Source organism: Pantoea sp. JV6, from assembly GCF_025910055.1.
GTDB classification, from domain to species: domain Bacteria; phylum Pseudomonadota; class Gammaproteobacteria; order Enterobacterales; family Enterobacteriaceae; genus Pantoea; species Pantoea agglomerans.
Window position 1 is genome coordinate 57,312 of record NZ_JAPCIM010000020.1, and the last position, 181,201, is coordinate 238,512.

Consider the following 181,201-nt stretch of genomic DNA (forward strand, 5'->3'; position numbering starts at 1 on the left):
CGTGCAGGATCGACTGATCCGCAAAGGCGCGGTCGATGCGGTACGTCGCCACATCGAAGCGAACCATGGCCGTTTCCCGGCCGAGGTCAATGCGCAGGTGGAAGAGGTGGCACGCAGTGGCGGCACGCCGCTGGTGGTGTCAGAGGGCGCGAACGTGCTGGGCGTGGTGGCGCTGAAAGATATCGTCAAAGGTGGCATCAAAGAGCGCTTTGCCGAACTGCGCAAAATGGGTATCAAAACGGTGATGATCACCGGCGATAACCCGCTGACGGCCGCAGCGATTGCCGCGGAAGCGGGCGTGGATGACTTCCTGTCAGAGGCCACGCCGGAAGCCAAGCTGGCGCTGATCCGCCAGTATCAGGCGGAAGGGCGTTTAGTGGCGATGACCGGCGACGGCACCAACGATGCGCCAGCACTGGCGCAGGCGGATGTGGCGGTGGCGATGAACTCCGGTACCCAGGCGGCGAAAGAGGCGGGCAACATGGTCGATCTCGACTCGAACCCGACCAAGCTGCTGGAAGTGGTGCATATCGGTAAACAGATGCTGATGACGCGCGGTTCGCTGACCACCTTCAGTATCGCCAACGACGTGGCGAAATACTTCGCCATCATTCCGGCGGCGTTTGCGGCGACCTATCCGCAGCTCAACATGCTTAACGTGATGCACCTGCACTCGCCAGCCAGTGCGATTCTGTCGGCGGTGATCTTTAACGCTCTGGTGATTGTCTTCCTGATCCCGCTGGCCCTGAAAGGCGTCAGCTACCGCCCACTGAGCGCTGCTGCGCTGCTGCGCCGCAACCTGCTGATTTACGGTCTGGGTGGCCTGCTGGTGCCGTTTGTCGGCATCAAAGCGATCGATCTGCTGTTAGTGTTTTCAGGCATGGCCTGAGGAGAGAAAAATGAGTCAGTTACGTCCGGCAATTTTACTGTTGTTGCTGCTTACGCTTGTTACCGGCGTGGTTTATCCTTTGCTCACCACCGGTCTGGCGCAGTGGCTGTTTCCGTCCCAGTCCAGCGGCTCGCTGCTGGAGGAGGATGGCGTGGCGCGCGGATCGGCGCTGATTGGCCAGAACTTTACCCAGCCCAGCTATTTCTGGGGCCGCCCTTCAGCCAGTGGGGATAAACCTTATAATCCGCTGGCCTCAGGGGGCAGCAATCTGGCCGCCAGCAACCCGGCGCTGGACAAAGCGGTAGCCGATCGCGTCGCTGCGCTGCGGGCCGCGAATCCGCAGGCACCTGCCGCCGTCCCGGTTGAACTGGTCACCGCGTCAGCCAGCGGGCTGGACCCGGATATTTCGCCACAGGCCGCCCTTTGGCAGGCACCGCGTATCGCCGCCAGCCGCCAGTTGCCGTTGCCGCAGGTCGAGGCGCTGATTGATAAGATGACGCATCGTCCGCTGATGCCATTCCTCGGCACCCCGACCCTCAACGTGTTGCAGCTGAATATGGCGCTCAACGAACTGTAATGGTGTTAAGAGCCTATCCCATTAGGCTATTTTATTTGTCAGTCTGAACCTGGGCAGTGCTCACAATCCTCACGTACTACGTGTACGCTCCGGTTGTTCCGCGCTGTCCGTGTCCAGACTGTCTGCAACAATTACGCCTACTGGCATAGGCTCTAAGGAAGCGATGAACCACGAACCCCAGCGTCCCGATCCCGACGCGCTGCTGCAGGCTAACCGCGAAAGTCATCGCGGGCAGCTGAAAATTTACTTTGGTGCCTGTGCGGGCGTGGGTAAAACCTACGCCATGCTGCAGGAGGCACAGCGGCTGCGCGCGCAGGGTCTGGATGTCTTAATCGGCGTGGTAGAGACCCATGACCGGCCAGAAACCGCACAGCTGCTGACAGGGTTAACCCTGCTGCCGCGTCGCGCAACCGGCCGCTCGCGTCATGCAGAGTTTGATCTTGATGCCGCGCTGGCTCGCCATCCGGCGGTGATCCTGATGGATGAGCTGGCGCACACCAACGTGCAGGGCTCGCGCCATCCCAAGCGCTGGCAGGATATTGAGGAGCTGCTGGAAGCGGGCATCGATGTACTGACCACCGTCAACGTACAGCATCTTGAGAGCCTCAATGATGTGGTAGGCGGCGTCACCGGCATTCAGGTGCGCGAAACCGTGCCCGATCCCTTTTTCGACAGCGCCGACGAAGTGGTGCTGGTCGATCTGCCGCCCGACGATCTGCGGCAGCGGCTGAAAGAGGGCAAAGTCTACATTGGCGACCGCGCGGAACGCGCCATCGAAAACTTTTTCCGCAAAGGTAACCTGTTCGCCCTGCGTGAGCTGGCCCTGCGTCGCACCGCCGATCGGGTGGATGATCAGATGCGCGCCTGGCGCGATCAGCAGGGACGGGAGCGCGTCTGGCACACCCGCGACGCCATTCTGCTCTGCATTGGCGACGACAGCGGCAGTGAAAAGCTGGTGCGCACCGCCGCCCGACTGGCGGCGCGGCTTGGCAGTGAATGGCACGCGGTCTATGTCGAAACGCCCCGGCTGCACCGGCTGCCGGAAGCGCGGCGACGGGCGATTCTGCGCACGTTACAACTGGCGCAGGAGCTGGGCGCGGAAACCGCGACCCTCTCTGAGCCGGATGAAGCCGAAGCGGTACTGGGTTACGCCCGCGCGCACAATCTGGGCAAAATTGTCACCGGTCGTCGCCCGCTGCGGCGCTGGCGGCGTGACAGCTTTGCCGAACGGCTCGGCCAGCTGGGGCCGGATCTCGATCTGCTGGTGGTGGCGCTGGATGAGCCGCTGAAGGATGCGCCGCATCCGCTGCCGGATGGCCGCGTCACCAGCGAAAAATGGCGTATTCAGCTGCGCGGCGTAATGATGGCGCTGGTGCTCTGTATCCTTGTAACCGCCGCCGGACAGTCGGTACTGATCGGTTTCGATCCCGCCAACTGCGTAATGATCTATCTGCTGGCGGTGGTGATCGTGGCGCTGCGCTATGGTCGCTGGCCGTCGGTGATCGCCACGGTGATGAATATCGTCGCCTTTGACCTCTTCTTTGTTGCCCCCACCGGCACGGTGGCGGTCTCCGATCTGCAATATCTGGTGACCTTTGGCGTGATGCTGGCGGTGGGCGTAATCGTCGGCAATCTCACGGCAGGCGTGCGTTATCAGGCGCGGGTGGCGCGCTACCGCGAGCAGCGGGCGCGCCAGCTCTATGAGATGGCGAAATCGCTGGGCAGTGCGTTAACGCCGCAGGATATCGCCGCCACCAGCCAGCGGGTGCTGGATGCCACGTTACAGGCGCGCTGCCTGCTGCTGCTGCCGGATGAGCAGGGCGAACTGCAACCGGTGGGCGATGCGTTACCGGCCAGCGAGCCGGATCGCGCGATTGCTAAATGGAGTTACAGCAAAGGCCAGCCTGCGGGTGCGGGCACTGATACCTTACCGGCGGTGCCTTATCAGATCCTGCCGCTGAAAAGTGGCGCGCACTGCCGGGGTTTGCTGGTGGTGGAGCCGCAGAACCTGCGTCAGCTGATGATCCCCGAGCAGCAGCGGCTGGTGGAAACCTTTACGGTGCTGATTGCTAACGCACTGGAACGGATGGCGCTGTCGCATAGCGAGGCGGCGTCCCGGCTCTCGGCGGAGCGTGAACAGCTGCGCAATGCGCTGCTGTCAGCGCTGTCCCACGACCTGCGCACCCCACTGACCGTGCTGTTTGGTCAGGCGGAAATGCTGATGCTCGACCTGGCCAGCGACAACTCAAAATATGTGCCGCAGGCCAGTCAGATCCGCGAGCAGACGCTGAGCACCATCCGGCTGGTGAGCAACATGCTGGATATGGCCCGCATTCAGTCGGGCGGCCTCAACCTGCGTGAGGAGTGGCTGGCGCTGGAAGAGGTGGTCGGCGGGGCGCTGAGCAGCATGGCACCGTCGCTGAAAGGGCATGAGGTCCGGCTCGATCTGCCGGACGACATCGTGCTGATCAAAGGCGACAGCACGCTGCTGGAGCGGGTCTTCACCAACCTGATTGAGAACAGCCTGAAGTATGCCGGTAACAGCGCACCACGCGGCATTCGTGCCTGGCGTGCGGCATCACGGCTGGAGATCTCGGTCTGGGATAGCGGACCGGGCATTGCCGAAGACGATTTAAGCCGGATATTCGATAAATTCTGGCGGGGCGACAAAGAGTCGGCGGTGCCGGGCGTCGGGCTGGGTCTGGCAATCTGTAAAACCATTATCGAGAGCCACGGTGGTCAGATCTGGGCAGAGAACAGGGCCGAAGGGGGCGCGGCATTTCGTCTCTCGCTGCCGCTGCCGCCGGTCCCTGAAATTTCTGACGAAGGGCTGAAATAACTTCACAGTTGATCGGTTATACTCCCGGACCTGTTTGATTATTCGTGGGATTGTATGGAACGTTTTACCGAAAACCTGATGTATGCATCGCGCTGGTTGCTGGCCCCGGTTTACATTGGACTTTCGCTGGGATTGCTGGCGCTGACCATTAAATTTTTCCAGGAAATTTTCCACCTGCTGCCCAACATTTTCAGCATTGCGGAAAACGATCTTATCCTGCTGCTGCTGTCGCTGGTGGATATGACGCTGGTTGGCGGCCTGCTGGTGATGGTGATGCTGTCGGGTTATGAGAATTTCATCTCTAAGCTCGATATCGACGAAGATAAAGAGAAGCTGAGCTGGCTGGGCAAGATGGACTCCGGCTCGCTGAAAAACAAAGTCGCCGCCTCCATTGTCGCCATCTCCTCGATCCACCTGCTGCGGGTGTTTATGGAAGCGCGCAACGTCGAAAACGACAAGCTGATGTGGTACGTGATTATCCACCTGACCTTTGTGCTCTCCGCCTTTGTGATGGGCTGGCTGGATCAAATGTCGCGCAGCGATAAAAAACCGAAGTAACCTCTCTGGCGGCCCGCTGAGGCGGGCGCCTGCTTTACCCTTTCCGCTCTGTTCCCCCTGAACGACCCGCTGGCTGTGAGGCCGGGCGCGTGCCCGCCAGCTGCGGCATCACCTCTTTGATCATGGCAAAAAAGTGTTGCAGCCTGGCCGGGTAGTAACTCGCCCAGGGATAAGTCAGCCACACCGGCAGCGGCGGTGCCTGCCACGCAGGCATCAGCTGAACCAGGCCGCCATCCGCCAGATCTTCCTGCACCGCCCAGGACGAGACGATCGCGGCTCCCATCCCCGCCAGTGCCGCTTTGCGCACTGCATATAAACTGTCGCTGCTCAGCCGGGGCATAATCGGCAGGTTCACCGGCTGGCCGTCGTCAATCTTCTGCAACACCACTTCGTTACGGTAAAAACTGGTCAGTGCCAGCCACGGCAGGTCGCGCAACTGTTCAACCCGCTCTATCGGCGGCTGCTGCGCCAGCAGGTGCGGGGCGGCCACCACAATACGTGGCACTTCTGCCAGCAGTATCGCCACCACCGAAGGATCGGTTGGCGCACCGACCTGAATGGCGCAGTCCACATTCTCCGCCATAAAGTCGGGCGTGCGATCATTCAGCATCCACTCAATATTGAGCCGGGGGTAGCGGTGCAGATAGTCCACCAGCGGGGCGATCAGCTGATCCTGGCCAAAGGCGTGCGGGGCGCGAACCCGCAGCGTACCGACCGGGTCATCGCTGGCCCCGGTCAGCTCATCTTCCAGCGCATGCCAGGTCGCCAGCAGCTGCCGGGCCTGGGCGTAGCAGCGCTCGCCATCATCGGTAAGCTTCAGCGCATGGGTGGTGCGCAGGATAAGCTTGAGGCCCAGCCGCTGCTCCAGGCTCTGCAGTCGGCGGCTGACGGTGGGTTGTGTCGTGCCGAGCTGCGCGGCGGCGGCGGATAAGCTGCCGCTCTCGACAATACGGATAAAAGTCTGCATCAGATCGATGCGATCGCTGCTGTTAGGATTGTTCATACGCACCACGTATAACGGTTTTGCCTGATGTCAGTCTACCGCGTATAACCGCAATGCGCTCTAATGGCAGGACGAAATGATGAGGATTACAGCATGTCAGCCATACAGACCCAGACTCAAAATGAACCGCTCTCTGCGCCGCTGGTGTTTACCCTGGCCGCCGGTGCCGGACTCAGCGTCGCGTCGATCTACTACAGCCAGCCGATGCTGGATATCATCAGCAAGCAGTTTAACGCCGGCATCGGCGCGGTCGGCATGGTGCCGATGCTGACCCAGGCGGGCTATGCGCTGGGCATCCTGCTGCTGGCCCCGCTGGGCGATCGCCATGACCGGCGCACCATTATCTTTATCAAAGGCTTAATGCTGGTGGCGGCGCTGCTGCTGTGTGGTTTTTCCGGTGGACTCAGCGCGTTGCTGATTGCCAGTTTTATCACCGGCCTGACCGCCACCGTGGCGCAGGATATTGTACCCGCTTCGGCGGCGCTGGCGCCGGAACGCAGTCGGGGTAAAACAGTCGGCACGGTGATGACCGGGCTGCTGGTGGGGATCCTGCTGTCGCGGGTGGTCAGCGGGGTGGTGGCAGAGTATTTCGGCTGGCGCACCATGTATATGATTGCCGCGCTGGCGGTGCTGCTGATTACGCTGACGCTGTGGCGGGTACTGCCGCGTTTCGCGCCAGGCACCTCGGTGAGCTATCCGCGCCTGTTGCTGTCGCTGGTGCACCTGTGGCGTCACCATCAGACGCTGCGTCGTGCCGCACTGGCTCAGGGGCTGTTGTCAGTGGGTTTTAGCGCCTTCTGGTCGACGCTGGCGTTAATGCTCAGCGACCGCTTTCATCTGGACAGTGCCGTGGCCGGGGCATTTGGTTTAGCCGGTGCGGCGGGTGCCATGGCGGCACCGCTGGCGGGCAGTTTTGCTGACCGCATCGGTCCGGCAAGGGTCACGCAGGCTGGCGCCGCGCTGGTGACAATCTCCTTTGCGCTGATGTTTCTGCTGCCGCTGCTGCCAATGCCAGCCCAGCTGGCGCTGATTGTCCTCTGCACCATCGGCTTCGATTTAGGGGTGCAGGCCACGCTGGTGGCGCATCAGACGCTGGTCTATGGCCTGGCGCCTGAAGCGCGCAGTCGCCTGAATGCGCTGCTGTTTACCGTGGTGTTTATCGGTATGGCCACCGGTGCGGCGCTGGGAAGTCTGGCACTGGCACACTGGGGCTGGAATGGCGTGGTTGCGCTCTCGACCTTAGCCGGTGCCGCCGCGCTGGCGGTTCGCTTCGCCAGTCGACACCTGAAAAACTGACACCTCGCCCGTCAAAAAATGTGCCAGGCTTATTCATAAACCCGAAATAATCTGGAGTGTTATGAACTTTTTAGCCTGGACAGCAGCGACGGGCGGCCTCTTGCTGCTGATGTCGCTGGCTTCCGGTTGGATTCACCGGGGGCCAGTCACCTCATTTGGTCTGTTCCTTATCGCGGGCATGCTGTGCGGCCCGTGGGGATTTGATGTTATCCACATCGATATTGTTACCCATTCCGAAGCCGTGGCGCACATCACTGAAATCACCATGGCTGCCTCGCTGTTCATCACCGGCCTCAAGCTGCGTCAGCCGCTGCAAAATAACTGCTGGCACACCGGGCTGAAACTGGCTTTTCCCGCCATGCTGCTGACCGTGGCCGCGATGACCCTGCTGTCGCACTTCCTGGTGGGATTAGACTGGCCGATTGCACTGGCGTTTGGTGCCATTGTCGCGCCAACCGATCCGGTGCTGGCGAGCTTAATCTCGGTCAACGATGCGCAGGATGATGACTCGCTGCGCGTGGCGATCTCCAGCGAAGCGGGTATGAATGATGGTTCCGCGCTGCCGTTGCTGATGCTGGCGCTGCTGCTGTTTAATGGCGAAAGCCTGAGCGTGGCGATGCTGGGGCACTGGGGTGCGGTCGAGGTGCTCTGGGCAATTGGCGGCGGTCTGATCATCGGTTTTGTGCTGGGGCAGTTGATTGGCCTGCTGGCGACCCGACTACGCAATGCCAATGGCGATGTGGCGCCCAATGATTTCCTGGCGCTGGCGCTGATTGCGCTGAGTTATTCACTGGTGGAGTGGCTGGGTGCCTCCGGCTTCCTGGCTGCCTTCGCCGCCGGGCTGGGATTACGCCGTGCTGAGATGGGCGTATTCCGTCGCCATCAGCCGGACGATCTCTCTGACGACGAGCGCGTGCTGCCCTCTGAAGCACTGGTGAACCCTAACAAACGCCTGGCGCATCAGGGCGACAACAATATGGTGAAGTCGATAGGGTTTGTGGTAGGCGACGCCCTCTCTTTTGGCGATACTATTGAACGTTTACTGGCGGCTGGCATGATGGTGGTGCTGGGCGTCACACTGGCGCAGCACTGGAACATCTACGGCGTGCTGATCGGCCTGGTGCTGTTTGTGGTGGTGCGGCCACTGGCCGTCTGGCTGGTGACGCTGCGCGCCGGACTGCCGCTGGGGCAGCGTCTGCTGATTGGCTGGCTGGGCATCCGCGGGATTGGCAGTCTGAACTACATTGCCTATGCCTGGACGCACGGTATGGACGGCCCGCAGATGGAAATTATGACCAATATGGCGTTAACGCTGGTGGTCTGCAGCGTGGTGGTCCACGGCACCACCGTGTCGCCGCTGCTGAACTGGCGTCAGAAACGCCTAGAAGCCCTTCAGCGTAAGGTTTAACCCGAACTAACAGGAGTTAAGAATGAAAGTAACTCAGATAGTGCTGCTGAGCATCCTCGCCACCGGCAGCGCGCTGGCGGCGGACGAGGCTGACACTGAGCAGAATGTTTATGCCAGTCAGCTGTGCCACATTGTCAGCGGCGAGAAAAAGGTCGCCAGCGCGGATCAATATGTCGAACAGATGAAATCGACCGTGGCGCGCAGTCAGTCGCCGTCGGCGATGAATCAGCCTGAATTTGATGAAGAGTCCGCGCGTGAAGTGGCCAGTGCCTGGCTGCAGCTGGGAGATGATGAGCGTGCCAAACTGCGCGTTAACGAACAGCAGTGTGAGCAGGCCGTGATGGCGCAGTTCCAGCAGGAAGATTAACCGCATCGGATTAAATAAAAACGCGCCTGCCGGCTAATACTGATCAGTTAAGATTAAATTTATAAAGGCTGTCACGGTCAAACGTGGCAGCTTTTTTTCCGGGCGAGCGAGCCGCAGTGCGGGCCAGCGCACCTCTGCTGCTGCCGGGCCGTCCTCGCGCCGCTCACGCGGTACCTTCGGCTTTGACGCCGTGCCGACGAACCGTTCGGGGATCGGCCCTCCCTGGCCGGCCCCGAACTGTCCACGCTTCCCGGCGTGGACTTCTGGCCCGCCGTCACGCCTCAGCGTTGCGGATAGCCCTTTCAGCAGCAGAGGCGCTCAGGCCTCTACTCTCGTGCCCTTTTTAACAATACACACTGAAGTTTCAGAGCAGGCCGGTGGCGGGCAGGGGCAGGCAATCCGCAGCGCTGAACAGAATGAGTCTGCCAGGAGAGCCCGCAGGACGCGGGCGAAAGGCGGGGCGGCACAGGATGTGCCATCCCCGGCGGTCCGTCAGGCAGAGGAATGAAGTGAAGGAACCGCGCAGCGGCGCGAGGACCGCCAGCCCCTGCCCGGCACCAGACGGCGTTATCACCTGTCACTTAACTGATCAGCATTACGCCTGGCGGGCGCGTTTTTTTATGGCTTTTCAGGGGCCATTGCGTACATAATCGCCAGCCATGGCACCCGACTTGCATCTGTTGATTCTACCGCAGCCTGCCGCAACGGTTTGCTCACTCTTCTGGTATCACATAACAGGCATTATGATTACGCGTCGACGCTTTATTCTCGGCACGGGAGCGCTCGGGCTCTCCATGACCACTGGCAAAATATTTGCCCGCGATGACATTATTCCCCTCTGGCCGGACGATCCGCCCGGCGGCGGCGGCCCATCGGGCCAGTTGCATATTAACAGCACCGGTTCCTGGTCAAATATCGTCAGCCCGGCGATTCAGCGCTTTAAACCTGAAAATCCCAATGGCGAAGCGGTATTAATTGCAGCGGGTGGCGGTTATCGCTGGATCGGCATGGGACGCGAAGCCTGGCCGGTCGCGCGCTGGCTCAATGCCAATGGCTATACCGCCTATGTGCTCAGCTACCGGCTGCCGCATGAGAAGTGGCAGGCGGGGCGGCTGGCACCGCTGCAGGATGCGCAGCGTGCCATCCGGCTGGTGCGATCCTTTGAGCGCAAGGTGCATGTGCTGGGCTTCTCGGCAGGTGGGCATCTGCTGGGGCTGGCGGCGGCGCGTCCGGACTTTGAATCCTATCCGGCCATCGATCCGCTGGATGAAGTGGTGCCCAAAGTCGACAGCGTGGGTCTGATCTATCCGGTCATCACCCTGGAAGCGCCTTATCAGCACACCAATACCCATCTGATGATGGTCGGCAAAAATGCCACGCCGCAGGATGAGGCGAACTGGTCAGTGCAGAACTACGTAACCCGGCAATATCCGCCGACGTTTCTGGCGCAGGCCGAGGACGATCACACCTCAAATCCGTTCAACACCGAGCTGATGCGCGACACCTGCCGCCGTAATCGTGTGCCGGTTGAGCTGATTCAGATCAGCAAAGGCGGGCATGGCTTTGGCCTTGGCAAGGCGGGCACGCCAGCGGCGCTATGGGATCAGGCTTATGTTCGCTGGCTGGATCGCGTGAGCTGAGTTGCACTGGCGCGGTGCACGACTGCACCGGGGGATCCGTTCTCCCCCTGCCTGGCGCAAGGTCACCAGATCGAAGGTGACCCTTTGTCCCGGACCCGGTTAATGCTGCGCCCTCTGCCATCTTAAATCTCCCAATCCAGAGCCAGACCCAACCCCTTAATATTGATATCAGCGGACTATGCTGACAGGTCAGGGCGCATTAATAACTCATTCTTATTTATCACGTTAACGAGGGGGAACGGAGCTAAGGGGCACTCACGCTTATTTCTGACTCTGTATACAATAAGATGACAATCTCCTGCCGTTAGTAGGGTACAAAATAGCTAAATAAGGACGCTTTAATAATTATCTTAATAAACAAACGGATCTGATTAATTCCCGGGCAAAGAACATTCCTATCTCATATCTTTTGCTTCTGTTTTTCCGCCATTACTTTGCTTTTTCCACCGATATATTGCCAGTTGATACAGATCAAAAATTGGCCAGAAATATCAGGTCTTATGGATTATAAAAAAACTAATGAAAGCGTTGAAGCGGGCGTGTTCGGATGACGCAATCGTCTTTCAATCCAAAGCGATTCTTCTTTTAAGCTTTATTTTGGCTGATTCTGCTACAGATGGCCGTGATAAAACCCGTAAGTTTTGAACTAAAATAAAAATCCCACTTTATTGTCTTCGTTAACGGTTAGATGATTTCATAACGGCTACGCATAAGATGAGGCAAATCAGACAGCAATCCATCCTGGTCAGTTTATCGGTGGTTTCTGATTTAACTAAGAAATATTTAAGTTTTCTTGCCGGCGATGATAAGCAACAACATCTTATTGCACTCTGTCGGATGAGTATTAAGGTCAGTCTGCTTCTCCGCCAGAACAGACTTATTTATTATTACTTTTTATTAACGATGTGGCGAGGTGGATAGCCAGGATTTTAACACACAACAAAGGGTTATATGCATGACGATCATCGAGGCATCGCTATTACAGACCAGGAACAATGGAAAGGCGTGGCCAGGGCTGATTAAAAAGTGATGTACAAATAATGAAGGGATGTTTTTTAAATACCTGAATAAAAGTTATTATCTTGTTTTCATCATTGTTCTGGAGAACATCATGCTACCGGGTAATGAAGTAAATTTTATTGGCTATCTTATTGAAGAGAACGTGGTTTATTTACACAAGACAAAGCGACTAATTTGTCTGAATGGGTATGGTGAAGATATCATCCTGAGAAAAACCATGTCGCACGTATTAGAGTATCTTTTTGAAAATGCCACTATTGATGTTGTCACGGATTCGGAACTTATGGAGAACGTCTGGGATAAACATGGACTGAGTTCTTCTACGCAGCGGGTCTGGCAGGTTATGTCTAATTTAAAGTCGAAGCTCTTTTTTCTGGGTTTAAGTGATGATGTGATCCTGAGAGTTTCGAAGAAAGGCTATCTCCTCAAAAGCGACAGCGTGGAGAGGTTATTTAGCAGTCGTATCACTTCAGGCATTCATTAAGCACAGCGATAAATTCACTAACGATAATCCTGTGGAAATGGACGCCGGGCCTGTGAATATAATCGGTAGTCATTAAATAATTTCATATATAAATGGATTTAATTACTGTCGGTTCGGTTTTTTCGCTGTTAATCAGCCTGGCTCTTGCTGGGTGTTGATAATATGAAGAGAAACGCAGGTTTTACATTTCGCGTCAGCGGGCGCATTAATTTTCGTTGAGCGCAGTTGCAGGAAAAAACTGGCCCTGATGACCAGTTTTTCCCAATAGTATTTTGTTCGGGGAATTAACGCATCGTCACGAACTCTTCGGAGGCGGTCGGATGGATCGCCACGGTGTTATCGAAGTCCTTTTTAGTGGCACCCATTTTCAGCGCCACAGCGAAGCCCTGCAGCATCTCATCCATGCCGAATCCGATACCGTGAATGCCGACAATCTTCTCATCTGCACCCACACAGACCAGCTTCATGCGACACGGCTGACGATGCTGGGTTACCGCAGTGTACATGGCGGTAAATGACGATTTATAAACCTTCACCTGGTCGTCGCCATACTGTTCCCGTGCCTGCGGCTCGGTCAGTCCCACGGTACCAATCGGCGGATGACTGAACACCACCGTCGGAATATTGCTGTAATCCAGATGCTCGTCCGGTTTGTTGTTAAACAGACGCTCAGAGAGACGACGGCCCGCCGCGACCGCAACCGGCGTCAGCTCAACCGCACCGGTGTTGTCGCCCACGGCGTAGATGCCTGACACATTGGTGTTCTGGAATTTATCGACTTTGATATAGCCTTTGTCGTCCAGCGCGACGCCAGCGGCGTCAATATTCAGGGTATCGTTGGCGGGCTCGCGGCCAATCGCCCAGACCAGGCAATCCACGGTATATTCGCTGCCGTTTTCCAGCTGCAGCGTCAGACTGCCATCGCCGTTTTTAATCACAGCTTTTGGAATAGATTCGGTGTGCAGCGCCGGGCCTTCGCTGTTCATCACTTCGACCAGCGTTTCGGTGAGCAGCGGATCGAAGCTGCGCAGCGGCGCGTGTTTACGGACGAACAGATGCGTTTCCGATCCCAGCGCGTTAACCACGCCAGCCAGCTCAACCGCAATGTAGCCTGCGCCGATGACCGCAGTGCGTTTTGGCAGCGCGTCCAGCTCAAAGAAACCATCGGAATCAATGCCGTACTCTGCACCCGGAATAGAAGGGTGGACCGGACGACCGCCGGTAGCGATCAGAATATGGTTAGCCGTAATAATCTCGCCGTTGACTTCAACGCTGTGCGCATCGACAAAGCGGGCAAAGCCTTTGATCACTTCGACTTTGTTTTTACCCAGCACGTTGTCATAGGAGTTGTGGATGCGATCGATGTAGGCGCTGCGGTTTTTCACCAGTGTGGCCCAGTCGAAGCGATTCACGGTGGTGTCGAAGCCATAATCCGGTCCGTAGAGATGGATCGCTTCGGCGATTTGCGCGGCATGCCACATGATTTTCTTCGGCACGCAGCCCACGTTCACGCAGGTGCCGCCCAGCTCTTTCGCTTCAATCAGGGCACATTTCTGGCCATACATAGCCGCACGGTTAATTGAGGCGATGCCGCCACTGCCGCCGCCAATGGCGAGATAGTCGAAATGTCGGGTCATTGAAGTATCCATCCGGTTGCATAAAAAATTGGGGTTGAGTGTAACGCTGCGGGTCGAAATGACGCAAAGTTTGCGCCTATGATTGTAATAGGGTTCTGTTTTTTCACTCGCTTACAGGGAAGCATACCATGCACCTTACTTTTCTCGGCACCGGCGGCGGTGCTCCCAGCCTGCAACGTAACGTCACGTCTATTGCTTTTACCCGCGCGCTGAGTGGTGAAACCTGGCTGTTCGACTGCGGGGAAGGCACACAATTACAGTTTATGCGCTCCAGCCTCAAACCGGGCAAGCTGGATAAGATTTTTATCACCCATCTGCATGGCGATCATATTTTCGGGCTGCCGGGATTACTCACCAGCCGGTCAATGGCCGGGCTGACCACACCGATGACGGTCTATGGCCCCAGGGGATTAAAAACCTTTGTTGAGACGGCGCTGTCGATCAGCGGCTCTTACACCGACTACCCGCTGACCATCGTTGAGATTGAGGCGGGCTGGACGCTGGACGACGGTGAGTTTCGTATCAGCGCCTGGCCGCTGAGCCATCCGGTGGAGTGTTTTGGCTATCGCATTGAACAGCATGACAAACCCGGTCTGCTGGATGCTGCGCGGCTGAAAGCGGAAGGGGTGCCACGCGGCCCGTGGTTTCAGCAGCTGAAGCAGGGTGAACGCGTGACGCTGGAAGATGGGCGGGTAATCAACGGTGCTGACTATCTTGGCCCCGCGACACCCGGCAAAACGCTGGCCATCTTTGGCGATACGGCACCTACTGAGGTCGCGCTGCAACTGGCGGCCAATGTTGACCTGATGGTGCATGAAACCACGCTGGAGGCCGCGATGGTAGAAAAAGCCAATGGGCGCGGGCACTCCACCACACTGCAGGCCGCCGAAGTGGCAAAACGCGCCGGGGCAAAACGGCTGATCGCCACCCATTTCAGTTCACGCTATCTGGCAAAAGACATGAACCGCCTGCTGGCGGAGTGCCAGACGATTTTTCCCTGCACCGAGCTGGCCTGGGATCTGGCGGTTTTTAACCTCTAATGATGCAGTGCGGGATAAGTGAAAAACAGCAGATGGGTCAGGTTAAGGCCAAAGTGCAGGGCGGTCGCCAGCCATAAGCGGCCGCTCCAGTGCCACGCCAGCCCATATAACAGCCCGGCCAGGGTGGCGAAGATCACCAGCAACAGGCCGCCGCTCAGATGCACCAGACCAAACAGCAGCGCGCTCAGTAACAGCGCAGGGATGCCGCCCACTACCTGCTTTAATCGCTGCTGCAGATAGCCACGAAACAGGGCCTCTTCCGCCAGCGAAACAAAGAACAGGTTGGCGAGCATAAATGGCCCCAGCCAGTCCGGTGTATGTCGCTCAAACGCTAATCCGCCCAATAATACCGCGCAGTACAGCAGCAGCGGAATGGCCGCGATCAGCGCCAGTGCAGCGGGTAGCCGATAGCGTGGTGGCGTGGCAGGCGCGCGAAACAGCGTCGGCAGGCAGGCCAGTAGTACAAAAGGAATAAGCGCTTTATCGAAGTTAAACCCGAAGCTGAAAGGCACGCTGCGCGGTCCGGCCTGCACATCCTCTGCCTTAAGGGGATTATTAAAGCCTGGAAAAAGATGGAGGAGCAACCCGATGGCGATCAGTACCAGCAGCGCTTCGGTCACTATTTGTCGTCGATGATGGTCACGGTCATAAATACGGAGTGCCACCACAGCGGCGGTGCCGGTAAACAGCAGCAGCACCGGCCATGCTAACACGTCCTGATAAAAACCCAGCAGTGTGGCGAGCGCCAGTAATAATAATGCCAGCCGTCGGGCCGGTTGCAGCGCGGCCAGCGCGCCAGCCAGTATGATCCACATGGTAAAGACCTGGTACAACGCCGCCGCACCGGTAGTGAGCGGCGTAGAAGACAAAGAGAGTTATTCGGGTACGATCTGGTTAACCGCGTAGTGGCCGGTACCCGTCGGAACCAGTTTCTGGTGCAGCCAAGGCAGCAGGGTATTCATCTGCTGGGCCAGTTTCCACGGCGGGTTAATCACGATCATGCCGGAGGCGGTCATGCCGCGCTGATCGCTGTCGGGACGGGCCGCCAGTTCGATCTGCAGAATATTGCGAATGCCGGTCGCTTCCAGGTCGCGCAGCATATGTTTGATCTGCTGGCGTAAAACCACCGGATACCACAACGCAAAGACGCCGGTGCCAAAACGTTTATGGCCTTCCTGAATCCCTTTCACCACCGCCTGGTAGTCGCTTTTCATCTCATACGGCGGATCGATCAGCACCAGACCGCGACGTGACGGCGGTGGCAGTTTCGATTTTAACTGCTGATAACCGTCGGCACGATCGACGCGGGCGCGGTCATCTTTGCTGAATTCGTTACGCAGCAGCGGATAGTCGCTGGAGTGCAACTCAGTGAGTTGCAGTTTGTCATCTTCACGCAGCAGATGGCGGGCAATCAGCGGCGAGCCGGGATAATAACGCAACGTCCCGTTACGGTTTAATGCACGAATCGCATCAAAATAGGGTTGCAGCAATTCCGGCGCATCGGGCTGCTGCCAGATACGTGAGATGCCTTCCAGATATTCACCGGTACGCTCGGCGTGCTCGCCGCTGAGCTGATAGCGACCTGCGCCCGCATGGGTATCCAGGTAGAAAAACGGTTTCTCTTTCTCTTTCAGCGCCGTGATGATCAGGCTCAGAACGGTGTGCTTCAGCACGTCGGCGTGGTTGCCAGCATGGAAGCTATGGCGATAACTCAGCATTGTTTATCCTGTTGAATGTATAAGGTTTTAATTGATGGAAAATCAATTTATACCAATTATTACCTCACGTATTACCCACAGAACGACGCACAGCAACCGACGCAGGAAAAGCATGAGAATCCGCGATTATATCAGGGATGACCTGTTGATGGGCCAGAAGCGTGATAACAAATCGGGATTACCGCAAGCCGCTCAGGGCGGGGCGTGTGGTTCCCGGCACGCAGTCACGGAAAGCGACCGCAAATCTTCCCCGACGCGCCAGCCAGCATCATGTGCATGAGATAAAAGCGTGCATCTTCCGTGCTGCTATTCGCGCGTTTCTTCCCCACCTCATCCTGGCTGCCATTGATTTTCGCTACACTAAGCCGCATGTTACTTAGATTGCGTTGCGCGACCCGCTGCGCCCCATACATCTATAAAGGACTGCGCTATGACCAATCCGCTACTGACATCTTTTACGCTACCCCCTTTTTCTGCCATTAAGCCTGAACATGTGGTGCCTGCCGTGACGGAAGTGCTGAGCCACTGTCGCGCAGAAGTCGAAAAAGTCGTGGCGCAGGGTGCGCCGTATACCTGGGATAATCTGGTTCAGCCGCTGGCGGAAACTGACGATCGCCTGAGCCGTATCTTCTCACCGGTCAGCCACCTTAATGCGGTGAAAAACAGCCCGGAGCTGCGTGAAGCCTATGAGCAGACGCTGCCGCTGCTCTCTGAATACAGCACCTGGGTTGGTCAGCATGAAGGGCTCTATCAGGCGTATCGCAACCTGAAAGAGGGCGAGCAATACGCTGCACTGGATCTGGCGCAGAAGAAAGCGGTCGATAATGCCCTGCGTGATTTCGAACTCTCCGGTATCGGCCTGCCAAAAGATAAACAGCAGCGCTACGGCGAAATCGCCGCGCGCCTCTCTGAGCTGGGCTCGGCTTACAGCAACAACGTGCTTGATGCCACCATGGGCTGGAGCAAGCTGATTACCGATGAAAGCGAGCTGGCCGGTATGCCGGAAAGCGCGCTGGCGGCGGCTAAAGCACAGGCTGAAGCCAAAGAGCAGGAAGGCTGGCTGCTGACGCTGGATATCCCAAGCTATCTGCCGGTCATGACCTACTGCGACAACGCCGCGCTGCGTGAAGAGATGTATCGCGCCTATGCGACGCGCGCCTCCGATCAGGGTCCGAACGCCGGTAAGTGGGATAACGGCCCAATCATGGCGGAAGAGCTGGCGCTGCGTCACGAGCTGGCACAGCTGCTGGGCTTCGACTCCTACGCCGATAAATCGCTGGCGACCAAAATGGCGCAAAGCCCGTCCCAGGTAATCGACTTCCTTAATGACCTGGCGGAACGCGCCCGTCCGCAGGGGGAAAAAGAGCTGGAGCAGCTGCGCGCCTTTGCCCGTAAAGAGCACGGCGTGACCGAGCTTAATCCGTGGGATCTCACCTATTACGGTGAAAAGCAGAAGCAGCATCTCTACACCATCAGCGATGAGCAACTGCGCCCTTACTTCCCGGAAGAGCGTGCGGTCGCCGGTCTGTTTGAAGTGGTGAAACGCATTTACGGCATCACGGCGAAGCAGCGTAACGACGTTGAGGTTTATCATCCTGACGTGAAGTTCTTCGATCTGTTCGATGAAACCGGCGAACTGCGCGGCAGCTTCTATCTCGATCTCTACGCCCGCGAACATAAACGTGGCGGTGCCTGGATGGATGACTGCGTCGGCCAGATGCGTAAAGCCGATGGCAGCCTGCAGAAGCCGGTTGCCTACCTGACCTGTAACTTTAACCGTCCGGTGAAAGGCAAACCTGCGCTGTTCACCCATGACGAAGTGATCACCCTGTTCCATGAGTTTGGTCACGGCCTGCATCACATGCTGACCCGTATCGAAGCGCCTGGCGTCTCCGGTATCAGCGGTGTGCCATGGGATGCAGTGGAACTGCCAAGCCAGTTCATGGAGAACTGGTGCTGGGAACCGGATGCGCTGGCCTTTATCTCGGGCCACTTTGAAACCGGCGAACCGCTGCCGAAAGAGCTGCTGGATAAAATGCTGGCGGCGAAGAACTATCAGGCTGCGCTGTTTATCCTGCGTCAGCTGGAGTTCGGCCTGTTCGATTTCCGCCTGCACACCGAGTTTAATCCGGAGAAAGGTGCACAGATTCTGGAAACCCTGCGCGAAGTGAAAAGCCGCGTGGCCGTGGTTCCGGGTCCGGAATGGGGCCGTTTTCCGCACGCTTTCAGCCACATCTTTGCGGGTGGCTATGCGGCGGGTTACTACAGCTATCTGTGGGCAGACGTGCTGGCGGCGGATGCTTACTCCCGCTTCGAGGAAGAGGGCATCTTCAACCGTGAAACCGGCCAGTCATTCCTGGATAACATCCTGACGCGTGGCGGTTCTGAAGAGCCGATGGAGCTGTTCAAACGCTTCCGTGGCCGTGAACCGAAGCTCGATGCGATGCTGGAACATTACGGCATTCAGGGATAAGTCGGTTCGTGAAAATCTGTTTGATCGATGAATCAGGCGCCGGAGACGGCGCCTTATCACGTTTAGCGCAGCGCTGGCAGCTGGAGCATGATGAAGACGCACTGCTGGCGCTGGTGCAGACTCCGACGCACCTTGAACTGCGCAAGCGTGATGAGCCAAAGCTGGGCGGTATTTTTGTTGATTTCGTCAGCGGCGCAATGGCACATCGCCGTCGCTTCGGCGGTGGACGCGGCGAAGCCGTCGCCAAAGCGGTCGGCATCAAAGGCGGTTATCTGCCGGATGTGGTCGATGCCACCGCCGGGCTGGGACGAGATGCGTTTGTACTGGCGGCGCTGGGCTGCCGGGTGCGAATGCTGGAGCGTCATCCGGTTGTCGCTGCGCTGCTGGAAGATGGATTGCAGCGCGGGTATCAGGATGCGGAAATTGGCCCCTGGCTGCGCGATCGGCTGACGCTGATTCATGCGGCCAGCGCGCAGGCGCTGGGGGATATCACGCCGCCGCCGGATGTGGTCTATCTCGATCCGATGTATCCCCATCGCCAGAAAAGTGCGCTGGTGAAAAAGGAGATGCGGGTGTTTCAGTCGCTGGTGGGGCCGGATGAAGATGCTGACGCATTACTGGAACCCGCTCGCCGGCTGGCGAAGAAACGCATCGTGGTTAAACGGCCAGACTATGCACCGCCGCTGGCGGGTATTGTGACGCAGGCGGCCGTGGTAACCAAAAGCCATCGCTTTGATATTTACCCACCGCTTTAAAGCATAAAAAAGCCGGCTCTGCGCCGGCTTTAATCATTTATACGGCGAAATTACGCCTCGTCTTCATCGCGCAGCGGCACAATCAGCATGTCGATATGCACGGTGTTGATCAGCTGACGGGCTGAGGACATCAGCTTGCTCCAGAAATCCTGATGATGACCACATACTACAAGGTCAACGTCATATTTTCTGATCGCGTCAACCAGTACCTGGCCGAGGTCGCCACTGCCGCTCAGCGTCTCACTGATCGGGTAGCCCGCCGCATCTGACAACCCTTTCAGCGCCGCATGCGTCTCTTCAGAGATACGCTTCTGCATATCCCCTAAGTTGACATCAATCAGGCCGGTGTAGAGGTCGGAGTAATTGACATCAACGTGAATCAGGGAAATTCTGGCATCGTACGGACGAGCCAGCGAGACGGCCTTATCCACCAGCAACTGGCTTTCGGGAGAAAGGTCTACTGCAATCAGGATATGTTTATAAGCCATGATAAAACTCCTTTCACGAGGTTAAGGATGGCATCCGGTGTTCCTGCCGCGTCACAGCTTAGCGAAATCCCTTGCGCGAGCGGGCGATGAGCGCCACCAAAGTGTCTACCTGCATTGCAGGTGATGATGTTGTTATGTCCTCAGTATAGCCTTCTCCCACTGTAAATGCTGCCGTTGCCGCCTGGCTTATGAATAAGATCAAGGCTATGCCAGATTTACTCGCGCTGAACGAAAATCATCGTTGGAAAAAATGTAAAGATTTCTCCTACACTGAAAAAAGGCGGTCCGATTCGCAACCGCTCAGGGGGTCGAAAAACTTTCGCAGTCCGGTGATTCAGTGGCTGGTTATTTCTGCAGGTGGACTCAGTGTCTGACGCTGGGCCTGTTGCTGCGATTCCAGCCGGGAGGGGGAGAATATGATCAGCACTATTGCGCTTTTTTGGGCGCTTTGCGTGGTGTGTATCGTGAATATGGCGCGCTATTTTTCATCCCTGCGCGCTCTGCTGGCGGTCTTACGCGGTTGTGATCCGCTGCTGTATCAGTATGTCGATGGGGCGGGTTTTTTCACCTCTCATGGCCAGCCGAGCAAGCAGGTGCGGCTGGTCACTTATATCTGGGCAAAGCGCTATCTTGATCATCACGACGATGAGTTTATCCGGCGCTGCGAGCGGGTGCGTGGGCAGTTTATGCTGACCAGTGCGCTGTGCGGACTGGTGGTCATCAGTCTGGTGGCGCTGGCGATCTGGCATTAAAAAAGGGCGACTTGCGTCGCCCTTTTTTTAGCTGGCATCACACCAGTTTTAAGGCAATCCAGTAGAGCGAACCTGACAGCAGAATACAGACCGGCAGGGTGAAGATCCACGCCATGGCGATGTTCTTGATGGTCCGGCTCTGCAGCCCGCCACCGTCGACCAGCATGGTACCGGCAACCGATGAGGAGAGGATATGCGTGGTGGAGACGGGCATGCCGGTATAGCTGGCGACGCCAATCGACAGCGCTGCTGTCACCTGTGCTGACATTCCCTGCGCATAGGTCATGCCTTTTTTACCAATCTTCTCACCAATGGTGGTGGCAACACGACGCCAGCCAATCATGGTGCCGATGCCCAGCGCCAGCGCGACGGCCACAATAATCCAGATAGGCGCATACTCGATGGTGCCAAGCAGGTCGCTTTTCAGCTTATTGAGGAAGCGTTTGTCATCTGGCGAGGTTTCCTGCAGACGAGCCGCTTTATCGGCGGTATCGGAGATACACAGCAGCAGACGACGCATCTGACCGCGCTGATCAACCGTCAGCTGATCGTAGCTCTGCAGGTTATTCAGCAACACCTGCGCACCCTGTACCGCCTGTAATGCGCGCGCGCTGTCACAGTGGAACTCCTGCGGGCTGGTTGCTGGCACTTCTTCCGGCGTTGGCAGCTTAGGCGGTGCCATCTGGATGATATGGGTCAGCGAGGCGTTATGCTGCTGATAATACTGCTCCAGGTGATTGACCGCATCGCGGGTTCGCGTGATGTCGTAACCGGAGGCATTCATATTCACCACGAAACCGGCAGGTGCCACGCCAATCAGAACCAGCATGATCAGGCCGATCCCTTTCTGACCGTCATTCGCACCGTGGGAGTAACTCACGCCAATTGCCGAAACAATCAGGGCGATACGGGTCCAGAACGGCGGCTTTTTCTTGCCGTCGATCTTCTCACGGTCAGCAGGCGTCATATGAATACGCGCACGCTTTTTGGTATTGCTCCAGTAGCGACGCAGTATAAAGATTAAGCCGCCCGCCATCACCAGGCCGACAATCGGCGACAGGATCAGAGAAAGGAAGATGTTCAGCACTTTCGGGATGTTGAGCGCATCAACCACCGAGGTTCCGCTCATCAGGGCGTTGGTCAGACCGATACCGATAATGGCGCCGATCAGCGTATGGGAGCTGGATGCCGGCAGACCGAGATACCAGGTGCCGAGGTTCCAGATAATCGCCGCCAGCAGCATAGAAAACACCATGGCGAGACCGTGAGCCGATCCAACATTTAACAACAGATCGGTGGGAAGCATATGAACAATAGCGTAAGCGACACTCAATCCACCGAGCAGCACGCCAAGGAAGTTAAATACACCCGCCATGACCACAGCAAGCTGGGCACGCATGGCACGCGTATAGATGACCGTCGCAACTGCGTTGGCCGTGTCGTGGAAACCGTTGATCGCTTCGTAAAACAATACAAACAGCAGGGCAAGAACCAATAACAGGCTAGTACTGAGGTCTAGACCAGCAAACAGATGTAGCATAAACGTTACGCCATTTTTGGAGGACATGAACGCGGCGCATTATCCGCGACAACGTGCTGTATGGGAAAGGAAAATATAGCGCTAATTTAACCTTTCGATGTAAGGCGTAAGGGTAACTCAGAGAAAAAGGGTTAGATATTAGACAGATACAATATGACACATTTGCGGCATTTTTTTGACGCTGGCGTCTCAGTGAGCAGATCACTACAATCTGCGCCTTTCCAGTTAAGTGAGCGAGTCGTAGTGGAACAGTTTGACGTTATCATCATTGGTGCCGGTGCCGCAGGGCTGTTCTGCGCCGCCCAGGCCGGGCAGCGGGGACGCCGCGTGTTACTGCTGGATAACGGCAAAAAGCCGGGACGTAAAATTCTGATGTCTGGCGGTGGCCGCTGCAACTTCACCAATCTCTACACCGAACCGGCGGCGTATCTGTCGCACAATCCTCATTTCTGTAAATCGGCGCTGGCGCGTTATACCCAGTGGGATTTTATCGATCTGGTTAATCGCCACGGCATCGCCTGGCATGAGAAAACCCTGGGCCAGCTCTTCTGCGACGACTCCGCCCAGCAGATTGTCGATCTGCTGCTGGCCGAATGTGACAAGGGCAATGTCACCCTGCGGCTGCGCAGTGAAGTGCTCAGCGTGGCGCGCGATGAAAGCGGCTATACCCTGCAACTTAACGGCAGCACGGTTCAGGCGGAGAAGCTGGTCATCGCCAGCGGCGGTCTGTCGATGCCAGGCCTGGGCGCCACGCCGTTTGGCTATAAAATAGCGGAGCAGTTCGGGCTGAGCGTCTTTCCGACGCGGGCGGCGCTGGTGCCCTTTACCCTGCACAAGCCGCTGCTGGAGCAGTTGCAGACGCTGTCAGGCGTCGCGCTGGAGACCACTATCGATGCCCAGGATGGCACCCGCTTCAAAGAGGCGATGCTGTTTACCCACCGCGGCCTCTCCGGCCCGGCGGTGTTACAAATCTCCAGCTACTGGCTACCCGGAGAATTCGTCACCATCGATCTGTCGCCTGCCACGCCGCTTGAGGCGTTTCTGACGGCGCAGCGTGAAGCACACCCGAATCTCAGCCTGAAGAACAGCCTGGCGAAAATCCTGCCGAAGCGTCTGGTGGAAGTATTACAGGCGCTGAAGGTGGTGCCGGATATCACCCTGAAGCAGCTCAACAGCAAACAGCAAACCGAGCTGGCGCAGACGCTGCACGCCTGGCGCATTCAGCCAAACGGTACCGAGGGATATCGAACTGCTGAAGTGACACTGGGCGGCGTGGATACCACACAGCTCTCCTCGAAAACGATGGAGGCGCGTGCGGTGCCGGGACTTTACTTTATTGGTGAAGTGGCTGATGTCACCGGCTGGCTGGGCGGCTATAACTTCCAGTGGGCGTGGAGTTCCGCCTGGGCCTGCGCCCAGGCGTTGTAAGGCGCTTACCAGCGCTGATGCACGTGAGGCGCGATCTTCTCCTGATAGATCTGCTTCAGCGCCGCCATCGTATCTGCAGAGAGCGCATCGACATCGCTGGCGCGGGCATTGGCTTCAGCCTGTTCGCGGTTTTTCGCGCCAGGGATCACTACGCTGACATCTTCGTTCATCAGGATCCAGCGCAGGGCAAACATCGCCATGGTGGTGTCGCCAGTGACAAAGCGGCGAATCTCTTCAACCGCCTCCAGCGCCACCTCATAAGGCACGCCGGAAAAGGTCTCGCCCTTATCGAACGCTTCGCCATTACGGTTAAAGGCGCGGTGATCGTCAGCGGCAAATACGCTGTCGGCACGCATTTTGCCGGTCAGCAGGCCCGACGCCAGCGGCACACGGGCGATGATCGCCACATCACGGCGTTTCGCTTCACGCAGCAGCAGTTCAGCCGGACGCTGGCGGAAAATGTTATAGATCAGCTGAATTGACGAGACGTTTGGAAACTCCAGCGCCTTCAGACCTTCTTCAACTTTCTCAACGGAGACACCGTAGTGACGGATTTTTCCGGCAGCGACCATCTCATCCATCACCGCAAAGACGTCCGGGTTGTAGTAGACCTCGGTCGGCGGGCAATGCAGCTGCACTAAATCCAGCGTGTCGGTTTGCAGGTTCTCGCGTGAACGGTCAATAAAGGCGTTGAGGTTTTCAGCATTGTAACCTTCAGCCACATGTGGCGAGAGGCGACGCCCCAGCTTGGTTGCCACAAACGGACGTTCACCGCCGCGCTGATTCAGCACCTCTGCGATGATTTTTTCGGAACGGCCATCGCCATAGACATCGGCGGTATCAATAAAAGTAATGCCCGCATCCAGCGCAGCATTCAGCGCGGCTTTGGCATCCTCCATGCTCACTTCCCCCCAGGTTCCGCCAATGGCCCATGCGCCAAAGCCAATTTCGGAGACGCGCTGACCAGTACGGCCCAGTGTTCGTAGTTTCATGCAAACATTCCTCGATGCGTTTCAGACAGGGTGACAGAAAGCGGCTAACCAATGAGCTTAGCGCTTCCTGGCAGAGAGGCGACCAGACGTCGTTGCAGACCTGCACGGTAAAAATGCGATACTGCTACGCCATGCTGCTGGTTACGTTGAAGATTTCAGCGGAAAACGGCACGGGCAATGCCACTACCGCTTCGCTAATTAATTGATTTTAAGAAATTTCACCCGAAATTAAACAGGCGAGAGTGTGGATTCGGTCACATACTTCAATTTTCAGGCCAATAAGTGGATCGCCATGTTTAAATTTGTTAAGTCGGTCTTTGCCAGTCCCGAGAAGTTTTTGCAGATCATGACCCGTCAGGATATCAACGATTCTATCGCTGAAGGTGAGCGCATCATTATTGATGAAAACGGTAATATCTCGGTTAACACGCTGAGCGAGGAAGTCCATGAAGATTTTTCCCGCCACGTGAATACGTTAAAGGGAGTGTGAGGTGGGTACCGCAATATTTATGGTGTTGATGGTCAGTGGTTACTGGTACACCAGCCGTGATTTGAACAGCCGCTTTAAAATCCGTCGTTCGTCGGGCTGGGATGTCTATTTCCTGGTCGCGCTTTACGGTTGTATTTTCGTCCTGCAGGGTGTGTTCGCGACCGGCATCGTCTGGTTACTGCTGCTCTGTATCTCCGGCATCGCCAACGCCGTCCAGATGATCCCCGGCGTTCATCTGAAGTGGCAGGTGGAGTTTATGAACTGGAGCTTCCTGGGTATCCAGGCTCCGGTGGTGATCATGCTCGCCTTTGCCATTCTGCTCTGCCTTTATCGCTCAAACTGGGCAGGCAGCGCACGACTGAACGTTTCCGGTCGTAAAGACCTCTATCAGCGACTGTCACGCTCCAATGGCGTGGAGCAATTATTGTTTCAATGCATGGAAGAGGGCGAACTGGCGTGGATTACGCTGAAGTCGCGCCGCATCTACATCGGCATGGTTCATGCCTCGACCTTTGAATATGAAAGCACCAAAAACATCGTGCTGATCCCGATGCTGAGCGGATATCGCGACAGCAAGACGCTGAAGCTGGCGGTGGAACATAACTACAGCAAGTGGTACGCCGAGCATGGCATCACGCTCGACTCGAAACCCAAAGATGCGATGTCGTTCCGTAAAGTGATCATGGTTGACCAGATTGAGAGTCTGTCGCTGTTCGATCCGGCCAGCGCCACGGCGCTTTCGATGGGACATCCGCAGGAAGTGGAGAAGAGCCAGGGTAATGAAGATGGCGACAGCCCGGACGATGAAAGCCGGGATACCGCGGGTTAATTGAGCCCGATCTGTTTCCCTTAATGACAGAGCTTCATCAGGGGACACAGATTCCACCTCACACCATATTTTCCGCCGTAAACAGCCGAAAGGCCACTTTGCCCGCCTGATAGACATCTGGTTGATAGCCGGTTTCGAGATGACTCAGCATCAGATCAATCGCTAAACGGGCATGCTGCTGAGCATGCTGATCCAGGGTAAAGGCCACTTCATCGTTCAGCAGTAGCTGGCGGGTGACATCATAAAGCTCATGGGTTATGTAGGTGCATTTACCCAGCAGCTGGTGGGCGCGCAGGGTGTCGCTGACATCACTATTCCCCATCCCGGTGTTATAGACCCCTGCAATCGCCTGCGACGGACGCAGATGGCGAGCCAGTTCACTGCGAATGGTTTCCCGCTGATCCTGACCCGACAGCACTTCACGCAGATGACGCTGCGGCGCGCGCTGCTCCATGGCCTCACGGAATCCCGCGATGCGCTGACGATGGGCGCGGTAATCAAAACGGCCACTGACCATCAGAATGTCGCCGGGCTGATTCACTGTCTTACTCATCAGCAGTCCGGCTGTGCGTCCCGCCTGATACTGGTCGATACCAACATGACACAAGCGGTCGGCATCGGGCAGATCGGTGACGATGGTGATCACCGGCACATTGCGGCTGCGGCACAGCGCCAGTGCCCGATAGATGGGCGGCGAGTCATGCGCAAAAACAATAATGCCGTCGCGGGTGCTGCTGCGGGCGATAATGCTTTGCGCCAGCTGCTCAGGCTGCGCTTCGGCCACCAGGGTTTTGTGCAGTTTCAGGCGGCGATAGCCAAGCTGACTGGCGACCTCGCTGAAATGGGTGGTGAGCTGTTGAAAAAAGGATGAGCCGTTATTGCTGAGGAACACCTCAATCTGCCACGGATGCTGGTACTCCTCTGGCAGCAGACGCTTCAGCCCCACTTCGCGTGCGGCTTTCAGGACTTTACGGCTGGTCTCCAGGGAGACGCCGCCGCGCTCATTCAGCACCCTATCGACCGTCGCAATCCCGACGCCTGCCATTTTTGCCACCACCTCTAAGGTGAGCTTTTTCATTCAGACTCCATGCGAAAATGGCAAATTGACTGCTGCCTGTCAGACTGTTTATCTCTTCTAACCGGTTAAAAGTAAAAGATAAAGCGATTTAATGATGGAAAGCCATCAACAGCGCTACGCCGTGGGGTTTTACCTGCAGTGCGGTCGTCTGGCTAAAAAGCACAACTGGCCGCTGCCTGGGCAGATTTACCGTTAAGCTTGTGACGAGACAATCAACGAGGAATGAATATGGCTCAGCAAAAAGAGGTTCTGATTATTGGTGCTTCACGTGGTATCGGTCTCGCGGTGGCGCAGGCCTTTGCCGATGAGGGCTGGCAGGTCACGGCCACGCATCGCAGTGGCATCCCGGAGCAGGGTAACCGGCCAGACATTCACTGGCATTCGCTGGATATGACCCACTCATCAGCGGTTCAACAGTTTGCCAGCCAGCTCAGTGGCAAGTCGTTCGATGCGATTCTGATTAACGCCGGGATTTCCGGGCCTGCGCACCAGAAGGTGTCGCAGAGTGACGATCAGGCGCTGGCGCAGCTGTTCCTGACCAATGCGATAGCCCCGGTTCGCAGCGCAGAGATCCTGTTGCCGCTGCTGAAACAGGAAGGCGTGCTGGCGCTGACCTCATCTCAGCTCGGCAGCCTGAATGAAAATCCGGAGGCGCAGATGCCGATTTACTCGGCAAGCAAAGCCGCACTGAATATGCTGAGCCGCACGCTGACTCCGGCAGTGGAAGCGCAGAGCGGGACGCTGCTGACGCTGCATCCCGGCTGGGTGAAAACGGATATGGGCGGCGAGAGTGCGCCCCTGACGGCAGAAGAGAGTGCCGCCGGTATCGTCCAGCAGCTGATCCAGTGGCGCGGTCGTGGTGGTCATCACTACGTCGATTACGCCGGCCAGCAACTGCAGTGGTAGGCTGAAGCGGGGCGGTTACGCCCCGATGTCACGCAGCGCTTTACCCTTCATCAGATTGCGTTCAATGTGCTCCAGCGTCACATGTTTGGTCTCCGGCACCAGCATCAGCGTCAGCACGATAAACACCAGGTTGAGTGCGCCGTAGAACCAGAAGGTGTTGGCATTACCCAGTTGATCCAGCATGGTCAGGAAGGTGGCGCCAACAATCATATTGCCGACCCAGTTAGTGGTGGTGGAGGCGGTAATGCCGAAATCACGCCCTTTCAGTGGCTGAATCTCTGAACAGAGCAGCCAGATCACCGGTCCGGCCGCCATCGCAAAGCCGACGATAAATATCAGCAGCATCGCGACAGCAAAGTATTTGCGGAAATCTGTTTCAACGCCGATGTGCAACAGCGTTCCCAGCACGCCCATGCCAACCGCCATCACCAGAAAACTGGTGGTGAGCATCGGCTTGCGACCCCAGCGATCGACAAAGAAGATCGCAATCAGCGTGGCCAGCATATTAACCAGCCCGACAATCACCGTGCCCCACATCTGCTCGCTGGTGCTGGAGAAGCCGGCGATGTTGAAGATTTTAGGTGCGTAATACATCACCACATTCATGCCGGTAAACTGCTGCATAACCTGTAGCAGCATACCCAGCCACACCGCGCGGCGGAAATTGCCATTAGAACGGAACAGCGACCAGCCGCGCTGCTTCACCTGCAGGCTTTCCCGGATCTCTTCCAGTTCCTCCCGGGCCTGTTCGCTGCTGTTACGCAGCCGATCCAGCACCCGCTGCGCCTCGTTAAAGCGTCCGTGCGCCGCCAGCCAGCGCGGACTGTTGGGCAGAAACAGCACGCCGATAAACAGGATCACCGCCGGAATGGCGATCACGCCGAGCATCCCGCGCCAGTTACCGCTGTAGCTGAACGCGGTGTCGGAGAGATAGGCCACGACAATGCCGGTGGTCAGCATCAGCTGGTACATCGAAATCATTGAGCCACGAATACGTTCAGGCGCAATCTCCGCCAGATAGAGTGGCGCAGTGTAAGAGGCGATTCCCACCGCCAGACCCAGCATCACGCGGGCACAGACCAGCGACTCCACATCCGGTGAGAAGGCTGACCACAGCGAGCCAATGACAAACAGCGTCGCGCCCGCCAGCATACTTTTCTTGCGTCCCAGCTTTGATGACATCCAGCCCGCCGCCAGTGCGCCCAGCGCCGCGCCAAACATCATCGAACTCACTACCCACTCCTGTTGATGGTTAGTGATTTGCAAATCCTTCGCCAGAAACGGCAAGGCACCTGCAATGACGCCGATATCCAGACCAAACAGCAGGCCGGACAGCGCAGCCATAAAACAGACGAACCAGGTAAAGCGGTTCTGTTGATTTCCCGATTTTTTTGCCGCGACCATGCGAGTCTCCTTGCGGGGGTTCAGTGTCAATATTGTTAATGTTATGTAAACATAGTCGATGCCAGTGTGGGGGCGATCACACTTCCGGCTATCACCGGTGCCACACAGCATTGCCGCGATAAGAAAGCATCAGAGATCAGCGGGTTGGTTCAGGAGAGGGAAACCGCGGCCGGGGCACGATTGCGCAAAACAGGGCGCGTCAGGTCAGGTTTTGCAACTGCCCGCCTGCGGCATTACACTGCCGCTTTACTGCTATTGATTGAAGGTGCTTATGTCTGAACCTTTCCAGCGTCAGCCGCTGCCTCTGCCGGGCGGCCATAAAAAAGTCCTGCTGCACTCCTGTTGCGCACCCTGCTCGGGTGAGGTGATGGAAGCGATGCTGGCATCCGGCATTGAATACACGATCTATTTCTACAACCCGAATATTCATCCGCTCAAAGAGTATGAGCTGCGTAAAGAGGAGAATATTCGCTTTGCCGAAAAATTTGGTGTGCCGTTTATTGATGCGGACTATGACCGGGATAACTGGTTTGAGCGGGCGCGCGGCCTGGAGTGGTCACCGGAACGGGGTGAACGCTGCACCATGTGCTTTGATATGCGCTTTGAACGTACGGCACTCTATGCCCATGAGAACGGTTTCCCGGTGATGACCAGTTGCCTGGGTATTTCGCGCTGGAAAGATATGAAGCAGATTAACAGCTGCGGAGTCCGCGCAGCGGCGGCGTATCCGGATCTGATGTACTGGGATTTTAACTGGCGTAAAGGCGGCGGGTCATCGCGCATGATTGAAATCAGCAAGCGCGAGAGTTTCTATCAGCAGGAATATTGTGGCTGTGTCTATTCACTGCGCGACACCAATCGTCATCGCGTCACCCAGGGACGTGAGCGTATTCAGATTGGTGTGCAATATTATCAGCCGGATGAATCCTGATTAACCTATTTCGCGGAAAGCGTCTGATGGCGCATATCCGCGCGCTGAGCGCGTAACAGGCCGGACTGTTACGCCACAGCTCTGCTTTAAGCTTTCCGCCCGACCGTAACTGCACAACGCACAGGGATCATCAACGTCGTCCAGCTGCTGCTTTGCCTCGTCCTTCATCAGACGTTTACGGCAGACGCTCGGCGTGCAACCCATAATCTGCTTAAAAGATCGGGTAAAAGATTGCTGGCTTTCAAAATGGTATTTCAGCGCCAGGCTGATGATGGGCGTGCGGCTGTTTTTTAAATCATGAACACTGGCGTTAAGCTTTTTCTTACGAATATATCGCGCCAGGGTTTCATTATGATAACGGGCAAAAAGTTTCTGTAAATACCACTTAGAGTAACCCGCCTTTTCTGCAATATCATCAACGCTTAAACGCTGGTCCAGATTATTATTAATCCACTCAGTGATAGAGACGATCACGCTTTCGTTATATTTATTTTCGTTCATAGAACCCCCTGTTTGATTTAAGAAGATTCTAAAATATTTATCTTAATGTGCTTATTCTTTGCGTAAAGATTTTTCAGGATTTTAATCGTTATCTCTGAAGATATTCATTTGAGGGGGTGTTATTAATAAAAAAGATGAATTGTGATTAATCTGTTGGTAATTGTAGGTGAATGAATAAGTGATTCCGCGGGACAATAATCAAAACGAGCCGTGAGTCCGCAGCCAGACTCACGGTTTACCTCCGGAATCTCTGTAATCACGGCTATAGCACGGCACATCAATAGATTTTTGGCTGCGACATGCCAGGCTTACGGCTCACCTTTAACCTGGAGAACCCCCCGGATGAGCCCGATATACGCGCTGAAAAAACCGCTTGCCGCCTTGCTCACCTCGCTGGCGTTATTTGCTCATGCACCTGCCAGTGCCGCTGGTGTGTATGGCGAACAGCTGGAAGGATTTCAATACCCCTATCCGCTGCAGCATTTTGATTTTAAATCCCAGCAGCAATCGCTGAGTATGGGCTATATGGATGTGAAACCGGCGCAACGGGCCAACGGCGAAACCGTGGTGCTGATGCACGGTAAAAACTTCTGTGGCGCGACCTGGGAAGAGACCATTCGGGCACTCAGTCAGCAGGGATATCGCGTTATCGCGCCCGACCAGATTGGCTTCTGCAGCTCCACTAAGCCAGCCAGTTACCAGTACAGTTTTCAGCAGCTGGCAGATAACACCCATCAGTTGCTCACCCGGCTGGGTGTGAAGAAGGCGGTGATTATGGGTCACTCCACTGGCGGGATGCTGGCAACACGTTATGCGCTGATGTACCCGGAACAGACACAGAAGCTGGTGCTGGTTAACCCGATCGGGCTGGAGGACTGGAAAGCCAAAGGCGCACCGTGGCGATCCGTAGATCAGTGGTATCAGCGCGAACTCAAACTCAGCGCAGAGGGCATTAAGAAGTATGAGCAGCAGACCTACTATGTCGGTCGCTGGAAACCCGAATATGACAAGTGGGTTGATATGCTGGCCGGACTCAACAGTGGGCCGGGCCACCAGAAGGTGGCGTGGAACTCCGCCTTAATCTACGACATGATCTTCACGCAGCCCGTATTTTATGAATTCGGCGATCTGAAAGTGCCCACCACGCTGATGATCGGCACCTCAGACACGACTGCCATCGGCAGTGATATCGCCCCGGCAGAGGTGAAAGCCCGGCTGGGTGATTACGCGGTACTGGGGAAAGAGGTCGCAAAACGCATTCCGGGGGCGCGCTTAATCGAATTCCCCGGTATGGGACACGCGCCGCAAATGGAAGAGCCGGCAAAATTTAACCAGACGCTGCTCGACGATCTGGCGCGTCCCTGAACCGTCAGGCGCTGCGGCGCCTGACCTTAGATCGCCACGCGTTTCTGCTTTTTACTGAGGTACATCTGCTCATCGCTGTCGTGCAGCAACTGCTCCAGCGATTGCGGATGCGCCGCGTCAAACTCCACGACGCCGGACGAGAATTGCAGGCGGTAACGGCGGTTCAGACTGACTGATTGCTGTTGCAGATAACGGTCAAACTGCAGGAGCAGCGCTTCGCTCTGCTGCTGCTGCAGACCATTAAACAGCACCACAAACTCATCGCCACCCAGACGGGCAAACAGATCCGAATGCTTAAACACCACTTTCATCGCATCGGCAAAGTCCATCAGCGCCCGGTCGCCTTCGCGGTGGCCCAGCGTGTCATTAATCTGCTTAAATTTGTCGAGATCGAGAAAGGTCAGGCAGGCAGGCCGGTTTTTCAGCCGGCACTCGTTCAGCACCATCTGTCCCAGCGTCATAAAGCCGCGACGATTGGTGATCTGCGTCAGTTCATCACAGGTGGCAGTCTGAAAGGCGACCAGTTCCGCTTCGGCCATGGCGGCCAGGTCGCGCATCGTGGCCTGATCCTCTTCATTAAACTGACGCGGTTCACGACCAATGATACAGAGGGTACCCATTTTAGCGCCGCCCGGTGCCCGCAGCGGACAGCCGGCATAAAAGCGGATGTGCGGTTCGCCGGTAACCAGCGGATTATCATAAAAACGTTCATCTTCTGCGGCATCTTCAACGATCATAATCTCATCCTGCAGGATGGCATGGCCGCAAAACGAGATGTCGCGGGGCGATCCTGCGGGTTCATAGCCCTGAGCGGATTTAAACCACTGATGGTCAGCTTCCAGCAGGCTGACTAACGCGATAGGAACGTCATACAGGCGGCGCGCCAGACGGGTTAAACGATCAAATCGTTCTTCCGCTGGTGTGTTCATTATGTTCAGCGCACGCAACTGCGATAAACGTTGTGCCTCGTCGGCAGCGATTTCAGGTGCTTTCATCACAGAGCCCTTTATTTTTTTAGCTCAAGCCAGGTTCTGGTGTTTGCCTTACGGCGAAGAAGAAGAGCGTGACATAGCCATCACGCTCTTTATAAGGAGGGGATCAGAGCACTTTTTGTTCGGCGAGATCAAGGGCGAAATAGCTGAAAATCAGGTCTGCACCGGCGCGTTTAATCGCACCCAGGCTTTCCAGCACCACATTGCGTTCATCAATGGCACCGGCCTGAGCGGCAAATTTGATCATCGCGTATTCACCACTCACCTGATAAGCCGCCAGCGGCAATTCTGTACGTTCACGGATATCGCGCAGAATATCCAGATAAGCACCTGCCGGTTTCACCATCAGTGAATCCGCGCCCTGCGCCGCGTCGAGCAGCGATTCACGGATCGCTTCACGGCGGTTCATCGGGTTCATCTGGTAGGTTTTACGGTCGCCTTTCAGCGCCGTTCCGGCCGCTTCACGGAACGGGCCGTAAAACGAGGAGGCGAATTTGGTGGAGTAGGACATGATGGCGGTCTGAGTGAAGCCCGCCGCGTCCAGTGCCCGGCGAATCGCCTCAACCTGACCATCCATCGCCGCTGACGGGGCGATGAAATCCGCACCGGCTGCGGCGGCAACGACGGCCTGCTTACCCAGGTTTTCCAGGGTTGCATCGTTATCGACGCCGTGATCACACAACACGCCACAGTGGCCGTGGCTGGTGTATTCACAGAAGCAGGTGTCAGACATCACGATCATTTCTGGCACGGTATCTTTGCAGATGCGGGACATACGTGCCACCAGACCGTTCTCGTTCCAGGCATCGCTGCCGGTGGCATCGGTATGGTGCGAAATACCGAAGGTCATCACCGAGCGGATACCCGCTTTGGCGATGCGCTCAATTTCATAGGCGAGACGTTTTTCCGGAATACGCATCACGCCAGGCATCGCCTGAATCGCTTTGTAATCGTCGACTTCTTCTTCAACAAAGATGGGCAGAGCCAGATCGTTCAGGCTCAGTGAGGACTCCTGGAACATTTCACGCATTGAGGCGCTGGCGCGCAATCTTCTTGGGCGCTGGATAAGGGAATAATCAGACATTTTCATTCTTACGCAGGTGAAAAAAGTGACAACAGTTTACTCCCTTTGCCCGCGAGGGATGAAGGTTTGTGTGCGGTAAGAGAGGGGGAAAAGAACTCTCCCGCCGGGCGGCGGGAGAGCAGAACGATTACTCGTTGATATCCGGATGCTGTTGCACCAGGTTTTTACGTTTCGCTTCCAGACGGGAGATCTCTTCGTCGATATCTTCGATTTTGTGCTCGATGTTATCGTGATGTTCCTGCAGGATTTCGCGCGCTTCTTCCATATCAGAAGCCGCCGGTGTCGCGCCTTTCAGGGGCTTGTTGGCAGTTTCTTTCATGTACAGACCGGTAATCAGACCAATCACTGCCACCACCATCAGATAGTAGGCTGGCATGTAGAGGTTATTGGTCGTTTCTACCAGCCAGGCAGCCAGCGTTGGCGTCAGACCGGCAACCAGTACCGAGATGTTAAACGCACTCGCCAGCGCACTGTAGCGGATGTGCGTCGGGAACATCGCAGGCAGTGAAGAGGCCATCACGCCAGTAAAGGCGTTGAGGATCACTGCCAGCAGCAGCAGACCACCAAAAATCAGTCCCAGTACGCCACTGTTGATCATCATAAAGGCAGGAATCGCGAAGATCATCAGGGCGATACTGCCGATGATGACAAACGGACGACGGCCGAAACGGTCACTCATCATGCCGATCATTGGCTGGACAAACAGCATACCGATCATGATGGCGATGATAATCATCACACCGTGGTCTTCGCTGTAGTGCAGGTTATGTGACAGGTAGCTCGGCATGTACGTCAGCAACATGTAGTAGGTGACGTTAGTGGCGATAACCAGACCGACACAGGAGAGCAGGCTGCGCCAGTGTTTGGTCGCAATCTCTTTAAACGATACCTGTGGACCATCCTGCAGGCCTTCGCGGTCGCCCTGTTCCAGTTTGTCCACGTGCTGCTGGAATGCCGGGGTCTCTTCCAGCGCATGACGCAGGTAAAGACCGATAATTCCCAGCGGCAGCGCGACGAAGAACGGCAGACGCCAGCCCCACTCAAGGAAACTCTCTTCTCCGATAATGGAGGAAATCAGCACCACCAGGCCCGCACCGAGCACGAAGCCCGCAATCGAACCAAAGTCGAGCCAGCTTCCCATAAAGCCGCGTTTACGGTCAGGCGAATATTCGGCCACAAAGATTGAGGCACCGGTATATTCACCGCCCACCGAGAAGCCCTGAGCCATCTTCGCTAACAGCAGCAGAATAGGTGCCCAGATGCCGATGGAGGCGTAGGACGGTATCAGGCCGATACAGAAAGTACTGACCGACATGATGATGATGGTGATGGAGAGGATTTTCTGACGACCATATTTGTCGCCCAGCATACCGAAGAACAGTCCACCCAGCGGGCGAATCAGGAAAGGAACAGAGAAAGTGGCGAGCGCCGCTATCATCTGAACGCCCGGTGAAACGTCCGGGAAAAAGACCTTACCCAGCGCATAGGCCACAAAGCCGTAAACACCGAAGTCGAACCACTCCATCGCGTTGCCCAGAGAGGCCGCGGTGATGGCTTTACGTAAACGGGTATCATCGATGATAGTCACATCATCGATCCCAATTGGTTTTACACGCTTCCTACGCAATTTCATAGAATTACCCTGTATTGGAACACGAAAGTCCTCAACGGCGCGAGCCGGGTGTGAGTCGTTCAGACCGCTGCGTTGAGAAATTTAAGCATAGCCGTAAATAAGCACTGTTTATGCGCCGGCAGACACAATAATTACTGTTGTGATTATTGCGAACAGCGACAGAGTATACCGTTTTTGTGTGATATCTGTCATGTTTGGGCTACATCCGGCCTGTTTTTACAACAAATAGAGCTGTTTGCAACCGCAAAAAAATTATCACTGAGCGTGATGACCGCCGTTTTTTTCAGCAAAACAGGGTCAAAGAGAGGAAGTTACGGGCCATGCCGGCACCGGAAGCGGCTATCCGCTTTGCATCACAGGGCGGAGAGCAGAAAGATGAGTGAATGTGGCTCGACTGGCGGTTCAGCTGCCATCTGATCTGGTTCAGACGTCGGGTTCCTGCCGGGTCTGAAGAGCCAGCTCCCGTTCAATCGGCTGTTCGCCCCGATCGGTCAGCCAGGCAACCAGCGCCGTGTTGTCCATCGGGCGGGCATAGTAATAACCCTGGATAAAGACCACGCCGCGCCGTTGCAGATAGCTGAACTGTAACGCGGTCTCAACGCCTTCTCCCAGCACCTCCAGCTCAAGCTCATGGCTGAGCTGGATAATGGCGTCCAGCACCGGCGTTCTGCCCTCCAGGGATTCAATCGCGTTGATAAAGCCGCGATCGATTTTCAGATAATCTATCGTGAAGGTCTGTAAATAGCTCAGCGAACAGTGACCGGTCCCAAAATCATCAATCGCGACCTTCATGCCGCAACCACGTAACTGCTCCAGCTTGCGTGCCACCTCAGCGCCATCTTTGATCAGGCTGCGTTCGGTCAGCTCCAGGGTAATCAGGAACTGCTTATCTTTGATCCGTTCGGCAAACTGCAGCATATCGTCGACAAAGTCAGGATGCTGCAGATGATCCGCCGCCACGTTAATGGCCAGGTGGAAATGGGGCTCAACCTGCCACGCCTGCACATCCTCTGCAATTAAATCGAGCAGATGGCGGGTCAGCGGCACAATCATGCCTTCCGCTTCTGCTGCGCCGATAAAAATATCTGGCCGCACGCCTTTACCGTCGGGCGTTGTCCAGCGCAGCAGGGCTTCAGCACCGCTGCAGCGTTGCAGCCGGTTGTCGTAGACCGGCTGATAGTGCGCCCTGAACTGGCCGCTGGTGATGGCCCGGCGAATCTCATCGCGCCATGAAATACGCCGTTTCAGCCAGTTCGCCATCAGCATCATCAGCAGAATAGAGAAGATAGCGGCCATCGGCATGATGATAAACATCACCTGACGCCAGGCCGAGATCAGTTCAGAGGGTGAGGCAATGAGGGTGACAGAGAGCGGATAGCGATGGGAGATAGCCTGATAAATCATGGGTTCAAACCAGCTGGACGCGGCGATGTGCGGATCGCCAAACGAGATCGGCGCGCCGCCGCTGAACGTCATGCTGAAATGATAGAGATGGCTGCTGCTGATCGCGCGCATAAAATCGATCAGATACTGGCCATCAATCACTGCCCAGAATCCCTCGCCATCGGGCAAATCGCGCATAAAAATCACGGCCGGACGATTCGGTACGCCCGTTGTTCCGGCAATGGACAGACTCCACCAGGCTTTTCCGGTAACCGGCGCGTCGCGCATGATCATCTCTTTCAGCAGGCCTGGGCGTGAACCATACACCGACGAGCAGGCGATGTGATCCTGCTCCATTTTACCGATCGCACGAAAATAGGGGTTGAGCGAGCCAATGCGCTGCAACTGGTTTTCAATCTGGCTGCAGGGCTGATGATGAAACTGGCGCAGCACGGTAATCATATCCCAGGCGCTGTCGCTCATTCTCTCAGCCTGAGATAACAGCGTATTCGCCGCGGTGACCTGCTGCTGATGCACGGTGTGGCGCGCATCCAGGGCGGTAAAAAAAATGCCAATAATCAGAGGCAGCACGCCGGAAATAATAATCACCAGCCTGGCGTAGTCGCGTTTTCGTTTCAGTAGCGGCACCGCTGAATCCTCTGAGTATTATTGGTGTTATGCGGAGGTGCTGATCAGTGGCGCAGCATAGCATCTCTCCGGGCGGTGCAGATTAGCGTTTTTGCGATCAGGAGAACTGACTAAGGTCAATTATCGACCAGACATTGCATTTTTTGACAGGTTGTTTGGTTTTCGTTGCGATGCAGCAAAACAATCAGGTGAAAACGGGAGGCAGGCAGGGCAGAAGGCCGATCCGCCGCAGCGGCCAGGAGAGACCCTGGCCCGTCACAGGGCGGGCGCAGGGCAGGACGTTTTACTTAATCGGCAAAATAGATCTGTTTCAGCGCTACTTCAACGCCGCGCAGTTCGGCAAGGCCTTTCAGGCGGCCAATGGCGGAATAACCGGGATTGGTGCGCTTATGCAGGTCGTCCAGCATCTGATGGCCGTGATCGGGACGCATGGGAATCGCCCGCAGGTTGCCCGCCCGACGGCGGCGCTGCTCTTCCGCCAGAATAACCTTGATCACGCCGACCATATCGACGTCGCCCGCCAGATGCGCCGCTTCATGGAAGCTGGCCGGGTTTGCCTCGCGTTTTGTGGCGCGCAGATGGATAAAGTTAATGCGGTCGGCATAGGTTTCCGCCATCTCTACCAACGCATTGTCGGCACGCACGCCATAGGAGCCGGTACAGAAACAGAAACCGTTGTGCAGGCTGTCCACGGTTTCTTTCAGCCACTGCATATCTTCCTGCGTAGAAATAATGCGCGGCAGACCCAGAATAGGACGTGGTGGGTCATCCGGATGCACCGCCAGTTTAACGCCCGTTTCCTCCGCAACCGGCACGATGGCGCGCAGGAAGGTGGCCATATGCTCGCGCAGTTTCGCTTTGTCGATGCCGTCATACTGCGTCAGCTGCGCCTGAAACTGCTCCAGGGTGTAACCCTCTTCGGCGCCTGGCAGACCGGCGATAATATTGCGCACCAGGGTGCTTTTCTCTTCTGCGCTCATGGCGGCAAAGCGCTGAGCGGCGGCCTGCTGCTCGGCAGCGCTGTAATCCTGCTCGGCCCCCGGACGCTGCAACAGATAAAGCTCGAAGGCCGCAAAAGCGTCGGCGTCGAAGCGCAGCGCTTTTGCGCCATCCGGCAGCGTCCAGGCGAGGTCGGTTCGGGTCCAGTCCAGCACTGGCATGAAGTTGTAGCAGACGGTATCAATGCCGCAGGCGGCCAGATTGCGTATCGACTGCTGATAATTGGCGATATAGCGAAGGTAGTCACCACGCTGGGTTTTAATCGCCTCATGGACCGGGATGCTCTCCACCACCGACCAGACCAGACCTTTTTCCGCCAGCAGTGCCTGACGCGCTTTAATCTCCTCAACCGGCCACACCTCGCCGTTAGGGATATGGTGCAGCGCCGTCACAATGCCGGTCGCGCCCGCCTGACGCGCATCATCCAGTGAGACCGGGTCGTTGGGGCCGTACCATCGCCATGTATGTTCCATTTTTACTCCTCAACTGTGATGTGGCCCAGTGGTCAGGCCGCTGGGCCAAGAGTATGATAGTGGACAAAACAGGGCCGTGATCCGGATCGCAGCATGACAAACTGCATCGGTGAAGAGATCGCTTTTACGTGCAATCAGAGGAGAGGGTGATGACGCTGCCAGTAATAAAAACCGAGCGCCTGTACCGTCAGATCGCCAACGTCATCATGGCCGGTATCACGCGCGGTGACTTTGTGGCAGGTGGGTTGCTGCCACCGGAGCGTGAGCTGGCAAAACAGCTGGGTGTCAGTCGTTCATCAGTGCGTGAAGCATTGATTGCGCTGGAGATGACCGGCTGGGTCGATATCCGCACTGGCAACGGCGTTTACGTCGCCCAGCCGCTGCCGCAAGCCGCGGTTCCGCAGGAGAGCGAAACCTGCAGTCTGCAGGATCTGTTGCAGGCGCGTGAAGCCTTTGAAGGGATGCTGGCAGGATTTGCCGCACGTAACGGCACCACCGTTCAGCGTGCAGCACTGCTGGCGCTGACCGCTGAACTGCAGCAGTACAATGAAAACGACGCGGCCTTTCTGGAGCAGGACAAGCGCTTCCATCTGCTGATCAGTGAGATGAGCGGCAATGATGTATTACGCGACCTGCTGGAGCAGTTATGGAACCGGCGCCACAGCCCGCATGTGCAGCGACTGGAGCGCCATTATGCCGATAACAGCTTCGCGCAGGAGATGAACGCTGACCATCAGCAGATCGCCAATGCGATTGTGGCGGGCGATGAAGCAGCAGCCCGTCAGGCGATGGAGAGCCATCTCCAGCACGTGCAGCAGCGGCTACTTGGTTAATGCCCGTGCCCGCTTAGGTCGTCCGGTGCCCAGCATAATCGCCAGACGGCTGCCGCCTGGCGTGGTTTCCATCAGAATTTTAGTAATGCTGGTGAGCGGCACCGAGAGCAGCATGCCGACCGGACCGAGCAGCCAGCCCCAGAATACCAGCGACAGAAACACCACCAGTGTCGATAAGCCAAGACCGCGCCCCATCAGGCGCGGTTCCAGCATATTGCCAAACACCATATGAATCGCGGTAAACAGCGCCGCCACCATCGCGGCATCAAACAGGCTGTTCAGTAACAACGCCTGCAGGAAGGGCGGGATACCGGCGATAATCGGGCCGATATTGGGAATAAAGTTGAGGATAAACGCTACGACACCCCATAACAGCGCAAACTTCACATCCAGCAGATAGAGACTCAGCCAGACCGCGATGCCGGTTATCAGACTCACCAGGGTTTTCAGCGCCAGATAGTGCGTGACGCCTTTCAGCGCTTTATGCAGTCCGGCGATGCGAATTTTCGGATTCACCAGCGCGTTGCGCATTTTATAGGGCAGGTGATGGACCTCAAACAGCATAAAGACCACGGTCAGCACCAGCAGCACGGTATTGGTCATCGCGCCGGAAAAGCCGCTCAGCGCCACGGTAGCCAGGTTCATCATGGTATTAGGATCGAAACGCTGTACCAGCGCATCGGTTGAAATATTAAGATGAAAGCCCGCCGCCAGATGTTGCAGCACCGTCATTTTCTGCTCCATGGTGGCGCGCAGTTGCGGATAGAGATCGGAAAACTCGCTCATTGAGCTGGCAATAATGGCACCCAGCAGCACGAGAGCGCAGAAGATCACCGTGATCACCAGCCCAATCGCCAGTCCACGGCGGAAGCCACGACGCATCAGCATCGTCACCAGTGGATTAAGCACAATGGCAAAGAACGCCGCCAGCAGCAGCGGAACCAGAATATCGGACGCTGCCCGAACCCCGGCGAGGATAATGACCAGCATCGCCAGTTTTATCAGAATATTTTGCCCGATCTTTTCCCGTTGCAGCTCGCTCATTCTCTCTCTCATAACGTAATTTGGCTGTTGAAAGTGTAGCTGAAACAAAATTAACAATCTGATTTATCAGAGAAACGGTAAAGCGCGGTGGCAGGTGGGTGAGGTAATCAGCGCCACAGCACTCAGCTATCGCGGCAGAGCAGCAACTCCCCATTGTGCCGGTTTTTATCCGGCTTTCTGCTGCACGTCCGGGCAGGGGCAGCCGCCCGATAGCCGTGTCATTAAGATGCGCCAGTGGCGAAAGCGGGTATAGTTAAAGGATAAACCTTATCATTCAGCCAAATACGAGCGCGAGGACTCATGCCTGAACAGCCTGCCGCGGAACCGAACACCCCATCCGGAAACCTGCACATCTCTCTGCTGATCCTCTCTATCGTGGCCTACAACTTTGCCAGCTATCTCACTATCGGTCTGCCGCTGGCGGTATTGCCAGGATGGGTGCATGACCAGCTGGGCTTCAGCGCATTCTGGGCGGGCCTGGTAATCAGCCTGCAATATGTGGCGACGCTGCTGAGCCGCCCACACGCCGGACGCTATGCCGATCTCTGGGGGCCAAAGAAAGTGGTGGTGACCGGCCTGGTGGGCTGTCTGATCAGCGGGTTATGTATTTTGCTGGCGGCGCTCATCGAATCACCGCTGTTAAGCCTGACGCTGCTCTGCGTGGGCCGCTTGATTCTGGGCGTGGGCCAGAGTTTTACCGGCACCGGCACCTCGTTGTGGGGTGTGGCGCGGGTGGGTTCGCTGCACATTGGCCGGGTTATCTCCTGGAACGGCATTGTCACTTATGGCGCGATGGCGATTGGCGCGCCGCTCGGCGTGGTGATATTCCGGGCGGGTGGCCTGCTTTGGCTGTCGCTGGTCATTGTTGCTATCTGCGTGGTGGGCATCGTCTGCGCGGTGCCGCGTCCGGCCGTAAAAGCCAGCCGGGCCAGACCTCTGCCGTTTCGTGCGGTGCTGGGGAAAATCGCCGGTTTTGGTGCGATTCTGGCGATGGGTTCGGCGGGTTTCGGTGTCATCGCCACCTTTATTACCCTGTTCTATCAGGATAAAGGCTGGGAAGGGGCCGCCTTTGCGCTCTCCCTGTTCAGCGGCGCTTTCGTCGGCGCGCGCCTGCTGTTCCCGAATGCGATTAACCGCCACGGCGGTCTGCGGGTCGCCAGCATCTGCCTGGCGGTTGAAGCCGCCGGACTGTTTCTGGTGGCCGCAGCGGGTGATCCCTGGATGGCAAAAGCAGGCGCATTTCTGACCGGTGCCGGGTTCTCGCTGGTATTCCCGGCGCTGGGCGTGGTTGCGGTAAAAGTGGTGCCGCAGCAGAATCAGGGCAGCGCGCTGGCGACCTACACCGCCTTTATGGATCTGTCGCTGGGGATAACCGGGCCACTTGCCGGATTCATCATGACTTATGCGGGTGTCTCACGCGTCTACCTGCTCACGGCGCTGCTGGTCTGCGTCGCTTTTTTCTGCACGCTGCGCATGCAGCGGCGTCAGGCGGTGTTTCCGGCAGCAGACGATTCTTCAGGATAAAAAAAATGGCCCAGCAGCGGGCCAGAACGTCTTTTCAGACACAGATAAACCGATTAATGGTGCGCGCAAAGCGCAGAACAGGATTCAGGCTTGCAGCAGTTCAATACTGTTGCGGATCTGGCGTTCAACCTCCGCAGGGGTCCAGTTGCTGAGCTGACTGGAGAAAGGCTCAAAGGCATAAACGCCCTTATAGCCAAGCATCTCCAGCCGCTTCACCTGCACCACGCTCTTCATTACATCGTTATCACTCAGCATGATGCGTTCTTCATCGGTCAGTTCGGCGGTCGGACGGCGATCTTCCACGCCCGAAAGGTGCACCAGACCGATCTGGTTAACATGAATGCCCGCTGGAAACTCCTGCTCAGCCTGCTCATAGAGATGATGGTGAAAGGTATCCAGCAATAACTTAAAGGGCACGTCCGCCGCGGCGATCAATTGCTGCGTTTGTACCGCCGAACGCAGCGAGCTGACCGGAAAACCCAGCGGCTCCACCAGACCCTGAATGCCATAGTGGGCAAAGCGCGGGGCCAGCTGCTGCATCGCCGCCTGGGTTTGCTGAGGCGACACGGCTATCCCCTCATTCAGCGGACACATGACCAGCGCCTTTGCACCAATCTGTTGTGCTGTCTGTAACAGTGCTTCGGCCCGGGCCAGTAGCGCGTCATCAATGCGGTTAAACGGATAGAGCGCATTAATGGTGATGATATCAATATGATACCTGTCGGTCAGAGCGCGCAGCTGATCGGTGCTGAGATCGTCAGTGACGCTGCCGCCCGGCATGTCATTTCGCAGTTCAACCTTGCTCAGCCCCAGACGCTGAACCAGCTGAAAAAATGCCTCCAGCGAGAGCCGGGGCGCAATTTTGCGGTTGATACAGAAACGGGTTGGATCGATGGCCATGCACTGACTCCGGGACAGGAGGATGATGCGACCAAAGAGAACATTTATTTCATTAATAGTGAATAATGAAACACAAATTATTAGATCAGCCTCGCATTAATTTCATATTCCGTTTCAGCCCGATGCATAAAGGCTGGATCGACTTCGCAGTAAAACGCCCAAACCACTCCCCGGCTATTACCCTGCTACGCTAAGGCTGGCCGCTATTAGTGGCCTCCCGTCATCGTGATGCCGCGAGAGACTAAGTGGCGGGAAAAATGCGATCTGTGCCGCTAAAATCAAATTTTCCAAAAAGAACCATTTGAAAAATTTGTTCCACTGTAATAGCTTCATAGCACGCTTTCAGGTTTGCCTGGTCAGGCAGTGTGGCAGGTCGCATAGTCCGTCTGCAGGGAACTTAACCATCTAAAGAGGCAACATCATGACAATCATAGGTAACTTTATTGGCGGTAAAACCACTTTCAGCGCCAGCAACGAAACCATTCCTGTTTACGATCCGGCAACCGGCAAAGTGGTACGTGAACTGACGCAAAGTACCGCTGATGAAGTGGCCCAGGCGATTGGTGTCGCGCATGACGCTTTTGCCGCCTGGTCGAAAACCTCGCCGCTGCGTCGCGCCCGCGTTCTGTTCAACTTTAAAGCCCTGATGGAGCAGCACCGTGATGAGCTGGCGGCGCTGATTGTCTCTGAGCACGGCAAAGTCTGGTCTGATGCGCTGGGTGAACTGACGCGTGGCATCGAAGTGATTGAGTTTGCCTGCGGGATCCCCCATCTGCTCAAAGGCGAATATTCCCCGAACGTCGGCAGCGGCGTTGACAGCTACTCGCTGATGCAACCGGTCGGCGTCGTGGCGGGCATTACGCCGTTTAACTTCCCGGCGATGGTGCCGCTGTGGATGTTCCCGATAGCCCTGGCCTGCGGTAACACCTTTGTGCTGAAGCCACCGGCGCTGGATCCTTCTGCGGCAGTGCGTATGGCTGAACTGCTGACCGAAGCGGGCCTGCCCGATGGCGTATTTAACGTCGTACACAGTTCCAATGAAGATGCTGAGCAGCTCTATAAAGATCCGCGTATTGCCGCGGTGAGCTTCGTCGGTTCTTCTGGCGTGGCTGAGCATATCTATAAAACCGCCAGCGCCCACGGCAAGCGGGTACAGGCGTTTGGCGCGGCGAAAAACCACGCTATCGTTATGCCGGATGCCGATCTGGATGCCACCGTCAACGCCATTATGGGTGGTGCGTTTGGCTCTGCTGGTGAACGCTGCATGGCGCTGCCAGTTGTGGTCGCCGTGGGCGATGATACCGCCGACAAGCTGATCGCCCGTCTGACTCCGCTGGTGAACGCGCTGCGTATCGGCCCTGGCATTAATCAGGGCGCTGATGAAAATGAGATGGGACCGGTCGTTTCAGCGGCGCACCAGAAGAAAGTGCTGGGCTACATCGACAAAGGCGAGCAGGAAGGCGCGAAGCTGGTGGTCGATGGTCGTAACGTGCAGGTTGCAGGTCACGCCGAAGGTTACTACGTCGGCGGCACGCTGTTTGATCATGTCACCTCTGAGATGGTGATCTGGCGTGAAGAGATTTTCGGGCCGGTGCTGAGCATCATGCGCGCGCCGGACTACGACAGTGCGCTGCAACTGGTTAACAGCCATGAATTCGGCAACGGCAGCGCGATTTTCACCAGCAACGGTCACACCGCACGTGAGTTTGTGCAGAACGTTGAAGCGGGTATGGTCGGTGTCAACGTGCCGGTTCCGGTGCCGATGGCATTCCACAGCTTCGGCGGCTGGAAGCGTTCAGTGTTTGGCGCGCTCAATGTTCATGGGCCGGATGGCGTGCGTTTCTATACCCGCATGAAAACGGCCACCGTACGCTGGCCATCCGGTCAGCAGACCGTGTCTGAATTCAGTATGCCAACCTTAGGCTGATTCATTTCAACGCTGATCCCGGTGCGCGACCGGCAGGATAATCTGCCGGTCGCTTTGTTCGCTGGCACCGCGCCCGCGAGCCCACCGCAGCGTCAATCGTGACAGAGAGGAGTATCAGGATGTCTTTACTGTCGAAAGCACAAGCCCCTGACGCGCAGGGTCGTATTCAGCATGTGACGCCTGAGCGTGCCGGCTGGCGTTATGTGGGATTTGATGCCTATTTGCTGAAGAAAGGGGAAACCCTGCGCCTCAGTAGTGGTGATAAAGAGCTGTGTCTGGTGCTGGTGGCCGGGCTGGCCTCGGTAAAAACCCGCCATGCTGATTTTCCCGGTATCGGTCAGCGCATGTCGCCTTTTGAGCGCGTTCCGCCTTATTCCGTTTATGTGCCGCATGATGATGAAGTAGAGGTTTACGCTGACAGCGATCTTGAGCTGGCGGTCTGTAATGCGCCCGGTCAGGGGAATCTGCCTGCGCGCCTGATTGCACCAGCCGATGTTGGTGTTGAGCATCGCGGAAAAGGGCGCAACCAGCGCCTGGTTCACAATATCCTGCCTGACAATGAGCCGGCTGATAGCCTGCTGGTGGTGGAAGTCTATACCAACGAGGGCGATACCAGCTCTTATCCCAGCCACAAGCACGACCAGGAGGAGAGTGAAAACGAAACCTACCTGGAAGAGACCTACTATCACCGTTTCGATCCGGAACCTGGCTTTGCCATGCAGCGCGTCTACACCGACGACCGTTCCCTGGATGTCTGTATGGCACCCTATAATCGCGACGTGGTGATGGTACCGCGCGGCTATCATCCGGTAGCGACGCTGGCGGGATACAATAACTACTATCTGAACGTGATGGCGGGGCCGGTGCGGCTGTGGAAATTTACCTGGGAGAAAGATCACGCCTGGGTGAACAGCGACAGCTATCCGCGGAAAGCGTAAGTCTTCGCTGAAAAATAAACAGCAATCACGGTTTATAACCCGCGTTCATATCAGTAAAAAGGGCAGCCTGTCGCGCTGCCCTTTTTTGTGTGTGGAACTCAGCTGGTCTTTGCGTTGTTCAGTGCCAGCGAAACCGCCAGCGTCTGTGCCAGGCAGAGTGAAGCGACCTGCGAACGGAAGCCATCGACCTGCGCTTCACGTACCACAAAGCAGACATCGCTGAAGGCGGCCAGCGGACTGACCTGACTGTCGGTAATGGCAATCTGATGCGCACCGCGCTTGGCACCCATTTCAACCACCTCGACCGCTTCACGTGCATAAGGCGAGTAGCTGATCGCAATCACCACATCTTTCGGGTTTACCAGGCTGAGCTGCTCGGTAAACATCCCGCCCAGGCCATCAATCAGGAAAGCGCGGCGCTCCAGATGACGCAGCGCGTAGACCAGGTAGGAGGCGACGCTGAAAGAGCGGCGCAGGCCGATAACATAGATATTCTCAGCCTCATTCAGCAGTTTCACCGCTTTGTTCAGCTGCTCAGGATTAACCTGCATCGCCAGCTGCTGCAGCGCCTGGCTGTTAACCATGGTAAAGACGTTGAGGATTTCCGCCGGACTTTCAGGCGCACTGGCGCTGTCGTCCGTTGAGGTCTGGCGAAACAGGCGAGCGCGCTCGGTATAGTTGACCGTCTCTTCCATCAGGTGCTGACGAAAAACCTGTTTCATTTCGTTGAAGCCGCTGAAGCCAAAAGCATTCGCAAAGCGGATCAGCGTCGACGGTGGCACATCGGCCTGTTGAGCAATCGAGGCGACGGTATCGAAAGCAATACTGTTACTGTTATCAAGGATGTAGCGCGCAACCTGTTTAAGACGCTTGCTCAGCGTTTCGTAGCGGCGACGAATATCGTCCTGCAAGAGAGAAAGTTGGGTGGGATTATTGTTCATCACTTCTGCCCGTATAATTAGAATAATGGCTGCATAATGAGCGCTATAGTATCAGATGGATGGAAAATTTCATTTCTTTGCGTCAACGACGCGGTTTATTTCATGGCTTTATGAAATGGTTCACAGATTAGCCTCAGCACTCGAGACGCGCCTCTGCACAGGTCATAACAGGATGAAAACCGGCGTGGAAAGTAAGTGAGGGGAAGAGGGATGCGAGTAAAAACGCCATCCCAGGTGTGATGGCGTGAGATTGTTGAAAAGTGTGCCCTTCCAGCTGTAAGACTGTGCAGGCTCAGGTAACACGGTCAGATCGGAAAGTCGCTAAAGCCATCCCTGGCCGCTCGGCCCGCGCCGTCCCTGGCGCGGGACGCTTTCCTCCTCTGACCGTGTTACCTGCGCATTGAGCTTATTCGTTGCGGCAACGTTCACCCTGCTTTGAATGAGTCAGCAGTCTGAGGCTATCCCTGGTTGAGATAGCCTCTGGCAGAGCAGCAGCAAATCAGGCGCGGGCAGCGCGCCAGTACTCAATCAGTCGCAGATAGTTGCCTTTAACCGTCTCAATCAGCGCCTGATCGTCCAGCTCCCCCTGTAACCACTGGCGGGAAGGCTGACCAAAGATAGTGCGGCCTACCGCAAAACCTTTCACCCAGGGCGCTTTGGCCGCCGCGGTGAAGCCCGCTTTAAGCTTCTCTTCGGGCGCATCCAGACCGAGTAACAGAATGCCGCGACAGTGGGGATCCTGCTGCTCAATCAGACTGCTGATCGCCTGCCAGCTTTCCGCCGACAGCGGTGGCAGTTTCCACCAGTCAGGCTGGATGCCCAGACTGTAGAAATGGCTCAACATATCAAAGTAATACGCTTCGTTCTTATCCGGGTTGTTGTCAGGCAGAATCACTTCCAGCAGCAGCTCATGACCGCTTTTGTTACAGCCGTTCCAGACGTCGAGCACCAGCTCATCCTGCTCTTTACGCAGTTCAGCACTGTCATGCGGATGATAGAAGACCAGACATTTCACCACGTGTTCGGCAGGCCAGTCGATCAGCTGTGAGCCGATGTTGCCATGTTCCAGGCGCAGCGGACGCGAGCTCGGCAGCTCAATCGGGCGGCCAATCCACCAGTTCTTACCGGTGATGGCGTTCAGCGCCTTCTGACCGTAGGTCGTATCCGCCAGAATCCCGCTTTTATTCTCTAATCCTGCCTCTCTGGCAGCCTGCTGAGCGGCTTCCAGCAGCAGCAGTTTCAGTTCCGGAATGCGGCTCTCGTCCACGCCCGCTTCCTGCGCCATATCCGCCAGCTGTTTGCGGTGGTCAAAGGCGAAGACATTCAGCTCCGGCCACTGCTGCTTGCGGGTAGTCACGCGGTGCAGATGGTTCAGACGGCTGTCGAGATCGGGACGCTTCACCTCTTTGTCGCGACTCAGGAAATCATCCAGCTCCGCTTTGGTTGGCATGGCGGGTGCGCAACCGTGGCGTGATACCACCAGCGCTCCGCAGGCGTTGGCGTAACGGCACGCCTGAGTCCAGCCCTCATCATTCAGCCAGCCGCGCAGCAGGCCAGACATAAAGGCATCGCCCGCGCCCAGCACGTTGAGAACCTCGACGCGTACGCCCGTGTGCAGCTCAGTCTGTTCCCAGCTATCCGGGATCTCGCCTTCAAACACCACGCAACCCAGCGGTCCACGTTTGCAGACCAGCGTCGCCTGACTCGCCTGACGCACGTTTTTCAGCGCGGTCAGTGTATCGGTGCTGCCACCGGCAATATGAAACTCCTCTTCGGTGCCGACGATCAAATCGAAATAGTGCACCACTTCCTGTAACTGCTGCGTGACCTGTGACGACTCAATGAAACGCGTTTCACCGTCGCCCAGAGAGGTCAGTCCCCACAACACCGGACGATAATCGATATCCAGCGCCGTACGCAGGCCGTTGCGGCGGGCGATATCCAGCGCTTTCAGCACCGCTTCGCGGGTCTGAGGATGGGATAAGTGGGTGCCGGTAACCGCCACGGCGCGCGCAGAGGTAATAAAGGCTTCGTCGATATCGTCCGGAACCAGACCCATATCGGCGCAGTTATCGCGGTAGAAAATCAGCGGAAAAGTCTCTTCATCTTTGATGCCGAGGATCACCAGTCCTGTCAGACGCTGCGGATCGGTGATTAGCGCATCGGTGTTACAGCCTACGCGCTGCAACTCTTCACGCAGAAAACGACCATTATGCTCATCTCCCACCCGCGCCAGCATCGCCGATTTCAGCCCCTGAATCGCGGTGCCATAGGCGACATTGCCCGACGAGCCGCCCAGATATTTAGCAAACGAGGTGACATCTTCCAGTCGCGCCCCGATTTGCTGGCCATAAAAATCAACGGCGATGCGCCCGATACAAATCACATCAAGCGGTTTCTGTTGTGTACTCATACCTGTGGTTTCCTTCTGTGATTAGCAGCGCTGGCGGGCGTAAAGACCGACACCAGTTACGCTCTGCTTCCGGGTCTGTAGGTGTCTGACTGGCTATGAAGGGAGTATGAGGAATAAAAATTCCATATTCAATACGAAATGAAATATCCATCGCAATTTTGTGAACCAGGTAAAACTCCTGATTGCCGCCCGCCTGCGCGAACTCTGCCAGCGTGATGTGCGGTATGTCAGGGTTGTGAAGGGGATCGCAGGAATCCGCACGCCAGTCAGGCAAGCTGCTGCATTGAAATGAATTTTTTCATCAGGCACCACTCTCTGTTAAACGTTCCAGATTTCCCCACTGCAATCGCCCGCCAGACCTGTTGCCGTCATTAAATTTGATCTCACTCGCAAAATGAAATGTTTCTTCTGTAATCGTGTTTTATGAAAAATATATTTGTTTATAATCGCCTCACGTTTCAGTTATTCAGGTCGCCTTTTCCGCCGATGACAACGCCTGGCGTGCTGTCGCGGAAGTCGGGGTCCACCAGCATGTAAGGAAGAATATGGGCACTATCAGACTGACCACGGCACAGGCGCTGGTTAAATTTCTTGATAATCAATTCATTGATGTCGATGGCGTTGAGACGAAGTTCGTAAAAGGCATCTTCGCCATTTTCGGACATGGCAACGTGCTGGGGCTGGGCCAGGCGCTGGAACAGGATAGCGGCGATCTGGTGGTCTACCAGGGCCGTAATGAGCAGGGTATGGCTCATGCTGCCACCGGCTTTGCGCGCCAGTCGCTGCGCCGCCAGATTATCGCCTGCAGTTCGTCTGTGGGGCCTGGTGCGGCCAATATGATCACCGCCGCGGCGACCGCGACCGCCAACCGCATTCCTCTGCTGCTGCTGCCAGGCGACGTCTTCGCCACCCGTCAGCCCGATCCGGTGCTGCAACAGATTGAGCAGAGCTACGATCTCAGCATCAGCACCAACGATGCCTTCCGCGCCGTCAGCAAATACTGGGATCGCGTCAGCCGCCCGGAACAGCTGATGTCCGCCTGTATCAACGCCATGCGTGTACTGACCGATCCGGCAGAAACCGGCGCGGTCACGCTGTCGCTGCCGCAGGATGTGCAGGGCGAAGCCTGGGATTACCCGGACTACTTCTTCCAGAAACGGGTGCACCGTCTGGATCGCCGCCTGCCGGTGGCGGCGCAGCTGGCAGATGCCCTGACGCTGATTAACCGTAAGCGCAAGCCGATGATTATCTGCGGCGGCGGAGTGAAATACTCCGAAGCGGGCGAGGCGCTGCGCCAGTTTGCCGAGCGCTATCAGATTCCCTTTGCGGAGACGCAGGCGGGCAAAGGCACGCTGGTCTCTGACCATCCGCTGAATGTCGGCGGCGTGGGCGAAACCGGCTGTCTGGCGGCTAACCTGCTGGCGAAAGAGGCCGATTTAGTGATCGGCATCGGCACCCGCTACACCGACTTCACCACCGCGTCGAAATGGATTTTCCAGCATCCCGATGTCAGCTTCCTGAACATCAACGTCAGTAACTTTGACAGCTACAAGCTCGATGGCGTGCAGCTGCTGGCCGATGCCCGCGAAGGGCTGACCGCGCTCACCGCCGGTCTGGCCTCGCAGCACTACAGCAACGACTGGGGCAACCAGATTGAGCAGGCACAGAGCCAACTGCTGAAAGAGACGCAGCGTGTCTACCAGGTGGAATATCACGATGGCGACTTTGTGCCGGAGATTGCGGATCATCTCGACCGTAAAGCGGTGTTCGCTGAGTTTAACCGCCTGACCCAGTCGCTGCTGACGCAAAGCAGCGTGCTCGGCACCTTAAATGAGCAACTGCCAAAAGACGCAGTGGTAGTGGCAGCGGCGGGCAGTCTGCCGGGCGACCTGCAGCGCGTCTGGCGCACCAAAGATTACAACGCCTATCACGTTGAATATGGCTACTCCTGCATGGGTTATGAAGTGAATGCCGCGCTGGGTGTGAAGCTGGCGCAGCCGCAGCGCGAGGTCTATGCGCTGGTCGGTGATGGCTCCTTTATGATGCTGCATTCAGAGCTGGTCACCTCGATTCAGGAAGGGGCGAAGATCAACGTAGTGCTGCTGGATAACATGACCAACGGCTGCATCAATAACCTGCAGATGGAACACGGCATGGACAGCTTTACCACTGAGTTCCGGTTCCGTAATGCGGAAGGCGGCAAGCTGGACGGCGGTTTTATCCCGGTCGATTTCGCCGCTATCGCCGCCGGTTATGGCTGCAAAACCTATCGTGTGACCACGCTGGAGCAGCTCAAGGCGGCGCTGGCAGATGCCCGCACGCAGACGGTTTCCACCCTTATCGACATCAAAGTGCTGCCAAAAACCATGATCCACAAATATTTCAGCTGGTGGCACGTCGGCGTGGCGCAGGCCTCGAAGACCGAACGTTCTCAGGCGGTGGCGGACAAGCTCAACAGCCATCTGGATCAGGCGCGAAAATATTAATTTCAGGGCCGTGCCACGGCCCGTTTTGCTCTTCTCCGTACGAACCCTACACAGGTGTAATTATGACTTTGAAACTTGGCGTCATCGGTACAGGTGCAATTGGTCAGGAACATATTCGTCGCTGCAGCCATGTGCTGCAGGGTGCACAGGTGGTTGCCGTCTCTGACATTAATGTCGAAGGCGCGCGTGCCGCACTGCAACGCCTGAATATTGAGGCGGAGGTATTCGAAAATGGACACGACGTGATTCAGTCTCCGAATGTTGATGCGGTGCTGGTCACCTCATGGGATCCGACCCATGAAGAGTTCACCTTAGCGGCGATTGCCGCCGGTAAACCGGTGTTCTGTGAGAAGCCGCTGGCGATGAGCGCTGAGGGCTGCCGCCGGGTCGTGGATGCAGAGATTCAGGCGGGTAAACGCCTGGTGCAGGTCGGCTTTATGCGTCCTTACGATGCGGGCTACCGTGCACTGAAAAAAGTGATCACTGATGGCGATATCGGTGAGCCGCTGATGCTGCACTGCGCGCACCGCAACCCGACCGTGCCGGAGAACTACACCACGCCGATGGCGATCACCAACACCCTGATCCACGAGCTGGATGTGCTGCGCTGGCTGACAAACGATGACTATAAAACGGTGCAGGTAGTCTTCCCGCGCGTTACCTCGAAGTCACACAGTCAGCTGAAAGATCCGCAGATCGTGCTGTTTGAAACCCAGAAAGGGGTTCGCATTGACGTCGAGATCTTCGTTAACTGCGCTTACGGCTATGACATCCAGTGTGAAGTGGTGGGTGAAGAGGGGATTGCCCGCCTGCCAGAGCCCTCTTCGGTGCAGCTGCGCAAAGAGGCCCGCCTGTCGAACACCATTCTGGTGGACTGGAAAGATCGCTTTATCGAGGCGTATGACGTTGAGCTTCAGGCGTTTATCAACGACATCAAAGCGGGCCAGTTGACCGGTCCTTCTGCCTGGGATGGCTTTGCCGCCTCAGTCGCCGCCGATGCCTGCATTAAAGCGCAGAACAGTGGTGCGATTGAGCCGGTAGAGATGCCGCCGCGTCCTGCTTTCTATAACTGATTTAGCTGTCTATGCGGCATGGCCGCTCTCCGCCTGGGAATAAGATAATGAACAAAGAGAATGTAAAACTGGCGATCGCCCCGATCGGCTGGACCAACGATGACATGCCGGATCTCGGCAGTGAGAATACCTTCCAGCAAACCGTCAGTGAGATGGCGCTGGCTGGCTTTACCGGCAGCGAAGTAGGCAGCAAATATCCCCGCGATCCGGCGATTCTGAAACCGATGCTCGACATTCGCGGCATCGAGATCTGCAACGCCTGGTTCAGCACCTTTTTCGCCAACGGCGACAAACAGAAAACTATCGAACAGTTCATCGAGCATATGAACTTCCTGCATGCGATGGGCGCGCGGGTGATTGGCTGTTCCGAGCAGAGCAAAAGTATTCAGGGCACCGGGCTTGCGGTGTTTGAAGAGAAGGCCATTTTCAGCGATGAAGAGTGGCAGTTAACCGCGGAAGGCTACAACGAACTGGCCCGCATCGCGGCGGAGAAGGGGATGCGCGTGACGCTGCATCACCACATGGGCACCGGCATTCAGACCACTGAAGAGATTGACCGGTTTATGGAGATGACCGACGAGCAGGTCGGTTTGCTCTATGACACCGGCCACGTCTACTACTCCGAAGGCTCCCAGCAGAAGATGCTGGCGGTACTGGAGAAATATCTGCCGCGCATCTTCCACGTTCATCTTAAGGATGTGCGTGATGAGGTGGTCGCCGAGGTGCGTGAGAACCATCTCTCGTTCCTGGAAGGAGTGAAAAAGGGCACCTTTACCGTACCGGGCGATGGCGTGATCGACTTCAGACCGGTGTTCAAAATCCTGGATGATTACGGCTATAAAGGCTGGATGGTGGTTGAGGCGGAGCAGGATCCGGCACTGGCCAATCCGTTTGAATATGCGGTGAAAGCGCGGAAATATATTCGCGAGAATGCAGGTTTATAAAAAGCCCTTCTGACCGAAGGCTGGCTTCCCCGTGCAGGGAAGCCAGCCTTTTGTTTTACTTCAGCGTAATGCTTTTCACGATGTTGTCAGCATCGCTCTGCGCCTGCTGCTGATTATCACCTGGCAGCGTAATCTGCAGCGTCACCAGTTTGCCATCCACTTTCGCCAGAACCACTGAAGACCATGAGGTCTGGTTGTTGGCAGAAATCACCGTATCCAGCTGCTGCGCGGGCTGATCTTTCAGCGTCACAGATTTGTTCGACACCACCTGCAACTGCGGATCGCGGTTACGCTGCTGCTGTTCCATACGCTGCGACAGCACATCCAGACCATCATTGGTCGGGTCACCGGCAATCACAATAATGGCGCGGGCACCGGTTTCATCCGCATAAACGTGCATGTTAGTGGTCTGCGAACCCAGTTTACCGCTTTTATCGGACATGCCTGGTGGCAGCGAGAAGCTCAGTTTGCCATCCATCAGCGTGACGGTTTGCGCCGACTGACTGGCGCTGACGCCGTTGTCATTCGCCGCTTCATCTTTCTTCTGGTCACAGGCTGCTAAGCCGAGTACCAGTAAACCCATTCCTACATATTTCACCAGGTTGCGCATCAGAATCCCTTTTTAAGTTTCCAGTCAGGCATTAATACAACAGGAATCAGGTTGCAAACGCAACCTGATGATTGTCAGAAGATCTTAGCGGATAGTAGTGGAAACCGTATGGGCACTTAGCCGAAATTGACCTGGCGGGCGGTCTGGCGTTCAGCCAGACGCTTCAGCGCCGCGTTGAGCAGCACGCCGTAGGCGGGCAGGAAGAAGACCATGCAGATCAGCACTTTGAAGCTGTAATCCACCAGGGCAATCTCAACCCAGTGCTGCGCCATAAACGCATCGGGGCTTTTATAGAAGGCGATAAAGAAGAAGGCCAGCGTATCGCTGATATTCCCGAGGAACATGGCGCAGCCCGGCGCAATCCACCACTGTGGCAGGCGACGCAGACGGTTGAACACGTGAACGTCGAGGATCTGACCCAGCGCGTAAGCCATAAAGCTGGCGCAGGCGATACGGGCAACAAACAGATTCATCACTTCCAGTGCCTGCCAGCCCTGCCATTCACCCTGATAGAACAGCGCCGAGACACTGTAAGAGATAAACAGTGCCGGGATCATCACGGCCAGAATAATGCGTCGGGCCAGCGGTGCGCCAAAAATACGCACGGTGAGATCGGTCGCCAGGAAGATAAACGGGAAGCTGAATGCACCCCAGGTGGTGTGGAAGCCAAACACTGAAATAGGCAACTGAACCAGATAGTTACTCGAAGTGATCACCAGCAGGTGAAACAGCGATAACCAGAAAAGCGCATGCATGCGCTGACGCGAAGAAAATGCGAGCATATTCAACCTTTTTAATGTTGGGGTGAGGGAACCCATTGCGGGACGCCGTTCGGGCAGCGCCTGGCAGTTTTATGAGCAAAAAGCGGCGGCATCTTACCGCGTTGTGCTTTTTATGCAATGGTTAATTTTAGCGCAATCGTTATCGCCTTGCTTCACCGCCAGCACGCGCTAGAATGAGCGCCCTTTACCTGAACCGAGTTGATTATGAGCGATGCTTTTTCCTCTGCCGATCATCAGCTGGATGCCCGTGGCCTGCGTTGCCCGGAGCCGGTGATGATGGTGCGCAAAACCGTACGCAGCCTGCAGGATGGCGAGACGTTGCTGATCATCGCCGATGATCCGGCCACCACGCGCGATATTCCCGGCTTCTGCCGCTTTATGGAACATGGCTTGCTGGCGCAGCAAACCGACACGCTGCCCTATCAGTTTCTGATCCGCAAAGGCATGGCGGGTTGACGACAGCCGTACAGGCCGCCGTTAACCTCACTCTTCAGATCAGAAGCCGCCTGCTCAGGCGCGGCGACGCAGTAACCGCAGCGCGTTGGCGGTGACCAGCGCGGTCGCACCCGAATCTGCCAGCACCGCCAGCCAGAGTCCGGTCAGACCCAGCAGGGTTGTGACCAGGAAAATCGCCTTCAGCCCCAGCGCAATACCGATATTCTGACGGATGATGCGCCGAGTCCGGCGTGCCAGCGCAATCATCGGAGCCAGATTGCTGAGCTGATTACGCGTCAGGGCAGCATCGGCCGCTTCCAGCGCCACATCGGTGCCGCTGCCCATCGCAATGCCCAGCGTTGCCGCTTTCATTGCTGGCGCGTCGTTAATGCCATCCCCGACCATCGCCAGCGGCTGTTGCTGACTCAGTTCGCGGATCGCCGCGACTTTATCGGCGGGCAGCAGACTGGCGCGATAATCAATATCGAGCTGGCGGGCAATGGTCGCCGCAGCGCGCGGATTGTCGCCGGTCAGCATCAGGCTCTCAATACCCAGCTTTTTCAGCGCCTTTAACGCCTCGACGGCGTCGTCGCGCAACTGATCGCGCAGAGCCAGCGCACCCAGCGCTTCGCCATCGCGCATCAGCACCACCAGGGTTTCACCTTCAGCTTCCTGTTGCGCTATCTGCGCATTTTGCTGCGGCGTCAGACCGGGTGCATGGCCGGGCGTCAGCAGCTGAATCTGCTGGCCAGCGACTTTCGCGCTGATGCCGCGTCCCGCCTGCACCTGCTGATCCTGCGCGTCAGGAATCACCAGATCACGCGCCTGCGCGGCCGCCACGATAGCGCTGGCCAGCGGATGGGTGGCACCCTGTTCCGCAGCGGCGCTCAGCGCCAGCATCTCTGACTCGCTGGCCGTGCCAAAGCGCAGGATCTGCGTCAGCTGTGGCTTGCCCAGCGTCAGAGTACCGGTTTTATCAAACGCCATTCTGCGCACCGAACTCAGCCGCTCCAGCGCCGCACCGCCTTTGATCAGTGCGCCCTGTCGCGCCGCTGCAGCCAGCCCGGAGGTAATGGCGGCAGGCGTGGAGATCACCAGTGCACAGGGGCAGCCAATCAACAGCAGTGTCAGCCCTTTGTAGATCCACGTCTGCCAGTCGCCTGCGCCGAGCAGTGGCGGCACCACCATCACCAGCAGCGACAGCAGCATGACCAGCGGCGTGTAAATACGGCTGAACTGGTCGATAAAGCGTTCGACCGGCGCACGATGCGTTTCCGCTTCTTCAATCAGCTGCAGGATACGGTCGATCGCGCTTTCACCCGGCTTCGACACCACTTCCAGCATCACCAGGCGATCAACGCTGGTAGCACCGGCGAGGATTTTTTCGCCGCTGGCCCGCGTTACCGGCAGTGATTCACCGGTTAGCGCGCTCTCATCGAAACTGGCAAGCGGGCTGATTAAGCTGCCATCGACCGGCAAGCGGCTGCCCGCCGCGACTTCAATCACATCGCCGGGTTGCAGCGCTGCGAGCGGTACCTCAGTACGTTTGCCCTGTTCAAGACGGATCGCCGATTCAGGCCGCAACGCCATCAGGCTGGTAACGCCGCTGCGCGCCCTGGAAGCGGCATAGCTTTCCAGCTGTTCGCCCAGCTGAAACAACACCAGCACCATCGCGGCTTCAGCGTGTGCGCCAATAATCAGTGCGCCAGCTGACGCCAGCGTCATTAATGTCTCAATAGTAAAAGGCGATCCGCTGCGCAGACGCTGCCAGGCACCGCGCGCCACCGGGACCAGGCCGACCAGCGTGGTCAGCACAAACAGCCAATCGCCCCAGGCGGGCGCGAACTGGCTGAGAATGCTACTGGCAAGCACCAGCAGCGCCAGCAAAATCAGCATCCGGTTATGCTGCCAGCCCGGCGTAGCGGGGGGTGTGGCCGACGTGGCTGATGGGGTTGCGAGCTGGAACCCGGCTTTTTTCACCGCCTGTTCAACGGCGTTTTGTACATCGAGTTCAGCGTTGACCACCAGTTTCTCGCTGCTGAACAAGACACGGGCGTCGGTCACGCCACTTACCTGACGGACAGCGGTTTCAATGGTGCGGGCACACGACGGGCAATCCATCCCGCTGACCTGCCAGCTAAAGGGATAACTGTCGGCGCCTCGCCGGTCGCTTTCCTCAGCGGTGTCGGCGTCGTTGCCAGGGCTGCAGTGACTGTCACAGCAACAGCCTGCCGTCTCGGCAGGTACAGGCGTCGCAGCATGAATAGAAAGGGAGAGGGGGCGGGCCTGGCGAACCTGGCACAGCGGTTTTGCTGCGGCGTGACTGGCACGGGGTTTGCCGCAGCCACAGGCGTGATGTTGATGCATATGACCTCCAGAGTGTAAGGATAGTGGGATGAGCAACGCAGCCCATCCCTTATCCTACACTCTGGAGTGAACTCCAGAGTCAAGGCTATTTTTCAGACGACCCATAACGAGCGCACGATCATAAAGTGACCGGCGAAGTAGCAGGCGGCGACTATCGCGCTGTCGGCGGTAAAGCGGCGACGATAGTGTGAGATAAACCAGACGGCGTTTGCCAGCAGCAGCAGACCGGCACCAACCATGATCGAGAAGCTGTAATCGGTCGGGCGGAAGAAGTACTGCTCGGTCGCTATCCAGGTCATCACCAGCGTCATGCCGATAAAGGTGCAGATAGGCCAGCGCAGATCTTCCAGTCGACTCCAGATGATGCCAATCAGGGCGGCACCGATGATGAGCAGCGTCAGCGGAATTGGCCAGAAGAAGGTCATGGTCATGCTGGCGGCGAAGCAGAGGGTATAAAGCAGGTGCGACAGGAAGAAAGCCCCGATGGCATAGAGCATCTGCTGACGCGGCAGCAGCGTTAACGCATCACCGACCAGCGTCGCGACCAGACCGGCCAGAATCAGGTAGTCCGTAGTCTGCAGCACCGGTGCCTGCCAGGCCAGCCCGACAAGCAGCAGCAGCGTGACCGGCTTAAATAACCAGCGTTGCCATTGCGGGCCGCGATAGGTGGCGTCGACATAGAGCCAGCCGGAGAAAAGTACAGCGAGGAAAGACCAGAGCATTGTTTCTCCCTTTTTTGTTCAAAATGGTGAAAGATCCCAAAATATCCCTTTCAGTTTAGGTTAAGCCTCTGAGATGTGACAATCAGGCAACTCTGGTTGTATGCTTTACCGCCTGATTAATCATCCTGCAGGCACCAGATCGCTATGAGCAAACCGCCGCTAATCTTTATCATCGTTCTGGCGATTATCGCCGTGCTGGCGACCCGTCAGTTCATTAAGCAACGCCGGGAAGTGGCGGTGAATGACGCTTCACCCGAGCGTTCTCTGCAGGTTGAGGTCAAAACCAAACGTGAATTTCCTGCACCCAATCGCCGTTCACGGCAGCGGGAAGTGATCGCCGGGGAAGAGATGCGCTACGAGGTGCTGTTTCACCCGCTGAACGGTGCCAGCGACATCAAAGTGCAGCTTAAAGAGGCGGAATATCATCAGCTGGACAAGGGCGCCAGAGGCGAGCTGAAGATGCAGGGCACGCGCTTTATCAGCTTCACACCCCGGCAGTAACCGGCGGGCAGTGCGCCCGCCCGGGATTATTTCTTGCGTGGGAAGTTTTTCTTCTGCCAGGCGACCAGTTCGAACACCCCGAACAGAAACACTTTGGCCTGGGTGACGCGGTCAATCGGCGGCGCATCTTTGGTCTGCGTGGTGCGCAGTAACACCAGCTGCAGGCCATGCATCAGGATCATGAAAATCAGCGCGACGTTAATAAAATAAGTCAGCGGTTTCGGGTAGGGATGAACCAGGTTAGCCAGTAAAAATCCCCACACGCATAGCATCAACAGACGCCCCAAATTAAGTAACATCCTGCGTCTCCTGTTGACGTTGATACAAACGATAAGCCACTTGTCCGGCTATTTTCTCGCGATAAAGATCCCACTCTGGCGGCACCGGCGGTGCGCCATTTTCCACTTCACTTTCGACGTAAATCAGCGCCTGATCGGACAGCCAGTGATTCTGCTCCAGCAGCTGTAACGTCTGTTCCAGCAATCCCTGACGAAACGGCGGATCGATAAACACCACATCAAAGGGTTCACCTGGCTGTGCCAGCCAGTTTAACGCATTGGTCTGAATCACGGTGCCATTACTGGCGCGCAACGTCTGCAGATTTTTTGTCAGCTGCTGCGCCACCGGCCGTTCCAGCTCCAGCAGCGTCGCCGAGCCCGCGTAACGCGACAGGGCTTCCAGTCCTAATGCGCCGCTACCGGCAAAGCAGTCGAGGCAGCGCGCCTCTGGCAGCACCGGGGCCAGCCAGTTAAACAGCGTCTCACGTACCCGATCGGTGGTCGGGCGCAGTCCGGCGCTGTCCGGCACCGGCAGTTTGCGTCCGCGCCACTGGCCGCCAATGATGCGAATCTGCCCGGCACCGCCTGTACTGCGGGGGTTTTTATTCATCTTGCTCACAACTCGTCATAATTTGTTGCGTAGTTTAACGGGCGAATCGGTGAGAAGAAACGTTAAAAAAGGGTGCTGTGGTGAGCTGGCTGGAAAGTGTTAGACTACTGAGTTGCTGAAGTCATGCATTATTCTGCGGTTTACGCCGGTCTGGCGCTGACCAACTTTCATTGATTTACCCCTGGAAACCACGCGCGACCGGGACAAAGCCATCGAGGAGTGTCGTCACACAATGGCAAAAGAGAAAAAACGTGGCTTTTTTTCCTGGCTGGGATTTGGCAAAGAGGAAGAGAAACAACCTGTAGCGGAGGAGCAGACACAAGAGGTCGCAGAACCCGCACAGCAGCAGGCAGAACAGGACGCCCCGGCATTAAGCCAGGCTGAAGCGCAAGCGGAAGAGACTGTCGTTATCACCGAAACGGTGGCCGGGCAGCAGCGTGAGGCGGAAGTCACCGCGGCAGCGCCGCACGAGTCAGCACCCATGGTGCTGGATGAAGCTGCGCCGATTGAGGCCGATCCTGAAGCGCTACTGGAAATCGCCGCACCTGAACATGACGCGACGCCGGTTATTGACGCCGACGACGTGGTAAAGCCAGCCGTTGATGCGGAACCCGCGGATGCGCCGTTAAGCGAAGAAGAGCTGACCGCGCTGGCACTGGGCGATGCAGCGATCGTTGAAACCCCGGACAGCGAAGCGGACGCGCCGTTAAGCGAAGAAGAGCTGACCGCGCTGGCGCTGGATGACGCCGGGATCGTTGAAACCCCGCACAGCGAAGCCGAAGCGCCGTTAAGCGATGAAGCGCTGACGCCGGACGAAGCTGCGATCGTTGAAACCCCGGACAGCGAAACGGAAGCACCGCTCACCGAGGAAGAGCTGACCGCACTGGCACTGGGCGAAGCCGAAGTCACCGACGCGGAACCGGCAGAGACATTATCCGATACCGTCAGCGATCTCCCGCTGGCCGCCGCGCCACTCATCGTGCAGGAGCAGGAGCGTCCCAGCAAAGAGGGCTTCTTTGCCCGCCTGAAGCGCAGCCTGGTGAAAACCCGTCAGAACCTCGGTTCCGGTTTTATCAGCCTGTTCCGTGGCAAAAAGATTGATGATGAGCTGTTTGACGAGCTGGAAGAGCAACTGCTGATTGCGGATGTGGGTGTTGATACCACTCGCCGCATCATCACGCATCTGACCCAGCAGGCAAACCGCAAGCAACTGCGTGACGCGGAAGCGCTCTTCGGCCTGCTGAAAGCGGAGATGGCCTCGATTCTGGCGAAAGTGGACGCGCCACTGGACGTCTCAGGCAAAACGCCGTTTGTGATCCTGATGGTTGGCGTCAATGGTGTAGGTAAAACCACCACCATCGGTAAACTGGCGCGCCAGTATCAGGCTGAAGGCAAATCCGTGATGTTAGCGGCTGGTGATACCTTCCGCGCCGCGGCTGTTGAGCAGCTGCAGGTGTGGGGCCAACGCAATAACATTCCGGTGATTGCTCAGCACACCGGTGCAGATTCCGCTTCGGTGATCTTCGATGCTATTCAGGCGGCTAAATCGCGTGGCGTTGACGTGCTGATTGCCGATACCGCGGGTCGTCTGCAGAACAAATCGCATCTGATGGAAGAGCTGAAAAAAATCACCCGCGTGATGAAGAAACTGGATGATTCAGCGCCACACGAAGTGATGCTGACGCTGGATGCCAGCACCGGACAGAATGCGGTCAGCCAGGCCCGACTGTTTAATGAAGCCGTTGGCGTGACCGGGATTGCGCTCACCAAGCTGGATGGCACCGCCAAAGGCGGCGTGATCTTCTCGGTGGCCGATCAGTTCGGTATTCCGATTCGCTACATTGGTGTCGGTGAAGGCATTGAAGATTTACGGCCGTTTAAGGCGGAAGATTTTATTGAGGCACTGTTTGCCCGAGAGGACTAATTAGGATGATTCGCTTTGAAGAGGTCAGTAAGGCATATCTCGGCGGACGTCAGGCGCTGCAGGGGGTAGATTTCCGTCTGCGTCCCGGCGAAATGGCGTTTCTGACCGGCCACTCCGGTGCCGGTAAAAGTACCTTGCTGAAGCTGATTTGTGGCATTGAGCGCCCGAGTGCCGGAAAAATCTGGTTCAGTGGCCATGACATTTCCCGCCTGCGTAACAGCGAGGTGCCTTTTCTGCGTCGTCAGATCGGCATGATTTTCCAGGATCACCACCTGCTGATGGATCGTTCGGTTTATGAAAATGTGGCGATCCCGCTGATTATCTCCGGTGCCAGCGGCGAAGACATTCGTCGTCGCGTTTCGGCGGCACTGGATAAAGTGGGTCTGCTCGACAAAGCGAAAAGTTATCCGATTCAGCTTTCTGGCGGTGAACAGCAGCGTGTGGGCATCGCCCGTGCGGTGGTGAACAAGCCAGCCGTGCTGCTGGCCGATGAACCGACCGGTAACCTTGACGACGCGCTGTCAGAAGATATTCTGCGCCTGTTCGAAGAGTTTAACCGCGTCGGCGTCACCGTCCTGATGGCGACGCATGACAGCGGTCTTATCGCCCGACGCAACTACCGGATGATGACGCTGAATCAGGGACGTCTGCACGGAGGCCACGATGGTCAATAAACGCATTAAACGTCCGGCTGCGCCGAAAGCGAAGCAGCAGTCGAAGAGCAAAGCGCTGAAAGGCGGCTGGCAGGAGCAGTGGCGCTATGCGCTGCGCGGTACGCTTTCTGATATGTGGCGTCAGCCGCTGGCAACCCTGCTGACGGTGATGGTCATCGCCATTTCACTGACGCTGCCCAGCGTCTGCTACATGGTGTGGAAAAACGTCAGCCAGGCGGCAACGCAGTGGTATCCGGCGCCGCAGTTAACCGTTTATCTCTCCAAAACGCTGGATGACACGGCGGCAGAAAACGTGGTGGCGCAGCTCAAGCAGGTCGAAGGCGTGGATAACGTCAACTACCTGACGCGGGAAGAGGCGCTGAACGAGTTCCGCAACTGGTCAGGCTTTGGCGGCGCAATGGATATGCTGGAGCAGAATCCGCTGCCTGCGGTGGCCATCATCACACCTAAGCTCAATTTCCAGAACTCAGACACCATGCAAAGCCTGCGCGATCGGGTGACCAAAGTGCAGGGCGTGGATGAAGTGCGGATGGATGATAGCTGGTTTGCGCGGCTGGCGGCGCTGACCGGGCTGGTGGGGCAGATCGCTTCAATGATTGGCGTGCTGATGATCGTGGCAGTGTTCCTGGTGATCGGTAACAGCGTCCGGCTCAGCATCTTTGCCCGACGCGACACCATTAACGTGCAGAAGCTGATTGGTGCCACTGACGGCTTTATCCTGCGTCCGTTCCTCTATGGCGGGGCGCTGCTGGGCTTCAGCGGGGCAGTGCTGTCGCTGCTGCTGTCGGAAGTGCTGGTGCTGCGTCTGCAGTCCGTTGTTGCCAGTGTAGCGACGGTATTTGGTACCACCTTCTCGCTGGAAGGCTTCTCGTGGGATGAGGCGCTGCTGCTGTTACTGATTGCGGCGATCATCGGCTGGGTGGCTGCGTGGCTGGCAACGGTACAACATTTACGTCGATTTACGCCGCAGTAAACGCCTGCAACATTTTTTTGTTATAATGGTCCTCTGCTACCGATGGTGGGTGCAGAGGATATTTCCCCTCTTCCCTTCCTGTCATCTGTGTGTAAAATATTCACCGCTATAATTGAACTTGTGGATAACTTTACCACTCTAAGTAGCACAGATTGCTTTCGGATTTCGCGCGACGTTGACGTAATGTATCGTCTGCGCAGGGAAATGTGCGGCAATTCCACTGAATTTGTGAGGGTTTGAATGACCAAAGAAATGCAAACTTTAGCTATTGCTCCTCTTGGCAACCTGGAGTCTTACGTCCGGGCTGCGAATACCTGGCCGATGCTCTCGGCAGAAGAGGAAAAAGCGTTGGCTGAACGGCTGCATTACCAGGGCGATCTGGATGCGGCAAAGACGCTGATCCTGTCTCACCTACGCTTTGTAGTTCATATCGCTCGTAATTACTCCGGCTACGGTCTGCCACAGGCTGACCTGGTCCAGGAAGGCAATATCGGCCTGATGAAAGCGGTACGTCGCTTCAACCCTGAAGTGGGCGTGCGTCTGGTTTCGTTTGCCGTGCACTGGATTAAAGCGGAGATTCACGAATACGTGCTGCGTAACTGGCGTATCGTGAAAGTCGCGACCACCAAAGCACAGCGTAAGCTGTTCTTTAACCTGCGTAAAACCAAGCAGCGTCTGGGCTGGTTCAATCAGGACGAAGTCGAGATGGTTGCGCGTGAGCTGGGCGTAAGCAGCAAAGATGTGCGTGAAATGGAATCGCGTATGGCCGCGCAGGATATGACCTTTGATATGTCTGCCGACGACGAGAGCAGCGAAGGCCGATCTATGGCACCCGTGCTTTATCTTCAGGATAAAACCTCTGACTTTGCTGACGGCATTGAAGAGGATAACTGGGATGCGCACGCGGCTGACAAGCTGAGCTATGCGATGGAAGGTCTGGATGAGCGTAGTCAGCACATCATTCGCGCCCGCTGGCTGGACGAAGACAATAAAACCACGCTGCAGGAGCTGGCCGATCAGTACGGCGTGTCAGCCGAACGTGTCCGGCAGCTGGAGAAGAACGCCATGAAGAAACTGCGTATGGCGATCGAAGCGTAACGCACTTCGACATCTTAAGGGGCGACTTTATGTCGCCCTTTTTGTTTTTCTGCGCCTGACTATTCTACCGCCATTATCCAGCCGTCACTCTGCGCCCTGAAGCCACACGCCTGCATAAAGGCTGCCCGCACCTGCTGATCGTCACTGCCATCATCGGCAATCCACCAGTCCGCTATCGACCCATTCTGCCTGATCGTCTCTTCCAGTAAATATTGTCCCACCCCGCGTCGGCGCGTGACATCGCGCACCGACAGCCGGTGAACTTTGCCGTGGATCCCGGCGATTTCCAGCTGCAAACCCGCCAGTAGCCGGTCGTTAAAACGGGCAGCATAGAGACGATGGCGCTCATCCAGCTGCTGCTCCAGTTGTTCAATCTCCAGATCCGGCCAGACTTTGCCAAGATCAATGCGGTCCTGCGCGGTCAGCGTGGTTAAACGCTGGATAGTGAGCTTCATAACAAAAACCTCTGTAACAGGGGAAAGTGCAGCGAAAATGTACAACCAGAGTGCTACCACATTTTCATCAATAAAACAGGTCAAAAGATGGTCGGGATGCCAGGATGATAGTTGTAAACAGGGATAGCGTGCGATCAATCCAGCATAACGCGCTGGCAAAGCGGTGAAAAACCGGCCGTTGCCTCCAGTGTATTATGCTGTTTCACTCAGTCAATTCTGAATATGTCAGTTGATTTACAGAAGAAACTTCCTGTTTAATAACCTGAAAAATAAAGCCTTATTAATAAAAAATGTCAGAAAAGTACGCTAACTCATTCATGCTTAATCAGTTTTCGACTTTATCTGACAGCACAAACACTCACAACATACACGACAAAACAAATGGGGTAGTCAGGATGAAAATGAAAGGTCGCGCATTACTGGCGGGATGTGTAGCACTGGCGATGAGCCATGCGGCGCTGGCTGAAGATATCAAAGTGGCGATTGTCGGCGCAATGTCTGGCCCGGTGGCGCAGTACGGCGACATGCAGTTCGCCGGTGCGACTCAGGCAATTGAAGATATCAACGCCAAAGGCGGTGTTAACGGCAACAAACTGGTTGCGGTGAAATATGACGACGCCTGTGACCCGAAACAGGCGGTTGCGGTAGCGAACAAGGTGATTAACGACGGCATCCGCTACGTGATCGGTCATCTCTGCTCTTCATCCACCCAGCCCGCTTCTGACATCTATGAAGATGAAGGCGTGCTGATGATTACCCCGGCGGCGACCGCCCCTGACCTGACTTCCCGCGGCTATAAACTGATTATGCGCACCACCGGTCTCGACTCCGATCAGGGGCCGACCGCCGCGAAATATGTGATGAGCGAGCTTAAACCGCAGCGCATCGCCGTAGTGCATGACAAACAGCAGTATGGCGAAGGCCTGGCGCGCTCCGTACAGGAGAGCCTGAAAAAGCAGGGCGCTAATATCGTGATGTTTGAAGGTATCACCGCTGGCGATAAAGATTTCTCTACGCTGGTCGCGCGCTTCAAGAAAGAGAACGTCGATTTCGTCTATTTCGGCGGTTACTACCCGGAAATGGGCCAGATCGTGCGTCAGGCACGTGCTGCGGGCCTGAAAACCCAGTTTATGGGACCGGAAGGCGTGGGTAACGCCTCGCTGTCGAACATCGCCGGTGCCGCTTCTGAAGGCATGCTGGTGACCCTGCCAAAACGCTACGACCAGGTTGAAACCAACAAACCGATCGTGGAAGCGCTGAAAGCGAAGAAACTGGATCCGACCGGACCGTTCGTCTGGACCACCTATGCCGCACTGCAGTCGCTGGCAACCGGCATGGAGCGCAGCAAGAGCGCTGAGCCGGACGCTATCGTGAAAAACCTCAAGGAAGGTGCCGCGGTGCCAACCGTGATGGGCAACCTGAACTGGGATGAGAAGGGTGACCTTAAGGGCTTTGAATTCGGCGTCTTTAAATGGCATGCCGATGGCACCTCGACCGCAGTGAAGTAAACCAGGCTGTTTTGTGGTGAGCGGGAGGCCGGTTAACCGGTTTCCCCTGACCAGCGACACGAACGCCTGGTGCTGGTCTGCCAGGCGTTTTTTGTACCCCGATCGCCCATGATCGGTTAAGTAAGGGTCAAGGTATGTCCGAGCAGTTTCTCTATTTTATTCAGCAGATGTTTAACGGTGTGACCCTGGGCAGCACCTACGCGCTGATCGCCATCGGTTACACCATGGTTTACGGCATTATCGGCATGATCAACTTCGCCCACGGCGAGGTCTACATGATCGGTAGCTATGTCTCCTTTATCGTGATTGCCGCCCTGATGATGATGGGCATCGACACCACCTGGCTGATGATTGCGGCCGGCTTTGTGATGGCGGTAATTATCTCCAGCGCCTACGGCTGGAGCATTGAGCGCGTCGCCTACCGGCCTGTGCGATCGTCCAAGCGCCTGATTGCGCTGATCTCCGCCATCGGGATGTCGATATTCCTGCAAAACTACGTCAGCCTGACGCAGGGTTCACGCGACCTGGCGCTGCCGAGTCTGATTACCGGACAGTGGACGGTAGGCGAGAGCAACGGTTTTGCCGCTACCATCTCCACCATGCAGATAGTGATCTGGGTGGTGACGTTCCTGGCGATGCTGGCGCTGACCACCTTTATCCGCTATTCGCGGATGGGCCGCGCCTGCCGCGCCTGCGCAGAAGACCTGAAAATGGCCAGCCTGCTGGGGATAAACACTGACCGCGTGATCTCGCTGACATTTGTGATCGGTGCAGCAATGGCCGCAGTGGCGGGCGTGTTACTGGGACAGTTCTACGGTTCAATCAACCCCTTCATCGGCTTTATGGCAGGCATGAAAGCGTTCACCGCCGCCGTGCTGGGCGGGATTGGCAGTATTCCGGGCGCGATGATTGGTGGTCTGGTGCTGGGCATCGCCGAGGCGCTGACCTCGGCCTATCTCAGCACGGAATATAAAGATGTGGTCTCGTTTGCCCTGCTGATTGTGGTACTGCTGGTGATGCCGACCGGGATTCTGGGTCGCCCGGAGGTCGAAAAAGTATGAAGACTTCCTTTATCAATGCCCTGATCTCCTCGGTGATGCTGCTGGTGCTCGCCACCTTCTTTATGGGGCTGCGCCTGAATCTGGACGGCACTAATCTGGTGGTGCAGAACGCCGGTAGCGTGCGCTGGAACTGGATCGCCACAGGCTGTGCGGTGGTGTTTCTGTTTCAACTGCTGCGTCCGGTATGGCAAAGCGGCCTGAAGAAAATCTCGGGTCCGGCGCTGGTGTTACCGGGTCTGGATGGCTCGACGCCGAAGCAGAAGCTGGTGATGGCGGTGCTGATTATCGCCGCCGTTGCCTGGCCATTCCTGGTGTCACGCGGCACCGTCGATATCGCCACCATGACGCTGATCTACGTGATGCTCGGTCTGGGCTTAAACGTGGTGGTCGGCCTCTCTGGCCTGCTGGTGCTGGGTTATGGCGGCTTTTACGCCATCGGTGCCTACACCTTTGCGCTGCTGAATCACTATTACGGTCTCGGCTTCTGGCAGTGCCTGCCGCTCTCCGGCATAGTTGCCGCGCTGTTTGGTCTGTTGCTGGGCTTCCCGGTGCTGCGACTGCGCGGCGACTATCTGGCGATAGTGACGCTGGGCTTCGGTGAGATCGTGCGTATTCTGCTGCTGAACAATACCGCCCTGACCGGCGGGCCGAACGGCATCAGCCAGATCCCGAAACCGACGCTGTTTGGTCTGGAGTTTGGCCGTACGCCGCGGGAAGGCGGCTGGGATACCTTCCATAACTTCTTTGGCCTGAAGTACGATCCCAGCGACCGCATTATCTTCCTCTACCTGGTGGCGCTGCTGCTGGTGGTGCTGACGCTGTTTGTGATCAACCGGCTGCTGCGGATGCCGCTGGGCCGAGCCTGGGAAGCCCTGCGTGAGGATGAGATTGCCTGTCGTTCACTGGGCCTCAGCCCGACCCGCATCAAGCTGACCGCCTTTACCATCAGTGCCGCGTTTGCCGGTTTTGCCGGCAGCCTGTTCGCGGCACGTCAGGGCTTTGTCAGCCCGGAATCCTTTACCTTTGTCGAATCCGCCTTTGTGCTGGCGATTGTGGTGCTGGGCGGGATGGGTTCGCAGTTTGCGGTGATTCTGGCCGCCATTCTGCTGGTGGTGTCACGCGAGCTGATGCGCGATCTCAATGAGTACAGCATGCTGGTGCTGGGTGGCCTGATGGTGCTGATGATGATCTGGCGTCCGCAGGGCCTGTTGCCGATGAAGCGTCCGCATCTGAAGCTCAGAACCGGTAAACAAGGAGAGCAGGCATGATTCAGCCTTTATTAGCCGTTGAAGGCCTGATGATGCGCTTCGGCGGTCTGTTAGCCGTGAACAATGTGGCGCTGGAGCTGCGTCCGCAGGAGATCGTTTCGCTGATTGGTCCCAACGGTGCCGGTAAAACCACCGTGTTCAACTGCCTGACCGGCTTTTACAAGCCAACCGGCGGGACGATCACATTGCGTGAGCAGCATCTGGAAGGGTTGCCGGGCCAGAAGATTGCGCGGATGGGCATCGTGCGGACGTTCCAGCATGTGCGTCTGTTCCGTGAGATGACGGTCATTGAGAATCTGCTGGTGGCGCAACATCAGCATCTGAAAAGTGGTGTATTTTCCGGTCTGCTGAAAACCCCGGCGTTTCGCCGCAGTGAGAGCGAGGCGCTGGATCGTGCGGCGATCTGGCTGGAGCGGGTGGGGCTGCTGGATCTGGCTAACCGTCAGGCGGGCAATCTGGCCTATGGTCAGCAGCGTCGGCTGGAGATTGCGCGCTGTATGGTGACGCGCCCGGAAATCCTGATGCTGGATGAACCGGCGGCGGGCCTTAATCCCAAAGAGACGCACGAGCTGGACGCGCTGATTGCGGAGCTGCGTGGTGAACACAAGGTGTCGGTGCTGCTGATTGAACATGATATGAAGCTGGTGATGGGGATTTCTGACCGTATTTATGTGGTCAATCAGGGAACGCCGCTGGCTAACGGAACGCCGGAAGAGATTCGTAATAACCCGGATGTCATTCGTGCCTATTTAGGAGAGGCCTGAGATGGCAAATGCGATGTTAACCATTGAGAACGTCAGCGCCCACTACGGCAAAATTCAGGCGCTGCACAACGTCAGCCTCTATATCAATCAGGGCGAAATCGTCACCCTGATTGGCGCTAACGGTGCCGGAAAAACCACGCTGCTGGGTACGCTGTGCGGCGAACCGCGCGCGACGCAGGGCACCATTACCTTTGATGGCAAAACCATCACCGACTGGCAAACCTCGCGCATTATGCGTGAAGCGATCGCCATCGTGCCGGAAGGCCGGCGGGTCTTTTCGCGCATGACGGTAGAAGAGAACCTGGCGATGGGGGGCTTTTTTGCCAGCCGTCCGGACTATCTGACGCGGATCAAGCGCGTTTATGAACTCTTCCCGCGTCTGGAGGAGCGTAAAATCCAGCGCGCCGGGACGATGTCGGGCGGCGAACAGCAGATGCTGGCGATTGGCCGTGCGCTGATGAGCCAGCCGCGCCTGCTGTTGCTGGATGAGCCGTCGCTGGGACTGGCACCGATCATTATTCAGCAGATCTTCGACACCATTGAGCAGCTGCGCAGCGAGGGGATGACGATTTTTCTGGTGGAGCAGAATGCGAATCAGGCGCTGAAGCTGGCGGATAGGGGTTATGTGCTGGAGAACGGGCATGTGGTGCTCGAAGACACAGGTGCAGCACTCCTTTCCAACGAAGCCGTCCGCAGTGCTTACTTAGGTGCCTGATGGGGCACGGCCTGGCTTGCTTGCCATTTCGACACCGGGCAGTGCTCGTAATCCTCACGTATATATATACGCTCCGGTTACTGCGCGCTTTGGTACACAGGCCTGGCTTACTGGTCAGGTTGCGGTTGGGCAGTGCTCGCCATCCTCACGTACTACGTGTACGCTCCGGTGGCTGCGCGCTGTCCGCCCGCAACCTGCCTGCGCCGCCGACGGCCTTCAAAATGGGTGTGTGATGCGGCGCAGACGGCCTTGAGTGTCGGTGTAGAGGGGCCGCCATCGCCTTTTGCATTTGGTGAGGTAGAATCCGCTGCGGGCTTTTTTACTGCCCAGCCGCTCTGCAAATTATGTAACCAAAACCTGGCAGCGGTGCCGCGTTACCGCTGCGCTGCCAGACTCCTCTTTTGCGCATACCGGTCTGTCACCCGGCTGTCATCTTTCTGTTATTAATCCTTCATTTCCCCGTGTCATGTTACTTCGCGAAACAGAAATCCGTGATTTCACGCGTATTTACCTGCACAGGAAAATTCTATGTCCGTCGTTACCTTTCGTCGTAGCCTGATGAGCGTGCTGCTCGGTCTGACGCTCAGCAGCCATGCCATGGCCGCCACTGAGATCCCTTTCTGGCACTCTATGGAAGGCGAGCTAGGCAAAGAAGTGGATTCGCTGGCACAGCGTTTTAACCAGACGCATCCCGATTACAAAATTGTTCCGACCTACAAAGGTAACTACGAGCAGAGCCTGGCGGCAGGGATTGCGGCAGTGCGCAGCGGCAAAGCCCCTGCTGTGCTGCAGGTTTATGAAGTCGGTACGGCGACCATGATGGCCTCGCAGGCGATTGTGCCGGTGCATCAGGTCTTCAAAGACGCCGGTATCCCCTTTGATGAAAAGCAGTTCGTGCCAACGGTGGCGGGCTACTACAGCGACAGTAAAGGTCAGCTGATCTCTCAGCCGTTCAACAGCTCGACGCCAGTGCTCTACTACAACAAAGATGCCTTTAAAAAAGCGGGTCTGAACCCGGATCAGCCACCGAAAACCTGGCAGGAGCTCGCGACGGATGCCGCCGCACTGCGCAAATCGGGCATGAGCTGTGGCTACGCCAGCGGCTGGCAGGGCTGGATCCAGATTGAAAACTTCAGCGCCTGGCACGCTCTGCCGGTAGCGACCAAAAACAACGGGTTTGACGGACTCGACGCCGTGCTGGAGTTCAACAAGCCGGTACAGGTTCGTCATATCGAGCTGCTGGAAGCGATGAACAAGAAAGGGGACTTCACCTATTTTGGCCGCAAAGATGAGTCCACCGCCAAGTTCTACAACGGCGACTGCGGTATCACCACCGCCTCATCGGGTTCGCTGGCTGATATCCGTCATTACGCCAAATTCAACTTCGGTGTTGGCATGATGCCGTATGACGAGACCGTGCCGAATGCGCCGCAGAACGCCCTGATCGGCGGTGCCAGCCTGTGGGTGATGAAAGGCAAAGATGCGACAACCTACAAAGGCGTGGCTGAGTTTATGCAGTTCCTCGCTAAACCGGAAATCGCCGCGGAATGGCACCAGAAAACCGGCTATCTGCCGATTACCACCGCCGCCTACGAGCTGACTAAACAGCAGGGCTTCTACGATAAGAATCCGGGTGCGGATATCGCCACCCGTCAGATGATGAACAAGCCGCCACTGCCGTTCACCAAAGGCATGCGTCTGGGCAATATGCCGCAGATTCGTACCGTGATCGACGAAGAGCTGGAAAGCGTCTGGACCGGCAAGCAGTCGCCGCAGAACGCGATGGATAACGCAGTGAAACGCGGTAATGAGTTGCTGCGCCGCTTCCAGCAGCAGGTGAAGTAATCTCTCCTTGCGGGCCAGCTCAGGCTGGCCCCTCTCTCTGACGCCAGGTATGCCATGTCTTCATCTCGTCCGGTCTTTCGCACCAGCCTGTTGCCCTATCTTCTGGTGCTGCCGCAACTGCTGATTACCGCCATCTTCTTTCTCTGGCCTGCCGGTGAAGCGCTGTGGTACTCGCTGCAAAGCCTCGATCCCTTTGGCATCTCCAGCAGCTTTGTCGGGCTGGAAAATTTCAGACGCCTGTTTGCCGATCCTTACTATCTGGATTCGTTCTGGACCACCATAAAATTCAGCGGCATGGTCACGGTGTTCGGCATGGTCTTTTCGCTGCTGCTGGCGGCGCTGGTGGATTATGTGGTGCGGCTGCGCCGTCTCTATCAGACGCTGTTGCTGCTGCCCTACGCCGTTGCGCCTGTCGTGGCCGCGGTACTGTGGATGTTCCTTTTTAATCCGGGCCTGGGCCTGTTCAGCTATCTGCTGAACCACATCGGCTACAACTGGAACTATGCGCAAAACAGCGGTCAGGCGATGTTCCTGATTGTGCTGGCATCAATCTGGCAGCAGATGAGCTACAACTTCCTGTTCTTCTTCGCTGCGCTGCAATCGATCCCCAAATCGCTGGTGGAAGCCGCCGCCATTGACGGTGCCGGACCGGTGCGTCGCTTCTTCAACCTCTCGCTGCCACTAATTACGCCGGTCAGCTTCTTCCTGCTGGTGGTGAATCTGATCTACGCCTTCTTCGATACCTTCCCGGTAATCGATGCCGCCACCGGCGGCGGGCCGGTGCAGGCGACCACCACGCTGATCTACAAAATCTATCGCGAAGGCTTTACCGGTCTGGATCTCTCCTCGTCCGCTGCGCAGTCGGTGGTGCTGATGCTGCTGGTCATCGGGCTGACGGTGCTTCAGTTCCGCTTTGTTGAACGTAAGGTGCAATACCAATGATTGAGAATCGACGCGGGCTGGATCTCTTCAGCCACATCGTGCTGGTGCTGGGCGTGCTCACCATCCTGTTTCCGCTCTATGTCGCCTTTGTGGCGGCGACGCTGGATAACGAAGCGGTCTATCAGGTGCCGATGACGCTGGTGCCTGGCACGCACCTGTGGGAGAACATCTCGCGCATCTGGACGCATGGCGTCAACGGCAACGGGCCGGCGTTTGGCCTGATGCTGCTCAACAGCATGATCATGGCGCTGGGCATCACCTTCGGCAAAATCACGGTGTCGATGCTGTCGGCGTTTGCGCTGGTCTGGTTTCGCTTTCCGCTGCGCACGCTCTTTTTCTGGCTGATCTTCATCACCCTGATGCTGCCGGTTGAGGTGCGTATCTTCCCGACAGTGCAGGTGATTGCCGATCTCAACCTGCTCGACAGCTACAGCGGATTAACTCTGCCGCTGATGGCTTCGGCCACCGCCACTTTCCTGTTCCGCCAGTTCTTTATGTCGCTGCCGGATGAGCTGGTGGAGGCGGCACGCATCGACGGGGCCAGCGCGATGCGCTTCTTTATCGACATTGTTCTGCCGCTGTCGAAAACCAATCTGGCGGCGCTGTTTGTGATCACCTTTATCTACGGCTGGAACCAGTACCTGTGGCCGCTGCTGATCATCAATGACGCCAGCCTCGGCACGGCGGTGGCGGGGATTAAAAGCATGATCTCCTCCAGCGGATCGCCGACCCAGTGGAATGAAGTGATGGCGGCAATGTTATTAACCCTGATCCCACCATTGGTGGTGGTGTTAGTCATGCAGCGTGCCTTTGTGCGCGGTCTGGTTGAGAGTGAGAAATAAGATGGCAGGCGTAACCCTTCAGGCAGTAACCAAATCCTACGATGGCAAAAATCAGATCATTCAGCCGCTGAATGTCACCATCAATGACGGCGAATTTATGGTGATGGTCGGGCCATCCGGCTGCGGTAAATCGACCCTGCTGCGCATGGTGGCCGGACTGGAGCGCGTCAGCTCCGGCGATATCTATATCGACGACCGGCGCGTTACTCAGGAAGAGCCAAAAGATCGCGGGATTGCAATGGTGTTCCAGAACTACGCGCTCTATCCCCATATGTCGGTGGAGGAGAACATGGCCTATGGCCTGAAAATCCGTGGCATGGGCAAAGAGCAGGTCCGCCAGCGGGTGCTCGACGCGGCGCGCAGTCTGGAACTGGATCATCTGCTGATGCGTCGGCCTCGCGAACTCTCCGGCGGACAGCGGCAGCGCGTGGCGATGGGCCGCGCGATCGTGCGTGAACCGGCAGTTTTTCTGTTTGATGAGCCGCTCTCCAACCTTGATGCCCGTCTGCGGGTGCAGATGCGGCTGGAACTGCAGCAGCTGCATCGCCGCTTACAGACCACCAGCCTCTATGTCACCCACGATCAGGTGGAGGCGATGACGCTGGCGCAGCGGGTGATGGTGATGAACAAAGGGGTGGTCGAGCAGCTCGGCACGCCGGTCGAAGTGTATGAGCGTCCCGCCAGCCAGTTCGTTGCCTCGTTTATTGGCGCGCCCGCCATGAATTTACTGAAAGGACAGTTCAGCAGCGATGGATCACGCTTTGACCTCGACGCCTCGCACGCTCTGCCGCTCAGCGACAGTAAAGCGAAATGGGCTAACCGGCCGGTGGTGCTGGGTATCCGGCCAGAGCACATCCGGCTCAGTAGCCGCGAGCAGGGCGGCGTGCCGCTGCGGGTCGATACGCTGGAGATGCTGGGGGCTGATAATCTGGCACATGGCCGCATCGGTGACACGCCACTGGTGGTACGCTTAGCCCACAGTGAACGCCCGCAGCCAGGCAGTACGCTGTGGCTGCATCTGCCGTCAGATGCGTTACACTTCTTCGATTCAACCCATGGAAAGCGTCTGGAATGAGCACACAACACTGGCCCTATCCCCACATCGTCGCCCATCGCGGCGGCGGTAAACTGGCACCGGAAAATACGCTGGCGGCGATCGACACTGGCGCGAAATATGGTCATCAGATGATTGAATTTGATGCCAAATTATCGGCCGATGCGCAGATCTTCCTGCTGCATGACGACACGCTCGATCGCACCAGCAACGGCTGGGGCGTGGCGGGTCAGCTGCCGTGGGAGAAGCTGTCGCAGCTTGATGCGGGCAGCTGGTTTGGCAACGCGTTTACCGGTGAAAAGCTGGCGCGGCTGGATCAGGTGGCGGCACGCTGCCGTCAGCATCAGATGATGGCGAACATCGAAATCAAACCGACCACCGGCAGCGATGCTGAAACCGGACGCGCCGTGGCACAGGCTGCCGCGATACTGTGGCAGGATCAGGTCGCACCGTTGCTCTCTTCGTTCTCTTTTGAGGCGCTGGAAGCCGCGATGAAGGCAGAGCCGCAGTTGCCGCGTGGCCTGCTGTCGCACAGCTGGGACCCGCAGTGGCAGGAGAAAACAGCTGCGCTGGCGTGCGTCTCAATTCACCTTAATCATAAGGTGCTGACCGCTGAGCGGGTCACCGAACTGAAAGCCGCAGGCCTGAAGATTCTGGTTTATACCGTGAACAGCCCGGATCGGGCGCGGGAATTGCTGAAATGGGGCGTCGATGCCATCTGTACTGATGCCATCGACATCATCGGCCCCGATTTTCATTAGTTCTGGTTTAGATTCTGATTCTGATTCTGCTGGCCCGGCTGCGTGGTAATCACCCGCTGCTGGGCGCTGTTCCGCTGCTCCTGCATTTTACGCTGCGTGTCCTGCGTCTGACGCTGCTGATCCTGGCGCAGCTTCAGCTGTTGCTGTTGCTGCTGGGTCTGCATCTGCGACTGCATCCGCTGCTGGCTGGGGTTATAGCCAGGTTTATTCGGATCGTTAGTGCTGTTCAGCGTGTTCGCCTGACTGGCGAAAGGCAGCAGAGCGGCCAGAATAATCATCCACTTTTTCATCACTCCTCCTTCCTTAAAGCGACAGGGTTTTGGGTGCACACCGGCGTACACCGATATCAGGGTCGTAGCCATAAGTTTACCCGATATCACAGACCTTACTTTCCGATCTATTCCTGATTTGACTTAACCCCGGTTATTTTGCTGTATTTGTAGGCACTTGCAGAAATGATAAAAAAATGTAAATAACAATATGGGATGGTGGCAGGATGAAAATGCAGCAAACAGTGCGTCAGCTTAGCTGGTCGCTGGTGATGAGTTTCACCGTAGTGGCAGGCGCTAACGCCGCGCCAACGCAGGCTCCTCCGGTCTCCTACGGAGTGGACAGTGACACTTTTCACCCGGTAAAAGCGCAGCACGGCATGGTAGCGTCAGTGGATGCGATGGCGACGCAGGTTGGCGTCGAGATCCTGCGTCAGGGCGGTAATGCGGTGGATGCCGCGGTGGCGGTAGGCTTTGCGCTGGCCGTGACCCATCCGCAGGCGGGCAATCTCGGCGGCGGTGGTTTTATGCTGCTGCGCACTGCCTCTGGCCGCGCCACGGCTATCGATTTCCGTGAAATGGCACCGGGACACGCGTCGCGTGACATGTTCCTGGATAAGCAGGGCAACGCTGACAGCAAGCTGTCGCTGACATCACATCTCGCCTCCGGCACGCCGGGCACCGTAGCCGGACTGGCGCTGGCTGCGCAGAAATATGGCACTCTGCCGCTGAGCACGCTGCTGGCCCCGGCGATCAAACTGGCGCGTGACGGTATTCCGGTCAACGACGCGCTGGCGGATGACCTGAAGACCTACGGCAAAGAAGTGCTGATCACCCATCCCAACAGCAAAGCGATTTTCTACAAACCGGACGGTACGCCGTGGCAGAAGGGCGATCGGCTGGTGCAGAAGAACCTCGCTCACAGCCTGCAACTGATTGCCCGTCAGGGGCCGGATGCTTTTTATAAAGGTGAAATCGCGGATGAGATCGCCGGAGAGATGGCGCAACATGGCGGCCTGATCAACAAAGCTGACCTGGCGGCCTATCGTGCGGTCGAGCGTAAGCCAATTAGCGGGACATACCGTGGCTATGAAGTCTTCTCAATGCCGCCGCCGTCATCCGGTGGCATCCACATCGTGCAGATTCTGAATATCCTGGAGAACTTCGATCTGGCGAAGATGGGCTTTGGCAGTGCTGATGCCATGCAGGTGATGGCAGAAGCGGAGAAATATGCCTACGCGGACCGTTCGGAATATCTCGGCGATCCCGATTTCGTGAAGGTGCCGTGGCAGGCGCTGACCAGTAAAGCCTATGCCAAAACCCTGGCGCAGCAGATCGATGTGGCGAAGGCGCGGCCTTCCAGCGAGATCAAACCGGGCAAGCTCGAACCTTATGAAAGCAATCAGACTACCCATTTCTCGGTGGTGGATAAGCAGGGGAATGCGGTCGCGGTGACTTATACGCTTAACACCTATTTCGGCAGCGGAATTGTGGCGGGCAACAGCGGCATCCTGATGAATAACGAGATGGATGACTTCTCAGCCAAGCCAGGCACGCCCAATGTCTACGGGCTGGTCGGCGGGGAAGCGAATGCGGTGCAACCGGCGAAACGTCCGTTGTCATCGATGTCGCCGACCATCGTCGCCAAAGGGGGAAAAACCTGGCTGGTGACGGGTAGTCCTGGCGGCAGCCGCATTATCACCACGGTGCTGCAGATGGTGGTTAACAGCATCGATTTCGGGATGAACGTGGCGGAAGCCACTAATGCGCCGCGCTTCCATCATCAGTGGCTGCCGGATCAGCTGCGGGTGGAGAAGGGCTTCAGCCCCGATACGCTGCGTCTGCTGGAAACCAAAGGTCAGCATGTGAAGGTACTTCCGTCGATGGGCAGTACGCAGAGCATCATGATTGGGCCGGATGGCATGCTCTATGGCGCTTCCGATCCGCGCAGCATTGATGATTTGAGTGCGGGTTATTGATATCTGATAGCCAGGACGGGGTTGAGTGGCTGTGAGATCGAGCCTGCTCAGGAAACACGGTCAGATCGGAAAGACGCAAAAGCGTCATCCCTGACTGCTCGGCCCGCGCTATTACGCACCTCATCCCTGAGGTGCGCCCGTAGCCGGGCCAACGCTTTGCGTTGTTCAAAAACGCTCCCGGCGTTTTTGTCCCTGGCGCGGGACGCTTTCCTCTTCTGCCTGTGTTCCCTGCGCGTTAGGCTAATAAGTTGCTGCCAGGTTCGTTAACTTTTGGGTTTGTCATCGGTCTGGAGGGCATTGAAAAGTGCCCTTTTTCACACACGTCAGGCTTTAACCCGCGCCATATAATGCGCGTCGATCAGTTCACCGTGCCGCATTGCGAAGCCTTTAGCCGTTCCCTCAATCTCAAAACCGAAACGCTGATAAAGGGCGATAGCCGGGCCATTATCGACGAATACTGTCAGTTCCATTCGGCTCACCTGTAGCCAGTTGTCGCACAACGCGACCATTTCACGCATGAGTGCGGTTCCGACGCCACGCTGACGATAGCGTTCATCCACGCCCATACCCAGTGAGGCGACATGACGGCGTCTGGCGCGCTCTTCCACATGCAGCGCACACTGACCGACGACGACATCATCGATACAGGCCGCCAGCAGATGCGCATGGGGCTGAGGCGTCGCGAGACGGGTATGCCACATCTGGAGTGATGAGTGGGGCAAATGGAGTGTGCTGGCCTGGGTATCTGGCTGACCGTAGATCCTGTGCAGTGCAGCAGCATCTTCAGGCGTGACGTGGCGGACAACTATTTCACTCATGGTTTCTCCTTTAGCCCATTAAAACCCTTTAAACATCAAGGTATTCACCGCGTTAATCAGGGTAAAAAATGTGAAAATGACTTTACAGACGCGAATGATAATGATTATTATTGTCATGCGTTCTCGGGAGGTCGCCCGACAGCCTGAGAAAGCACGACATTGCTCACATTGCTTCCAGTATTATTTAGCCAGCTTATCTGCTGGCTTTTTTTTTGCCTGCCCTTCTTCAGTGCTTTTCAGCCACTGCTCAATGTTCATTCAACTATTTTGAACAGAGGCGTGAAGTTTTTCAGCTATCAATCGAACCGCCTCAGAGACAGACTATAAAAAACATTGAGGAGATTTGAACATGATCTATGTACGCAAAGCTGAAGAACGCGGTCACGCAAACCATGGCTGGCTGGATAGCTGGCACACTTTCTCTTTCGCCAGCTATCACGATGCGAACTTTATGGGTTTCTCCGCGCTGCGGGTCATCAACGAAGATGTGATTGATGGCGGTCAGGGATTTGGTACCCATCCTCACAAAGATATGGAAATCCTGACCTACGTGCTCTCCGGTACGGTTGAGCATCAGGACAGCATGGGCAACAAAGAGCAGATCCCGGCAGGGGAGTTTCAGATTATGAGCGCCGGCACCGGCGTACGTCACTCTGAGTACAACGCCAGCGAAAGCGAGCCGCTGCACCTTTATCAGATCTGGATCATTCCTGAGCGTACCGGTATCGAACCACGCTACGATCAGCGCCGCTTCCCGGATGTGCAGGGACGTCAGCTGGTGTTAAGCCCGGATGCCCGTGAAGGGTCGCTGAAAGTCTTTCAGGACATGACCTTATCGCGCTGGGTAATGGCTGCTGGCGAACAGGACAATGTCTCGATTGATGCGGGACGTCGTATCTGGATTCAGGTGGTGAAAGGTGATGTTACCGTTAACGGCAACGCGATCACCACCAGCGACGCCCTGGCTATCTGGGACGAAAGCGCGCTGACCATTGAAGCCAGCTCGGCTGCAGAAGTCCTGCTGTTTGATCTGCCACCGGTCTAAGCAGATAACGGGCGCGCATCGTCGCGCCCGGTTGGCAATTTTGTGACAGAAAAGTGATAGACTCATCGTACTTTAGCTTTAAGGGCGATCCCAGGCGCTACGATGAAGAAGAAAAGACCGGTATTACAGGACGTTGCCGATCGCGTCGGCATTACTAAAATGACCGTCAGCCGTTACCTGCGTAATCCAGAGCAGGTCTCCGTTGCCCTGCGGGATAAGATTGCGGTGGCACTGGATGAGCTGGGTTATATCCCCAATCGCGCCCCCGATATGCTTTCTAACGCCACCAGCCGCGCCATTGGCGTACTGCTGCCGTCACTCACAAACCAGGTTTTTGCTGACGTATTGCGCGGCATCGAAGCCGTCACCGACGAAGCCAACTATCAGACGCTGGTCGCCCACTTTGGTTACAACCCGCAAAAAGAGGAGCTGCAACTGCGCTCGCTGCTGGGCTGGAACATTGATGGGGTTATCCTCACCGAACGCACTCATACACCAGGCACGCTGCGCATGCTGGAAGTGGCCGGTATCCCGGTGATTGAGGTGATGGACAGCGTCACGCCCTGCCTGGATATGGCGGTAGGCTTTGATAACGTTGAAGCGGCCCGGCAGATGACGCAGGCAATCCTCAGCAAAGGTCATCGTCATACCGTCTACCTCGGCGCACGCCTGGATGAACGTACGCTGCAGAAGCAGCGCGGTTACGAAATCGCGATGCGCGAAGCGGGGCTGACGCCACGCAGTGTGATGATGGAAGATGCCTCTTCATTCAGCGCCGGTTGTGATCTGCTGCGTGAGGCGCAACGTCTCTATCCTGAAACAGATAGCCTGTTCTGTACCAATGATGATCTGGCGGTCGGCGCGATGTTTGAATGCCAGCGTCAGGGATTGCAGGTGCCCTCTCAGATGGCGATTGCCGGTTTCCACGGCCATGACATCAGTCAGGTTGTCACGCCACAACTGGCGACAGTGCTGACGCCACGCGACCGCATGGGGCGTGAAGCTGCGGCGCTGCTGCTGGCGCGCATTGCCGGAGAAACCAGCGTCTGCCAGCCGCTGGATGTCGGTTTTGAGATCAGTGAAGGTGGCAGCATCTGATTGTGGCGTTTTTATGAGTCAGCTCACACTTTCATGCATTTCCTGGTAAAAAGGTTGCCAGGCTGTTAAGCGGCCAGGAGAATGAGAAACGACATTGTTATCGGTAACATTGGCAAATTCTCACCTGCCGGAGCAGAAAAATGACAACGCAATCCCCGTCGCATCACGTTTTTATCCTGATGGGCGTTTCAGGCAGCGGAAAGTCTGCCGTCGCCAATCAGGTCTCTCACCAGCTGAATACAGCCTTTCTTGACGGTGATTTTCTCCACCCCCGCGCCAACATCCTGAAGATGGCCGATGGTCATCCGCTGGATGACAACGATCGCCAGCCGTGGTTACAGGCACTGAACGACGCCGCGTTTGCCATGCAGCGCACCCAGGCGATTTCCGTGATTGTCTGTTCAGCCCTGAAGAAAAGTTATCGCGACATCCTGCGTCAGGGAAATGACAATCTGCGTTTCGTCTACCTGAAGGGCGATTTCGACACCATCGAAGCCCGCCTGAAAGCGCGTAAAGGCCACTTCTTCAAGCCGCAGATGCTGGTGACGCAGTTTGCGACGCTGGAAGAGCCAGGCAGCGATGAGCCGGATGTACTGGTGGTGGATATCGCGCATTCACTGGACGATGTGGTGGCGGCTACGGTTGCGACTATCCAGGACGCTATCAGCCAGGGTTAGAGATGAATACCGCAACACTCGTTTTGACCGCAGCAGGCTCCGTCCTGCTGCTGCTTTTCCTGGTGATGAAGGCCCGTATGCACGCCTTCGTCGCATTGATGTTAGTGTCCATCGGTGCCGGGCTGTTCTCCGGCATGCCACTGAATCAAATCGCTGAAACCATGCAGAAGGGGATGGGCGGCACGCTCGGCTTCCTCGCGATTGTGGTCGCGCTGGGCGCGATGTTCGGCAAAATCCTGCATGAAACCGGCGCAGTTGATCAGATCGCCATCCGGATGCTGAAAACCTTTGGTCAGAGCCGTGCCCATTACGCGATGGGCATTGCCGGTCTGATCTGCGCGCTGCCGCTCTTTTTTGAGGTGGCAGTCGTGCTGTTGATCAGCATCGCTTTTGCGGTGGCACGGCGTACCGGCGGCAATCTGGTGAAGCTGGTGATCCCGCTGTTTGCCGGTGTGGCCGCAGCGGCGGCGTTTCTGCTGCCCGGACCGGCCCCGATGCTGCTGGCCTCGCAGATGCACGCAGACTTTGGCTGGATGATCCTGCTGGGTCTCTGTGCGGCGATCCCGGGCATGCTGATTGCCGGGCCACTGTTTGGCAACTTCATTGGCAACCACGTCTCGTTCAGCGCGCCGCCGGAAGATCATCAACCGGATGTCGATGAGAGCAAGCTGCCGTCGTTTGGCTTCAGCCTCTCACTGATTCTGTTTCCTCTGGTGCTGGTTGGCCTGAAAACCATCGGCGCACGCTTCACGACCGAAGGCACCACCCTGTATGAGTGGCTGGAATTTATCGGCCATCCTTTCACCGCAATCCTGCTGGCGCTGCTGGTGGCGATTTATGGCCTGGCTTACCGTCAGGGTATGGATAAAGAGCGGGTAATGCAGGTGTGCGGCAGCGCGCTGCAACCGGCCGGTATTATCCTGCTGGTGATTGGCGCGGGCGGCGTGTTTAAGCAGGTGCTGGTGGACTCCGGCGTGGGTCCGGTGCTGGGCAATGCGCTGACCGGCGCAGGACTGCCAATTGCGCTGGCCTGCTTTATCCTGTCGGGTGCGGTGCGGGTGATTCAGGGATCGGCGACGGTCGCCTGTCTGACCACGGTGGGCTTAATCATGCCAGTGATTGAACCGCTGCACTACAGCGGCGCTCAGCTGGCGGCGCTATCGATCTGCATCGGCGGTGGCTCAATCATTATCAGCCATGTGAACGATGCTGGGTTCTGGCTGTTTGGTCGCTTCACCGGGGCCAGCGAAGCGGAAACGCTTAAGACCTGGACACTGATGGAAACCATTCTCGGCACTACCGGGGCTGTCGTAGGTATGATTGCTTTCGAACTGCTTTCCTGACCAACCCGGCGGGCTATCGGCCCGTCAGGTTTTTTTCCCGCGAGCGGGGGAAGAGTAAAAAAGGGAACAGCAGATAAGGCGCCATCACCAAAAGAACAATGACGCCGCGTGAATAGCCAGAGTCATTTATTCTCCTCACCCCGCAGGAAAAAACAGGCAAAATAAACAGTAGTAGCGCGACTAAGCCTATTTCATGCTGTGGCCCGGTAAACCATTGCAGATAACTGCAGAACCAGGCCAGCTGAAACAGCAGGAAAATAAAATAGCTCGTCCTTCCTTCACGCCCCTCATAGTTAAACGTGCGCAGCAGACAGCTTTTGATAATCTGCAGCAGCCTGTTCATGCCCATTTTCTTCTTATCAGAGCAAAAACAACCAGCGTAATGGCGGCGGCAAGTAAGTAAACCCAGGCAAAATCAGTGACGTCAAGATGGATCAGCTGCACGTCATTCAACGCCGCTTTCCGGCCCGAGACGGATAATACGGTCAGGCCAGCTAAACAGAGTATATTTGCCAGAAAGAATAGTGCCTGAAAGGCTGTTTCTTTAGCCGCGGACAGAAAGGCAATTTTTCTGAACCCCCACCAGGCTACCAGATAAACCAGCAGCCAGAGCAACGCGCAGAGTAGCGGGGCAACCAGATAACTGCGCATATCTGTGATCACCCCTGAATGGCCGCTGTTGGCATACTGCAGCACTTCCTGAAGGGAGACGTAACCTGTTATCAGATAGAGCGCGCCGAAAAAAAAGGGTAATAACAACCTCATTGCATTTCCCTCCGGGTTTTCAGACGCTGCATCAGCTGCGGCAGCTCTTTTCCGGGGTCCACCATCACCAGCTGTTTACTTTTTGCATCGTATTTCGCGGCGGCGGTCGGGTCACCTTTACCGCCTTCCGCCATCACAAAGCGGGCATCTGAACGGCCATAAAGGCCGACATGCGGAAAGGGATCGCTGCCAAAGGCAAGTACGTTGCGGCCAGGCAGGGTATATTCTCTGGTCAAAAAATCCGGGATTTTTTTTGAGTCGATGCCTGAAAAAGGCGTAGTGACAAAGCGGGAACCTGCATAGTCGAGGGAAAAGCAGGTACTGTTATCGGCTGCATTTTTCTGTACCAAATCCGCGCCAAACAGGATTTTTAAACGCTGCCAAACCGTCGCGCTGTCGGGTTCGATCTTCTTGCCTTCCAGATAAAGATCTTGTTTATGATAAAGTTGGTAAACCATTTTGTGAATCTGCACCATGGAGGCGCCAACACCATGCCAGTTCGGCGCATCCCTGCTGTAAAGCCGCTCAACGATAATAAACACGCCTGTCCCGGCATAATTTTCGATACTGCCCGCCATCGATATCTCCTTTTTAACAGCATTATATAAATATTATTGTTCATTTCAATGCCGTAACTTTGTGATAAACAGGCTGAATTAATGCGGCTACCTGCCGGCTTGTCAGGGCAAAAGGGCAAAGGTGCGGTTATAACTTCAGATAAGCCCGAATGCCGTCCAGGAACATCTGAGTTGCCAGCATAATCAGTATTAATCCCATCAGCCGCTCCAGCGCATTCACGCCTTTATCGCCCAGCAGCCGCAGGAACAGACCTGACATCAGCAGAATACCCACCGTCACGCCCCAGGCGATCAGCAGCGCGCCGACCAGGTGCGACATCTGATGCGGATATTGATGCGACAGCAGCATCAGCGTCGCCAGCAGCGATGGCCCGGCTACCAGTGGGATCGCCAGTGGCACCAGGAAGGGCTCTTCACCCGCCGGTAAACCAGAACTGCTGCTTTCCGCCGACGGGAAAATCATCTTAATGGCGATAAGAAACAGGATGATCCCGCCGGAAATCGACACCGTTTCAGTACGCAGATTCAAAAATGCCAGGATGCGTTCACCGGTAAACAGGAACAGCAGCATGATGATCAGAGCAATCAACATTTCACGGATCAGCACCACTCGCCGCCGTTTCGGCTCCAGATGCTTTAAAACCGACATAAAAATCGGCAGATTGCCCAGCGGATCCATAATTAACAACAATAATATTGTCGCTGAAATCATTTCAGTCATCGGTTTTACGCCATGTTGTTCACGAAAAAGCGGAGTTATTAGTTACGCTGCTGAAAAAGTTAGCGTAATCGAATTAATTCACTTGCTACCCGGCCTGCATTTTGTAGAGTGAAGGGACACAGGTAAATCTTATTATTACGCAGAGCGGCGTGAAAATAGCACGCCGCTCTCTCCTCTGAAATGAAAAGCAGGTGTAACTGCCTTAGACGGACACGACATGAAGAATGTAGGTTTTGTTGGTTGGCGCGGTATGGTCGGCTCCGTGCTGATGTCCCGCATGAGTGAAGAGCGTGATTTTGATGCAATCAATCCGGTCTTCTTCTCGACGTCGCAGCATGGTCAGGCGGCACCCGCATTTGCGGGCAAACAGCAGGGCACACTGCAGGATGCGTTTGATATTGAGGCGCTGCGGGCGCTGGATATCATTATTACCTGCCAGGGTGGCGACTACACCAGTGACGTCTATCCAAAGCTGCGCGCCAGCGGCTGGCAGGGATACTGGATTGATGCGGCCTCCACGTTGCGCATGAAAGATGATGCCATCATCATCCTCGATCCGGTCAACCATGCGGTGATTCGCCAGGGTATCGACAGTGGGATCAAAACCTTTGTCGGCGGTAACTGTACCGTCAGCCTGATGCTGATGTCGCTGGGCGGCCTGTTTGCTCAGGACCTGGTGGAGTGGGCTTCGGTTGCCACCTATCAGGCGGCCTCTGGCGGCGGCGCGCGCCACATGCGTGAACTGCTGACCCAGATGGGCATGCTGCACGATCACGTTGCGCCTGCGCTGCAGAACCCGGCCTCCGCCATCCTCGACATCGAGCGTAGCGTGACCGACTTCACCCGTTCCGGTACCCTGCCGACCGATAACTTCGGCGTGCCGCTGGCGGGCAGCCTGATTCCGTGGATCGACAAACAGCTGGAAAACGGTCAGAGCCGCGAAGAGTGGAAAGGCCAGGCTGAGACCAACAAGATCCTCGCCACCCGTAACGTCATCCCCGTTGATGGATTGTGCGTGCGCGTCGGGGCACTGCGCTGCCACAGCCAGGCCTTTACGCTGAAGCTGAAACGCGACCTGCCGCTGGCTGAAATTGAGCAGCTGCTGGCCTCTCACAATGAGTGGGTCAAAGTGGTGCCGAATGACCGCGAACTGACGATGCGTGAACTGACGCCCGCCGCTGTCACCGGTACGCTGACCACGCCGGTTGGCCGGTTGCGTAAACTGAATATGGGGCCGGAATATCTCTCTGCCTTCACAGTGGGCGACCAGCTGTTATGGGGCGCAGCCGAACCGCTACGTCGCATGCTGCGGTTGTTAACCAGCTAAACAGAAAACATCGCCAAAGGCCGGATTTATGATCAATGCCGATCAGATTAGGCAAAGATGATCGATTAACTGTCTGATAGCTATATGAAAGCCCGTAATCATTGTTGATGGTTACGGGCTTTTTGTTGTTAGTCCAGTCTATGGATAATTTTGACTTCAGCCAAAAAATTCTTTGCGTTTTATGGTGTGTTTTTTGAGCTTGATGGATGGCTTTGGGCAGAGACTTGCATCACAGCAATATGCACATTCTGTCGCTGCTCAATGGAGTACATAGTGTCTTAGAAATTGTGTTCGTCAGACTGAATCTGCAAACACTTTTCATTAAGGTCCTAACCGCCCAAAAATCATCATTTATCAGGCATGCGCAATGCAGGCTTTTTTAGACGCTAATGCATTTTAAATGACGGGATGGGAATGATGGTACGGTGGTCAATAAGGATGTAATACGGTGGTAAAAAAGAAAAAGCCCCGAGGGGCTTTTTCTATTCAGTATCACTTTTCTTTGAAGTGATGATTGTTTTTGCTTGGCGGAAATGGATCATCTTTTTTCACATGGCGATCATATGCAGTTCCTGCGTATGAATTGTCAGTATCGTGATACTGGCCATAAGTTCCAGTCTTAGGGCATGGTTGCCCTGACCAATGTTTTGCCATTGTTAATTTCCTTATTCACATAGACATCTTAATTGATGTCTTTTTTTTAATACGACTAACTTGTCTGGTTTTCAATCATGTTTTGCTAACTTTTACCGCTTCATTTTCGAAATGTGACAATGTTCAAAATTGAATGACTTATTCATTCTTTAGTATGTTAACCCTCTGTGCTTGCAGAGTTAATGACGTAAAAAAATAGTTGCGCCATTACATTCGGAAATGTTTAGAATGAAAGTAATGTATGCGAATCTCGTTCTGGAAGAAAATACCTGTACGATGATGCTGGTACGCCATTTTAGAGTTGTAGTAGTCAGTATAAATTCAGGCTATTATATTTTTATTCGTTTATTTACACATTCATGCCCTTCAGTGAAGCATTTCTATCCGATGTTCTATGCTCGTATATTCCAGTCATCGGTATACTGGACATTTCCATCAACATAACGCCATGTGATTTTGTCATACATCATGGATATTGATTCCATATGGTTGATTTGCGCATTACCGGACATTTTAGCGTTTGGCATGCCAGGATTCACGCCAGTGATCTTTACCCCCTCAATAGTCATGACAAAGTAACACTCTTCCTGCCCGGCATGATTGATTTTATACCAGCGGATTTCCGCACTTTGCAGCGTCTGGCCCGTAGCAACCGCCTTATAAAGATATGGACTGGAGCTATCAAACTCCTTTTCAATCATCATAGGTGAGTGTGAACGCTTGCCGGTTATCTTGCCGTTAGCACTATCTACAGGAATGTTCAGTCCATGACTGAAACCAACAATCTCAATGCTGCCATCACGATCCCATACATCAACAGAACCTTTAATATGAGCACCGCCATCATCTTTGAGCCACATGTAAGCAGGAATTGGCATCCTATTATCACCTTACTTTTCTGATCAACTTCATTGTTATGAAAAAAATTGCCGCAGTGATAACTATATTAGTGAGGAAACTCATATAGAAATACGTATCATCTATTGCCTCTGCGCCAATTTCACCGGAGCCATATAAAATATGGCCTAGCTTTAAAGCGAAATCATAATTAATCCAGTTATAAGGCTCACCCATAGCCCGACCAACGATAAGTAAAAGAAGAAGGAAGAAGGCTAATTTTCCTAATCTACGGGCAAGTGTCGCCATAAGTGATTACCTCAATGGTGCCATAGGCTTTTAAGTCTGTGCCAGGAACCGAGATTTTAGATGTTCTTAATAGAGCATTTCTCAGCATGTTGAAGTCTGATTGCCAGGCCAGCGTAATACAGCCCTCTGAAACCTGACCGGGATGAAGCCTGAAGCCTCCTCGCGTTACTCCTCGAAAAAAGGTGCTATCGTCGATCATCCCATCAACGCGGAAAAGGGCAAACCATTCTGAATGATCAACATGATATTTGAATGCACTTTTTATTTCGTCAATTGCCCATGCTCTGACGCTATTGACCCAACTACCAGAAGGTCTGTCGACTATGTAGTAGTGTCCGGCAGGTAATGGCCCTTTGTTTATTATCATCCCGCAGCCACCCTTATTACGGTAAATATCATTACCAGAAAACGCTAAAAAAGTGCCTAAGCCCGGAAAAATCAGAGGAGAGTAATCAGCATTGTTTATGACAAACTTTCCTTGTAAAGACATAGCAGTCCTTTACTTCTAAAATTTTTGAATTTACATGCTAATTCAAAGTAAAAAACAGATGTACGGCTATTTTGGGCAAAATTTAGGATCGTGAAGCAGATTCAATTCTCAACTTTTTTATGACTCAATCCATTTCATGTCAGAAACATACTGCTAACCATCGCTTTACAACACATTATCAGGTAGCTTTTCTCAATCGTCCTCTGCACCCAGCGATCCTGAACTCTGAGATTTGGCGGTGGCAGAGGCTCTGTTTCATTCCGGTGAAAAATGCAGCTTCATCAGTCGGGGCGCTCCAGGCAACATAAATGACCATAATCATCAGTTTATCCGGCCTTTTTTGTTTTTGTCGTACACGAAACAATCTGCCGTTTCGCTTACTCAGTGATCAACTTCCCTTTTTTGCCGGTCGGTAAAGATTATTTTGCTTTAGTCCATGGCAAGTGCCGTGACCAAGCTATGATTTAACCATGATGTGCCACAGGTAACGCTTGTGCTTTCCGGATTAAATGGTTGTGGTACACGGCAAAAACACTTTTCCCACGGAATGGCCTGACTTCTTTGTCGTTGTACGTATGGCTCAATGAAGAGCAGCGCAGGTGAACCGCGACAGGCTGTGTCGCGTTCATTTCGGCTGCCAATTATCACAGGAAGAAAGTCATGTCAGAGCTTCCCGATCGCGATGCGATCAATGCCCTGTTTGCGGGTAATTATGCCGACCCTTTTTCGTTACTAGGGATGCACCGAACTCAGCAAGGCCTTGAAGTCAGGGCATTGCTCCCCGAAGCGCTTGAAGTGTGGGTCATTGAAACCTCCACCGGGCGCAAACTGGCTCAGCTGGTGTGTGAAGATGCACGTGGCTTCTTCAGTGGCGTTATTCCACGCCGCAAAAACCCGTTCCGCTATCAGCTGGCGGTGAACTGGCACGGCCAGCAAAACCTGGTAGACGATGCCTATCGCTTTGGTCCGCTGCTGCAGGAGATGGATCTGTGGCTGCTGGCAGAAGGGACGCACCTGCGCCCTTATGAGACGCTGGGCGCGCACGGTGACGTCATTGATGGCGTCTTCGGCACCCGCTTCTGCGTCTGGGCACCCAACGCCCGTCGCGTGTCAGTGGTTGGCGATTTCAACTTCTGGGATGGCCGCCGTCATCCGATGCGTCTGCGTCAGGAGCTGGGCATCTGGGAGCTGTTTGTACCGGGCGCGGTCAACGGCCAGCTCTACAAGTATGAAATCATCGACGCCAATGGCGAACTGCGCATCAAAGCGGACCCGTACGCCTTTGAGGCGCAGATGCGTCCGCAAACTGCGTCGATGATCTGTGGTCTGCCAGAGCCGGTTGAGATGAAAGCAGAGCGCAAGGCGGCCAACGCCTTTGACGCGCCGATCTCCATCTATGAAGTGCATCTGGGCTCCTGGCGTCGTCACACCGACAACAACTTCTGGCTGAGCTACAAAGAGCTGGCTGAACAGCTGGTGCCCTACGTCAAAGAGATGGGTTTTACCCATATCGAACTGCTGCCGATCAACGAACATCCGTTTGATGGCAGCTGGGGCTATCAGCCGCTGGGCATGTATGCGCCAACCCGCCGTTTTGGTACCCGTGACGAGTTCCGCGCCTTCATTGACGCCGCCCATGAAGCGGGCCTCAACGTGCTGCTCGACTGGGTGCCGGGCCACTTCCCCAGCGACGATTTCGGTCTGGCAAGATACGACGGCACCGAGCTCTATGAGCACAGTGACCCACGTGAAGGCTTTCACCAGGACTGGAATACCCTGATCTACAACTTTGGTCGCCGGGAAGTGAGCAACTACCTGTCGGGCAATGCGCTCTACTGGACGGAGCGCTTTGGCATTGATGGCCTGCGTGTGGATGCGGTGGCGTCGATGATCTACCGCGACTACAGCCGCAGCGAAGGGGAATGGGTGCCGAATCAGTACGGCGGCCGTGAAAACCTGGAAGCGATTGAGTTTCTGCGTCACACCAACCGTACGCTCGGCACTGTGGCATCCGGTTCGGTGACCATGGCCGAAGAGTCGACAGACTACCCTGGCGTGACGCGTCCCACCGAAGACGGCGGGCTGGGCTTCTGGTTCAAATGGAATCTGGGCTGGATGCACGACACCCTCGACTACATGAAGGTCGATCCCATCTACCGTAAGCACCATCACGATCTGATGAGCTTCGGCATGATGTACAACTACACCGAAAACTTTGTGCTGCCGCTGTCGCATGACGAAGTGGTGCACGGTAAGCGCTCGATTCTCGATCGTATGCCGGGCGATGCATGGCAGAAGTTCGCCAACCTGCGTGCTTACTACGGCTGGATGTGGGGCTTCCCCGGCAAGAAACTGCTGTTTATGGGCAACGAATTTGCCCAGGGTCGCGAGTGGAACCACGATGTCAGCCTCGACTGGCATCTGCTGGAAGGGGACGACAACTGGCACCACGGCGTTCACCGTCTGGTGCGCGATCTCAACCACACCTATCAGTACTACACGCCGCTGCATCAGCTCGACTTCGATCCGGCAGGCTTTGAGTGGCTGGTGGTAAACGATGCGGAACACTCCGTCTTCGCCTTTGTCCGTCGTGACCGTGAAGGCAACGAAGTGATCGTGGTCAGTAACTTTACGCCGGTGCCGCGTCCGGGCTATCGCTTTGGCGTTAACCAGCCTGGCTACTGGCGTGAAGTGCTGAATACCGATCAGCATGAGTATCACGGCAGCGACGTACGCAACCATCGTGTGCATACCGATGAGCAGGAGAGCCACGGGCGACCGCAGTCGCTGAGTCTCAATCTGCCGCCGCTGGCAACGGTATGGCTGGTGCGGGAGGCTGAATGACCATCACTGCCGGAGATCCCGAACCGCTGGGTGCCAGTTACGATGGCAAAGGCGTTAACTTCACCCTGTTCTCACAGCATGCCGGGCGCGTAGAGCTCTGCCTGTTTGATGAGCAGGGCGCAGAACAGCGTCTTGACCTGCCTGGCCGCAGCGGGGATATCTGGCATGGTTATGTTCCGGCGTTGAAGCCAGGACAGCGCTACGGCTACCGGGTGCATGGTCCCTGGGCCCCGCAGCAGGGACACCGTTTTAATCCGGCGAAGCTGTTGGTTGATCCCTGCGCCCGCGCGGTTGAGGGCGATGTACCGGATGACCCGCTGTTTCATGGCGGCGAGGCGCAGCCCGATCCGCATGACAACGCGGCGATTGCGCCGAAGTCACGGGTAGTCGCGGAGGATTTTGACTGGCAGGACGACGTCGCACCGGGTATTCCCTGGGGTAACACGGTGATTTACGAAGCCCACGTGCGCGGCCTGACGCAGCAGCATCCGGAAATTCCGGAAACGCTGCGCGGGACTTACGCGGCGCTCGGTCATCCTGTTATGGTGAATTACCTGCGCAGTCTGGGGATTACTACCCTTGAGCTGCTGCCGGTGGCGCACTTCGCCAGCGAGCCGCGACTGCTGCAGCTCGGTCTCAGCAACTACTGGGGCTATAACCCCTTTGCGCTCTGGGCGGTGGATCCCCGTTACGCCTCCGGTCAGCCGGACGTGACGCCGTTGCAGGAGTTTCAGCAGGCGGTCAAAAACCTGCACGCCGCAGGTATCGAAGTGCTGCTGGATGTGGTGTTCAACCACACCGCTGAACTGGATGAGATTGGCCCGACAATCTCCATGCGCGGCATCGACAACGCCAGCTACTACTGGCTCGATGAGCAGGGCGATTATCAGAACTGGACCGGCTGCGGCAACACGCTGAATATCCATCATCCGCAGGTGATGACGTGGGCTTTAGAGGCGCTGCGCTACTGGGTGCGGGTCTGCCACGTCGACGGCTTCCGCTTTGACCTCGCGCCGGTGCTGGGCCGCACACCGGATTACCAGCGTGATGCGCCATTTTTTGCGGCGATACGCGCCTGTCCGCTGCTCTCTCAGGTCAAGCTGATTGCTGAACCCTGGGATATCGGCCCTGACGGCTATCAGGTTGGTCGTTTTCCGCCGCCGTTTGCCGAATGGAACGATCAGTTTCGCGACACCGCGCGACGTTACTGGCTGCACGGCGACATAAGCAACGGCGAGTTCGTCCGCCGCTTTGCCGCCTCCAGCGATCTCTACCAGCATGATGACCGGTCGCCACACGCCACGGTTAACCTGATCACCGCCCACGACGGCTTTACGCTGTGGGATGTGGTGAGCTTCGAACGTAAACACAACGAAGCGAACGGGGAAGATAACCGTGATGGTCACGGCGATAACTACAGCCACAACCACGGCAAAGAGGGGCTGAACGTCAGCTTCGACGTGATTGAACGTCGCCGTCGCAGCGTGCGGGCACTGCTGACGACGCTGCTGCTGTCACAGGGCACGCCGATGCTGCTGGCAGGCGATGAGCGCGGCCACACCCAGCGCGGCAATAACAACGCTTACTGTCAGGACAACGCTCTGAGCTGGCTTGACTGGCAGGCGGATGAGAAGGGATTAGTCGGATTCACCGCTGCACTGATCGAGCTGCGCCAGCGCATTCCGGCGCTGACCGCAGATCGCTGGTGGCAGGACGGTGACGGCAATGTGCAGTGGCTCAATGCCGGTGGCCAGCCACTGCAACACGATGAATGGGCACAGGGGATGCACAGATTGCAGATCCTGCTGTCCGGCCGCTGGTTAATAACAATAAACGCCACGGATACGGTGAATGACATCGTGTTACCAGACGGAGAATGGCGCGCCCTTCCTCCTTTCGCCGGGGACGACAACCCCATCCTGCTAACTGTCTGGCATGGTCCCGCACACGGTGTGTGCGTGTTCCAAAAGCAATCATAAGGAGTCAGACATGGTTAAGTTAGATAGAACAGATCACCTGATGCTGGCCCGCCAGCTCCCTACACAGACGGTTGCTCTGATCCTCGCCGGCGGACGCGGCACGCGCCTGGTCGATTTAACGGCCAAACGTGCCAAACCGGCGGTGCATTTCGGCGGCAAGTTCCGCATTATCGACTTTGCCCTCTCCAACTGCGTCAACTCCGGTATCCGACGGATTGGCGTGATTACTCAGTATCAGTCTCATACCCTGACTCAGCACATCCAGCGTGGCTGGTCGATCTTCAATGAAGAGATGAATGAGTTTGTCGATTTGCTGCCAGCGCAGCAGCGATTTTCGACCGAACAGTGGTATCGCGGGACGGCCGATGCCGTGACGCAAAACCTTGATGTAATTCGCCGCTATCAGGCGCAGTACATCGTGATCCTTGCCGGGGACCACATTTATAAGATGGATTATTCACGCATGCTGCTGGATCACGTGGTCAACGAGGCGAAATGTACCATCGCCTGTTTACCGGTGCCGGTGCATGAAGCCACTGCGTTTGGCGTGATGGCGGTGGACGAAGAGAACATGGTGATCGACTTCGTGGAGAAACCCGCGAAACCGCCCACCATGCCGGGTGATGACACTCAGGCGCTCGCCAGCATGGGGATCTACGTTTTCAACGCAGACTATCTCTATGAACTGCTGGAAGAGGATCTGCAGACGCCAGGCTCTAACCACGACTTCGGCAAAGATATCCTGCCGAAAATCGTGGCAAGCGGCGAAGGCTATGCGCACTCCTTTGCGCTCTCCTGCGTACAGAACGATGACAATGCGCCGCCTTACTGGCGCGACGTCGGGACGCTGGAAGCCTACTGGCGCGCCAATCTCGACCTGGCATCGGTGATGCCTGAACTCGATATGTATGACGTCACCTGGCCGATTCGTACCCACATGGAGCCGCTGCCGCCGGCCAAATTTGTTCAGGATCGTTCCGGCAGTCACGGGATGACTATGAACTCGCTGGTCTCGGGGGGCTGCATCATCTCCGGTTCAGTGGTTGTCAATTCGGTGCTGTTCCCGCGGGTACGCGTTAACTCTTTTTGCAATATAGATTCAACTGTACTGCTGCCTGATGTGGTAGTGGGCCGATCGTGTCGTCTGCGTCGCTGCGTCATTGATCGTGCCTGCGAGTTACCGGAAGGCATGGTCATTGGCGAAAACCCGGATGAAGACAGTCGCCGGTTTCACCGTTCGGATGAAGGCATCGTACTGGTAACCCGCGCCATGCTGGCCAGGCTGGCCAAAGCGGGGCTGTAAGCGATAAGCGAAACTTACGCAATCGGCACGCGGAGCGTGTCGGATAACTTAATGAGGTCGAGGATGCAGGTTTTACATGTCTGTTCGGAACTTTTCCCGCTGCTAAAAACGGGCGGACTGGCTGATGTAGTCGGGGCATTACCTCAGGCACAAATTGCGGGCGGCACGGATACGCGGGTACTACTGCCCGCTTTTCCCGCATTGCGCAAAGGCATACCTGATCTCCAGGTCGTGACAGAGCGAGAAACATTTGCCGGTCATGTACGTCTGCTATTTGGTGAATTTAACGGTGTGGGCATCTACTTGATTGATGCTCCCGGCCTCTACGATCGTCCGGGTAGTCCCTACCATGACGAATCGCAGTTTGCGTATGTCGACAACTATCTGCGCTTTGCGCTGCTGGGTTGGGTCGGCTGTGAACTGGCGTGCGGCATGGACGCGATGTGGCGTCCCGATATTGTGCATGCCCATGACTGGCACGCAGGCCTGACCTGCGCCTATCTGGAAGCGCGTGGTCGTCCGGCTAAATCGGTCTTCACCGTGCACAACCTGGCGTATCAGGGGCTGTTCATGGCGCACCACATGGAAGAGATTGGCCTGCCATGGTCGTTCTTTAACATGCACGGGCTGGAGTTCTTCGGTCAGATCTCCTTCCTGAAAGCGGGACTTTTTTACGCCGACCATATCACGGCGGTCAGCCCGACTTACGCCCATGAAATTACTTCTGCCGAATATGCTTACGGCATGGAAACCCTGCTGGCACAGCGGATGCGTGAAGGCCGTCTCAGCGGCATTCTCAACGGCGTTGATCCCTCTATCTGGGATCCGGCGCACGATCTGCTGCTCAGCGCGCGTTATAACCGCGACACGCTGGAAGCAAAAGCGGAGAACAAACGTCAGCTGCAGGTGGCGATGGGACTGAAGGTGGATGATAAAGCGCCGGTGTTCTGCGTGATCAGCCGTCTGACCAAACAGAAAGGGCTGGACCTGGTGCTGGAGGCGCTGCCCGGCTTGCTGGCGCAGGGCGGTCAACTGGTGCTGCTGGGCCAGGGCGATGCTGAACTGCAGCAGGGCTTCCTGGCGGCGGCGGCAGAGCATCCGGGCAGCGTCGGCGTGCAGATCGGCTATCACGAAGCGTTCTCACACCGCATTGTCGGCGGCGCGGACGTGATTGTGGTGCCGAGTCGCTTTGAGCCCTGCGGTCTGACACAACTTTATGGCCTCAAGTATGGTACGTTGCCGTTAGTGCGCCGCACCGGCGGGCTGGCCGATACCGTGAATGACAGCTCACTGGAGAATCTGGCCGACGGCATCGCCAGTGGATTCAGTTTTGAAGATGCCAACGCCTGGTCACTGCTTCGTGCTATCCGGCGCGCGTTTGTGTTGTGGTCCCGTCCTTCGCTCTGGCGCTATGTTCAGCGCCAGGCAATGGCGATGGACTTTAGCTGGCAGGTGGCAGCACAAGCCTACCGTGATCTCTACCAACGTTTGATGTAACGGATTGGGAAAACTGGATATGAATGCACCTTTCACTTACGCCTCACCAACGTTGACGGTTGATGCCTTAAAGCATTCGATTGCCTATAAATTGATGTTTACCATCGGCAAAGATCCCTCTATCGCCAATAAGCATGAGTGGCTTAACGCCTCGCTGCTGGCGGTGCGCGACCGGATGGTGGAGCGCTGGCTGCGTTCCAGCCGTGCTCAGCTTTCTCAGGATGTCCGGCAGGTCTATTACCTGTCGATGGAGTTCCTGATGGGCCGCACGCTGGGCAATGCGCTGCTGGCGATGGGGATTTATGACGATCTCAACCAGGCGCTGGATGAGATGGGTCTGGATCTGGCCGAGCTGATGGAAGAGGAGAACGATCCGGGGCTGGGCAACGGTGGTCTGGGTCGCCTGGCAGCCTGTTTCCTCGACTCGCTGGCGACGCTGGGCATGCCGGGCCGTGGCTATGGCATCCGGTATGACTACGGCATGTTCAAACAGAACATTGTGGAAGGTGAGCAGAAAGAGTCGCCGGATTACTGGCTTGAATATGGTAATCCGTGGGAATTCCAGCGTTTCAATACCCGTTACAAAGTGCGCTTTGGTGGCCGGGTTCAGCACGAAGGCGCGAAAGTGCGCTGGCTGGAGACCGAAGAGATCCTGGCGATGGCCTATGACCAGATCATTCCGGGCTTTGACACCGACGCTACCAACACCTTACGGCTGTGGGGCGCGCAGGCCAGCAACGAAATCAACCTCGGCAAGTTCAACCAGGGCGACTACTTTGCGGCGGTGGAAGATAAAAACCACTCCGAGAACGTGTCGCGCGTGCTCTATCCGGATGACTCGACCTACTCAGGCCGTGAACTGCGCCTGCGTCAGGAATATTTCCTGGTCTCCGCGACGGTGCAGGACATTCTGAATCGTCACTGGCGGATGCATCAGACCTGGGACAACCTGGCGGATAAAATCGCTATTCACCTGAATGATACCCATCCGGTGCTGGCGATCCCCGAACTGATGCGTCTGCTGATCGACGATCATAAATTCAGCTGGGACAACGCTTTTGACGTCTGCTGTCAGGTCTTCTCCTACACCAACCATACGCTGATGACCGAAGCGCTGGAAACCTGGCCGGTCGATATGATCGGCAAGATCCTGCCGCGTCACCTCAGCATTATTTTTGAAATTAACGACTTCTTCCTTAAGACCATTCAGGATCACTATCCCGATGACCTGGATCTGCTGTCGCGCATTTCGATCATCGACGAAAACGATGGCCGCCGGATACGCATGGGCTGGCTGGCGGTGGTGGTCAGCCACAAAGTAAACGGCGTTTCGGAGCTGCACTCCAACCTGATGGTACAGTCGCTGTTTGCCGATTTCTCCCGCCTGTTCCCTGGTCGCTTCTGTAACAAAACCAATGGCGTCACTCCGCGTCGCTGGCTGGCGCTGGCGAACCCGGCGCTGTCAGAGGTGCTGGATGAGGAGATTGGCCGCAACTGGCGCACCGATCTCAGCCAGCTGGGCGAGCTGAAGGCGCAGATCGACTATCCGGCGTTTATTGAAAAAGTGGCGGTCGCCAAGTATCAGAACAAGCGTCGGCTGGCCGACTGGGTGGCGAAGAATCTGGACGTGGTGCTCGACCCGAACGCGCTGTTTGATGTGCAGATCAAGCGCATTCACGAGTACAAACGCCAGTTGCTCAACGTGCTGCATGTGATCACCCGATACAACCGTATCAAGGCCGATCCGCAGGCGGATTGGGTGCCACGCGTCAATATCTTTGCCGGTAAAGCGGCGTCGGCCTATTACGTTGCCAAGCACATCATTCATCTGATCAACGATGTCGCCAATGTGATCAACAACGATCCGCAGGTGAAGAACAAACTGAAGGTGGTCTTCATCCCGAACTACAGCGTGAGCCTGGCGCAGATCATTATTCCGGCGGCCGATCTCTCTGAGCAGATCTCTACCGCAGGGACAGAGGCGTCCGGCACCAGTAATATGAAGTTTGCGCTGAATGGCGCGCTGACCATCGGAACGCTGGATGGGGCCAACGTTGAAATGCTGGATCACGTCGGTGAAGAGAACATCTTCATTTTCGGTAATACCACGCCGCAGGTCGAAGCCCTGCGTAAAGGGGGCTATAACCCGCGTGACTATTATGAAAAGGATGAAGAGCTGCATCAGGTGCTGACTCAGATTGCTTCCGGTCTGTTCAGTCCGCAGGATCCGGGCCGCTACCGCAATCTGTTCGATTCACTGGTCAACTTCGGCGATCACTACCAGTTGCTGGCGGATTATCGCAGCTATGTGGATACCCAGGATAAAGTGGATGCGCTCTACCGTAAACCGGATGAGTGGCAACGCCGCGCGGCTAAAAACATCGCCGGAATGGGCTACTTCTCGTCGGACCGTACGATTCAGGAGTACGCTGATGAGATCTGGAATATCTCGCCAGTAAGGTTGTAAGGCGCGTGCAGTCAGGTTTCTGACTTTCTTTGCGGCCGAGGGATCGGCCGCACTCTCCTGTGCTCTCTTTGCTCACCGTCTATCCCGCTCCTCTTTCAGCAGGTTCAGCCTCTTATCGCCTCTGCGTCCGTAAGTGCCTCTTGTGCGAGCCAGATCATTACACCCTGGCTGAGAATCGCTACTATGCGGGAAAGCAAAATGACCCTACAGGCAACAGCAGCAATGAGTGACAACATCAACCAGGAAATTACCTTCCGTAAACTCAGCGTCTTCATGATGTTTATGAGCAAGGGCAATATCGCCCGTACGGCGGAAGCGCTGGCGCTGAGCAGCGTCAGCGTGCATCGCGCACTGCATACGCTGGAAGAGGGCATCGACTGCCCGCTGTTTATCCACAAGGGCCGCAACCTGGTGCCGCTACCTGCCGCCTGGACGCTGCTGGACTACTGTCGCGATGTGACCACCCTGATGGGCAAAGGCATTGAAGAGGCGCGCAAAGTCGCAGGCATCGGCGGAGGGCGTCTGCGACTTGGCACGCTCTACTCCCTGACGCTGGAGACCATTCCCCGGCTGATCATGGGCATGAAGCTGCGTCGGCCCACGCTGGAGCTCGATCTGACCATGGGTTCCAATCAAATGCTGCTGAATATGCTGGAAGATGACGCGCTGGATGCGATTCTGATCGCCACCGATGACGGCGAACTCAGCGACGCGCATTTTGATGTGATTCCGCTGTTTGAGGACAGGATCTTTCTGGCCACACCGGCCGGTGAGACGCGGGACGGAGCTGGTCCGGTGGATCTGCGTGATTATGCCGACCGTGATTTTGTCTCGCTGGCTGAGGGGTTTGCCACCTATGCCGGTTCGCAGGAGGCATTTCAGATAGCCGGATTTGAACCGCGCATGGTCACCCAGGTGAATGACATCTTCTCGATGATAAGCCTGGTGCAGGCGGGCGTCGGCCTGGCACTGATCCCGGGACGGATGAAGAAGGTGTATGAAAACAACATTCAGCTGCTGACGCTCGCTGAGCCTTACCAGATGCGTCAGCAGATCTCGATTGTCTACTCACATCGCCGCGAACGGGATAATGACCTGCTGGCACTGGCGGCAGAAGGGCGGATGTACGCCCGCAGCCTTACTGACTTAGCCGTTTAACCAGATGGAGTGCAACCTCAACGCTGTTGCGCTCCAGACAAATCGCGTCGCCCTGCCAGCCCGCCTGAAGCGTCAGGCCGGTCAGCACATTGCCAGGCGGCATCTCAATCGCCAGTCGGGCATCGCGCTGATTGGCTGAAACCATCGCATCATTCCACTGCACCGTACGCGCCATATTAAAGGCAAGATCGTCGGCAATCTTCTCCGGCTCCCAAATCACGCGTCCGGTTGAACCGCTGAGGTAAGCGCAATGGGGACGGGAAAGGCTGACGGACCCGAACGCGCGCGCCAGTTCTGCGGCGGGCTTATCCAGCAGCGCGCAGTGCGACGGCACGCTCACCGCGAGTTTAATCGCTTTGCTGGCACCGGCATCCAGCGCTTTCTGCGCGACTACCGCCATATCCTCGTCGCGGCCAGCAATCACAATCTGCGTTTCCGCATTCAGGTTGGCGATATAGGTGTTGCTGCCGGGCAGCAGTTTCTCCAGACGACTCAGCGTCAGGCCGGTGATGGCGGTCAGGCCATATCCCTCCGGATAAGCCTGCTCCATCAGATCGCCGCGCAGCGCCACCAGCCGCAGAGCATCACTGAAATCCAGCGCGCCGGAAATCACCGCAGCAGGAAACGCGCCAATCGACAGACCGCTGACGATATCGGGTTTCACCCCACGGCGAATCAGCTCGCGCGCCCAGGCGACACCGCAAATCAGCAGACTGAGCTGCACGGCGCGCGTGTGGCGCAGTGCATCGGCACTGTCGAGCTGGTCAGTCTCGTCGCCCAGAACTGCACGCACGCTGTTTAACAGGGCGTCGCCGTCGGGAAGGTGCTGTAACATCCCGGCACGCTGAGTGCCCTGGCCGGGAAAGGTAAAGAGTATTTTCATTGTAGCTCCCTGCTCCAGGGTGAAGCGGTCAGTATCGGCCCGGTAACGGTTTTAACCAGCGCGCGGCCTTCACGCAGCCATTCGCTGAGGGCAAACGCGCCGGACGGCGTTTCTATCTGCGTATCGACCCGACAGGCCAGCGTGTCGGTTTGCGCCTGCCAGCGTTGCAGCGCATCGCGCGCCAGCGGCTCTGGCGCGCGAATAACTAAATCAAGATCGCTGGCGGCATGCAGCGTGGGTTGCTGAGTTGCCAGTGCGTAACCGGTACTGCCGGTAATGCCCCAGCGCCACGGCCAGTCGTGCTCACTGAGGGCAATCGCCGCGCCGACCGGCGCATAAGCGGTGAACGGCGAGGCAAGCAACTGCGCACGCGCCGCCAGCATCTCCGGCGTGACAACGCGAACGATATCCGCTGCATTGACCCATCCGGCGGCGCGCTGTTCGCGGCGCTCGCCGCGCACACCCACCGGTATCAGCCCGGTTTTGCTCCGGTCGCGCCGCACCACGACCGGAAGGCCGGGATGCCAGAACTGACTGACCCAGCTCTCACTGATGGCGGCTAAGGCGTTGCCGTCTCGCAGCCAGAGCAGATCGTGGGGGCGCGGTACAGAGCTCATATTACATTCCTGATGTCAGCGTAATGAACAGCGGTAATGACAAAATACAGAGAATAGAGCTGAGCAGCAGCACAGCCTCTGCATCCGGCGACTGCACGCCAAAGCGGTTGCCAAACACCACCCCGAAGAAACCGGCGGAGAGCGCAATCATCAGAATGGCGGTAATTGCCACCGGACCGCTGAGACCCAATGCCAGCACCAGACCCCAGGCGATAAAGGGCTGAATCAGCAGTTTAGTTACCGTGCCGACGCCCACCACCGCGTTGAGTTTCAGTTTGCGTGCCGACAGGATGACACCGGTCAGGAAGAGTGCAGCGGCGGTGGCAGCCAGACCCAGCGGTTTGATGGCGGCCAGCACCAGATCAGGCATTTTAACGCCCAGCGCTGATAACACCACGCCAATCAACGGTCCCAGTACGATCGGTTTTTTCACTGAACGCCACATCAGAATCGGCAGCATGGTCAGGGTTGAACCGTGTTCGGTGCCGTCGGCAAACGCTTTTTCACGTTCCAGAATCAGCAGGCAAAGCGGTGTAAGCAGCACTGAACCACAGGCGATGGAGACCGCTACCGAGAGCGAGGTGGCGCCATTTTCACCCAGTACGCTGGCCAGAATGGGCAGGCCCAGCGCGGCGTAATTTGGCAGCGCCACAGTCAGTGTCAGCACAGCCGCATCCTGCGGTGACTTTTTGAAAACTTTTGTAGCCGCGAAATAGACAGCCCCATAGGTAATCCACATTGCGCCGGTAATAACCACAATCAGCGGCCATTGCGCCACGATGCCCGGCCAGGGCGTTTGTACCGTGGCACTGAACAGCGCGGCGGGCAGCGCAAAATCCATGACGAAAATATTCAGCAGAGAGACGTCTTTGTTGTTGACCATTCCGGCCTTACCGGCCCAGAAACCCAGAAGCATGATGACAAAAATCGGAGCAAGGGCATGAACAATTATATAAATCATAAATCACCTGTATTTAAGAAAGAATTTTCTGTTAACAGCGATGTTTATAATTCTGAACACGGCCACTGCCCCGGGGCGCACTTAGCAATGCGCCCCGTCAGACCGGTTTCGGCAGGTTTATTTTTTTATTTAATTACCAGGTTGCGCGCATCCGCTCGCGAACCAGGGAGGAGCTGTGGCGATTGGATGCGCCCAGCCGGTTTTTCAGGCTCGGATCCTGACGCGCATCGCTAATGGCTTTCTGCAACGCGATCTCGACCATCGCCACATCGGCGTCAGAAGGCGCATCGGGATTGGCCACGTTCAGCAGATCGGAGAGCAGACCCAGCGTGGCGAAGTTATTCACGTCATAGGCCATCGGCGGAATGGTCGCCGCCAGTTTCTCCAGCGCCTCCACCGAACGCAGCGTGATACGTGCGGCGGACTCTTTACCCATGGCGTGCACCAGCACACCCTGATCGTTGAGCGCAATCAGGCGGTTGGCCTGATAACCGTGCGCCAGGAAGGCGCCAGACATCGCTTTGCCAACAATCAGCCCAATCACCGGATGACCCGCAAGGCGTGCTTTGGCATAAGCGCCTGCAGCCCCGGCCAGCGCCTGATGAATACCGAACGCCTCTTCGCGACGGCCATAGGCCTGACTCGGTACGTCGATCACCGCCACAATCGGGCGTTTTACGTCGCTGTTCTTGTCCTCTTCCAGCGTTTCATTCACCACTTTCGCCAGCGTCCAGCCTTCCAGCAGACCGACTTCGCCCCTCGCGGCACGCGGATAGTGGTTTTGTGCATCGGGCACCACGGCGATAAAGCGCACGCTTTCACCATTAAGTTCACCGTCCGCCACCTGGACAGAGGCACACAGGCCGCTGAGGCGCTGCGCATCAGGTGCAAGTTTTTCCAGCCAGATTGCACCGCGGCTGTTTGTCTGGGTCATTATTTATCCTCCCGGGCGAAAAGCTGTTTAATCTGCGCCGTGTCCGCCTGCTGACGGGTGTCGAACTGCGTCAGACGTGGCAGGAAATCGGCATATTTATCGCTGCGGTGCTGCGCCGGAACGCCTTTAGCGATGAAGTCATTCATCGCACTCTTAACCGCATTGACGCCATCACCAACCAGCGCATCGACCAGGCCGCTGGCGTAGCGGATTTCACCGCCAGTCATGCTCCAGATAAACGGGCGATCGCGCGAGTCATACTCTTCAATGCCCGCTTCCTGCTCAATCACCTGCGGACCGTTCAGCCCCAGGCGCGCTTCACGCGTCACAATCAGGTAGCTGCACAGCGCAGCGGCGATGGACATCCCGCCAAAGCAGCCGACGGTACCGGCAATAATGCCGATAACCGGGGTATAGCGGCGCAGATCGACAATCGCGGCATGAATATCGGCAATCGCCGCCAGCCCCAGATTGGCTTCCTGTAAACGCACGCCGCCGGTTTCCAGGCAGAGCACCGCCTGAGTGGGTATTCCATTGCGGTTGTCTTCGGCTGCCAGTTCCAGCGCCGCCGCCATTTTGGCACCGGAGACTTCGCCCATGCTGCCACCCTGGAAGGTGCCTTCAATGGCGATAACGACCGCAGGCTGACCGTTCAGCGTGCCGCGTGCCACCACCATGCCGTCATCTGACTGCGGCACCACACCCTGCGGGGCCAGCCACGGCGACATGATGCCTTCGAAAGGATCCAGCAGTTCGCGATAGCTGCCGTCGTCCAGCAGTGCACGGGCGCGCTCACGGGCGCGTAATTCAATAAAACTGGCATCGTTACGCATGGCTCACCTCCTCAAAAACCTGTTCAATACGGATACGCGCTACGCCGGGTGTCGCGCCGAAATCGTGAATAATCAGCTTTCCGGCGGGCAGACCGTTGGTTAAATTCAGGCGGTCAAACAGCGCCTTCCAGCGGGCGTCGCTGTTATCCAGTGAGGTGGTGATATCAATGCTAAGCGTTTGTCCTTCAGTTGCGGTGTACAGCACTTCCATATCACCGGAACCAACGACCCCTGCCAGAGCTTTACCGCTGAGTGAGCGGTTAGCAGGTAAAGATAATGTGATGTGTTCCATAATGGCCTCTAGAAATAAGAATGTTCAGGGGAACAGACCCGATCAATGAACAGCGTCGCGGCCAGCAAATCGGCGGCCCCGCCAGGCGAAGCGTTGAGTGACAGCATGCGCTGGTCGAGCTGCGCCAGCGCCTTCTGGCCGCCTGCTGTGCGACAGCCGCCAGACAGCAGCACGGCGCGTGCTCCCTGCTGCATCGCTTTCAGTCCGGTCATACCGGCCCGTGACAGCACGCAGGTATCGCTGAGCGAGGTCATGATCGCCATCAGCGCATCAAGGCGGGCTTCACTTTCACTGGCACCCGTTGCACGACTTGTCAGCAGCTGCGGCAGCGCCAGCTTCATTACGTGAGGAAACGCCTGTTGCGCCTCTTCGCGTGCGCCGGGCACCTGATAGCGATGCGTCGCTTTTAACCCTTTGCTGAACAGTTTTGGCGCGGCGCGGTCGGGCAGGCTGGCCAGCGCGGCTGCGGTGCGGGTCAGCTGGTCGGCACTGGCCGCGCCACCGTGCATGGCTGCAGCACTGACCAGCAGTCCCAGCGCCCAGATCGCACCCCGATGGGTGTTGACGCCGCCGGTTGCCGCCATCATCTGCTGTTCACCGTCACGGCCCAGCCGACCCACCGTTTCACGCAGGGCAATATCAGCAGGACGCAGCCAGCTGTGACGGGCCAGCGCCAGAAAGGTCGGCACAAGGCTGTGAGCGGAACGCTCCATCAGCGCCAGCGTCAGATCCTGATGCGCGCCGTTCCCCCGACTGTCTACCAGACCCGGCTTGGGGCTTAGCCGCGCTTCATCGGTCAGACAATCGCGCGCAATCGTCGCCAGCTGGCTGGCCTGCGCCTCGGTTTGAGTCTGCGACAGAAGTTTCATTACCAGCTCCGGAATTTTGCCGGTGGGTTATAAAGACCACCCGACCATTCCACCAGGTCAGAGACGCTGCTGGCGGCGAGCAGTGAGCGGGTCGCATCTGAACGACGAATGCCCATATCTTCCGGATAGACCACTTTGCCGCTTTTACGCAGGGCCGCCACGCGCGCCGCATCGACGCCAAGGCCGATATCGGTGATGCCGGCTACCGCAGCGACCATCGCACGGCGCTCTTCAAGGCTTTCCGCGCGATAGAGATAGGCAATACCCTCTTCGGTCAGCACGTGGGTGACGTCATCGCCATAGATCATCACGGGTGCCAGCGGCATACCGGTCGATTTCGCCACTTCAACGGCATCAAGCGTTTCAACAAAGGTCGGTTTGGCACCGGCCTGGAAGGTTTCCACCATCTGAACCACCAGTTTTTTACCGCGCTGCATCGGGTCCGGTTCGGTGATCATATTGAGCCATGCAGGCGTGGCATGACGTCGGCCGTGCGGATCGTGGCCCATGTTAGGCGCACCGCCGAAACCGGAAAGGCGACCGCGGGTCACGGTTGAGGAGTTTGCCAGGCCATCGACCTGCAGGGTGGCACCGATAAACATATCCACCGCATACTGACCTGCCAGCTGACAGAAGGCGCGGTTAGAGCGCATAGAGCCGTCGCTGCCGGTGAAGAAGATATCGGGACGGGCGCGAATGTACTCTTCCATGCCCAGTTCGCCACCGAAGCAGTGCACGCTTTCAACCCAGCCGCTCTCAATCGCCGGGATCAGCGTCGGATGCGGGTTAAGGGTCCAGTGCTTACAGATTTTGCCTTTCAGGCCGAGTTGTTCGCCGTAGGTAGGCAGCAGCAGTTCGATCGCGGCGGTGTTAAAACCGATACCGTGGTTAAGTGACTGCACCTGATGTTCGGCGTAAATGCCTTTAATCGCCATCATCGCCATCAGGATATGTTCCTGTTTAATCAGGCGCGGATCGCGGGTAAACAGCGGTTCGATAAAGAAAGGTTTATCGGCTACGACGATGTAATCGATCCAGGAGCCGGGAATATCGACGCGGGGCAGGTCGGTCTCGTCATCGACCAGCTCATTTACCTGGGCAATCACGATACCGTCACGGAACGCGGCGGCTTCCACCAGGGCAGGCGTATCTTCAGTACTCGGGCCGGTGTAAAGGTTGCCTTTGCGGTCAGCTTTATAACCGGCAATCAGCGCGACGTTTGGACTCAGATCGACATAAAGGCGGGAATAGAGTTCGATATAGGTGTGGATTGCGCCTATTTCCAGCTGACCATCTTCTAACAACTGAGAAATACGCAGACTTTGCGGACCGGAAAAAGAGAAGTCGAGTTTACGCGCAATGCCTTTTTCGAAAATATCCAGATGCTCACTGCGACCCACGCTCGGCATAATCATATGCAGGTCGTGTACTATCGCCGGATTAACCTCAGCCAGGGTACGTGATAAAAAATCGGCCTGCTTCTGGTTATTCCCTTCCAGTACCACCCGGTCGCCCGGTGCAATCAGTTTTTCAAATGCTTCTACAGCTCTTTCAGTAGGAATGACTTTGCCATCAACAGGGAAGGATGCCAGACGACGCGCTTTTTCACTGCGGCGTGTGTTCCATTCCCGGGCAGGCGTTTGGCCTGTGTTCATTTCAACCTCCTGATTAAAATAACGGTTGTTTCGTTTTTTACTGAGGAAAGTTTGTGCTTTCTGATGACGTCGTTCAATTAAGCAAAAAGCCTGAACGTTATATTTACAGTAACAATAGGATGTGAACGTTTTGATATGCGAAGCAGAAAGAGTTGAGTTTAGGCGCTGACCAAAAATGTGATCGCATAAACGGATTTCTGTATAAAAAATGGTTTGAGCCTGGCATTTTTAATAAAAAGTTCGTCGTACAAAAATAAACTCTGCTACACGCTGAAAAGCGCAACCTGTCGGATCAGCACCCGGATTCACCGACCCGCTATCGCAGACATAAAAAAAGCAGGCCGAAGCCTGCTTTCTGATTCTTTAGTTAGTTACTGTCCGTTTATGATGCCAGCGACAGGGCGGGTTTAGCTTTCGCTGCCAGCCACTCGGTGACTCGCGCCTGCTGCTCTTTGGTCAGCCACATGCCCTGTTTGGTACGACGCCAGATAGCATCATCCAGCTCACGAACCCACTCATGCTGCACCAGGTAGCGTAATTCTGCTTCGTAAAACTCGTGACCGAAGTTCTCGCCCAGATCGTCCAGGCTTTTCGCGCCAGCCAGCAGGGTTTCAGTGCTGCTGCCGTAGGTGCGCGAGAAGTGGCGCGCCATATTTTCACTGATAAATGGATAGCGACGACGCAGGCTGGCCGCATAATCTTCACGGGTGCCGGAGATATTTCCGCCTGGCAACACGCAGTTCTTCGTCCATGCCGGGCCCGCGTTCGGGTAGTACTTCGCCAGTTTCTCCAGCGCATGTTCTGCCAGCTTACGGTAGGTGGTCAGCTTGCCGCCAAATACCGACAGCAGCGGAGCCTGACCATTATCGTCGCGCACATCCAGGGTGTAATCACGGGTGATCGCCTGTGGCGAATCGGATTCGTCATCACACAGCGGACGGACACCGGAATAGGACCAGACGATATCGTCAGCGGTCAGCTGCTTTTTAAAGTGTCCGTTGAACACTTTCAGCAGATAGTCGGTCTCGCTGTCATCAATATTGACGTTTTTCGGATCGCCTTTGTACTCGACGTCGGTGGTACCGATTATAGAGAACTCATCCATCCACGGGATGACAAATACGATGCGGTTATCTTCGTTCTGCAGAATGTAAGCCTGCTTTTCGGTATGGACGCGTGGCACCACAATGTGGCTGCCCTTGATCAGGCGAATACCGTAAGGTGATTTCAGCTTCAGACTGTCGTCGAACAGCTGTTTGACCCACGGGCCGGCAGCATTGACCAGGCCTTTCGCCTGCCAGGTAAAGGTTTTACCGCTGTCGACATCTTCCGCTTCGACCTTCCACAGGCCGCCTTCACGCCAGGCACGGGTCACGCGGGTGCGGGTACGGACTTCGCCGCCACGCTTCACGACTTCCTGTGCGTTCAGTACCACCATGCGGGCATCATCGACCCAGCAGTCAGAATATTCGAATCCGCGCGTAATTTCCGGCTTCAGGGCCGAATCCGCGCCAAATCGCAAACTTTTACTGCCTGGCAGACTGGTACGCTTGCCAAGATGGTCATACATAAACAGGCCGGTACGGATCATCCACGCCGGACGCAGATGCGGACGGTGCGGCAGACGGAAGCGCATCGGGAACGCCAGATGCGGAGCCATTTTCAGCAGCACTTCACGCTCGGCCAGTGCTTCACTGACCAGACGGAATTCGTAATGTTCAAGGTAGCGCAAGCCGCCGTGAATCAGTTTTGAACTGGCAGAGGAGGTCGCGCAAGCCAAATCCCGCGCCTCCAGCATTAACACCGACAGTCCGCGTCCTGCAGCGTCTGCTGCAATGCCGGCACCGTTGATGCCGCCGCCGATCACGATCAGGTCTTTGGTTTCCACGTCATCTCCTCCGATGTTCGGAATAGTTCACTAATGTTCGTTTTCGAGCATAATCATAATCGCAAACCAACATTGACGCCAGCTTTTAACCAGGTAAAAACATTTTTGCGTGATATAGCTAACATTCTGCCCACCAAAAAAACCGATAGCCGTAACGATTGTCAGGTTATTGGCGTGGATTCTCGGGTTACACTACGCGCTATTGTGACGCTGTTATGAGAGATCCCATGGAAACGTTCGAATGTATTGATGTGCAGCAGGCGCAGGCGCGTCTGGCGCAGGGTGCGCTGCTGGTAGATATCCGCGATCCGCAAAGTTATGCCCTGGGTCATGCGGCGGGTGCGTTGCATCTGACCAACACCAACCTCAGCGATTTTGTCAGCGGTGCCGATCACAGCCTGCCGGTGCTGGTGATGTGCTATCACGGCAACAGCAGCAAAAGCGCGGCACAATATCTGCTGGGACAGGGCTTCAGCGCGGCGTACAGCATTGATGGCGGCTTTGATGCCTGGCGTGCTGCCTTTCCTCAGCAGGTTGCCCTCGGCAGCGAATAGATTGCCGCTCGTCACATGGAGAGTTACTGATGCGCATTACCCAATTTAATCAGCCCCGCATGGCGCAGGCCTTTGTTGACTACATGGCGACGCGGGGCATCACGCTGCGTATTGAGCATGAAAATCACTACGTCATCATGCTGGATGATGAGAGCAAGATTTCACTGGTCGAAAACGAACTCCAGCAGTTTTTGCACGACCCTAACCATCCGCGTTATCAGGCCGCCAGCTGGCACAGCGGAAAAACTGACAGTGGCCTGCGCTATGAGCGCAGCAATATCTGGGCGAATATCCGTGAGCGTGCCGGTCCGCTGACCATGACGCTGATGGTGCTCTGTATCGCGATATTTATTCTGATGCAGGTCATGGGCGATCGCACCGTGATGGCCTGGCTCTCCTGGCCGGATGCCGATCAGCATCTTCAGGTCTGGCGCTGGTTCAGCCATGCGCTGCTGCACTTTTCACTGCTGCACATTCTGTTTAATCTGATGTGGTGGTGGTATCTGGGCGGCGCGGTTGAGAAGCGACTTGGCAGCGGCAAACTCTTTGTCATCCTGCTGATTTCGGCTCTGCTCAGCGGCTGGCTGCAGGCGAAGTTCAGCGGCATCTGGTTTGGTGGCCTGTCGGGCGTGGTCTATGCCCTGATGGGTTACTGCTGGCTGCGCGGGGAGCGCGATCCCGACAGCGGCGTCTATCTTGAACGGGGATTGATCGGTTTTGCGCTGGTCTGGCTGGTGATTGGCTGGTTTGGCGTCTTTGGTCTGGCTATTGCCAACGCGGCGCACGTCGCCGGTCTGGTGGTCGGACTGGCGATGGCGCTGGTGGATACGCGTAAAGTCACGCGTCGTTAGACAGGATTATGCGGGTTAACAGGAGAGGAACGTGAAGCAGACGCAACGTCATGACGCGATTATCGATTTAGTCCGTCGTCAGGGATATGTCAGTACTGAGGAGCTGGTGGATCATTTTGAGGTCAGCCCGCAAACCATTCGTCGCGATCTCAACGATCTGGCCGATCAGAACAAAATTCAGCGTCACCACGGCGGCGCGGCGCTTCCCTCCAGCTCTGAGAATACCGCCTGGCACGACCGTAAAATGATGTGGTCAGCGGAAAAAGCGCGGATTGCCCAGCGCGTGGCCAGCCAGATCCCGGATGGTGCCACGCTGTTTATCGATATCGGCACCACGCCGGAAGCGGTGGCGCATGCGCTGCTCAACCACAGCGATTTGCGCGTGGTCACCAATAACCTTAACGTCGCCATGCTGCTGATGGATAAACCCGATTTCCGGGTCATTATCGCGGGCGGTGAAGTGCGGACCCGTGATGGCGCGGTAATGGGTGAAGCGACGCTCGACTTTATTTCTCAGTTCCGGCTCGACTACGGCATTCTGGGGATCAGCGGCATCGATATGGATGGTTCGCTGCTGGAGTTTGACTATCACGAAGTCCGCACCAAGCGCGCCATCATTGAAAATTCACGCTGCGTGATGCTGGTGGTGGATCACTCGAAGTTTGGCCGGAACGCCATGGTCAACCTCGGCAACATGAGTCTGCTTGACTACCTCTACACGGACAAAACGCCGCCTGCCAGCGTAATGAAGGTGATTGAGCAGCATGAGGTTCACCTCGAACTCTGCTGATTCCTGCCACGCCAGCCCCCCGGCTGGCGTTTTTCTTTGATTGCTGTCGCTTTTTTCCTCACTCCCGTCTTTACTTAACGGTTGCTGGCACCCGGTTGCCAGTCCGTGCGCTTTCTATTTTTGCTTCACCTCATTGCGTAACAGAAGGGAGTGATATGCCGCAGCAAAAATTTAATAAAGCCCGTTTTAATGCCGCCTTTACCCGCCAGTGGCAACAATTAAGTCTCCGTTCCGCCCAGCAGATGACCCCGCACCAGGCGTGGCAGGCGGTCAGCGCGGCGCTGGCGGAGCTACTGGACGCACAACCGGCACCGCGTCCGGCTGTGCAGCAGCGTCACGTTAATTACCTCTCGATGGAGTTTCTGATTGGCCGTCTGACCGGCAACAACCTGCTCAATCTCGGCTGGTATAACGACGTCAAAGCGGCGCTGGCTGAGCACGAGTTCGATTTAACGGAACTGCTGGAGCAGGAGGTCGATCCGGCGCTGGGTAACGGCGGGCTGGGACGACTGGCCGCCTGCTACATGGATTCGATGGCAACGGTGGGGCAGTCCGCCACCGGCCACGGACTGAATTACCAGTACGGCCTGTTTCGCCAGTCTTTCGATGATGGCCAGCAAATTGAAGCGCCCGATGACTGGCAACGTGAGCGCTATCCCTGGTTCCGCCACAACGCGGCGCTGGATGTGGAAGTCGCGATGGGTGGCCGGGTAGAAAAGCAGGAAAACGGCGGTGTACGCTGGCTGCCCGATTTTACGCTGCGCGGTGAGGCCTGGGATTTGCCGGTGACCGGCTACCGCAACGGTGTGACGCTGCCGCTGCGCCTGTGGCAGGCAGTGAGTGCGCATCCGTTTGATCTCACGGCGTTTAACGACGGTAATTTTCTGCAGGCGGAGCAGCCGGGCATCGAGGCGGCAAAACTGACCAAAGTGCTCTATCCCAATGACAACCATCAGGCCGGCAAGCGGCTGCGCCTGATGCAGCAATATTTCCAGTGCGCCTGTGCGGTGGCGGATATCCTGCGTCGTCACCATCTGGCGGGACGCAGCATTCACAGCCTGCCTGACTTTGAAGTGATTCAGCTCAACGATACGCATCCCACCATCGCCATCCCGGAGATGCTGCGCGTGCTGCTGGATGAGCATCAGCTGAGCTGGGATGAGGCGTGGCAGATCACCAGCCGGTTGTTTGCCTACACCAACCACACGCTGATGCCGGAGGCGCTGGAGCGCTGGGATGAGAAGCTGATGCGCAGCCTGCTGCCGCGCCATATGCTGATCATCAAAGAGATCAACCAGCGGCTGAAAAAGCAGGTGAAGCAGCGCTGGCCGGATGACAAAGCGATGTGGCACAAGCTGGCGGTGGTCGCTGACGGTCAGGTGCGGATGGCGAATCTCTGCGTCGTCAGCGGGTTTGCGGTCAACGGCGTGGCGGCGCTGCACTCAAGCCTGGTGGTCAGCGATCTTTTCCCGGAATATCACCAGCTCTGGCCGCAGAAATTCCACAACGTCACCAACGGCATCACGCCACGCCGCTGGCTGAAGCAGTGTAATCCGGCGCTGGCCGGGCTGATTGATGAGACGCTGAAAACCGAGTGGGCCAATAACCTTGAGGCGTTAAGCGGTCTGGAGGCCTATGCCGACGATCAGGCGTTTCGTCAGCGCTATCGCAGCATCAAACAGCAGAATAAAGCGCAGCTCACAGAGTATATCGCCCGCCACACGGGGATTATCGTGAACCCGGCCGCGCTGTTCGATGTGCAGATCAAACGGCTGCATGAGTACAAGCGCCAGCACCTCAGCCTGCTGCATATCCTCTACTGCTATCAGAAGCTCTGTCATAACCCGGAGGATGTCACCTTTACGCCACGGGTGTTCCTGTTCGGGGCCAAAGCCGCGCCGGGTTATTACCTCGCCAAAAATATCATTTACGCCATTAACAAGGTGGCGGAGGTGGTGAACAACGATCCACGGGTCGGTGACCGACTCAAAGTGGTGTTTATCCCGGACTACCGCATCACCGTGGCCGAACTGATGATCCCGGCGGCCGATCTCTCAGAGCAGATCTCCACCGCCGGGTATGAAGCCTCCGGCACCGGCAACATGAAGCTGGCATTGAACGGTGCGCTGACGATTGGCACGCTGGATGGCGCCAATGTCGAGATTGCCGAACAGGTGGGTGAGGAGAATATCTTTATCTTTGGTCACACCGTGGATGAGGTCAAAGCGCTCAAGGCGAAAGGCTATAACCCGAAAAAGGTGCGTAAGCAGAACAAGCCGCTGGACGATCTACTGAAATCGCTGGAGAAGGGCAAATTCAGCAACGGGGATAAACATGCGTTTGACCTGATGCTGGAGAGCCTGACGAAACATGGCGATCCCTGGCTGGTGCTGGCCGATTTCCAGGCCTACATCGAGGCGCAGCAACGGGTTGAAGCCCTGTGGCGCGACCCGGAAGGCTGGACCCGCGCCGCCATCCTCAATACGGCACGAACCGGCATGTTCAGTTCGGACCGGTCAATTCGTGACTATCAGCAACGTATCTGGCAGGCACCGCGCTAAGGAGCAGCAATGAAGCAACATTCACTCGGTCAGGCCGCCCGTGCCGCGGGAATTTCACTGGACTACATCAACGTCAATGGCGAGAAAGAGGCGATCAGCGATGAGACCCTGCAGGCGCTGCTGGCGGTGATGGACGATCCGCAGGACGCAAAAAAATCGCCGCTGCCGCCGGTCGCGGTGTTCAGCGGCAGTGGCAAGCGACAGCTGACGCCACAGGGCAGCGGCGTTTACCGCTGGCAGTTGCAGACTGAAAACGGCAAACAGCACAGCGGCGAGTTAACCGCCGGTGAGCCTTTTACGCTGCCTGGTCCGCTGGCACAGGGGTACCACCAGCTCACACTCAGTAAGGGCAAAAAAAGCTGGCAGACGCGGATTATCGTCGCGCCGCGCCGCTGCTATCTGCCTCCGGCGCTGGAGGCGGGGGAAAAACGCTGGGGTGCGCTGGTGCAGCTCTACACCGTGCGCTCTGAACAGAACTGGGGCATTGGCGACTTCGGCGATCTCGACCAGCTGCTGGTGCAGCTGGCTGAACGCGGTGGCGATTTCGTCGGGCTGAATCCGCTGCATGCGCTCTATCCCGCCAGCGCCGGTTTCGCCAGTCCGTACAGCCCGTCGTCGCGCCGCTGGCTGAACGTAATCTATATCGACGTCAGTCAGGTGGCCGATTTTCAGCAAAGCGCGGCGGCACAGAAGTGGTGGAAAAGCGCCAGAACCCAGAGGGCGCTGACCAAAGCGCGTGAGGCGGAGCTGGTTGACTACGAGGCCGTAATGGCGCTTAAGCTCGCTGCGCTGCGGCACGCCTGGGCACACTTTCAGACGCGAGACAGCCAGAGCGAAGAGCATCAATCCTGGGCGGCCTTTGTGCATGAAGGCGGCGACAGCCTGCGTTATCAGGCCGCCTACGACGGCATACAGCTGGAGCGGCGGGCAGATAAGGCGCAGCAGGGCGGCTGGCCTGCGTGGCCGGAAGGGTGGCGCAACAGCCAGTTGCCGGAGGTGCAGCAGTGGTGTGCACAGCATGAAGAGGAGATCGCTTTCTGGCAGTGGCTGCAATGGCTGGCGCAGCAGCAGTTCTCTGGCTGCTGGACGCACAGTCAGGCGCTGGGCATGAGCGTCGGACTCTATCGTGACCTGGCAGTGGGCGTGGCGGAAGGCAGCGCGGAAACCTGGCACGACCCGGAGCTTTACCGCCTCAAGGCCTCGGTGGGTGCGCCGCCTGACCGTCTCGGTCCGCTGGGACAAAACTGGGGCTTACCGCCGATGGATCCGCATGTAATGAAGGCGCGCGGCTACCAGCCATTTATCGACATGCTGCGCGCCAATATGCGCGACTGCGGCGCGTTGCGCATCGACCATGTGATGTCACTGCTGCGTCTGTGGTGGGTGCCTGCCGGGGAGACGGCGGATAAAGGCGCCTATGTGGCCTATCCGGTCAACGATCTGTTGGGCATCCTGGCGCTGGAGAGCCACCGGCTGCGCTGCATGGTGATTGGCGAAGACCTGGGCACAGTGCCCCAGGAGATTGTCAGCCTGCTGCGTAAAAGTGGCGTCTTTTCATGGAAGGTGCTCTGGTTTGAGCAGGAGAAGGATGAGCGCTATCGCGCGCCGCAGGACTATCCGCGCCAGTCGATCGCCAGCGCCAGTACGCACGATCTGCCTACGCTGACCGGCTTCTGGGAGCAGGGCGACCTGGCGCTGGGTGAGAAGATTGGCCTCTATCCGGGCGATGCGGTGAAAGCGTTACATCAGCAGCGCGCCGCGCAGAAGCAGGCGCTGCTGGATGCGCTGCATCAGGCGGGTGCCTTACCGGCACGCAGCCAGAAGAAGGCAGAGAAGCTCACCATGACGCCTGCGCTGAATCGGGCAATACATCGCTTCCTGGCGGATACCGACAGTGCGCTGCTTGGCCTGCAGCCTGAGGACTGGCTTGGCATGACCACGCCGGTCAACGTCCCGGGCACGGTGGAGCAGTACCCTAACTGGCGACGCAAGCTGAGCAAAACGCTGGAGGAGATCTTTGCGGACAAAGAAGTGAATGCACTGCTGAAGGTGGTCAGCCAGCAGCGTCAGTCAGGACAGAAAGGGTAATAACAGAAGCGCGGCAGCCAGGCTGCCGCGCTTAATCATCAGTAGAACGAGTGTTCACCGCGCTGATGCTCAGTAATATCCCGCACGCCTTTGAGTTCCGGGAAGGCGGCCAGCAGCTCTTTCTCGATACCATCTTTCAGGGTCACGTCGATCATCGAACAGCCGTTACAGCCGCCGCCAAACTGCAGAATGGCGTAGCCCTCATCGGTGATCTCCATCAGCGACACGCGACCGCCATGGCCGGCCAGCTGTGGGTTGATCTGCGCCTGAAGCAGATACTCAACGCGCTCAACCATTGGCGCATCATCAGAGACTTTACGCATTTTGGCATTCGGCGCTTTCAGCGTCAGCTGTGAACCAAGATTGTCGGTGACGAAGTCAATTTCAGCATCTTCCAGATACGGCTTGCTCAGTTCATCAACGTAAGCAGAGAGCTTTTCGAACTTCAGTTCGGTGTCAGTAGCTTCAACGGCATCGGGCGGACAGTAAGAGACGCCACACTCGGCTGTTGGCGTACCCGGGTTAATCACGAATACGCGAATCTGGGTGCCATCTTCTTGTTTGGATAGCAGTTTAGAAAAATGTTCCTGGGCAGAGTCAGTAATTCGGATCATGTCGATTGCTCAATAGTTGACTAATTTAGTTGGTTATAATACGCCCATCAAAGACGCTCTACAAGGTACGGCACAGGCACCAGACCTGCACGCTGGCGGCACCCTGGGCCATTAACAGGCGGCTGATTTCATCTACCGTACTGCCGGTGGTAATGACGTCATCCAGCAGAGCGATATGGCGTCCCTGCACCACCATTTCAAGGCAGAAAGCACCCCGTAAGTTGGTGCGGCGCTGGCGGGCGCTGAGCTGATGCTGTAATGCGCCCCCGCGCTTGCGGGAAAGACCTTCGCGCCATTCACATCCCAGCCAGTGCGCCAGCGGTTCGGCCAGCAGTACCGTCTGATTAAAGCCGCGCTGCCAGCGTCGTCGCCGATGCAGCGGAACCGGCAGCAGCAGATCGGGACGCGGCACACTGCCACGCCGGTAAACATTAAGCCAGCTTAGCAAAAGCAGCCGCGCCAGCATCACCCTGAGTGCGGTTATGTGAGAAAATTTAAGCTGGTTAACCCACTGGCTGAACGGCGGACAATAGTCATTGACGCAGACCAGCGCCTGCCAGGCGGGCGGTTTAAGCTGGCAGCGGCCGCAGGCGACCTTTGCTGAACCTGCCGGCAATCCGCAGCGTGGACAGAGCAGCGGTAACGGCGGTAATCCGCGCAGACATAAGCTGCAGATGCCGTGCCGGGCTATCCGCAACGGCATCCGGCATAGCCAACACAGGGCGGGCATTGCTAGCATAGCGACCTCCTTATCATTTTCGGGATAGTAACTGATGACGTCGCTCTACTGGCACACCTGCGGAGAAGGAAAACGCGATCTTGTGCTGCTGCACGGATGGGGACTGAATGCCGAAGTCTGGCAAAGCATCATTCCGCGACTCAGCGCGCACTATCGCCTGCATCTGGTCGATCTGCCCGGCTATGGCCGCAGCCAGCATTTCGGTGCGCTGACGCTGGAGCAGATGGCAGAACAGTTGCTGCCTGCGCTGCCACCGCAGGCGATTGTGGTGGGCTGGTCGCTGGGCGGACTGGTGGCGACGCAGCTGGCGCTGAGTGCGCCAGAAAAACTGGCTGCATTGATCACCGTTGCCTCGTCGCCCTGTTTCACCGCCACAGAGAGCTGGCCCGGCATTAAACCGGAGACGCTGCAGAACTTTCAGCAGATGCTCAGCAACGATTTCCAGCGCACGGTGGAGCGCTTTCTGGCGCTGCAGACGCTGGGTACCGAAACGGCTCGCGCCGATGCGCGGCAGCTGAAAGAGGTGGTGCTGTCGCAGCCGATGCCGGAGGTGGCGGTGCTGGATGGCGGACTGGAGATTCTGCGCCAGGTCGATCTGCGCGACGCGTTACCGCAGATTACGCTGCCGTTCCTGCGACTCTATGGCGCGTTAGATGGACTGGTGCCGCGCCGGATTGCGGCGGAGATAGATGAAATGTTGCCAGCATCGCCTTCAGTGGTTATCGAAAAAGCCGCACATGCGCCTTTTATTTCCCATCCTGAGCGCTTTTGCCTGCATATTGTTAATTTTATCAGTAATCTGCCGTGATAATGACGCTTTGAACTGGCAAAATCGCAGACAGCAGCAATACTTCTCTCTGTGAGCGAGGCCGTTGCAATTTTATGTGATTAGTCATGGAAATGACTATGCCGTTCCATACTGCCTTACGCGTTTAGCGGCTGCTTACATCTCACAATGGATCATGAATGAGGGTAAACATAATGAAGGTTTTTAAATGGGTTGTGGCTTCAATGATGATGGGCGCGATTTCATTTTCTGCGATGGCAGCGAAAGAAGTCACCAAAGAAGAAGTTAAGACAATGAACCTGCAGAAGATCGGCACCGTTAACACCACGGCGGAAACCACCTCGCCAATGGATGCTAAAAAAGTGCTGTCGCAGCTCGCTGACGAAAAAGGCGGTAAATATTACCTGGTGATCGCGGGTCGCGAACACGGTAAATTCAGCGCAACGGCTGAAGTCTACAAGTAATTAACGTAGCCACATGAACTGCCAGGCATCCAGCTTAACCGGCTGGGTGCCATCAATTTTCTCTCCGCTCACTACATCCTGCAACGTATGCGCCACCGGCAATTGCGTCTCCACTGACCGTCCACTGAGATTAAACACGCACAGCAGCCCGTCACCGCTTTCTGGCTGATGACGTCTGAGCACCAGCACGGCGTTTTCGCTCTCATAAAGCGTCATCGGATTATCCGGGTGAAACGCAGGCTGGCGACGACGCAGCTGAATCAGCTGGCCGAGCCGCGTATAGACCTGCTGGCGCAGCCAGTTACCGCCCGCCAGATCCGCTTCTATCTGCTGTAAATCATACTTCTGCCGATTAATCGCCCGGTTGTGTCCGGCGGCGCGCACGCCATCGTAATGGTTACGACCACCCAGAATGCTCTGGATATAGATGGCAGGCACGCCGGGAAAGACCAGCAGAATCGCATGGGCCAGCAAAAAACGTTTCAGCCGCGTGGCGTCATCGTCATCTTCACGGTTGAGCGCATCCAGATAGGTGACGTTGATTTCATAGGGGCTGGTGGTGCCGTCAGGGTTGTTTTTATAGGAGACCAGCGCGCCTTCCAGCGCCAGATCGCGCACCAGCGCCACAATCTCCACTTCAGACAAAATGCCGCGCGCCGGATTAAGGCCGATGCCGTCGTGTGACGCCAGAAAGTTGAAAAAGGTGGTGTCGTTGCTGCTGAGATCCAGAGCGCTCGCCCACTGCCGCAGTGCGCGCGCCGAGCCGGTGTGAATCGCATGCAGCACCAGTGGCGGCAACGAAAACTGATAGACCATCTGCGCCTCATCGTGCCCGTTGCCCAGATAGCTGATGTTGTCCTGATGCGGCACATTAGTCTCGGTGATAATCACCGTGCCAGGCGCAACCTGGTCGGCAATAGCGCGAAACAGCTTCACCAGCTGATGAGTCTTTTCCAGATGAATACAGCGCGTGCCGGGCGTTTTCCACATGTAGCCGACCGCATCGAGACGCACATAGTCAGCGCCGCGTTTCAGGTAGTCGAGCAGCACATTGACCATGCGCAGCAGCACCTCAGGATTGGCAAAGTTGAGGTCGATCTGGTCGGCGCTGAAGGTGGTCCAGATAAAGCGGGTTTCGCCATCCGCCATTTTAAACGGCGTCAGCAGCGGCGAGGTGCGCGGACGCGTCACGGCGCTGAGATCGGTGGCGGGCGGCATACTGATAAAGAAATCGTCCCAGCCGGGATCCTGCGCCAGGAAGTGGCTGAACCAGGCGCTGTGTGCCGACATATGGTTGCAGACAAAATCGAACATCAGCCGGGTTTCCTGATGCAGCCGCGCAATGTCCTGCCAGTCGCCGCACAGCGGATCGACCTGATGGTAATCAATCACCGAAAAGCCGTCATCGGACGACCAGGGGAAAAAGGGCAACAGGTGAACCAGCGGAAACGTGGATTGCAGGTGCTGCTGATAGAACCGGGAAAAGGTGCTGAGCGTGGGTTTATCGGCTTCGCGAAACTGATCGGCATAGGTGATCAGCACCACATCCTGCTCATCCCAGTGTGCCTTGCGCGGCAGCTTAATGGCCTCGCGGGCGGTGGCGATGTCAGCCAGCAGGCGCGCAAAGGTCGCCTCCGGAAATGTGCCAGCATAAATCTTATCAATCAGATCGGTGATCGTTTCCATCGTGAATTGGGTGCCACAGCAGGTGTTGTTTTTATGACAGGCGTCTTTTTAGCGTAGCGCGATGGCGGGGATTTTCAACCGGGGAGAAGGGTGTGAAGAGGGGGCCAGGCAGTGGCCCCCTGAAAAGCTTAGCGTTTTTTACCGAAAGCCGCAGCCAGCGCATCACCCATCGCACTGTTACCTGCTGACGAGCTGACCGGACGCGGACGACCTTTCGCGTTGTTCTGACGTTTCTCCTCGCGCGGAGCAGCGTTTTTCGCGCCACCACGGGCATTGCCTTCGCCTGGCTGCTCATCAAGACGCATGGTCAGGGCAATACGCTTGCGCTGGAGATCGACCTCCATCACTTTCACTTTGACGATATCGCCCGCTTTCACCACCTGATGCGGATCTTCCACGAAGCGATCGGAGAGCGAAGAGATATGCACCAGGCCATCCTGATGCACGCCGATATCCACAAATGCACCGAAGTTGGTCACGTTAGTGACGGCACCTTCGAGGATCATGCCCGGCGTCAGATCGTTCAGCGTCTCTACGCCTTCAGCGAACTGTGCAGTTTTAAACTCAGGACGCGGATCGCGGCCCGGCTTCTCAAGCTCTTTCATGATGTCGGTGACGGTCGGCAGACCAAAACGTTCATCAATGAAATCGCGGGCGCTGAGATTACGCAGGCTGCCTGCGTTGCCCATCAGATCGCTCAGTGCCTGCTCGGTGGCGGCCAGGATGCGCTCCACCACCGGGTAGGCTTCCGGATGCACAGTCGAGGCATCCAGCGGGTTATCGCCATGGTTGATGCGCAGGAAGCCCGCACACTGCTCAAAGGCTTTTGGCCCAAGACGGCTCACTTTCAGCAACTGCTGACGGTTCTGGAAGCGGCCATGCTCATCACGCCAGCCGACAATATTCTGCGCCATCATGCGCGTCAGGCCCGCCACGCGGGTCAGCAGCGGCACCGAGGCGGTGTTGAGGTCAACGCCGACGGCGTTCACGCAATCTTCCACTACCGCGTCGAGTTTCTTCGCCAGCTGGCTCTGACTGACGTCATGCTGATACTGACCCACACCGATCGATTTCGGGTCGATTTTCACCAGCTCAGCCAGCGGATCCTGCAAACGTCGGGCAATCGACACCGCGCCGCGCAGCGAAACATCGAGATCCGGGAACTCCAGCGCCGCCAGTTCAGAGGCCGAATAGACAGATGCGCCAGCTTCACTGACAATCACTTTTTGCGCCGTGACCTGCGGGAACTGCTGCTGCAGATCCAGGAAGAAGCGCTCAGTTTCACGTGAAGCGGTGCCGTTGCCAATCGCCACCAGCTCAACCTGATGCTTAATGCAGAGTGCGGCTACGGCGGCTGCGGCTTTCGCGGTCTGGCCGGTATGCGGATAGACGGTATCGGTCGCGACGACCTTGCCGGTGGCATCGACCACCGCCACTTTGACGCCGGTGCGCAGGCCCGGATCCAGCCCCATGGTGGCGCGCATACCGGCGGGAGCGGCCATCAGCAGATCGTGCAGGTTGCGGGCAAAGACGTTAATCGCTTCATCTTCTGCGCGTTCGCGCACCGTGCCCATCAGCTCCGTTTCCAGATGCAGCATCACCTTGATGCGCCACGTCCAGCTCACCACCGCTTTACGCCAGCTGTCGGCAGGAGCGTTATTCAGGCGCAGGTTCAGGTGCTCAGCAATCAGCGTTTCGCCGTGGCTTTCACGCGGTGCTTCATCAAACTGTGGATCGGCATTCAGCGACAGTTGCAGCACGCCTTCGTTGCGGCCACGCAGCATCGCCAGCGCACGGTGCGACGGCACGCCGCTCAGCGCTTCGTGGTGATCAAAGTAGTCGCGGAACTTCGCGCCCGCTTCCTCTTTGCCTTCCACCACGCGTGACACCAGATGGGCATTTTTCCACAGGTAGTTACGCACCTTCGCCAGCAGCGCGGCATCTTCAGCGAAACGCTCCATCAGAATGTAGCGGGCACCATCCAGCGCGGCACGGACGTCGGCGACACCTTTGTCGGCATCGACATACTGTTCGGCAAGCTGCTCAGGAATGTGAGACGGCTCCTGCCACAGCGTCTCCGCCAGCGGCTCCAGACCCGCTTCGATAGCGATCTGTCCACGCGTCCGGCGTTTCTGTTTGTAGGGCAGGTAGAGATCTTCAAGCTCGGTTTTGCTGAGGGTGGTGTTGATCGCGCGGGCGAGGTCGTCAGTGAGTTTCCCCTGATCGTCAATCGACTTCAGAATCGACTGGCGTCGCTCTTCAAGTTCACGCAGATAGCTGAGGCGGGTTTCCAGCTGGCGCAACTGGGTATCATCCAGCCCGCCGGTGACCTCTTTACGATAGCGTGCGATAAACGGCACGGTATTCCCTTCATCCAGCAGGCGAACGGCGGCGTCAACTTGCTCTGGACGCGCCTTGAGCTCACTGGCAATTATCTGGCTCAGAACTTTCATCATCAGGATTGTCTTGCTTTCCGGGTTGAGAAATAGCCGACAGTTATACGGATTGATGGTTAAAATTGCCAGAGACGCGGGCGGCTTTCAGCGATAATCTGAAGGGTTATTGCGGGTAGTCAATCGCGTTGATATACCACAGCGCCGGCCCCACTGGCGTCTCGACGGTGGCGGCATCGCCGACCTCTTTTTTCAGCAGCGCCCGCGCCATGGGCGAGTCGATGGAGATGTAATCTTTGCGGCCAAAAATCTCATCGTAGCCCACAATGCGGAAGCGTTTGAGGTCGCCCTCATCGTTTTCAATTTCCACCCAGGCGCCAAAGAAGACTTTGCCATCCTGCTGGGGTGAATAGTCAACGATACGCAGCTGTTCAAGACTTTTGGTCAGATAGCGAACGCGACGGTCGATTTCACGCAGCCGTTTTTTATTGTACTGATAATCGGCATTTTCACTGCGATCGCCAAGACTGGCAGCCCAGGTGACTTTTTTTGTCACTTCCGGTCGCTCTTCACGCCAGAGATAGTCGAGTTCTGCTTTCAGCTTATCGAAGCCTTCGCGGGTAATGAGTCGGGTTTTCATGCTATACCGGCCAGAGAGATCCAAAGAAGAACAGTGTAAGACAAAGGGGGCGCGGCAAAAAAGGGCGGGGAAAGGGTTTTTAAAGGCTAAAAACCCACGTTGACTTCCCCGGCGGCGAAAGGGTTGGTGCTGAACAACAATCTGAAGCCAGTAATCTGAAGCTGTAAAAGAAGTCGTGATACTTATTTACCGGCGTGAGTCGCCGTGGTGGTCGATGTACCGGTGCTGTGACCGTCACCGCCGCCGCCGCCCATGGTGGCCAGCGCAACGCCCAGCAGGGCTGCGACTGCGCCAACACCGATGGCGTTAGAGTTACCTTGTGCTGTGGTGGTTGCCGCTGCGCCAGCTGCTTCACCGGTGGCTGTGGCAGCATAAGCAGGAGTGACGCTGCTTAATGCCAGCGCGCTCAGCAGTAAAATTGTTTTTTTCATTGTGTGTAATCCCCGTTGAGACATCGAATGTTGCCTGAGCAGTCTGGTTGAAAACGGAGAAGGCGAAAAGTTGGCTTTACTGATTGATTTAACGGACTTTAATTTCAACTGGTCTTGCTGGTGGCACCGCTGAAACTAATCCGAGAGGAGAGTGGGGCGTTACGCAGGTTTGCTGGAATATTATGCTGCCTGACTGCTGTTGAGGTAGATTATCTGGAGCTTATCCACAGTGATGGCTGATCATTAAGTCAAATTGTCTGCTAACTTGCTGAATTCGTTCATCGAATAAAAACTGGCCCGCTTCTGACGCCAGCGATTCAGAGAAACAGAGCCGTTTTTTCAGATTTGCCGTAACAGGGGCCGGGCAGCGCCAGACGCGTTAAAACTGACCCGAAATCGCCTTAAATCAAATATAAGCTCCTGTTTAATATGCTTTGTAACAATTTTGGCTAGAATATAAACCATTAATGACTGTCACTATAAGGCATCTTTTTTTAACAATGTTGGCTCAGGCAATAGCGCCTTTGGGAGTTGAAAATGCAAGAGAACTACAAAATTCTGGTCGTCGATGATGATATGCGTCTGCGTGCACTGCTTGAACGCTATCTCACCGAGCAGGGCTTTCAGGTGCGCAGTGTCGCTAATGCCGAGCAGATGGATCGTCTGTTAACCCGTGAATCCTTTCATCTGATGGTGCTCGACCTGATGTTGCCGGGCGAAGATGGTCTCTCTATCTGCCGTCGTCTGCGCAGTCAGAGCAACCCGATGCCGATTATTATGGTGACCGCCAAGGGCGAAGAGGTGGATCGTATCGTGGGGCTGGAGATCGGCGCTGACGACTATATTCCTAAACCCTTTAACCCGCGTGAGCTGCTGGCGCGTATCCGTGCGGTGCTGCGCCGTCAGGCCAATGAACTGCCAGGCGCACCTTCGCAGGAAGAGGCGATCATCGCCTTTGGTAAGTTCAAACTTAACCTCGGCACCCGCGAGATGTTCCGTGAAGATGAGCCGATGCCGCTGACCAGCGGTGAGTTTGCGGTGCTGAAAGCACTGGTCAGCCACCCGCGTGAGCCGCTGTCTCGCGATAAGCTGATGAACCTGGCGCGTGGCCGTGAATACAGCGCCATGGAACGTTCGATTGACGTCCAGATCTCCCGCCTGCGTCGCATGGTGGAAGAGGATCCTGCGCATCCGCGTTATATCCAGACCGTCTGGGGTCTGGGCTACGTCTTTGTGCCGGACGGCAGTAAAGCATGAAGCGACTGCGCTTCTCGCCTCGCAGTTCGTTTGCCCGCACCCTGCTGCTGATCGTTACCCTGCTGTTTGTCAGCCTGGTAACGACCTATCTGGTGGTGCTGAACTTCGCCATTCTTCCCAGCCTGCAACAGTTCAATAAGGTGCTCGCTTACGAAGTTCGTATGCTGATGACCGACCGGTTGCAGCTGGAAGATGGCACGCAGCTGGAAGTGCCACCGGCGTTTCGCCGGGAAATCTACCGCGAACTGGGGATCTCGCTCTACACCAATGCAGCAGCAGAGGAGAGCGGATTGCGATGGGCGCAGCACTATGAATTCCTGAGCGAGCAGATGGGCCAGCAGCTTGGCGGTCCCACCGATGTGCGGGTTGAGGTTAACAAAAACTCGCCCGTCGTCTGGCTGAAAACCTGGCTGTCGCCCGATATCTGGGTGCGGGTGCCGCTGACTGAGATTCATCAGGGCGACTTCTCGCCGCTGTTCCGCTACACCCTGGCGATTATGCTGCTGGCGATTGGCGGTGCCTGGCTGTTTATACGCATCCAGAACCGCCCGCTGGTGGATCTGGAGCACGCCGCTCTGCAGGTCGGGCGCGGGATTATTCCGCCGCCGCTGCGCGAGTATGGCGCGTCAGAAGTGCGATCGGTGACCCGCGCCTTTAACCAGATGGCGGCCGGGGTGAAGCAGCTGGCGGATGACCGCACGCTGTTAATGGCGGGCGTCAGCCACGATTTGCGAACGCCGCTGACCCGTATTCGTCTCGCCACCGAGATGATGAGCGAGCAGGATGGCTACCTGGCCGAATCGATTAATAAAGATATCGAAGAGTGCAACGCCATTATCGAACAGTTCATCGACTACCTGCGTACCGGTCAGGAGATGCAGACTGAGCGCGCCGACCTTAACAGTGTGCTGGGCGAAGTGGTGGCCGCTGAAAGCGGCTATGAACGTGAGATCGAAAATGCGGTGATGCCGGAAGAGTTAATGCTGGATATCAACCCGCTGTCGATTAAACGGGCACTGGCTAACCTGGTGGTCAATGCCGCGCGATACGGTAATGGCTGGATCAGGGTCAGCAGCGGACGGGAACTGCATCGTGCCTGGTTCCAGGTGGAAGATGATGGACCTGGCATCAAGCCGGATCAGCTGGCGCATCTGTTCCAGCCCTTTGTGCGCGGTGACAGCGCCCGCAGCACCAGCGGAACCGGTCTGGGCCTGGCGATCGTGCAGCGTATCATTGATGCCCATCAGGGCTCGCTGGAGATTGGCGAGAGCGAACGCGGCGGTTTACGCATTCGTGCCTGGTTGCCGTTAGTGGAAAGCATGGCGCTGAGCCACAACAACGGCAGCAACAGCGTGTCGGGATGATAAAAACGGCGCGGCAGTTTCATTGCCGCGCCGCTTCTTTTAGCGTTGCGGGCCAGCTTTCACCAGCGCAGCACCTGCGGCGTTATCCGTGTACTTGTCGAAGTTATCAATAAAACGCTGCGCCAGACCTTCGGCGGCGGCGGTCCACTTCTCCTCACTCTCCCAGCTACGACGCGGATCGAGCGTATCACTATCCAGTTCGCCCAGCGTAACCGGCATCTGCAGATTAAAGATCGGCAGCGTTTCCATCGGCGCATCATCCAGCTCACCCGCCAGAATGGCATTGATAATGGCGCGGGTATTCTTCAGTGAGATGCGTTTGCCGCTGCCGTTCCAGCCGGTATTGACCAGATAAGCCTGCGCACCGGACGCCTCCATCCGTTTCACCAGCACTTCCGCATACTGCGTCGGATGCAGCATCAGGAACGCCGCGCCGAAACAGGCGGAGAAGGTGGGGGTCGGCTCAGTGACGCCACGCTCGGTCCCCGCCAGTTTGGCGGTGAAACCTGACAGGAAATGATACTGCGTCTGCTCCGGCGTCAGACGTGAAACCGGTGGCAGCACGCCAAACGCATCGGCGGTCAGGAAAATCACTTTCTTCGCGTGGCCCGCTTTTGAGACCGGCTGCACGATATTGTCGATGTGATTGATCGGATAGGAGACGCGGGTGTTTTCGGTTTTGCTGCCGTCGTCATAATCGACGCTGCCATCTTCGCGAACCACCACATTTTCCAGCAGCGCATTGCGGCGAATGGCGCGGTAGATCTCCGGCTCAGCCTGCTCAGAGAGGTTGATGGTTTTGGCGTAGCAGCCGCCCTCGAAGTTAAACACGCCATCATCGTCCCAGCCGTGCTCATCATCGCCGATCAGCTGGCGGTCAGGATCGGTAGAGAGTGTGGTTTTACCGGTGCCCGAGAGGCCAAAGAAGATCGCCACATCGCCCGCTTTACCCACATTTGCTGAGCAGTGCATTGAGGCGATGCCTTTCAGCGGCAGCAGGTAGTTCATGATGGCGAACAGACCTTTCTTCATCTCGCCGCCGTACCAGGTTCCGCCAATCAGCTGCATGCGTTCAGTCAGATTGAAGGCGACAAAGTTTTCAGAGTGAAGACCCTGCGCCTGCCAGTCTGGATTGGTGCATTTGGCGCCGTTCATCACCACAAAGTCGGGAGTGAATTCGGCCAGTTCAGCGTCGTCAGGCTGGATGAACATGTTCTTCACGAAGTGTGCCTGCCAGGCCACTTCGGTGACAAAACGTACGCTCAGACGGGAATCGGCATTGGCACCACAGAACGCATCCACCACAAACAGGCGCTTGCCGGAAAGCTGGCGGGTGACGCAGCTTTTCAGCGCGTTCCAGGTCTCCTGCGACAGGGGCTGATTGTCGTTTTTGCCGGTGCCCTGGTCGTTCCACCACAGGGTATCGCGCGTGGTGTCGTCACGCACAATGTACTTATCCTTTGGCGATCGCCCGGTGAAAATCCCGGTGTCTACTGCAATCGCGCCGCTCTGCGTCAGGGTGCCACGAGCAAAACCTTCGAGGTCCGGGCGCGTCTCTTCCTGAAAAAGCGTGTCGTAATCAGGGTTGTAAACCACTTCCGTGGTATCCACGATGCCCAAAGCGGCAAGGTCTTGCGAGGTCAGGCCGTTAACGCGCATTTTACTGCTCCTTAAATCGGTGTCTGTTCTGCAAAGCAGAGATAGGTTGGGATCGTGCCACCGGCTGTTGTATCGGGTGCGACAAATCACTGACAGTCGACTGCGCTTCGTCACGACAGCCTGCAAAGATCACCGGGCAATTCAGGGCATCTGCCTCTGACTTCCGGGCGTTTGCACGATCGCGCGCAGTTTACTCTTCTGCGTTAAGGGAAAAAGAGCAGTGATCTAAAAATGCGACTCAGGGCGCGTTAAGGCTATGTTTCGAACGTTTAAAAGATGTTATGAAAGTAAAAAAAGATAATTTGTCTGAAAAATTATGGGGATAGGCATGGGCGGCGGGGAAGGGGCGGCAGAAGCCGCCCGATAAATCAGTGAAGCTGGTTATTATTCTCAAGGGAGTGGCTGCGAATACCGGCGATATCGACGGCGTCAAACACGTAGTTTGAGCCGCAATAGTCGCAGTGCATGTCGATTTTGCCATCTTCCGCGATGATCTCATCAACCTCTTCCTGCGGCAGCGTGGTCAGTACTTCGCCACAGCGCTCACGCGAGCAGGTGCATTTGTAGATCACCGGCTGCGGATCGTAGAGGGTGACCTCTTCCTGATGGTAGAGACGCCACAGCGCTTCATTCGCAGGCAGATCGATCAGCTCTTCCGTTTTAATGGTCTCGGTCAGCGTTGCCAGATGGTCGAAAACCTCTTTCTCCGTATCCTGCGCAGGCATCACCTGCAGCAGAATACCTGCGGCGCCTTTGTCGCTGGTGCGGATAAACAGCCGCGTTGGCAGCTGCTCTGAGCGCATGAAGTAATCTTCCAGGCACTCCGCCAGAGTTTCACCTTCCAGTCCCACCACACCCTGATAACGTTCGCCCTTTTCAGGGGAAATGGTGATCACCAGATAGCCATTGCCCACCATGCTTTTCAGGGTACTGTCGTCCGGGATGTCGCCTTTGATACGCGCTACGCCGCGCAGTTCCTGGTTGTTGTTGCCGTTGATCACCGCCAGCGACAGCGGACCGTCACCCTGCAATTGCACGGTGATTTCGCCATCAAACTTCAGCGTGGCAGTCAGCAGGCTGGTGGCGACCAGCATCTCACCCAGCAGCGTTTTAACCGGTGCCGGATAATCATGGTTCTTTACGGTTTCACGCCAGGTGTCAGAGACGTTCACCAGCTCGCCGCGCACGGCGGCATTTTCAAACAGATAACGGTGCAGTTGATCCTGGGCTGACATATTTTTTCTCTCACTGGTACGGGGCGATGGCGCGTCAGCTAAGACGGCGTTATTCATCGCCCGATAATTTAAACTTCATCAAATCGCGACGCTCTTTTTTGTCAGGTCGCCGATCGGGATGGGGCATAGTCAGCGCATTCATTTTGCGCGCCTGCGCCATTTTTTCGCGTTTTTCAATGCTGGCATCGGTTTCGCGATAGAGCTGCTGGGCCTCGCTGGCGGGACGGCGCTGAGCGCTGATGTCCGCCACCACCACGGTGCGTTCATCGTTGCCCTGACGCAGTGTCAGTTCCGCATTCAGCTCCACCACTTTGCCAGGTTTGCTGCGCTGGCCGTTGTAATGCACTTTGCCGCCTTCAATCATCTCCCGCGCAATCGCCCGGGTTTTGTAAAAGCGCGCGGCCCACAGCCACTTGTCGAGGCGTACCTCTTCGCTGCTTTTCTCTTTCTTCATTGCTGCTCCTGACTCAGATCAGCGTCCGGTAGTCGCCGGTGGCGCGATGACGCTGAAAGATTTGCTCAGGACGACCCGAATCGGGGTTCTTTACGCCTAAGCACTCGCCGATGCCCCATGACGTCGCAGCATCCAGAATCACTTCGCTATCATCGATAAACAGCGTGCGCGGCGCAGAAAAGCCGGTGTGCTGTTGTACCGCCTGCCATAAACGCTGGTCTTCTTTCGGATACCCAAAGGTATGGGTGGAAAGTAATAAATCAAGGTGCGGCGCTAAACCTGTCTGCGCCAGTTTGACGTCCAGATTGTAAGGATGCGCGTTGGTCAGCAGGATAGTGGACTTGCCCGCGCGGCGCAGAGCCTGCAAAAAAGGCAGCGTATCGTCACGCAGCGCAATGCGGCTGCGCATCGCCCAGGTCATGGCACGGATGTCCAGCGCCAGCGCTTCTGCCCAGTAATCCAGACAATACCAGTTTAGCGTATGGGCGACGGCCTGATACTTTTCCGCGATGATCGCTTCGGCTTCCGCCCGGGTGATGCCGCGTTGCTGACTGAGTTGTTCAGGCACATGCTCCAGCCAGAAGTGGCGATCAAACGCCAAATCCAGCAGCGTGCCATCCATGTCGAGCAGCACGGTATCAATCTCAGACCAGTTGAGCATGCGGATGTTTCACCCTGTAAAAAAACCGGGCGACAGGGTAGCACAGAAGGGCAGGGCTCAGAATATCGGGCGCACGCTCTGCAAAGTGCCGAGGTTATGATTGAAGCACTTGTCGTAATAGTGCTGGATATCGATCATGCGCTGGCGATTAAGGTGCATACGGCGCAGCGCCAGTAACCCATTGATCACACCGCAGGTTAACAGCACCAGCAGCAGCAATACGGTGCCGAGATAGCGCCATTGCGCCATGGCATCCGGTTCATTATGCAGCACGATATGACGCGTGCCGTTGGCATCCGTTGAAATGCTGGTGATGATGCCGCTGGCGCTGAAAGGCGTATGCAGCAGCATGGCGGAGATACGTTGCAGTTCGCGCCACTGAGAGGGCGGATCAAGATCAAACAGCGACACGGTTGGCTGAGGCTGATTCACCAGCTGGCGGCCCTCGTCGCTGACGATCAGAAAACCCCCTGGCGGCGGGCTGTTAAGATTTTCCGCTGCACGACGGGTTTCGCGGAAAAAGAAGGTCGAGGTGGCGGTATTGACCAGGTTTTCCAGGGCTTCAGCACTGACCGGCCGCAGCAGCACATTCATGCCGTTTAGCTGGCCGGAATCTGCGCGACGCATCAGCGCTTCCCAGTCTTTAGCATTGCCCAGGTTCACCAGCGCATTTTTCAGGCGCATACAATCCTGTGGCTGATTACAGAGATCCTGCGTTTTCATCACCAGATCGGAGAAGTCATCCAGCAGGATCATGCCGGACTTCTGAATCGCGGAGGCCAGCTGCGGATTCAGTTTAGGATCGGTATTGGTTTCCGGATGCAGCTGCTTTGTGGTGGTCTCCAGCAGAGCAGCGGCTTTATCAATAATGTCCGATTGTGGCTGCGGCAACGGCGTGGCGTTATTCCAGTAGACCGCCGAGCAGTCGAACGGCATGAAGGCGTAACTTCGGTTGCTCTGATAGTTGTCCGGCACCGAACACATGCCGGTACCGCTCACTTTGAGGTTGTCGCCAATATTCAGGGGCACGCTGCTGAGTTTATCGACGCTGCTGACCTCCAGGCTGTCGGTGCCCCTGGCCCAGGCCAGACTGAGCTTGATCGGCATGCCGAGCGGGATCCAGGTGACCAGCATGGTCAGCACCATCAGTGAACCACAGGCCAGCACCACGTTTTTCCGCCAGCGCTGAATAGGGAAGTTTTTGACTTCATCCTGCAGCGACAGGAAGCGACCCTGACGCACCACCTGACGGTTAAGGTAGATCTCCACATCCGTCACCTGTCCGAGATCGTGCGCGACATAAGGCTGCCAGTGTGGTGGATAGGCGAGGTCAATAATCCCCAGTGTGATATTGCTCTGCTCCTGGTTCGATTCGCTGAACAGGCCCCAGCGCTTAGGCGCGCCGCGCAGGCAGTGTATGTCACGCAGGCCGCGCTCACCCGGAATGCGGTAGAGCAGCCACAGGCTGGCGGCAATCATGACTGCACCCGTCAGCACCAGCCAGATCATCAGCGTTGCGGGGACTAACAGGCTGAAGAAGAAGAGTAAGAAGGCAAGAGAGATGAGCACCGCTTCACGCGTGCCATCTGGTCGCGACAGACGATACTCTTCCGGCGTCTCTTTGCGCACCTGCAGCAGTTCGACGTTTTCCGTTTCCGCTTTGCGGATAGAGGCGTTGGTCGACACCGGACGCATCAGCGTCGGCAGCGATTGCTGATCCACGGCGTAATCCACCAGCGAGTGGCCGTTCAGCGAGATCACCAGCGGAATAGATTGGGTGCGGATTAACTCAACGTAGTTTTCGTCGGCGATGTACTGCTCCCACAGCGGCGGCAGATGAACTTCAACTTCATCAAGGTAGTAGCGCCATTTATGGGGATCGTCCGTGGAGAGTCCGTAGCGGGTAATCGCACGGGTAACGGGGTAGACATTGTTGCTTTGTGCCGTCAGCGTCAGTCGTTCGGACGCGCTGCGCTTATCGGTCGTCACCGTAGTACGGGGCTGCTTTTCCAGCGCGGCGACATACTTATCAACCGCCTCACGCTCCTGAGCAGAGAGTTTACGGCAGGGCGGACTGATAAATGGCAGAGGTTTCGCCAACGGCGGACGATGCCGCATAGCGTACCAGAACCCAATGCCTGCCAGGATTGAACAGGTCAGCACTATGGCCAGGATCATCAAGATTGTGCTCATGCTCTGCTCAATTCAGCCAAAATGCTGCCTTCACTTTAAACTTTCGCTTTCGGTTATGCTCACTATAAAAGAGGCATTCCGGAAGATTATATAACCCTGAGGAGTCAGACACCCGATGAAATAGTGCCAGCGTATATCTGATTAGCATTTGTTAAACCCTGCCTTGTCCGAATGGTAACCGGCTCAGACTGGATTAAGTATCGGTATTATCTGAAACTTATCGCAGCATATTGACTAATGCAAATTTAGTCTTAACTGATAACCAAAGGCTGTTATTCAATCGATGTAATCTGTGTAACGATAACGTGATTGTCTGACTGTCGCACAATTGCCTGTGGTTAGGTATGCTAATTCGCTCCAGATAGCCGGCGCAAAATAATTTGAGGCTGATATGAAAATTCCAAAAAAACCTGACATCCTCAATATCACCGCCGTGGCACGTTCACGGTTATTCACCATTGAATCGGTCGATCTGACTTTCAGCAATGGTGCGCATCGCGTTTATGAGCGGATGAAGCCCTCAGAGCGTGAAGCGGTGATGATTGTGCCGATTATTGATGACCATCTGATCCTGATTCAGGAGTATGCCGTCGGACTGGAAACCTATGAGCTTGGTTTCCCCAAGGGGCTGATCGATTCAGGTGAAACCGTGAATGAAGCGGCAGTTCGCGAACTGAAAGAAGAGGTCGGTTTTGGTGCTGACCAGCTGACAACGCTGGGCAAACTCACCATGGCGCCCTCCTACTTTTCCAGCAAAATGAACATTGTGGTGGCGGAAGGTCTCTACGCTGAAAAGCTGGAAGGCGATGAGCCGGAGCCGCTGATTGTCCACCGCTGGCCGCTGAGCGATATGATGTCGCTGCTGGATGAACCCGATTTCCGCGAGGCACGTAATGTCAGTGCGCTGTTTATGGCGCGCGAATGGCTGGTGAAGCAGGGACGGCTAAGTTACTGAATATCATCTGTGACTGAATAAAAAAGGCCGACTGACGTCGGCCTTTTTTACAGTGCGGTTTCGTGGGTCACATCAGAACAGCTCGTGACTTTCACCGTTATCCATAATGGTGGTACCCACATCATGAACCGAATATTCGGTTGGCTGGGTGCCATTGATGAAGTACTCCTGACGGGTGTTACCCCCTCCATTTGCCAGCTTGCCGGTGCTGCGATCGATCGTCACCGTGACCACGCCATCCGGCGGTGTTAACGGCTGCACCGGTACACCATCCAGCGCACTCTTCATGTACTCATCCCATGCCGGTTGCGCGCTCTTGGCACCGCCTTCATAGCCCGAAATCTGATCGGGAATGGCGCCGGAGAGCGTGCTGCGGCCCAGATTGCGGCGCGCATCATCAAAGCCGATCCAGACTGAGGTGACCACGCCAGGGCCGTAACCCGAGAACCAGGCATCTTTCGAGCTGTTAGTGGTACCGGTTTTACCGCCGATATCATTACGCTTAAGGTCACGCCCGGCACGCCAGCCTGTTCCCATCCAGCCCGGTTCGCCAAAGATGTTAGTGTTTAGCGCGCTCTTGATCAGGAAGGTGAGCGGGGTGTTGATCACGTGCGGCGCATATTGCTGCTCACCCTGTTGTGCCTGAGCGGGAACCTGCTCCAGTTCAGGCTGAGGAACGGCCTGATTCTGATTGTTATTTGAGGCTGCAACGTTCTCGACGCTCTCTTCATTCAGGGCCAGCGCTTTTTTGGTCTCGCCGTAGATCACCGGCAGATTGCACTGCGGGCAGGCGATCTTCGGTTTCTCTTCAAATACGAGGCCGCCCTGTTCGTTCTCAATCCGGGTGATGAAGTAAGGATCGACCAGGAAGCCGCCATTCGCCATCACGGAGTAGCCGCGCACCACCTGTAACGGGGTAAACGAGGCCGCACCTAATGCCAGCGATTCGGTGTGAACAATGTTCTGAGCCGGGAAACCAAAGCGCTGCAGATACTCAGCGGCGTAATCCACGCCCATCGCACGCATCGCACGCACCATCACCACGTTTTTCGACTGGCCTAAACCCTGACGCAGACGAATCGGACCATCGTAAGTTGGCGGGGAGTTCTTGGGACGCCAGTCAGCACCCGCACCCGCATCCCAGCGTGAAATCGGCACATCGTTAAGGATTGAGGCGAGCGTCAGCCCGCGATCCATTGCGGCGGTATAGAGGAAAGGCTTGATATTAGAGCCGACCTGACGCAGCGCCTGGGTCGCACGGTTAAACATGCTCTGGTTAAAGGCAAAGCCGCCTACCAGCGCGCGCACCGCACCATCATTCGGATCCAGCGAGACCAGCGCCGAGTTCACATCCGGCACCTGGCCCAGCCACCACTCATCACCCACTTTGCGCACCCAGATCTGCTGGCCGGCCTGCAATACCTGCGTCACGCTTTTCGGCGTCGGGCCCTGCACGGTGTCAGACTTATAAGGACGCGCCCAGCGCACACCCGCTAATGCCAGCGACACATTGCTGCCATCTTTCAGCATCACCGTCGCTTCATCGCTGCGCGCTTCCGTTACTACTGCCGGATTGAGCGGACCATAGACCGGCAGCGTCTTCAGCGCTTTCTCAATTTTCGTCTGATCCCAGGCCGGTTCACCCACTTTCCACAGCACGCTGGTCGGGCCGCGATAGCCATGACGCATATCGTAGGCCATGACGTTATTGCGAACTGAGGTCTGCGCGGCTTCCTGCAGGCGACGGGTCACGGTGGTGTAGACCTTGTAACCGTCGGTGTAGGCATTCTCACCGTAGCGTTTCACCATCTCCTGACGCACCATCTCGCTGAGATAGGGGGCAGAGAAAGCGATTTCCGGACCGTGATACTTCGCGACCAGCGGCGTATTACGCGCCTCGTCATACTGCTGCTGCGTGATGTAATGCTGATCCAGCATACGCGCCAGCACCACGTTGCGGCGCGACAGGGCACGACTCGGCGAGTAAAGCGGGTTAAAGGTGGAAGGGGCTTTCGGCAGACCGGCAATCATCGCCATCTCACTCAGCGACAGCTGGTCAACCGGCTTACCAAAATAGACCTGTGAGGCTGCGCCAACGCCATAAGCACGGTAGCCGAGGTAGATCTTATTCAGGTAGAGCTCAAGTATTTCATCTTTGTTCAGCAACTGCTCAATGCGGATCGCCAGGAACGCTTCCTTTATTTTACGCATCAGGGTGCGTTCCGGACTCAGGAAGAAGTTACGGGCCAGCTGCTGAGTGATAGTACTGGCACCCTGCGAGGCGTGACCGGAGACCAGCGCAACGCTGGCCGCACGGAAAATACCCACCGGATCAACACCATGGTGCTCATAAAAACGGCTATCTTCGGTCGCAATAAACGCTTTCACCATCACAGGTGGCACTTGCTGCAGAGTCAAAGGAATACGGCGCATTTCGCCATACTGGGCGATTAGATCGCCATCGGCGCTGTAAACCTGCATAGGGGTTTGCAGACGCACATCTTTCAGCGTGTTTACGTCGGGCAGCTGTGGCTCTATGTATTTGTATAAACCATAAATCGAGCCAGCTCCCAACAGGATGCAACACACTGTAAGGATCAATAAATACTTTACGAACTTCACCTGGAATTTCCCATCTGTTGTCGTTTGAGCAGTTTATAAACAACCGCGCGGTAGTATAAAGGCAAGCCAGACGCTTTGATATGTCCATTTTCCCGGACGATAAGGAGATCGCGCGTATGGCTTTTCATACCTGGCAAATTGGGCTGGATATTCAGAATAGGCAGATTTGCGCCCTGGCCCTCCAGCCTCGTCGTGATGGCTGGCAGCTACGCCACTGGTGGCAGCAGCGGCTGCCGCAAGATACGTTAAGAAACGGCGTGCTGCAATCTTCGCCTGAATTACTGGCGGCCTTAACGGCCTGGCGTCAGCGGTTGCCACGCCGTTATTCGCTGCGGGTCGGACTGCCAGCCCAGCTGGTGCTGCAGCGCCAGCTTCCCCTGCCTGCGCAGTCGCTGAATGAGCCCGCGCTGGGGCACTACGTGCAGGCGGCCGCGCGCCGTCTCTTTCCGCTGGAGCCCGCTGCGCTGGCGCTGGATTACCGGCCGGGTGTGCAGAGCGGGCAGCTCTGCGTCACGGCAGCGCGGCTGGAGATTATCGACCAGTGGGCGGCACCCCTGTTGCAGGCGGGTTTAAAGCCGCAGGTGTTCGAACTGACCACCGAGGCGCTGAAGCGGTTAGCCCGGCAGGCAGCGCTGCAGGACGATGCGGTACTGGTTCTGCAGCAGGATAACCGCTGGCTCTGGAGCGATGCGCACACCGCTGCTGACACAGGCGAAGCCGCCACGCTGGAGGCACTGCAACGGCAGGCCTTTCCCGGGGCGCGTTCTGTCGCCTGGTGTACCGCAGAGCAGACGCCGTTGCCCGCAGACGTTAGCGCGTTTTCCCCTTTTGATCTGTTTCGTTATAAGCAGCCACCTTTGCCGGAGAATCCGGGCGCTTTTGCGCTGGCGGCCGGGCTGGCGCTGCGCGACGGAGATGAGTGATGGTCGCGGTTAATCTGCTGCCCTGGCGGCAGCGCCGTCGGCAACAGCAGCGGCGACAGAGCCTGGTCGTGCTGTCACTGGCGACTGGCGCCCTGTTACTGGTGGTGATGCAGCAAACCTGGCGGATCCAGCAGACGCGTCAGCAGGTGGCGCAGGCGAGCAGGACGCAACAGCAGGCGCTGGAAAGCATGGGGCAGCAGTTAGCGCAACAGAAGCAGTTACTGGAGCAGCTCGCGGTCGTGCATAAACAGCAGGCAAAGCATCGCCAGCAGGCTGCACAACTGGCCGCCTGGCAGCAGTTCTGGCTCGATTTACCCGCGTTGCTGCCCGACACCGCCTGGCTGACCCGGCTGGAGAAGCGCGACAACCATCTGACACTGGAGGGGCGGGCGCAGGATATGGCGGCAGTCCGACAGTTCCGCCAGCAATTAACCACTGTGGCCCTGTTTGGTCTGGTGAAGCAGGGCGGGGTTAAGCGTCAGGCTGATGGCCATTATCGGTTTTCACTGCGGGCAGAGATGCAGGATGTGAACAGTGAGTGAATGGTGGGAGCGCTGGTGGCAGATGGCCGCTATTGCGCGCTATGGCTTGCTCGCCGCGCTCTTATCCGGTCTGCTGCTGCTCTCCTGGATCCTGTGGTTACGGCCACAGCAGCAGGCGCTCATTGCTGAACAGCAGACGCTGTTGCAGTTGATCCGCACTCTGCAGCTGCGCCAGCACCAGTGGCGTCAGAACCCTGATAATACACAGTTGCAGGCGCAGCTGCAGTCGATGCAGATCGCGAGATCAGCATCTGCATCGGGCCGTGCAGTGGAAGAGATCCTGGCGGCACGCCGTAGCCAGCTGGAAGAGTGGCAGCCGGACGCCCCCTCACGCATGCTGACGCTGCATCTGCAGTGGCCGGCGTTCCAGTCGCTTTTTGCCGAGCTGGCCCAGGCCTCCGCACCGTTTCCGGTGCATTTCCAGCTGCTGGCGCAGCCGCAGTACCTGGTGGCTCAACTCTGGCTGGAACCTGACGATGCGCCATAGTCTGCTGATTTTACTGTTGTGCTGTGGCGGCGTGCTGGCGCGCGATCCGTTCCGGCCTGTAGCCGGTTCCGTCTGTGAGGCGTCAGTGGAACCGCTCACCGGCTGGCGTCTGCAGGGGATCATTGGCCGGGAGGCGCATTTCCATGCCTGGCTGCTGACCCCGCAGGGAGAGAGTATTACGGCCCGCACCGGCAAGCTATTTCCATTCGCACCCTGGCAACTGGCGGATATGACCCGCCGCAGCCTCACCTTAGCGGTGCCGAATAGCTGCAACGCACAACAGACCGCATTTTATTTAAAAGGACGATCGCATGATAAGGATAGCTACACTGCTGCTGCTACTAAGCTGCCTGCTGCCGGTTCACGCCGCTGATGAGGAGCCTCTCAGCCTGACTTTTGATAACGCCCCGGTAGAGCGTATTTTGCAGGCGCTGGCTGACTATCAGCAGATCAATCTGATGATTGCGCCAGAGGTTGAAGGTTCGTTATCGCTGCGGCTAGATAACCTGCCCTGGCATCAGGCGCTCAACCTGGTGGCGCGCATGGCAAAGCTGACGCTGGTTGAACAGGATAATGTCCTGCTGGTCTATCCGGAAAGCTGGCAGCAGGCTCAGCAGCAGGCACGTGAGGCTGAGCAGCAGCTACAGTTGCAGCAGATTCCTTTGCAACAGCGCGCTGTGATATTGCGTTATGCCAGCGCCAGCGAGGTGTATGCCAGCCTGCTGAGTGAGCGTCAGTCGCTGATGACACCGCGCGGTAGCGTGACGGTCGACAAACGCACCAACGCATTGTTACTGCGCGATAGTGCGGCGGCTTTAAAAGAGACGGAGCGCTGGATACGGGCGCTGGATCTGCCACTGGAACAGATTGAACTGTCAGCCCACATCGTCACTATCAGCGAGGAGCATCTGCAGGAGCTGGGCGTGAAGTGGGGATTGCAGGCGGGGGACGCCGCAGTAAATGATATCCTGCATCATCCCCGGCTGGATGTTCCGCTGGCGGTGAGTTCACCCGGCATCAGCGTGGGAATGGCGCTGGCGCGCATCGGAGGGCAGCTTCTGGATCTGGAGTTAAGTGCGCTGGAGCAGGAGAACCAGATTGAAATCATCGCCAGTCCGCGCCTCTTTACCTCACATCAGCAGACCGCTTCGATTAAGCAGGGCACAGAAATTCCTTATGAAGTGTCGGCAGGAAACAGCGGTGCCACCAGTATTGAGTTTAAAGAAGCGGTACTGGGTATGGAGGTGACACCGACGATTTCCGGCAATGGCCGCATCCAGTTGAAGATCCATATCAGTCAGAATATGCCGGGTCGCAGCATCAGAACCGGCGATAGCGACATATTATCCATCGATAAACAGGAAATTGAGACCCAGGTCACGGTCAGTGACGGGCAAACACTGGCGTTAGGCGGTATCTTTCAGCAGCAGCGCACCCGCGGACAGAATCAGGTGCCGCTACTGGGAAATGTGCCGCTGATTGGCGGGTTGTTTCGCCAGCAATCTGATCAGCGCAAAAAAAGAGAGTTGGTGATCTTCATTACGCCGCGATTGGTCAGGGAAGCAGCGCTTACGGCTGGATAAAACGGAAAATGCGTCCCTTAAGGCCATCTGCGTTGACGCAGGAGAGGAATTAGCTTACAAGGTTTAGCGATTTTCAATACGGTGTAACCGTCTATGCTGGGTAAATCCCGGCAAACAGATCAGAAAACTCCTCTGTACGCAGCGTTGTAAAGACGCAGCGCTGGCGCGTTACAGTTTCGCGAACACAGGCCAATTCAGAAATGGATGTGCTGAAGGCAATATAATCGGTTGCCAAACAGCCTTGAGTGTTGAGATAATTTTTCATCTGACTCTTGCTAACGCTCATGAGGTCTCAGTTCCTGTCCCGCCAGCAAATGCTGAACGCGGGGTATCATTAACGAATTCTTAGTAATACCGACAAAATGGCAGAGAAACGCAATATCTTTCTGGTTGGGCCGATGGGTGCCGGCAAAAGCACTATTGGCCGTCAGTTGGCTCAGCAACTCAACATGGAGTTCTTCGATTCCGATCAGGAAATTGAGCGACGCACCGGAGCGGATGTGGGCTGGGTTTTTGATGTCGAAGGCGAAGCTGGCTTTCGCGATCGCGAAGAAAAAATCATTAACGAACTGACCGAGAAGCAAGGCATCGTCCTGGCGACAGGCGGTGGTTCCGTCAAATCCCGGGAAACGCGTAATCGTCTCTCCGCCCGCGGTGTTGTGGTTTATCTTGAAACCACCATCGAGAAGCAACTGGCGCGCACCCAACGTGACAAAAAACGTCCGTTGCTGCAGGTGGATTCACCGCCGCGTGAAGTGCTCGAAGCGCTGGCTGGCGAACGTAACCCGCTCTACGAAGAGATCGCCGATGTAACCATTCGCACAGATGATCAGAGTGCGAAAGTGGTGGCGAATCAGATTATCCACATGTTGGAAAAAAGTTGATCCAACGTTCGAAGGCTCCTTAACAGGTATCGGGCATCATGGAGAAGATCACCGTCTCACTGGGGGAACGCAGTTACCCCATCACTATCGCTGCCGGACTGTTTAACGATCCGGCTTCTTTTTGGCCGCTAACCGCGGGCGAAAACGCCATGGTGGTGACAAACCAGACGCTGGCTCCGCTTTATCTTGACCAGCTGACGGCGCTGCTGACGGCGGCAGGTGTAAAAGTGGATCAGGTGATCTTACCCGACGGCGAGCAATATAAGACGCTGGCCGTGATGGATCAGGTTTTTACCGCGCTCCTGCAAAAGCCGCACGGTCGTGATACGACGCTTATCGCCTTAGGCGGCGGCGTCATTGGCGATCTTACCGGTTTTGCTGCGGCCAGTTATCAGCGTGGCGTACGCTTTATTCAGGTACCGACCACCTTACTGTCGCAGGTCGACTCTTCGGTTGGCGGCAAAACGGCCGTTAACCATCCGCTGGGCAAAAACATGATCGGCGCGTTTTATCAACCCGCGTCGGTGGTGATTGATACTGCCTGTCTGCAGACGTTGCCCGCGCGCGAACTGGCGTCGGGTCTGGCGGAAGTGATTAAGTACGGCATCATCCTCGACGGTGCGTTTTTCCAGTGGCTGGAGCAGAATCTTGATGCCCTGCTGGCGCTGGATGAACAGGCGCTGGCGTACTGCATTCGTCGCTGCTGTGAACTGAAAGCCGAAGTCGTGGCCGCCGATGAACGTGAAAACGGTCAGCGGGCGTTGCTGAATCTGGGCCATACTTTTGGTCATGCGATTGAAGCACACATGGGCTATGGCAACTGGCTGCACGGTGAAGCGATTGCAGCGGGCATGGTGATGGCGGCACGCACGGCTGAACGCCTGGGGCAGTTCCAGGCACAGGAGACGGACCGCATTATTGCTCTGTTCCTGCGTGCCGGTTTGCCGGTAAATGGGCCGGAGGCGATGAGTGCGGAGATGTATCTGCCGCACATGATGCGCGATAAGAAAGTTCTGGCGGGCGAATTGCGGCTGGTACTCCCGCTATCGATTGGCCGCTCTGAAGTGCGTGGTGGCGTGGCACATGATATGGTGCTGGCTGCAATTAATGATTGTCAGCAATCCTGAGATTAAGCAGTTGAGTGGTGACGCGGCGCGCAGGGTGCGCAGTGCGGAATGCCGCTTTACGGAGGAGGCAAAATGGATGAGTTTAAACCGGAAGATGAGTTAAAACCTGACGCCAGCGATCGCCGTCCCTCGCGCCCTCGTAAGTCGTCTCCCGCAGCCAAAATACCGGTTTCGCGCCAGCGCATCATGATGGGTGTCGGGATCCTGGTTCTGCTGTTACTGGTACTGGGTATTGGTTCGGCGCTGAATGGCCCGGATGAGAAAAAACCTGCGACTGCGGGCAACACGCCTGCCGCTGGCGGCGGTTCCGGCAGTGAGAAGAATATCGACCTGGCCGGCTCCTCTTCCATGTCAGGTGGACAGACGACGCCAACCGGCGGGCAGACCACGCCAGCTACCAGCGAAAATAACGCGGCTACCAGCGGTAATGCTGCGTCTGACCCGCAGCGCGACGTCTCAATGCCGCCTGTGGCTTCAACGCCTACGCAGGCCGCCCCTGTTGAGACGCCAGCAAATCAGCAGCGTGTCACGCTGCCGGGCGATCTGAACAGCGCGCTGAGTAATCAGCAGCAGCAGGTCGACAGTGCCGCGATGGGCACGCAGGGTGGCAGTTCACTGCCAACAGCCCCTGCCACGGTCAGCGGCAATGCCGGAACGGCTGCGAATCCGGTTACGGCCCCTGCAGGCCGTCAGACGCCAAACAAATCAAACGCTTCTGCCCGTCCGGCGCACGATTCATCGCATAAAACTGCTTCGAAGCCTGCAACCCGTGACAGCAAAACACATACCACGCCAGCACGTACGCCAGCCCCTTCTGCTCCGGCCACTGCGGCGGCAGGCAGCAGTTCAGCCAGCAAATCATTACCAGGCGGCAGCTATACCCTGCAGCTGAGCGGTGCATCGAAGGCGGAAAGCCTGAATGCCTGGGCTAAGCAGCAGAATCTGAGTGGGTATCACGTCTACAAAACCACCCGTAACGGTCAGTCGTGGTACGTGCTGGTGAGTGGTTCCTATGCCACACCGGCTGATGCCAAACGCGCGGTAGCCTCACTGCCTGCCGAAGTGCGTGCGAAGAACCCGTGGGTTAAACCAGTAAGCCAGGTGAAGAAAGAAGCCAGCCAATAGCGGATGTGGGGCCAGTTTCTGGCCCCGTTTTAAGCGCAGATCTGCTGTCGGTCCAGCCACAGCCTCACAATAAGATGTAATAACCACGACAGCATGAAAAAAAATCGCGCTTTCCTGAAATGGGCAGGGGGAAAATTTCCCTTAGTAGAAGAGATCCATCGCCATCTGCCGCAAGGCGACTGTCTGGTAGAACCCTTTGTTGGCGCGGGTTCGGTGTTTCTGAACACTGAATTTGATCGCTACCATCTGGCTGATATCAACAGTGACCTGATTAATCTCTATAACATTGTTAAAACGCGCACGGCGGATTTCATCCGTGACGCGCAGCTGCTGTTTACGCCGGAAAGTAACAACGAGATCTGTTATTACCAGCGTCGCACCGAATTTAACACCAGCACCGACGCCTACCTGCGCGCGCTGTTGTTCCTCTATCTGAACCGTCACTGTTACAACGGCCTCTGTCGCTATAACCTGCGTGGCGAGTTCAACGTGCCGTTTGGCCGCTATCGCAAACCCTACTTTCCTGAAGCAGAACTGTTATGGTTTGCCGAGCGTGCGCAAAAAGCGACGTTTGTCTGTGAATCGTACGATGTTACCCTGACCAATGCCGGTAAAGGCTCGGTAGTCTATTGCGATCCGCCTTATGCGCCGCTGTCGGCAACGGCCAATTTCACGGCTTATCACACCAACAGCTTCAGCCTGCGTGAGCAGGAGAACCTGGCGGCGTTAGCGGCAAAGCTGGCTTCGTCGGAGAACCGGATACCGGTACTGATTTCTAACCACGACACTGCACTGACGCGTTTATGGTATCAGGATGCAGAGTTACATGTGGTCAAAGCCCGGCGTTCTATCAGCCGAAGCATAACGGGTCGCACCAAGGTCGACGAACTGCTGGCACTTTATAGCTAGTCTGTTTCGTCCGCGACCAACGCATTACGCCAGCCTGCGTGCTGGCGCACAACAGTGGGAGAATCGGATGAAACAATATTTGCTGGCCCCTTCAATCCTTTCGGCGGACTTTGCTCGCCTGGGCGAAGACACAGCCAAAGCGCTGGCGGCCGGAGGTGACGTGGTTCACTTCGACGTGATGGACAACCACTACGTGCCTAATCTGACCATGGGTCCGATGGTGCTGAAAGCACTGCGCGACTATGGCATCACTGCCCCCATCGATGTGCATCTGATGGTGAAGCCGGTAGATGCGCTAATCCCTGATTTCGCCAAAGCGGGTGCCACCTACATCACCTTTCATCCCGAAGCCAGCGAACACGTTGACCGCACCCTGCAAATCATCAAAGAGCATGGCTGCAAAGCGGGTCTGGTGTTTAACCCGGCGACCCCGCTGAGCTACCTCGATTACGTCATGGATAAGCTGGATATCATTCTGCTGATGTCAGTGAACCCTGGCTTTGGCGGTCAGTCATTTATTCCTGGCACACTGGATAAACTGCGTGAAGCGCGCAGGCGTATCGATCAGAGCGGTTACAGCATTCGCCTTGAAGTGGATGGCGGCGTGAAGATCGACAACATTGGCCAGATCGCTGCCGCCGGTGCCGACATGTTTGTCGCCGGTTCCGCGATCTTCGGTCACCCTGACTATAAAAAAGTGATCGATGATATGCGCAACGAACTGGAGAAGGCCAATGGCTCATTTCACTGATATTCGTGCGCTGGCGTTTGATCTTGATGGGACACTGGTGGATAGCGCACCCGGCCTGGCCGATGCGATTGACCGCACGCTGAACGATCTCCGTCTGCCGCAGGCGGGCCTTGAGCGTGTCTCAACCTGGATTGGCAACGGCGCGGATATCATGATGGCCCGCGCGCTGACCTTCGCGCTGGGCCGTGAGCCGCAGCCGGAAGAGCAGCGTGATGCGCGGGCACTGTTTGACCGGCATTATGCCGATACCGTGGATGCGGGCAGTACGCTGTTTCCACAGGTAAAGCAGACGCTGGCCGCATTAAAGGCTGCCGGGCTGCCGATGGCGATAGTCACCAACAAGCCGACGCCGTTTGTAGCACCGCTGCTGGAGTCGCTTGGCATTGCTGATGCGTTTTCGCTGATTATCGGTGGCGACGATGTGCCGGTTAAAAAACCGCATCCTGCGGCAATTTTTATGGTGCTGGGCACCTTTGGTGTGTTGCCGAATCAGTTGCTGTTTGTCGGCGACTCACGCAATGATATCCAGGCGGCACAGGCGGCGGGCGTACCCAATATCGGCATGACCTTTGGCTATAACTATGGCGAGCCGATTGCCACCAGCCAGCCCGATTTAACCCTCGACTCTTTCGACGAACTTTTGCCCGCTCTGGGGCTGTAAATATCAGGACATAAGTATGAAACCCATCGTTTTCAGCGGCGCACAGCCGTCCGGCGAACTGACCATTGGCAACTATATGGGAGCGCTGCGTCAGTGGGTGCAGATGCAGGATGATTTCCACTGCATTTATTGCATCGTTGATCTGCACGCTATCACCGTGCGTCAGGATCCTGTTGCACTGCGTAAAGCGACGCTGGACACGCTGGCGCTCTATCTGGCCTGTGGTATAGACCCGCAAAAAAGCACCATCTTCGTTCAGTCGCATGTGCCAGAGCACACGCAGCTGAGCTGGATCCTGAATTGCTACGCCTACTTCGGTGAACTGAGCCGCATGACGCAGTTCAAGGATAAATCAGCGCGTTACGAAGAGAACATTAACGCCGGTCTGTTCGACTATCCGGTGCTGATGGCGGCTGACATTCTGCTCTATCAGACCCATCAGGTGCCGGTGGGTGAAGATCAGAAGCAGCATCTGGAGCTGAGCCGCGATATCGCGCATCGCTTCAATGCGATTTATGGCGATATCTTCAAAGTACCAGAGCCGTTGATTCCGAAGTCTGGCGCGCGCGTGATGTCGCTGCTGGAACCGACGAAGAAGATGTCCAAGTCTGACGATAACCGCAATAACGTGATCGGCCTGCTGGAAGATCCGAAAGCGGTCGTGAAGAAGATTAAACGCGCCGTCACCGATTCTGAAGAGCCGCCAGTGGTGCGCTACGACATCAAAGAGAAAGCGGGCGTCTCTAACCTGCTGGATATTCTGTCGGGCGTGACCGGTAAAACCATCGCCGAGCTGGAGCAGGAGTTCGAAGGCAAGATGTATGGCCACCTGAAAGGCGCAGTAGCCGATGCCGTGTCGGGTATGCTCTCTGAGCTGCAGGAGCGTTATCACAGCTTCCGCAACGATGAAGCACTGCTGGAGCAGGTGATGCGTGATGGCGCGGCCAAAGCACGCGCACAGGCGCAGGAAACGCTGAAAAAGGTGTATCAGGCGGTAGGCTTTGTCGCGATGCCGTAATGGCTGAGCAGACAACCAGGACGGCGGGCATTGTGCCCGCCGTTTTTATTTGCCGGACTCAAAACCAGCGCAGACTGTCACGCAGACTTACCACGCTGCCGATGATCATCAGGCTGGGACTGGTCACCTGACCGGCTAACGCCTCCAGCTCGCTCAGTGTCCCGGTGACCACGTGTTGACGCGTAGTGGTGCCGTTTTCCACCAGCGCCACCGGCATATCGCTGCGCATACCGTGCTTTATCAACTGCTGCTGAATTTCTCCGGCCTGCGTGAGCCCCATATAAAAGACCAGCGTCTGCTGTTCCGCCGCCAGCGTCTGCCAGGCGAGCGTGCCCTCTTTCTGCAGATGCCCGGTAACCAGTCTGACGCTCTGCGCATGATCGCGGTGGGTCAGGGGAATACCGCTGTAAGCCGCACAGCCCGATGCGGCGGTGATCCCCGGCACCACGCTGAACGGAATCTGCCGCTGCGCCAGCGCTTCCAGCTCTTCACCGCCGCGACCAAAGATAAAGGGATCGCCGCCTTTCAGCCGCACTACGCGTTTTCCCCGCTGCGCCTGTTCGCAGAGCAACTGGTTGATCTCATCCTGCGGCACGCAGTGATGTCCGGCGCGTTTCCCGACAAAAATGCGCTCGGCATCGCGGCGCACCAGATTCAGGATCTCATCGGAAACCAGCCGGTCATAGACGATGACATCTGCCTGCTGGATCAGCTGTAAGCCTTTCAGAGTCAGTAATCCGGCATCACCCGGACCGGCACCGACCAGCGCCACTTCACCCTGTTGGCGAAGGTCAGCGTTAAAGAGCTGGTCGGTAATCTGCTCCGCGCGTTCACTGTCGCCGTTGGCCAGCGTCTGGGCCAGCCGCTCGCTGTTAAAGAAGCGTTCCCAGAAGTGGCGGCGGGCACTGACAGAGCTGAATTGTTGTTTCACCCGCGCGCGCAGAGTGCCTGCCAGCTGAGCCAGCTGGCCAAGGTGTTGCGGCAGCATCGCCTCCAGCTTCTCCCGCAACAGGCGCGCCAGTACCGGCGCGCGTCCACCGGAAGAGACGGCGACCATCAGCGGGGAACGATCGATGATCGACGGCATAATGGCGCTGGCCTGCTGCGGCGCATCCACCAGATTGCAGAAGATCTGCTGTTTTTCGGCGGCTTCAGCCACCTGCTGATTGACCGCATCGTCGCTGGTTGCGGCGACCACCAGCCAGCAGCCGGCCAGCCAGTGCGGATCAAACGCCCCTGGCAGCAGCGTGATGGTTTCCTGCTGCGCCCATTGCCGGAAGGCGGGGGAGAAATCAAGGGCACCGACCAGTAGTTCGGCGCCGGCCTCCAGCAGCAGGCGGGCTTTCCGCTCAGCCACGTCACCTGCGCCGACCAGCAGGCAGCGTCGGCCCTGCAGGCGGCAGAATAAGGGGAAGTAGTCCATCAGACGTCCTTAAAAAAGCCCGCGGAGGCGGGCTGTTGACGGGAGTTACAGGCAGACTTCAACCTGTCCGGCATTGACCCGCACCGGCCAGGCCGCCACGGAGCGCGTTTCATCCTCCATGCAGTAGCCATCGCTAAGACGGAAATGCTGCTTTTTCAGCGGGCTGGCAACCCAGAGCGCATCCTGATGTTCAGCAATAATGCCGCGTGACAGCACGCTGGCATCGGCAAACGGATCGATATTGCTGATGGCATAGAGCTGCTCATCGTTGCGGGGACGGAAGATTGCAACCTGCTGGCCTTTGACCAGCGCGCAGACGCCCGTAGCGGGCAGGATCTGCGTCAGCGGACACACCGGATTCCACTGGCTCATGATTCGGTCTCCTCAATCAGGGTCACGGCAATACGTTCATCGGCGCGTGCCGGGCGGTGCTGGTCGCGCTCCGCGACCCGCTGCACGCCAGGATCGCGTTGCGGCGAGTTGATAAAGTGGGCAAAGCGCGTCAGGTGATCCTTATCTTCCAGCGTCGCTTTCCATTCACAGTTGACGCTGGCGCGCAGCGCCGCCAGCTGCTGCTCCATCTGGCCGTTGAGGCCAAGTTTGTCATCCACAATCACCTTACGCAGATAGTCGATGCCGCCTTCCAGACTCTCCAGCCACAGCGAGGTGCGCTGCAGTTTGTCGGCGGTGCGGATATAGAACATCATGAAACGGTCGAGATAGGTGATCAGCGTCTGCTGATCGAGATCGGCCGCCAGCAGATCGCCATGGCGCGGCTTCATGCCGCCGTTGCCGCAGACGTAGAGGTTCCACCCTTTTTCCGTCGCGATAATGCCGACATCTTTGCCCTGTGCTTCTGCACATTCACGGGTGCAGCCAGAGACGCCAAACTTCATCTTGTGCGGCGTACGGATGCCTTTGTAGCGGTTCTCCAGCATCACGCCGAAGCCGAGGCTGTCACCCACGCCATAACGGCACCAGGCGCTGCCAACGCAGGTTTTCGCCATCCGCAGCGCCTTGGCGTAGGCCTGGCCGGTTTCAAATCCGGCGTCGATCAGCTGTGACCAGATAGGGGGCAGATCGTCTTTCTGCGCGCCAAACAGACCGATACGCTGAGAGCCGGTAATTTTGGTGTAGAGCTGATAGCGCTCGGCGATCTCGCCAATCACTTTCAGTCCCTGAGGCGTGATTTCACCGCCGGGCGAGCGCGGGATCACCGAGTAGGTGCCATCTTTCTGGATGTTGCCAAGATAGAGGTCGTTGCTGTCCTGTAACGGCGCGTGCTGGGGTTTGAGCACATACTCATTCCAGCAGGAGGCGAGCAGTGAGCCAACCACCGGCTTGCACACTTCACAGCCGTAACCCTGACCATAGCGGGCCAGCAGTTCGTCAAAGGTTTTAATCTCCTCTACCTGAATCAGGTGATAAAGCTCCTGACGTGACCAGGCGAAGTGGGCGCAAAGATGGTTATTGACCTCAATGCCCTGACGGCTGAGTTCACTGTTGAGAACCTGGGTGATCAGTGGGATACAGCCGCCGCAACCGGTGCCGGCACGGGTGCTGCTTTTCAGTGCTGCCACGGTATGACAGCCACCCTGTACCGCCTTAATGATGTCGCCTTTACTGACGTCAAAGCAGGAGCAGATTTGTGCGGTATCAGGCAGAGAATCGACGCCGATGGCCGGTTTATCCCCGCTGCCGGCTGGCAGAATCAGCGCTTCCGGATTAGCAGGCAGCGGAATACCATTCAGCACCAGCTGCAGAAGGTTGCCATAGTCGCTGGTGTCGCCCACCAGGACGGCACCCAGCAGGGTTTTCTGATCTTCGCTGATAATCAGGCGCTTGTAGATCGATTTGCTCTCATCCAGCCAGACCACGCTGCGAGCGCCTGGCGTGGTGCCGCGCGCATCGCCAATGCCGCCAACATCAACACCCAGCAGCTTCAGTTTGGCGCTCATGTCCGCGCCGGTAAACGCATTGTCGCGGCCCAGCAGATGGTCGCTGGCGACCTGGGCCATTTTGTAACCCGGCGCTACCAGGCCATAGACACGATTCTGCCAGGCAGCGCACTCACCGATAGCGTAGATGGTGGGATCGCTGGTCCGGCACTGGTCATCAATGGCGATGCCGCCGCGCGGCCCCAGTGCTAATCCACACTGTTTCGCCAGTTTGTCCTGCGGGCGAATGCCGGTGGAGAAGACGATGAAATCGACCTCCAGCGCGCTGCCATCAGCAAACTGCAGCGTTTTGCCGCCGTGCTCGTGATGCACAATCTGTTGGGTGTTTTTACCGGTGTGGACCCGCACGCCCATCTGCTCAATCTTGCGACGTAGCTGCTCACCGCCTTGCTGATCTAACTGCTCCGCCATCAGCACCGGCGCAAATTCAATAACGTGGGTTTCAATGCCCAGATTTTTCAGTGCGCCCGCCGCTTCCAGCCCCAGCAGGCCGCCGCCAATCACCGCGCCGCGTTTGCTGCGGCGCGAACAGGCTTCGATGGCGTTGAGATCTTCGATGGTGCGATAGACAAAGCAGTCGCTGCCTTCGGCACCGTTAATTGGCGGGATCCACGGATAAGAGCCGGTGGCAAAAATCAGCGTATCGTAATGCACCGCGCGACCGGTACTGGAGTGGATGAGCTTCTCATCACGGTTAATGGTGATGGCGCGTTCACCCAGCAGCAGATTGACCTGATGTTTGTCGTAATAGCCTTCACGAACCAGCGACAATTCTTCAGCGGTGTGATGGGAAAAGTAGGCGGACAGGTGGACACGATCATAGGCGACACGGGGTTCTTCACAAAAGACGGTCAGCGAAAACTGGTCAGGTTCCGCTTTCTCTAGTAATTCTTCTATGAAGCGGTGGCCGACCATGCCGTTACCGATAACGACGACATTGTGCTTGCTCATTTTTGCCTCAAATTTGCGATATCTGCGGCTACAATAGCGCGCCGTTTCTGGCACTTATTGATATACATCAACCACGACGCCATATACCCATTAAGAGGTATATGGTTGATTTGAAATAATTTTTTCTGGTGCGGATAACCCGCTGATTATTCGGGCTTGCGGCGGGTCACCTGAATCGTGTTAGTTTTAAAACACAAAACCGGAAAAGGAGTCGGCAATGATGTCACCTAAGTGGATCAATAACGTGCGTTTACCCTGGCGGGATGGGTTATGGCAGATCGCCATCGCCGATGGCAAAATTGCCCGGCTCTCAGCCCAGCCGCAGCACGCTTCACCGGCGGATGAATCGCTGGACGGCGAGGGTGGCTTAGCCTGCGCGCCTTTTATTGAGCCGCATATTCATCTGGATACGACTCAGACCGCTGGCGAACCCGCCTGGAACCAGTCCGGTACGCTGTTTGAAGGCATTGAGCGCTGGGCTGAACGCAAAGCCATGCTCAGTCATGAAGATGTTAAGCGGCGGGCGATGCAGACGCTGAAGTGGCAGATTGCCAACGGCATTCAGTTTGTCCGTACTCATGTTGACGTTTCTGACCCGTCACTGACGGCGCTTAAAGCGATGCTGGAGTTGAAGGCGGAGATGGCGCCGTGGATCACTATCCAGATTGTTGCTTTTCCCCAGGAGGGTATTCTCTCTTATCCCAACGGTGAAGCGCTGCTGGAGGAGGCATTGCGGCTGGGCGCGGATGTGGTCGGCGCGATCCCGCATTACGAATTCACCCGTGAATATGGTGTTGAGTCGCTGCATAAAACTTTTGCGCTGGCTAACCGCTACGATCGGCTGATCGATGTTCACTGCGATGAGATCGATGATGAACAGTCGCGCTTTGTGGAAACTGTGGCGGCGCTGGCGCATCGCGATGGCAACGGCGCGCGCGTGACGGCCAGTCATACCACCGCGATGCACTCTTATAATGGCGCGTATACCTCACGACTGTTTCGACTGCTTAAGCTGTCGGGCATTAATTTTGTCGCGAATCCGCTGGTCAATATTCACCTGCAGGGCCGCTTTGATACCTACCCTAAGCGGCGCGGCATTACGCGGGTGAAAGAGATGCTGGAGGCGGAGATTAACGTCTGTTTCGGCCACGACGATGTGTTCGATCCCTGGTATCCGCTGGGCACCGCCAGCATGCTGCAGGTGCTGCATATGGGCTTACACGTCTGTCAGTTGATGGGCTATGAGCAGATTGATGCGGGTCTGGATCTGATTACGCATAACAGCGCGAAGACGCTGCAGCTGTCAGGCTATGGCATTCAGACCGGCAACGATGCCAGCCTGATTATTCTGCCGGCAGAGAGTGGTTTTGATGCAGTAAGAAGACAGGTTCCGGTGCGCTACTCACTGCGTCGCGGCATCGTGGTGGCAGAGACAAAGCCTGCAGAAAGCGAGATTTACTGGCGGGAGCGGGAGCGGATAGACTTCCGGCGTTAAACAGCAGGGCGGCGATCTATCGCCGCCCTGAATGATTAATGCGTAACGTGACCGTGCGAGCGATGTTTAGTGACCAGCCCCAGCAGGACACACATTACAAACACCACCGCGTAGAGGCCGTTGGCGGTGACCAGCGCCGTGTGCACGCCGCTCTTCTCAACAATCGGCGCGGTCACCACGAAGGTCAGCATGGTGCCGACGGTGCCGCAGGTCAGAATAAAGTTCACCAGTTTCGGTGACGCCACTTTGGTCTGCAGCGAGCCGAGCGTGATGATAGTGGTGTAAATCGCGCTGGAGCTGAAGCCCAACACCATAATGATCCACTTCAGCATACTGGCATCGCTGCTGCTGACGAACCAGTACATCAGCACGGTAGCCAGTCCCGCCAGCACCATCAGAATGCGTTGCAGATCGAAGAAGCGCAGCAGGAAGCTGAAGGCCCACATCCCCACCATATAAGCGGTCCAGAAGCTGCCCACCAGTTGTCCGGCATCATTAATATTCATGCCCATGACTTTGGTGGCATATTCCGGCACCCAGGAGATAAAGCCAAGCTGGCCCAGAATGTAGCAGAGCGCCGCCACTGCCAGCAGCAGCACGCCCACACCCCATTTTTCTTTCTCAACTGTCGGGCTGTTTTCGGGCTTACGCAGCACCGGGAACTCGACAAACAGCGTCATGATGAAGATCGCGACGTAGATAAAGCCGATGCAGACGTAGACCCAGTACCACGGCAGCTGACGCGCCAGCAGAATCCCCGCCAGCACCGGAAACAGCGTGCCCGCCATGCTGAAGAAGGAGTCGGTAAACAGCAGGCGCGAACCGCGCTGGCGGCCTTCATACATATGGGTGATCAGGAAGGTGCCGATCGACATAGTAATGCCGCTGACCACGCCCAGCACAAACATACAGAGCGAGAAGACGGTCAGATCGCGGCTGGTCATCAACCCGATTATCGCCAGTACCATCAGGACGAAGCCGAAAATCAGCTGACGCTTCAGTGGCACAATCACCATCAGCCAGGCGTTCAGGAAAACCGCCGCCAGGATGCCGCTGTTGAGGAAGGTGAAGGTATTACTCATGCTGGAGATGGGGATCTGGAAATCTTTTGCGATATCGCCCATTACCATGCCGGTAACAATCACCAGCGCGCCGGTAAGCGCGTAGGAGAAGAAGCTTATCCAGGTGAGGCCAATACGATTACGGTTTGTCATGTTCTGAACCTGTTGAGAACCGGGTGCCAAAAAGTGTCAGAAAGTGTAAACGGAACCGTGATCTTAATAAACAACCAGTGAAACCAGAGATCCATATTTCATGTGTTGTGTGATTTTAATCACGTAATTGCCGGGGTTTAACGTTTGCTCCCCCCATTTGCTGCCACAGCGTAAATATAGGTAAAACGCTGGCTCCTGGAATAGAGTCTCTTTACAATCAATCACGTTTTTGTGCCCGCTCTCCCAGGTAAGGAATCTTTCATGTTTAAACGTACTTTAACAGCGGCCATCACCCTGTTAGCGCTCTCTTCCGTTTCCGCCCAGGCGCTGGCTGCAAAAGGTGACACCCACGTTCTGCTCACCACCTCCGCCGGCAATATCGAACTCGAACTGAATAACCAGAAAGCGCCGGTTTCTGTGAAAAACTTCGTTGATTACGTCAACAACGGTTTTTACAACAACACCATTTTTCACCGCGTGATCCCGGGCTTTATGGTGCAGGGTGGGGGCTTCACTACGGACATGCAGCAGAAGCAGACCAACGCGCCGATCAAGAATGAAGCGGATAACGGCCTGCGTAACCTGCGTGGCACGATTTCCATGGCGCGTACCGCCGATAAAGACAGTGCGACCAGCCAGTTCTTCCTCAACGTCGCGGATAATGCATTCCTCGATCACGGACAGCGCGATTTTGGCTATGCCGTATTTGGTAAGATTGTGAAAGGTCAGGATGTGGTTGAAAAAATTTCTCAGGTACCGACCAAAGATGTGGGTCCTTACCAGAATGTTCCATCCAAACCGGTAGTTATCCTCTCCGCCAAAGTCCTGCCTTAAGTCCGTTCGTCGCCATCTGCGGATGGCGACCGCCTGCCGCATCCGGCAAAGCCAGAATTTGCTCTTATACTTAGGGCAAAAACCTGAGCAGGAGGCGGCATGGCGAACAAACTCACCGAAAAACAGAAGGTCACCCTGTGGCGACAGCGGCGTAGCGCCAGCTATCAGGCCAGCTGTCGGCTGGAAGGCTTCTCGCCAAATGAAACCAGCGTAAACAGCGATGATGCGGCCGCACGTCTGGCGTCACTGAGGAGGCAATATGGACTCTAATACCGCCGTCAGCCAGGATCCCTACCTGTGGCAGCATGACAATGTGCTGAAAAACCTGCCCGATATTCACGATGCCGCGCAGCTGCGTAAGGCGGAGCTGAGTTTTAGTGCGGCGCGTGCCGCCACGCTGGAGCTGGGCCCACGTAATCCTGGACTGCCTTACCTGTGCCAGATCCACCGTACGCTGTTTCAGGACGTCTACAGCTGGGCTGGTGAACTGCGCACTATCGATATCTGGCGCGATGAGACGCCGTTCTGTCATTTCGAATATATCGAAAAGGAAGGTAACGCCCTGATGGCCGCGCTGGAGGAGGAGAAGGGACTCGTTGACCTGCCGCGTGACGCGTTTATTGAGCGTGTTGCCCACTACTACTGCGAAATCAACATGTTGCATCCTTTCCGCCACGGCAACGGTCGGGCGCAGCGGATTTTCTTTGAACAGCTGGCGCTGCATGCCGGTTATCTGCTCTCCTGGGAAGAGACTGACGCTGAAAGCTGGAAAGCGGCGAATCAGGCTGGTGTGGCCGGAGACCTGACTTTGCTGGAGCAGGTATTTGCGAAAGTGGTGAGCGAGGCGGCTTAACCGCGTAGAATAGCGGCGCGGGTAATTATTCTGGACTGGCCATGCTGCTGCTTATCGACAATTACGACTCCTTTACCTGGAATCTTTATCAATATTTCTGCGAGCTGGGCGCGCAGGTTCGGGTGGTGCGCAATGATGCCATCACGCTGGAGCAGATGGCGGCGTTACCGCTGACTCATCTGGTGATCTCCCCTGGTCCCTGCACGCCGTCGGAGTCAGGCATTTCGCTGGCGGCGATCCGGCATTTCGCCGGTCAGCTGCCGGTGCTGGGCGTCTGTCTGGGCCATCAGGCAATTGCGCAGGCGTATGGCGCGCAGGTCGTGCGCGCGCGTCAGGTGATGCACGGCAAAACCTCTGCGATTCAGCACACCGGACAGGGCGTGTTCCGCACTCTGAATAATCCACTAACCGTGACCCGCTACCATTCGCTGATTGTACAGCGCGACTCCCTGCCAGATGCCTTCGAGGTGACTGCCTGGACGGTGCGTGACGGCGAGCCTGACGAAATTATGGGATTCCGCCATAAAACCCTGGCGCTGGAAGGCGTGCAGTTCCATCCCGAAAGCATTCTCAGCGAGCAGGGACATCAGCTGCTGCGCAATTTCCTTGAGCAATAAGTTGCCTTTGAGTGATTTTTTATGCATATTTTGTGATTATTATTTCAAAGTTGCACATCAATCATCTAAATGGGGTCATCAATGGCAGCGGAAAAAATTGCGGTCACGCGGGAGACGTTCGATAACGTTATTTTGCCTGTTTATGCACCTGCGCAGTTCGTGCCGGTAAAAGGCAAGGGCAGTCGTGTATGGGATCAGCAGGGCAAAGAGTATATCGATTTCTCAGGTGGTATCGCCGTCACCGCACTTGGACACTGCCATCCTGCGCTGGTGGAGACGCTGAAAAGTCAGGGCGAGACGCTGTGGCACACCAGCAACGTCTTCACCAACGAACCGGCGCTGCGTCTTGCCAGTAAGTTAATTCAGGCGACCTTTGCCGAGCGGGTCTTCTTCGCTAACTCCGGGGCCGAAGCCAACGAGGCCGCCTTTAAGCTGGCGCGCTACTACGCCTGCAAACGTCACAGCCCATTCAAAAGTAAGATTATCGCCTTTCATAACGCCTTTCATGGCCGGACGCTGTTTACCGTCACGGTCGGCGGACAGCCAAAATATTCTGATGGGTTCGGGCCTAAACCGGCGGATATCGTTCATGTGCCGTTCAATGATCTGAACGCAGTAAAAGCGGTGATTGACGATCACACCTGCGCCATTGTGGTTGAACCGATTCAGGGGGAGGGTGGCGTCGTGCCCGCAACGCAGGAGTTTATGCAGGGACTGCGTGAGCTTTGCGATCAGCATCAGGCGCTGCTGGTGCTGGATGAAGTGCAGAGCGGCATGGGGCGCAGCGGCAAGCTGTTCGCCTATGAGCATTATGGCATCCAGCCCGATATTCTGACCTCAGCCAAAGCGCTGGGCGGCGGTTTCCCGGTCAGCGCCATGCTGACCACTAACGAGATCGCCTCGACCATGGCGCCGGGCGTGCATGGCACCACCTATGGCGGCAATCCACTCGCCTGCGCCATCGCCGAAACTGCGCTCGATATTATCAATACGCCGGAGGTGCTGGCAGGCGTTGAGACGCGTCGTCAGCACTTTGTCACGGCGCTGCAGGCCATCGATGCGAAGTATGATCTCTTCAGCGATATTCGCGGCAAGGGTCTGCTGATTGGCGCGGCGCTGAAACCGCAGCATGCCGGTAAAGCACGCGACATCCTGAATGCCGCGGCCGCAGAAGGCGTGATGGTGCTGGTTGCCGGCACCGACGTGATGCGTTTTGCCCCGTCACTGATCATTGAGCCTGCCGACCTCGAAGAGGGCATGAGCCGCTTCGCCACGGCCGTCGGCAACGTGCTCAACGGCTAGCTTAGTTTTTACGTAAGCGTCTGATCAGCCAGCGGCCATGTTGCGGCCGCTGGTTCCACGCCAGCGATGAAATGGTGTACATCACGCTCAGATGATCGAGAATGCGCCGCACATGCTGCTCCACCACCGTGATCGGTCCCTCACTGATGTTCTCCAGCTCATCCAGCAGGTTAACCTGTGAGCTTTCACCATCATATTCCAGCCGCTGCTGACACCGCTGCAGCGCGATTTCACAGGATTGCAGGTAACGCTCAGCCAGCGAGGCAGTGAGCATGGTGTGCTCCCGCGCCAGAATCGTCATGGCGTTGATATGCTCGACGATAAACTGACTGTGCGTGACCCAGAGCCGCATATCACTCAGATAGCGGGAGTTGAATGCGGGTTCCTGCATCGCCTGATTCAGTGAGTTAAACAGCGCATTGTGTGCCTGATTGACCTTCACGCGCTGATAAGCCAGTTTCTCTGGTGACTGTTCGTCACCCAGCAACAGCCGCAGCGCATCCTGATAGGTTTCCAGTGCGTCATGGGCGTTCTGCCGCAGCAAGCCGCTCTGCCACTGCGGCCACAGCCAGAGCATCCCGCCAAAGGCGATCAGACAACCCATCAGCGTATCCATGAGTCGCGGCAGCAGAAACTGCGCGCCATTCAGCGATAGCAATTGCAGCGAGTAAACCGCCGTGACCGTAAAGCCAATCATCGACCAGCCATAAAACTGGCGGGTAAAGCGATAGCTGATAAAGGTAATTGCCAGCATGATCAGCAGCACCAGCGACTCCGGCACCGCCATGCGCAGCGTGGCGGCCGCGATCACCAGACCGGCAAAAGTGCCCAGCGCCCGGTGCTGAATGCGGACACGGGTAGCGCTGTAGCCGTTCTGGCTGACGAACATGATGGTCATCAGGATCCAGTAGGGTTTGGGGATGTTGAAGAACAGCGCCAGCGCGCTGCCCAGCATCAGCATCACCGCAAAGCGGCCGGCAGTGCGCAGGGCCGATGAGCGAAACGAGAGATAACTGCGCAGCGCCGGTAACAGCGGCAGACGGCGCTGGCGGTCAGCCATCAGATCGCGCTGATAAAGGGGTTTCTGGGTGCGCAGAACCCGCGCAATACGGTTGAAGTGGTAAAGGCAGAAGTTACCCACCGGATTGTCGGGATGCTGATGGGCGATTTTCTCCAGCGCGCCGAGCTGTTTATCCATCGCAAAGCGATCGGGTAGCTGGTGATAGAGAATGTTATCCGCCAGCACCCGCAACCGGGCCGAGATGGTTTTGGCATTCCAGCGGATCACCGCTTCGGCGTGGCTCTGTTCGACCAGCTTCTGCACCTCTTCCGGCCGATGCAGGCTGACCGAGATATGTTCCTGCAGATCCAGCGCCACCTGAAAGGCGCGCGTCAGCCGTTTATGGCTGTGATCGCGGCTTGCCGACAGCATATGCATCTGCTGATAACAGGTGTTAATCAGATCGACCACTTTCTGCTGACGAGCCAGCAGCGGCGGCAGCGCCTTTTCCGGATCGGTCAGCTGCGTCAGCAGGGTATATTTTGCGTCGCAGTAGTTAGCCAGCTCGCGGTAGATCAGGCTCAGGCTTTCGCGCATTGGCTGCTCTTTCCACAGCCAGAACCAGAACCAGTTAAAGAGCCCGTACCATAGCGTGCCGCCGATATAGAGCAGCGGGGGAACATAGATTGGCATGCGGCCAATCAGGCTCAGGGTAAAGATGGCGGCAATCAGGGTGCCGGGCAGCAGACGGCCATGCAGCGGGCTGATCTCCCCGGTAACGCCGAGCAATAAGGGCATAGCAAACAGGATCAGCGGCAGCGGAATAGCATGCAGGGTGAGCCACTGCATCAGAAAGCTGCCGAGGGCAAACAGGCTGCCGCCAACAATCAGGCGTTTGAAGAAGCGTTTATGCGGGGTATCCAGACCGGCGATGTTGCAGCAGGCGGGCACTAATGAGAACAGCAGACCTTTTTGCAGGTCGCCAGCCAGCCAGCCCAGCGCCACCGGCAGACAGAGCACCAGCGTTTGCCGCAAGGCGTAGTTAACTTCAGGATGGTAAATAATTCGACGCCACATCGGCCCAACACAAACAATAACGGCGTGATGTTGCCATCACGCCGTGGGTGACAGGAATTAGCGGGTGCCGTAAACGACGATGGTTTTGCCGTGTGCGGAGATCAGGTTCTGATCTTCCAGCATCTTCAAAATACGGCCCACGGTTTCACGTGAACAACCAACAATCTGGCCAATTTCCTGACGAGTGATTTTAATTTGCATGCCGTCGGGATGCGTCATGGCATCTGGCTGCTTCGCCAGGTTGAGCAAGGTCTGTGCAATGCGTCCGGTTACGTCGAGGAAAGCGAGGTTACCCACTTTTTCAGACGTCACCTGCAGGCGACGCGCCATCTGCGATGAGAGTCGCATCAGGATGTCAGGGTTAACCTGGATCAGCTGACGGAATTTCTTGTAAGAAATTTCCGCCACTTCGCACGCGCTTTTCGCACGTACCCAGGCGCTGCGCTCCTGGCCTTCTTCGAACAGGCCAAGTTCACCAATAAAATCGCCCTGATTCAGGTAGGAAAGAATCATCTCTTTGCCTTCTTCATCTTTAATCAGAACCGCAACGGAACCTTTCACGATGTAGTAAAGCGTTTCTGCTTTTTCACCTTGGTGAATCAGCGTACTTTTGGATGGATACTTGTGAATATGGCAATGGGACAGGAACCATTCGAGTGTAGGGTCTGTTTGCGGTTTGCCGAGAACCATTCGCTATTATCCTCTGTTGTAATCGTGCCCAAAATACAGGGGGCAGTTTTCCCTGTCAGGCGGTGAAAGCTTCAAGCGTTTCCATTTCAGGAAATTATTCGGGCCGCATCAGGCGCAGTGCGCATCATCCTTCCCGGCTTCGTCATCGGGTGACGAAAAATATTTTCAGCACTGTTTGTAGCACAGCTTTTGCCGACTGTCTTCTGTTGTCTCGCTTCAGCTACGGGCGGATTTCTCTGGATTGCTGTTTACCAGGCGAAAGCGTACTCTGGCGACAAAACAGCGTATTCCGGAGCAAAAATCATGCAGGCAAGAGTGAAATGGGTAGAAGGGCTGACATTCCTCGGAGAATCCTCATCCGGCCATCAGATACTGATGGATGGAAATTCGGGTGATAAAGCGCCCAGCCCAATGGAGATGGTGCTGATGGCGGCGGGCGGATGCAGCGCGATTGACGTGGTATCAATTCTGCAAAAAGGCCGAAACGATGTGGCTGATTGTGAAGTAAAACTGACCTCAGAACGTCGTGAAGAGGCGCCGCGAATCTTTACGCACATCAACCTGCATTTTATCGTGAGTGGTAAAGCGCTCCAGGATAAAGCGGTCTCACGCGCTGTGGATCTTTCTGCTGAAAAATATTGCTCTGTGGCCATCATGCTGGGTAAAGGCGTCAACATTACGCATAGCTATGAAGTGATCGAACTTTAGTAGCCGCAGGGATCTTTTAAGGTCGCGGGCAAAATCTGTCGTGCTCTGCTGTCAGACTGTGCCTGCATCGGGAATCCGCTTTGATACTGTGCCTGCGCAGGGAACCGGGTCAGATCGGAAAGTCGCTTAAGCCAATCCCTGGCCGCTCGGCCCGCGCGATTACGCACCTCATCCCTGAGGTGCGCCCGTAGCCGGGCCAACGCTTTGCGTTGTTCAAAAACGCTCCCGGCGTTTTTATCCGGGCGGCGGGACGCTTTCCTCTTCTGACCCGGTTCCCTGCGTGTTAAGCTTTTTCGCTGCTGTCAGATTCATCCTGCATTGGCATTGGCATTGGCATTAGTCTGGAAAGGCCCTTTTGACCTCTTACTCTATTCGTTTGCCTTCCATCAGCCGCTTCACCAGCGGGCCCATAATCAACTCCATCGCCAGACCCATTTTGCCGCCAGGCACCACCAGCGTATTGATGTGCGAGATAAACGAGCCCTGCAGCATCGCCAGCAGGTAGGGGAGGTCGATATCTTCCAGCGCCTGGAAGTGGATCACCACAAAGCTCTCATCCAGTGACGGAATAGCGCGGGCAGCGAACGGGTTTGAGGTATCGACCGTCGGGACGCGCTGAAAGTTGAGGTGAGTGCGTGAGAACTGTGGTGTGATGAAGTTGATGTAATCTTCCATAGAGCGCACCACCGAATCCATGACCGCTTCACGTGAATGGCCGCGCTCGCCGGTGTCGCGCACCAGCTTCTGAATCCACTCCAGGTTCACAATCGGCACCACGCCAACCAGCAGATCAACCTGTTCTGCTACGTTGTGCTGCGCCGTCACCACGCCGCCGTGCAGCCCTTCGTAGAAGAGAATATCGGTGTTCTGCGGCAGCGGTTGCCACGGCGTAAAGGTGCCGGGCACCTGATTCCACGGCACCGCTTCATCATAGGTATGCAGATATTTACGCGACTGGCCCTGTCCGCTCTGACCATACTCTTTAAAGCTCTGCTCCAGCAGGCCAAAGTCATTGGCTTCCGGGCCGAAGTAGCTGACATGACGTCCTAAATCGCGCGCCTTACGAATCGCCATATCCATTTCAGGGCGGGTAAAGCGGTGAAAACTGTCACCTTCCAGCTCCGCCGCATGAAGATCGAGCTGCTGAAAGATTTTGCGAAACGCCACGCTGGTGGTGGTGGTCCCTGCGCCGCTGGAACCAGTCACCGCGATAATGGGATGACGTGCAGACATAGAAAAGCTCCCTGTGAGGTCGGGCAATAGGCATTGTTAACACGAAATGCCGTTGGGTGCATCAGCCACGAAATTCTTTGCGCGGCATGATATTGACCGATTCGTGCAGTTCCGACCACACCAGCACCACTTCACCCGTTTCCAGCTGACGTCGCACATCGGCCACCTTGTCGATCAGGCTGCGTTCCTGCTCGCCATAGTCCGTGCCTTCGCGCAGCACAAAGGTTTCAATCAGATTTTCAAGGGTCTCAGGTGAGACCTGTTGCCAGGGAATAATCACGAGTTCAGTTATCCAGAAAAGGGGCGATCCACTGGGGGATACGCTGTTCCAGCCACATGTCAGGCTGGCGTAATGTCCCACCAACAAAACCTACATGGCCGCCGTGTGGTGTCAGTTGATAAGTAATAGTGGCAGATAATTGGCTGCTGTGCGGGATCACCTCATCACTCATAAAAGGATCATCTTTGGCGTGAATGATCAGCAGCGGTTTCTCTGCGTGCTTCAGCCAGGGCATGGCGCTGGCACGATGATAGTAATCGGCCGCATCCAGAAAACCGTGGGCGCGGGCGGTAATGGCATCATCAAAATCGCGCAGTCGACGTAGCGCTTTCAGCTGCGCCAGATTGACCGGCAGCGTATCCGGCCAGGCGTGCAGTTTGCGGCGGGCATTTTTCTTGAGCTGCGCCAGCAAATAGTATTGATAGACGCGTGAGAAGCCGCGTTCCAGTTTTACGCTACAGGGCTCCAGCAGCAGCGGAGCGGAGACAATGACGCCCGCGTCTACCTCAGCGGCTGCGCCCTGCTGGCCCAGCAGGCAGCCCAGCATGTTACCGCCCAGCGAGAAACCCACCGCGGCGGTGGGTACGCGGCCCCAGCGGGTGCGCAGCCAGTGCAGAAAAAAACGGGCATCTTCGGTTTCGCCGGAGTGATAGATGCGGTTGAGCCGATTCGGTTCGCCGCTGCAGCCGCGAAAATGCATCACCACCGCCAGCCAGCCGCGCGCGCGGCAGATCGCCATCAGTCCATGAATATAGGGGCTATGAAAACTGCCCTCCAGCCCATGAAACAGCACCACGCGCGGTTTATGCTGCGCGAACTGCGGATCTTCACTCCAGGCGAGATCGACGAAGTCGCCATCCGGCAGGTCGAGACGTTGCCAGTGGGGATCGCCCGTGATACGACGACGTAGCAGGCGCGGCAGCAGGGTCTGCAGGTGCGCGTTACGCAGACTCTCAGGAGGCGTGAAGTGCTCGTTTTCCGGTCCGGTAAATTTCATGTGGTAAAAGCTTGTCTGTTCCATATCACACTGTTAGCTTCGATAAGTTTTTTCTTGCAGGGTAAGGAGTACCCGATTGCCATGGAACTGAGTCTTTTCTTATCAATGTTGGGATTTCTTTGGGTCGCGGCCATTACGCCCGGGCCTAATAATATGTTACTCACTGCCTCGGGCGCTAATTTTGGCTTTATGCGCACCATTCCGCTGATGATTGGCATCATGATCGGAATGCAGGTGATGCTGCTGATGGTGGCCTTTGGCGTCGGCGGGCTGATCCTGCTCTATCCTTCGCTTCACCTGGTGCTGAAAATCGCCGGTAGCCTCTATCTGCTCTGGCTGGCATGGAAAATCGCTACCGCCAGTTATGAGAAGCTGGAAACCGATCAGGCGCCGGATGCGCCGATGCCCTTCTGGCAGGGCGGCTTGTTACAGTTGATCAATCCCAAGGCCTGGCTGATGGCGCTGGGCGCGGTCGCCAGCTTCAGCCTGGCCGGTGACGCGTATCGCCATTCAGTGATGGCGATAAGTATCGGCATGTTTCTGGTTAATCTGGTGTCGGGTGTTATCTGGATGGGATTTGGTGCGATGATCGGCCGCATTCTGCGCAGCCGTCGCGCCTGGAAAATCTTTAACCTCGCCATGGGGCTGCTGACCGCTGCCTGCGTGCTGTTAATCTGGCACTAAGTTAGCTGGATGCGCGTTCAACGCGCGTCCACGGCAGCACCTCGCGGATGACTGGCGCATTAGGATTGCGGATCTTTTGCAGCAGCAATTGCACGCTACGCGCGCCCAGCTGGTTCATCGGCTGCTCGATGGTCGTCAGCGGCGGATTCAGGCTGCGGGTAAACGACACGCCATCAAACCCGACCACCGCCAGATCTTCCGGCACGCGCAGACCCGCTTCCAGCGCCGCATGCACCACGCCTACCGCCAGCACATCTGAAACCGCAAACACCGCATCCGGCGGTTCCGGCAGCGCCATCAACTCCCTTAGCCCCTGACTGCCCGCCTCACAGGAGATTTCGTAAGTGTAGGAGACGCCGGACCACGCATACCCCAGCTCCTCAATCGCCTGCCGGTAGCCCTTTTCACGATGATGTGAGTAAAGGTAACGCATGTCGCCATTGATCAGCCCGATGCGTTTACGCCCTTTACCGGCAAGGTAATGGACGGTGTCGCGCGCGGCTTCAAGGTGATCAATGCTGACCGAGGAGGCGGGAATATCCGGATCAAATTCGCAGCACTGCACCCAGGGCGCCCCGGCAATGAGCGCCTGCAAATCCTGTAAACCGGAGGCCGCATCCATCGTAATCACGCCATCCACCACTTTTCCGGTCAGCAGGGAGAGATAAGCGGCTTCACGCTGGAGCTGCGAAGCGGAGTTACAGAGCAGGATGTGATAGCCGTGCAGTTCCGCTTCGGCCTCGATGCCCTGAACCACGCGTGAACAGAAGGGATTGGTGATATCCGAGATCAGCACCAGCAGCATGTTGCTTTGCGACGTACGCAGCTGACGCGCCAGTAAGTTGGGCTGATAGTCGCAGGCAGAGATTGCCGCCAGAACTTTCTCACGCGTATCGGGCTTCACGCCGGGATGCGCGTTGAGAACCCGCGATACCGTGGCTTTGGAGACGCCAGCCAGCTGAGCGACTTTCTCGATCGACATCGGATTCAGAAACCTTAACAGGCAATAATTGGGAACGCATATGAATAGCACAGGGACAATGTGAGCGCCTGACATTTTTGCTTACTTTAGCTATTTTCAGCATTTGCGATTTTTGACTTAGTTTTGCAGATAGTGATCTAAGAACTTATTTCTATTAGGGATAATTTTTAATTCCTTTATGAAACTATAGCGCGCAGAGACACTGCCTCCACTATAAAAACGGTGGGGTAGTGATCATGGCAGCAACACGTTTAACTTTATTAGCCGCAGCGCTGGCGCTGCTGGCATTTCGGGCTGATGCGGTCAATGTCACCGTGGCTTACCAGACCTCAGCTGAGCCGGCGAAAGTGGCGCAGGCTGACAACAGCTTTGCGAAAGAGAGCGGGGCCAGCGTTGACTGGCGCAAGTTTGACAGCGGCGCCGGGGTATTACGTGCGATGGCGTCCGGTGACGTCCAGATTGGCAATATCGGTTCCAGCCCGTTAGCGGTCGCGGCGGCGCAGAAGCTGCCGATTGAAGCCTTTTTACTCGCCTCTCAGCTGGGCAACTCTGAAGCGCTGGTGGTGAAGAAGAATATAACCACGCCCAAAGATTTAATTGGCAAGCGCATCGCGGTGCCGTTCATCTCTACCACCCACTACAGCCTGCTGGCTGCGCTGAAACACTGGGGCATCAAACCGTCACAGGTACAACTGATCAATCTGCAGCCGCCAGCGATTATCGCGGCCTGGCAGCGTGGCGACATTGATGGCGCTTACGTCTGGGCACCGGCGGTTAATGAGCTGGAAAAAGAGGGCAAGGTGTTAACCGACTCTGCGGAAGTGGGAAGCTGGGGATCGCCGACGCTGGATGTCTGGGTGGTACGCAAAGATTTTGCTCAGCAGCATCCGGAGATCGTGACTGCTTTTGCCCGCAGCGCGCTTGACGCGCAGCAGGCCTACCTGAACAGCCCCGACAGCTGGCTGAAACAGTCCGATAACCTCAGCAAACTCTCTCGCCTCAGCGGTGTGCCGGAAGCACAGGTGCCCGGTCTGGTGAAGGGCAATACCTACCTCACGGCGCAGCAGCAGGTTGAGCAACTGGGCAAACCGGTCAATAAAGCGATCGTCGATACCGCGCAGTTTCTAAAAGCACAGGGCCGGGTGCCGCAGGCGGATAACGACTACAGCAGCTATGTGACCTCCCGTTTCGTCGAGCCATTAGTTAAACCTTAAGGAGGCACTATGCTGCGCATCGCTCACCTTAATGCCCGTTATGCCGGACAGCCGGTGTTGCAGGATATCAATCTGCAGCTGGATAGCCATGAACTGCTGGTGGTGCTCGGCCCCTCCGGCTGCGGCAAAACCACACTGCTCAATCTGGTTGCCGGTTTCCTGCCGGTGGAGTCGGGCAGCATCACGCTGGATAACCAGCCGGTGACCGGGCCTGGTGCGGAGCGCGGCGTGGTGTTTCAGCATGAAGGATTACTGCCGTGGCGCAACGTGCTGGATAACGTCGCCTTTGGCCTGCAGCTGGCGGGGATGTCACGCCCGGATCGCGACGCGATTGCCCGCCGGTTAATCAGGCAGGTGGGGCTTGAAGGTGCGGAAAAGCGCGCCATCTGGCAGTTGTCCGGTGGTCAGCGTCAGCGGGTGGGCATTGCGCGCGCGCTGGCTACCGATCCACAACTGCTGCTGCTGGATGAGCCTTTCGGCGCACTGGATGCCTTTACCCGCGAGCAGATGCAAACCCTGCTGCTGACGCTGTGGCGCGACAGCGGTAAACAGATTCTGCTGATTACGCACGACATAGAAGAGGCGATTTTCCTCGCCAGCGAACTGATTCTGCTGTCGCCAGGACCGGGCCGCATCGTAGAGCGGCTGCGTCCTGGCTTTGGCCAGCGCTTTGCCGCAGGGGAGTCGTGCCGCAGTATCAAATCCGATCCGCAGTTTATCGCCCAGCGCGAGTATGTGCTGAGCCGGGTCTTTGATCAGCGGGAGGCGTTTGCATGAGTGCACTCATCAATGACAAGTCTCTGCCGGTGCGCCGTCGTTTGCGCTGGCCGTTTTCAACCGCCTTTACGCTGAGCATGCTGAGTCTCTCTCTGCTGTTGCTGCTCTGGTGGGGCGTGACCGCGCTGGGCCTGATTGCCCCGCTGTTCCTGCCGTCGCCGCAGCAGGTGTTAAGCAAGCTGCTGCTGATTGCCAGCGCGCAGGGCTTTATGGATGCCACGCTGTGGCAGCATCTGGCCGCCAGCCTGACACGAATGCTGATTGCGCTGACTGCCGCTGCCGCCATCGGTATTCCGGTAGGGATCCTGATGGGCCTCAGCCCGGTCGCTCGCGGGTTGCTCGATCCTCTGATTGAACTCTATCGCCCGATTCCGCCACTCGCCTATCTGCCATTAATGGTGATCTGGTTCGGCATTGGTGAAATCTCGAAAATCCTGCTGATCTATCTGGCGATTTTCGCGCCGGTGACGCTTTCCACCCTGGCCGGTGTGCGTAACACGCAGCAGGTCCGCCTTCGTGCGGCGCGCTCGCTGGGGGCTAACCGCTGGCAACTGCTGCGCTGGGTGATTCTGCCAGGCGCGTTGCCGGAGATCCTCACCGGTCTGCGCATCGGTCTGGGGGTTGGCTGGTCAACGCTGGTGGCCGCTGAGCTGATTGCTGCCACGCGGGGTCTGGGTTTTATGGTGCAGTCAGCAGGAGAATTCCTCGCCACCGATGTGGTGCTGGCGGGTATCGCGGTAATCGCCTTTATTGCTTTTAGCTTAGAACTCGGGCTCCGCGCGTTGCAGCGCCGTCTGACGCCCTGGAGTGGAGAACAATCATGAACGAACGTCTCAGTTTTACCCCGCTTGGCCCGTACATTGGCGCGCAGGTCTCAAACCTGGATGTGTCTCGCCCATTGAGTGATGCTCAGTTTGAGCAGCTTTATCATGGCCTGCTGCGTCATCAGGTGCTGTTTCTGCGTGACCAGAAAATAACGCCGGAACAGCACCGCGCGCTGGCAATCCGCTTTGGCGATCTGCATATCCATCCGGTCTATCCGCATGCGGAAGGCGTCGAGGAGATTATCGTGCTGGATACCCATCAGGATAATCCGCCGGATAATGACAACTGGCATACCGATGTCACCTTTATTGATACGCCACCAGCGATCGCCTTGCTGGCCTCGAAGGTGTTACCGGAGTCGGGGGGTGACACGCTCTGGACCAGCGGCATTGCGGCTTACGAAGCGCTCTCTGAACCCTTTAAGCAGCTGCTGGCAGGTCTCCATGCCGAGCATGATTTCAAAAAGTCATTCCAGGAGTATAAGTACCGCAAAACGGAGGAGGAGCATCAGCGCTGGCAGCAGGCGGTAGCAAAACATCCGCCGGTGCAGCATCCGGTCATCCGCACCCATCCGGTCAGCGGCAAAAAAGCGCTGTTTGTGAATGAGGGCTTTACCACGCGGATCGTCGATTTAAGCGAGAAAGAGAGTGATGCGGTGCTGGGCTTTCTGTTTGCGCACGCCACCAAACCGGAGTTTCAGGTGCGCTGGCGCTGGCAGCCAGACGATCTGGCTATCTGGGATAATCGGGTCACGCAGCATTATGCCAATGCTGACTATTATCCTGCCCGGCGCATTATGCAGCGGGCAACGGTGCTGGGCGATAAACCCCGTTAAAAGAGAATCTCCCCGCGAGCGGGGAGATTTTTTTATGAGGCCATAATCTGTTCGAGCTGTTCCTGCGCTTCCAGCCACGCCATCTCCACCTCTTCCAGCGCAGATTTGCTCTCCGCCTGACGCTGCAGCGCGGTGGTCAGGTCCGCTTTACGGCTCTGTTCATAGATAGCGCTGTCTGAGAGCTGAGCTTCGGCTTCGGCCAGCTGGCTCTGCCATTTGCTCATCTGCTTTTCCAGCTTCTCTATCTCTTTGCGCAGCGGTTGCGTCTGGGTGCGCAGTTCAGCATCACGACGCTTCTGGTCTTTACGCGCCTGGGCACTGTTGCCGTTATCCTGCTTCGGCGCGGCATCCTGTTGCGCCTGCTGCTTCTGCAGATCGCTCAGCCACTTCTGATAATCTTCGAGATCGCCTTCAAACACATCCACTTTGCCATCATGCACCAGATAGAGATCGTCGGTGGTCGCGCGCAGCAGATGTCGGTCGTGCGATACCACGACCAGCGCACCTTCGAAGTCGATCAACGCTTCGGTCAGCGCCTGGCGCATATCGAGATCGAGATGGTTGGTGGGTTCATCCAGCAGCAGCAGGTTAGGGCGCTGCCAGACAATCAGCGCCAGCACCAGTCGCGCTTTCTCTCCGCCGGAGAAACGCTCAGTGATTTCAGTGACTTTATCGCCGCGGAAATCGAAGCCGCCCAGATAGTCGCGCAGCTGCTGTTCCAGTACCTCAGGCGCAATACGCGACAGATGCTGCAGCGGTGACTCATCGGCCCGCAGATACTCCAGCTGATGCTGGGCGAAGTAACCGAGCTTGATCCCTTTCGCCAGACCCATCTTGCCGTCCATCGCCTCCAGCTCACCCGCCAGCAGCTTAATCAGGGTTGATTTACCGGCACCGTTACGTCCCAGCAGGCCGATGCGCGAGCCGGGGACCAGGTTGAGCTTGATGGCGTCGAGAATAATACGATCGCCATAACCCGCGGTGACCTTCTCCATCTTCATCAGCGGATTAGGCAGGTTCTCCGGCTTGCGGAAAGTGAAGCTGAACGGGTTATCGACATGGGCGGGCGCAATCATTTCCATGCGCTCCAGCATCTTGATGCGGCTCTGCGCCTGCTTCGCCTTGGTGGCCTGAGCGCGGAAGCGATCAATGTAGCTGTGCAGGTGCGCCACTTTCTCCTGCTGGCTCTCATACAGTGACTGCTGCTGAGCCAGTTTGGCGACGCGCTGCCGCTCAAAGGAGCTGTAGTTGCCGGTATATTCGAACATCGACTCCTGTTCGATATGAATAATTTTGTCGATGACGGGATCGAGGAAGTCACGATCGTGCGAGATCAGGATCAGCGTGCCTTCATAACTCTTCAGCCAGCGCTCCAGCCAGATCACCGCATCGAGATCGAGGTGGTTGGTCGGTTCATCCAGCAGCAGCAGATCGGAACGGCAAATCAGCGCCTGTGCCAGGTTGAGGCGCATGCGCCAGCCACCCGAGAAGTCGCTGACCGGGCGTTGCAACTGTTCCTGACTGAAGCCCAGACCATGCAGCAGGCTTGATGCGCGCGCATGGATGCTCCACGCCTGCACCGCATCCAGCTTGCCATGCAGCAGCGCGATGGCATTGCCATCGTCACGCAGATTGGCGTCCGCCAGTTCTGCTTCAAGCTGGCGAAACTGGCGATCGCCATCAATCACGTACTCCAGCGCGGCTTTATCCAGCGCAGGGGTTTCCTGATTCACCCAGGCCAGCGCCCAGTGAGTGGGGAAAGTGACGGTACCGGCATCGCTGGTGATTTCACCTTTTAACAGCGACAGCAGCGTGGATTTTCCACAGCCGTTTTTACCCACCAGCCCGACCTTCTGGCCGGGATTAATGGTGGCGGTGGCATTGTCGAGCAGGACGCGGATGCCGCGGCGAATTTGTAAGGCTGAGAAGACAATCATGTAAGCGCCGTATCGTCAGAATATGTTAATTTACTGGCAACATAATGAGATTTTGCTGCGTCGTGCATGGTAGCGGAAAACCGCACCAATGACGACGCTTTGGAGGGAAAGGATGTCGCAGCCACCCAGGGTTTTGCTGCTTTATGCTCATCCGGAATCACAGGATTCGATCGCCAATCGGATTCTGCTGCAGCCGGCTCAGGCACTGGAACACGTTACCGTGCACGATCTGTACGCAACCTATCCGGATTTTTTTATCGATATTCACCATGAACAACAGCTGCTGCGTGAACATGATGTCATCATTTTTCAGCATCCGCTCTATACCTATAGCTGTCCGGCGCTGCTGAAAGAGTGGCTGGACAGAGTTCTGTCGCGCGGTTTCGCCAATGGCGTGGATGGCAATGCGCTGGAAGGAAAGTACTGGCGCAGTGTCGTCACCACCGGAGAACCGGAAAGTGCCTTCAGACATCAGGGTCTGAACCGCTATTCGCTCAATGACATTATGCGTCCTTTTGAGCTGACCGCGCAGATGTGCCGTATGCACTGGATGCCGCCGATGATCGTCTACTGGGCGCGTCGTCAGAGTCCTGAATTAATGAAAAATTACGCCCGCGCCTATGGCGACTGGCTGGCGGCACCGCTGCCGAATGGAGGGGTATAGATGGAAGGGCAAACGCTGCTGACCGCCGGGGTGATTTATCTGGTCGCGGCGGTATTGATTGTACCGGTGGCGGCGCGCCTCGGTATTGGTGCAGTTCTGGGTTATCTGGTGGCGGGTATCGCTATCGGCCCGTGGGGATTAGGCTTTATCAGCGACGTCGACGAGATTCTGCACTTCTCTGAGCTCGGCGTGGTGTTCCTGATGTTTATTATCGGGCTGGAGCTGAACCCGGCAAAGCTGTGGGCGCTGCGCCGCTCCATTTTTGGCGTCGGCGCGGCGCAGGTGATCTTCTCAGCGGCGATTCTGGGCGGCTTATTGTGGCTGACCAACTTTAGCTGGCAGGCGGCGATCATTGGCGGGATTGGTCTGGCGATGTCCTCGACCGCCATGGCCCTGCAGCTGATGATGGATAAAGGCATGAACCGCAGCGAAGCGGGGCAACTGGGCTTTTCGGTGTTGCTGTTTCAGGATATCGCGGTGATCCCAGCCCTGGCGCTGATCCCGCTGCTGGCCGGAACCGACAGCGGTCATATCGACTGGATGAAGGTCGGCATGAAAGTACTGGCGTTTGCCGGCATGCTGGTAGGCGGACGCTATCTGCTGCGGCCTATCTTCCGTTACATCGCTGCATCGGGCGTGCGCGAAGTCTTTACCGCCGCTTCGCTGCTGCTGGTGCTGGGCTCCGCGCTGTTTATGGATGCGCTGGGTCTGTCGATGGCGCTGGGGACCTTTATTGCCGGGATCCTGCTGGCGGAGAGCGAGTACCGGCATGAGCTGGAAGTCGCCATCGACCCGTTTAAAGGTTTACTGCTGGGCCTGTTCTTTATTTCGGTTGGCATGGCGCTCAACCTCGGTGTGCTCTATACCCATATTGTGACCATCCTGCTGGGTGTCGTGACGCTGGTGGCGGTGAAAACGCTGGTGCTCTATCTGCTGGCGCGCATTTATGGCTTGCGCAGCTCTGAGCGGCAGCAGTTTGCTGGCGTGCTGAGTCAGGGGGGCGAGTTCGCCTTTGTGCTCTTTTCAGCGGCCTCTTCGGCAAAGCTGTTCTCTGGCGAACAACTGCCGATGCTGCTGGTGACGGTGACCCTGTCGATGATGACCACACCGCTGCTGATGAAGGGAATCGATCGTCTGCTGGCACGCCGCTTCAATGAGCCGGATGACGAGGCAGAGAAACACTTTGTCGAAGACGATCAGCCGCAGGTGATTGTGGTGGGCTTTGGTCGCTTCGGGCAGGTGGTGGGTCGTTTGCTGATGGCGAACAACAAACGCATCACCGTGCTTGAGCGCGACATCAGTGCAGTCAGTCTGATGCGGAAATATGGCTATAAGGTCTATTACGGCGACGCCACCGAACTGGAGTTGCTGCGGGCAGCTGGTGCGGCCAGCGCTCAGGCGATTGTGATCACCTGTAACGAGCCCGAAGATGTGATGACGATTGTACATCTGTGCCAGCAGCATTTTCCGCAGTTGCAGATTCAGGCGCGCGCCCGGGGCCGTGTAGAAGCGCATGAACTGCTTCAGGCGGGCGTCACGCAGTTCTCGCGTGAGACCTTCTCCAGTGCGCTGGAGCTGGGACGTAAAACGCTGATGACGCTGGGGATGCATCCGCATCAGGCGCACCGCGCCCAGCAGTATTTCCGCCATCTTGATATGCGGATGCTGCGCGAGCTGATGCCCAATCTCTCTGAAAGCGCGCAGGCTTCGCGCGTCCGTGAAGCGCGGCGTGAACTGGAAGATATCTTCCAGCGCGAAATGCAGCGCGAAAAGCGGCAGATCGACGGCTGGGACGATGATGAATAACCTCTTTAAACAGGCAGAAGCTAATGCGTAAACGTTTTATTGCTGGTGCGACATGCCCGCACTGCCAGGAGAAGGACACGCTGGCAATGTGGCGTGAAAATAATGTCGATGTGGTGGAGTGCGTGAAGTGTGGTCACCAGATGCGTGAGGCCGATAAGCAGGCGCGCGATCAGGTTCGCACTAATGAGCAGGTTATCGGTATTTTTCATCCTGAGTAGCGGAATGGCGCAGCTTTTTTTACGCCTGGACTTACAGCGGGATTGAATTCCGTTACAATTGTCGCCATTAACGCTGTAGTCGCAAGAGAAAGTGAAAACCCTCTTGTACTCAGCCCCGAACCTTTCTGGTTGGTGTTATTGCACGAAAGAATAGACCAATGAGACGGGATCTCAGCTCTCAACGGTTAGGAGATATCATGAAAGTAGCAAAAGACCTGGTGGTAAGCCTGGCCTATCAGGTACGTACAGAAGACGGCGTGTTAGTTGACGAGTCACCGGTGAGTGCACCGTTAGACTACCTGCACGGTCATGGTTCCCTGATTTCTGGTCTGGAAAATGCGCTGGAAAACCACATTGCCGGCGACAAGTTTGACGTGCATATCCCGGCAAACGATGCCTACGGTCAGTATGACGATAACCTGGTGCAGCGCGTTCCTAAAGACGTCTTCATGGGCGTTGACGAACTGCAGGTTGGCATGCGCTTCCTGGCAGAAACCGATCAGGGCCCGGTACCGGTAGAAATCACCGAAGTGGAAGATGATCACGTCGTGGTTGATGGTAACCACATGCTGGCGGGTCAGAACCTGAACTTCAACGTTGAAGTGGTTGCTATCCGCGAAGCCACGCCGGAAGAACTGGCTCATGGCCACGTTCACGGTGCAGATGGCCATCATCATGACCACGATCACGGCCATGATCACGACCACGACCATGATCAGGGTAAAGGCGGTTGTGGCACTGGCGGCTGCGGCTGCAGCCACTAAGTCTCAACAGACCTTTCAAGGCCACCCTCGGGTGGCCTTTCTTTTGTCGCGTATTCTGGTTCTGCCCGGGTAAGCCGGGGCCAGATAGCCCGCGATCAGTAGTGCGGTGGTGGCGTCTCTTCAGATTGTGAGGCGACGATCGATGGCGCATTCGCTTTGAGCTTGTCGGTTAAAATGCGCATCTGCTCACGCATCTTATTCATCTCCAGCTCGTGCTGAACGACCGCGCTGTTCAGCTGATCGATAGTCATCTCCTGAAAGGCCAGTTTGCTCTCCAGCGTCTCCAGACGCTGTTCCCACTCAGATTGTTGCATGACCTGTTCCTCTGTTAAGGTGCGACTCGGGGCGTGATTCTACGATCTGAATGCCAGGAATCACCTGTTTTTTTCACGCCCGGAGGCGTTGCGCTTGAAAAAAGGCAGCGCGGCATCATCTCTGATGAAACTTCCCGATGTTATAAAGGTCGGAGGTTAACCGGGTAATTACATTGTGGGAGTGTTCGACACTGCCACGTAAAGTTATAGTGTGGACCCTGAAGTCCGCAATGTTTCCCGAGGTTAGACGCTTCGGTTTTGGAGAATGGATGAAATCACTGTTTAAAGTCACATTGTTAGCTACCACCATGGCTGTTGCGCTGAATGCTCCGCTGGCAATGGCGGCAGATACCGCTGCGGCGCCACAGGCTGCACCAGCCGCCGCGCCACAGTCTGCGCCTCAGGCACCGAAAAATGCTGCCTTCAAAGATGAAGACCAGCAGTCTGCCTACGCGCTGGGTGCTTCGCTGGGTCGCTACATGGACAACTCCCTGAAGGAGCAGGAAAAACTGGGCATCAAACTGGATAAGCAGCAGCTGATCGCTGGTGTTCAGGATGCATTTGGTGGCAAAAGCAAACTCTCTGATGAAGAGATTGAGCAGACGCTGCAATCCTTTGAAGGCCGCGTGAAAGGCGCAGCCTCAGCGAAAATGGAAAAAGATGCGAAAGAGAACTCTGAAAAGGGCGAAGCTTACGCAACCAAATTTGCTAAAGAGAGCGGCGTGAAGAAAACCGAAAGCGGCCTGCTGTATAAAGTTGAGAAAGAGGGTACCGGCGATGCACCTAAAGACAGCGATACTGTAGTAGTAAACTACAAAGGTACGCTGATTGACGGTACTGAATTCGACAACTCTTATACCCGTGGCGAGCCACTTTCATTCCGTCTGGATGGTGTCATCCCGGGCTGGACTGAAGGTCTGAAGCACGTGAAGAAAGGCGGCAAGATCAAGCTGGTGATCCCACCAAATCTGGCTTACGGCAAAAATGGCGTTCCGGGCATCCCGGCTAACTCCACCCTGGTGTTTGATGTCGAGCTGCTTGATATCAAACCAGCGCCAAAGGCAGATGAAAAAGCACAGGCTCCTGCGCCTGCTGCTGCAGAAAAAGCGCAGTAATCTGCTGACCGCCGCCTCCGGGCGGCGGTTTCATTTCGGCTTCACGACAAACCTCTGGCATAAGCCGACGACATTTGCCAGACTAATGCCTGCCTAATTATCCCAATATTGAGTCTGCCCATAAGCCGCTGTGACAGGCTCCAGCCATTCAGGGTGATACTCTTCAATGTCTAATCCATTCAATCCGGGTGAACTGAGCGACTTCGATCTTCTGGAGCAGCGCCCGTTCGAACAAAGTGATTACGATATTCTGAAATCGTACGAGGCTGTCGTAGATGGCCTGGCGATGTTGATCGGTTCGCATTGTGAAATTGTCCTGCATTCGCTTGAAGATCTTAAGTGTTCGGCCGTGCGTATCGCTAATGGTGAACACACTGGACGTAAAGTCGGTTCGCCTATTACCGATTTAGCCCTGCGTATGCTGCATGATATGCATGGCGCGGACAGTAATGTCTCCCGTGCCTACTTCACACGTGCCAAAAGCGGCGTGCTGATGAAATCGGTCACGATTGCGATTCGTAACCGTCAGCAGCGGGTCATTGGCTTGCTCTGCATCAACATGAACCTTGATGTGCCGTTCTCACAGATCATGTCGACCTTTATGCCGCCCGAGATGCAGCAGGTTGACTCCAACGTCAACTTCGCCAGTTCGGTAGACGATCTGGTGATGCAGACGCTGGAGTTCACCATTGAAGAGGTGAGTGCTGACCGTAATGTATCGAACAACGCCAAGAATCGTCAGATTGTGCTGAACCTGTATGAGAAGGGGATCTTCGACATCAAGGATGCCATCAACCAGGTGGCCGATCGGCTGAATATTTCCAAACACACCGTCTATCTCTATATCCGTCAGTTTAAAAATGGCGACTTCCAGGGGCAGGAGCGGTAATGCGTTACACCCTGCTGGTCACCGGCCCGGCTTACGGTACGCAACAGGCGACCAGTGCCTGGCTGTTTGCCTGCGCACTGCTGACGGCAGGCCATCAGCTTGACAGTGTTTTCTTCTATCGCGAAGGGGTGCTGAACGCTAACCAACTGACGTCGCCCGCCAGTGATGAGTTTGATCTGGTGCGCGCATGGCAGACATTGCATCAGGAGCAGGGTGTGGCACTGAATATTTGTGTGGCGGCCGCGCTGCGTCGTGGCGTCAGCGACCAGCAGGAAGCGGCACGACTCCAGCTGGCGGGCAGTAACCTGCAGCCGGGCTTTACCCTGAGCGGGCTGGGCGCGCTGGCGGAAGCGGCGCTGAGCTGTGAACGCATGGTGCAGTTCTGATGAATCGGGTCGCGTTTGTCTTTACCCGGGCGCCGCACGGCAGCAGCGCAGGACGTGAGGGGCTGGATGCCGCGCTGGCCACGGGCGCGCTCAGTGAGGATATCGGCCTGTTTTTTATCGGTGATGGCGTGCTGCAGCTTAATCTGCACCAGCAACCTGAGACGATTAAGAGCCGTCACTATGCCGCGACCTTTGGCGTGCTGGCACTATATGAGATTGAACACTGCTATCTCTGCCGGACATCGCTGATAGCGCGTGGATTAGAGGTTGACGCTGACCGGTTGCTGGATGTTACGCTACTGGACGCGCCGGCACTGCGACAGACGCTGGCCAGCTACGATCGCATTCTTACTTTTTAAGAGACGTTAATGCTGCATACGTTACTGCACTCACCGGCACACTGTGACCTTGAGAGCCTGCTTTTAATGGCGGGTGCGGGTGATGACCTGCTGCTGTTGCAGGATGGCGTGCTGGCCGCTTTAGCTGGCAGCCACGCATTGATGCGACTGTCAGAGAGCGAAGCGACGCTCTGGGTGCTGGACGAAGATGTCCAGGCTCGCGGTCTCGCTGGACAAATTTCGACCCGTGTGCAGTCAGTAGACTATACTGGGTTTGTCACGCTAACGATCAGGCATCAGCAACAAATGGTCTGGTAATCGGCTAAAACCTGGTTATTTCTTGACACCCCTTTGACTCAGCCCTAAAATTCTGCCTCCTCGTAATTCTACGAGGCGATTTATTACGTGTTTACGAAGCAAAAGCAAATCCAGGAGCTATTTAATGGCAACAGTTAACCAGCTGGTTCGCAAACCACGCGTCCGCAAAGTTGCAAAGAGCAACGTGCCGGCGCTGGAAGCTTGCCCGCAAAAACGTGGCGTTTGTACTCGTGTGTACACCACCACTCCTAAGAAACCAAACTCCGCACTGCGTAAAGTCTGCCGTGTGCGTTTGACCAACGGTTTTGAAGTTACCTCCTACATTGGTGGTGAAGGTCATAACCTGCAGGAACACTCCGTGATCCTGATCCGTGGCGGTCGTGTAAAAGACCTGCCAGGTGTGCGTTACCACACCGTTCGTGGCGCGCTTGACTGCTCAGGTGTTAAAGACCGTAAGCAGGCTCGCTCCAAGTACGGCGTGAAGAAGCCAAAGGCTTAATGGTTCTCCGTTAAGTAAGGCCAAACGTTTTAAATTAAATGTCATAATAAACTCATAGAGTTTTGGACAATCCTGAATTAACAACGGAGTATTTCCATGCCACGTCGTCGCGTCATTGGTCAGCGTAAAATTCTGCCAGATCCTAAGTTCGGATCAGAGCTGCTGGCCAAATTTGTAAATATCCTGATGGTAGATGGTAAAAAATCTACTGCAGAATCAATCGTTTATACCGCGCTTGAGACCCTGGCTCAGCGTTCAGGTAAAAACGCGCTGGAATCTTTTGAAGTAGCCCTGGAAAACGTGCGTCCGACTGTCGAAGTTAAGTCACGTCGCGTTGGTGGTTCTACTTATCAGGTACCAGTAGAAGTCCGTCCGGTTCGTCGTAATGCTCTGGCAATGCGCTGGATCGTAGATGCTGCTCGTAAACGCGGTGATAAATCAATGGCTCTTCGCCTGGCGAACGAACTTTCTGATGCTGCAGAGAACAAAGGTACAGCAGTTAAGAAACGTGAAGACGTTCACCGCATGGCAGAAGCCAACAAGGCGTTCGCACACTACCGTTGGTAATCACCACGTAGTTGTTAAACCAGCGGGCGCTCAATCAGCCAACCCGCTGGGGTCGACTTACCTTGAACGTCCGAGAATCAGAGGAATCAAATGGCTCGTAAAACACCCATTGCCCGCTACCGTAATATCGGTATCAGTGCGCACATCGACGCCGGTAAGACTACCACTACCGAACGCGTTCTGTTCTACACCGGTGTAAACCACAAAATCGGTGAAGTACATGACGGCGCAGCAACCATGGACTGGATGGAGCAGGAACAGGAACGTGGTATTACCATCACCTCCGCTGCGACCACCTGTTACTGGTCTGGTATGGCCAAGCAGTTTGAACCACACCACGTAAACATTATCGACACCCCAGGACACGTTGACTTCACCATCGAAGTTGAACGTTCTATGCGTGTGCTTGATGGCGCGGTAATGGTTTACTGTGCAGTTGGTGGCGTTCAGCCACAGTCTGAGACCGTATGGCGTCAGGCTAACAAATATAAAGTTCCACGCATTGCGTTCGTTAACAAAATGGACCGCATGGGTGCTAACTTCCTGAAAGTTGTTAAACAGATGGAAGTTCGTCTGGGCGCAACTCCAGTTCCTCTGCAGCTGGCTATCGGCGCAGAAGAGAAATTCACCGGTGTTGTTGACCTGGTGAAAATGAAAGCAATCAACTGGAACGACGCAGACCAGGGTGTAACCTTCGTCTACGAAGATATCCCAGCTGATATGCAGGAACTGGCTGAAGAATGGCATGCGAAGCTGGTTGAAGCCGCTGCTGAAGGCTCTGATGAGCTGATGGAGAAATTCTTCGGTGGTGAAGAACTGACTGAAGAAGAGATCAAAACATCTCTGCGTAAGCGTGTTCTGAACAACGAAATTATCCTGGTAACCTGTGGTTCTGCATTTAAGAACAAAGGTGTTCAGGCGATGCTGGATGCAGTTGTTGAATATCTGCCAGCACCGACTGACGTTACCGCGATCAACGGTATGCTGGACGACGGTAAAGACACGCCGGCTGTTCGTCACTCTGATGACAACGAGCCGTTTGCTGCACTGGCGTTCAAAATCGCTACCGACCCGTTCGTGGGTAACTTAACCTTCTTCCGCGTTTACTCTGGTGTTGTTAACACGGGTGACACCGTGTTCAACCCGGTTAAGTCAAACCGTGAGCGTCTGGGCCGTATCGTTCAGATGCACGCTAACAAGCGTGAAGAGATTAAAGAAGTTCGTGCGGGTGATATCGCAGCTGCGATCGGCCTGAAAGATGTGACCACTGGTGACACCCTGTGTGACCCAGATAACGTCATCATCCTTGAGCGCATGGAGTTCCCGGAGCCGGTAATCTCTATCGCCGTTGAGCCAAAAACCAAAGCTGACCAGGAAAAAATGGGTCTGGCTCTGGGCCGTCTGGCAAAAGAAGACCCATCATTCCGCGTATGGACTGATGAAGAATCTAACCAGACCATCATCGCCGGTATGGGTGAATTGCACCTCGACATCATCGTTGACCGTATGAAGCGTGAGTTCAACGTTGAAGCAAACGTGGGTAAACCACAGGTTGCTTACCGTGAAGCGATTCGCAACAAAGTTACCGATGTTGAAGGTAAACACGCCAAGCAGTCTGGTGGTCGTGGTCAGTATGGTCATGTTGTTATCGACATGTACCCACTGGAGCCAGGTTCGAACCCGAAAGGCTACGAATTTGTCAACGACATCAAAGGTGGTGTGATTCCTGGTGAATACATCCCTGCGGTTGACAAAGGTATCCAGGAGCAGCTGAAATCAGGCCCTCTGGCTGGTTACCCGGTTGTGGATCTGGGCGTGCGTCTGCACTTCGGTTCTTACCACGATGTCGACTCCTCAGAACTGGCGTTTAAACTGGCCGCGTCTCTTGCCTTCAAACAAGGCTTTAAACAAGCGACACCTGTTCTGCTTGAGCCTATCATGAAGGTTGAAGTTGAAACGCCAGAAGAGAACACGGGTGATGTCATCGGTGACCTTAGCCGTCGTCGTGGTATGCTCAAAGGGCAGGAATCTAACGCTACTGGCGTTCAGATTCACGCTGAAGTTCCGTTGTCTGAGATGTTCGGATACGCAACTCAGCTGCGTTCTCTGACCAAAGGTCGTGCTTCTTACTCCATGGAGTTCCTGAAGTATGACGATGCGCCAAACAACGTAGCGCAGGCCGTTATTGAAGCTCGTAGCAAATAAGCTACGGTTTAAATTTGAACTGATGCCTTCACCCAGATGGTGAAGGCACAACGTAAGGAATTATCGCCATGGCGAAAGAGCAATTTCAGCGTAACAAACTGCACGTAAACGTGGGCACCATCGGTCACGTCGACCACGGTAAAACCACCCTGACTGCAGCTATCACCACCGTACTGTCTAAAACTTACGGCGGCCAGGCTCGTGCATTCGATCAGATCGATAACGCACCAGAAGAGAAAGCACGTGGTATCACCATCAACACTTCACACGTTGAGTATGAAACCCCGACTCGCCACTATGCG

The 181,201-nt window shown here is 56.4% G+C and carries 171 protein-coding genes (1 of these 171 running past the window's edge); 101 read left to right on the top strand and 70 right to left on the bottom strand.

Translation table 11 applies throughout. The features are described from left to right. From kdpB to OK412_RS18775, 4 genes are all read left to right on the top strand, one after another. A protein-coding gene (kdpB, locus tag OK412_RS18760) for a potassium-transporting ATPase subunit KdpB (RefSeq protein ID WP_010671495.1) crosses the window boundary here: on the top strand, nucleotides 1-889 show its 3' portion. It extends 1,160 nt beyond the left edge of the window; the window shows 889 of its 2,049 coding nt (coding positions 1,161-2,049); its start codon lies beyond the left edge, outside the window; it ends in the stop codon at nucleotides 887-889. A gap of 10 nt (nucleotides 890-899) precedes the next feature. After that, on the top strand, nucleotides 900-1,466 hold the full coding sequence (gene kdpC, locus OK412_RS18765) for a potassium-transporting ATPase subunit KdpC (RefSeq protein ID WP_264353438.1): 567 nt from the start codon (nucleotides 900-902) through the stop codon (nucleotides 1,464-1,466). A gap of 163 nt (nucleotides 1,467-1,629) precedes the next feature. After that, complete coding sequence (gene kdpD, locus OK412_RS18770) at nucleotides 1,630-4,305, top strand: two-component system sensor histidine kinase KdpD (protein WP_010253433.1); 2,676 nt, start codon at nucleotides 1,630-1,632, stop codon at nucleotides 4,303-4,305. Nucleotides 4,306-4,359: 54 nt separating this feature from the next. Continuing rightward, nucleotides 4,360-4,863, top strand: a complete 504-nt coding sequence (locus OK412_RS18775; RefSeq protein WP_010253431.1) for a TIGR00645 family protein — start codon at nucleotides 4,360-4,362, stop codon at nucleotides 4,861-4,863. A gap of 34 nt (nucleotides 4,864-4,897) precedes the next feature. On the opposite strand, the gene OK412_RS18780 is transcribed toward OK412_RS18775, so the two are convergent. Further along, nucleotides 4,898-5,866, bottom strand: coding sequence for a LysR family transcriptional regulator (locus OK412_RS18780; RefSeq protein WP_167430662.1), 969 nt, complete (start codon nucleotides 5,864-5,866; stop codon nucleotides 4,898-4,900). Between the two features lie 93 nt (nucleotides 5,867-5,959). Between OK412_RS18780 and OK412_RS18785 the strand changes: the two genes are divergently transcribed. From OK412_RS18785 to OK412_RS18805, 5 genes are all read left to right on the top strand, one after another. After that, nucleotides 5,960-7,162, top strand: coding sequence for an MFS transporter (locus tag OK412_RS18785; RefSeq protein WP_010253427.1), 1,203 nt, complete (start codon nucleotides 5,960-5,962; stop codon nucleotides 7,160-7,162). A 61-nt stretch (nucleotides 7,163-7,223) separates the two neighbouring features. After that, nucleotides 7,224-8,570, top strand: coding sequence for a cation:proton antiporter (locus OK412_RS18790; RefSeq protein WP_264353439.1), 1,347 nt, complete (start codon nucleotides 7,224-7,226; stop codon nucleotides 8,568-8,570). Nucleotides 8,571-8,592: 22 nt separating this feature from the next. After that, nucleotides 8,593-8,937, top strand: coding sequence for a hypothetical protein (locus OK412_RS18795; protein ID WP_010671501.1), 345 nt, complete (start codon nucleotides 8,593-8,595; stop codon nucleotides 8,935-8,937). 743 nt (nucleotides 8,938-9,680) lie between these two features. Further along, entirely contained in the window at nucleotides 9,681-10,577 is an 897-nt protein-coding gene (locus OK412_RS18800) for an alpha/beta hydrolase (RefSeq protein ID WP_022623984.1), read from the top strand. Nucleotides 10,578-11,688: 1,111 nt separating this feature from the next. Further along, nucleotides 11,689-12,081 (top strand): winged helix-turn-helix domain-containing protein, encoded by a 393-nt coding sequence (locus tag OK412_RS18805; RefSeq protein WP_232526500.1) that lies wholly within the window; start codon nucleotides 11,689-11,691, stop codon nucleotides 12,079-12,081. Between the two features lie 284 nt (nucleotides 12,082-12,365). Here OK412_RS18805 and gorA read toward each other — a convergent pair whose 3' ends face one another. Then, complete coding sequence (gorA, locus tag OK412_RS18810) at nucleotides 12,366-13,718, bottom strand: glutathione-disulfide reductase (RefSeq protein ID WP_045139536.1); 1,353 nt, start codon at nucleotides 13,716-13,718, stop codon at nucleotides 12,366-12,368. A gap of 128 nt (nucleotides 13,719-13,846) precedes the next feature. On the opposite strand from gorA, the gene rnz reads away from it, so the two are divergent. Continuing rightward, entirely contained in the window at nucleotides 13,847-14,758 is a 912-nt protein-coding gene (rnz, locus tag OK412_RS18815; protein ID WP_264353440.1) for a ribonuclease Z, read from the top strand. Here rnz and OK412_RS18820 read toward each other — a convergent pair. Together OK412_RS18820 and OK412_RS18825 are read right to left on the bottom strand one after the other, a co-directional pair. After that, the gene (locus OK412_RS18820; RefSeq protein WP_163640569.1) at nucleotides 14,755-15,573 is read right to left on the bottom strand and encodes a CPBP family intramembrane glutamic endopeptidase; all 819 of its coding nucleotides are present in this window, start codon (nucleotides 15,571-15,573) and stop codon (nucleotides 14,755-14,757) included. The two genes, rnz and OK412_RS18820, sit on opposite strands and share 4 nt — an antisense overlap. Nucleotides 15,574-15,633: 60 nt before the next feature. Further along, nucleotides 15,634-16,476 carry a 23S rRNA (adenine(2030)-N(6))-methyltransferase RlmJ gene (locus OK412_RS18825; protein WP_167423579.1) on the bottom strand — a complete coding sequence of 281 codons (843 nt, stop codon included), beginning with the start codon at nucleotides 16,474-16,476 and terminating at the stop codon, nucleotides 15,634-15,636. 430 nt (nucleotides 16,477-16,906) lie between these two features. Here OK412_RS18825 and prlC point away from each other — a divergent pair, with 430 nt between their 5' ends. Together prlC and rsmJ are read left to right on the top strand one after the other, a co-directional pair. Further along, nucleotides 16,907-18,949, top strand: a complete 2,043-nt coding sequence (gene prlC, locus OK412_RS18830) for an oligopeptidase A (protein ID WP_045139537.1) — start codon at nucleotides 16,907-16,909, stop codon at nucleotides 18,947-18,949. A gap of 8 nt (nucleotides 18,950-18,957) precedes the next feature. Next, a complete protein-coding gene (gene rsmJ / locus OK412_RS18835) occupies nucleotides 18,958-19,704 on the top strand; it encodes a 16S rRNA (guanine(1516)-N(2))-methyltransferase RsmJ (protein ID WP_187507248.1) in 747 nt (248 codons plus the stop codon). Between the two features lie 50 nt (nucleotides 19,705-19,754). On the opposite strand, the gene uspA is transcribed toward rsmJ, so the two are convergent. Continuing rightward, entirely contained in the window at nucleotides 19,755-20,192 is a 438-nt protein-coding gene (uspA, locus tag OK412_RS18840; RefSeq protein WP_010253396.1) for a universal stress protein UspA, read from the bottom strand. Nucleotides 20,193-20,608: 416 nt separating this feature from the next. Here uspA and uspB point away from each other — a divergent pair, with 416 nt between their 5' ends. Then, nucleotides 20,609-20,944, top strand: a complete 336-nt coding sequence (uspB, locus tag OK412_RS18845; RefSeq protein WP_010253393.1) for a universal stress protein UspB — start codon at nucleotides 20,609-20,611, stop codon at nucleotides 20,942-20,944. A gap of 37 nt (nucleotides 20,945-20,981) precedes the next feature. Here the strand turns inward: uspB and pitA are convergent, their stop codons facing one another. Next, nucleotides 20,982-22,484, bottom strand: coding sequence for an inorganic phosphate transporter PitA (gene pitA, locus OK412_RS18850; RefSeq protein WP_010253391.1), 1,503 nt, complete (start codon nucleotides 22,482-22,484; stop codon nucleotides 20,982-20,984). Nucleotides 22,485-22,727: 243 nt separating this feature from the next. On the opposite strand from pitA, the gene OK412_RS18855 reads away from it, so the two are divergent. Next, the gene (locus OK412_RS18855) at nucleotides 22,728-23,912 is read left to right on the top strand and encodes an NAD(P)/FAD-dependent oxidoreductase (RefSeq protein WP_010671506.1); all 1,185 of its coding nucleotides are present in this window, start codon (nucleotides 22,728-22,730) and stop codon (nucleotides 23,910-23,912) included. A gap of 5 nt (nucleotides 23,913-23,917) precedes the next feature. Here OK412_RS18855 and OK412_RS18860 read toward each other — a convergent pair whose 3' ends face one another. Continuing rightward, nucleotides 23,918-24,904, bottom strand: a complete 987-nt coding sequence (locus OK412_RS18860) for an aldo/keto reductase (RefSeq protein ID WP_157353941.1) — start codon at nucleotides 24,902-24,904, stop codon at nucleotides 23,918-23,920. 292 nt (nucleotides 24,905-25,196) lie between these two features. On the opposite strand from OK412_RS18860, the gene OK412_RS18865 reads away from it, so the two are divergent. Together OK412_RS18865 and OK412_RS18870 are read left to right on the top strand one after the other, a co-directional pair. Then, nucleotides 25,197-25,394, top strand: a complete 198-nt coding sequence (locus OK412_RS18865) for a hypothetical protein (RefSeq protein WP_033773307.1) — start codon at nucleotides 25,197-25,199, stop codon at nucleotides 25,392-25,394. 1 nt (nucleotide 25,395) lies between these two features. Further along, nucleotides 25,396-26,223, top strand: coding sequence for a hypothetical protein (locus tag OK412_RS18870; RefSeq protein WP_031593467.1), 828 nt, complete (start codon nucleotides 25,396-25,398; stop codon nucleotides 26,221-26,223). A gap of 58 nt (nucleotides 26,224-26,281) precedes the next feature. Here OK412_RS18870 and OK412_RS18875 read toward each other — a convergent pair whose 3' ends face one another. Next, a complete protein-coding gene (locus OK412_RS18875) occupies nucleotides 26,282-27,301 on the bottom strand; it encodes a LacI family DNA-binding transcriptional regulator (RefSeq protein ID WP_010253385.1) in 1,020 nt (339 codons plus the stop codon). A 228-nt stretch (nucleotides 27,302-27,529) separates the two neighbouring features. On the opposite strand from OK412_RS18875, the gene OK412_RS18880 reads away from it, so the two are divergent. Beyond that, nucleotides 27,530-28,207 (top strand): SDR family oxidoreductase, encoded by a 678-nt coding sequence (locus OK412_RS18880; RefSeq protein ID WP_033780951.1) that lies wholly within the window; start codon nucleotides 27,530-27,532, stop codon nucleotides 28,205-28,207. A 15-nt stretch (nucleotides 28,208-28,222) separates the two neighbouring features. Here the strand turns inward: OK412_RS18880 and OK412_RS18885 are convergent, their stop codons facing one another. Continuing rightward, a complete protein-coding gene (locus OK412_RS18885) occupies nucleotides 28,223-29,611 on the bottom strand; it encodes a sugar porter family MFS transporter (protein WP_163658099.1) in 1,389 nt (462 codons plus the stop codon). Between the two features lie 271 nt (nucleotides 29,612-29,882). On the opposite strand from OK412_RS18885, the gene OK412_RS18890 reads away from it, so the two are divergent. Continuing rightward, on the top strand, nucleotides 29,883-30,542 hold the full coding sequence (locus OK412_RS18890) for an epoxyqueuosine reductase QueH (RefSeq protein WP_022623997.1): 660 nt from the start codon (nucleotides 29,883-29,885) through the stop codon (nucleotides 30,540-30,542). On the opposite strand, the gene OK412_RS18895 is transcribed toward OK412_RS18890, so the two are convergent. Continuing rightward, the gene (locus tag OK412_RS18895) at nucleotides 30,543-31,043 is read right to left on the bottom strand and encodes a helix-turn-helix domain-containing protein (protein WP_033768009.1); all 501 of its coding nucleotides are present in this window, start codon (nucleotides 31,041-31,043) and stop codon (nucleotides 30,543-30,545) included. 342 nt (nucleotides 31,044-31,385) lie between these two features. On the opposite strand from OK412_RS18895, the gene OK412_RS18900 reads away from it, so the two are divergent. Further along, on the top strand, nucleotides 31,386-32,408 hold the full coding sequence (locus OK412_RS18900) for an alpha/beta fold hydrolase (protein ID WP_264353441.1): 1,023 nt from the start codon (nucleotides 31,386-31,388) through the stop codon (nucleotides 32,406-32,408). A gap of 26 nt (nucleotides 32,409-32,434) precedes the next feature. On the opposite strand, the gene OK412_RS18905 is transcribed toward OK412_RS18900, so the two are convergent. From OK412_RS18905 to uxuA, 5 genes are all read right to left on the bottom strand, one after another. Beyond that, entirely contained in the window at nucleotides 32,435-33,403 is a 969-nt protein-coding gene (locus tag OK412_RS18905) for a sensor domain-containing diguanylate cyclase (RefSeq protein ID WP_010253370.1), read from the bottom strand. A 103-nt stretch (nucleotides 33,404-33,506) separates the two neighbouring features. Then, the gene (gene hemB / locus OK412_RS18910) at nucleotides 33,507-34,484 is read right to left on the bottom strand and encodes a porphobilinogen synthase (RefSeq protein ID WP_010671515.1); all 978 of its coding nucleotides are present in this window, start codon (nucleotides 34,482-34,484) and stop codon (nucleotides 33,507-33,509) included. A gap of 127 nt (nucleotides 34,485-34,611) precedes the next feature. Next, nucleotides 34,612-36,117 carry a glycine betaine/L-proline transporter ProP gene (proP, locus tag OK412_RS18915; RefSeq protein ID WP_010253365.1) on the bottom strand — a complete coding sequence of 502 codons (1,506 nt, stop codon included), beginning with the start codon at nucleotides 36,115-36,117 and terminating at the stop codon, nucleotides 34,612-34,614. 423 nt (nucleotides 36,118-36,540) lie between these two features. After that, complete coding sequence (locus OK412_RS18920) at nucleotides 36,541-38,148, bottom strand: EAL domain-containing protein (RefSeq protein WP_182500872.1); 1,608 nt, start codon at nucleotides 38,146-38,148, stop codon at nucleotides 36,541-36,543. A gap of 287 nt (nucleotides 38,149-38,435) precedes the next feature. After that, nucleotides 38,436-39,620 carry a mannonate dehydratase gene (uxuA, locus tag OK412_RS18925; RefSeq protein ID WP_010253360.1) on the bottom strand — a complete coding sequence of 395 codons (1,185 nt, stop codon included), beginning with the start codon at nucleotides 39,618-39,620 and terminating at the stop codon, nucleotides 38,436-38,438. 149 nt (nucleotides 39,621-39,769) lie between these two features. Between uxuA and OK412_RS18930 the strand changes: the two genes are divergently transcribed. After that, the gene (locus OK412_RS18930; RefSeq protein WP_010253357.1) at nucleotides 39,770-40,453 is read left to right on the top strand and encodes a FadR/GntR family transcriptional regulator; all 684 of its coding nucleotides are present in this window, start codon (nucleotides 39,770-39,772) and stop codon (nucleotides 40,451-40,453) included. Here OK412_RS18930 and OK412_RS18935 read toward each other — a convergent pair. Beyond that, the gene (locus OK412_RS18935; protein ID WP_010253354.1) at nucleotides 40,442-41,497 is read right to left on the bottom strand and encodes an AI-2E family transporter; all 1,056 of its coding nucleotides are present in this window, start codon (nucleotides 41,495-41,497) and stop codon (nucleotides 40,442-40,444) included. The genes OK412_RS18930 and OK412_RS18935 overlap by 12 nt on opposite strands. A 300-nt stretch (nucleotides 41,498-41,797) precedes the next feature. Here OK412_RS18935 and OK412_RS18940 point away from each other — a divergent pair, with 300 nt between their 5' ends. Beyond that, nucleotides 41,798-43,021, top strand: coding sequence for an MFS transporter (locus tag OK412_RS18940; protein ID WP_264353442.1), 1,224 nt, complete (start codon nucleotides 41,798-41,800; stop codon nucleotides 43,019-43,021). A gap of 84 nt (nucleotides 43,022-43,105) precedes the next feature. On the opposite strand, the gene OK412_RS18945 is transcribed toward OK412_RS18940, so the two are convergent. Continuing rightward, nucleotides 43,106-43,921 (bottom strand): TIM barrel protein, encoded by an 816-nt coding sequence (locus OK412_RS18945; RefSeq protein WP_010671519.1) that lies wholly within the window; start codon nucleotides 43,919-43,921, stop codon nucleotides 43,106-43,108. Between the two features lie 421 nt (nucleotides 43,922-44,342). Between OK412_RS18945 and OK412_RS18950 the strand changes: the two genes are divergently transcribed. Beyond that, nucleotides 44,343-45,848: a CoA-acylating methylmalonate-semialdehyde dehydrogenase gene (locus OK412_RS18950; RefSeq protein WP_010253344.1), complete on the top strand. Its 1,506-nt coding sequence runs from the start codon at nucleotides 44,343-44,345 to the stop codon at nucleotides 45,846-45,848. A gap of 119 nt (nucleotides 45,849-45,967) precedes the next feature. Then, complete coding sequence (iolB, locus tag OK412_RS18955) at nucleotides 45,968-46,786, top strand: 5-deoxy-glucuronate isomerase (RefSeq protein ID WP_010671521.1); 819 nt, start codon at nucleotides 45,968-45,970, stop codon at nucleotides 46,784-46,786. A gap of 98 nt (nucleotides 46,787-46,884) precedes the next feature. On the opposite strand, the gene OK412_RS18960 is transcribed toward iolB, so the two are convergent. Continuing rightward, complete coding sequence (locus OK412_RS18960; RefSeq protein ID WP_010253340.1) at nucleotides 46,885-47,727, bottom strand: MurR/RpiR family transcriptional regulator; 843 nt, start codon at nucleotides 47,725-47,727, stop codon at nucleotides 46,885-46,887. Between the two features lie 499 nt (nucleotides 47,728-48,226). Continuing rightward, nucleotides 48,227-50,140 (bottom strand): bifunctional 5-dehydro-2-deoxygluconokinase/5-dehydro-2-deoxyphosphogluconate aldolase, encoded by a 1,914-nt coding sequence (locus OK412_RS18965; protein ID WP_258993316.1) that lies wholly within the window; start codon nucleotides 50,138-50,140, stop codon nucleotides 48,227-48,229. Between the two features lie 545 nt (nucleotides 50,141-50,685). Here OK412_RS18965 and iolD point away from each other — a divergent pair. The 3 genes from iolD (at nucleotide 50,686) to iolE (ending at nucleotide 54,643) form a co-directional block, all read left to right on the top strand. After that, entirely contained in the window at nucleotides 50,686-52,626 is a 1,941-nt protein-coding gene (iolD, locus tag OK412_RS18970) for a 3D-(3,5/4)-trihydroxycyclohexane-1,2-dione acylhydrolase (decyclizing) (RefSeq protein WP_264353443.1), read from the top strand. Between the two features lie 62 nt (nucleotides 52,627-52,688). Then, the gene (locus OK412_RS18975; RefSeq protein WP_033780961.1) at nucleotides 52,689-53,699 is read left to right on the top strand and encodes a Gfo/Idh/MocA family protein; all 1,011 of its coding nucleotides are present in this window, start codon (nucleotides 52,689-52,691) and stop codon (nucleotides 53,697-53,699) included. A gap of 47 nt (nucleotides 53,700-53,746) precedes the next feature. Next, nucleotides 53,747-54,643 (top strand): myo-inosose-2 dehydratase, encoded by an 897-nt coding sequence (iolE, locus tag OK412_RS18980; RefSeq protein ID WP_010253335.1) that lies wholly within the window; start codon nucleotides 53,747-53,749, stop codon nucleotides 54,641-54,643. A 55-nt stretch (nucleotides 54,644-54,698) separates the two neighbouring features. Here iolE and OK412_RS18985 read toward each other — a convergent pair whose 3' ends face one another. Together OK412_RS18985 and OK412_RS18990 are read right to left on the bottom strand one after the other, a co-directional pair. Beyond that, entirely contained in the window at nucleotides 54,699-55,253 is a 555-nt protein-coding gene (locus tag OK412_RS18985) for a DcrB family lipoprotein (protein ID WP_010253333.1), read from the bottom strand. 116 nt (nucleotides 55,254-55,369) lie between these two features. Then, nucleotides 55,370-56,035 (bottom strand): 7-cyano-7-deazaguanine/7-aminomethyl-7-deazaguanine transporter, encoded by a 666-nt coding sequence (locus OK412_RS18990; protein ID WP_010253331.1) that lies wholly within the window; start codon nucleotides 56,033-56,035, stop codon nucleotides 55,370-55,372. Between the two features lie 204 nt (nucleotides 56,036-56,239). On the opposite strand from OK412_RS18990, the gene tusA reads away from it, so the two are divergent. Continuing rightward, on the top strand, nucleotides 56,240-56,491 hold the full coding sequence (tusA, locus tag OK412_RS18995; RefSeq protein WP_010253330.1) for a sulfurtransferase TusA: 252 nt from the start codon (nucleotides 56,240-56,242) through the stop codon (nucleotides 56,489-56,491). Nucleotides 56,492-56,545: 54 nt separating this feature from the next. Here the strand turns inward: tusA and OK412_RS19000 are convergent, their stop codons facing one another. Both OK412_RS19000 and OK412_RS19005 read right to left on the bottom strand, forming a co-directional pair. Further along, nucleotides 56,546-58,837, bottom strand: coding sequence for a zinc/cadmium/mercury/lead-transporting ATPase (locus OK412_RS19000; protein WP_264353444.1), 2,292 nt, complete (start codon nucleotides 58,835-58,837; stop codon nucleotides 56,546-56,548). 92 nt (nucleotides 58,838-58,929) lie between these two features. Then, nucleotides 58,930-59,559, bottom strand: coding sequence for a lysoplasmalogenase (locus OK412_RS19005; protein WP_264353445.1), 630 nt, complete (start codon nucleotides 59,557-59,559; stop codon nucleotides 58,930-58,932). Nucleotides 59,560-59,703: 144 nt separating this feature from the next. Between OK412_RS19005 and OK412_RS19010 the strand changes: the two genes are divergently transcribed. After that, the gene (locus OK412_RS19010; protein ID WP_033759060.1) at nucleotides 59,704-60,060 is read left to right on the top strand and encodes a DUF2500 domain-containing protein; all 357 of its coding nucleotides are present in this window, start codon (nucleotides 59,704-59,706) and stop codon (nucleotides 60,058-60,060) included. 26 nt (nucleotides 60,061-60,086) lie between these two features. On the opposite strand, the gene OK412_RS19015 is transcribed toward OK412_RS19010, so the two are convergent. Continuing rightward, nucleotides 60,087-60,359, bottom strand: a complete 273-nt coding sequence (locus tag OK412_RS19015) for a DUF1145 family protein (protein WP_003852192.1) — start codon at nucleotides 60,357-60,359, stop codon at nucleotides 60,087-60,089. Beyond that, nucleotides 60,349-60,948: a 16S rRNA (guanine(966)-N(2))-methyltransferase gene (gene rsmD, locus OK412_RS19020; RefSeq protein WP_264353446.1), complete on the bottom strand. Its 600-nt coding sequence runs from the start codon at nucleotides 60,946-60,948 to the stop codon at nucleotides 60,349-60,351. Before rsmD ends, OK412_RS19015 begins: the two co-directional genes overlap by 11 nt. Before the next feature lie 232 nt (nucleotides 60,949-61,180). On the opposite strand from rsmD, the gene ftsY reads away from it, so the two are divergent. From ftsY to rpoH, 4 genes are all read left to right on the top strand, one after another. Then, complete coding sequence (gene ftsY, locus OK412_RS19025; RefSeq protein ID WP_264353447.1) at nucleotides 61,181-62,872, top strand: signal recognition particle-docking protein FtsY; 1,692 nt, start codon at nucleotides 61,181-61,183, stop codon at nucleotides 62,870-62,872. 5 nt (nucleotides 62,873-62,877) lie between these two features. After that, nucleotides 62,878-63,546 (top strand): cell division ATP-binding protein FtsE, encoded by a 669-nt coding sequence (ftsE, locus tag OK412_RS19030; RefSeq protein WP_010253318.1) that lies wholly within the window; start codon nucleotides 62,878-62,880, stop codon nucleotides 63,544-63,546. Next, nucleotides 63,536-64,519 (top strand): permease-like cell division protein FtsX, encoded by a 984-nt coding sequence (gene ftsX / locus OK412_RS19035; RefSeq protein ID WP_010253316.1) that lies wholly within the window; start codon nucleotides 63,536-63,538, stop codon nucleotides 64,517-64,519. The genes ftsE and ftsX overlap by 11 nt, the downstream gene beginning before the upstream one ends. 240 nt (nucleotides 64,520-64,759) lie before the next feature. After that, nucleotides 64,760-65,617, top strand: a complete 858-nt coding sequence (rpoH, locus tag OK412_RS19040; protein WP_010253314.1) for an RNA polymerase sigma factor RpoH — start codon at nucleotides 64,760-64,762, stop codon at nucleotides 65,615-65,617. Between the two features lie 59 nt (nucleotides 65,618-65,676). On the opposite strand, the gene panM is transcribed toward rpoH, so the two are convergent. Next, entirely contained in the window at nucleotides 65,677-66,072 is a 396-nt protein-coding gene (gene panM / locus OK412_RS19045) for an aspartate 1-decarboxylase autocleavage activator PanM (RefSeq protein ID WP_010253313.1), read from the bottom strand. A gap of 395 nt (nucleotides 66,073-66,467) precedes the next feature. On the opposite strand from panM, the gene OK412_RS19050 reads away from it, so the two are divergent. From OK412_RS19050 to ugpQ, 10 genes are all read left to right on the top strand, one after another. Continuing rightward, on the top strand, nucleotides 66,468-67,580 hold the full coding sequence (locus OK412_RS19050) for a branched-chain amino acid ABC transporter substrate-binding protein (protein ID WP_010253311.1): 1,113 nt from the start codon (nucleotides 66,468-66,470) through the stop codon (nucleotides 67,578-67,580). Between the two features lie 134 nt (nucleotides 67,581-67,714). After that, nucleotides 67,715-68,641 (top strand): high-affinity branched-chain amino acid ABC transporter permease LivH, encoded by a 927-nt coding sequence (livH, locus tag OK412_RS19055; RefSeq protein WP_009087789.1) that lies wholly within the window; start codon nucleotides 67,715-67,717, stop codon nucleotides 68,639-68,641. Further along, on the top strand, nucleotides 68,638-69,909 hold the full coding sequence (locus OK412_RS19060; RefSeq protein WP_010253305.1) for a high-affinity branched-chain amino acid ABC transporter permease LivM: 1,272 nt from the start codon (nucleotides 68,638-68,640) through the stop codon (nucleotides 69,907-69,909). Before livH ends, OK412_RS19060 begins: the two co-directional genes overlap by 4 nt. Then, entirely contained in the window at nucleotides 69,906-70,673 is a 768-nt protein-coding gene (livG, locus tag OK412_RS19065; protein WP_191920634.1) for a high-affinity branched-chain amino acid ABC transporter ATP-binding protein LivG, read from the top strand. Before OK412_RS19060 ends, livG begins: the two co-directional genes overlap by 4 nt. 1 nt (nucleotide 70,674) lies before the next feature. Continuing rightward, nucleotides 70,675-71,388 carry a high-affinity branched-chain amino acid ABC transporter ATP-binding protein LivF gene (gene livF, locus OK412_RS19070; RefSeq protein WP_022624013.1) on the top strand — a complete coding sequence of 238 codons (714 nt, stop codon included), beginning with the start codon at nucleotides 70,675-70,677 and terminating at the stop codon, nucleotides 71,386-71,388. A gap of 528 nt (nucleotides 71,389-71,916) precedes the next feature. Next, nucleotides 71,917-73,233: a sn-glycerol-3-phosphate ABC transporter substrate-binding protein UgpB gene (ugpB, locus tag OK412_RS19075; RefSeq protein WP_167430532.1), complete on the top strand. Its 1,317-nt coding sequence runs from the start codon at nucleotides 71,917-71,919 to the stop codon at nucleotides 73,231-73,233. 54 nt (nucleotides 73,234-73,287) lie between these two features. After that, nucleotides 73,288-74,175, top strand: coding sequence for a sn-glycerol-3-phosphate ABC transporter permease UgpA (gene ugpA / locus OK412_RS19080; protein WP_010253295.1), 888 nt, complete (start codon nucleotides 73,288-73,290; stop codon nucleotides 74,173-74,175). Beyond that, complete coding sequence (gene ugpE / locus OK412_RS19085; protein WP_010671530.1) at nucleotides 74,172-75,017, top strand: sn-glycerol-3-phosphate ABC transporter permease UgpE; 846 nt, start codon at nucleotides 74,172-74,174, stop codon at nucleotides 75,015-75,017. The genes ugpA and ugpE overlap by 4 nt, the downstream gene beginning before the upstream one ends. 1 nt (nucleotide 75,018) lies before the next feature. Next, the gene (locus OK412_RS19090; RefSeq protein ID WP_010253289.1) at nucleotides 75,019-76,092 is read left to right on the top strand and encodes a sn-glycerol-3-phosphate import ATP-binding protein UgpC; all 1,074 of its coding nucleotides are present in this window, start codon (nucleotides 75,019-75,021) and stop codon (nucleotides 76,090-76,092) included. Then, nucleotides 76,089-76,832 carry a glycerophosphodiester phosphodiesterase gene (gene ugpQ / locus OK412_RS19095; RefSeq protein WP_010671531.1) on the top strand — a complete coding sequence of 248 codons (744 nt, stop codon included), beginning with the start codon at nucleotides 76,089-76,091 and terminating at the stop codon, nucleotides 76,830-76,832. Before OK412_RS19090 ends, ugpQ begins: the two co-directional genes overlap by 4 nt. Here the strand turns inward: ugpQ and OK412_RS19100 are convergent. Then, nucleotides 76,829-77,122 (bottom strand): DUF2756 domain-containing protein, encoded by a 294-nt coding sequence (locus tag OK412_RS19100; protein ID WP_010253283.1) that lies wholly within the window; start codon nucleotides 77,120-77,122, stop codon nucleotides 76,829-76,831. The two genes, ugpQ and OK412_RS19100, sit on opposite strands and share 4 nt — an antisense overlap. Nucleotides 77,123-77,328: 206 nt before the next feature. Between OK412_RS19100 and ggt the strand changes: the two genes are divergently transcribed. Next, a complete protein-coding gene (ggt, locus tag OK412_RS19105) occupies nucleotides 77,329-79,080 on the top strand; it encodes a gamma-glutamyltransferase (protein ID WP_031292113.1) in 1,752 nt (583 codons plus the stop codon). A 323-nt stretch (nucleotides 79,081-79,403) separates the two neighbouring features. On the opposite strand, the gene OK412_RS19110 is transcribed toward ggt, so the two are convergent. Further along, complete coding sequence (locus tag OK412_RS19110) at nucleotides 79,404-79,898, bottom strand: GNAT family N-acetyltransferase (RefSeq protein WP_033780971.1); 495 nt, start codon at nucleotides 79,896-79,898, stop codon at nucleotides 79,404-79,406. A 349-nt stretch (nucleotides 79,899-80,247) separates the two neighbouring features. Between OK412_RS19110 and OK412_RS19115 the strand changes: the two genes are divergently transcribed. The 4 genes from OK412_RS19115 to gntU all read left to right on the top strand — a co-directional run bounded on the left by OK412_RS19115 (nucleotide 80,248) and on the right by gntU (nucleotide 84,061). Further along, a complete protein-coding gene (locus tag OK412_RS19115; RefSeq protein WP_052270772.1) occupies nucleotides 80,248-80,943 on the top strand; it encodes a pirin family protein in 696 nt (231 codons plus the stop codon). A 102-nt stretch (nucleotides 80,944-81,045) separates the two neighbouring features. After that, nucleotides 81,046-82,041: a gluconate operon transcriptional repressor GntR gene (gene gntR / locus OK412_RS19120; RefSeq protein ID WP_010671536.1), complete on the top strand. Its 996-nt coding sequence runs from the start codon at nucleotides 81,046-81,048 to the stop codon at nucleotides 82,039-82,041. A gap of 140 nt (nucleotides 82,042-82,181) precedes the next feature. Then, nucleotides 82,182-82,718: a gluconokinase gene (gene gntK / locus OK412_RS19125; protein ID WP_010253272.1), complete on the top strand. Its 537-nt coding sequence runs from the start codon at nucleotides 82,182-82,184 to the stop codon at nucleotides 82,716-82,718. Nucleotides 82,719-82,720: 2 nt separating this feature from the next. Continuing rightward, the gene (gntU, locus tag OK412_RS19130) at nucleotides 82,721-84,061 is read left to right on the top strand and encodes a gluconate transporter (protein WP_031592692.1); all 1,341 of its coding nucleotides are present in this window, start codon (nucleotides 82,721-82,723) and stop codon (nucleotides 84,059-84,061) included. A 13-nt stretch (nucleotides 84,062-84,074) separates the two neighbouring features. Here gntU and OK412_RS19135 read toward each other — a convergent pair whose 3' ends face one another. The 4 genes from OK412_RS19135 to OK412_RS19150 form a co-directional block, all read right to left on the bottom strand. Beyond that, the gene (locus tag OK412_RS19135) at nucleotides 84,075-84,404 is read right to left on the bottom strand and encodes a DUF805 domain-containing protein (protein WP_094190435.1); all 330 of its coding nucleotides are present in this window, start codon (nucleotides 84,402-84,404) and stop codon (nucleotides 84,075-84,077) included. Continuing rightward, nucleotides 84,401-84,826: a hypothetical protein gene (locus tag OK412_RS19140; RefSeq protein WP_031592690.1), complete on the bottom strand. Its 426-nt coding sequence runs from the start codon at nucleotides 84,824-84,826 to the stop codon at nucleotides 84,401-84,403. Before OK412_RS19140 ends, OK412_RS19135 begins: the two co-directional genes overlap by 4 nt. Continuing rightward, nucleotides 84,823-85,404, bottom strand: a complete 582-nt coding sequence (locus tag OK412_RS19145) for a hypothetical protein (RefSeq protein ID WP_264353448.1) — start codon at nucleotides 85,402-85,404, stop codon at nucleotides 84,823-84,825. The genes OK412_RS19140 and OK412_RS19145 overlap by 4 nt, the downstream gene beginning before the upstream one ends. Before the next feature lie 127 nt (nucleotides 85,405-85,531). Next, complete coding sequence (locus tag OK412_RS19150) at nucleotides 85,532-86,125, bottom strand: YhgN family NAAT transporter (RefSeq protein ID WP_003853054.1); 594 nt, start codon at nucleotides 86,123-86,125, stop codon at nucleotides 85,532-85,534. A 217-nt stretch (nucleotides 86,126-86,342) separates the two neighbouring features. On the opposite strand from OK412_RS19150, the gene asd reads away from it, so the two are divergent. After that, the gene (gene asd, locus OK412_RS19155; protein ID WP_010671542.1) at nucleotides 86,343-87,452 is read left to right on the top strand and encodes an aspartate-semialdehyde dehydrogenase; all 1,110 of its coding nucleotides are present in this window, start codon (nucleotides 86,343-86,345) and stop codon (nucleotides 87,450-87,452) included. Between the two features lie 492 nt (nucleotides 87,453-87,944). Here the strand turns inward: asd and OK412_RS19160 are convergent, their stop codons facing one another. The 4 genes from OK412_RS19160 to OK412_RS19175 form a co-directional block, all read right to left on the bottom strand. Beyond that, nucleotides 87,945-88,106 carry a hypothetical protein gene (locus OK412_RS19160; RefSeq protein WP_164501699.1) on the bottom strand — a complete coding sequence of 54 codons (162 nt, stop codon included), beginning with the start codon at nucleotides 88,104-88,106 and terminating at the stop codon, nucleotides 87,945-87,947. A 392-nt stretch (nucleotides 88,107-88,498) separates the two neighbouring features. Beyond that, entirely contained in the window at nucleotides 88,499-88,984 is a 486-nt protein-coding gene (locus tag OK412_RS19165; protein WP_010253261.1) for an Hcp family type VI secretion system effector, read from the bottom strand. Nucleotides 88,985-88,991: 7 nt separating this feature from the next. Further along, nucleotides 88,992-89,252 (bottom strand): hypothetical protein, encoded by a 261-nt coding sequence (locus tag OK412_RS19170; RefSeq protein WP_010253258.1) that lies wholly within the window; start codon nucleotides 89,250-89,252, stop codon nucleotides 88,992-88,994. After that, the gene (locus tag OK412_RS19175; RefSeq protein ID WP_010253255.1) at nucleotides 89,233-89,742 is read right to left on the bottom strand and encodes a DUF2778 domain-containing protein; all 510 of its coding nucleotides are present in this window, start codon (nucleotides 89,740-89,742) and stop codon (nucleotides 89,233-89,235) included. The genes OK412_RS19170 and OK412_RS19175 overlap by 20 nt, the downstream gene beginning before the upstream one ends. 660 nt (nucleotides 89,743-90,402) lie before the next feature. On the opposite strand from OK412_RS19175, the gene glgB reads away from it, so the two are divergent. From glgB to OK412_RS19205, 6 genes are all read left to right on the top strand, one after another. After that, entirely contained in the window at nucleotides 90,403-92,586 is a 2,184-nt protein-coding gene (gene glgB, locus OK412_RS19180; RefSeq protein ID WP_010253252.1) for a 1,4-alpha-glucan branching enzyme, read from the top strand. Further along, nucleotides 92,583-94,565, top strand: coding sequence for a glycogen debranching protein GlgX (gene glgX, locus OK412_RS19185; RefSeq protein WP_157353901.1), 1,983 nt, complete (start codon nucleotides 92,583-92,585; stop codon nucleotides 94,563-94,565). The genes glgB and glgX overlap by 4 nt, the downstream gene beginning before the upstream one ends. A 10-nt stretch (nucleotides 94,566-94,575) precedes the next feature. Further along, on the top strand, nucleotides 94,576-95,868 hold the full coding sequence (gene glgC, locus OK412_RS19190; RefSeq protein WP_010253246.1) for a glucose-1-phosphate adenylyltransferase: 1,293 nt from the start codon (nucleotides 94,576-94,578) through the stop codon (nucleotides 95,866-95,868). A gap of 63 nt (nucleotides 95,869-95,931) precedes the next feature. Next, complete coding sequence (glgA, locus tag OK412_RS19195) at nucleotides 95,932-97,365, top strand: glycogen synthase GlgA (protein ID WP_010253243.1); 1,434 nt, start codon at nucleotides 95,932-95,934, stop codon at nucleotides 97,363-97,365. A gap of 19 nt (nucleotides 97,366-97,384) precedes the next feature. Next, nucleotides 97,385-99,832, top strand: a complete 2,448-nt coding sequence (gene glgP, locus OK412_RS19200; RefSeq protein ID WP_010253240.1) for a glycogen phosphorylase — start codon at nucleotides 97,385-97,387, stop codon at nucleotides 99,830-99,832. Nucleotides 99,833-100,054: 222 nt separating this feature from the next. After that, the gene (locus OK412_RS19205; RefSeq protein WP_069025462.1) at nucleotides 100,055-100,990 is read left to right on the top strand and encodes a LysR family transcriptional regulator; all 936 of its coding nucleotides are present in this window, start codon (nucleotides 100,055-100,057) and stop codon (nucleotides 100,988-100,990) included. On the opposite strand, the gene mdcH is transcribed toward OK412_RS19205, so the two are convergent. The 9 genes from mdcH to glpD form a co-directional block, all read right to left on the bottom strand. Beyond that, a complete protein-coding gene (gene mdcH, locus OK412_RS19210) occupies nucleotides 100,971-101,873 on the bottom strand; it encodes a malonate decarboxylase subunit epsilon (protein ID WP_010253234.1) in 903 nt (300 codons plus the stop codon). The genes OK412_RS19205 and mdcH overlap by 20 nt on opposite strands. Next, nucleotides 101,870-102,490 carry a malonate decarboxylase holo-ACP synthase gene (locus OK412_RS19215; protein WP_264353449.1) on the bottom strand — a complete coding sequence of 207 codons (621 nt, stop codon included), beginning with the start codon at nucleotides 102,488-102,490 and terminating at the stop codon, nucleotides 101,870-101,872. Before OK412_RS19215 ends, mdcH begins: the two co-directional genes overlap by 4 nt. Before the next feature lies 1 nt (nucleotide 102,491). Beyond that, the gene (locus OK412_RS19220; protein WP_010253228.1) at nucleotides 102,492-103,451 is read right to left on the bottom strand and encodes an AEC family transporter; all 960 of its coding nucleotides are present in this window, start codon (nucleotides 103,449-103,451) and stop codon (nucleotides 102,492-102,494) included. A 133-nt stretch (nucleotides 103,452-103,584) separates the two neighbouring features. Continuing rightward, the gene (gene mdcE, locus OK412_RS19225) at nucleotides 103,585-104,385 is read right to left on the bottom strand and encodes a biotin-independent malonate decarboxylase subunit gamma (protein WP_033768059.1); all 801 of its coding nucleotides are present in this window, start codon (nucleotides 104,383-104,385) and stop codon (nucleotides 103,585-103,587) included. Then, the gene (locus OK412_RS19230) at nucleotides 104,385-105,218 is read right to left on the bottom strand and encodes a biotin-independent malonate decarboxylase subunit beta (RefSeq protein WP_010253223.1); all 834 of its coding nucleotides are present in this window, start codon (nucleotides 105,216-105,218) and stop codon (nucleotides 104,385-104,387) included. The genes mdcE and OK412_RS19230 overlap by 1 nt, the downstream gene beginning before the upstream one ends. Further along, the gene (mdcC, locus tag OK412_RS19235) at nucleotides 105,211-105,510 is read right to left on the bottom strand and encodes a malonate decarboxylase acyl carrier protein (RefSeq protein ID WP_010253220.1); all 300 of its coding nucleotides are present in this window, start codon (nucleotides 105,508-105,510) and stop codon (nucleotides 105,211-105,213) included. Before mdcC ends, OK412_RS19230 begins: the two co-directional genes overlap by 8 nt. Nucleotides 105,511-105,518: 8 nt before the next feature. Beyond that, nucleotides 105,519-106,379 (bottom strand): triphosphoribosyl-dephospho-CoA synthase, encoded by an 861-nt coding sequence (locus OK412_RS19240; RefSeq protein WP_022624028.1) that lies wholly within the window; start codon nucleotides 106,377-106,379, stop codon nucleotides 105,519-105,521. Continuing rightward, a complete protein-coding gene (mdcA, locus tag OK412_RS19245) occupies nucleotides 106,379-108,034 on the bottom strand; it encodes a malonate decarboxylase subunit alpha (protein ID WP_010253213.1) in 1,656 nt (551 codons plus the stop codon). The genes OK412_RS19240 and mdcA overlap by 1 nt, the downstream gene beginning before the upstream one ends. Before the next feature lie 382 nt (nucleotides 108,035-108,416). Further along, on the bottom strand, nucleotides 108,417-109,922 hold the full coding sequence (glpD, locus tag OK412_RS19250; protein WP_010671548.1) for a glycerol-3-phosphate dehydrogenase: 1,506 nt from the start codon (nucleotides 109,920-109,922) through the stop codon (nucleotides 108,417-108,419). Nucleotides 109,923-110,149: 227 nt separating this feature from the next. Here glpD and glpE point away from each other — a divergent pair, with 227 nt between their 5' ends. The 5 genes from glpE (at nucleotide 110,150) to malQ (ending at nucleotide 116,766) form a co-directional block, all read left to right on the top strand. Next, complete coding sequence (gene glpE, locus OK412_RS19255; RefSeq protein WP_033759026.1) at nucleotides 110,150-110,476, top strand: thiosulfate sulfurtransferase GlpE; 327 nt, start codon at nucleotides 110,150-110,152, stop codon at nucleotides 110,474-110,476. A gap of 29 nt (nucleotides 110,477-110,505) precedes the next feature. Further along, the gene (glpG, locus tag OK412_RS19260; protein WP_010671549.1) at nucleotides 110,506-111,327 is read left to right on the top strand and encodes a rhomboid family intramembrane serine protease GlpG; all 822 of its coding nucleotides are present in this window, start codon (nucleotides 110,506-110,508) and stop codon (nucleotides 111,325-111,327) included. A 31-nt stretch (nucleotides 111,328-111,358) separates the two neighbouring features. Continuing rightward, nucleotides 111,359-112,117: a DeoR/GlpR family transcriptional regulator gene (locus OK412_RS19265; protein WP_010253201.1), complete on the top strand. Its 759-nt coding sequence runs from the start codon at nucleotides 111,359-111,361 to the stop codon at nucleotides 112,115-112,117. A 155-nt stretch (nucleotides 112,118-112,272) separates the two neighbouring features. Further along, the gene (gene malP / locus OK412_RS19270) at nucleotides 112,273-114,678 is read left to right on the top strand and encodes a maltodextrin phosphorylase (RefSeq protein ID WP_187505966.1); all 2,406 of its coding nucleotides are present in this window, start codon (nucleotides 112,273-112,275) and stop codon (nucleotides 114,676-114,678) included. A gap of 9 nt (nucleotides 114,679-114,687) precedes the next feature. Continuing rightward, nucleotides 114,688-116,766, top strand: a complete 2,079-nt coding sequence (gene malQ, locus OK412_RS19275) for a 4-alpha-glucanotransferase (protein ID WP_264353450.1) — start codon at nucleotides 114,688-114,690, stop codon at nucleotides 116,764-116,766. A gap of 38 nt (nucleotides 116,767-116,804) precedes the next feature. On the opposite strand, the gene nfuA is transcribed toward malQ, so the two are convergent. Both nfuA and gntX read right to left on the bottom strand, forming a co-directional pair. Then, nucleotides 116,805-117,380 (bottom strand): Fe-S biogenesis protein NfuA, encoded by a 576-nt coding sequence (gene nfuA / locus OK412_RS19280; protein WP_010253194.1) that lies wholly within the window; start codon nucleotides 117,378-117,380, stop codon nucleotides 116,805-116,807. A 58-nt stretch (nucleotides 117,381-117,438) separates the two neighbouring features. Further along, nucleotides 117,439-118,119, bottom strand: a complete 681-nt coding sequence (gene gntX, locus OK412_RS19285) for a DNA utilization protein GntX (RefSeq protein WP_264353451.1) — start codon at nucleotides 118,117-118,119, stop codon at nucleotides 117,439-117,441. A gap of 34 nt (nucleotides 118,120-118,153) precedes the next feature. On the opposite strand from gntX, the gene bioH reads away from it, so the two are divergent. Together bioH and OK412_RS19295 are read left to right on the top strand one after the other, a co-directional pair. Continuing rightward, nucleotides 118,154-118,927 (top strand): pimeloyl-ACP methyl ester esterase BioH, encoded by a 774-nt coding sequence (bioH, locus tag OK412_RS19290; RefSeq protein WP_264353452.1) that lies wholly within the window; start codon nucleotides 118,154-118,156, stop codon nucleotides 118,925-118,927. Between the two features lie 173 nt (nucleotides 118,928-119,100). Next, on the top strand, nucleotides 119,101-119,370 hold the full coding sequence (locus tag OK412_RS19295; RefSeq protein WP_010253187.1) for a YdgH/BhsA/McbA-like domain containing protein: 270 nt from the start codon (nucleotides 119,101-119,103) through the stop codon (nucleotides 119,368-119,370). Here the strand turns inward: OK412_RS19295 and OK412_RS19300 are convergent, their stop codons facing one another. The 4 genes from OK412_RS19300 to yjbE form a co-directional block, all read right to left on the bottom strand. Beyond that, a complete protein-coding gene (locus OK412_RS19300) occupies nucleotides 119,371-121,056 on the bottom strand; it encodes an alpha-amylase family glycosyl hydrolase (protein ID WP_022624034.1) in 1,686 nt (561 codons plus the stop codon). It lies immediately after the preceding gene. Nucleotides 121,057-121,184: 128 nt separating this feature from the next. Then, a complete protein-coding gene (locus tag OK412_RS19305) occupies nucleotides 121,185-123,512 on the bottom strand; it encodes a Tex family protein (protein WP_033768072.1) in 2,328 nt (775 codons plus the stop codon). A gap of 103 nt (nucleotides 123,513-123,615) precedes the next feature. Further along, nucleotides 123,616-124,089, bottom strand: a complete 474-nt coding sequence (gene greB / locus OK412_RS19310; protein WP_010253180.1) for a transcription elongation factor GreB — start codon at nucleotides 124,087-124,089, stop codon at nucleotides 123,616-123,618. A gap of 182 nt (nucleotides 124,090-124,271) precedes the next feature. After that, nucleotides 124,272-124,520 (bottom strand): exopolysaccharide production protein YjbE, encoded by a 249-nt coding sequence (yjbE, locus tag OK412_RS19315; RefSeq protein ID WP_010253177.1) that lies wholly within the window; start codon nucleotides 124,518-124,520, stop codon nucleotides 124,272-124,274. A gap of 537 nt (nucleotides 124,521-125,057) precedes the next feature. On the opposite strand from yjbE, the gene ompR reads away from it, so the two are divergent. Continuing rightward, a complete protein-coding gene (gene ompR / locus OK412_RS19320) occupies nucleotides 125,058-125,777 on the top strand; it encodes a two-component system response regulator OmpR (protein WP_003853014.1) in 720 nt (239 codons plus the stop codon). Then, nucleotides 125,774-127,141 (top strand): two-component system sensor histidine kinase EnvZ, encoded by a 1,368-nt coding sequence (gene envZ, locus OK412_RS19325; RefSeq protein WP_010253168.1) that lies wholly within the window; start codon nucleotides 125,774-125,776, stop codon nucleotides 127,139-127,141. The genes ompR and envZ overlap by 4 nt, the downstream gene beginning before the upstream one ends. 39 nt (nucleotides 127,142-127,180) lie before the next feature. On the opposite strand, the gene pckA is transcribed toward envZ, so the two are convergent. The 5 genes from pckA to OK412_RS19350 all read right to left on the bottom strand — a co-directional run bounded on the left by pckA (nucleotide 127,181) and on the right by OK412_RS19350 (nucleotide 133,343). Continuing rightward, on the bottom strand, nucleotides 127,181-128,800 hold the full coding sequence (gene pckA / locus OK412_RS19330; RefSeq protein ID WP_264353453.1) for a phosphoenolpyruvate carboxykinase (ATP): 1,620 nt from the start codon (nucleotides 128,798-128,800) through the stop codon (nucleotides 127,181-127,183). A gap of 368 nt (nucleotides 128,801-129,168) precedes the next feature. Further along, nucleotides 129,169-130,035, bottom strand: coding sequence for an Hsp33 family molecular chaperone HslO (gene hslO, locus OK412_RS19335; RefSeq protein ID WP_010671560.1), 867 nt, complete (start codon nucleotides 130,033-130,035; stop codon nucleotides 129,169-129,171). A 49-nt stretch (nucleotides 130,036-130,084) separates the two neighbouring features. Further along, entirely contained in the window at nucleotides 130,085-130,489 is a 405-nt protein-coding gene (gene hslR, locus OK412_RS19340; RefSeq protein WP_010253159.1) for a ribosome-associated heat shock protein Hsp15, read from the bottom strand. 13 nt (nucleotides 130,490-130,502) lie between these two features. After that, complete coding sequence (yrfG, locus tag OK412_RS19345) at nucleotides 130,503-131,150, bottom strand: GMP/IMP nucleotidase (RefSeq protein WP_010671561.1); 648 nt, start codon at nucleotides 131,148-131,150, stop codon at nucleotides 130,503-130,505. A 57-nt stretch (nucleotides 131,151-131,207) separates the two neighbouring features. Next, nucleotides 131,208-133,343, bottom strand: coding sequence for an intracellular growth attenuator family protein (locus OK412_RS19350; RefSeq protein ID WP_010253154.1), 2,136 nt, complete (start codon nucleotides 133,341-133,343; stop codon nucleotides 131,208-131,210). Between the two features lie 391 nt (nucleotides 133,344-133,734). Between OK412_RS19350 and nudE the strand changes: the two genes are divergently transcribed. Next, nucleotides 133,735-134,298 (top strand): ADP compounds hydrolase NudE, encoded by a 564-nt coding sequence (nudE, locus tag OK412_RS19355; RefSeq protein ID WP_010253151.1) that lies wholly within the window; start codon nucleotides 133,735-133,737, stop codon nucleotides 134,296-134,298. A 72-nt stretch (nucleotides 134,299-134,370) separates the two neighbouring features. On the opposite strand, the gene mrcA is transcribed toward nudE, so the two are convergent. Further along, the gene (gene mrcA / locus OK412_RS19360; protein WP_264353454.1) at nucleotides 134,371-136,920 is read right to left on the bottom strand and encodes a peptidoglycan glycosyltransferase/peptidoglycan DD-transpeptidase MrcA; all 2,550 of its coding nucleotides are present in this window, start codon (nucleotides 136,918-136,920) and stop codon (nucleotides 134,371-134,373) included. A 116-nt stretch (nucleotides 136,921-137,036) separates the two neighbouring features. On the opposite strand from mrcA, the gene pilM reads away from it, so the two are divergent. Genes pilM through hofQ form a run of 5 tightly spaced genes read left to right on the top strand, consistent with a single transcriptional unit; the run spans nucleotide 137,037 to nucleotide 140,455 of the window. After that, nucleotides 137,037-137,843, top strand: coding sequence for a type IV pilus biogenesis protein PilM (pilM, locus tag OK412_RS19365; protein ID WP_264353455.1), 807 nt, complete (start codon nucleotides 137,037-137,039; stop codon nucleotides 137,841-137,843). Continuing rightward, the gene (locus tag OK412_RS19370) at nucleotides 137,843-138,385 is read left to right on the top strand and encodes a PilN domain-containing protein (RefSeq protein ID WP_264353456.1); all 543 of its coding nucleotides are present in this window, start codon (nucleotides 137,843-137,845) and stop codon (nucleotides 138,383-138,385) included. The genes pilM and OK412_RS19370 overlap by 1 nt, the downstream gene beginning before the upstream one ends. Continuing rightward, nucleotides 138,378-138,872 carry a hypothetical protein gene (locus OK412_RS19375; protein WP_264353457.1) on the top strand — a complete coding sequence of 165 codons (495 nt, stop codon included), beginning with the start codon at nucleotides 138,378-138,380 and terminating at the stop codon, nucleotides 138,870-138,872. The genes OK412_RS19370 and OK412_RS19375 overlap by 8 nt, the downstream gene beginning before the upstream one ends. Continuing rightward, the gene (locus OK412_RS19380; RefSeq protein ID WP_264353458.1) at nucleotides 138,862-139,245 is read left to right on the top strand and encodes a HofP DNA utilization family protein; all 384 of its coding nucleotides are present in this window, start codon (nucleotides 138,862-138,864) and stop codon (nucleotides 139,243-139,245) included. Before OK412_RS19375 ends, OK412_RS19380 begins: the two co-directional genes overlap by 11 nt. After that, the gene (gene hofQ / locus OK412_RS19385; RefSeq protein ID WP_264353459.1) at nucleotides 139,184-140,455 is read left to right on the top strand and encodes a DNA uptake porin HofQ; all 1,272 of its coding nucleotides are present in this window, start codon (nucleotides 139,184-139,186) and stop codon (nucleotides 140,453-140,455) included. Before OK412_RS19380 ends, hofQ begins: the two co-directional genes overlap by 62 nt. 91 nt (nucleotides 140,456-140,546) lie before the next feature. Here hofQ and OK412_RS19390 read toward each other — a convergent pair whose 3' ends face one another. Then, the gene (locus OK412_RS19390) at nucleotides 140,547-140,720 is read right to left on the bottom strand and encodes a hypothetical protein (protein WP_223265993.1); all 174 of its coding nucleotides are present in this window, start codon (nucleotides 140,718-140,720) and stop codon (nucleotides 140,547-140,549) included. A 97-nt stretch (nucleotides 140,721-140,817) separates the two neighbouring features. On the opposite strand from OK412_RS19390, the gene aroK reads away from it, so the two are divergent. From aroK to trpS, 7 genes are all read left to right on the top strand, one after another. Next, entirely contained in the window at nucleotides 140,818-141,339 is a 522-nt protein-coding gene (aroK, locus tag OK412_RS19395; protein WP_003852989.1) for a shikimate kinase AroK, read from the top strand. Between the two features lie 38 nt (nucleotides 141,340-141,377). Further along, nucleotides 141,378-142,466 carry a 3-dehydroquinate synthase gene (gene aroB, locus OK412_RS19400; RefSeq protein ID WP_187495012.1) on the top strand — a complete coding sequence of 363 codons (1,089 nt, stop codon included), beginning with the start codon at nucleotides 141,378-141,380 and terminating at the stop codon, nucleotides 142,464-142,466. 72 nt (nucleotides 142,467-142,538) lie between these two features. Continuing rightward, nucleotides 142,539-143,591, top strand: coding sequence for an SPOR domain-containing protein (locus tag OK412_RS19405; protein WP_022624046.1), 1,053 nt, complete (start codon nucleotides 142,539-142,541; stop codon nucleotides 143,589-143,591). Between the two features lie 93 nt (nucleotides 143,592-143,684). Further along, on the top strand, nucleotides 143,685-144,500 hold the full coding sequence (gene dam, locus OK412_RS19410) for an adenine-specific DNA-methyltransferase (protein WP_022624047.1): 816 nt from the start codon (nucleotides 143,685-143,687) through the stop codon (nucleotides 144,498-144,500). Between the two features lie 67 nt (nucleotides 144,501-144,567). Beyond that, nucleotides 144,568-145,251 carry a ribulose-phosphate 3-epimerase gene (gene rpe / locus OK412_RS19415; RefSeq protein WP_010253116.1) on the top strand — a complete coding sequence of 228 codons (684 nt, stop codon included), beginning with the start codon at nucleotides 144,568-144,570 and terminating at the stop codon, nucleotides 145,249-145,251. Continuing rightward, the gene (locus OK412_RS19420) at nucleotides 145,235-145,912 is read left to right on the top strand and encodes a phosphoglycolate phosphatase (protein WP_050680353.1); all 678 of its coding nucleotides are present in this window, start codon (nucleotides 145,235-145,237) and stop codon (nucleotides 145,910-145,912) included. The genes rpe and OK412_RS19420 overlap by 17 nt, the downstream gene beginning before the upstream one ends. Before the next feature lie 16 nt (nucleotides 145,913-145,928). Further along, nucleotides 145,929-146,930, top strand: a complete 1,002-nt coding sequence (gene trpS / locus OK412_RS19425; RefSeq protein ID WP_010253111.1) for a tryptophan--tRNA ligase — start codon at nucleotides 145,929-145,931, stop codon at nucleotides 146,928-146,930. Nucleotides 146,931-146,988: 58 nt separating this feature from the next. Here trpS and cysG read toward each other — a convergent pair whose 3' ends face one another. From cysG to nirB, 3 genes are read right to left on the bottom strand one after another with little or no spacing between them, the layout of a single operon-like run. Continuing rightward, entirely contained in the window at nucleotides 146,989-148,353 is a 1,365-nt protein-coding gene (gene cysG / locus OK412_RS19430; protein WP_264353460.1) for a siroheme synthase CysG, read from the bottom strand. Nucleotides 148,354-148,398: 45 nt separating this feature from the next. Continuing rightward, nucleotides 148,399-148,725, bottom strand: a complete 327-nt coding sequence (gene nirD, locus OK412_RS19435) for a nitrite reductase small subunit NirD (protein ID WP_159227114.1) — start codon at nucleotides 148,723-148,725, stop codon at nucleotides 148,399-148,401. Continuing rightward, nucleotides 148,722-151,262 (bottom strand): nitrite reductase large subunit NirB, encoded by a 2,541-nt coding sequence (gene nirB, locus OK412_RS19440; protein WP_264353461.1) that lies wholly within the window; start codon nucleotides 151,260-151,262, stop codon nucleotides 148,722-148,724. The genes nirD and nirB overlap by 4 nt, the downstream gene beginning before the upstream one ends. 217 nt (nucleotides 151,263-151,479) lie before the next feature. Here nirB and OK412_RS19445 point away from each other — a divergent pair, with 217 nt between their 5' ends. Beyond that, complete coding sequence (locus OK412_RS19445) at nucleotides 151,480-152,757, top strand: cytosine deaminase (RefSeq protein ID WP_031593898.1); 1,278 nt, start codon at nucleotides 151,480-151,482, stop codon at nucleotides 152,755-152,757. Between the two features lie 35 nt (nucleotides 152,758-152,792). Here the strand turns inward: OK412_RS19445 and tsgA are convergent, their stop codons facing one another. Further along, a complete protein-coding gene (gene tsgA, locus OK412_RS19450; RefSeq protein WP_022624051.1) occupies nucleotides 152,793-153,971 on the bottom strand; it encodes an MFS transporter TsgA in 1,179 nt (392 codons plus the stop codon). Between the two features lie 261 nt (nucleotides 153,972-154,232). Between tsgA and ppiA the strand changes: the two genes are divergently transcribed. The 5 genes from ppiA (at nucleotide 154,233) to argD (ending at nucleotide 157,577) form a co-directional block, all read left to right on the top strand. Then, nucleotides 154,233-154,805 (top strand): peptidylprolyl isomerase A, encoded by a 573-nt coding sequence (ppiA, locus tag OK412_RS19455; protein ID WP_003852970.1) that lies wholly within the window; start codon nucleotides 154,233-154,235, stop codon nucleotides 154,803-154,805. A 99-nt stretch (nucleotides 154,806-154,904) separates the two neighbouring features. Continuing rightward, entirely contained in the window at nucleotides 154,905-155,075 is a 171-nt protein-coding gene (locus OK412_RS19460) for a YhfG family protein (protein WP_010253095.1), read from the top strand. Further along, nucleotides 155,065-155,658 carry a putative adenosine monophosphate-protein transferase Fic gene (locus tag OK412_RS19465; protein WP_033772985.1) on the top strand — a complete coding sequence of 198 codons (594 nt, stop codon included), beginning with the start codon at nucleotides 155,065-155,067 and terminating at the stop codon, nucleotides 155,656-155,658. Before OK412_RS19460 ends, OK412_RS19465 begins: the two co-directional genes overlap by 11 nt. A gap of 41 nt (nucleotides 155,659-155,699) precedes the next feature. Further along, nucleotides 155,700-156,275, top strand: coding sequence for an aminodeoxychorismate/anthranilate synthase component II (locus tag OK412_RS19470; protein ID WP_033772982.1), 576 nt, complete (start codon nucleotides 155,700-155,702; stop codon nucleotides 156,273-156,275). An 81-nt stretch (nucleotides 156,276-156,356) separates the two neighbouring features. Further along, complete coding sequence (gene argD, locus OK412_RS19475) at nucleotides 156,357-157,577, top strand: bifunctional acetylornithine/succinyldiaminopimelate transaminase (RefSeq protein ID WP_264353462.1); 1,221 nt, start codon at nucleotides 156,357-156,359, stop codon at nucleotides 157,575-157,577. Between the two features lies 1 nt (nucleotide 157,578). Here the strand turns inward: argD and OK412_RS19480 are convergent, their stop codons facing one another. Next, nucleotides 157,579-159,654: a YccS/YhfK family putative transporter gene (locus tag OK412_RS19480; protein WP_010253083.1), complete on the bottom strand. Its 2,076-nt coding sequence runs from the start codon at nucleotides 159,652-159,654 to the stop codon at nucleotides 157,579-157,581. 57 nt (nucleotides 159,655-159,711) lie between these two features. After that, nucleotides 159,712-160,344 carry a cAMP-activated global transcriptional regulator CRP gene (gene crp / locus OK412_RS19485; protein WP_003852956.1) on the bottom strand — a complete coding sequence of 211 codons (633 nt, stop codon included), beginning with the start codon at nucleotides 160,342-160,344 and terminating at the stop codon, nucleotides 159,712-159,714. Nucleotides 160,345-160,647: 303 nt separating this feature from the next. On the opposite strand from crp, the gene OK412_RS19490 reads away from it, so the two are divergent. Beyond that, entirely contained in the window at nucleotides 160,648-161,052 is a 405-nt protein-coding gene (locus OK412_RS19490; RefSeq protein WP_010253071.1) for an OsmC family protein, read from the top strand. Nucleotides 161,053-161,415: 363 nt separating this feature from the next. Here OK412_RS19490 and OK412_RS19495 read toward each other — a convergent pair whose 3' ends face one another. The 3 genes from OK412_RS19495 to OK412_RS19505 all read right to left on the bottom strand — a co-directional run bounded on the left by OK412_RS19495 (nucleotide 161,416) and on the right by OK412_RS19505 (nucleotide 163,586). Beyond that, entirely contained in the window at nucleotides 161,416-162,285 is an 870-nt protein-coding gene (locus tag OK412_RS19495) for a phosphoribulokinase (protein WP_010253068.1), read from the bottom strand. Nucleotides 162,286-162,346: 61 nt separating this feature from the next. Then, a complete protein-coding gene (locus OK412_RS19500; protein ID WP_010253066.1) occupies nucleotides 162,347-162,565 on the bottom strand; it encodes a YheU family protein in 219 nt (72 codons plus the stop codon). 4 nt (nucleotides 162,566-162,569) lie between these two features. Next, nucleotides 162,570-163,586 carry a hydrolase gene (locus OK412_RS19505; protein ID WP_061704337.1) on the bottom strand — a complete coding sequence of 339 codons (1,017 nt, stop codon included), beginning with the start codon at nucleotides 163,584-163,586 and terminating at the stop codon, nucleotides 162,570-162,572. Nucleotides 163,587-163,643: 57 nt separating this feature from the next. Here OK412_RS19505 and OK412_RS19510 point away from each other — a divergent pair, with 57 nt between their 5' ends. Then, nucleotides 163,644-164,246, top strand: a complete 603-nt coding sequence (locus OK412_RS19510) for a LysE family translocator (protein WP_010671578.1) — start codon at nucleotides 163,644-163,646, stop codon at nucleotides 164,244-164,246. 1 nt (nucleotide 164,247) lies between these two features. Here the strand turns inward: OK412_RS19510 and OK412_RS19515 are convergent, their stop codons facing one another. Beyond that, entirely contained in the window at nucleotides 164,248-165,228 is a 981-nt protein-coding gene (locus OK412_RS19515; RefSeq protein WP_010253055.1) for a LacI family DNA-binding transcriptional regulator, read from the bottom strand. A 236-nt stretch (nucleotides 165,229-165,464) separates the two neighbouring features. Here OK412_RS19515 and tauA point away from each other — a divergent pair, with 236 nt between their 5' ends. Genes tauA through tauD form a run of 4 tightly spaced genes read left to right on the top strand, consistent with a single transcriptional unit; the run spans nucleotide 165,465 to nucleotide 168,879 of the window. Further along, nucleotides 165,465-166,442: a taurine ABC transporter substrate-binding protein gene (gene tauA, locus OK412_RS19520; RefSeq protein ID WP_264353463.1), complete on the top strand. Its 978-nt coding sequence runs from the start codon at nucleotides 165,465-165,467 to the stop codon at nucleotides 166,440-166,442. Between the two features lie 9 nt (nucleotides 166,443-166,451). Then, nucleotides 166,452-167,219 (top strand): taurine ABC transporter ATP-binding subunit, encoded by a 768-nt coding sequence (gene tauB / locus OK412_RS19525; protein WP_010671580.1) that lies wholly within the window; start codon nucleotides 166,452-166,454, stop codon nucleotides 167,217-167,219. Beyond that, nucleotides 167,216-168,043 (top strand): taurine ABC transporter permease TauC, encoded by an 828-nt coding sequence (gene tauC, locus OK412_RS19530; RefSeq protein ID WP_264353464.1) that lies wholly within the window; start codon nucleotides 167,216-167,218, stop codon nucleotides 168,041-168,043. Before tauB ends, tauC begins: the two co-directional genes overlap by 4 nt. Beyond that, the gene (tauD, locus tag OK412_RS19535; protein WP_010253043.1) at nucleotides 168,040-168,879 is read left to right on the top strand and encodes a taurine dioxygenase; all 840 of its coding nucleotides are present in this window, start codon (nucleotides 168,040-168,042) and stop codon (nucleotides 168,877-168,879) included. Before tauC ends, tauD begins: the two co-directional genes overlap by 4 nt. 32 nt (nucleotides 168,880-168,911) lie before the next feature. Here tauD and OK412_RS19540 read toward each other — a convergent pair whose 3' ends face one another. After that, nucleotides 168,912-170,816, bottom strand: a complete 1,905-nt coding sequence (locus tag OK412_RS19540) for an ABC transporter ATP-binding protein (protein WP_010671582.1) — start codon at nucleotides 170,814-170,816, stop codon at nucleotides 168,912-168,914. Between the two features lie 112 nt (nucleotides 170,817-170,928). Between OK412_RS19540 and kefG the strand changes: the two genes are divergently transcribed. From kefG to slyD, 4 genes are all read left to right on the top strand, one after another. Then, nucleotides 170,929-171,480 (top strand): glutathione-regulated potassium-efflux system ancillary protein KefG, encoded by a 552-nt coding sequence (gene kefG / locus OK412_RS19545; protein WP_010253037.1) that lies wholly within the window; start codon nucleotides 170,929-170,931, stop codon nucleotides 171,478-171,480. Continuing rightward, a complete protein-coding gene (gene kefB / locus OK412_RS19550) occupies nucleotides 171,481-173,286 on the top strand; it encodes a glutathione-regulated potassium-efflux system protein KefB (RefSeq protein ID WP_191921927.1) in 1,806 nt (601 codons plus the stop codon). A gap of 23 nt (nucleotides 173,287-173,309) precedes the next feature. Further along, complete coding sequence (locus tag OK412_RS19555; protein ID WP_010253033.1) at nucleotides 173,310-173,504, top strand: YheV family putative zinc ribbon protein; 195 nt, start codon at nucleotides 173,310-173,312, stop codon at nucleotides 173,502-173,504. Nucleotides 173,505-173,701: 197 nt separating this feature from the next. Next, entirely contained in the window at nucleotides 173,702-174,268 is a 567-nt protein-coding gene (gene slyD / locus OK412_RS19560; RefSeq protein ID WP_010671583.1) for a peptidylprolyl isomerase, read from the top strand. A 95-nt stretch (nucleotides 174,269-174,363) separates the two neighbouring features. Here the strand turns inward: slyD and OK412_RS19565 are convergent, their stop codons facing one another. Beyond that, entirely contained in the window at nucleotides 174,364-174,582 is a 219-nt protein-coding gene (locus OK412_RS19565; protein ID WP_010253031.1) for a SlyX family protein, read from the bottom strand. Between the two features lie 269 nt (nucleotides 174,583-174,851). Between OK412_RS19565 and fkpA the strand changes: the two genes are divergently transcribed. The 9 genes from fkpA to OK412_RS19610 all read left to right on the top strand — a co-directional run. Then, complete coding sequence (gene fkpA / locus OK412_RS19570; RefSeq protein ID WP_010253030.1) at nucleotides 174,852-175,697, top strand: FKBP-type peptidyl-prolyl cis-trans isomerase; 846 nt, start codon at nucleotides 174,852-174,854, stop codon at nucleotides 175,695-175,697. A gap of 166 nt (nucleotides 175,698-175,863) precedes the next feature. After that, nucleotides 175,864-176,586, top strand: a complete 723-nt coding sequence (locus tag OK412_RS19575; protein WP_010253029.1) for a transcriptional regulator — start codon at nucleotides 175,864-175,866, stop codon at nucleotides 176,584-176,586. After that, the gene (gene tusD, locus OK412_RS19580) at nucleotides 176,586-176,972 is read left to right on the top strand and encodes a sulfurtransferase complex subunit TusD (RefSeq protein ID WP_010671584.1); all 387 of its coding nucleotides are present in this window, start codon (nucleotides 176,586-176,588) and stop codon (nucleotides 176,970-176,972) included. The genes OK412_RS19575 and tusD overlap by 1 nt, the downstream gene beginning before the upstream one ends. Further along, on the top strand, nucleotides 176,972-177,331 hold the full coding sequence (gene tusC, locus OK412_RS19585; protein ID WP_010253027.1) for a sulfurtransferase complex subunit TusC: 360 nt from the start codon (nucleotides 176,972-176,974) through the stop codon (nucleotides 177,329-177,331). The genes tusD and tusC overlap by 1 nt, the downstream gene beginning before the upstream one ends. Before the next feature lie 9 nt (nucleotides 177,332-177,340). Then, nucleotides 177,341-177,628 carry a sulfurtransferase complex subunit TusB gene (tusB, locus tag OK412_RS19590; protein WP_010253026.1) on the top strand — a complete coding sequence of 96 codons (288 nt, stop codon included), beginning with the start codon at nucleotides 177,341-177,343 and terminating at the stop codon, nucleotides 177,626-177,628. Between the two features lie 124 nt (nucleotides 177,629-177,752). Further along, the gene (gene rpsL / locus OK412_RS19595) at nucleotides 177,753-178,127 is read left to right on the top strand and encodes a 30S ribosomal protein S12 (protein ID WP_003852912.1); all 375 of its coding nucleotides are present in this window, start codon (nucleotides 177,753-177,755) and stop codon (nucleotides 178,125-178,127) included. Between the two features lie 96 nt (nucleotides 178,128-178,223). Next, on the top strand, nucleotides 178,224-178,694 hold the full coding sequence (gene rpsG / locus OK412_RS19600; protein WP_003852909.1) for a 30S ribosomal protein S7: 471 nt from the start codon (nucleotides 178,224-178,226) through the stop codon (nucleotides 178,692-178,694). A 90-nt stretch (nucleotides 178,695-178,784) separates the two neighbouring features. Beyond that, nucleotides 178,785-180,899, top strand: a complete 2,115-nt coding sequence (fusA, locus tag OK412_RS19605) for an elongation factor G (RefSeq protein WP_010253020.1) — start codon at nucleotides 178,785-178,787, stop codon at nucleotides 180,897-180,899. A gap of 68 nt (nucleotides 180,900-180,967) precedes the next feature. Further along, nucleotides 180,968-181,201, top strand: a 234-nt coding sequence (locus tag OK412_RS19610; protein ID WP_229518746.1) for a GTP-binding protein, incomplete at its 3' end; no start/stop codon positions are given.

Excerpts from the sequence above, each read along its gene's own strand:
- kdpC (WP_264353438.1), top strand. The coding sequence starts at position 900 with ATGAGTCAGTTACGTCCGGCAATTTTACTGTTGTTGCTGCTTACGCTT.
- kdpD (WP_010253433.1), top strand. The coding sequence starts at position 1,630 with ATGAACCACGAACCCCAGCGTCCCGATCCCGACGCGCTGCTGCAGGCT.
- OK412_RS18775 (WP_010253431.1), top strand. The coding sequence starts at position 4,360 with ATGGAACGTTTTACCGAAAACCTGATGTATGCATCGCGCTGGTTGCTG.
- OK412_RS18780 (WP_167430662.1), bottom strand. The coding sequence starts at position 5,866 with ATGAACAATCCTAACAGCAGCGATCGCATCGATCTGATGCAGACTTTT.
- OK412_RS18785 (WP_010253427.1), top strand. The coding sequence starts at position 5,960 with ATGTCAGCCATACAGACCCAGACTCAAAATGAACCGCTCTCTGCGCCG.
- OK412_RS18790 (WP_264353439.1), top strand. The coding sequence starts at position 7,224 with ATGAACTTTTTAGCCTGGACAGCAGCGACGGGCGGCCTCTTGCTGCTG.
- OK412_RS18795 (WP_010671501.1), top strand. The coding sequence starts at position 8,593 with ATGAAAGTAACTCAGATAGTGCTGCTGAGCATCCTCGCCACCGGCAGC.
- OK412_RS18800 (WP_022623984.1), top strand. The coding sequence starts at position 9,681 with ATGATTACGCGTCGACGCTTTATTCTCGGCACGGGAGCGCTCGGGCTC.
- OK412_RS18805 (WP_232526500.1), top strand. The coding sequence starts at position 11,689 with ATGCTACCGGGTAATGAAGTAAATTTTATTGGCTATCTTATTGAAGAG.
- gorA (WP_045139536.1), bottom strand. The coding sequence starts at position 13,718 with ATGACCCGACATTTCGACTATCTCGCCATTGGCGGCGGCAGTGGCGGC.
- rnz (WP_264353440.1), top strand. The coding sequence starts at position 13,847 with ATGCACCTTACTTTTCTCGGCACCGGCGGCGGTGCTCCCAGCCTGCAA.
- OK412_RS18820 (WP_163640569.1), bottom strand. The coding sequence starts at position 15,573 with ATGTGGATCATACTGGCTGGCGCGCTGGCCGCGCTGCAACCGGCCCGA.
- OK412_RS18825 (WP_167423579.1), bottom strand. The coding sequence starts at position 16,476 with ATGCTGAGTTATCGCCATAGCTTCCATGCTGGCAACCACGCCGACGTG.
- prlC (WP_045139537.1), top strand. The coding sequence starts at position 16,907 with ATGACCAATCCGCTACTGACATCTTTTACGCTACCCCCTTTTTCTGCC.
- uspA (WP_010253396.1), bottom strand. The coding sequence starts at position 20,192 with ATGGCTTATAAACATATCCTGATTGCAGTAGACCTTTCTCCCGAAAGC.
- uspB (WP_010253393.1), top strand. The coding sequence starts at position 20,609 with ATGATCAGCACTATTGCGCTTTTTTGGGCGCTTTGCGTGGTGTGTATC.
- pitA (WP_010253391.1), bottom strand. The coding sequence starts at position 22,484 with ATGCTACATCTGTTTGCTGGTCTAGACCTCAGTACTAGCCTGTTATTG.
- OK412_RS18860 (WP_157353941.1), bottom strand. The coding sequence starts at position 24,904 with ATGAAACTACGAACACTGGGCCGTACTGGTCAGCGCGTCTCCGAAATT.
- OK412_RS18865 (WP_033773307.1), top strand. The coding sequence starts at position 25,197 with ATGTTTAAATTTGTTAAGTCGGTCTTTGCCAGTCCCGAGAAGTTTTTG.
- OK412_RS18875 (WP_010253385.1), bottom strand. The coding sequence starts at position 27,301 with ATGAAAAAGCTCACCTTAGAGGTGGTGGCAAAAATGGCAGGCGTCGGG.
- OK412_RS18880 (WP_033780951.1), top strand. The coding sequence starts at position 27,530 with ATGGCTCAGCAAAAAGAGGTTCTGATTATTGGTGCTTCACGTGGTATC.
- OK412_RS18885 (WP_163658099.1), bottom strand. The coding sequence starts at position 29,611 with ATGGTCGCGGCAAAAAAATCGGGAAATCAACAGAACCGCTTTACCTGG.
- OK412_RS18890 (WP_022623997.1), top strand. The coding sequence starts at position 29,883 with ATGTCTGAACCTTTCCAGCGTCAGCCGCTGCCTCTGCCGGGCGGCCAT.
- OK412_RS18895 (WP_033768009.1), bottom strand. The coding sequence starts at position 31,043 with ATGAACGAAAATAAATATAACGAAAGCGTGATCGTCTCTATCACTGAG.
- OK412_RS18900 (WP_264353441.1), top strand. The coding sequence starts at position 31,386 with ATGAGCCCGATATACGCGCTGAAAAAACCGCTTGCCGCCTTGCTCACC.
- OK412_RS18905 (WP_010253370.1), bottom strand. The coding sequence starts at position 33,403 with ATGAAAGCACCTGAAATCGCTGCCGACGAGGCACAACGTTTATCGCAG.
- hemB (WP_010671515.1), bottom strand. The coding sequence starts at position 34,484 with ATGTCTGATTATTCCCTTATCCAGCGCCCAAGAAGATTGCGCGCCAGC.
- proP (WP_010253365.1), bottom strand. The coding sequence starts at position 36,117 with ATGAAATTGCGTAGGAAGCGTGTAAAACCAATTGGGATCGATGATGTG.
- uxuA (WP_010253360.1), bottom strand. The coding sequence starts at position 39,620 with ATGGAACATACATGGCGATGGTACGGCCCCAACGACCCGGTCTCACTG.
- OK412_RS18930 (WP_010253357.1), top strand. The coding sequence starts at position 39,770 with ATGACGCTGCCAGTAATAAAAACCGAGCGCCTGTACCGTCAGATCGCC.
- OK412_RS18935 (WP_010253354.1), bottom strand. The coding sequence starts at position 41,497 with ATGAGCGAGCTGCAACGGGAAAAGATCGGGCAAAATATTCTGATAAAA.
- OK412_RS18940 (WP_264353442.1), top strand. The coding sequence starts at position 41,798 with ATGCCTGAACAGCCTGCCGCGGAACCGAACACCCCATCCGGAAACCTG.
- OK412_RS18945 (WP_010671519.1), bottom strand. The coding sequence starts at position 43,921 with ATGGCCATCGATCCAACCCGTTTCTGTATCAACCGCAAAATTGCGCCC.
- OK412_RS18950 (WP_010253344.1), top strand. The coding sequence starts at position 44,343 with ATGACAATCATAGGTAACTTTATTGGCGGTAAAACCACTTTCAGCGCC.
- iolB (WP_010671521.1), top strand. The coding sequence starts at position 45,968 with ATGTCTTTACTGTCGAAAGCACAAGCCCCTGACGCGCAGGGTCGTATT.
- OK412_RS18960 (WP_010253340.1), bottom strand. The coding sequence starts at position 47,727 with ATGAACAATAATCCCACCCAACTTTCTCTCTTGCAGGACGATATTCGT.
- OK412_RS18965 (WP_258993316.1), bottom strand. The coding sequence starts at position 50,140 with ATGAGTACACAACAGAAACCGCTTGATGTGATTTGTATCGGGCGCATC.
- iolD (WP_264353443.1), top strand. The coding sequence starts at position 50,686 with ATGGGCACTATCAGACTGACCACGGCACAGGCGCTGGTTAAATTTCTT.
- OK412_RS18975 (WP_033780961.1), top strand. The coding sequence starts at position 52,689 with ATGACTTTGAAACTTGGCGTCATCGGTACAGGTGCAATTGGTCAGGAA.
- iolE (WP_010253335.1), top strand. The coding sequence starts at position 53,747 with ATGAACAAAGAGAATGTAAAACTGGCGATCGCCCCGATCGGCTGGACC.
- OK412_RS18985 (WP_010253333.1), bottom strand. The coding sequence starts at position 55,253 with ATGCGCAACCTGGTGAAATATGTAGGAATGGGTTTACTGGTACTCGGC.
- OK412_RS18990 (WP_010253331.1), bottom strand. The coding sequence starts at position 56,035 with ATGCTCGCATTTTCTTCGCGTCAGCGCATGCATGCGCTTTTCTGGTTA.
- tusA (WP_010253330.1), top strand. The coding sequence starts at position 56,240 with ATGAGCGATGCTTTTTCCTCTGCCGATCATCAGCTGGATGCCCGTGGC.
- OK412_RS19000 (WP_264353444.1), bottom strand. The coding sequence starts at position 58,837 with ATGCATCAACATCACGCCTGTGGCTGCGGCAAACCCCGTGCCAGTCAC.
- OK412_RS19005 (WP_264353445.1), bottom strand. The coding sequence starts at position 59,559 with ATGCTCTGGTCTTTCCTCGCTGTACTTTTCTCCGGCTGGCTCTATGTC.
- OK412_RS19010 (WP_033759060.1), top strand. The coding sequence starts at position 59,704 with ATGAGCAAACCGCCGCTAATCTTTATCATCGTTCTGGCGATTATCGCC.
- OK412_RS19015 (WP_003852192.1), bottom strand. The coding sequence starts at position 60,359 with ATGTTACTTAATTTGGGGCGTCTGTTGATGCTATGCGTGTGGGGATTT.
- rsmD (WP_264353446.1), bottom strand. The coding sequence starts at position 60,948 with ATGAATAAAAACCCCCGCAGTACAGGCGGTGCCGGGCAGATTCGCATC.
- ftsY (WP_264353447.1), top strand. The coding sequence starts at position 61,181 with ATGGCAAAAGAGAAAAAACGTGGCTTTTTTTCCTGGCTGGGATTTGGC.
- ftsE (WP_010253318.1), top strand. The coding sequence starts at position 62,878 with ATGATTCGCTTTGAAGAGGTCAGTAAGGCATATCTCGGCGGACGTCAG.
- ftsX (WP_010253316.1), top strand. The coding sequence starts at position 63,536 with ATGGTCAATAAACGCATTAAACGTCCGGCTGCGCCGAAAGCGAAGCAG.
- rpoH (WP_010253314.1), top strand. The coding sequence starts at position 64,760 with ATGACCAAAGAAATGCAAACTTTAGCTATTGCTCCTCTTGGCAACCTG.
- panM (WP_010253313.1), bottom strand. The coding sequence starts at position 66,072 with ATGAAGCTCACTATCCAGCGTTTAACCACGCTGACCGCGCAGGACCGC.
- OK412_RS19050 (WP_010253311.1), top strand. The coding sequence starts at position 66,468 with ATGAAAATGAAAGGTCGCGCATTACTGGCGGGATGTGTAGCACTGGCG.
- livH (WP_009087789.1), top strand. The coding sequence starts at position 67,715 with ATGTCCGAGCAGTTTCTCTATTTTATTCAGCAGATGTTTAACGGTGTG.
- OK412_RS19060 (WP_010253305.1), top strand. The coding sequence starts at position 68,638 with ATGAAGACTTCCTTTATCAATGCCCTGATCTCCTCGGTGATGCTGCTG.
- livG (WP_191920634.1), top strand. The coding sequence starts at position 69,906 with ATGATTCAGCCTTTATTAGCCGTTGAAGGCCTGATGATGCGCTTCGGC.
- livF (WP_022624013.1), top strand. The coding sequence starts at position 70,675 with ATGGCAAATGCGATGTTAACCATTGAGAACGTCAGCGCCCACTACGGC.
- ugpB (WP_167430532.1), top strand. The coding sequence starts at position 71,917 with ATGTCCGTCGTTACCTTTCGTCGTAGCCTGATGAGCGTGCTGCTCGGT.
- ugpA (WP_010253295.1), top strand. The coding sequence starts at position 73,288 with ATGTCTTCATCTCGTCCGGTCTTTCGCACCAGCCTGTTGCCCTATCTT.
- ugpE (WP_010671530.1), top strand. The coding sequence starts at position 74,172 with ATGATTGAGAATCGACGCGGGCTGGATCTCTTCAGCCACATCGTGCTG.
- OK412_RS19090 (WP_010253289.1), top strand. The coding sequence starts at position 75,019 with ATGGCAGGCGTAACCCTTCAGGCAGTAACCAAATCCTACGATGGCAAA.
- ugpQ (WP_010671531.1), top strand. The coding sequence starts at position 76,089 with ATGAGCACACAACACTGGCCCTATCCCCACATCGTCGCCCATCGCGGC.
- OK412_RS19100 (WP_010253283.1), bottom strand. The coding sequence starts at position 77,122 with ATGAAAAAGTGGATGATTATTCTGGCCGCTCTGCTGCCTTTCGCCAGT.
- ggt (WP_031292113.1), top strand. The coding sequence starts at position 77,329 with ATGAAAATGCAGCAAACAGTGCGTCAGCTTAGCTGGTCGCTGGTGATG.
- OK412_RS19110 (WP_033780971.1), bottom strand. The coding sequence starts at position 79,898 with ATGAGTGAAATAGTTGTCCGCCACGTCACGCCTGAAGATGCTGCTGCA.
- OK412_RS19115 (WP_052270772.1), top strand. The coding sequence starts at position 80,248 with ATGATCTATGTACGCAAAGCTGAAGAACGCGGTCACGCAAACCATGGC.
- gntR (WP_010671536.1), top strand. The coding sequence starts at position 81,046 with ATGAAGAAGAAAAGACCGGTATTACAGGACGTTGCCGATCGCGTCGGC.
- gntK (WP_010253272.1), top strand. The coding sequence starts at position 82,182 with ATGACAACGCAATCCCCGTCGCATCACGTTTTTATCCTGATGGGCGTT.
- gntU (WP_031592692.1), top strand. The coding sequence starts at position 82,721 with ATGAATACCGCAACACTCGTTTTGACCGCAGCAGGCTCCGTCCTGCTG.
- OK412_RS19135 (WP_094190435.1), bottom strand. The coding sequence starts at position 84,404 with ATGAACAGGCTGCTGCAGATTATCAAAAGCTGTCTGCTGCGCACGTTT.
- OK412_RS19140 (WP_031592690.1), bottom strand. The coding sequence starts at position 84,826 with ATGAGGTTGTTATTACCCTTTTTTTTCGGCGCGCTCTATCTGATAACA.
- OK412_RS19145 (WP_264353448.1), bottom strand. The coding sequence starts at position 85,404 with ATGGCGGGCAGTATCGAAAATTATGCCGGGACAGGCGTGTTTATTATC.
- OK412_RS19150 (WP_003853054.1), bottom strand. The coding sequence starts at position 86,125 with ATGACTGAAATGATTTCAGCGACAATATTATTGTTGTTAATTATGGAT.
- asd (WP_010671542.1), top strand. The coding sequence starts at position 86,343 with ATGAAGAATGTAGGTTTTGTTGGTTGGCGCGGTATGGTCGGCTCCGTG.
- OK412_RS19160 (WP_164501699.1), bottom strand. The coding sequence starts at position 88,106 with ATGGCAAAACATTGGTCAGGGCAACCATGCCCTAAGACTGGAACTTAT.
- OK412_RS19165 (WP_010253261.1), bottom strand. The coding sequence starts at position 88,984 with ATGCCAATTCCTGCTTACATGTGGCTCAAAGATGATGGCGGTGCTCAT.
- OK412_RS19170 (WP_010253258.1), bottom strand. The coding sequence starts at position 89,252 with ATGGCGACACTTGCCCGTAGATTAGGAAAATTAGCCTTCTTCCTTCTT.
- OK412_RS19175 (WP_010253255.1), bottom strand. The coding sequence starts at position 89,742 with ATGTCTTTACAAGGAAAGTTTGTCATAAACAATGCTGATTACTCTCCT.
- glgB (WP_010253252.1), top strand. The coding sequence starts at position 90,403 with ATGTCAGAGCTTCCCGATCGCGATGCGATCAATGCCCTGTTTGCGGGT.
- glgX (WP_157353901.1), top strand. The coding sequence starts at position 92,583 with ATGACCATCACTGCCGGAGATCCCGAACCGCTGGGTGCCAGTTACGAT.
- glgC (WP_010253246.1), top strand. The coding sequence starts at position 94,576 with ATGGTTAAGTTAGATAGAACAGATCACCTGATGCTGGCCCGCCAGCTC.
- glgA (WP_010253243.1), top strand. The coding sequence starts at position 95,932 with ATGCAGGTTTTACATGTCTGTTCGGAACTTTTCCCGCTGCTAAAAACG.
- glgP (WP_010253240.1), top strand. The coding sequence starts at position 97,385 with ATGAATGCACCTTTCACTTACGCCTCACCAACGTTGACGGTTGATGCC.
- OK412_RS19205 (WP_069025462.1), top strand. The coding sequence starts at position 100,055 with ATGAGTGACAACATCAACCAGGAAATTACCTTCCGTAAACTCAGCGTC.
- mdcH (WP_010253234.1), bottom strand. The coding sequence starts at position 101,873 with ATGAAAATACTCTTTACCTTTCCCGGCCAGGGCACTCAGCGTGCCGGG.
- OK412_RS19215 (WP_264353449.1), bottom strand. The coding sequence starts at position 102,490 with ATGAGCTCTGTACCGCGCCCCCACGATCTGCTCTGGCTGCGAGACGGC.
- OK412_RS19220 (WP_010253228.1), bottom strand. The coding sequence starts at position 103,451 with ATGATTTATATAATTGTTCATGCCCTTGCTCCGATTTTTGTCATCATG.
- mdcE (WP_033768059.1), bottom strand. The coding sequence starts at position 104,385 with ATGACCCAGACAAACAGCCGCGGTGCAATCTGGCTGGAAAAACTTGCA.
- OK412_RS19230 (WP_010253223.1), bottom strand. The coding sequence starts at position 105,218 with ATGCGTAACGATGCCAGTTTTATTGAATTACGCGCCCGTGAGCGCGCC.
- mdcC (WP_010253220.1), bottom strand. The coding sequence starts at position 105,510 with ATGGAACACATCACATTATCTTTACCTGCTAACCGCTCACTCAGCGGT.
- OK412_RS19240 (WP_022624028.1), bottom strand. The coding sequence starts at position 106,379 with ATGAAACTTCTGTCGCAGACTCAAACCGAGGCGCAGGCCAGCCAGCTG.
- mdcA (WP_010253213.1), bottom strand. The coding sequence starts at position 108,034 with ATGAACACAGGCCAAACGCCTGCCCGGGAATGGAACACACGCCGCAGT.
- glpE (WP_033759026.1), top strand. The coding sequence starts at position 110,150 with ATGGAAACGTTCGAATGTATTGATGTGCAGCAGGCGCAGGCGCGTCTG.
- glpG (WP_010671549.1), top strand. The coding sequence starts at position 110,506 with ATGCGCATTACCCAATTTAATCAGCCCCGCATGGCGCAGGCCTTTGTT.
- malP (WP_187505966.1), top strand. The coding sequence starts at position 112,273 with ATGCCGCAGCAAAAATTTAATAAAGCCCGTTTTAATGCCGCCTTTACC.
- malQ (WP_264353450.1), top strand. The coding sequence starts at position 114,688 with ATGAAGCAACATTCACTCGGTCAGGCCGCCCGTGCCGCGGGAATTTCA.
- nfuA (WP_010253194.1), bottom strand. The coding sequence starts at position 117,380 with ATGATCCGAATTACTGACTCTGCCCAGGAACATTTTTCTAAACTGCTA.
- gntX (WP_264353451.1), bottom strand. The coding sequence starts at position 118,119 with ATGCTAGCAATGCCCGCCCTGTGTTGGCTATGCCGGATGCCGTTGCGG.
- bioH (WP_264353452.1), top strand. The coding sequence starts at position 118,154 with ATGACGTCGCTCTACTGGCACACCTGCGGAGAAGGAAAACGCGATCTT.
- OK412_RS19295 (WP_010253187.1), top strand. The coding sequence starts at position 119,101 with ATGAAGGTTTTTAAATGGGTTGTGGCTTCAATGATGATGGGCGCGATT.
- OK412_RS19300 (WP_022624034.1), bottom strand. The coding sequence starts at position 121,056 with ATGGAAACGATCACCGATCTGATTGATAAGATTTATGCTGGCACATTT.
- OK412_RS19305 (WP_033768072.1), bottom strand. The coding sequence starts at position 123,512 with ATGATGAAAGTTCTGAGCCAGATAATTGCCAGTGAGCTCAAGGCGCGT.
- greB (WP_010253180.1), bottom strand. The coding sequence starts at position 124,089 with ATGAAAACCCGACTCATTACCCGCGAAGGCTTCGATAAGCTGAAAGCA.
- yjbE (WP_010253177.1), bottom strand. The coding sequence starts at position 124,520 with ATGAAAAAAACAATTTTACTGCTGAGCGCGCTGGCATTAAGCAGCGTC.
- ompR (WP_003853014.1), top strand. The coding sequence starts at position 125,058 with ATGCAAGAGAACTACAAAATTCTGGTCGTCGATGATGATATGCGTCTG.
- envZ (WP_010253168.1), top strand. The coding sequence starts at position 125,774 with ATGAAGCGACTGCGCTTCTCGCCTCGCAGTTCGTTTGCCCGCACCCTG.
- pckA (WP_264353453.1), bottom strand. The coding sequence starts at position 128,800 with ATGCGCGTTAACGGCCTGACCTCGCAAGACCTTGCCGCTTTGGGCATC.
- hslO (WP_010671560.1), bottom strand. The coding sequence starts at position 130,035 with ATGTCAGCCCAGGATCAACTGCACCGTTATCTGTTTGAAAATGCCGCC.
- hslR (WP_010253159.1), bottom strand. The coding sequence starts at position 130,489 with ATGAAGAAAGAGAAAAGCAGCGAAGAGGTACGCCTCGACAAGTGGCTG.
- yrfG (WP_010671561.1), bottom strand. The coding sequence starts at position 131,150 with ATGCTCAACTGGTCTGAGATTGATACCGTGCTGCTCGACATGGATGGC.
- OK412_RS19350 (WP_010253154.1), bottom strand. The coding sequence starts at position 133,343 with ATGAGCACAATCTTGATGATCCTGGCCATAGTGCTGACCTGTTCAATC.
- nudE (WP_010253151.1), top strand. The coding sequence starts at position 133,735 with ATGAAAATTCCAAAAAAACCTGACATCCTCAATATCACCGCCGTGGCA.
- pilM (WP_264353455.1), top strand. The coding sequence starts at position 137,037 with ATGGCTTTTCATACCTGGCAAATTGGGCTGGATATTCAGAATAGGCAG.
- OK412_RS19370 (WP_264353456.1), top strand. The coding sequence starts at position 137,843 with ATGGTCGCGGTTAATCTGCTGCCCTGGCGGCAGCGCCGTCGGCAACAG.
- OK412_RS19380 (WP_264353458.1), top strand. The coding sequence starts at position 138,862 with ATGCGCCATAGTCTGCTGATTTTACTGTTGTGCTGTGGCGGCGTGCTG.
- hofQ (WP_264353459.1), top strand. The coding sequence starts at position 139,184 with ATGATAAGGATAGCTACACTGCTGCTGCTACTAAGCTGCCTGCTGCCG.
- OK412_RS19390 (WP_223265993.1), bottom strand. The coding sequence starts at position 140,720 with ATGAAAAATTATCTCAACACTCAAGGCTGTTTGGCAACCGATTATATT.
- aroK (WP_003852989.1), top strand. The coding sequence starts at position 140,818 with ATGGCAGAGAAACGCAATATCTTTCTGGTTGGGCCGATGGGTGCCGGC.
- aroB (WP_187495012.1), top strand. The coding sequence starts at position 141,378 with ATGGAGAAGATCACCGTCTCACTGGGGGAACGCAGTTACCCCATCACT.
- OK412_RS19405 (WP_022624046.1), top strand. The coding sequence starts at position 142,539 with ATGGATGAGTTTAAACCGGAAGATGAGTTAAAACCTGACGCCAGCGAT.
- dam (WP_022624047.1), top strand. The coding sequence starts at position 143,685 with ATGAAAAAAAATCGCGCTTTCCTGAAATGGGCAGGGGGAAAATTTCCC.
- rpe (WP_010253116.1), top strand. The coding sequence starts at position 144,568 with ATGAAACAATATTTGCTGGCCCCTTCAATCCTTTCGGCGGACTTTGCT.
- OK412_RS19420 (WP_050680353.1), top strand. The coding sequence starts at position 145,235 with ATGGCTCATTTCACTGATATTCGTGCGCTGGCGTTTGATCTTGATGGG.
- trpS (WP_010253111.1), top strand. The coding sequence starts at position 145,929 with ATGAAACCCATCGTTTTCAGCGGCGCACAGCCGTCCGGCGAACTGACC.
- cysG (WP_264353460.1), bottom strand. The coding sequence starts at position 148,353 with ATGGACTACTTCCCCTTATTCTGCCGCCTGCAGGGCCGACGCTGCCTG.
- nirD (WP_159227114.1), bottom strand. The coding sequence starts at position 148,725 with ATGAGCCAGTGGAATCCGGTGTGTCCGCTGACGCAGATCCTGCCCGCT.
- nirB (WP_264353461.1), bottom strand. The coding sequence starts at position 151,262 with ATGAGCAAGCACAATGTCGTCGTTATCGGTAACGGCATGGTCGGCCAC.
- OK412_RS19445 (WP_031593898.1), top strand. The coding sequence starts at position 151,480 with ATGATGTCACCTAAGTGGATCAATAACGTGCGTTTACCCTGGCGGGAT.
- tsgA (WP_022624051.1), bottom strand. The coding sequence starts at position 153,971 with ATGACAAACCGTAATCGTATTGGCCTCACCTGGATAAGCTTCTTCTCC.
- ppiA (WP_003852970.1), top strand. The coding sequence starts at position 154,233 with ATGTTTAAACGTACTTTAACAGCGGCCATCACCCTGTTAGCGCTCTCT.
- OK412_RS19460 (WP_010253095.1), top strand. The coding sequence starts at position 154,905 with ATGGCGAACAAACTCACCGAAAAACAGAAGGTCACCCTGTGGCGACAG.
- OK412_RS19465 (WP_033772985.1), top strand. The coding sequence starts at position 155,065 with ATGGACTCTAATACCGCCGTCAGCCAGGATCCCTACCTGTGGCAGCAT.
- OK412_RS19470 (WP_033772982.1), top strand. The coding sequence starts at position 155,700 with ATGCTGCTGCTTATCGACAATTACGACTCCTTTACCTGGAATCTTTAT.
- argD (WP_264353462.1), top strand. The coding sequence starts at position 156,357 with ATGGCAGCGGAAAAAATTGCGGTCACGCGGGAGACGTTCGATAACGTT.
- OK412_RS19480 (WP_010253083.1), bottom strand. The coding sequence starts at position 159,654 with ATGTGGCGTCGAATTATTTACCATCCTGAAGTTAACTACGCCTTGCGG.
- crp (WP_003852956.1), bottom strand. The coding sequence starts at position 160,344 with ATGGTTCTCGGCAAACCGCAAACAGACCCTACACTCGAATGGTTCCTG.
- OK412_RS19490 (WP_010253071.1), top strand. The coding sequence starts at position 160,648 with ATGCAGGCAAGAGTGAAATGGGTAGAAGGGCTGACATTCCTCGGAGAA.
- OK412_RS19495 (WP_010253068.1), bottom strand. The coding sequence starts at position 162,285 with ATGTCTGCACGTCATCCCATTATCGCGGTGACTGGTTCCAGCGGCGCA.
- OK412_RS19505 (WP_061704337.1), bottom strand. The coding sequence starts at position 163,586 with ATGGAACAGACAAGCTTTTACCACATGAAATTTACCGGACCGGAAAAC.
- OK412_RS19510 (WP_010671578.1), top strand. The coding sequence starts at position 163,644 with ATGGAACTGAGTCTTTTCTTATCAATGTTGGGATTTCTTTGGGTCGCG.
- OK412_RS19515 (WP_010253055.1), bottom strand. The coding sequence starts at position 165,228 with ATGTCGATCGAGAAAGTCGCTCAGCTGGCTGGCGTCTCCAAAGCCACG.
- tauA (WP_264353463.1), top strand. The coding sequence starts at position 165,465 with ATGGCAGCAACACGTTTAACTTTATTAGCCGCAGCGCTGGCGCTGCTG.
- tauB (WP_010671580.1), top strand. The coding sequence starts at position 166,452 with ATGCTGCGCATCGCTCACCTTAATGCCCGTTATGCCGGACAGCCGGTG.
- tauC (WP_264353464.1), top strand. The coding sequence starts at position 167,216 with ATGAGTGCACTCATCAATGACAAGTCTCTGCCGGTGCGCCGTCGTTTG.
- tauD (WP_010253043.1), top strand. The coding sequence starts at position 168,040 with ATGAACGAACGTCTCAGTTTTACCCCGCTTGGCCCGTACATTGGCGCG.
- OK412_RS19540 (WP_010671582.1), bottom strand. The coding sequence starts at position 170,816 with ATGATTGTCTTCTCAGCCTTACAAATTCGCCGCGGCATCCGCGTCCTG.
- kefG (WP_010253037.1), top strand. The coding sequence starts at position 170,929 with ATGTCGCAGCCACCCAGGGTTTTGCTGCTTTATGCTCATCCGGAATCA.
- kefB (WP_191921927.1), top strand. The coding sequence starts at position 171,481 with ATGGAAGGGCAAACGCTGCTGACCGCCGGGGTGATTTATCTGGTCGCG.
- OK412_RS19555 (WP_010253033.1), top strand. The coding sequence starts at position 173,310 with ATGCGTAAACGTTTTATTGCTGGTGCGACATGCCCGCACTGCCAGGAG.
- slyD (WP_010671583.1), top strand. The coding sequence starts at position 173,702 with ATGAAAGTAGCAAAAGACCTGGTGGTAAGCCTGGCCTATCAGGTACGT.
- OK412_RS19565 (WP_010253031.1), bottom strand. The coding sequence starts at position 174,582 with ATGCAACAATCTGAGTGGGAACAGCGTCTGGAGACGCTGGAGAGCAAA.
- fkpA (WP_010253030.1), top strand. The coding sequence starts at position 174,852 with ATGAAATCACTGTTTAAAGTCACATTGTTAGCTACCACCATGGCTGTT.
- OK412_RS19575 (WP_010253029.1), top strand. The coding sequence starts at position 175,864 with ATGTCTAATCCATTCAATCCGGGTGAACTGAGCGACTTCGATCTTCTG.
- tusD (WP_010671584.1), top strand. The coding sequence starts at position 176,586 with ATGCGTTACACCCTGCTGGTCACCGGCCCGGCTTACGGTACGCAACAG.
- tusC (WP_010253027.1), top strand. The coding sequence starts at position 176,972 with ATGAATCGGGTCGCGTTTGTCTTTACCCGGGCGCCGCACGGCAGCAGC.
- tusB (WP_010253026.1), top strand. The coding sequence starts at position 177,341 with ATGCTGCATACGTTACTGCACTCACCGGCACACTGTGACCTTGAGAGC.
- rpsL (WP_003852912.1), top strand. The coding sequence starts at position 177,753 with ATGGCAACAGTTAACCAGCTGGTTCGCAAACCACGCGTCCGCAAAGTT.
- rpsG (WP_003852909.1), top strand. The coding sequence starts at position 178,224 with ATGCCACGTCGTCGCGTCATTGGTCAGCGTAAAATTCTGCCAGATCCT.
- fusA (WP_010253020.1), top strand. The coding sequence starts at position 178,785 with ATGGCTCGTAAAACACCCATTGCCCGCTACCGTAATATCGGTATCAGT.